This is a genomic window from Tepidiphilus sp. J10 (assembly GCF_006980785.1).
GTDB lineage: Bacteria > Pseudomonadota > Gammaproteobacteria > Burkholderiales > Rhodocyclaceae > Tepidiphilus > Tepidiphilus olei.
This window is the reverse complement of sequence record NZ_SBHP01000001.1, coordinates 1-223,627: the sequence shown is the minus strand read 5'-3', so window position 1 is coordinate 223,627 and position 223,627 is coordinate 1. Positions and strand designations below refer to the sequence as shown.

Here is a 223,627-nt window from a genome sequence, read left to right as displayed (position 1 = left end):
GTGATGCTGCACGGCGCGCGCGTGGTGCCGGGGCGGGTGCTCGACCTGGAGTCTGGCCGCGAAACATTGGGACATCGTTTCATGAGCCGCGGCGCGATCGAACTCGCCAATGCCGAGGCCTATGAGCCGACGCTGCTTGCCGAGGGCAAGGTCATCGCCGATTTCGCCGCGCGGCGCGCCGAGATCGAACGGCAGCTGCACGAAAAGGCTGGCGCCGAGGGAGGCGTTCTGGGCGAGCATGCGGCGCTGCTCGACGAAGTGACCGCCCTCGTCGAGCATCCCACCGTCTACGTCGGGCGCTTCGAGGAAGAGTTTCTGTCGGTGCCGCCCGAGTGCCTCATTCTGACGATGCAGGCGAACCAGAAATATTTCCCCTTGTTCGATGCGCAGGGGCGGCTCACCAACCGCTTTCTCATCGTTTCGAACATGCGCCTGTCCGAGCCCAAGAGCCGCAACATCGTCGAAGGCAACCAGCGCGTGGTGCGCCCACGCTTGGCCGATGCGCGCTTTTTCTACGAGCAGGACCGCAAGGAACGGTTGGAATCGCGCCTGCCCCGGCTGGACGCCATCGTCTATCACAACCGCATCGGCACGCTGGGCGAGCGGGTGCTGCGCTTGGAAGTGCTCTCCAGTTGGCTCGCCGAGCGGCTCGGCGCCGACGTGGCGCTCGCCCGGCGCGCGGCCAGGCTGGCGAAATGTGACCTCGTCACCCTGATGGTGGGCGAATTTCCCGAGCTCCAGGGTGTGATGGGGCGCTACTATGCGCTCGCCGACGGAGAGTCGGAAATCGTGGCCGAGGCAATCGAGGATCACTACAAGCCGCGCTTTGCCGGCGACGCGCTGCCGCGCCGCTTGGTGGGGAAGATCGTGGCACTCGCCGAGCGGCTCGACGCACTCGCCGGGCTCTTCGCCATCGGCGAGATTCCTACCGGCGAGAAAGATCCTTACGGCTTGCGCCGCGCGGCGCTAGGGGTGCTGCGCATCGCCATCGAGACGCCGCTGCCCCTCGAGCTCGATGCGGCGATCGAGCGCGCGCTCGTCGAACAGCCCGCCGCGGTACGCGCTCAGGCCCCGGCCGATACCGCCGAGAAACTGCGCCGTTTCTTCGATGAGCGTCTGCGTCATTGGCTGCGCGAGGCAGGGCATGCGCTCGATGCGATCGACGCCGTGCTCGCGCTGCGCCCGGGCCGTATCGACACGGTGCCGGCGCGGCTCGAGGCAGTGGCCGCATTTCTCGAGGCGCCGGAGGCTGCCACGCTCGCCACGGCCAACAAGCGCATCGCCAATCTGCTCAAGAAAGCGGGCGAAGAGGGCGCGGCGCACGTGGACGTGGCGCTCTTTGCCGAGCCCGAGGAAAAGGCCCTCTTCGAAAAGATGCACGCCGTGGCGCCTTACGTCGCCTCACACCTGGAAAACGAGGCCTATACTCAGGCGCTCACCACGCTCGCCGCGCTCGCCGCGCCGGTGGATGCCTTCTTCGATCGCGTGATGGTGCTGTGCGACGAACCGCTGCTGCGGGCGAACCGTCTGGCGCTGTTGCGCGAACTGTGGCAGTTGATGAACCAGGTGGCCGATCTGTCGGTGCTGGCACGCGAGGCGGGCGCCTGAGGAGGCGGTCATGAAACTCATCGTGCTCGACCGCGACGGGGTGATCAACGAGCATTCGGATCAGTTCGTCAAGAGCCCGGAGGAATGGATTCCCATACCCGGTTCGCTCGAGGCGATCGCCCAGCTCACGCAATGGGGGTGGCGCGTGGTGATCGCCACCAACCAGTCGGCGATCGGGCGCGGCCTCATCGGCATGGACACCCTGAACGCGATCCACGAGACCATGCTGCGCCGGCTCGCCGAAGTCGGCGGGCGCATCCATGCCATCTTTTTCTGCCCGCATGCCGAAGTGGAAAACTGTGCTTGCCGCAAACCCAAACCGGGGATGCTGCTCGAGATCGGACAGCGCTTCGGCGTGGATCTGTCGCAAGTGCCGGTGGTGGGCGATGGCATTCGCGATATCCAGGCGGCGGTCGCCGCCGGTTGTCGCCCGTGGCTGGTGCTCACCGGCAAGGGGCGCAAAACCTTGGCGAGCGGCCTGCTGCCGGAGAACGTGACCATCGCCGAGGATCTGGCCGAAGTCGCCCGCCGGCTGACGGAGTCGCCATGAGCCCACGCCGCGCTTCGCTCTCGGCCTGGATCCGGTCGATCCTCTTCGTCGTACTCATGACGCTGGTGACGGTGCCCTATTCGCTGGTGACGATCGCCGTGCGTCCCTTGCCGCCGCTGCCACGCCATCGCATCGTCAGTTTCTGGGCGAAGATCACCGCCTTCCTCATCTGGCACGTGCTCGGCATCCGCTGGCGGGTGGAAGGGCGGGAGCACATCCCGGCGCGACCCTGTGTCTTCCTTGCCAAGCATCAGTCGGCCTGGGAGACGCTGGTGCTGGAGGCCATCCTGCCGCGGCTCGTCTTCGTGCTGAAAAAGGAGCTGCTGCGCATCCCCTTCATCGGCTGGGGGTTGGCCAGCTGCTCGATGATCGCCATCGACCGCAACGACCGGCGTGGCGCGCTGCAGCAGGTGATCGAGCAGGGCAAGGAGCGGCTCACGCAAGGCTTTTCGGTGCTCATCTTCCCCGAAGGCACCCGGGTGGCGCCGGGGCACACGCGGCGCTATCTCGCTGGCGGGGCGGCGCTCGCCGTGGCAGCGGGCGCCCCGGTGGTGCCGATCGCCCACAACGCCGGCGAATTCTGGCCCAAGGGAGCTTTCGTCAAGATTCCGGGCGAAGTGCTGGTGTCGATCGGCCCGCCGATCGATCCTCGGGGAAAGAGCGTCGACGAGGTCAATCGCCTGGTGGCGGAGTGGATCGAATCCGAGATGCGGCGCCGTTTCCCGTGGCATTATGGCGAAACTTCGACCGAAGGGGCGCCGTCGTGAGCGGAAAGAAAAGGGGGAAGGAATCGCGCCAGAGCGGTGGGACCGAGACGCGGGAGAAAATCCTGGATGCGGCCGAGGCGCTCTTCGCCGAGCATGGATTCGAGGGTGCGTCCATGCGCATGATCACGGCCCGGGCAGGGGTCAATCTCGCCGCGGTCAATTACCATTTCGGCTCCAAGGAAAACTTGCTGCGGGAAATCTTTCGCCGTCGCCTGGCCGAAATCACGGAAGAGCGACGCCGTCGCCTGGCGCAGCTGCAGCGCGACGCCGAGGCGCTGGGCAAGGCGGTGCGACCCAGTCGCATCGTCGAAGCCTTCTTCGCCCCGTTGCTGGAGCTCGCCCGTACCGAAGGAGGCCGGCGTTTCCTCCAGCTCCTGGGCCGAACGATGACCGATCCGAGCGCCTTCGTGCGTCACGTGCTCGCCAAGGATTATGGCGACGTCACCGACGAATACCTCGAGGCGCTCTACCGCTCCTTGCCGGGCGTGCCGCACGCCGAGATCTTCTGGCGTTTCCACTTCATGCTGGGTGCCGTTTCTTACGCGATCGCCGGCGCCGAGGGCTTGCAAGCGCTGGCCGGCGAATCCTTCGACGATCACGATCCGGCCAAGCTCGAAGCGCGCCTCATGAGTTTCCTTTTGGGCGGATTGCGCGCGCCGCTGCCGGATGTCGCGGCGCAATCGCACGTCGGCTGAGCTTGGCGTATCATGATCCAGTGTGCGAATCCTTCGCGGGATCGCGCCGTGATCCACTTCCCGGAGGAGACCAGAACATGGACCAATCCCACACGAACGCCGCCGAGCCCTTGGTGCACTCGCGGCTCGAAGACGGCGTGCTCACCCTCACCCTGAACCGGCCACAGCAGTACAACGCGCTCTCCTGGGCCATGCTCGAAGCTTTGCGCGAGGCAGTGCGTTCGGCGCAGGACCCGGACGTGCGCGTGGTCGTGCTCGCCGGTGCCGGCAAAGCCTTTTGTGCCGGGCACGATCTCAAGGAGATGCGGGCCAATCGTACGCTGGATTTTCAGCGCCGGCTCTTCGCACTGTGCTCCGAGGTGATGCTCTCCCTCATCCGGCTGCCGGTGCCAGTGATCGCGCGCGTGCATGGCATCGCCACCGCCGCCGGTTGCCAGCTCGTGGGCATGTGCGACCTCGCCGTGGCGAGTAGCGAGGCGCGCTTTGCCGTCTCCGGCATCAACGTTGGACTGTTCTGCTCGACTCCCTCCGTGGCCCTGTCGCGCAACATGGGGCGCAAGGAGGCGTTCGAGATGCTGGTCACGGGAGAATTCATCGACGCCGAGGAGGCCCATCGTCGCGGCCTCGTCAATCGCGTCGTCCCCCCGGAGGCGCTCGACGAGGAAGTAGAGCGACTCACCGCTTCGATCAAGGCGAAATCTCCGGTGGCGGTACGCATGGGCAAAGAGCTTTTCTACCGTCAGCTGGAGATGGGGATCGAGGCGGCCTACCAGCTCGCCGGCGAGGTGATGGCCTGCAACATGATGGCCGAGGATGCCGCCGAAGGGATCGACGCCTTCATCGAAAAACGCCCGCCGCAGTGGCGCGGATGCTGATCGATACCCACCTGCACTGGGACGCCGAGGAATACGACGCCGATCGCGACGCCTTGCTCGCCGAGGCGCGCGCTTGCGGCATCGGCCTCTTCGTCGTGCCGGGCGTGGAGCCGGCGCGCTTTGCCCGGCAGGCGGAGAAATGCCGGGACGTTCCCGAAGCGCGGCTCGCCTGGGGCGTGCATCCGCTCTATGTCGCGCAGGCGCAGCGCCACGCCGAGGCGCTCGCCGGTGCCCCCTTGGATGCGCCCGCTGCGCGCGCCGCCGTGATGGCACAGCTGGAATCCTGGATCGAGTCGCACCCCTGCGTGGCGATCGGGGAAATCGGGCTCGACCGATTCGTCGCCGCTCCTGCGCTCGACGTGCAGCGGCCCTGGTTCGAAGCCCAGCTGCGCCTGGCCCAAAAGCTCGGTCTGCCGGTGATCCTGCACGTGCGTCGCGCCGTCGAGGACGTGCTCCAGAGCCTGGCGAAGCACCGCGTGGCCGGCGGCATCCTGCACGCCTTCAATGGCTCCTTCGCCCAGGCCGAGCGGGCGCTGCGGCTGGGGTTTGTCCTGGGATTCGGCGGCACGATGAGCTACGAAGGGTCGCGCCAGGTACGCCGACTGGCCGCCGAGCTGCCCTGGGAGGCGATCGTGCTCGAGACCGACGGGCCGGACATCCCCCCCGCCTGGGCGCAAGACCGGCGCACCGTGCCGGCCGATCTGGCGCGCTACGCCGAGATCCTCGCCGAACTGCGCGGTTGTACCATTGCCGAGGTGATCGAGCGCACGGGCGAGAACGCGCGCCGCGTGCTCCGGCTGTGACTTACTTCGGGCACCAGGACCTGCTGCGGTGCGCAAGTGCAAGGTGCGGCATTCTTCATTCGGCATGCAAGCGCTCGCCGCTTTCCAAGGGGTCGTTGGCGGCGGGGCCCGTGATCCAGCCGGCGATGCGCGTTTTCAGGCGCTCGATTTCCTGCGGCATTCGCTCGACGTGCATGAGCGAGAAACCGAAGACGTAGGCGTAGAGGAGCGTGGCCCGCGCCGTGGCCTCTTCTTCCGTGAGCCCCAGGGCGAGAAACAGATCGCGGGCGCAGGCGAGCCGGATCGCATCGACTTCGGCCACCACTTCGGCCACTTCCGGGTCGCGCTGCGCCCATTCGCGGATGGCGAGTTCGATGAGGATGCCCTTGCGGTTGCGGCTCGCGCTATAGACGTCGATCACGTGGCGCAACTGCTCGGCCTCATGGCCGGGGAGGGCGCGGGTCTGCTTGTGGATGTCACGGATGCGCCCCTCGCGCCAGTGTTCGAGCAGCGCTTGCTGCAGCGAGCGCCGGTCGCGAAAATGCCAGTAGAAACTGCCCTTGGTGACGCGCAGGCGGCGAGCCAGCGTTTCGATGCGCAGCCCGGCGATCCCTTCGCTGGCGATGAGTTCGATCGCCGCCTCGATCCAAGCGGACCGATCGAGCGGGGCGCGCTCGGCAGGAGAGGGGTTTGGGTCGTTCACCGTTGCCGTCTTGACGAAATCCATTCCATACGATACCGTATGGAACACGATCCCGCAAGGGGTGGCCCGGCCCGGCCGGGCGAGGTCGAGATGGCATACTCAACTCGGGGAGAAAAATGAAGATCCTGGTACCGGTCAAACGCGTGGTGGATTACAACGTCAAGATCCGCGTCAAGCCCGACGGCAGCGGCGTGGACACCGCCAACGTCAAGATGTCCATGAACCCCTTCGATGAGATCGCCGTGGAAGAGGCGATCCGGCTCAAGGAAGCGGGCGTGGCGAGCGAGGTCGTGGTCGTCAGCTGTGGCGTGGCCCAGTGTCAGGAAACCCTGCGCGCGGCCATGGCCATGGGGGCCGATCGCGGCATCCTGGTGCAGACCGATGTGGAACTGCAGCCGCTGGCGGTGGCCAAGCTCCTCAAAGCCGTGGTGGAGAAAGAGCAACCGGGCCTGGTGATCGCCGGTAAGCAGGCGATCGACGACGACGCGAACCAGACCGGTCAGATGTTGGCGGCGCTGCTCGGCTGGCCGCAAGCCACCTTCGCGTCCAAGGTGGTGATCTCGGAAGGCAAGGCCGTGGTCACGCGCGAAGTCGATGGGGGCCTCGAGACGATCGAGCTGCCGCTGCCTGCGGTCATCACCACCGACCTGCGTCTGAACGAACCCCGGTTCGCGACGCTTCCCAACATCATGAAGGCGAAGAAAAAGCCCATCGACACGCTCACGCCCGAAGCGCTCGGCGTAGACGTCACGCCGCGGCTCGCCACGCTCAAGGTCGAAGAGCCGCCCAAGCGCAAGGCGGGCGTGATGGTCGGCAGCGTCGATGAGCTCATCGAGAAACTGCGCAACGAAGCCAAAGTGATCTGAGCGGGGAGCCCAATACCATGAAGATTCTCGTCATCGCCGAACACGACAACCAGAAACTCGCCCCGGCCACGGCGCACGCCCTGGGGGCGGCCAAGGCGCTGGGTGCGGCAGCCGACGTGCTGGTGGCCGGCCATGGCTGCCGGGCGGTCGCCGAGCAGGCGGCCAAGCTCGAAGGCGTGGCCCGGGTGCTGCTGGCCGATTCGCCGGCGCTCGCCGATCTCACCGCCGAGGCGCTCGCCGCCCAGGCGCTCCAAATCGCCAAGGAATACACCCACATCCTCGTGCCGGCCACGGCCTTCGGCAAGAACGTGGCCCCGCGCATCGCCGCTTTGCTGGACGTGGCGCAGATCTCCGACATCGTGAAAGTGATCGACGCCGACACCTTCGTGCGCCCGATCTACGCGGGTAATGCGCTCGCCACCGTGCGCTCGGGCGATCCCGTCAAGGTGATCACCGTGCGCGGTACGGCGTTCGATGCCGTAGGGGAAGGTGGAAACGCGCCCATCGAAACGATCGAGGCCATCGCCGAGTCGGGGCCCACCAAGGTGGTTGGCCGGGAGGTGACCAAGTCGGCCCGCCCCGAACTGACGAACGCCCGCATCATCGTCTCCGGCGGGCGCGGCCTGGGAAGCGCGGAGAAGTTCCACGAAGTGCTCGAACCGCTCGCCGACAAGCTCGGTGCGGCCATCGGCGCTTCGCGCGCCGCCGTCGACGCGGGCTATGCCCCCAACGACTATCAGGTGGGACAGACCGGCAAGATCGTCGCCCCTGAGCTCTACGTCGCCATCGGCATCTCGGGAGCCATCCAGCACCTGGCGGGCATGAAGGATTCCAAGGTGATCGTGGCGATCAACAAGGATTCCGAAGCGCCCATCTTCCAGGTGGCCGATTACGGCCTGGTGGCCGATCTCTTCCAGGCGGTGCCGGAGCTGACGCAGAAGCTGTGAGCGACGCGGCGCGATGAACCTGCCTTCGGCGCTCTTTTCCGCAGAATGGATCGCCGGTTCCTGGGTGCTGATGGGGCTGTGGCTGTGGCGCAGCTGGCGCCATACCCCATGGCAGGCGCTCAAGGACGACCGGCGTTTCCATCTGGTGGCGGGCTGGGCGCTGGGGCTAGCGCTGCTGTGGAGCATCCGCGCCGGCATCGAGGCGGGGCTCACCTTCCACGTACTGGGGGCGATGGCCGCCACGCTCTCGCTGGGGGCGCCGCTTGCCACCCTGGCGCTCGGCTTGGCGCTCGCCGTGGTCTGTGCGAACGGCGCGTTCGACGCGCCGGCGTTCGCACTCAATTTCCTCGTGACCGCGCTCTGTCCGGTGGTCTTCGCCGATGCTTGGCGTCGCTTCATCGCACGCTCCTTGCCGCCGCACTTTTTCGTGTTCATTTTCGTGGTGGCCTTCTTCGGTTCGGGATTGACGCTGCTCGTCGAAGGGGCGCTCGCCATCCTGGTGCTTTGGGGGGCTGGAGCCTATACCCTGGAGCATCTGCTGCAAGATTGGGCACCTTATTTCGTGCTCATGGGCTTTGCCGAATCGTGGCTCAGTGGGGTGGTGATCACGATGTTCGTGGTCTATCGCCCGGACTGGGTGGCGGCTTTCGACGATGCCCGATACCTGAAAAACAAATGAAAAAACGAAGCCGGCATTCGACCGGGGTGGAAAGGGAACAGGTACCGGAGCCCAGGCTCCGGGATTCGAACGACGAAAACCCTGTAGGAGTAATCCATGAGTGAATATCGTGCCCCGCTGAAAGACATGCGTTTCGTGCTCGAAGAGCTGATCGGCCTCGAGCGGATCGCCCGCCTGCCGCAATGCGAGGAGGCCAGCCCCGACGTGGTGGCGGCCATCCTCGAAGAGGGCGGCAAGTTCGCCGAAGAAGTGCTCGCCCCCCTGAATCGGGTCGGTGACGTGCACGGAGCCGTGTGGCAGGAGGGCGAAGTGAAGACGGCGCCCGGCTGGAAAGAGGCTTATACCGCCTTCCGCCAAGGGGGATGGACGGCGCTCGCCTGCTCGCCCGAGTTCGGCGGGCAAGGGCTGCCCAAGGTGGTGGCCACCGCCGTGATGGAGCTGTGGAAAAGCTCGAACCTCGCCTTCTCGCTGTGCCCCATGCTCACCCAGGGGGCGATCGAAGCCCTCATGCTGTGCGGCTCGCCCGAGCAGAAGAAAATGTACCTGCCCAAGATGGTAAGCGGCGAGTGGACCGGCACGATGAACCTCACCGAGCCGCAGGCCGGCTCCGACCTCTCGGCAGTACGTACCCGTGCCGAGCCGGTGGGCGACGGCACCTACAAGCTCTACGGCCAGAAGATTTTCATCACCTATGGGGAACACGATCTGGCCGAGAACATCGTGCACCTCGTACTCGCACGCCTGCCCGGCGCGCCCGAGGGGGTCAAGGGCATCTCGCTCTTCGTCGTGCCGAAATTCCTCGTCAACGCCGACGGCAGTCTGGGGGCGCGCAACGACGTGCGCTGTGTTTCCATCGAACACAAGCTCGGCATCCACGCCAGCCCCACCTGCGTGCTCGCCTTCGGTGACCACGGCGGCGCGGTCGGCACCCTGGTGGGTGAGCCCAACCGCGGTCTCGAATACATGTTCATCATGATGAACGAGGCGCGCTTCGCCGTCGGCCTCGAAGGTCTGGCGCTGTCCGAGCGCGCCTATCAGAAGGCGCTCTCCTACGCCAAGGAGCGCATCCAGGGGTTCGACGTGGGTGTCAAGAGCGGACCTCGCGTGCCCATCATCCGCCATCCCGACGTGCGACGCATGCTGATGCTGATGAAATCGCAGACCGAGGCCATGCGTGCGCTCGCCTATACGGTGGGGGCGGCGTTCGACCTGGCCCATCACCATCCGGACGAGTCGGTGCGTCAGCGCAGCCGCGGCTTCGTCGAACTGATGACGCCGGTGGTCAAGGGCTGGTGCACCGAGAACTCGGTGACCATCGCCTCGCTCGGCATCCAGGTGCATGGCGGCATGGGGTTCATCGAAGAGACGGGTGCGGCGCAGCACTACCGGGATGCGCGCATTACCCCCATCTACGAAGGGACCACCGCGATCCAGTCCAACGATCTCATCGGCCGCAAGATCGCCCGCAACGGAGGCGTTATCGCCCGCGGGCTCATCGAAGAGATGCGCCTGGCGGCGGAGAAACTGCGCGCCCAGCCGGGCGAGGAATTCGGCGTGCTCGCGCGCCGGCTGGGTGCCGGCATCGACGCCCTGGAAAAAGGCGTGGCCTACATCCTCGAGACCTACGGGTCCAATCCAAAAGCGGCCCATGCCGTCTCGGTGCCGCTGCTCGAGCTCTTCGGCATCGTCTGTGGCGGCTGGCAGCTCGGTCTGTCGGCTCTGGTGGCGGCCAAGCGTCTGGCCGAAGGGGCGGAAGATTCGGCGTTCTACCGGGCCAAGATCGGCACGGCGCGTTTCTATGCCGACCATGTCCTGGCCCGCGCCCCGGCCCTGGGCGTGACGGTCAGCGAAGGCTCGGCCGGCGTGCTTGCGCTCGACGAGGAGATGTTCTGAACCTGGGTAAAGAGGGACGTCCCATGATGAAACGCCTGCTCCTTGGCGTACTCGCACTCGTTGCCATCGCCGTGGCTGCGCTGGTGGTGTTCGTAGCCACTTTCGATGCGGCGCGCTACCGCGACGAGATCGACCGCTGGGCGCAGGCCCACCTGGGGCGTTCCCTCGAGGTGCGAGGAGAGTTGCAGCTCGCGCTCTGGCCCCGGCTCGCGCTCGAAGCGCAGGCGGTGAGCCTGGGCAATCCGCCGGGGTTCATTTCTCCCGCCCTGGCCGAGATTGATCGGCTCGCGCTCGGGGTGGACCCTTGGGCCCTGCTCTCCCGCCGGCTCGAGGTGGATGCGCTCACGCTGGAAGGTGTGCGCCTGCACCTCGAGCGCCGCTCCGACGGGCGGGAGAACTGGCGGTTCGACCGTCCGACGTCCATGGCCGCGCCGTCCGGAGCCGAGGCCGAACCCGCGCCTGCGGCCGAGCCGGCGGGGGCGCGGGCGGCCGCCCTGCCGCTTGCTTTGGGCCGTGTGGCGGTGCGCGAGGCGTATGTCCTGTGGTATGGGGCGGAGCGCGAGCAACCGTTTCGCCTCGGGCCGCTCGCGCTCGAGGCCGGGCCGGTGGCGTCCGAGGCACCGGTGCCGCTGAAAGCGACCCTGGTGCTGTCCAAGCTCAGCCAGATGAGCCTGGAAGGCCGGCTGGAGCAGTGGCAGCACGCGCCGCGCTGGGTGGGGCGGCTGGAAGTGCCGGAGTTCGATCTTCGCGCTTGGCTCGAGGCGCAGGGCGTGGCGCTCGAGCTGCCGTCGTCCCTTCTACGTCGGGTGAGCCTGTCTTCCGACATGCAGGCCGACGCCGCCGCGCTGCACCTGGACGCGCTCGAGCTCCGCGTGGACGAGGTCGCGCTGCAAGGGCGGCTCGGGGCAGATCTGCGAGGCGATCGCGTGGAGACGGCGCTCACCGGAACCGCCTACGGCGGGACCCTGCGCCTCGAGGCGAGCCTGAACGATCTCGCCGGGTCGCCTCACTGGCAGGGCGAAGGGGGGTTCAGGGGCGTCGACGTGGCGCGTCTGCTCACCGCCGTGCACGGCAAATCTTTGCTCACCGGCCAAGGAAGCGTCGACTTTGCCCTGCGCGGGCGGGGGCTGACGGCTGAGGAGGCGCTGCGCTCGGCCCAGGGCACGCTGCGCGCACAGGTGCGCGACGGGGCCGTGCTAGGGGTAGACGTCGAACGGCTGTTGCGCGATGCTTCGGCCGTGCTGCGCGGCGAGCGGCCGACCGGCGGCGGCAGGGACCGCACGCCGTTCGAAGAGCTCTCCGGCAGCGGGGTGCTGGCCGGCGGTGTGTTGCGCAACGACGACCTCTTCGGCCGCACGGCGCTCTTCACCGCCGAGGGTGCCGGCCGCGTGGATCTGATCCGCTCGCGGCTCGATTATCGCCTGCAGGTGCGATTGGCCGCCACGCCCGAGGTGCAGCGAGACGGACCGCTCGCCATCCTGCTCGGGTTGCCGATTCCGCTGGAAGTGACGGGGCCGCTCGCTTCGCCCTCCTACCGGGTGGTGACCGAGGAACTGGCCAAGGATTTTGCCAAGGAGGCGATCCGGCGACGGATCGCCCCGACGCAAGAGGAATCGCAGAAGGAAGAAGCGCCACCGGTCGTCCCCGCGGTGAAGGAGATCTTCCGCGGCTTGATCGGTCGCTGAAACGGGTACGAGCGGGGAATCCGCCCCGTGGGCGGACTTCTCGCGCTTACTCGACCTTGGCTTTGGCGACCAGTTCTTCGAGATGATTTTGGATCTTTTGCTGCTGCAGCTGCTGTTCGATCTGCGGGCGGATCTGTTCGAGCGGCGGCGGGCTTTGCGGACGCACGTCGTCGACGCGGATCACGTGGTAGCCGAACTGGGTCTTGACCGGGGTCTTGGAAGTCTCACCTTTTTGCATCTTGCCCAGCGCCGTGCCGAAGTCGGGCACGAACATGTCGGGCGTGACCCAGCCGAGGTCGCCCCCCCTGTCTTTACTGCCCGGGTCTTGCGACTGCTTGACCAGCTCGTCCCATGAGGCGCCTTTCCCGAGTTTGGCGATGATGTCCTTGGCTTCCTCTTCTTTTTCCACGAGGATGTGGCGCGTGTGGAATTCATCGCCCGAGTACATCGCCGTGATTTTCGCGTAGGCGTTCTTGATCTCTTCTTCGCTCACGGGATTCTTGGCCACGAAATCCTTGAGGTAGGCGCGAACGAGCACGCCCTGGCGGGCGAGCTCCATTTCGGCCTTCACTTCGGCTTTCTTGTCGAGCCCCGCCTTCTTCGCCTGCTCGGCGATGACGGCACGGCGGATGAGTTCCTCCTTGACTGCTTGACGCAGCTGCTCGTTGTCGGGCAGCCCCTGGGCGACCTGTTCCTTGATGATCACGTCCATGTAGATCTGGGGAATGGGCTGTCCATTGACCTTGGCGGCGTGTTGGGCCATTGCGGGCAGGGCGACGAGTCCGAGCCCGAGGACGGCGGCCCGGACGGGAGTGCGGAGTTTGGCGTACATGGGTTTCCTTTCACGGATGAAGAATCGGCGCGCGGTGACGGGCACCGTAGCATGGAGTTTAACCGATGACGGAAGAAAGGTGGATGCGTCCGTGTTGCAAAATGCAAGCACGTCTCACTCCCCTGGGGCGAGCGCCGTGATGGCCAGTGCATGCACGCCTCGCTGCATCAGATCGCCCGCGGCGGCGAACACCAGACGATGGCGCTGCACCCGGGACAACCCCGCGAAGCGCGGCGAGACGATGCGCACGCGGTAATGTCCGCCGCCGGCCGATCCGGCGTGGCCGGCGTGCGCGGCGCTATCGTCGTGGATCTCCAGCTCGAGCGGTTCGAGTGTCTGCAGGCGCCGGCGCAGCGCGACGACACGTTCGGGTTCAGGCATCGGATTTTTCCTCTTGCAGATGACGGGACAACCAAAGGGATTGGGCGAGCACGAAGAGCACGGTCGCTCCTAGGGTGCCGAAGAGCTTGAAATTCACCCAGGCCGCTTCGGAATAATTCCATGCGACGTAGAGATTGAGCGCCCCGAGCACGAGAAAGAATCCACTCCACAAGTCGGAGAGGTGCGCCCAGACGGGGTCGGGAAGTCGCAGCTGCGCCTGCATGGCGCTGCGGATCAGATTGCGGCGCAACAGCCGGGCGCCGATGAGCGCGGCGGCGAAACTCCAGTACAGCGCCGTGGGCTTCCACTGGATGAAGGCGGGATCGTGCAGGAAGAGCGTCGCCCCGCCCAGGACCGTGACCAGAGCGAAACTCACCCAGAGCATGCGATCGACGGGGCGCCCGCGCAGGCGCAACGCCAGGATCTGGGCGACGGTCGCGAGCATCGTCGCGGCAGTGGCGATCAGAAGGGGCAGGGTCGAAGGGGGCGCTGCCAAGATCGTTCCCAAGGGAGCGACCGCTTCGGGAAAGAGTCCGGCGACTCGATAAGCGAGAAAGAAGACGAGAATGGGAAGGAGATCGAAAAGCAGTTTCATGGGGCGTCCTGCGAGGAGGAAGGGTTGGGAAGCGGAGGGGGTGCGGGCGGCAGTTCGAGGGTCACGGCAAGCCCGCCGCCGTCGCGGTTGGTGAGCGTGAGGCGCCCGCCGAGCGCCTCGATGGTGCGCTTGACGATGGCTAGCCCCAAGCCCGAGCCCGTCACGCCGCTGCGCATGGCCGATTCGGTACGCGCAAAAGGGGCGAGCACCCGCTCGAGCTGGTCTTCGGGAATGCCTGGGCCGCGGTCGGCCACGGTAAGCATGGGGACGGCGGCATCCTCGCCGAGCAGGATCTCGATGGGGCGTTCGGTACCGGCATATTTCTTTGCGTTGTCGATGAGGTTGACCAGCACCCGGCGCAAGGCCGCGCGGTTGGCGCGTACGAACACGTGGGGCGCATCGCTTTTCCATTCGATGGGCGTGCCGCGCAAACGTTCCTTGGCCACGACTTCTTCGACGAGGGCTTTGAGATCGAAGGTTTCGTCGGCGGCGAGCGCGTCGACCTTGGCATAGTCGAGGAATTGGCCGACGATGCGGTCGATGTCGTCGAGGTCGGCTTCCAGCGTTTGCGCTTCGTGCTCGTCGATGGGGAGCAGCGCCAGGGCGAGCCGCAGGCGCGTGAGGGGGGTGCGCACGTCGTGCGACACGCCGGCGAGGATGAGCGCCCGTTCGGTCTCGTTGAGCCGCAAGCGCTCGACCATGGTGTTGAAAGCCAGAACCAGCTTGGCGAGCTCGGCCGAGGCGGGCATGGGCAGGAGCGTCGGTTGCCCGCCGGCAGCCACCGTCTCGGCGGCGCGGCGCAGCACGCGCAGCGGGCCGCTGATCCAGCGGGCGATGACGAAGGCGCCCAAAAGTGCCAGTACGAGGATGACACCGGCGAGCATCATCCATTGCCAGGGGTCGGGGCGGGGGATCCGTTCGGGGGGAAAACGCAGCCAGTAGCCGCGCGGATCGTCCGGCGAGAGGCGGAAATACACCCACAGGCCGGGCTGATCGCGCCAGCTTTTGCCCACCTGGGTGGAGGGACCGAGCAGACGGCGCAGTTCCTCCTGCAGGGCGCGATCGGGGTCGTCGTCGGGCAGCGGCTCGACTTCGTCGCCGAAATCGGCCGGATAGACGGCGATGCCCTCGAGCGTGACCCAATCGATCATCAAGTCGCCCTGAAAGCGCTGCGGGGTGTGGCGCAGCGCCGAGCGCGTCAGGTTGATCACCGAGGCGATCAGCCGGGCATTGTCTCTGGCACGCTGTTCCGTCTCGATCTGCCAGGACAGCCACCACCAGCTGGCGGCGGCAGCCAGGAGCAGCGCGGTGATCGAGACGAAAAGCTGCCAGAAGAGGCTCACCCGGCACAGCAGTGCCCGTAGCCCTTGTTCACGCGACCCGCTCATGGCGAGGATTCGGGCTCCTCGGCAGGCGCATCGGGGACGAAGACGTAGCCCACGCCCCAGACGGTCTGGATGTAGCGCGGTTTGCCCGGATCGGGCTCGACGAGGCGGCGCAGGCGGCTGATCTGCACGTCGATGGCGCGATCGAAGGGGCCATGCTCCCGGCCACGGGCGAGCTCCATGAGCTTGTCGCGGGTCATGGGCTGGTTGGGATGTTCGGCGAGCACGCGCAGTACGGCGAATTCACCGGTAGTGAGCGGGATTTCCTCGCCGTGGCGCGTGAGGCGGCGCGTGGTGAGGTCGAGTACGTTGTCGCCGAAAACCACCGTGCCGCCCTGCGGTGCCGGGGCGCCGAGCGGCTCGCGCGGGCGGCGGCGCATCACGGCGTGGATGCGCGCCACCAGTTCGCGCGGGTTGAAGGGCTTGGGCAAATAATCGTCCGCGCCCAGCTCCAGCCCGCGGATACGGTCTTCCTCGTCACCCTTGGCGGTGAGCATGATGACCCCGAGCGGCGCTTCACGTTGGCGCAGACGGCGCAACAGCGTGAGCCCATCTTCGCCCGGTAACATGAGATCGAGAATGACCATGTCGAAATGCTCGCGCTCCAACGCCCGCTCCATGGCCGCCCCGTCGGCCACGGCCTTGACGGGGAACCCCTGGGTGTGCAGGAAGCGCGTGAGCAGCTCACGCAGACGGGCGTCGTCATCGACGAGCAGGACGCGGCAGCGGCCGATTTCATTCATGGGTCCAATCCTCCCCGGCTGGAAAAAACGGCAACGGTGTTTGGCGGGATTGTCGCAGATCGCGCGCGAAAAAGCCCCACCCGGCGGTAAAATGCCCGCATGGATCTGCTCGCGATCGAAACTTCCGGCGAAATCGCCTCCGTGGCGCTACAGCGTGGCGATACCGTCTGGGAGCGCCGTCTGCAGGGCTACGCCCGACACGCCGAACACCTCTTGCCCGCGGTGCACGCCGTGCTCGCCGAAGCGGGGCTCACCGTGGAGCGGCTCTCCGCCATCGCGTTTGGCGCCGGCCCCGGGGCCTTCACCGGGCTGAGGCTCGCCTGCGCCACGGCGCAAGGGCTCGCCATGCCGTGGTCGCTGCCGCTCGTGCCCGTCGGTACGCTCGAAGCGCTGGCGGCGCAGGTGGGCGAGGCAACGGTGCTGGCGCTCGCCGATGCCCGCATGGGGCAATGCTATCACGCCTGGTTTCGTTGCTCGGGGGGGCGCCTCGAATCGCTCACCGAAGCGGGCGTGGAGGTACCGGAGGCGGTTCCCCTGCCTCCAGCGGATGGCCCATGGCATATCGTCGGCCAAGGGATGGAGGCGCTGTGGCCAAGGCTACCGGAGCCCATCCGCGCCGGCGCGCTCGAGGTCGTGCTCGATGCCACGGTCCAGGCCCGCGACCTGCTGCGGCTCGCGCGGCGGGCGTTCGCCGAGGGGCGGACGGTTCCGCCCTGGGAGGCCGCGCCCTACTACGTGCGCGACAAGGTGGCGCTCACGGCCGAGGAGCAGGCTGCCTTGCGCCAGGGCAGGATGCCAGCGCCGTGAATTGGCTGCGCCTGCGTGCCATGCGCGAGGACGATTTGCCCTGGGTGACGGCGCTCGAGCGCACCGCGCAGGAAACTCCTTGGAGCGAAAAGAGCTTCCGCGAGGCGCTCACCGCCGGGTACGCCTGCTGGGTGGCGGAAGTGCTGTCCGGGGAGGATCCCGCGACCGCGGCGGCCGAACCGGTCGGTTTTCTCATCCTGCTGCTCGTCGCAGGTGAGGCCGAGATCTTGAACCTGGCGATCGACCCGGCCCATCGCGGCCGGGGACTGGGGCGGGAGATGCTGGAGGCCGCGCTCGAAGAGGCGCGCGAGCGCGGCGCCACCACGGTCTGGCTGGAAGTGCGCGTCTCCAACCAAGCGGCGATCGCCCTCTATCAGCGCAGCGGTTTTGCCATCGTCGCCCGGCGTCGCGGCTATTACGCCACGCGGGAAGGGGCAAGGGAAGACGCGCTGGTGATGCAGCGGGAACTCGTTCGATGAGCGTGCCGATCGACGAAAAAGAGCGCTTTGCCCGACTCGAGGAAATGGGCTTGACGCCGCTGTGGCGTCTGCGTACCCGCTTGCGAGCGGCCGGCGAGGCGGGTGAGGCCAAGGGTGCGCACCAAGAATCCTCTGCCGTCGCGGCCCCGACCGACCAGACCTTGGATACGTCGCCGCAGAAACCCGCCGCGGCCGCGGCGGCATCGTCCGTGCCGGCCGGGGAACGCGCTCCGGGGCAGCCGTCTCGCCCCTCCTCCAGCCCGGCCGGCAAACGTCCGGATCTTCGCCCGGTTCCTGCCACGCCCGCTGCGCCTGCCGTTGGCATTCCGGCACGGACCGTCGACCCGGAGCGCTCCGCTCGTATCGCCACGCTCGACTGGGAGGCGTTGGAAGCGGAGATCCGCGTCTGTACCGCCTGTCCGCTGCACCGTACGCGTACCCAGGCGGTGCCCGGCGTGGGCAACCGTCAGGCGCGCTGGATGTTCGTGGGCGAAGGGCCGGGGCGCGAGGAAGATCGACGCGGCGAGCCTTTCGTCGGTCCCGCGGGGAAATTGCTCGACGCCATGCTCTTCGCCCTGGGGCTGGATCGCACCCAGGTCTATATCGCCAACGCGGTGAAGTGCCGACCGCCGGACAATCGCACGCCCACGCCCGAGGAGATCGCGGTCTGTGCGCCGTTCCTCTTTCGCCAGATCGCCCTGGTGCGCCCGCGGGTGCTGGTGGCCTTGGGACGTCCGGCGGCGCTCGCCCTTCTCGGCGAAGAGATCAAGATCGCCCAGGCGCGGGGCCAAATCTTTCGCTACGGCGACATCCCCGTCGTGGTCACCTATCATCCCGCCTACCTCCTGCGCAACCCCGCCGACAAGGCCAAGGCCTGGGAGGATCTATGCCGGGCCCGGGCGCTCGTCGACGGGCAGGGGTAGCGCATCGAGCTCGCCGGGCGCATTGGCGCCACGCGGCGCGTCTCGGGGCGGTTGGAAACGGTGGAGCCGCTACCGGGCGTGGGAGCGGTCGCACTCACCGTGGCGCCCCAGCACTGGCCGGGGCATGAGGCAGGGCAATTCGCTTTTCTCGGGCTCGATGCGCAGGAAAAGGCCCATCCGTTCACCATCGCCAGCGCCTGGGACGAGCGCTCGCCACGACTGTCCTTCGTCGTCAAGGCGTTGGGGGACTACACTCGCAGCTTGCCGCAGCGGCTGCGGCCTGGGCAAGAGGTGCATCTCGAGGGGCCTTACGGCGGCTTTACCTTTGACGACGAGGCACCGCGCCAGATCTGGGTGAGCGGTGGGGTGGGCGTGACGCCGTTTCTCGCCGCTTTGCAGCAGAAAGCGTTGCGTGGTTCGCCCCCCTGCCCGGTCGATTACTTCCATTCGCTCTCGGCGCCGGATGAGGTCGTCGAGGCGCGGCTGCAAGCACTTGCCACGGAGGCGGGGGTGCGGCTGCATCTCGTCTGGCCGCAGCGCGACGGGCGGCTGACGGGCGAGCGCATCCGCGCCGCCGTGCCGCAATGGCGCGAGGCGAGCCTGTGGTTTTGTGGCCCCGAGGGATTCGCCGAGGCGCTACGGCGCGACTTCACCGCCGTGGGATTCGACGCGCGCCGCCGATTCCATCGCGAATTCTTCGACTTCCGTTAGGACGACGCCGGGCGCCGCGAAAACCGTCGGGCAGGCGCGCGGGCCAATCGCCCTTCAGTGGCGGTCGATCATCTCCAGCAAATGGAGCGAGTCGATATGGCGCTGGTTGGCGCGGTGCCATGCCCAAACGGCGATCATGGTGCACGAGACGAGGAGCCCGAAGAGCGCGATCACCCAATGGATCGATACATCGAAATACAACAGCAGCGCGTAGAGTCCAATCATCACTAGGATGGCCAGATTCTCGTTGAAATTTTGCACCGCGATCGAATGCCCCGCGCCCATGAGGATGTGACCACGATGCTGCAGCATGGCATTCATCGGCACGACGAAAAAACCGGCCAGCGCGCCGATGACGATCATGAGTACCATGGCCAGGGTGAGCGAATACACGAACACCATGCCGATCGTCACGAATCCCATGAGGATGCCCAGCGGGACCACTCGCGGCGCTTCGCGCAGTGCCACCCATTTTGCGGCGGCCACCGAGCCGATCGCGATACCCACGGCCACCACCCCCTGCAACAGCGTGGCCTGCGACAGCGACATGCCCAGATTCACCTCGGCCCATTTGAGCACGATCAACTGCAGCGTCGCCCCCGCGCCCCAAAAGAGCGTGGTCACCGCCAGCGAGATCTGTCCCAGTTTGTCGCGCCACAGCAGAGAGAAATAATGTCCGAATTCGTGCAGGAGATACAAGGGGTTTTTCTTGAGTGGCACGTGCGCCACGCCGGTGTCGGGCACGTAGAAGTTGAATACCGCCGCCACCCCATAGAGCAGCACCACCACGAACAGGGATACCCATAGGCCATTGTGCAGCCAGGGGAACCAGGCGTCGAACCGGTCAACCACCCCCGGGGCGACCAGGATGCCCCCGAGCAGCGTTCCCGTGATGATCGCTCCGACGGTGAGCCCCTCGATCCAGCCGTTGGCCACCACCAGCAGGCGGTGTGGCAGGTACTCGGTGAGGATGCCGTATTTGGCCGGCGAATAGGCCGCCGCACCTATGCCGACGATGGCATAACCCAACAAGGGATGTGCGCCGAAGACGATGAGGAGACACCCGACGATCTTGATCGAATTGGTGATGAGCATCACGCGCCACTTCGGCATCGAGTCGGCGAAGGCTCCGACGAAGGCCGCGAGCAGCACGTAGGAAAGGGTGAAGAAAAATTTCAGGAGCGGTTCGTATTCGGGCGGCGCCTCGATATGGCGCAAGATGCCCATCGCAACGATCAATAGGGCATTGTCGGCCAGCGCAGAGAAGAACTGCGCGGCCATGATGAAATAGAAACCGCCGGGCATCGATCTCGCTCCTGGGGCGACTGCGAAACGGGCGAAAAGAGTGCGTAGTGTAGCAAGATGTCGCGCCGTTTTTTGCTATCCTCACCAAAAGCAAGAGGGAGCATTTTTTCGCGGGAGAAGTTCTCATGGACGTCGGTTTCATCGGTCTCGGTCTGATGGGGCGCCCCATGGCGCTCAACCTCCTGCGCGCGGGGCACCGGGTGCACGTCTGGGCTCGCCGCAGGGAATCGATGGCGCCGCTCATCGAAGCCGGAGCCATCGCCGCAGATTCTCCGGCCGAACTCGCTCGCAGCGTGCGCATCACTTTTTCCATGGTGGCCGACGCCCCGGACGTGGAAGAAGTCACTCTAGGGGAACGGGGCGTGGCCGTCGGCGCCCAGCCGGGGCACATCCACGTCGATTGCAGCACCATCGCGCCCGAAGCCGTGCGCCGCATCGCCGCGCGGCTCGCCGAGCGCGGCGTTCTCATGCTCGATGCCCCCGTCTCCGGTGGCGAGATCGGCGCCATCGAGGGCACGCTCACGTTCATGGTCGGCGGCGACGAATCCGCCTTCGCCACCGTACGTCCGCTGCTCGAAGCCATGGGGCGCACCATCACCTGGATCGGCTCGAGTGGGGCTGGCCAAGTCGCCAAAGCCTGCAACCAGATCCTCACCGGCGTCACCGTGGTGGCCGTGGCCGAAGCCTTCAACCTCGCCCGCGCCGAAGGCGTCGACCCCAGCCGCGTGCGCACGGCGCTCTTGGGCGGCTCGGCCTACTCTCGCGTGCTGGAAAACCACGGCGCCCGCATGCTCGAGCGCAACTTCCGTCCCGGTTTCAAGGCCTGGATGCACCAGAAAGACATGCGCATCGTGCTCGACGAAGCCCACCGCAGCGGCGTTCCCGCGCCCCTGTCGGCGGTGGCCGCGCAATGGTTCAACGCCCTCGTCGGCGCCGGCCTGGGCGAGGAAGATTCGATCGCCGTGCTCAAACTCTTCGAGCAGATGAGAGGAGGGCAGGGGCGTTGAGACCGAGCATGAACGGCAAACCCGCCGTCTTCCTCGACCGCGATGGCGTCCTCAACGAAGATCGCGGCTACGTCCATCGCTGGGAAGACTTCTCCTTCCTGCCCGGTGCGATCGAGGCCCTGCGCCAGCTGCAGCAGAAAGGCTATCTCCTCGTCGTCATCACCAATCAATCGGCCGTCGCCCGCGGCCTGTGCACGGAAGCCGACGTCCTCGCCCTGCACGAACGGATGCGCGCTTTCTTGCGCGAACGGGGCATCGAGCTTGCCGGCATCTATCACTGCCCGCACCACCCCCAGGGCAGCGTGTCGGACTATGCCATCGCCTGCGCCTGCCGTAAGCCCGAACCCGGTATGATCCTGCGCGCTGCCCAAGAGCACGGCATCGACTTGTCCCGTTCGCTCCTGGTGGGCGACAAGCTCAGCGACCTCGAAGCCGGCCGCGCCGCGGGAATTCCTTCCCTCTACCTCGTCGTACCGCCGGGGCAGGAAAAGGATCTCTCCTCCTTGCCGGAGGCGCAACGGGTCTCGGGGCTGAGCGAGGTGGTGGAGCGGATGTTCGGGTCGCAAGCAATGCCCTCTTCATGAGGACTCGGCTACAATGATAGACATGAACGCCCGACACGACGCCAATTCCCAGAACCTCTCTTCTCCAGCCGCCCCTATGGCGGTAATCGGCCTCGGCTACGTCGGCCTGCCGCTGGCCGTCGAATTCGGCAAGCGCCGCCCCGTGGTCGGGTTCGACCTCAAGCGCAGCCGCATCGAAGAACTGCGCCGGGGGCTCGACCGCACGCGCGAAGTCTCCGCCGAAGAACTCGCCGCCGCCCGTCACCTCCGCTTCACCGACGACCCGGCGGAGCTCGCGCGCTGCACCGTCTTCATCGTCACGGTGCCCACCCCCATCGATCGGCACAAGCGCCCCGACCTCACCGCGCTGCTCGCGGCCAGTGAAACGGTGGGCAAAGCGCTCAAGCCGGGCGATCTCGTCATCTATGAATCCACCGTCTATCCCGGTTGCACCGAAGAAGACTGCGTGCCCGTGCTGGAGCGTGCCTCCGGCCTCGTCTTCAACCGTGACTTCACCGTCGGCTACAGCCCCGAGCGCATCAACCCCGGCGACCCCGAGCACCGCCTTCCCACCATCAAGAAAGTCACCTCCGGCTCCACGCCCGAGGCCGCCGAACGGGTCGACGCCCTCTACCGCGAGATCATCACCGCCGGCACGCACCAAGCCCCCAGCATCCGCGTGGCGGAAGCCGCCAAGGTGATCGAAAACACCCAGCGCGACGTCAACATCGCGCTGATCAACGAACTCGCCATTCTCTTCGATAAACTGGGCATCGACACCCAGGCCGTGCTCGAGGCAGCCGGCACCAAGTGGAATTTCCTCCCCTTCCGTCCCGGACTCGTGGGCGGGCACTGCATCGGCGTAGACCCTTACTACCTCACGCACAAGGCGCAGGAAGTCGGGCACCACCCCGAGATCATCCTCGCTGGACGCCGGCTCAACGACGCCATGGGCGCCTACGTCGCCGGGCGCGTGGTCAAGCTCCTCATCAAGCGCCGCCACCCCGTCGAAGGCGCCCGCGCCCTCATCCTCGGGCTCACCTTCAAGGAAAACTGCCCCGACCTGAGAAACACCCGCGTGATCGACCTCATCGCCGAACTCCAAGACTACGGCATGAACGTCGACGTGCACGACCCCTGGGCCGACCCGGAAGAGGCGTGGCAGGAATATGGGCTTCGAATGGTGCCAGAGCCGCGGTGCACATCCTATGATGCCATCGTGCTCGCCGTGGCGCACCGGCAATACCGCGAGATGGGGGCAGGGGCGATCCGGGCGTGGCTGAAGTCGGGCGGGGTGGTGTATGACGTGAAACACGTGCTCCCGAGGGAGGCGGTGGAGGGCAGGTTGTGAACCTCGTTTCCATTCAGGTTCGACCCTTGGGCGAGAATCGACCTTGGCGACGTCGGATGACCGCCCTTGACCGCATCGTAGCGCATGCTACAATTGTGGTAACCTGAAATTCAATGGAGCATTGCGATGAGCACGGTGTCTGTGCGTATCGATGAGCGCTTGGTCAATGCTGCACGCGCTGCAGCCAAGGCCGAGTTCCGTACCGTCCAAGGCCAGCTGGAATTCTGGGCCAAAGTAGGTCGCGCCGCGCTCGACAACCCGGATCTGCCCGCATCCTTCATTGCCGAGAGCCTGATGAGCATGGCCGAACCGCGCGAAGACAGCACTGCCTTCGTCCCCCGCTCAGCAGCCAAGGCATGAGCTGGAGTGTTCGGCAAACTCGGCGCTTTGCTCGCATCTACAAAAAGCTACACGACAACGTGGTGGCCGAAGTCGATGCGGCCATCGAGACCGTGGCTCAAAACCCCGACATCGGCGAGAAGAAAAAAGGAGACCTTTCGGATCTGTGGGTCTACAAGTTTCGCTGCCTCGGTCAGCTCTACCTCTTGGGCTACACCCGAGATGACGGCGTTCGCTTGGTCTATCTCGAAGCCGTCGGTCCCCACGAGAACTTCTACCGCGACTTGAAACGCTAAGGCAAACGCGACGTCGAAGGACTTGCCCGCACGGGGCTGCTCGTCGTCGAGGAAAAAATCCCACCGCGGCCGCCTACACTCGGCCACGAGCGAGGAGCTCGAGACCTAGGCGGACCGCGTGCTCGACTCGCAGCGATGAGTGCACGGCAATGCCCCGGCGCGGCTACAATAAGCGACATGAATGCCCGGCATGATGCTGAGCACAGCACATCTCCCACGGGAAAACCCGATGTTCCGAATCCTCCGGACGGCGGGATCTTGAACCTCGTCCTGCACCGTCTCCTGACCTGGCGCCCCGGCGGCTACCTGCGCGCGAGTGGCGGCTTGTTCGGCTGGCTGCTGCTGCGCGCGGCGGCGCAGGCAGCGATGGTCGTGCTGCTCGCCCGTGTGCTGGGGGTGGAGGGCTACGGCCTTTTTGTCACGGCCTTGGCGGTGAGTGGCTTTTTCTCGCCCATCGCCGGCTTGGGGCTGGGGGGACTCTTGCTGCGCGACGGCGCGCGCGAACCGGCAGCGTTGCCCCGCCAGCTGGGCATGGCGCTCGCGCTGTGGTGGCCGGCGGCGCTCGTCTGTTCCTTGGCTGCCACGGCGCTGCTTGCCTGGAGCCTGCCTTCGCGCATTCCGCTGGCCGCCCTCGCGGCGTTTGCCCTGGCAGAGATCGGTGCGGCCTCGTTCCTCGAACTCGCTGCCCGGGTCGAGCAGGCCCGGCATCGGGTGGGCGCTTTCGGAGCGATCCTGGCCGGCATGATCCTTGCCCGTCTGGCCGCGCTGCTGCTCTATGCCGCCCTGGGCGCGGTGGATCCGGTCGGCTGGCTTTGGGTTTACGCAGCATCGAGCGCGATCTATGCCGCGTTCCTTGCGCGCCGGCTCGTGGCCGGGCATCGGCCGGTATGGCCACAAAAGCGCGACTGGCGCATGGCCCGCGAGAGTTTTCCTTTCACGATCGGCGCGCTGTCGTTTCGCCTGCAAGCCGAATTCAACAAACCGCTGCTTGCCCGGGCGAGTTATGGCCAGGCAGGCAGCTTTGGCGTGGCGCAGCGGGCGGTCGATCTGGCGAGCCTGCCCTTGCAGGCGCTATTGGAGGCGCTCTGGCCTAGACTTTATATGGAGAAAAATTTTGGGCGGCGTTTGTTCATTTCGGGCAGCGTGCTGATGCTGCTTGCCATGGGCGCGGGGGCTGCGTTGGTCTGGGTGGCGCCGCTATTGCCGCATCTTCTAGGGGAGGGATTCGAAGCCACTGCCGCGTTGCTGGGCGCGCTGGCTTGGCTGCCAACCGTGCAAGTTTTGCGAAACCTTATCAATTATCCGCTCACGTTGCCTGGAAACAGTCATCTTCTCGGTTGGGTGTATGGAAGCGGCGCTGTGCTGAGCGTTGTCATGACCGCCGTCTTGGTCGCCGCTTTCGGCATGCAGGGTGCCATTATGGCGACGTATGCGAACGAGATTGGACTGGTCGCGCTGTTGCTGATGACAAGCTGGATGAGGAGACAAAAGTGAATGATCCACAGCAGGAGTTGTTCGCCAATTACGCCCGATACTACAAAATGGGGGCGTATCGAGATCGCCTGCCGGACGATCTCGAACGGCTCAAGCGCGACCGCTTGCCCGCATGGATCGACACCATCCCCAGAAATGCGCGCGTGCTCGATGTGGGGTGTGCCGAAGGTCATTGGCTCGAAGCGCTGCGTCGGGTTGGTTTTAGCCAGTTGACAGGGGTGGAACTCTCGGCGCAGCTTCTCGAAAGTGCTCGGGCTCGGCTGGGCGACCATGCCCAATTGATCCAGGCCGATGTGCGTGATTGGATCAAACGAGCGCCTGCGGCCAGTTATGATTTGATTTTCTTTCACGACGTGCTGGAACACCTGCCGCGCGAAGAAACCATTTCGATTCTGCGCGAGTTTCATCGCCTTCTGGCGCCGGCTGGAAAGCTGCGAATACGCGTCCCCAATTTGGCATGTCTGGTTGGTCCTTTTCATCAGGCCATCGATTTCACTCATATCACGCCCTTTACCGAGTTTTCGCTGTTGCAGGTCTTGGAAGCGGCGGGGTTCAGCGCATCCTGCGTCACGTTTGAATCTCAGGCGCCCAGGTTGTTCTGGTCCTGGCGCCGCCCACACCGGGCCCTTTTGCGCCTGCTGAACCGTTTGCGCTGGCATCTCAACAGAGTCGTGCACAAGGCGGTGTACCTATTGAATGATTACGATATGCCCCGTTGCTACGACATTGCCTTGGTGGCCTTGGCGCACAAATGAAGAAACCGCGTTTGCTGTTCGTCATTCCCGATCCGAAGCCCGGTGGGGCGAAATCGATGAACCTATACCTGGCCACCGAGCTGCAAACACGCGGTTGGCCGGTGCGTGTGGCCGTGCTCTTCGATCGCGATCGGGTACTGAATGAGGCGGTCTGTAGCGGCCTCGAGATCACGACGCTGGGGCAACGCGGCCCCAGCGGGCAGGTAAAGGCGCTTGGACGTCTTGTCCAGTTGGCGCACGAAGCCGACATCGTCATCGGCGGGGTAGAGTGCGCCGCCACGACCTATGGGTTCCTGGCGGCCAAGCTCGCCAGGCGCGCGTTCCTTTCTTGGATGCACACTGCTTTCGAGATGCATCAAAGGCATTTGAGTCCCATGGATCGTTGGGTGAGCCGTTTCGTCTATCGTCGGTTGCCTTGGGTGGTCTTTCCATCCCGTGGCGCTTGCGCCTCGCTGGCCGCGGCGCTTGGCGGCATGCCGCTGGCCGCGCAGTGGCGGGTAATCGAAAATTTCCTCGTCCTCGACCCGTCGTATCGAACGGCAGATACCGGCGCCCCTGACGGCCTCATTTTCCGTCGTCCAGTCATCATGGGCGTCGGCCGCTTGGATCTGAGGTCAAAAGCCTTCGATCGCTTGGTGCGCATCCACGCGCGTCTGCTCGCCAGCGGAATCCCGCAGCATCTGGTGATCCTGGGAGAGGGGCCGGATCGCCCCGCGCTTGAGCAAGAAATCGCGCGCCTCGGGGTCGGTGAGACAGTTTTTCTGCCGGGTCACGTGAACAACGTGACCGACTGGTTGGCGCATGCCACGGTGTTCGCGCTGTGTTCCCGCTACGAGGGGTTTGCACTCGTGTTGCTAGAGGCCTTGGCGGCTGGGGTGCCTGCGGTGGCAATGGATTGTCCCGCAGGGCCGCGCGAGATTTTGCGCGATGGAGAAGCCGGCGTGTTGGTGCCTGAAGGCGACGAGCCAGCTATGCAAGCGGCCATTGCCCAACTGTTGCTTGATCCTGAGCTGCGCGCTCGATTCATCCAGACGGGATTGACGCGGGCCCGCGATTTCACGCCTGAATACATCGTGCCGAAGTGGGAGGCGCTGCTGCAAGAAGCCTGGGAGCAGTGGCGTGACTGAACTGGTTTCGGTGATTCTGGCTACCCGCAATCGTGCAGCAAGCTTGCAACGGGCACTGGCGAGTATCCAGCGGCAAACCTATTCCTATTTGGAAATCCTCGTCCTGGATGACGGCTCGACCGATGGCACGTTTGCCTTGCTGGAAAAAATTGCCGCGCACGATCAGCGGCTTCGTATCTTGCGCACTGAGATTTCCCTGGGGCTGGCAAGCGCTTTGAACCAGCTCATCGAGGCAAGCCGGGGGGTCTATCTTGCGCGGATGGACGACGATGACTGGGCCTATCCGCAGCGGCTCGAACGTCAGATCGCCTATCTTGAGGCGCACGACCTCGATGTCTGCGGAAGCTGGTATCGGCGCATCGCCGGATGGCGGCGCAGCACGATGCGGCCGCCGACCGAGCCTGAAGTCATCCAAGCCGAGTTGTTGTTTCAGCCGCCGTTGTTGCATCCTTCGGTGCTCATGCGCAAGGTTGTGCTCGAACGCCATGGCGGTTATCGCACGGATTATCCTCATGCAGAGGATTATGAGCTTTGGACGCGCCTGGCGCCCTGCTGTCGCCTGGGCAATGTCCCGCTGGTATTGATGGATTATCGCCTTGCCGCCAGCCAAATCTCCAGGCAGCATAACGCCTCACAGTCAGAAGCTGCGCAGCGCATCCGTCAAGAATATCTCCGGCGCCTTGGTATCCCGCACGATACTGACGAGGCGACTCGGCACGCACGCCTGCGAGCCCCGCAGCCCATCGACACGCTCGTGGAGCTTGAGCTGGCAGGTGAATGGTTGGGCAAACTGGCAAGCCACTTCCCGCAGGAAATTCGCTCGGTATTCTCACGGCAGTGGTTTTTATGCGCGGTGCGGGCGGCGGGGCTGGGTAGGACGGCTTATCGTCTGTGGGCGAGTTCCGCACTGGCGGCGGACGCGCCGCCTTTGCGCAGGGCGATGTTATGGTCGTTATGTACCCTACGATTGCGCTATCGCTCTGCGCCTTATCGATGGCTGGAGCCGCTGGTTTCTGGCTAGTCCATCACGGCGCCATAGATTTCCCTATAGCGGTGGACCATCACCCGTTCATCGAAGCGGCTGGTCGCCCGTTGTCGCGCCGTTTGCCGCATGGCGCACCAAGCGGCAGGGTTTTCAGCCAATCGACCTATCTGCGCAGCAAAAGCTGCCACGTCGTCTTGCGGACACAAAACCCCCGTCACTCCATCTTCCACCACCTCCGGCAGCGAGGAAGTTTTGGCGGCAATGACCGGCAACCCGCAAGCCATGGCTTCGAGCGGTACAAGGGGCAATCCTTCGAGGCGGCTGGGGAAGAGCAAAGCGTCGGCTTCTTGGTAGGCCCGCACCAGATCTTTTCCGGAAAGCCGCCCCAGGCAAGCCGAGTTGGGCGGCAGCCGAAAGCGCGTGTGAGCGCCGTTTCGATCGGCGGTGTATTGCAGTAGGAAGCCGTTACCCAAGCGCTCCATGATCGGCCCCAAAAGATCAACTCCCTTGCGCGCGCTCCAATTTCCCACATACAGCAGGCGAAACGGGCGGTTGGGCGCCGTGCGTGCGATGGGAGTGAACGCCTGGCAATCGATGCCGTTATGAATGACCTGAATGTCGCGAATGCCGAAGCTCGCCTCGATTTGCGCAGCGGTGTAGTGGCTCACGGCAACCACGCAGTGCGCGCGTGCGAGGTTGGCCGCTTCGATGGGATGGATCCAGTGTTTGTGATAGAGCGCTTGCAGGCGACTTTTGTAGGGCAGCAAGGCGGGATCGTGAACGGATGAATGGACCGTCACCACGATAGGAAGCCCCGGCGGCACAAAGCGCTGCGGCAGCCATGAATTAATGTGCACCACGTTCGCCCAGGCGGGCGGCTTGGGAACGGGCACGCTCCACGGCGCATACTCTGCCCGGTGCGGCAGCCAGGTGATTTCGGCGCGGATGCCTTGGGCGTTGAGGGCAGCGCAGAGGCGTTCGGTGAAGACATCGGCGCCGCTGCCGCAGCGGATGGCAGGGAACCAGACTCGTGGCGTCGTCATCGATCGCCTCCGACCGGGAGCGGCGTTGTCTGTAAAACCTGCCTCACCCTTTCCCCAAACACCTCCCACGCAAACCCTTTGGCAAACGCGCGGATGCCCGCTTCGTCCAAAGGCGCATCCAGCAATCGCAGCACGGCATCGGCAAAGGCGGCGGCGTCACCGGGCGGCACCAGGTAGCCGCTTTGGCCGTGCGCCACGGCGTCGGGCACGCCGCCCGTGGCATAGGCCACCGTCGGCACGCCGTGCGCGGCCGCTTCGATCGCTACCATGCCGAAACCTTCCGGATCGCCGGGAATCTCGCGCACGGGGAAAACGTGGACGTCGGCGGCGTACCAGGCTTCATCGAGCGCCGGGCCGACGAGGGGGCCGGTGAATCGCAGGTTGCGATCGCGGCCTAGGCGGCGGGCGTCTTCGAGAATGGCTTCCGGCATCTGGGCTTGGGCATGCAGGGCATCTTTCGGCACGTCGCCCACCACCACGAGTACCGCGTCCGGCCGGCGGGCGACGACGCGGGGCAGCACCTCGCGCACGAATTCGCGCAGGCCCTTGCGCGCCGTCAGGCGCCCGACCGAGAGTAGGACGGGCCGCTCGCCCAGACCGTGCCGGACACGAAAGCGGGCGCGGGCTTGGGGATCGGGCGGCGGGAGGTCGACGCCGGGATGCACGATGGCCAGCCGCCCGTCCGGCACGCCGAGCGCGCGGGCGAGCCCGGCGGTGTAGCCGCTGTTGGCGACGAGCCGATCGAGCCGGCGGATGGCAGGATGCCACAGCGCGCGATACACCGGATGCGGCACGGCCAGGTCGAGCCCGTGTGCGTAGGCGGCGGCGCGTGCGCCCGAGACACGGGCCGCGGCGAGCGCCATGGGCGCGGTGAGGGCGCTACCGGCCACGATCCACTCGGGCCGTAGCCGAAGCGCGAGCGCCATCGTGCGCGCAAACGCGCTGGCGAGAAAGCGTGGCAACGGACGCAGCGGCACCGCGTGCAGCGTGACCGTCGGCGGCAGGTACGCTTCCGCGCCCATGGGGCCGAGGACGTGCGTCTCGGCGCGTTCGGCGAGCGCCATGGCCAGTTGCAGGTTCAACCGCTCCATGCCACCCAGCAGCGGCGGAAGGTTGCGGGTAACGAGCAGGACGCGCGTCGCGCTCATCTGCTTTCGCTTTCGTCGTGCTGGTCGATGCGCGGGGATCAGGATGGCGACACCGCGCGTGGCCGTGGTGCCGGGGTTCCCCACAGGAGGCTTTCCACGCTGATGTCTTCATCGACCTCAGGCCAATGGATGATCGTTCCATCGCCGATGAGTTCGAACCGGTTGCGCTGCTCCGGCGTTGCTGTGCACAGTCGCCATGACCAAACCAAGGGGATGCTGATCCTGCGCCCATCGACCAAGTGAACACGGATCTCTTCGTCCGTGACCTGTACGTCCTTCGCCTTGGGTTCAGGAATGACCGCTACAGTGTTCATGCCAAGCCTCCAGCAGCAACGAGCGATGCGTGTGTACGAGCCGCCAAATGACGTTGAGTTCCGCTGGTGCAAAACCATGGTTACGTTCCAAACGGACCGGATCCAGCCAGTATTTACATACACGTCGCTCACGCTGGACGTGGACATGTGGGGGTTCCGCGCAGTCGAAACTCACGAAGAAAAAGCGATATGGTCCGAATGGTCCTCGAATAGTCGGCATGTTGATTCCAACGATGCTCTTCCCCGGTCATTGTAGCGGAGAACCATCCAGCGGACGCGAAATACTATGTCATTCCCCCTCGTCATCCCTATACATCAGCATCGTGATCTGCTCCGACACCAGCCCCATGAGGAAAATCAGCAGCGAGGCGGTGTAGAGAAGGGCGCTCATGTTGGTGAAGCGGCCGATGCTGATGAAGGTGTGGACGTACCACAGGGTGGAGGCGAGGAAGAAGAGCGCCGAGAGGGGGGCGAAGAGTTTGAGCGGTGAATACAGCGTGGCGATCTTGAAAATGATGAGCAGGAAGCGCAGGCCGTCTTTCCACGGCTTGAGGTGGCTCTTGCCGATGCGCGCGCTCGCGTGGATGGGGACGTAGGCCACGGGGTAGGCGCTGCGGAAGAACGCCATGGTGATGGTGGTGGGGTAGGAAAAGCCGTTGGGCAGCAGGTAGAGGAAGCGGCGGAACTTGGCCGCGCGCACGGCGCGAAAGCCGGAGGTGAGATCGGGGATGCGGTGGCCGGTCATGTAGCCGGCAAGGCGGTTGTAGAGGCGGTTGGCGAGTCCGCGGCCGAGACTTGCCTGCGAGGTGCCATCACGCGCGCCCACCACCATGTCATAGCCCTCGTCGAGTTTGGCCAGGAGCCGCGGGATGTCGTCCGGGTCGTGCTGGCCGTCGGCGTCCATGAAGACCAGCACTTCGCCCGTGGCCGCACGGGCGCCGCTTTTCACCGCCGCACCGTTGCCCAGCGACACGGGGTGGCGTACCACGCGCGCGCCGGCGGCCCGGGCGATGGCGGCGGTGTCGTCGGTGGAGCCGTCGTCGACCACGATGAGCTCGGCCTCGGGGAAGCGCTCGCGCAAGCGCGTGAGCAGCGGGCCGAGGGCGGCTGATTCGTTCTTGGCGGGGAGGATGAGGGAGAGCTCAGGGTTGGGCATGGCTCAGTTCTTTCTGGATCTGCGCACGAATGCGGGCGATTTCGCGATCGTAAATGCGCCGCGGGAACTTGAGACTCGTTTCCGGCTGCTGCCGATAGAGGGTCTCCGCTTCGTCCAGCAAGCGGGCGGCCTGGGCGTAATAGCCGGCATTGGCGACTTCGGCCACCATCTGCATGGAGGAGTCGATGTTGGCGTAGCGCCGCATGGCCTCTCGGTAGAGGATTTTGGCTTCGTCGGCGTAGCCGTCGGCGAGCAGCAGGCGGGCTTTCAGGTAGGGGATGAGGCGCAAAAAGAGCGGAAAGCGATTGAACGCCGGGTTCTCGGCGAGCCGGTCGATCAGCGTCAGGGTAGCCGAGCGATACCAAGCCGGTCGATCCTGGCGCAGGGCTTGGTCGACGAGCGTACGCAGGGCCATGACGGCCTGTGCATCGAAAGGCTGGCGGACGAGGCGCTCGCCAGCCCAGGTGAAGTCTTCGGGGGTGGCGGTGTCGAGATAGACTTTTTGCAGCAGGCGGCTCATGGTCAGCAGGGGACTATCCGGTAGGCGCGCGATCGCGTCCGTGATCACGGCTTCGGCTTGCTCTGCGTCCCCCATGCGGGCGTAAAAATTCGCGAGCGCATTCTGGGCACGGGGAGAATTCGGCGCCGCGAGCGCCCAGTAGATCTCCAGCTTTTCGGCATCGCCCCACAAGGAGGCGCGCTGGTAGGTGAGAAAAGCGAGCGTGCCGAGCATCGCCAAGCCGAGTACGGCGACGGTGGCAGCGGAAACCTGGCGGCGCAGCAGGTCGAGCCCACGGGCGAGCGGCAAAAAAAGAAAAGCCGAAGGAAGATAGTTGCGGTGCTCGAAATAAAGCTCCAGACCGAGCCAAGTGGATTCGATGAGGTGGCCGGCGAAAAAGAAGAGTACGGCGAGGCTGAGAAAGGGCGCTCGCCGGCGCAGCCAGAAGGCGGCGCCAAGGAGCACGGCCAGAGCGGCGAGCGCCCAGGCGGTGCTCGGCGGATCGAAGAGACTGTGGGAAATGACGATGTCGTCGCGGTAGAGGCCGCTGCCTTCGATGCGGGGAAGGAACAGATTTCCGAGGTAATCCCACAGGATGCGGCTTTCGGTGAGCAGGCGCTCGGGTTGGTCGAAGGGCCGGTCGGGCCAGAGACCCGGGGTGAAATCGAGCTGGCGCAGCAAGTAGCCCAGCAGGACGAGGCTGGGTAGCCAGAGGAAGAGCGCGCGGAATGCGAGCGGCAAGCGTGGCAGGGTCGCCGGGGCGCAAAATTCGACGGTGAGCACCAGGAGCGGCAGAAGGGCGCCATTTTCCTTGCTGAGGGTGGCGAGCACAGTCCCGAGGGCGAGAGATGTGCCCATCCAGACGAGCCCGGCGCGCGGGCGCAGGGGAAAGAGGTGGCGGCCGTGCAGGTAGGCGGCAAGCGCGGCGAAGACGAAGATCGCCGCGAGCTGCGTCATGCGCTGCACCGGGTAGAGCGTGGTCGAGACGAGGAAAGGATGCAAGAGCCAAGCGGCCGATGCGAACAGCGCCGACCATTGCGCACGGCGCTCGTCGAGACCATAGAAACGGCACAGCTGCAGCGCCGCCCAGGTGAGCAGCACGCCGGCCAGGAGGTGCAGCATCAGGTTGGTGTATTTGAAAGAGGCCGGGTCGGAGGGCCAGGCGTTGTCGTTGAGGAGAAACGAAGCGAGCGCGATCGGCCGGCCGCTCGGCCCCGACCAGCCGCCGAAGACGAAAGCGCGAAACGTGCCCCAGTCGGTGACGCCGCCGTAGGCGGAGAGGTCTTGGAGATTGGGGGCATCGTCGAAGAGGAAACCGCCCGTCAGCCCCGGCCAGAGGCAGAAGCACGCAAGTAAAATGGTGCCGATCCACAAAAAAATAGGGGCAAGCGGGCGGAATGAATCCATGCCAAAGTTTTTCGTCGCAAGAAAGGCAATGACGTGGTGCCACCCTATTGGAAGAATTAGGTGGCGCCACGCAAGGGGAGTCAGCCAGTTAAGCCGTTAGCGGCAGATCGCGGGTCGCCATTTGACATCCAAATCGGAGCCCGTGGCACCGCACTTCCACTGCACGCCGCCTGCACCAGTTGTGGGGCTGAGCACTAATTTTTTGTCCTTTGCGACTTTGTCGTTATAAACGATTTCGATTTGCCCTTTAGTATTTATCGTAACTTTAGTGACCGCATTGCCCGTGATTGAGGTATCTGTGGCCAGACCGGCGGATGCGTTACTTTTTGGCAATCGGTTGTTGGTGGAGTAAAACTCCGTGACTGCCGTCTTGGCCCCGGCGGCGAGTGCCAGGCCCTCCGCGACGTGGGTGCGCTTGGTGTAATCCTGGTAAGCGGGCAGCGCAAAGGCCGCCAGAATCCCGATGATCGCCACGACGATCATCAGTTCGATGAGGGTGAAGCCTTGTTGCATGCGTTTCATGGTGGATCTCCTTGTTGCGGTGAGAATAATGCGCACGACGGGTGCGTCGGCAGGTGGAGCGTAGCGCGGCGGCGATCGCGATGTAAAGGGGTGCGGGGGAAAAATTTTTTTCCTTTTCATTCAATGGCTTGTGACGGCGTCTGCACTGCTTGTCGTGGATGGAGGGCGCATGGGAGGAGGGGGTACATCAAATTTTGCTGTGGACCTGGGGATGCAGCGTGGGTGTGCGGGGGCGCGACGCGGGGTTTGCCGCAGCCGCTGGGCGTCATTCGGCCAGGCCGAGGCGCTGCATCCAGTAGCGCAGCTTGGCCAACGTCCAGCCGAGTTCGCGGGCGGTCTTGCTCTGGTTCCAGCGGTTGCGTTCGAGGACGGCGACGAGGGCGGCGGCATCCAGCGGGGCGTCGCGATCCGGCGGGCAGTGCTGGAATCCGTCGAGGATCTGGGCGAGCCGCTCGGCGCGCAGGGGCTTGGTGAGGAAGTCGTGCGCGCCGAGTTTGACCGCGTGCACGGCGGTGTCGATGTCGCCGTAGGCGGTGAGGACGACGACGGGGGTGAGGGGGCGGCGTTCGCGGGCGTAGGGGACGAGCTCGAGGCCGTTGCCGTCGGGCAGACGCAGATCGGTGAGGATGAGGTGGTAGGGGGTGGCCGTGTCGGCGAGCACCTTGCGGGCACCAGCGCAGTCGCCCACGGAGTCGGCCTGCCAGCCGTGGCGGCGTAGGGCGAGCGTGAGGAGGGTGCGTAGGTCGGGCTCGTCGTCGATGATGAGGGCACGTGGCATGCCGGAATGATAACGGCTCGGGCGGGCGATGAGAAGGGGGTGGCGCTCAGCGCCGGCCGTAGCCGGCGATGGCTTCCCGGGCTTCGGCGATCTCCTCGTCCGTGAGATGCACCGGCTCGCCGAGCGTGCAGGCCCTCAGGTAGTGCTCGCACAGGGTTTCCAGCTCCTGCGCGAGCGCGAGCGCCTGGGGAAGGTCGCGACCGAAGACGAGCATGCCGTGGTTGGCCATGAGGCAGGCGCGGCGGCCTTCGAGGGCTTCGAGCACCGCGTCCGACAGCGCCTGGGTGCCGAAACGGGCGTAGCGGGCACAGCGCACGTCGGGGCCGCCGAAGCGCAGGATCATGTAATGGAAAGAGGGAAGGTCGCGGCGGTGGCAGGCGAGCGCCGTGGCTGCCGGGCTGTGGCAGTGGATGATGGCGCCGGCTTCCGGGCGATGGCGGTAGAGATCGCGGTGGAAACGCCATTCGCTCGAGGGGGGCCAGGGGCCGGAATGGGCGCCGTCGAGCGTCATCGGTACCATCATGTCGGTGGTGAGCTCCTCGGGCGCAATGCCGGAGGGGGTGATGAGGAAGCCTGCGGCGGTGCGCACGCTGAGATTGCCGGCGCTGCCGGGGTTGAGGCCGGTTTCGGCCAGGCGCCGGGCGGCGGCAAGCAGCGCCAGGGCGGCATCGGTCATCGGTCGGGCTCCAAGGCGAGCTTTACGGCGGCGAGCGGCGCGGGCCAGGCGCCGGTCTCGGTGAGAATTGCGGTGATCCAGCGCGCGGGGGTGACGTCGAAGGCGGGGTTGCGTACCCGCGCGGGAAGGGGGGTGAGGCGCACGGGGACGGGGTCGCCCGCGCCGGGCGGTAAGCCGGTGACGGTGAGGAGTTCTTCGGCAGCGCGTTCCTCGATGGGGATGGCGTCGCCGTCGGGGCAGGCGGGATCGAAGGTGGTGGCGGGCGCCGCCACGAGGAAGGGCACGCCGTGGGCATGCGCGGCGAGGGCTTTGAGGTAGGTGCCGACTTTGTTGGCGACGTCGCCGTTGCGGGCGATGCGATCGGCGCCGACGAGGACGAGGTCGATTTCGCCCCGGGCAATGAGGATGCCGGCGGCGTTGTCGGCGACGAGGGTGGCGGGCACCCCGGCTTGCGTGAGTTCCCAGTGGGTGATGAGGCCCTGGTTGCGCGGGCGGGTCTCGCTCACGAAGACTTCCATCGGGATGCCGGCGGCGTGGGCGAGGTAGATGGGGGCGAGCGCCGTGCCGGCGCCGCAGGTGGCGACCCAGCCGGCGTTGCAGTGCGTGAGAAGGCGCACGGGGCGATCGAGCCGGCGCGCTAGTTCCTCGATCCAGGCAAGCCCGGCGCGACCGATGGCCTCGCAGCGCCGGGCGTCGTCGGTGCGCTGGCGCTCGGCTTCAGACCAGGCGGCGGCGGGTCGATCGGCGGGCGGAAGCGGGGCGAGCACGGCGCGCTGCGCTTCGAGCGCGAGGCGCAGGTTTACCGCGGTGGGGCGGGTGGCGAGCAGCCGGGCGATCGCCGCTTCGAGGGCGGCGTCGCTGGCGTCGCGCTCCAGGGCGAGCGCCAGGCCATGGGCGGCAGCGACGCCGATGAGCGGGGCGCCGCGCACGCGCATGGCGACGATGGCTTCCAGCACGTCTTCCAGGGTGGTGAGCCGGCGCTCGACGACGCGCCAGGGAAGTCCGGTCTGATCGAGGATGACGATGGCGTTGCCATCGCGGCGCAGGGTGGCGAGCGGGGGAGTAAAGGACATCGTGAGCCGAACGTCGATCCAGGGCGAAGAAAATCATAGCACGGCAGGAACATGGGCACGCGCTACAATCGCTTCTTTGGTCCGATGCGGGATGCGGTGATGCGTTGGTTGTTCTGGTTCCTGTTGCTGCTGGCGGTGGTGTGGTGGGTGCGGCGGCGGTTTTTCGCGCAGGAGGGTGCGTCGCGCCCTGGGGGCGAAGGCGGGCGAGCCCAGCGGCGGCGGGGCGCTGCCGGTGAGGCCGAACCGATGGTGCAATGCGCCCATTGCGGGGTGTTCGTGCCGGCATCGGAAGCGGTGTCTGCCGGGGGGCGGACGTTCTGTTGCGTGGCGCATCGCGAGGAATTCGCGCGTGGAGGAGGGTGAGCGCTCCGCCGATGGCATGGCGGGGGTGGCCGTTCGCCTGGGGGATCTGCTGCGCGTGGCCGTGGCCGGCGTGCTGCTGGTGGGCGGGCGGCAGATGTCGCTGGGGGAGGAGTGGCCGGCGGCGTTTCTGTGGCTGGGCGTAGGCTATTTCGCGGCCGCCGTGGTGCTGGCCGCATTGCGGCCGATGCGCCTGCGCCGGCCGGGCGCATGGGTCACGGCCGCGGCGCTGTTGGACGTGGGGGCGCTCACGGGCTTCATGGCGGTGAGCGGGGGGTTCCGCTCGGGTCTGGTCCCTTTCCTGTATCTGGCGGTGGGTGGGGCCGCTTTGGGGGTGTCGCGCCGGCTCGCGGCCTTCTATGCATCCCTGGCCGCCCTGGCGATGCTGGGGGAGAATCTATGGCGTACCTGGTTGGGGGCGGGGCCGAGCGATGCCTATCTCGTGGGGCTGAGCGGGGCGGGCGCTTTTGCGGTGGCGCTGGCGGCGCAGGCGCTGGGGGAGCGTCTGCGCCGGGCGGAAGAGTCGGTCCGAGCGCAGCAGCAGACGCTCGCCTGGCAAAGGGAGATCAACGACCGCATCCTGCGGGAACTGCGCGACGGGGTGTTGGTGGTCGATGATCGGGACGTGGTGCGCTACGCTTCCCGGCCGGTGCGGCTTTGGCTGGGCCGGGAGCCCGTGGGAGAGCGGGTCGACGCGATTCTTCCCGGTGTCGATCGCGCTTTGGCACGTGCAGGGGGTGAGCGCTGGGTGACGGTGCAGGGGCGCCGGTTGCGTTGTCGGGCGAGCGTGCCCTATCGTGGCGGCGGGTGGCTGGTGTTCGTGAGTGATTTGGAGGAGGTGAGCCGGGAGTTCGAGCGCAACAAGCTGGCCTCGCTCGGCGCTTTGGTCGGCGGGGTGGCGCACGAGGTGCGCAACCCCTTGGCGGCGGTGGTGCAGGCGTTGGAACTGATGCGGGGCGAGGAGGACGCGACGGCGCGCGAGACCTTGCGGGCGATGGCGCTCGACAATGCCGAACGGATCGAACGCCTGGTGGAGGACGTTTTGTCCCTGGGGCGGCGGCAGCGGCCTCGGCCGGAAGTACTCGATCTTTCCGTGTGGCTGAGGCAGTGGCGGCGCGAGGCGCTCGCGCGGCTGGGCCGCGGCGAGGAGGAGGTGGTGCTGGAGGGGGAGGAGGGCTTGCGCATTCGGGCCGATCCCGTGCATCTGCGCCACATCCTCGATAATCTCCTCGATAATGCGGCGCATTTCGCGAGCCGCCGCGCGGGTGCGATCCGCGTGTGTACCCGGGCCGAGGGGGAACGGGTGCGGCTGGAGGTGTGCGACGACGGGCCGGGACCGGCACCGCAGGTGCGCGAGCGTTTGTTCGAGCCGTTCGTTTCTTCGCGCGCCGGCGGCACGGGCTTGGGGTTGTACGTGGCCCGTACGCTCGCCCGGGCGAACCAAGGGGAAGTGGAGTGGGTCGACGCCGGATGCTTTCGCGTGTGGCTGCCGCGCGAGGGGCCATAGTGGGCGCGCTGCTGTGTACAATGCGATGCTCGATGCCCAGGGAGGAAGGGCGATGTTGCTGTTGATCGACAATTACGACAGTTTCACGTGGAATCTGGCGCAGTACTTCGGCGAGCTCGGGGCTCGGGTGAAGGTGGTGCGCAACGACGAGGTGACGGCGGGGCAGATCGCGGCCTGGCGGCCGCAGTATCTGGTGATTTCGCCCGGGCCGTGTTCTCCGCGCGAGGCGGGGATCTCGGTGGAGGTGATCGAGCGCTTTGCCGGTGAAATCCCCATCTTTGGCGTGTGCTTGGGGCATCAGGCGATCGGGGCGGCGTTCGGCGGCAGGATCGTCCACGCCAAGCGCTTGATGCACGGCAAGACCTCGCCCGTGTTCCATCGCGGCGAGGGGGTGTTCGAAGGGCTGCCCAATCCGGTGGAATGCACGCGCTACCATTCGCTTGCGGTGGAGCGCGAGTCGCTGCCCGAGTGTCTGGAGGTGACGGCCTGGACCGAGGACGGTGAGATCATGGGTTTGCGTCATCGCACGCTGCCGGTGGAAGGGGTGCAGTTTCATCCGGAATCGATCCTGACGCGGTACGGGCACGAGATGCTGGCCAATTTCCTGCGCCAGCACGCACCGCAGCCGGCGTGAAAGGAAATTTTGCGAAAGGAGCCACAGGTGGGAACGAAGATCACGCCGCGTGAAGCGCTGCAGCGTACGATCGAGCTGCGCGAGATTTTCTACGACGAAATGCTCGACCTGATGCGCCAGATCATGGCGGGTGAAGTCTCGCCGGTGATGATGGCGGCGATCCTCACGGGCCTGCGCGTGAAGAAGGAGACGGTGGGCGAGATCACTGCCGCGGCGCAGGTGATGCGCGAACTCGCGCTCAAGGTGGAGGTGCCTCCGCCACACGATCACCTTCTGGACGTGGTCGGCACGGGGGGGGATTCCTCGCACACGTTCAACGTGTCGACCACGAGCGCGTTCGTGATCGCCGCGGCCGGGGGCAAGGTGGCCAAGCACGGCAACCGCTCGGTGTCGTCCAAATCCGGCAGCGCCGACGTGCTCGAAGCCCTGGGGGCGGAGATCGCCCTGCCGCCCGAGGCCGTGGCGCGTTGCATCGCCGAGGTGGGGGTGGGGTTCATGTTCGCGCCGGCGCACCACAGCGCGATGAAGAACGTGGCGGCAGTGCGCCGGGAGATGGGTGTGCGCACCATTTTCAACATCCTGGGGCCGCTCACCAACCCGGCCGGGGCGCCGAATTCGCTCTTGGGGGTGTTCCACCCCGATCTAGTGGGGATCCTAGTACGCGTGATGCAGCGGCTCGGCGCCAGGCACGTGCTGGTGGTGCATGGGCTCGATGGTCTAGACGAGATCACACTGGGCGCGGATACGCTCGTGGGCGAATTGAAGGATGGCGAGATCACCGAGTACCGCATCCATCCAGAGGATTTCGGCCTGCCGATGGCCTCGAGCCGTAACCTCATGGTGGAGGATGCGCAGGAATCGCGGGCGCGGCTGCTCGCGGTGCTGGAGGGTGAGGCGGGGCCGGCGCGCGACATCGTGCTCCTGAACGCCGGGGCGGCGCTCTATGCGGCCAACGTCGTGCCCTCGATCGCCGAGGGCATCGAGCGCGCCCGCGAGGCGATCGATTCGGGCGCGGCGCGGGCCAAGGTCGACGCCTTCGTTGCCGCCACGCGCCGGTTCGCGTCCGAGGCTGGGCGATGAGCGACGTGCTCGATCGCATCCTCGCGCGCAAGCGGGAAGAGGTGGCCGCGGCGCGCGCGACCCGGTCGCTCGCCGAGCTGGAGGCGGCGGCGCGGGCGCGGCTCGAACGCGATCCGCCGCGCGGTTTCGTCGCCGCCATCGAGCGCAAGCTCGTGGCCGGCGAGCCTGCGGTGATCGCCGAGATCAAGAAAGCGAGCCCTTCGAAAGGGGTGATCCGGCCCGAGTTCGACCCGGCCGCGATCGCGCGCGCCTATGAATCGGCCGGCGCGGCCTGCCTCTCCGTGCTCACCGACCGGGAGTTTTTCCAGGGGGCGCCGGAATATCTCGCCGCGGCGAGGGCGGCCTGCACCTTGCCGGCGCTGCGCAAGGATTTTCTCGTCGACCCTTGGCAGGTGTGGGAATCCTGCGCAATGGGAGCCGACGCGGTGCTCCTGATCGTGGCCGCGCTCGACGATGCGGCGCTGCGCGAGCTCGCGCTACTCGCCCACGAGCTGGGGCTGGACGTACTGGTGGAAGTGCACGACGCGGCCGAGCTCGAGCGCGCGCTCGAGCTACCCGTGCGGCTCGTGGGGATCAACAACCGGGATCTACGCACCTTCGAGGTGTCGCTGGAGACCACTTGGTCGCTCTTGCCGCGCATTCCGCAAGACCGGATCGTGGTGACGGAATCGGGTATCGGCGCGCCCGCGGACGTGGCGGCCATGCGCGCGCGCGGCGTGCAGACCTTTCTCGTGGGCGAGGCCTTCATGCGCGCGCCCGATCCGGGTGCCGCTTTGCGCGCGCTCTTTTTTGCCTGAGCGATGGGGAGAGATCCGGTGCGGCGATGGGGATGGATGGTGGCAGCCTGTGTGCTGCTTGCCGGCTGCGGGCGGCAGGAGACGCCGGAGCAGCAGCAGGAGCAGCCGGTGGTGGTGCGCACGGCGCCGGTGCGCGCGGCGGAGCCCGCCCCGCTGGTACTCTCCGGTACGGTGCGGGCGCGCCACGAAACGCCGCTCGCCTTCCAGGTGGGAGGGCGCATCGTGGCGCGGCTGGTCGATGCGGGGGCGTCGGTCCAGACCGGGCAGGTGCTGGCCCGGCTCGATCCCAAGGACGTGCTCGCCCGGCTCGAGGCAGCCCAGGCCGAGGTGCGCGCGGCCCAGGCGCAGTGGCGCCTGGCGCAGAACGAGCTCGCGCGCACCGAACGGCTGGCGGCGCAGCAGTTCGTGGGCGAGCAGGCGCTCGACCGGGCGCGCACTCAGCTGGAGGCCGCGCGCTCGCAGCTCGAAGCGGCGCAAGCCCAGGAACGGCAGGCACGTAACGCTTTGGGTTATACCGAGCTGCGTGCCCCGACCGACGGGGTGCTCATGGAATGGAGCGCCGAGCCGGGGCAGGTGGTGGCGGAGGGACAGCCGGTGGCCACGCTCGCGCAAAAGGGCGCCCATGAGGTGGAGGTGGCCTTGCCGGAGCGTTTCGGGAGCCAGCCGCCGCTGCGGGGCGAGGCTATTTCGTCCGACGGTTCGGTGGTGCCGATCGAACTGCGTGAGGTGAGCGGAGCGGCCGATCCAGTGTCGCGCACTTTCCGCGCACGCTATCGCCTGCTCACCGCCGATCCGCCGCCGCTGGGTAGCGTGGTGCAAGTGCGTTTGCCCCAGCCGCCGGTGGAAGGCTGGGAAGTGCCGGTGGGGGCGATCGACGAGCGTGGCGCTGGAGCGCGGGTCTGGCGGGTGCGCGAGGGACGCCTCGAAGCGGTGCCGGTAGAGGTCTTGTCGATGGATCAACGCACGGCACGGGTGCGTGGGCCGCTGCAAGCGGGCGAGCGGGTGGTGGCGTTCGGCACTCATGTGCTGCGCGAGGGGATGCGGGTCGAGGAGCGCTTGCCGTGAGTTTCCCCAATCTCTCGGCGCTCGCGGTGCGCGAGCGCGCCGTCACCCTCTTCTTTTTGATCCTGTCGGCCTTGGCTGGCCTGTATGCCTTTCTTGGCCTCGGGCGGGCGGAGGATCCGGCCTTCACCGTGCGTATCCTCATGGTGTCGGCGCTGTGGCCGGGAGCCACGGCGCCGCAGATGGAAGAGCAGGTGGCGCACCGTCTGGAGAAACGGCTGCAGGAGCTGGAATACCTTTACCGGTTGACGACGACGGTGCAGCCGGGGCGGGTGGACATCCAGGTGGAGTTCGAGGAGTACGTGCCGCAGCGCGAGATCGGCCGGCTGTTCTACGAGGTGCGCAAGCGCATGTGGGACGAGGCTTCGACGCTGCCGCAGGGAGTGATCGGCCCCATCGTCAACGACGATTTCTCCGACGTCTATTTCAGCCTGATGGCGCTGACGGCGCCCGGCTTGCCGCCGTGGGACCTGGTGCGCGAAGCCGAGGCGCTGCGCGACCGGCTCGCTCGCGTGCCCGGCGTACAGAAGGCGCTGCTCATCGGCGAGCAGCCCGAACGGATCTTCCTCGAGCTCGACCTCGACCGCCTCATCCAGTTGGGGCTGACGCCGCAGGCGGTGTTCGAGGCGATCGACGCGAACAACGCGCTGGTTCCGGCCGGATTCCTCGATACCGGCGGGCCGAGGGTGTACGTGCGTATTCCGGGGGCCGACCTCTCGGAGATGGATCGCATTGCCGCGGTTCCGCTGCGCGTGGGGGGGCGCATCCTCACGGTGGGGGAGCTGGGGACAGTCCGCCTGGGTGTGGAGGATCCACCTTCGTTCCTGGTGAGGGCCCACGGTGAGGAGGCGATCCTTCTCGGCGTGGTGATGCAGCGCGGCGAGAATGGGCTCGAGCTGGGCAAGCGGCTCGCACGCTTCGTGGCCGAAGAAGAGGCCAGATTGCCGGCCGGCATGACGCTCTCCGTGCTCACCAATCAGGCCGAGGCGATCGCGCAAGCCGTCGATCTCTTCCAGGTGAAGTTCCTCGTGGCCGTGGCGGTGGTGATGGGGGTGACTTTCCTCACGCTCGGTTGGCGCGCCGGGGTGGTCGTGGCCGTGGCCATTCCCGTGACGCTGGGGCTCACGTTTCTCGCGATGCGCTGGAGCGGGATCGACCTGGACCGCGTCTCGCTGGGGGCGCTGATCCTCGCCCTGGGCTTGCTGGTCGATGATGCGATCATCGCCATCGAGATGATGATCGTCAAGCTCGAGGAAGGCTGGGATCGGATCGCGGCGGCCGGCCATGCCTGGAACGTGACGGCCAGGCCCATGCTCTTCGGCACTCTGGTGACGGTGGCCGGTTTTTTGCCCATCGGCTTCGCGCGCTCGGGCGTGGGGGAATACGCCGGGAACATCTTCTGGGTGCTCGGCTACGCCCTGGTGATTTCCTGGGTCGTGGCGGTGATCTTCACGCCTTATCTGGGCGTGAAACTGCTGCCGTCCTACCCCAAGCGCGAGGCCGGGCACGGGGTGTACGATTCCCCGGCCTACCAGCGATGGCGCGCGGTGATCGTCTGGTGCGTGGCGCGGCGTAAGACCGTGGTGGGCGCGACCCTCGCGGCGCTCGCGCTGGGGGTGGCGGCCATGGTGGGGCCGGTGCAGAAACAGTTCTTTCCAAGCTCCGACCGTTCGGAGGTGCTGGTTTCGATCTGGCTGCCGGCAGGCTCGGCCATCGGGCGCACCGACGAAGTGGCGCGGCGCATCGAGGCGATCCTCGCGCCCTTGCCGGAGGTGCGTTCGTTGTCGACCTACGTCGGGCGCGGGGCGCCGCGCTTCTTCATCTCGGCCAACCCCGAGGAGCCCGATCCGGCTTTTGCCAAGATCGTGGCCGTGACGCAGGGGGTGGAGGCGCGCGAGAAAGTGATCGCGCTGCTCGAGGCGCACCGGCAGGCAGGGGAATTCGCCGAGGCGCGCATCCGGGTCCATCGTCTGCTCTATGGGCCGCCGGTGCCCTGGCCGGTGGCTTTTCGCGTGGTGGGGCCGGATCTCGAGGAGTTGCGCCGTCTGGGTGAGGAAGTGCGCGCGGTGATGGCATCCCATCCGCACGTGCGCGACGCACACCTCGAATGGAACGAGCGCGCGCCCGTGCTGATGCTGGAGGCCCCGGCCGAGCGCCTGCGGGCCATGGGGTTGACGCCGCGGGAGGTGGCGCGGCAGCTGCAGTTCGCACTCGACGGCATTCCCGTGACCGAAGTGCGGCGCGACATCCGTACCGTGACCTTGCTCGCGCGCGGCGAGGCGGCGGTGCGCGACCTGGCGCGGCTCGAGAGCCTCGAGTTGCGCACCCTCGATGGGGCTCGGGTACCGCTGGGGCAGGTGGGTCGCCTCGTGATACGGCACGAGGAGGTGCGCTACAAGCGCCTCGATCGGGAGCGATTCGTCGCGGTGCAGGGCGAGATCGAGGGCGCGCAGGCGGTGGACGTGACCGAGGCGCTGTGGAGCGCGCTCGCTCCCTTGCGGGCGAGCTTGCCGCCGGGCTACCGCATCGAGATCGGCGGCACGGTGGAGCAGTCGCGCAAGGCCGACGCCTCGATCCAGAAATTGCAGCCGGTGATGGTGGCGGTGATGCTGATCCTCATCATGCTGCAGATGCGTGAATTCGCCGGCACCTTCATGACCGTGGCCACGGCGCCCCTGGGGGTGATCGGGGCAGCCGTGGCGCTGCTCGTCTTCGACCAGCCCTTCGGTTTCGTCGCCCTGCTCGGTCTCATCGGCCTGGCGGGGATCCTGATGCGCAACACGCTCATCCTCACCCAGCAGGTGCGCGACAATCTCGAGGCCGGAATGACGGCGCTCGAGGCGGTGGTAGAGGCGGCGGTGCGGCGCACCCGGCCGGTGCTGCTCACGGCCCTTGCGGCGGTGCTCGCCTTCGTGCCGCTGGCGACCGACACTTTCTGGGGGCCGCTCGCCTACGTGCTGATCGGCGGCGTGATGGGGGGGACGCTCATCACCTTGTGTTTCGTGCCGGCGCTCTATGCGCTATGGTACCGTCTGCCGCAGCGCAAAATGGGCTAGAATCAAAAAATCGTTCCATTTTCCGGTCGTAGGGGGCATGAGTATGGATTTCGAGCAGGCACGATTCAACATGGTGGAGCAGCAGGTACGCACCTGGGAGGTGTTCGATCAGCGGGTGCTGGATGCGCTGATGACGGTGCGGCGCGAGCAGTTCGTGCCGGAACCCTACCGGACGTTGGCGTTTGCCGAGGTGGAGATCCCGCTGGGATTCGGCGAGCGCATGCTGCGGCCGGTGATCGAAGGCAAGGTGCTGCAGGCGGTGCAGCTGCAGAAAAGCGAGGTCGCGCTCGAGATCGGTGCGGGTTCGGGCTATTTCGCCGCCTGCCTCGCCCATCTGGGGCAATGGGTGCACAGCGTCGAGATCGTGCCGGAACTCGCCACGCGCGCCCAGGCGAACCTCGAGGCCGAGGGCTTCGACAACGTCGAAGTAATCACCGGTGACGGCCTCGAGGCGCTGGCGGCGCCGGGCCCCTTCGATGTGATCGTGCTCTCGGGCGGAGTGGCGGAGGTGCCGCGTTTCCTGCTCGATGCGCTCAAGGCCGGCGGACGGCTCTTCGCCTTCGTCGGTGACGAGCATCTCATGCACGGCCGGCTCTATACCTGTTCCGAGCCGGGCAAGGTGCGCCACGAGGATTTGTTCGAGACGGTGGTACCCCGGCTGCGCGTGCCGCAGCCGGAGGCTCCTGCCGCCCTATTGGTATGAGTCGGATGAACGGACGGGAACGAACGCGCGGCTGCGGCTGCCTCACTCCGTGGCGTGTGGCCTTGACCCTCGGTTTGGCGGTGGGACTGGGCGTCGGTGCCGGGGGGGCGCGTGCGGCCGATCTGCTCACGCTCTATCGGCAGGCGTTGCTGCAGGATCCCAGCTACGCGGCCGCGCGGGCGTCGATGATGGCCGGTCAGGAGCAGATGGTTCAGGGTCGGGCGCTGCTTTTGCCGAACGTGGCGCTCGATGCCAACGCTTTGCACAATCGCCTGGACGTCGGTGAGATCGACAAGAACTATGGCTCGCGCCAATGGACGGTGCGGCTCACTCAGCCGCTTTTTCGTCTGCAGAACTGGGCGGCAGCCAAGCAGGGGGAGTTGCGCACCAGCTTGAGCGATCTGCAATGGGCCGAGGCACAGCAGGAGGTGGCGTTGCGCTTGGCTCGAGCCTATTTCGACGTGGTGGCGGCCCAGGAGGCGGTGGATGCGGCAGCCGAGCTGCATCGTGCCTCCAGCGAGCAACTGGCATATGCCAAGAAGAGCTTCGAGGTGGGTACCGTCACCATCGTGGATGTACACGAGGCCCAGTCGCGCTTCGATCTGGCCGACGCGCAGCTGATCGCGGCACAGAACCAGTTCGATGTGGCGCAACAGGCCTTGGCGGCCATCGTGGTGGATCTACCGCAACGGTATGCCCGGCTGAGCCCGGATGCCACATTGTCCGGCCCCGAGCCGGCACGGATGGAACCGTGGGTGGAGGCGGCGCAGCAGGACAATTTTCTGGTACAGCAGGCGATGGTGAGCCGCGAGATCGCCCAGCGCGAGGTCCAGCGGCGCCGTGCCGGACACCTTCCCAGTGTGGATCTGGTGGCGCAGCACGGCAAGTCGCGTGATCTCTCCCGTTTCCCGCCGTTGCACACCGAGACGGCGGAGTCGTCTCAGATCGGGGTACAGGTTACGGTGCCGCTCTATGCCGGCGGCGCCACCCAATCGCAGGTGCGCGAAGGGGCTGCGTTGCTCACCAGGGCCGATCGGGAGGAGGAGTATGCCAGGCGGCAGGCGGTGTTGAGTGCCCGGGAAGCTTTTCTCGGCCTGACGAGCGGTTTGGCGCGGGTGCGGGCACTGGAAGCGGCGCTGCAATCGTCTTTGTCGAACCTCGCGTCCACGCGCTTGGGCTACGAGGTGGGGGTGCGGATCAACGTCGATGTGTTGAATGCCATGGCGCAAGTGGCCGATGCCCGGACGCAGTTGTCGCGTGCGCGCTACGATACGCTGTTGTGGCAGCTTCGGCTGAAGGCGGCGGTAGGCAGGCTCTCGGAGGAGGATCTGGCCGCGGTCAATGCGCTTCTGGTCGAGGAGTGACGGGTCCTCCGGCATCTCGTCGCGTGCGATTCCGTTCACGCTCGAGCCAGGGGGTGAGCAGCTCGAGCGTGCGTTCGGTGGCGCCGCGATGCGCGGCAAGGAAAATGGCGCCGTTGGCGATCACCGCGGCGCGCTCGTCGGGCTGTTCGATCCATCGCTGCGCGAGTTCGATCGCTTCCTGGGGGTTGCGTACCTGGGCGATGGCCTGAGCCGCCACGCCCTGGGCGACCACGTCGGCAAAATTCTCCGTGTGGGGGCCGACGATGGGCGGCGTGCCGGCGGCGAGCGCCTCCAGGGGATTCTGCCCGCCGTAGCGCTCCCAGCTTCCGCCGATGATGGCCACGTCGGCAAGCGCGTAATAGGCGTAGAGTTCGCCCATGCTGTCGCCGAGCCAGACGTCGTCTTCGGGGTGTGGCAGGGAGACGCTGCGGCGGCGATGGCGCAAACCATGGCGTTCGACGAGACGGGCGACTTCGTCGAACCGCTCGGGGTGCCGTGGCACGATCACCAGGAGCGGTGGCTCGTGGAAAAGGAAATCTTCCCGTTCGGCCCATTCCTGCCGTAACCCTTCCCAGGCGCGCAGGAAACGGGCTTCCTCGCCTTCGCGGCTACTGGCGAGCACGACGACGGGGCGGGGGCCGATGGCCTCGCGCCACGTCTGCGCCAGCGCGATCGCCGCCGGTTCGGGGCTCCAATCGAATTTGAGGTTGCCCGTGACGGCGATGCGGGAGAGGCCGAGCGCGCGCAAACGCTGCGCATCGGCCGCACTCTGCGCCCCGACCTGCACGAAGGCGTCCCACTCGAGCGGTAGTAGCCAGCGGAAACGGCGATAGCGGCGAAAGGAACGCTCCGACAGCCGGGCGTTGGCGAGCACGAGCGGCACGCCCTGTCGCTTGGCCTGCCGCAGCCAATTCGGCCAGATCTCGGTCTCCATCACGATCCCCAGCCGCGGGCGCGCGCCTTCGAGGAAACGGCGTACCCAACGGCTGTGATCATAAGGGGCATAGGCTTGCACGATGGCGGGATCGTGGGCCCAGAGCCGGTGGCCGGTCTCCAGGCCGGTGGGGGTCATGTGCGTGACGAGCAAGCGCAGCCGAGGGTAGCGGCGGCGCAGCGCCCGCACCAGGGGATGAGCCGCGCGCGTTTCGCCCACCGAGACGGCGTGGATCCAGAGGGTGTCGCGGCCGTCGTCGGGTAAGGCGACGTGCCCCAGGCGTTCGCGCCAGCGGCGCGACACGTCTGGTCGGTCGCGATGCCGCAGCCAATGCCGCAGCCGCAGCCACGGCCAGGCGAGCCGCCAGAGGGCATCGTAGATGTGATAACGTAGGGACACGGGCGACGTCGCAAAAAAGTGGGCAACGATGCTAGTTTAGCAAGTCCGGCGGCGATGCGCCCAAGTCGTGGAAAAGAAAGGGGGGAATGGCGCAGGATGGCGACTTATGCGATCGGGGACGTGCAGGGGTGTTACGCAGCACTGCAGCGTCTGCTCGAGGGGATTGGCTTTGCTCCACCGCACGACCGGTTGTGGCTGGTGGGCGATCTGGTCAATCGCGGACCGCAGTCGCTGGAAGTGCTGCGCTTCGTGCGTACGCTGTCGCCGGATTCGGTCGAGGTGGTGCTGGGTAACCACGATCTGTATCTCTTGATGCGGGCGGCGGGTTATCTCAAGCGCGCGCGAGACGACACCCTGGATGCGGTGCTCGCGGCGCCGGATCGCGACGAATTGCTCGAATGGTTGCGGACGCGGCCCTTGCTGGTGGTAGACGAGGATATTGGCTATGCGATGGCGCACGCCGGCGTGAGTCCGGTCTGGTCGCTGGCGCAGGCGGCGGCGTGTGCGCGCGAGGTGGAGAAGGCCTTGCGCGGCGATTCGGCGTGGTTGTTGCGGCTAAAGGGCGATCGGCCCACGCGCTGGCGCGACGATTTGGCCGGCCTCGATCGACTGCGCTACATCGTCAACGCCTTCACGCGCATGCGCTTCGTGTCGCTGCGCCACGGGGCCCTGGAGCTGGAGGCGAAAGGGCCGCCGGAGCGGGCGCCCAAAGGCACGGTGCCGTGGTTCCGTTGGCCGCAGCGGGTGCCGCTGGGGGTGCAGGTGGTGTTCGGCCATTGGTCGGCACTGGGGTTTTACGCCGGCGATGGCGTGCTCTGCATCGATACGGGTTGCGTCTATGGAGGGTTGCTCACGGCGGTGCGGCTGGAGGATGGGGCGGTTTTCACCGTCTCGGGGAAGTGAGCCTCAGGCGCGAAAACGCTGCAGGAGCGCACTCAGGGTCTGCGTGAGCCGATCGAGCCGCTCGGCGGCTTCGCTGCCTTGACGTGCGAGGTCGGCGAGGGTTTCGGAGGCGCCGGCGACATGGGCGACTTCTTGGGCGATCTGACGATTGACGCTTGCCTGCTCACTCGTGCCTTCACGGATCGCTTGGGCTTGCGCGCCGATTTCGTCCATCGTGTGCTCGATCGCATCGATCGCGGCCAGGGCTTGGCGAGAAGAGGCGAGAGCCGTTTGGATCGATTCCCGTCCTTGGGCCATGTCGGCGACCATCCTGGTGACGTGGGATTCGACGCGTTGGATCGTGGCCCCGATCTCGCCCGTGGCCTGTGCCGTGCGCTCGGAGAGTTTTCGTACTTCGTCGGCGACCACGGCAAAGCCTCGGCCGTAGGCGCCGGCACGAGCCGCTTCGATCGCGGCGTTGAGGGCGAGCAGGTTGGTCTGTTCGGCGATGTCGCGGATGACCTCGACGATGCGCCCTACCGATTCCATTTCACCGTCGATGGTGCCGGCGTCTTCGGCTAGCGCTTCGAGCCGTTGCGCGAGCGTTTGGGTATCCTGGGTGTGGGAGCGCACCCGGTGGGCGGCCTCACGGCTGCGGGCGACGCCATCGGCTACTGCCTCGGCTGCGTGCTGGGCATCGGAGGCGGATTGGTCCATGGCGGTGGAGAGCTCTTCGATGCCGGCAGCCATTTCTTGCGCCGATTGCGCTTGTTGTTCTGCGGCGGCGGCAATCCGTCGGGCGCGCTCACGTTCGGCAGCAACCGAGTCGGTCAACTGCCCGCTCGCCTGGGTGAGGGTGTGGACGAAGTCCCGTAGTTGGCTGCGCATGTCCTGCAGGGTCGCGATCAGGGTGCCGATCTCGTCGCGCCCCTCGTCATCGAGATCCTGGCGCAGGTCGAGGGCGGCGACGGCGCGTGCGAAGTCGAGCGCAGTGCGCATGCCGTGGCGTAGGCGATGGGTGGAGAAGTAGGCGAGGATGAGGAGCAGCAGCGTCACGGCGCCGAACAGCAGCGCGATGACGAGGCGGCTTTGATCGGAGGCTTGGGCGCTGTGGTCGAAGTCGGCGCGGGTGGCGTCGCGTTCGAGATGGATCAAGTCGTCGAGGGCGGCGTGGACGTCGTGCAGTTGCGTCTCGATCTGCCCGATGAGTCCGCGCTGGGATCGACCTAGACCAGCGAGGTCGTCGCCATAGAGTTCGATGGTCTGACGCGCCGTGTCTACGGCCTGATGAAAGCGCTGGGCGGCTTCTTCGAGGCGAGCGAACGCGGTGCGTTCGTCTTCGCGCATCGGCCGTTGCCCGAACGCTGCGAGGATGGCTTGGGCTTGATCCGAGGCGCGCTCGAGCTCCTGTGGATCGAAGGAGGAGATTTTCTGGCTCGCGTCGGCAAAGACGCGGTAGAGGAAACTCGCTTGCCGCTCGGCCAGGTGTTTGAGCTGGGCGAGGTCGACGAAGGGGGCGACTTGGCCGCTGTAGGCGCTGCGCATCGTGCCGGTCTGGGTGTCGATGGTCTGGTAGGCGAGCGCGATCACGATCGAAAAGAGTCCGATCGCGATCGCGACCATGATCCAGTAGCGTGCCTGCAGCGAAAGAGTGAGCGAACGGGAACGACGCGCCATCCTCGAGGGTTCCTCAGCGCGCGGCAAATACCGGCGCGCCGTCGGCCCGTTCGATCACCAGCGTGGCCGAGCGCGGCCGGCCACCGCCCAGTTCGCGGAACTGCACATGTGGCCATTCGGAGAAGGCGGTGGGATGCGCTGCGAGGTAGGTTGCGAGATCTTGGCCTGCAGGGAGGGCGGGGGCGCGTGGATGGCCTTCGGCTTCGCCGGGATGCTGGACATTGACGAACATCGTGCGCCCGTCGTTGCTCCAGGTGAGCCCGGTGATCTCACAGCCCGAGGGGCCGACGAGGAAGCGGCGAATGAGCCCGGCGTCGGGGTCGGCGACCAGCATCTGGTTGTTGCCCATGCCTTGGTAGGGGCCGGCGTTGCTGTAGCTGCCGTCGGTGAGGATCCACAGGCGGCCGGCGGCGTCGAATCCCAGGCCGTCGGGGGAGTTGAAGAGGTTGTCTTTGGTGATCGCCGCCGAGCCGGCGCGCGCATCGCCTCGAGGATAAACGAGGGGGTTGCCGGCGAGCACGAAGAGATCCCAGGAGAATTCGTCCGCCGTCGGATCGCCGCCGTTTTCTTGCCAGCGCAGGATCTGACCCCAGAGGTTCTCGGCCCGGGGGTTGGCGGCGTCGACTTCGCTCGCCTTGCGCCGGTTGTTGTTGGTGAGCGTGACATAGACTTCCCGGCGATGAGGATGGATGGCAACCCATTCGGGACGATCCATTTTGGTCGCGCCGACGACATCCCCGGCCAGTCGCGCATGGATGAGGACGTCGGCTTGCGTGGGCAAGCGCGCCTCGGCGGCGAGCAGTGGATTGCGTTCCTTGTCGAGCAGAATCCATTGGCCACGGAAACGTTGGCCGTCGGGCGTGGGGTCGGCAGTGAATCGGGCGACGTAGAGATCGCCGGAATCGAGCAGGTCGCGGTTGGCGGCAGGGTTGCCGGGGTCGTAGCGGCCGTGGCTCACGAAGCGGTAGAGGTATTCGTAGCGTTCGTCGTCGCCCATGTAGACGACGACCCGCCCGTCGGGGGCGATCGTGACGGCGGCATTTTCGTGCTTGAATCGGCCGAGCGCGGTGCGTTTCTTCGGCGTACTTTGGGGGTCGAAGGGGTCGATCTCGACCACCCAGCCGAAGCGGTTGGGTTCGTTGGGTTCGCGCCGCAGGTCGAAGCGCTCGATCACTTCGTACCAGCGATAACCGCCGTCCTTGCCGATGCCGTAGCGTTGGTGCATCGGGTCGGTGCTGCCGCCGCCGAAGTAGTTGTGAAAGTTTTCTTCGCACGTGAGGTAGGTGCCCCAGGGGGTGAACCCATTGGCGCAGTTGTTGAGCGTGCCGCGTACTTGGGTTCCCGTGGGGTCGGCCGAGGTGCGCAGGAGCGGATGACCCGCGGCTGGGCCAGTCAGCACCATGGGCGAGTCGCCGGTGATGCGGCGGTTGTATTTCGAGGGAATGACAGGGCGCCAACCGCTTTGACCGTCGCGTTGCAGATGAACAATGGATACGCCATGCGCGTTGATCGCTTTCATCGCCTTTTCGCGCGTCCAAGGCTCGGTGTATTCCTTGCCGAAGAGGTATTCGTAGTTGGTGTATTCGTGGTTGAGTGCAAGAAGACCTTGGTCGTAGACATTGGGACCAAAGGGGAAGAAGTGCATGCCGTCGTGGTTGTCCCCGATCTGCCGGGCCTGCTCTTCGGCCGAGGCCGAGGCATCGGGTCGCCAGTAGGCGGAAAAGTCGAGCAGGGGGTCGCCCCAGGGCAGGATGGCGCGCACCACGTAGCCGTCCATCACGGTGACGTAGTCGTGGCTGTGGGTGGGAATCGAGCGGGGGAAAGCAGCCAGTAACGACGAGACCGTGGTACCCCGATCGTCGAGCGAGCGGGCGAGTGCCGCGGCCGGCGAGGCGAAAAAGCTCAGGAGGGTTGCGCCGCCCGCGCCTTGGAGCAGGCGGCGGCGGACCTGATCGACGATCTCGGTAAAGGTGTGGTTTTCGGCTTCTCGGGTTACGGGATTGTCTTTCATCGCTTTCATGGGATCTGTCGGGGGGCGGTTCGATGGTGCAGAGTCTAGAGCGGCTGTGTGACGGTTTTATGGCGAAGGCAGGTCTTCCTCGATACGCTCGCGTACCCAGGCTTCGAGGGCTCGGGTGAGCGCTTTGCGGTCGGCTCCCTGGGTGGGTAGGGGCTCGGAGACATCGAGCCGGGCGCGCAGCCGAGGCTCTCGCACGATACGGACCAGTGATTGCATGAGCGTCATCTGCCCGTAGAAGGCTGCCGCGGTCGTGCGTCGGCCGTCGGCATCGTAGTAGCGAATCGCTACGGCTTGGACCGGGGCGCCAGCGTCGATCGCCGGTTGCAGCAGCGCCGCGTGGAAGGGGTGTAGCGACAGGCCGTCGGTGGTGGTGCCTTCGGGAAAGAGCGCGACGCTCTGCCCTTGCCGCAGATGCGATACGAGCTCACGGGCGAGCACCGCGGCGTGTCCCCGGCTGCCGCGCCGCAGGAAAATGGTTTCGTTGCGCGCCGCGAGCCAACCGATGATGGGCCAGCGGCGGACTTCGGCCTTGGCGATGAAGGCGGCGTCGGTCTGCGAGAGGACGACGAAGACGTCGATCCAGGAGACGTGGTTGAGGGCGAGCAAGGCGCCGCTGGCGAACTCGCCATGCCGCTCCACCTCGATGCCGCACAGGGCGACGAGGCGCCGCGACCAACGCTGCCGCAGACGGGCGCGGGTGGGGGCATCGGCGAAGGGAAAGCACAGGACGATGGTGGCTAGCCCAATGGCGAGATGAAGGGCGAGGCGGGCGAGCCGCAGCGCGCGGATCGGTCGGGGAACGGAGCGGAGCATGGTGGTCGTCGGTTCATGGGGGTGATCGGCGCATGGTAGCGGAAAACGGGCATGGCGAACGGGCCGTGGCGCGGCTGTATGGCGTCATCGTGCAAGGTTTGCGCCGACCTCACCCAGTGAGCGCGCACGACGGCTTTTCACGGTGCTATGAGGGGAGTTACCGCCTGCATCCATGTCGCTCCCGTATAATCGCCATCTGCTCTGCAAGGCGATGAAGGAATCGGCGATGACGCGTATCGTGGTGTGCGGATCGATGGCTTACGACACGATCATGGTTTTTGAGGATCGATTTCGCGAGCACATCCTGCCCGATAAAATCCATATGATCAATGTGGCTTTTACCGTGCCACGGTTGCGGCGCGAATTCGGAGGCTGTGCCGGCAATATCGCCTATGGTCTGAAACAGTTGGGTTCCGAGCCGGTGATCGTTGCCACGGTAGGCGAGGATGTGCAGCCGTATTTCGCACGGCTGGAATCGCTCGGTATCTCGCGCGAAGGGATCGCCGTGCTGCCCGGGGAATTTACTGCCCAGGCGTTCATCACCACCGACCTCGACGACAACCAGATCACCGCTTTTCACCCGGGCGCGATGGCTTTATCGCATCGCAATCCGGTGGCGGGGCGTTTGGCCGGGCAGTGGGCCATCGTTGCGCCCGATGGCCTGGAGGGGATGCTCGCGCATTGTGCGGCGCTCGCCGAGGCCGGGATTCCTTTCGTCTTCGATCCTGGGCAGGCCTTGCCCCTCTTCTCGGGCAAACAGTTGTTGCAGTGCCTGGAACCAGCGCGGGTTTGTGCCGTCAATGATTACGAGGCGCAGTTGCTGGAAGAGCGTACGGGATTGTCGCTGGTGGCACTGGCTTCGCGGGTCGAGGCGTTCGTCGTGACGCGGGGGGCGCAGGGCGCCTGGGTCTTCGTCGAGGGGGAGCGTTTCGAGGTACCGCCGGTTCGCCCCGAGGCGGTGGTGGATCCCACCGGCTGCGGCGACGCCTTCCGCGCGGGACTGCTCCATGCGATCGCTTCGGGTAGTGATTGGATCCGGGCGGTGCGCCTGGGCGCCGTGCTCGGGGCGATCAAGGTCGCCTCACGCGGGGCGCAGAATTACACCTTGCGCCGTGAGGAGTTGGTGCGGCGCTATGAAGAAACCTACCAGGAGAATTGGCCATGGTCGTGAAGAAAGGGATGGTATTGATGGTGGTGGCGGCTCTGGGCGTGGCGGGATGTGCCTCGGGGCTTGGGGGCGGCACTTATGGTCGGACCGAGGCGCGCCGGGCGATGAGCGTACAGTACGGGGTGGTCGAATCGGTGCGGCCGGTGCAGCTCGAAGGCACGAAGTCGCCGCTGGGCGCAGGGGCCGGGGCGGTGGTCGGCGGGGTGGCCGGAAGTGGCGTCGGCGGCGGCCGTGGTCAGATCGTCGGGGCGACCGTGGGTGCCGTGGCCGGGGGCCTCGCGGGTGCGGCGCTGGAAGAGGTGGCGACGCGCAGGCCGGGCGTGGAGGTGACGGTCCGGCTGGATAACGGCCGCGTGATTGCGGTGGTTCAGGAAGACGAGGGTGAAGGGTTCCGCCTGGGTGAGCGCGTGCGCGTGCTCAGCGATGGAGGAACGATGCGGGTGGCACGCTGAGAAATGCATGGGGCTGCGAATGGCCCTGATGTGCGCGCGTGCGGAGGCGGGGTGTTCGCAGCGCTGGGTGCGAGATCACGCACGCAGCCGGCGGGCATCCGCGCCGTGAAGCGCGCCGCGATGCAGCCCCGTGGCAGAGCTGATTCGCGGCGGCTATTCGCGGCGGCTTTCAACCTTGGATCAGTTTGAGTTCGTAGCCGACGATGCCGGCTTCGAAGGTCTCCAGCGCGAGGGTGCGCTCGATCCGTTCGTTCGGGGGGAAGTAGGGTTTTTCGGCTCCCCATTCCGAGGGGAGGATGTGTCGACGCACGAGTACTCGGCCGGTCGCGTCTTTCAGGGTGAGTTCCAGGGTGGGCCAGGGCGTGGGATGGGACGCCCGGTTTCGCAGCGTGAAGCCGAGGGTCCAACGGCCCGGGGCTGATTCGCGGATCAGTTCCGAGTGTTCGATGACGAGTGTTCGAGTGTCGAGGGGGGGGGTGACGGTGCACCCCAGTTCTTGGCAGACGCGCTCCCAGTAGGCGAAGGTCAGGGGAAAGCGTTGGATCCATTCTTGGCGCCAGAGGTAGGCAACCTGCCCTAGTGCCAAGAGCAGGAGCAGGAGCGTGGCGAACACGGCAAGGGGGGAGACGTGCCGTGATTCTCGTTCGAAGGGGAAGGTGGTGGGCACGAGTGGCGGTTCGCGCAGGAGGGGCTCGTCCGAAAACGTGTGATCTTCCCGCGTTGCCCTTGCGGCATCGTTGGCCTTGGGGGTGATTTCGTCACGCGACTGTTGGGGCGCCGAAGGCTGCCCGAGCGCCGGCTCCGCCCTCGTGGGGCTGAACACGGTCGGCCGATCGAGTTCGGGCAGAGAGAGGTCGGGTGTGGGGGGCGCCGGGGTATGTAGCAAGCGATCGAAATCGAGCCGCTGAGAGGATCCTTCCGCAGCAGAGGCCGCATCGGGCACGTCGAGCGCGTGCTTCTTGGTGTCGAAGGGTTCGAAACAGTGACCGCAGCGCGCCCAGCCTTGGGCTCGTTCGAGCTTGGCCGGATCGATCCGGAAGACCGTTCGGCAGTGGGGGCAGCGGACACGGAGGAGGGACGTCATACGGGACGGATGCCTTCGAGACGGATCCAGCCTTCGTCTTCGTCGCCCAGACTGAGGGCGATCCAGGGAGCGTAGGCGGACACGACTTCCCGGGTCTGTTCCAGGAGGATGCCAGACAGGGCGAGTTCCCCGCCGGGGCGGACGGCCCGGGCGATGATCGGCGCAAGGACACACAGCGGTTTGGTGAGGATGTTGGCCACGACCCGGTCGAAGGGGCCGGGCGGCAGATCACGCGCGTGGTACAACTCCAGCGCAACGCCGTTGCGTTCGGCATTGTAGCGGGCGGCCTCGAGCGCCTTGTCGTCGATGTCGACGCCGACCACCCGCGCCGCGCCCAGTTTGGCCGCGGCGATGGCGAGGATGCCGGAGCCGCAGCCATAGTCGAGCACCGTGTCGCCCGGGCGCACGTGGTCGAGCAGCCAGCGCAGGCACAGACGGGTGGTCGGGTGGGAGCCGGTGCCGAAAGCGAGCCCGGGGTCGAGGGTGAGGGTGATGGCCGAGGGATCGGGCGGTTCGTGCCAAGAGGGAACGATCCACAGCCGCCCGTCGATGGAGATGGGATCGAATTGGCTCTGGGTGAGCCGTACCCAGTCGGCGTCGGCGAGCAATTCCACCTGGGGGTCGGGTAGCTCGGAGAGCCCGATGCCGATGCTGCGCGCGGCGGCGGCGAGGCCGGCGCGCCAGTCGGTGTCGATCTCGAAGAGCGCGAGTATCACCGAGCGATCCCACAGCCGTTCGGGGTGGAGCCCCGGTTCGCCGAACTGCGGGCGTTCCTCGGGCGTGCCGGCGTCCGCGTCTTCGATCCCGACCGAGATCGCTCCATGGGTGAGCAGGGCTTCGGAGAGCCGCTCGGCGAGCTCGGCGGGGGCGACGAGCCGGAGGTTACACCAGCGTGGCCGCTCCTGAGGGGTCATCGGCTGCGCTCCAGTGCCGTACGCCGCGCTTCGAGCCATTGCTCGAGGTAGTGGATGGAGAGGCCGCCTTCGTGGAAGGGGCCATCGTTCATCAGTTCGAAGTGCAGCGCGGCGTTGGTGTGGATGCCGTCGATGACCAGCTCCTGCAGGGCGCCGCGCATCTTGGCGATGGCCGCTTCACGGGTGTCGGCGTGCGCAATCAGCTTGCCGATGAGAGAGTCGTAGTGCGACGGGACGCGATAGCCGGTATAGACGTGCGAATCGACCCGCACGCCCGGGCCGCCCGGTGGATGCCAGTGGGTGATGAGCCCGGGGCTGGGGGTGAATCTGTAGGGGTCTTCGGCGTTGATGCGGCATTCGATGGCGTGGCCGTGCAGGGTGATGTCTTTCTGGCGGAACCAGAGTTTTTCGCCGGCGGCCACCCGGATCTGCGCCTGCACCAGGTCGATGCCGGTGATCATCTCGGTGACGGGGTGCTCGACCTGGATGCGGGTGTTCATCTCGATGAAGTAGAACTCGCCGTTCTCGTAAAGGAATTCGAAGGTGCCGGCTCCGCGGTAACCGATGCGTCGACAGGCTTCGACGCAGCGCTCGCCGAGGGTGGCGATCTTCTTGCGCTCGATCCCGGGCGCGGGCGCTTCTTCGAGGATTTTCTGGTGGCGGCGCTGCATGGAGCAGTCGCGCTCGCCCAGCCAAACGGCGTGACCGTATTCGTCGGCGAGTACCTGGATTTCGATGTGGCGCGGGCGTTCGAGGTATTTCTCGAGATAGACGGTGGGATTGCCGAAAGCTGCTTGCGCTTCGGTGCGCGTCATGGCCACGGCGTTGAGGAGCGCCGCTTCGGTGTGTACCACGCGCATGCCGCGTCCGCCGCCGCCGCCGGCCGCTTTGATGATTACGGGGTAACCGACGCGCCGCGCGAGCGCAAGGATGGTATCGGGGTCTTCCGGGAGCGCCCCGTCGGAGCCGGGCACACAGGGCACGCCGGCTTCTTTCATCGCCGCCTTAGCGCTCACCTTGTCGCCCATGAGGCGGATGGTCTCGGGCCGGGGACCGATGAAGACGAATCCGGAGGCTTCGACCCGTTGGGCGAAGTCGGCGTTCTCCGAGAGAAAACCGTAGCCAGGGTGGATCGCTTCGGCGTCGGTGACTTCGGCCGCGGCGATGATGGCCGGAATGTTGAGATAGCTTTGGCTTGAGGGAGCTGGGCCGATGCAGACGGATTCGTCGGCGAGCAGCACGTTCTTGGCTTCGCGGTCGGCCTCGGAGTGCACGGCCACGGTGCGGATCCCTAGCTCGCGGCAGGCGCGCAGGATGCGCAGCGCGATCTCGCCACGGTTGGCGATCAGCACTTTCTTGAAAGGGGGGGCTTGCATCGGGGCGAGCTCCTTCAAGAGATCACGAAGAGCGGCTGACCATATTCGACGGGCTCACCGTTTTCCACCAGGATGGCGGTGACGGTCCCGGCCACGTCGGATTCGATCTCGTTCATGAGCTTCATCGCTTCGATGATGCACAGCCGGTCGCCCGGCTTGACCTTGCTGCCCACCTCGACGAAGGGTGCCGCGGTAGGAGAGGGGGCGCGGTAGAAAGTTCCGACCATGGGGGATTTGACGATGTGCCCCGCGGGGAGTGTCGATTCGGCAGAAGGGGCCGGCTCGGTGGGGGCGGCGACGGCCTGCGGGGCCACTGGTACAGGGGAGGCGACGACCGTAGGGCCGGCAGGCGCGGGCATGGTGAAATTGGTGGGCGGATGCTTGGCGATGCGTACCTTTTCTTCGCCTTCGGTGATTTCGAGTTCGGCAATGCCCGATTCTTGTACGAGGTCGATGAGTTTCTTGATTTTGCGCAGGTCCATGGAGTTTCCGCGTCGAAGAGGTTGAGGGATCAATTGGAGGGGATCAAGGCACGCAGGGCGTATTCGAGCGCCGCTTCGTAACCGTACGCGCCCAGGCCGCAGATGACGCCAACGGCCCGATCGGAAAGGTAGGAGTGGTGTCTGAAGGATTCCCGTGCGTGGATGTTGGAGAGGTGCACTTCGATGAAGGGAATGCTCACGGCGGCGAGTGCATCGCGTAGCGCCACGCTGGTGTGGGTGTAGGCGCCGGGATTGATGAGGATGAAGTCTACGCCTTCTTCCATGGCCGCCTGGATGCGATCGACGAGCTCGCCTTCGTGGTTGCTCTGGAAGGATTCGAGACGGACGCCGGCGGCTTGCGCCCGCGCTTCGAGCCGAGCGTGGATGTCGGAGAGCGTGGTGCGCCCATAGATTTCGGGCTCGCGCACGCCGAGCAGGTTGAGATTGGGGCCGTGAAGCACCAGGATGCGCAAAGCAGCGGGTTCACCGGCGTTGGCGGTGTGAGCGGCGTCGTCCATCGTGCCTGTCCTGGTTTTCGTGGTCGAAACCCGAAGTTTGCCGCAAATCGACGGCAAAATCTACCAGTAGGCACGAATGGGAAGATCAATCGGGGACGAGTGCGCCGTTGATGATGCGTACCCGCTGACCTTTGCTCACGCTGGGCGGCGTCTCGGTGCGCACCGAGCGATATGTCCCGTCGTCCATGCGCACGACGACTTCGTATTCTTCATCGGCACGGAGACGGCGTTCGATCTCGCGACCCGCGAGGGCTCCACCGACCACGCCGACGACGGTGGCGGCGGTCTTGCCGGAACCGGAGCCGATTTGGCTGCCGAGTAGGCCGCCAGCCACTCCGCCACCGATTGCGCCGAGCACTCCGGGGGAGTCCCGTTTGATGATGTGGATGGAGTCGACCACGCCGCACTCGGAGCAGACGGGCTGGGCATGCACCCAAGGGGTGAGCATGAGCAGGACCAGTGTGGTGAGCAGGGTGCGCAAGATTTTCATGATTTTGCTCCGATCAGGGAAAGATCGATTTTCATCTTAGCACCGATCGCGGGCGAATGCGTTGGCAGGAGGCGACTCGTGGCCTACTGCGCGGTGCGGCTCCAGCGCTCGAGCGTGGCGTGGGTCACGGGGCCGACATGGGAGGCGATTCTTTCGTTCCGGGGGCCGATCACGAGGGTGAAAGGCAGGGCGCGGTGGGGGTTGCCGAGTTCCGCAGTGAGATCGAGGAGCGTCGGTGGGGCGAGCAGTATGGGGTAGGGCAGCGGGGTGTGGGCGAGAAAACGTCGGAGGGCGGTTTCTTCGTCGAGGGCGATGCCAAGGAACTGGATTTCAGGCCAGGTGCGGCTGGCAGCGGCGAGCAGCGGCAGCTCGGTACGGCAGGGGGGACACCAGGTGGCCCAGAAATTGATCACGCGCACGCCTTCTGGCCAGTGTTCGGCGATGCGTCGGGGCGGCCCTTCGGGGTCTCGCAATTCGGCCTGAAGCAGGCGCGTGAGCGCGGTGTCTGCCGCCGGGTTGCTCCGGGGTCGGGTGAGCCACCAGAGCGTTCCGCCCAGACCCAGCGCCGCCACCGCAGCGAGCATGCCTCGGCGCCGGCGGGAGGGAGAGGGTTCGTCGTCCCTGGAACAGGACATAGTCATGAAGCGGCAGGGGTGAGCGAGCCAGGAGGTTCGAGCAGGGCGAGCACGGCGGGCAGCCTCGCCCGGTGTTCGCTGCGCTTGAGGTTACGCTCGCTCGCCAGAGGCCATACGCGCAGGCTCACCGGGACGCCGTGCCAGTCGAACTCGAAGATCGTCTCGGGTTCTTTGGCGCCACCGGCGCGCGGGGTATGGACGTCGAAACGCAGCCAGGGGTGGTTGAGCAGGAAGATCTCGACCTCCTTGGCGCTCTCGGCGTAGAGGTCGATGTCGACGACCGACAACGGCCCGGCGGTGCCCTCGAGGACGTGGCCCACGAGGTAAGTGCTCCAGGGCTCGAGCCAGCGCATCACCTCCACGGCGGTCTGGCGCATGCGCTCGAGCCGCTCGGCGTCGTCCTCGTCCTGGTATTCGGCGGCGCGGCGCGCGAGCGCGGCTTCGATCGCTTCGTTGGTCGGCAGCATGGTGCGCGGCGACAACCCGAGCTGCTTGACGGCCTTGCGCTTGGCGAGCGCATAGTCGCGAATGCCTTCGTCGTAGATGAGCCGCGCGGCGAGCTCGGCGATCTCTTCGCGGGCGTCGAGCGATTCGAAGGTACGATTGGTGGGCATCGGGTGTTCCACGGGTTGTGCGGGATCGTGGGGCATTTTACCATCGACGTTTTTCCGAGCAGGATGAAACGAGCGATGCGTATCCATGTGTTGGGGATCGGAGGCACCTTCATGGGCAGCCTCGCGCTTTTGGCGCGGCAGGCCGGGCACGAGGTCAGTGGCTGTGATGCGAACGTGTATCCGCCCATGTCCGAGCTGCTCGAGGCCGAGGGGATCGATTGGATCGAGGGATACGAGGCGGGGCAGGCGAATCTGCCCGTGGAGGTGTTCGTGGTGGGCAACGCCATCTCGCGCGGCAATCCTCTGCTCGAGGAGATCCTCGACCGTGGGCTGCCCTACGTCTCCGGGCCGCAGTGGTTGGCCGAGCACATTCTGCCCGGCCGTTGGACGCTGGCGGTGGCAGGAACGCACGGCAAGACGACCACGAGTTCGATGCTCGCCTGGATCCTCGAGGCGAACGGGCTCGCGCCGGGTTTTCTCATCGGGGGAGTGCCGGGAAATTTCGCGCGTTCATCGCAGTTGGGGGCGGGGCCGTTCTTTGTGATCGAGGCCGACGAGTACGACACGGCCTTCTGCGACAAGCGGGCGAAGTTCGTGCACTATCGGCCGCGGACGGCGATTCTCAACAACCTGGAGTTCGACCACGCGGACATCTACCCCGATCTGGCGGCAATCGAGACGCAGTTCCACCATTTGGTGCGCACGATGCCGCGCTCGGGGCGCATCGTGGCGCTCGCCGGCGAACCCTCGCTCGAACGGGTGCTCGCCCGCGGTTGCTGGTCGCAGGTGGAGCGCTTCGGCCCCACGCCGGGCGCGGAGGCGGAATGGACCGTGGCGGTCGCGGAAGACGGCGCTTCGGCCGAGTTTTTCTGCGAGGGGCGCCCGCTGGGCGAGATCGCTCTGCCGGTACCGGGGCGGCACAACGCTCTCGATGCGCTCGCGGCGCTTGCCGCGGCGCGCCACGTCGGGGTGCGCCCGCAGGATGGGCTCGCGGCACTGGCCGAATTCCGCGGCGTGCGTCGGCGGCTGGAGCGGCGCGGGGTGGTGGCGGGCGTGGCGGTCTATGACGATTTCGCCCATCATCCCACGGCGATCCGCGAGACGATCGCCGCGCTGCGTCCGCGCGTGTCGGGGCGTTTGATCGCGGTCTTCGAGCCACGCTCGAACACGATGAAACTGGGCGTGATGCGCGCGGCCTTGCCCGAGGCGCTTCGCGGCGCGGATCGGGTGCATTGCTACGCCAAGGGGTTGAGCTGGGATGCGCGTGAGGCCCTGGCGCCGCTCGGGGCGCGGGCGACGGTGGGCGAGGAGATCGAGGCGTTCGTGGCTGGAATCGTCGCCCAGGCGCGCCCGGGCGATGCGATCCTCGTGATGAGCAACGGCGGTTTCGAGGGCATCCACGAACGGCTGCTTGCGGCGCTCGCCGCGCGCGAGGGAGCATCATGAGCGAAGAGGCGATGGTCCCTGCATGGTGGGAAGAATCCTGCGCGGCGCTCGTGACCCGTGATGATCGGCTCGAGCCCTTGATCCTGCAGACGAGGCCGCCGGCCGTGACGCCCTCGGGCGACGCGTTCGCCACGCTCGCCCGGGCGATCGTCGGGCAGCAGTTGTCGGTGAAAGCAGCGCGTCGAGTGTGGGAGCGATTGGAGGAGGGTTTGGGATCGGTCTCGCCGCAGACCGTGCTCCAGGCGGGGGCGGCGCGCCTGCGTGAAGCGGGCCTGTCCGGCGCCAAGGCGTCCTGGCTCGTCGATCTGGCGGAGCATTTTGCCGCCGGGCGGCTCGATCCCCGGTGCTGGCAGGAGATGGACGACGAGGCGATCGTGCGCACGCTGATCGCCGTGCGCGGGATAGGGCGGTGGACGGCGGAGATGTTCCTCATTTTCCACTTGTGGCGGCCGGACGTGTGGCCCATCGATGACCTGGGGCTGCGCCGGGCGCTCGTGCGCCATGCGGGTCTGCCGGAAAAATCTCCGCGGCGGGTGTGGCTCGAAGCCGGCGAGCGCTGGCGCCCATGGCGAACGGCGGCGACATGGATCCTCTGGCGCAGCCTGGAGGCGTCGCCGGTGATCTATTGAACCTTGATCAGCTGTTCGACAGCAATTCTTAACACTTTATTTTCTCAAGTTTTTTCTCCTTCCGCCGTAAACACTCCGGTCCGGATCGACGGTAGGGAATCCATGAAAATCTCGTCCTCTCAACTGATGCTGCAGGCGCAGTCCTCATCCTTGCGGCGGCAGGAAGTGGCAGTGCGTCTGTCGTGGCGCGACCGTCCTGGGCTGCAAGACGGAGGGACGAGAACGGCGTCGCCCGCGCCCGCGTCGCCCTCCGCAGCGGCACAGTCGACTCAGCTTACACCGACGGACGAAGAGGCACGCACGCTCACCCCGGGTTTGCAGCTGTTGAAACGCCTGCTCGAGCGGGTCTTGGGACGGTCGATCGATCTAGTCGATCTTCGTCAAATCGAGACGCCGGAGGCGACGGCGGTGCCGACGCAGGCACCTGCGCCGTTGTCGGGGGAATCGAGCGCGACTGCGGCGGCCGGCGGTTTGGGCGGGACGCTGACGGTGCGTACCCTGACGGTGGAGCACCTGTCTTTTTCGGCGAGCGGTCGCGTGCAGACGACCGACGGGCGCAGCATCGAGTTTTCGCTGGGTTTGGCACTCACGCGCGCCACCGCCTCCGAAGTGCAGGCGGTGTTCGGTGCGGCAGTGCAGGATCCGCTGGTGCTCGATTTCGCCGGCACGTGGGCGGAGTTGCGCGACCTCGGTTTTCGTTTCGACCTGCGCGGTGACGGTTCAGAGGTGAATCTGCCGCTACCGACGGTTGGCAAGGGATTCCTCGTGTTCGACCGCAACGGCAACGGCTGCGTCGATGACGGGCGGGAACTCTTCGGTCCGAGCACCGGCGACGGCTTCGGCGAACTCGCGGCGCTCGATGCCGACGGTAACGGCTGGATCGACGAGAACGACCCGGCGTGGTCGCAGCTCTACGTGTGGCATCCGTATCGCCGCGACGTCTTGATCGCGCTGCCGGAGGCCGACGTCGGGGCGATCGGCTTGGCGCGGGCGGCGACACCCCTGACGGTGACCGACGAGGGCGGGCAGGCCCTGGGAGCGCTGCGCAGCACGGGAATCTATCTGCGCGAGTCGGGCAGCGTCGGCACCATCTCGCACCTCGACGTGAAAGCCTGAATCAGGGGCCGTTCTTGGGTGGCGCCTTGGGCTCGGCGCCTTGCCGATCGAGCCGGCGGGCTTCTTCCTCGGGAATGTACTCGAAGACGCGCACGACCTTACGCACGCCGCTGGTGGTACGGGCGATCTGGGTGGCGGCGTCGGCTTCGCGCCGCGTCACCAACCCCATGAGATAGACGACGCCGTTCTCGGTGACCACTTTGACGTGATTGGGGGCAAAGGCGCCTTGGCTCTGGTTTACGAAGCGGGCCTTGACCTGCGCCGTGATGTTGGCGTCGTTCATGCGTGAGCCGAGCGAGCTGGGGCTGGCAATCTGGATTTCGTTGACCACGTCGCGCACGTTCTCCGTTTCACGCGCGAGCCGTTCGGCCAGTGCCCGGTTTTCCTCGCGCGGGGCTTCGCCCGTGAGCAGCACGATGCGGTTATAGGACGTCACGCTGATGTGGACGCGATCACCCAGCTGCCGGGCGATTTTGTCGCTGACCTTCCATTCGATTCCTTCGTCGTCGACGATCGCGCCGGTGGTGCGGCGGTCGGAGGCCACCGACGCGGTGACGGCGGCGCCGCCCGCCATGAGGGGAAAACAGCCGGAAAGCGGCAGGATCGTCGCGACGGCGAGCACGAGCAAGGCAAGGGTGGAGCGTCGTAGGGACGTGCGGGTCATGCGAAGTCTCCGAGAAGGACGGCGTCGAGGGCTTCGACGAGAAGATCGAGGGTGAAGAGCATGAGTTCCCCGTGGCGCGACGGCGGAAGTTCGGGCAGTTCCACGGGGACGTCGCCGCCGGCGAGCCCGTCGAACCATGTACCGTCGACGTCGGTACCGAGCGCGACCAGCGCGATCCCGTTTTCGTGGGCGGCGCTGCGTAGCGCCGTGGCGGTCGGACTCGGGCGGGCGAAGAGCAGCACGAGGGCATCGCCCGGCTGTGTCAGCGCCGTGAACGGACGCAGCGCCGCTTCTCCTTCGCCTTCGAGGCGCAGCGCCGCCACCGGCGGGCGTTCGCGATCGAGCCCATGCCACAGGCGGTGGAGAAACAGCTCGGCGAGCGCCCGTTCCGGACCACCCGCCCAGACGAGGATGCGGCCGCTCTGCAGCAGGCTTTGGGCCAAGATCTCGGCGGCCGCCGCGCACGGGGCGGCGAGCGCCGGGGCCGTCTCCTGCAAGAGGGCGGACTGGAAGAGGAAAGGCTCGGTGAGGTGTTCGATGAGATCCATCGATTTAGTCTAACATGAGGCATCGCTCACCAGGTTGCGCCGAGATCGAACGCCCCTTGGATCCATTGGGGAACCTGGGCCTCGCCATCGAAGGCGAGCACGTCGAAGCGGCAGGGGCAGGCTGCATGGCGCCGCCCCACGGGACCGTTGAGCCAGTAGCGGGCGGCAGCGAGGATGCGCCGCTGCTTGGTGGGGGTGACGCTCTCGGCGGCGCTGCCGAAGTGATTGCGCCGGCGGTGGCGGACTTCGAAGAAGACGAGCGTGCCTTCGTGTAGCCCAATGAGGTCGATCTCGCCGCGGCGGCTGGCGGCGTTACGTGCGAGCAGACGCACGCCCTGGCGTTCGAGCCAGGCGGCGGCGAGCGCCTCGTACGCGGTGCCGACGGTGCGGGCGCTTGTGGCGGCGAGGGAGTTTGGCGCAGAATCGGGTTTTTGCGTCATGGGCGGAGGCGATGGATCCGGAAGGAATGGCGGAAGGCGTATGGCGCCGGGCCGAACCGGCCCTCTATGTGGTGGCCACCCCCTTGGGGAATCTGGCCGACCTGAGCCCGCGCGCCCGCGTGGTGCTCGCCGGGGTCGATTGTATCGCGGCCGAGGACACGCGCCACAGCCAGAGATTGCTCGATGCCTGGGGCATCCGTACGCCGATGATGCCAGCGCATGAGCACAACGAGCAGGCCGCCGCGCAGGCGATCGTGGCGCGACTGGCGCGCGGCGAACACGTGGCGCTGATTTCCGATGCGGGCACGCCCGGCATCTGCGATCCGGGCGCGCGCATCGTCGCCGCCGTGCGTGCAGCCGGATTCCCGGTGGTGCCGGTGCCGGGGCCCAGCGCCGTGACCGCGGCGCTGTCGGTGGCGGGATTCGTCGAACCGGGGTTTCGCTTCCTCGGATTTTTGCCGCCGAAGCAGGCGGCGCGGCGTAAACTCCTGGCTTCGCTCGCGGCCGAGGAAGTGCCGGTGGTGTGCTATGAAGCACCGCATCGTGTGTGCGAGAGCGTGGCCGACATGCTGGAGGTGCTGGGCGGGGCGCGCGAGCTCTTCCTCGCGCGCGAGCTCACCAAGCGCTTCGAGGAGACGGTGCGCTTGCCGCTCGCGCAGATGCCCGCTTGGCTCGAGGAGCGCGCCGAGCGTACGCGGGGTGAGTTCGTCCTCATCCTGGGGCCGGGCGATGCGCAGGCCGTGCGCGAGGAAACGGGGGGGCGGGTGCTCGCGCGCCTGACCGGGGTCGGAGTGCCGTTCGGAGAGGCGGTGCGACTGGCGGCGGAATTGACCGGCGCTTCCAAGAACCGGCTCTACGCCCAGGGGCTCGCCGCAGGGCGGGAAGAAGACGAATGAGGGGCTATGAAGGAGAAGGAATGGATCGGATCGAATTATTGCGACCCGCCGATTGGCATCTGCACGTGAGGCAGGGCGCGGCGATGCGCGCGGTGGTGCCGGCGAGCGCGGCAGTCTTCGCCCAGGCGCTCATCATGCCCAACCTCAAGCCGCCGGTGACGACGACCGCGGCGGCGCTCGCCTATCGCGAGGACATCCTGGCGGCGGCGCGCGCGGCCGGGGGAAGGGCGGCCGACTTCGTGCCGTGGATGACGCTCTATCTCACCGAGGCGATGCCGCCGCAGGAAATCGATCGTGCCGCGGAGAGCGGTGTCGTGCTCGCGGCCAAGCTCTATCCGGCCGGGGCGACCACGAACTCCGATGCGGGCGTGCGCCACCTCGAACGGATCCATCCCGTGCTCGAGCGGATGCAGGAACGCGGCCTGGTGCTGTGCATACATGGCGAAGTGGTCGATCCCGAGGTGGATATCTTCGATCGCGAGGCGGTGTTCGTCGAGCGGGTGCTCGCGCCGCTGGTGGCGCGTTTCCCCGGCTTGAAAATCGTACTGGAGCACGTGACGACCGCCGAAGGCGTGGCCTTCGTGCGTGAGGCGCCGGACACGGTGGCCGCCACCCTCACCGCGCATCATCTGCGCTACGAGCGCAATGCCATGCTCGCCGGCGGCATCCGGCCGCATTTCTACTGCCTGCCGATCCTCAAGCGCGAGCGCCACCGCCGGGCCCTGGTGGAAGCGGCCACGAGCGGTTCGCCGAAATTCTTCCTCGGCACCGACTCGGCGCCGCACCCGCGTGGAGCGAAGGAATCGGCCTGCGGCTGCGCCGGCTGCTACACCGCGCCGCTCGCGCTGCCGCTCTACGCCGAGGTGTTCGAGGCGGCTGGCGCCCTGGATCGACTCGAGGGATTCGCCTCGCGCTTCGGTGCGCGGTTCTACGGCGTGCCGGAGCCTACCGAGCGCATCGCCTTGGTGCGCCGGCCGTGGGCGGTGCCGGCAGCAGTGCCCTTGGGCGAGGCTGAGGAGGTGGTGCCTCTGCGCGCGGGCGAGACGATGGGCTGGATGGTGGAATGAGGAGAGGGTGATGCGCTGGAGGAGAGGGGCGATCGCGGCGCTGTGCGCCTTGGGCTTGGCCGCTTGCGAGGATGCGGCGATCGGCTACCGCATCGCGGGGATGAATCACGCTCTGGTGCTCGAGCGCCAGCAGCCCTTCCCCTGGAGCGAGGTGAAACAGGCGGTGGTCGTCTCGCGTCTGCCGCAATGTCAGCGAAAGTATCCGATCGCACCCGATCGCGCCGAGATGACGCCGATGAAGGTCTATGAGGCGGGAGACCTGCTGTGGGCGCTCGAACAAGGGGACCACTGGTACCTCGCGTCGACCGAAGATTGTCGCCTGCAACCGTGGGACAAACCCGATCCGCAGGCGCTGGGGACTCTGGTTGGGACGTTTCGTCACCGCGACGGCGTTCTCGTCTTCGAATCGACACTCGAACCTGCCTCGTAGGGAACTTCGGCCGCGCCTTGCGGTATCATGCATTGGGAAGTCCGCCCGGCAGTCGCTGCGCGCCTTCGGGCGCGGAGAGGAAAGTCCGGGCTCCACAGAGCAGGATGCCGGCTAACGGCCGGGCGCCGTGAGGCGACGGAAAGTGCCACAGAGAACAGACCGCCGATGGCCCGCAAGGGATCAGGCAAGGGTGAAACGGTGGCCGGGGGAGACCCGGCGCGGGGCCTCGGCCTCGCGGGTAAGAGCCCACCGCGTCTCCGGTAACGGAGGCGGCACGGTAAACCCCATCCGGAGCAAGGCCGAATAGGGGAGCGATGGCGTGGCTCGCGCCGCTCCCGGGTTGGCTGCTCGAGCCCGTCGGCAACGGCGGGCCTAGAGGAATGACTGCCCCGCATCACACGATGCGCGACAGAACCCGGCTTAAGCGGCGGACTTCCCTTTTTTACATTTTCTTACCTTTTCCCTCCCGTTGACGCACACGCGGCTCTTCCGTGGCCCGCATTCATGCCCGAATTTACATACAACTTATTGATTAGTTGAGTTTTTTTCTTCATTTTCCTCGTCGCTCGGCCATTTGCCGCGTTCTGCGACTCATCCTTTCGTGTGAAGTTGCCTGCCTAAAGCTGGGGCGGCTTTCGAGCGTCCGTCTTCGCGTCGTCCGGGGATTCTCCTTTATCCGTCTGGGTTTTCTCTCGCCTTCGTTTTGCTCCCTGTGCAGGCGGCGAGCAGGCTCGACCGATGCGCGAAGGGGTGTTTTTTCGCTGGCGTGGGATTTTGTGGGAAAAAGTGGCAAAATGTGGGTGTGATGATCAGAGGCAGCGGCGATGTTCCAGGGGGCAGTCACGCTCAGTCTCGATGCAAAAGGGCGCATCGTCATTCCGACGCGCTTTCGCGAGGCTTTGGCGCCCGAAGGTCGTCCTTTGGTGCTGACGGCGCACCCGCATAAATGCTTACTGGTCTACCCCGAGCCCGTGTGGACGCCCATCCGCGAACGCATCGTGGCTCTGCCGGGGCTCGATCCGCGCACTGCTGCTCTGAAGCGTCTCCTCGTGGGTTTCGCCCAGGAAGAGGCGCTCGATGCTTCTGGGCGTGTGTCTGTGGCCGCTTCGCTGCGTCAATGGGCCGGTTTGGAAAAAAACGCCTGGCTCGTCGGCCAGGGGACGCATTTCGAACTGTGGTCCGAGGCAGGGTGGCAGGCGCAGCAGGAAGCGATGCAGGCGCTGTCGGCCGAGGACTTGGCCGGAACCTTCGAGGGGTTGGTTCTGTGAGCGAGACACACGTTCCCGTGCTGCTCGAAGAAGCGCTCGAAGCACTCGCACCGCGCCCCAACGGCATCTATGTAGACGGCACTTTCGGGCGAGGGGGGCACGCACGGGCAATTTTGCAGCGTTTGGGCCCTCGAGGGCGGTTGATCGCCTTCGATCGCGACCCCGAAGCGATCGCCTTCGGGCGCAGTTGGAACGAGCCGCGGCTCACTCTGGTGCACGCGCCGTTTTCCCGCCTGGGGGAGGAGCTCGATGCTTTGCAAGTGTCCCGGGTCGACGGGATCTTGCTCGATCTGGGGGTTTCGTCGCCTCAGCTCGACGCGCCCGAGCGCGGCATGAGTTTCCGCTTCGATGCGCCGCTCGACATGCGCATGGATCCGACGAGTGGAGAGCCGGTGTCGAGTTGGCTCGCGCGAGCGAGTCGTGAAGAGATCAGGGAGGTGATACGCGATTATGGAGAAGAACGGTTTGCTGATGCGGTTGCAAAGACGATTGTTGCTGCGCGCGCAAGGGCGCCTATCGAGCGCACGGGACGACTTGCCGAACTCGTGGCGCAGGCGGTGCGCACGCGCGAGCCGGGGCAGCACCCCGCGACACGCACCTTCCAGGCTCTTCGGATTTTCGTCAATCGCGAGCTCGAAGAAATCTCGCTGACCCTGCCGCAGGCGATCGAACGCTTGAGTCCGGGGGGGCGCTTGGTGGTGATCAGTTTCCATTCGCTCGAAGACCGGATCGTGAAGCATTTCATGCGCGAGCATTCTTCCCCGCCGCCGCTGCCGCCTGGGCTGGCGGTGCGCGAGGCCGAGCGCCCGGTGCCGCCACTGCGGTGGGTGGTGCGCAAACTGCGCCCATCGGAAGCGGAATGTGCCCGTAACCGGCGTGCCCGCAGCGCCGTGATGCGGGTGGTGGAGCGGCGCTCATGACGCGCTTCGATGCGGTGCTCCTCGGGTTGGTGGTGGCGAGCAGCGTGATGCTGGTGCAGACCAAACACGAAGCGCGGCTGCTCTACCTGGCGCAGGAAAACCAAAACCGAAGGAGCATGCGCTTGGACGTGGAGTGGCGACAACTACAGATCGAGCGTGCCACTTTGGTGACTCAGGATCGGGTGCAGCGCCTGGCGCAGGAAAAATTGGGTCTGGCGCCGCCACGACCAGAGCAGATCATACCGTGGGAGCGATGAACATGGAGCAAAAATCGATCAATCCCCTGTTGGTCCTGGCGATACCGGTTTGGCGCCAGCGCATGGTCGTGTTCTCCCTCCTCTGTTTGTTCGCGATCTTGGTGCTGCGGGCAGCCTATCTGCAAGGAATACAGGATGAATTCCTGCAACAGCAGGGTGAGGCACGCTATGAGCGCCAGATCGAGGTGCCGGCGATGCGTGGGCGCGTGCTCGATCGCAACGGCCATATCCTCGCGGATTCTTCACCCGTGGCGAGCATCTGGGCCGACCCGGCCAAGGTGCGGCAGTGGTCGCATGAGGATTTGTCTCGTTTGGCTCGAATGCTCGGCATGAGCACCGACGAATTGGGGCGTCGGCTAGAGAAGGGCGGACGACGATTCACCTATCTGCGGCGTCACTTGCCGCCTGACGAGGCAAGGCCCATCATGGGTTGGCCGCAGGAGGGTGTGGGCGTCGTCGAAGAATACCTGCGATTTTATCCTCAGGGTGAGGCGTTCGCCCAACTGGTCGGGCTCGTCGACGTCGACGGCCAGGGGATCGAGGGACTGGAGGCGAGTCTGAACTCCTCGCTGGCCGGTGAGTCGGGCAAACGCCTCGTCGTCCAGGATCGGCGCGGCCGAGTGGTACAGGACTCGGTCTGGGTGGAGAGGCCGCGCGATGGACGCGACGTGGTGCTTTCACTCGATGCGCGCATCCAGCACATCGCTTTCCGTGCCCTCGAGCAGGCCGTGGCCCGGCATCAGGCACGCGCCGGTGGGGCCGTGGTGATCGACGTGCGCACCGGCGAGATCCTGGCCCTTGCCAACTGGCCCAGTTACAATCCCAATCGTCGCACTGGGCTCGATCTGAGCGAGGTGCGTAATCGCGTCGTGACCGATCTCTATGAGCCGGGGTCGGTGATGAAACCCCTCCTGGTGGCTTTGGCGCTCGAGCGAGGCGTCGTAAAGCCCGAGACACCGATCGATATCCAGGGTGGTATCCTTCGCGTGGGTAACCACAGTATCCGGGACGTGCATGCGACGGAGCGCGCCCTGACCGTATCCCAGGTGATCCAGAAGTCGTCCAACGTCGGGGTGGCCAAGATCGCGCTCGGACTCGATCCGAAAGATCTCTGGCGTCATTACCGTGCTTTCGGCTTTGGTACCCGTCCCGATCTGCCGCTACCCGGTGTGGCTGCGGGTCGAATGCTTCCGCCCGATTCGCTCAAGCCCATCGAGGTGGCGACCATGGCCTATGGGCATGGCATCTCTACGTCACTTCTGCAGCTGGCCCACGCCTACCAGGCGATCGCCAATGATGGGGTGATGTTGCCCCTGACGCTGATGCGACGCGATGCTCCGCCGCCGATCGACGAGATGCGTCGGATCCTCTCGCCCCAGACGGCACGGCAGGTGAAGGCGATGATGGAGCTCGTCACTCAGCCCGGGGGAACGGCGACGCGAGCGGCGGTGAACGGTTATCGGACCGCAGGCAAGACCGGCACGGCCCATAAGTTGGAAAATGGCCGTTATGTGGAAAAATACCTGGCTTCCTTCGTTGGCTATGCCCCGGCTTCCCAGCCGAGGCTGGTGGTGGCGGTGATGATCGACGAGCCGAAAGCGAAATCCTATTATGGTGGCGCCGTGGCGGCGCCGGTGTTTGCCGAGATCGTCGGGCAGGTATTGCCCAGCCTCGGTGTGGCGCCGGACATGCCGGGTCCGACGGTGGCGGCTGCGCAGCGGCCGAGAGGTTGAAGAAGGTGATGCGAGACATCGACGATCTATGGTGGGAATTGCACCGACGCGGCGTTTTTCCACGGGCGGTGACGCACGACTCCCGGCAAGTGCAGCCGGGTACGCTGTTCCTCGCCTGGCCGGGAGGGAAAACCGATGGCAGAAATTATCTGTCCGAGGCGCTTGCCGCCGGCGCCGAGGCGGTGCTCTACGAGGCGGGTGATGGTTGGGTTCCTCCGGCCGATTTGACCCCGGTGCGACCTCTGATCGCCGTGGAGGGGCTGCGTTCGCTCGCCGGACCCCTCGCCGACCGCGTCTATGGGTCGCCATCGCAATCCTTGTGGGTGGCCGGTGTCACCGGTACCAATGGCAAGACGACCACCAGCCAGTGGCTCGCGCAAGCCTTGGATGCGCTGGGCGTTCCCTGCGGCGTGATCGGTACGCTCGGCTGCGGGCGCATCGGTCGCCTGGAGGACCAGGGATTCACCACACCCGAGGCGCCCCAGATCCATGCCTGGTTGCGAGGCTTCCTCGATGCCGGTTGCGTGGCCGCGGTGATGGAGGTCTCGTCCATCGGCTTGGTGCAGGATCGGGTCGCGGGGGTGTGTTTCGACGTGGCGATCTTCACCAACCTGACGCGCGACCATCTCGATTATCACGGAAGCATGGAAGCCTATGCGGCGGCCAAGCGGCGGCTCTTCGAGCGGCCGGAGCTGCGTGCGGCGGTGATCGACGTGGATGACGCCGTGGGCGAGGCCATCGCGCGCGAGTGCGCTGCCCGCGGGCTGGAGACTTGGGCGGTGAGTCTGAGGGCACGTCCGGCGTTGCCGGGCGTGCGGCCCCTGTGGCTCGCGGAGCCGCCGCGCGAAGGCACGAGCGGCCAGCGCCTGATGCTCGCCCTCGAGGATCGCACGCTGCCCATGCACCTGCCGGCCTTCGGTACCTTCAATGCCGGCAATGCGCTCTTGGTGCTGGGGGCGCTCCTTGCGCGCGGCGTGGCGCTCGAGCGGGCGGCGGCGGCGCTGGGGCGGGTGGTGCCGCCGCCGGGGCGGATGCAGTGGCTCGGCGGGGTGGCGGAACCCTTGGTGGTGATCGACTATGCCCATACGCCGGATGCGCTCGAGCAGGTGATCTCGGCGCTCGTGCCCACGGCCCGGACCCGCGGCGGGCGGCTCGTGGTCGTCTTCGGGTGCGGCGGGGATCGGGACCGGGGCAAGCGTCCGCTCATGGGCACGGTGGCGGCGCGCGCCGATGCCTTGATCGTCACTTCCGACAACCCCCGCTCCGAACCGCCCGAGGCGATCATCGCCGACATCCTCGCCGGCATCGAACGCAGCGACCTCCTCGTCGAGCCCGATCGGGCCAAGGCCATCGCCCAGGCGATCGAGACGGCCGGCGCCGACGACGTGATCCTGCTCGCCGGCAAGGGGCACGAACCCTATCAGGAGATCGCCGGCGTGCGCCATCCCTTCAGTGACCAGCAGGAAGCCGAGGCGGCGCTGGCGCGCTGGCGCGAACGCAATCTCTTCCCGGAGTTGCCATGAACACGCTGCTGGCGGAGCTCGCCGACCTGCTCGCCGGGCAGGGTGAGGAGGTCGAACGCGTCGGCAGCGGCGAGTGCGAAATCGCCGGCGTGGAGATCGACTCGCGCGCCCCGCTCGTGGGCAAGCTCTTCGTGGCCCTGCGCGGGGCGCGCTTCGACGGGCACGATTTCGTCGCCGCTGCGCTCGCGGCCGGGGCGGCCGCCGCCCTGGTCGAACGGCGCTGGTGGGCGTCACGGCAGCCGGCCGGGGTTTTCCTCGTGCTCGAGGATACCCGCCACGCGCTCGCCCGGCTCGCCGCCGCTTGGCGGGCGCGTTTCCCAGGGCCGGTGGTCGGCATCACCGGCAGCAACGGCAAGACCACCGTCAAGGAGATGACGGCGGCGATCCTGCGCGCGCACTTCGGGGCGGAGTCGGTGCTCGCCACGCGCGGCAACCGCAACAACGACATCGGCCTGCCGCTCACCTTGCTGGAGCTCGAAGCGGGCCACCGCGCGGCGGTGTGCGAGCTGGGCATCAACCGGCCCGGCGAGATGGCGATGCTCGCCGCCATCGCTCGCCCTGACATCGCGCTGGTGACCACGGCGCAGCGCGCCCACCTCGAGGGGTTTGGCACGCTCGACACCGTGGCGCGCGAGAAAGGGCAGATCTACCGTTTCCTCGCGTCCGACGGGACGGCGGTCATTCCTGCCGACGACCCTCATGCGTCCCTGTGGCGGGAGATGGCGGCGGGGCGCCGCGTGCTTACTTTCGGCCGTGGCGGCGAGGTTTGCGGCACGGCCGAGCCCTTGTCCTGGGGCTGGCGCGTGCAGGTACGTGCGCTGGGCGATGAGGGGGAATTCACGCTGCCGCTGCCTGGGCGGCACAACGTGCACAACGCGCTCGCGGCGATCGCCTGCGCCGTGGCGCTGGAAGTGCCGCTCAAGACGGCGGCCGGTGCGCTTGCCGCCTTCGTCCCCGTGCCCGGACGGCTGCAGCCGGTCCCGGGCGAGCAGGGGGCCTTGCTCATCGACGACACCTACAACGCCAATCCGGACTCCATGCGCGCGGCGATCGAAGTGCTCGCGGCGCTGCCGCATGCGCGCAAGCTGCTCGTGCTGGGCGACATGGGCGAGGTGGGCTCCGAGGCGCCGCGGCTGCATGCCCAGTTGGGTGTCCAGGCGCGCGCGGCGGGTATCGAGCGGCTGTTTACCTTGGGCGAGCTCGCGCGCGAGGCTGCCGCGGCGTTTGGTCGGGCGGCGGAATCTTTCGCCGAGCTGGAGCCTCTCGTACAGCGGCTGCGCGCGGAGCTCTCGCCACAGACGGCGGTGTTGGTCAAAGGGTCCCGTTTCATGCGCATGGAACGGGTGGTTTTCGCGCTCGCGGCTCGGTCCGCGGCGCTTCAAGGGTGATTCGATGCTTTTGGAATTGGCGCTTTGGCTGGGGCAGGATATCCGGGCGTTCAACGTCTTCGGTTACATCACGCTGCGCACGGTACTGGCGGCGATGACGGCGCTCCTCGTCTCCTTCGCTTTGGGTCCGAGCGTGATTCGCTGGCTGGCGGCCAAGAAGATCGGGCAGACGGTTCGTACCGACGGGCCGCAGACACACTTGAGCAAATCCGGTACACCCACCATGGGCGGAGCGTTGATCTTGCTCGCGGTGTCGGTGACGGTCTTGCTGTGGGGGGACTTGAGCAACCGATACGTATGGACCGTCTGGCTCGTCACCCTCGGCTTCGGCGCCGTGGGCTGGGTCGACGACTGGCGCAAGGTGGTGCGGCGCGATCCGAAAGGTTTGCCCAGCCGCTGGAAATATTTCTGGACTTCCGCGATCGCGCTCGCGGCGAGCCTCTACCTGGGGCTCACCGCCACCGAGCCGGTGCAGACCCAGTTGATCGTGCCGTTCTTCAAGGAAGTGGCGATTCCCCTGGGCGTGGGTGGGTTCGTGTTGCTTTCCTACTTCGTCATCAACGGTACCGGCCATGCGGTCAATCTCACCGACGGGCTCGATGGTCTGGCGGTGACGCCGGCCGTGATGGTGACCGGGGCGCTGGCGATTTTTTCCTACGTGGCGGGGCATGCCGTGTTCGCCCGCTACCTGGGGGTGCCCTACATTCCTGGAGCGGGGGAGCTCGCCGTCTTCTGCGGGGCGCTGTGCGGCGCGGGGCTGGGTTTCTTGTGGTTCAACGCGCATCCGGCGCAGGTGTTCATGGGCGACGTGGGAGCGCTCGCGCTGGGCGCGGCCATGGGCACCATCGCGGTGATCGTGCGCCAGGAACTGGTGCTCTTCATCATGGGCGGCTTGTTCGTGGCCGAGGCGCTGTCGGTGATGCTGCAGGTGGGCTACTTCAAGTGGTCCGGCGGCAAGCGCATCCTGCGCATGGCGCCGCTGCACCATCATTTCGAACTGGGGGGCTGGAAAGAGACCCAGGTGGTGATCCGCTTCTGGATCGTCACCTTGATGTTGGTGCTCTTTGGGCTTTCCACCCTGAAACTGCGGTGAGTGGCGATGGATCTGGTACTGGGACTCGGTTCGAGCGGTGAGGCGATGGTGCGCTGGCTTGCGCATCGCGGCGTCGCCGTGCGCGCGGCCGATACGCGGGGGCAGCCGCCGGCCGCCGCCGGCTTGCGCGCCCTGCTGCCGTCCGACTCCATGGTGCTGGGTCGGCCCTTCGAGGAAGCGCTGCTCGAGGGCGTAGAGCGGGTGTGGCTCTCGCCGGGGCTGTCGCCCGAATTGCCGCTGTGCAGGGAGGCGCGGGCGCGTGGCATTCCCGTGCAGGGGGAACTGGCGCTCTTTCACGAAGCTTGGCAGGCGCGTGGCCGACCGGGGCGTCTGGTGGCGGTGACCGGGACCAACGGCAAGACCACGACCACGGCGCTCACGGCGCACCTGTTGCGGCACGCCGGCCTCGATGCGCTCGCTGCCGGCAACATCGCCCCGGCCATCCTCACCGCCGCGCGCGAGCGCGAGGAGGCAGGGTTGCCCTGGCCTGAGGTATGGGTGCTGGAAGTATCGAGCTTCCAGCTGGAGACGGCCGGGTCGTTCGTGGCGCACGCGGCGGTGGTGTTGAACGTCACCGAGGATCACCTCGATCGGCATGGCTCGCTCGAGACCTACGCCGCGCTCAAGGCGCGCGTCTACCAGGGCGTGGAGACGGCGGTGGTGGTGCGCGACGATGCGCTGGTGCGCGAGATGGCCTGCAGCGCGCCGCGGCGCGTGACGGTGGGCAGCGATGCTCCCCCCTCGGAGGCCGATTTCGGTGTGGAATCGGGCTGGTTCGTGCACGGCCGCCAGCGGCTCGCGCCCCGCTCGGCCTTGCCCTTGCCCGGGCGGCACAACGAGATCGACGCACTCGCGGCGCTTGCGCTCGCCGAGGCGATGGGCGTGGCGCCCGAGGTGGCGATCGAGGGATTGGTAACTTTCCAGGGATTGCCCCACCGGGTCGAGACGGTGGCGGTGCGCGCCGACGGGGCGCGCTTCATCGACGATTCGAAAGGCACGAACGTGGGAGCGACGATCGCGGCGCTCGCCGGGTTCGATGAGCCCGTGATCCTGATCGCCGGAGGCGATGGCAAAGGGCAGTCGTTCGCACCGCTCGCGCAGGCGGCGCGCGGCCGGGTGCGTCTGGCGCTCCTGATCGGGCGCGATGCCCCGGCGCTGGAGGCAGCCTTCATCCAAGTGGGCGTGCCGACCCGGCGCTGTACTTCGCTGCCCGAGGCCGTCGAGGCGGCCGATGCGGCGGCCCAACCGGGGGAGGCGGTGCTGCTGTCGCCGGCGTGCGCGAGCCTCGACATGTTTCGCGACTACGCGCATCGTGCCCAAGTCTTTCTGGCGGCGATCCGATCGTTGCCGGATGAGGGGGGGCGATGGCCGAAACGTTGATGCGCCGCTGGTTCGGACGGCGAGGCGATCGGCTCACCCCCTCGGCACCCCATCATGTAGAACGGGGACCGGTGGCCCGATTCGGCGAATTCGATCTGTCGCTCTTTTGGGCAGTGACGGCGCTCACCCTCATGGGACTGGTGATGGTCTACTCGGCGAGCATCGCGCTCGCCGAGGAGTCTCCTGCCACGGGGGGCAGAGCGAACTATTTCCTCATACGCCAGGCGGTGTTCGTGCTGCTGGGCGCGGGCGTGGCCTGGATGGCCTTTCAGGTGCCGATGCGGGTGTGGCAGTCGCTGACGCCTTGGCTCTTCTTGCTGGGCGTGGTGCTGCTGATCTTGGTGTTGCTACCAGGGATCGGCAAAGTGGTCAATGGCTCGCGCCGCTGGATCCCGCTGGGGCCGATCAACTTTCAACCGTCCGAATTCATGAAACTCTTCGTGTCGTTCTACGCCGCGGACTACACGGTGCGCAAGTTGCGGTTCATGGCCAGTTTCTGGCGTGGTTTCTTGCCGCTCGCCTTCGTCGTGGTGCTCGTGGGGGTACTGTTGCTGCTGCAACCCGATTTCGGGGCGTTTGCCGTGATCAGCGCCATCGCTTTCGGCGTGCTCTTCCTGGGCGGTTTGAAGCTGCGTATCTTTTTTGCTTTGATCCTGCTGGCAGGAGCGGCTTTCGCGGTTTTGATCCTGAGTTCCGAATATCGGAGTCAGCGCCTCTTCGCCTTCCTCGATCCGTGGGCCGATCCTTTGGGCAAGGGCTATCAACTCACACATGCCCTCATCGCCTTCGGTCGTGGCGAGTGGTTCGGTGTCGGGTTGGGTGGCAGCGTGGAAAAACTCCTCTACCTACCCGAGGCGCATACCGATTTCCTGTTCGCAGTCGTCGGCGAGGAGCTGGGGTTGGTGGGGGTGTGTGCCGTGGTGGCGCTCTTCGCGGTGGTGATCTGGCGTACGTTTTCCATCGGCCGAGGCCTGGTGTGCGTGGAGCAGTATTTTTCCGGGCTGGCGGTGTTCGGCATCGGGCTGTGGATTGGCGTGCAGACGTTCATCAACATGGGGGTGAATGTCGGGCTGTTGCCGACCAAGGGGCTGACGCTGCCTTTCATGAGCTACGGAGGGTCGAGCATCATCGCCAACCTCGCGGCAATGGCCGTGGTGCTGCGGGCCGACTGGGAGCTGCGCTGTTTGCGGCGCGGCATACAAGTATGAGCGGGCACACCGTACTCGTGATGGCCGGAGGGACCGGCGGGCACATCTTCCCGGCGTTGGCCGTGGCCGAATGTCTGCGCGAACGTGCCTGGCGGGTGGTCTGGCTCGGGAACGACGGGGCGATGGAATCCCAGCTCGTGCCGCCTCGCGGATTCGAATTCGTTTCTCTCGGTTTCGGCGCCTTGCGCGGCAAGGGGATGGGGCGCAAACTGAAGCTGCCGTTTTCCTTGACGGTGGCGATAGCGCGCGCTCTGCGTCTGCTGGGAGAAGTGCGCCCGAGCGTGGTGCTCGGCATGGGGGGGTACGTGAGTTTTCCTGGAGCGGCGGCGGCGCGCCTGCGTGGCATCCCGCTCGTGGTGCACGAGCAAAACGCCGTGGCGGGCTTGGCGAATCGGGTGTTGGCGCGCGTGGCTGACACCGTGCTCACGGGGTTCCCCGGTGTGTTGCCGGGGGGGCGCTGGGTGGGCAATCCGGTGCGCCGGGAGCTCACCACGCTACCACCACCCGAGGTGCGTTTTGCCGGGCGGCAAGGACCCCTGCGCGTGCTGGTGGTGGGTGGGAGTCTCGGCGCCAGGGCGCTCAACGAGACGGTGCCGGCGGCGCTCGCGTGCCTCGATCCGATCGAGCGCCCCCTGGTGACACACCAGTCGGGCAGGGTACACTTCCCGGCTTTGCAAGAGGCGTATGCCCGGCATGGCCTGGAGGCTCGGTTGCTTCCCTTCATCGAGGACATGGGCGCTGCGCTCGGGCAGGCCGATCTGGTCGTGTCGCGCGCCGGGGCGATGACGGTGGCGGAGCTCGCCGCCGTCGGTGTGGGGGCGGTGCTGGTGCCCTTTCCTCATGCGGTCGACGATCATCAAACGGCGAATGCGCGTTTTCTCGTCGAGGGCGGCGCGGCGCAGATCCTGCCTCAGTCTGAGCTCTCGCCCCAGTATCTAGCGGAGCTGCTGCGGCGGTTCGATCGTGCGCGTTGCCGGAAGATGGCGCTTGCCGCCCGTGCCCTTGCCCGGCCCGAGGCTGCCGAGACGATCGCCGCAGAACTCGAACGATTGGCAAAGGAAACGAAATGAAACACCGCGTCAAACGCGTGCACTTCGTGGGCATCGGCGGAGTGGGAATGAGCGGCATCGCCGAAGTGCTCTGCCACCTGGGGTTCGAAGTGAGCGGCTCGGACTTGGCCGAGAGCGCCACGCTCGCGCGCTTGCGTGCGCTGGGCGTGCGGGTAATGGTGGGGCATGCGCCCGAGCACGTCGTCGGGGCCGATGCCGTGGTGGTCTCTTCGGCGGTAGCGCCGGACAATCCCGAGGTGCTCGCCGCCCGCGCGGCTGGCATTCCCGTGGTTCCGCGCGCCCAGATGCTCGCCGAGCTGATGCGCTTCAAGCAGGGCATCGCCATCGCCGGCACCCACGGCAAAACGACGACGACTTCGCTGGTGGCGAGCATTCTCGCCGAAGGGGGGCTCGATCCGACTTTCGTCATCGGCGGGCGCTTGATCGCCGCCGGTAGCAACGCCCGTCTGGGCCAGGGAGAATACCTAGTGGCCGAGGCCGACGAGTCGGACGCCTCCTTTTTGCATCTTTCTCCCGTGATGGCGGTGGTCACCAATATCGATGCCGACCACATGGCCACCTATGGGCATGACTTCGAGCGGCTGAAAACTTCCTTCGTCGATTTTCTGCATCGCTTGCCCTTCTGGGGAGTGGCGGTGCTGTGTCTGGACGATCCTCAGGTGGCGTCGATCGTGCCCCACGTCGAGCGCCCCGTCGTCGGATACGGGTTGACAGCCGAATCCGCCTTGGTTCGCGCCGAGCACGTGCGCGCCGAGGGTGGGCGCATGCTCTTTACCGCCGTACGGCGCAACGGGCGAGAGACCCGTTTGCCGATCGAATTGAATCTGCCTGGATTGCACAATGTGCGCAACGCCCTGGCGGCGATCACCGTGGCGAGCGAATTGCAGGTGCCCGATGAGGCGATCGTGCACGCGCTGGCACGATTCCAGGGGGTAGGCCGGCGTTTCCAGCGCCATGGAGATTTGCCCCTCATCGACGAGGATGGCACCGTGCACGGCACTTACACCTTGATCGACGACTACGGGCACCATCCGGTGGAGATGCAGGCCACGCTGGATGCGGTACGCCTTGCTTTTCCCGGGCGGCGCGTGGTGGTCGTCTTTCAGCCGCACCGTTATAGCCGCACGCGCGACTGCTTCGAGGATTTCGTTCGGGTGCTTTCCGAGGTCGATTCCCTGGTGCTGCTCGAGGTCTATCCGGCCGGCGAGGAGCCGATTCCGGCGGCCGACGGACGCAGCCTCGCACGGGCTTTGCGCTTGCGTGGTCGGGTCGAACCGGTTTTCGTCGAGGGGCTCGATGATGTCCCGGCGGTGCTGCCCCGGGTGGTGCGCGATGGTGACGTGGTCGTGACCATGGGGGCAGGTTCGATCGGGCGCTTGCCGGTGCGTTTGGTGCAAGAAGCCCAGGAACGTACCCGGCTGGAGCCGGCGAACGAGGAGCGGGCGGCGTGAGCAGCGACCTGGGCAAAGTAGCGGTGCTTTTGGGCGGGTGCTCGGCCGAGCGCGAGGTGTCGCTCATGTCGGGTTCGGCCGTCCTCGAGGCGCTGCGTCGCATCGGGGTGGATGCGCACCCGTTCGACCCGGCAGAGCGGGATCTCTTCGAGTTGAAGCGCGAGGGCTTCGATCGTGCCTTCATTGCGCTCCACGGCCGTGGCGGCGAGGACGGCACCCTCCAGGGGGTGCTCGAATGGCTGCGCATTCCTTATACCGGCAGTGGCGTGCTCGCTTCCGCCCTGGCCATGGACAAATGGCGCACCAAGTTGCTGTGGCAGCAGTTGGGCTTGCCCACGCCTGGGGCGCTGCGGCTCACCGAGGAGGAGTTTGCTGCCAGCTCCGAGGAGGCGGCACGGCGCGTGCTCGAGGCGCTCGCGTTGCCCGTGTTCGTCAAGCCGGTGCATGAGGGCTCCAGCATGGGGGCGACGCGCGTCGAGCGCGAAGAGGAATTGACGTCGGCTCTGGAGGCGGCGCGGCGTTTCGATGGGGAAGTGCTCGTCGAGCGTTTCGTCGCCGGGCGCGAGATCACGATCGGATTTCTGGGCGAGCAGACCTTGCCGGCCATCGAGATCGTCGCACCCCAAGGGCGCTACGACTATCACAACAAGTACTTCAGCGACGAGACGCGTTATCTGTGCCCGGCTCCTTTGCCGGAGCCGCTCGCCTCTCGGTTGGCCGAACTCACGATGCGGGCGGCGCGCGCGCTGGGTTGTCGTGGCTGGGGGCGGATCGATCTGCTGCTCGAGGATGACACGCCTTATCTGCTGGAGATGAACACTGCGCCAGGCATGACTTCGCATTCACTCGTGCCGCTGGCTGCGCGCGTATCCGGAATCGAGTTCGACGCGCTATGCTTGCGCATTTTGGAGGAGGCGCGCTGCGATGACCCGGCTTGAGCGATTCGCGCGCCAGGCATCGACGCCCGTGCCTCCAGGGGCACGCTGGTGGCGTGATGCTTGGGTGATCGCTCGCTGGACGCGGCGCATCACCCTGTTCGCGATGTTGCTCTTCGTCGCAGCGGCTTGGTCTTACTGGGGGAAGCGATGGGTGCCGCCGATTCGTACCGTCGTCATCGAAGGCGGGCTCGAACACAGCGACACCGACCGCTTGCGCTACGCAGCGCTGCGGGTGGTGGAGGGAAAAAATTTTTTCGACGTCGATCTGCAAGCTTTGCGCCGGTCTTTGGAGGAATTGCCGTGGGTACGGCACGCACGAGTGCATCGCGTCTGGCCCGATGCGCTCGTCGTCACCGTGGTCGAACACCGAGCGGCAGCGATTTGGATCGATGTCGCCGACGGGCGTATCGCGCTGCTCGATACGGACGGCCACAGATTCGATGCCGAGCCCCCCAGTGTCGATCTGCCGCGTCTCGTCGGCCCCTCGGGGCTGGAGGAGCGACTTTTCGAGACCCATCAATCCTTGAGCCGCTTGCTAGACCCTCTGGGGGGCGTCGAAGTCTTGGTGATGAGCCCCAGCCTGTCTCATGTCGTCCGCTTGAGCGGAGGAACCGAGATCATCTTGGGCCGTTTCGAAACGGTACAGCAGGCACGGCAGAAAGTGTCCTGGCTCGTGCAGCATTGGTCGGCGATTCGCGAGCGGCTCGGTCATGAGCCGGTGCGGGTCGATTTTCGCCATCACGGTGCGTTGGCGCTCGCCATCGCCCCGGACGGCGTGGCGGCGTCTGCTCCGCCGGTATCCACAGGGAAGAAAAAACCATGAGGGAAGATCGAGATCTGCTCGTCGGGCTCGACATCGGGACGTCCAAGGTGACGTGCCTGGTCGCTCGTTTGCGCGAGGACGGCGGTGTGGAACCCTTGGGTTTGGGCGTATCACCGATGACCGGCATGAAACGCGGCGTCGTGGTCAATATCGAAGCCAGCGTGGCGTCGATCGATCGGGCCGTCGAGGAGGCAAAGCGCATGGCCGCCTGCGACATCCCTCGGGTACACGCCAGCATCTCCGGGGCGCACATCCAATGCACCAACGCTGAGGGAATGATCGCCGTCAAGGGCAGCGAGATCACGCGCGAGGACGTCGCCAAGGTGATCGAGGTCGCCCGGGCCATGCCCATTCCCTCCGAGCAGCAGGTGCTGCACCTGCTCACCCAGGAATTCATCATCGACGGCCAGGGCGGCATCAAAGACCCCGTCGGCATGAGTGGGGTAAAACTCATGGCCAAGGTGCACATCATCACGGGGGCGGCGGCTTCCGCCCAGAACATCATCAAATGCGTGCGCCGTGCGGGGCTGGAAATCGATGGGCTCGTGCTGCAGCCGCTCGCCGCGGCGCACGCCGTGCTCACCGAGGACGAAAAGGCCCTGGGTGTGTGCGTCATCGACATTGGCGCGGGTACCACGGATCTGGCCGTCTATACGCAGGGCGCGATTCGCTACACGGCCGTGCTGCCGGCGGCCGGCGACATGATCACCAACGATATCGCCATGGCGCTGCGCACGCCTACGGCCGAGGCCGAATCGATCAAACTCGAACATGGGGCGGCGCGACACGACTGGGTCGATCCCGAGGAGATGATCGAAGTCGCCCCGGTGGGCGATCGTCCTCCGCGGCGTCTTTCGCGTCAGCGACTCGCCGACGTGATCCACCCTCGGGCCGAGGAGCTTTTCGAGCTGGTGCAGCAAGAACTACGCCGTAGCGGTTATGAGGAGATGCTCTCCTCCGGTGTCGTGCTCACGGGCGGGTCGGCCAAGCTCGGCGGCATGGTGGAGCTGGCCGAGGAAGTGTTGGGCATGCCGGCTCGGCTCGGCGCGCCTCTCGTCGGTGGCCGTTTGCGCGAACGGCTCGCCGACCCCGAATACGCCGCCGCCGTCGGTCTCGTACTCGAGGCGGCCAATTCCCAGCGCAGGCTCCCGGGCAGGGGAGGGCGTGCCGCCGGCGGGCAATGGTGGCGACGCACGTGGCAATGGATCCGGGAAAATTTCTGAACAACTCATTCCTTTAGGTTAGAATTCACGGAAAAAGCGGGAGAACGTCATGGCGGTCAAAGGGATTGAAGAACTGGTCGATACCACCCACAAGGGCACGGTCATCAAAGTGCTCGGCATCGGGGGCGCGGGCGGCAACGCCGTCGACCACATGATTCGCGAGAGCATCGGCGGCGTCGAGTTCGTCGCCGTCAATACCGATGCCCAGGCGCTCGCGCGCTGTCTCGCTCCCACCAAGGTGCAGATCGGCTCTTCCGGTCTGGGGGCCGGTTCCAAGCCGGAAGCCGGGCGTGAAGCAGCGATGGAGTCGCGCGAGCGCATCGTCGCCGCGCTCGACGGGGCCCACATGGCCTTCCTCACCGCCGGCATGGGCGGCGGCACGGGCACCGGCGCCGCGCCGGTCATCGCCGAAATCGCCAAGGAGATGGGCATCCTCACCGTGGCGGTGGTCACCAAGCCGTTCGATTTCGAAAACCGCGACCGCGTCGCCGAGAGCGGCATCGAAGAGCTCACGCGCCACGTCGATTCACTCATCGTCGTGCTCAACGACCGCCTGCTCGAAGTCTTCGGCGACGACGCCGGCTTCGAAGACTGCTTCAAGGCGGCCGACAACGTGCTCAAAAACGCCGTGGCCGGCATCGCCGAGATCATCAACGTGCCCGGTCTGGTCAACGTCGACTTCCAGGACGTGCGTACCGCCATGGGTGAAATGGGCCGTGCCATGATGGGTTCGGCCGAAGCTTCCGGCATCGACCGTGCCCGCATCGCTGCCGAGCAGGCCGCGGTGAGCCCGCTCCTCGAGGGAACGGAACTCTCCGGTGCCCGCTGCGTCCTCATCAACATTACGGCGAGCCGTTCGCTCAAGCTCTCGGAAGTGCGTGACGCCGTGCGCACGGTGCAGGCTTTTGCCGCACCCGAGGCGTTCGTCAAATATGGCGCCGTCTTCGACGACACGATGGAAGATCGCATCCGCATCACGGTCGTCGCCACGGGTCTCGGCGCGGCCCGCAGCAGCCGTGCCCAGCCCCAGATGGAAGTGATCCGCGGTACGGGGACCTACGGCGGCGCCGCCGCCATGGGAGCCACGCCAGGGCGCACCGAGGTCCCGCAGCGCGGCATGCCCCAGGTCGAGCGTTCCGTACGCGGCCGGCGCAACACGCTCGCCGAGCGCATGCCTGGGCTCGATCGGCTCGACATCCCGGCATTTCTGCGCAAACAAAACGACTGACCGCTCGAGGAACGGCTGATGATTCCGCAGCACACACTCAAGTCCATCGCGTACGTCACCGGAGTCGGGTTGCACTCCGGTGAGAAAGTGCAGTTGTGGCTTCGTCCGGCCGCTCCCGATACCGGCATCGTTTTTCATCGGGTCGATCTCGATCCCCCCGTCACCATCCCCGCTTCGCCCGAAGCAGTCCGCGAGACGCGTCTGTGCACGGGGCTCGAGCGCGACGGCGTGAAGATCGCCACCGTCGAGCACCTCATGTCGGCGCTCGCGGGTCTGGGGATCGACAACGTCCACATCGACGTCGACGGGCCCGAGATTCCCATCATGGATGGCAGCGCCGCGCCTTTCGTGATGATGATCCGCGAAGCAGGGATCGAAGCCCAAGCGGCGCCGCGGCGTTTTCTGCGCGTGCTGCGTCCCGTCGAAGTGCGCGAGGACGACAAATGGGTTCGGCTCGAACCCTATGCTGGATTCCGTCTCGAATTCTCCATCGCTTTCGCCCATCCGGCGATCAGCGCTTCGCAAACCCGTGCCGTGGTCGATTTTTCCGAGCACGCTTATCCGCGCTTCGTGGCTCGGGCACGTACCTTCGGTTTTGTGCATGAAGTCGAGCTGTTACGAGGAATGGGTCTGGCGCAAGGCGGAAGCCTCGACAACGCCATCGTGCTCGACGAATATCGGATCCTCAATCCCGAGGGGTTGCGTTTTCCCGACGAATTCGTGCGGCACAAGATTCTGGACGCCATTGGCGATCTCTATCTCGCGGGGCGCCCCTTGCTCGCCCGCTACGTGGCCCACAAATCGGGTCATGCGCTCAACAATCGGCTCTTGCGCGCCCTGATGGCTGATCGCAGCGCCTGGGAGCTCACCGTGTGCGAACGCGACGAGGCGGTCACTTCGATGTCCGCGCTCTCCCTCGGTTCCGTGACGACATAAGCGCGCAACCGTGCTGGGATTTCGCCTGATCCTCGTTTTCGTGCTTCTGGCTGCTGGGGTCTGCATCGCTGCATGGTTGTGGAGCGGCGATCGTCGATGGCTCGCTTACGCGAAGCGCATTCTAAGGCTGGCGCTGGGCGTTGCCCTGATCTATCTGGGCCTCTTCGCATTCGAGCGCATCGTTCTTCTGCCCTTGCCTTGAATCCGTCGGCGCCCGGGCAAGGAGTCGGGTCAAGGCCATGCGCAAGGGGGCATCCGCGGGCAGACGAGCGCATAGCTCGGTGATGGCCGAACGCGCCCGAGGCCCGAGGGTGCGTACCCGTGGAGGGCGCGGCGCCGCCAAACCCGATGTCGGTACGATGGTGGGGCGGACCTTCAGTTTGATCTCCGAGATGCAGACCCCGGTGCGCAGCTCCGCCAAGAGGCTTGGCAGGCGATGCCGCAGTTTCGCTGCCGCGAGCGCCGAGGCCGTGTGCAAATAAAGCGTGCCCTCGCGCAGATTGGCGACGAATACGCGCTCACGGAACTCCTCATCCAACAACTGGTCGATCTGTTTTTGGAGCGTTCTCAACATCATGACCTGCTGACGCAGCGGATCTAGCTCCTTGCTGAGATGAAAGAGTTCGTCCAGTTTTCGTGTCATGTCCTTTCTCGTGCCTCGTCCGACGGGGCATGATAAACTTCACCATTCGCATTCGACAAGTCGACCGTCCGTAATGATCACCCGCGTCCTCAAAAAACTCTTCGGCAGCCGAAACGACCGCCTGCTGCGGCGCTATCGCGCCATCGTCGCCCGCATCAACGAACTCGAGCCGAGCATGGCCGCGCTCTCGGACGAGGCTCTGCGCGCGAAGACGGCGGAATTCAGACAGCGCCACGCCAACGGCGAATCGCTCGATGCCTTGCTGCCCGAGGCCTACGCCGTGGTGCGCGAGGCGGGCAAGCGTGTGCATGGCATGCGCCACTTCGACGTCCAGCTCATCGGCGGCATCGTGCTGCACGAAGGCAAGATTGCCGAAATGCGCACCGGCGAGGGCAAGACCCTGGTGGCGACACTGCCGGCCTACCTCAATGCGCTCACGGGCAAAGGCGTGCACGTCATCACGGTCAACGACTACCTCGCGCGGCGCGATTCCGACTGGATGGGGCGCATCTACCGATTCCTGGGGCTGACGGTGGGCTGCAACGTTCCCGGCCTGTCGCATGGAGAAAAACACGAGGCTTACGCGGCCGACATCACCTACGGCACGAACAACGAATTCGGCTTCGACTACCTGCGCGACAACATGGTCTACGCCCCGGTCGATCGCGTGCAGCGGGGGCTGCATTACGCCATCGTCGACGAGGTCGACTCCATCCTCATCGACGAGGCGCGCACCCCGCTCATCATTTCGGGGCAGGCCGAGGACAACACCGATCTCTACCTCAAGATGAACGAGGTGGTGCCGCTGCTCACCGAGCAGAAGATGCAGGGCGAGGAAGTGCTCGAACCCGGGGATTACACCATCGACCTCAAGGCGCGCCAGGTGCTGCTCACCGAGCAGGGGCACGAAAAGGTCGAGGGTATCCTCATGCGTATGGGGTTACTGCCCGAGGGCGGCAACCTCTACGATCCGCGTCACATCACCTTGCTGCACCATCTCTATGCGGCGCTACGAGCGCACGCGCTCTTCCATCGCGACCAGCACTACGTGGTTCAGGACGACGAAATCATCATCGTCGACGAATTCACCGGCCGGCTCATGCCCGGACGGCGCTGGTCGGAGGGGCTGCACCAGGCGATCGAGGCCAAGGAGGGCGTGCGCATCCAGGCCGAGAACCAGACACTCGCCTCGATCACCTTCCAGAACTACTTCCGCATGTACGAGAAGCTGGCCGGAATGACCGGGACGGCCGACACGGAGGCGTACGAATTTCAGCAGATCTACGGCCTCGAGACCGTCATCATTCCCACCAACCGGCCGCTCGTGCGCCGTGACGAGAACGACCGCGTCTATCGTACTGCCAAGGAGAAGTGGCAGGCGGTGATCGAGGACATCAAGGAGTGCCGTGAGCGCGGACAACCCGTGCTGGTCGGTACCACTTCCATCGAGGTCAACGAGTTCCTCTCCAAGCTTCTCACCAAAGAGAAGATCCCGCACCAGGTCCTGAACGCCAAGCAACACGAGCGCGAGGCGCACATCATCGCCCAGGCAGGACGCCCCGGCATGGTGACGATCGCCACCAACATGGCCGGTCGCGGCACCGACATCGTGCTCGGCGGCAACATCGCGCCGCAGATCGAGGCGATCGAAAACGATCCCTCGCTCTCCGACGAGGAAAAGGAAAAGCGCATCGAGGCGCTGCGTGCCGAATGGCAGAAAGCGCACGACGCGGTGATCGCCGCTGGAGGCTTGCGCATCATCGGCACCGAACGGCACGAATCGCGCCGCATCGACAATCAGCTGCGCGGCCGTGCCGGCCGCCAGGGCGACCCCGGTTCTTCGCGCTTCTATCTTTCACTGGAAGATCCACTGCTGCGTATCTTCGCCGGCGACCGGCTCAACGCCATCATGGTGCGCCTCAAGATGCCCGAGGGCGAGGCGATCGAGCATCCCATGGTGACGCGCTCGCTCGAATCGGCCCAGCGCCGCGTCGAGCAGCACAACTTCGACATCCGCAAGCAGCTGCTCGAATACGACGACGTCGCCAACGAGCAGCGCAAGGTCATCTACGCCCAGCGAAACGAAGTGGTCGACGCCGAGGACGTGAGCGAGCTCGTCGCCGACATGCGCGCTGGCGTGCTCGTCGATGTCTTCCGCACCTACGTGCCGGCCGACAGCGTCGAAGAGCAGTGGGATCTCGCCGGGTTGGAGCAGACGCTCGCCGGCGAATTCAACCTGCAGTTGCCGCTGCGCCAGTGGCTCGAGGCCGAACCGGAGCTCAGCGACGAGCAATTGCTCGATCGTCTCCTCGCCGCGGCCGAGGAGTCTTACCGGACCAAGGTGAGCCTCGTCGATCCGCAAGCCTGGAAACAGTTCGAGCGCAGCATCCTGCTGCAGAGCATCGATACGCACTGGCGCGAACACCTCTCGGCGCTCGATCACCTGCGCCAGGGCATCCATCTGCGGGGGTATGCGCAAAAGAACCCGAAACAGGAATACAAGCGCGAAGCCTTCGAGCTCTTCGAGGCCATGCTCGACGCCATCCGGCGCGACGTCAGCCGCATCCTTCTTTCGGTGCAGGTGCGCACCGAGGCCGCGGTCGAAGAGGTCGTCGAACGCCCCCCCGAAGTGCAGCAAGTGCAGTACCATCACGCCGAACCCGGTGCCGAAGAGGGAGGTGAGACGGCCGTCAAGGCCCGGCCGCAGACCAATGCGCTGCCCAAGGTCGGCCGCAACGATCCCTGCCCCTGCGGTTCCGGCAAGAAATACAAACACTGCCACGGTAAACTGAGCTGAACGGAGTCCCGCGATGGCCGTCAATCTCACCGCCCCCGATCCCAAGGACCTTCGCCCCGTCGCCGGCGTGCGCCTGGGCGTGGCCGAAGCCGGCATCCGCAAGGCCGGACGGCGCGACCTCACCGTGATCTCGCTCGCCCCCGGCAGCCGCGTGGCCGGCGTCTTCACGCAGAACCGCTTCTGCGCCGCGCCGGTGCAGGTCTGCCGCGAACACCTGGCGGGCGAGGCCGCGCCCCGCGCGCTCGTCATCAACACGGGCGTGGCCAACGCCGGTACCGGCGCCGAGGGGCTGGAGGCGGCGCGTTGCACCTGCAAGGCGGTCTCCCAGGTGCTGGGGGTGGAGCCGCAGGAAGTGCTGCCGTTTTCCACCGGCGTCATCCTCGAGCCGCTGCCGGTGGAAAAGATCGAGGCCGCGCTGCCGGCGCTCGTCACCAACCTGCGCCCCGACGCCTGGCTGGATGCCGCCTACGCCATCATGACCACCGACACGGTGCCCAAGGCCTGCTCGCGCCAGGTGCGCCTGTCCGACGGCACCGTCGTCACCATCACCGGCATCAGCAAGGGCGCCGGCATGATCCGCCCCAACATGGCCACCATGCTCGGGTTCGTGGCCACCGACGCCAGGCTCGCCAAACCCTTGCTCGATGCCCTGGTGCGCGAGGCGGCTGATGAATCCTTCAACGCCATCACCGTCGATGGCGACACGTCTACCAACGACTCCTTCGTGCTGATCGCCACCGGCGCGGCCATGTCGCGCGAGCTCGCGGTGAGCGACGACGAAGACTACCGCAAGGTGCGCGCCGCCGTGATCGAAGTCTCGCGCTGGCTCGCCCAGGCCATCGTGCGCGACGGCGAAGGCGCCACCAAGTTCATCACCGTGCGGGTGGAGCGCGGCGCGTCGCGCGAAGAATGCCGCAAGGTCGCCTACGCCATCGCCCACTCGCCGCTGGTGAAGACCGCCTTCTTCGCTTCCGACCCCAACCTGGGCCGCATCCTCGCCGCCATCGGCTACGCCGGCATCGACGATCTCGATCCCGCGGCGATCCGCGTCTGGCTCGAAGCCGAGGGCGATTCCATCCTGGTGGCCGAAGGGGGCGGTCGGGCATCTTCCTACCGTGAGGAAGACGGCGCCCGCGTCATGAAGCACGCCGAAATCACCGTGCGCGTCGATCTCGCCCGGGGCGAGGCCGCCGCCACCGTCTGGACCTGCGATCTTTCCTTCGACTACGTCCGCATCAACGCCGAATACCGCAGCTAAGGAACATGCCGCGATGACCGATCCTGCCACCCTCCTTGCCCTGAGCCCGCTCGATGGCCGCTACGCCACCAAGCTCGACGCCCTGCGCCCGATTTTCTCCGAATACGGCTTCATGCGCGAGCGCGTGCGCGTCGAGATCGAATGGCTCAAGACGCTCGCCGCCGATCCCCGCATCGCCGAAGTCCCGACCTTCTCCCCCAGCACCGTGCGCGAGCTCGACTTGCTCGTCGAGGAATTCAAGCCGTCGGATGCCGCGGCGATCAAGGCGATCGAGGCGCGCACCAACCACGACGTCAAGGCCGTCGAATACTGGATCAAGGAGCGGCTCGAGGGGCTGCCCGAGGCCGAAAAGGCGCGCGAATTCGTGCATTTCGCCTGTACGTCCGAAGACATCAACAATACCGCCCATGCGCTCATGCTCACCGCCGGGCGCGACCGGGTGCTGCTGCCGGCGCTCGACGCCGTGATCGAACGCTTCCGGGCACTCGCGCACGAACACGCGGCCCTGCCCATGCTCTCGCGCACCCACGGCCAGCCGGCGAGCCCCACGACCCTGGGCAAAGAGATGGCCAACGTCGCCGCGCGCCTGCAGCGCACCCGCGCCGCCATCGCCGCCGTGCGCCTCACGGCCAAGTTCAACGGCGCCGTGGGCAACTACAACGCGCACAGTATCGCCTACCCCGAGGTCGACTGGGAATCCTTCAACCGCCGTTTCATCGAATCGCTCGGGCTCGAGTTCAACCCCTATACAATACAGATCGAGCCGCACGATACGATGGCCGAACTCTTCGACGCCATGGCGCGGGCGAACACCGTCCTCATCGACGCCTGCCGCGATCTGTGGCTCTACATCTCCTACGGATATTTCCGCCAGAAACTCAAAGAGGGCGAAGTCGGTTCTTCGACCATGCCGCACAAGGTCAACCCCATCGACTTCGAGAACGCGGAGGGGAATCTCGGTATCGCCAACGCCTTGCTGCGCCATTTTTCCGACAAATTGCCGGTGTCGCGCATGCAGCGCGATCTCACCGACTCCACGGTGCTGCGCAACATGGGTGTCGCATTTGGCCACACGCTGCTCGCGTTGGATTCGCTGCGCCGAGGGTTGGACAAGCTCGAGGCCGATCCGCACGCGCTCGAGCGCGATCTGGCGGAGGCTTGGGAAGTGCTCGCCGAGGCGGTGCAGACCGTGATGCGGCGCCACGGCATTCCCAATCCCTACGAGAAACTCAAGGAAATGACCCGCGGCAAGGCGATCACCGCCGAAACGCTGCGTGGATTCATCGCCGGCTTGCCGCTCCCGCAAGCCGCCAAGGAGCGGCTGCTCGCACTCGTGCCGCAGCAATACACCGGCAAGGCCGAGGAGCTCGCCCGGCGCATTTGAGGCTGCGTGAACCAACATGGCGCGCGGCCGCCGGGTAGAGCGTTCGACGCATAGGATGCACGTTCTCTCGTAGGCAGTAGGCGAGCATACGAGTATCGGATGAAAACGACCTACCTTCATGCAGTGGGTCGTTCGAAGCGCCCGGGTCTGGCATCGTGAATAGACCAGTGCTATGATTATATTTTTTGCATCTACCGCGAGGACATGACCGTCATGGCAGAGACTGGTGCCGTTGCCGAGCAGACTTCTTCCCCCGCCTTGCCCAAGAACCTCCGCGTCGAGAAAGTGATCTGGGTGCATCACTGGACCGACACCCTGTTCAGCTTCCGCTGCACCCGCGATCCGGGTTTTCGCTTCATCAATGGCCAGTTCGTGATGATCGGCCTGATGGTCGATGGCAAGCCGCTGCTGCGCGCCTATTCGATCGCCAGCGCCAACTGGGAAGAGCATCTCGAGTTCTATTCGATCAAAGTGCCCAACGGCCCGCTCACTTCCCGCCTGCAGCACCTCGAGGTGGGTGACGAGGTGCTCGTCTCCACCAAACCCACCGGCACGCTCGTGCAGGACAACCTCCTGCCTGGTGCCAAGCGCCTCTTTCTGCTCGCCACCGGCACGGGGCTCGCGCCCTTCATGTCCATCATCAAGGATCCGGACGTCTATGAGCGCTACGAGAAGGTGATCCTCGTGCACTGCACGCGCTGGGTGCGCGAGCTCGGCTACCACGACTACATCACCAAGGAGCTGCCGCAGCACGAGTTTCTGGGCGAGATGGTGCGCGAAAAGCTCATCTACTACCCCACCGTGACGCGCGAGCCCTTCATCCACCAGGGCCGGATCACCAACCTCATCACCAGCGGCAAGCTCGCCGCCGATCTCGGCATGCCCCAGCTCAATCCCGAGACCGACCGGGCGCTCTTGTGCGGCAGCATGCGCATGCTCGCCGATACGAGCAAGATCCTCGACGATCTGGGGTTTCAGGTCTCGCCCAGCATGGGCGTGCCGGGGCATTACGCGGTCGAACGGGCGTTCGTCGATCAGTGACCCCTGAACGGCGGCATCGAGCAAGAAAAAGCCCCCGATCGGGGGCTTTTTGCTGACAAAGGCGCGTCAGACCACCGCTTCTTCCTTTTGCTTGGGCGGCTTCACCAAGTCTTCGCGCCTGACGCCGAACCACATCACTAGCGCCGACGAGACGAAAATCGACGAATAGATGCCGAAGACGATGCCGATGGTGAGGGCGAGCGCGAAGTTGCGCAAGGTCTCGCCGCCGAAGAGCAGGATCGTCACCACCATCGCCAGCGTGCTGGCATGGGTGATGATCGTGCGCGACATGGTCGCGGTGATTGCGTGATCGAGCACGGCGGGCGTGTCCATCTTGGCCCGGCGTTTCCTGAAGACTTCACGGACCCGGTCGAAGATGACGACCGTCTCGTTGACCGAGTAGCCGAGCACGGCGAGCACCGCTGCGAGTACGGAAAGCGAGAATTCCAACTGAAAGGCCGCGAAGACGCCGAGGATGATGACCACGTCGTGGAGATTGGCGACGATGGCCGATACCGCGAAACGCCATTCGAAACGCATCGCCAGATAGGCGACGATGCCCAGTATGACGAAAGCGAGCGCCATCAGACCGTTGGTCGCGAGCTCCTTGCCCACCTGTGGCCCGACGAATTCGACGCGGCGCACCTCGAAATCCACTTCCGGCACTTGGGCGAGGAGCGCCTGTACCCGTTCGCTCGCCTGGGCGCTTTCACCGTCTCCCAAATGAGGGAGACGGATGAGAAGATCGCGCGCGGAGCCGAAATTCTGCACCTGAGCCTCGCGCAGTCCTGCTTGGGCGAGGGTGGTTCGTACGACTTCCGGTGAGACGGTCTGGCTTGCGCGAACCTCGACGAGCGTGCCGCCCGTGAATTCAATCGAGAGATTGAGTCCGCGTAGCACGAGGAAGAGCACGGCGGCCATGAACGTGACGATGGACACGGCGTTGAACCACAGGGCATGCCGCATGAAGGGGATGTCTTGCCGCGGACGGAACCATTCCATTGCGCTCTCCGTTTAGCCGATCGAGAGATGGGCGATGCGTTTCTTGCCGCCGTAGGTGAAGTTGACCAGCATGCGCGACACGAGGATGGCCGAGAACATCGACGAGAGGATGCCGAGACAATGCACCACGGCGAAACCGCGCACGGGACCGGAACCGAAGACCAGGAGGGCCAATCCGGCGATGAGCGTGGTCACGTTCGAGTCGAGGATGGTGGCAAATGCGCGTTCGTAGCCCGTTGCGATGGCCATCTGAGGGGATACGCCGGCGCGCAACTCCTCACGAATACGCTCGTTGATGAGCACGTTCGCGTCGATCGCCATGCCCAGGGTGAGCGCCATCGCTGCGATGCCGGGCAGAGTGAGGGTGGCCTGCAGCAGCGACAGGAGCGCCACGAGGAGCATCAGGTTGGCTGCCAGTGCCACGACCGAATAAAAACCGATGAGCTGGTAGTAGCTGATGATGAAAACGGCGATGATGACGAACCCCCAGAGCGTGGCCGTGACGCCGCGTTCGATGTTCTCTTTGCCGAGGCTGGGACCGACGGTACGCTCCTCGACGATGCGCATCGGCGCGGCCAGACTGCCGGCGCGCAGCAGCAGCGCGATGTCACGCGCTTCTTCCACCGTCATCGCCCCAGAGATCTGTACTCTGCCGCCGCTGATCTCGGTGCGGATCACCGGGGCGGTGACGACTTCGGCCTGTCCCCGTTCGATGAGCAGGATCGCCATGCGCTTGCCGACGTTCTCGCGCGTGACGTCGCGGAAGATGCGCGATCCAGCCGAATCCAGAGTCAAATGCACGGCCGGCTCGCCCGTCTGTCCGTCGAAGCCAGGCTGGGCGTCGGTGAGCCGCTCGCCCGTGAGGACGACGTCTTTCTTGACCAGGATGGGGCGACCGTTACGTTCGTAGAGGAGCTCGGTGCCTGGGGGGATGCGGCCAGCGAGCGCCTCTTCGAGTGCCCCCGGGGTGTCATCGACCAGCCGCACTTCCAAGGTGGCCGTGCGGCCGAGGATGTCCTTGGCCTTGGCCACGTCCTGCACGCCGGGTAGTTGCACGACGATGCGCTCCGCCCCTTGTTGCTGGATCACCGGCTCGGCGACGCCCAGCTCGTTGATGCGGTTGTGCAGCGTCGTGATGTTTTGCTTGAGCGCGTACTCGCGGATGGTTTGTTCGGCCGCGGGAGTCAGCCGGGCCACCAAGCGTACCGCCTCGCCCTGAGGCAGAATGTCCACGACGAGATCCGGCATGTTCCTGGTGATGAGGCGCCGCGCCGCCTCGGCGGAGGGTTCATCGGCGAAACGCGCCTCGATCAGCTTGCCACTGCGGGAGATGCCCTGGTGCCGCACCCGCTCTGAGCGCATGAGCGAACGCAGATCGGCGGCGATGGCGTCGAGCCGCTTGGTCACGGCGCCTTCCATGTCGACTTCGAGCAGGAAGTGCACGCCCCCTCTCAGGTCGAGGCCGAGATACATGGGCTTGGCGCCCAGGCGTGCAAGCCACTCGGGGGTACCGGGAAGGAGGTTGAGCGCGACGATCACCTCGGGCTTTGCCGGATCGGGGTTGAGCTCGGATTCGATCAGGTCTTTGGCCTGGATCTGGGTCTCGGTGTCGGCGAAACGAATCCGCAGCGCGCCAGGATCGTAGAGGAATCCTTGGTGGGCGAGCCCTGCTTCACTCAGTTTCGGCTCCAACCGGGCGGCGAGCGCGTAGGGGTCGAACGGCGCACCGGCACGTGCCGGGGTGATTTGCACCGCAGGGATCTCGCCGAAGAGGTTGGGTGCGGCGTAGATCGCCCCCAGCAGCAGCACGAAGGCGATCAGCAGGTTCTTCCACAGAGGGTAGCGGTTCATGGGCGGGGGCGCGCTTCAGAAGTTCTTCAGTGTACCCTTGGGCAAAACGGCGGCGATGGTCGGTTTTTGCACCGTCACTTCCACCCCCTTGGCGATCTCGACGCGCACGAAGTCGTTGTCTATTTCCGTGATGCGACCGGCAATGCCTCCCTGGGTGACCACCTCGTCGCCCTTCGAGAGGGACTGGATCATGGCTTTGTGCTCCTTGGCGCGCTTCATCTGCGGCCGCACCATCAGGAACCAGAGCACGACGAACATCAGGATGATGGGTAACAGCTGCATCAAGCCACCCGTCGGATCGGAAGCCGGGGCGCCTTGGGCGAAGGCATTGCTGATGAACATGGAAAACTCCTCGGGAGTGAGTAGAAAAGAAAAATTCTACCACTATGGGTGGGATAATCACCCTATATGCCTTTTGAGTGGCATGTGATGGCGTGGTGCTTTGGGCACCCAGGATGCCCCAGGGCGCTGTTGCATGGCTGCGCCCTCTCGAGGAGGTGGGCACGCTTGCCGACCGGATGGGTCCATTCGTTCCGTTTCGTAGCGCCGTACGCCTTGCCCTGGAATCCTGGGCGCTGGATTCTCGTGACGTCGTTCCCTGTCGTAGCGACGATCGAGCGAAACCCTCTGGTTTTTTGGCTATCATAGGCAGCATGTGGCATCGACTTTTCCTCTTCCTTTCCCTCCTCGCCTTCGTCGGCCAGGGTTGGGCTTATCGGCTGCCCGATCTCGGTGCGGTGGCCACCGATGCATTCAGTACGCAGGAAGAGGAGGCCATCGGCCGGATGGTGATGGTGCAGATACGCGAGCGGGAGCCCAATTATCTCGACGATCCGGAGCTGGAGGATTATCTGGCCGCGATTGGGCGTCGGCTGACCGAGGCTTCCGACCAGCCCTTTCGCCGCTACAGGTTTTTCGTGCTGCGCGACAACACGATCAATGCTTTCGCGATGCCGGGCGGCTATATCGGGGTGCACAGCGGCTTGATCCTCACTGCCGAAAGTGAATCGGAGCTCGCGGCGGTGCTCGCGCACGAGATGGGGCACGTGATCCATCGGCACATCGCGCAGCTCATCGACCAGCAGAAGACGAGCAACATGGTGATGTTGGGGTCGATGCTGGTGGCGATCCTCGCGGCGAGGACCGGTGGCTCGCAAGTGGCCGAAGCCGCCGCGGTCGGCGGTCAGGCATTCGCCGTGCAGCAACAGTTGAGTTTTTCTCGAGCATTCGAACACGATGCCGACCGAACGGGTCTCGACATTCTCGCCAAGGCGGGATTCGATCCGAGCGCTGCGCCGCGCTTCTTTGGGCGGTTGCTGCGCGAAAGCCGCCTCTACGAGAACAACGCGCCGGTATACATGCGCACGCACCCGCTGACGACCGATCGGATCTCGGATCTGGAGAACCGCATCTCCTCGCCGACTTTCAAGTATTCCCTGCGCCCACGGCTCGATTCGCTCGGCTTTTCGGCGGCGCGGGCCAAGCTCATGGCGATGAACGGTACCCCTTTCGAGGCCGTGGCCCGGGCGTTCGATGGCAGCGCGACGGGTATCGACCGGCAGATGGCCAGGGTGCGTGCGGCTTTGCGCGCCAACGACGTCAAACGCGCCCGCGCGGCCTTCGATCAATACGCCAAGGGGTGGCCCGACGAGCATTGGCGTGATCTGCTGGAAGCGGAGGTGCTCACCGCCGAGGGGCGTCTGCCGGATGCCCTGGCGAAGCTCGAGCGGGCGATGCAACGAGCCCCCGAGGCGGCGGCGCCGCGCCTGTATGCGATCGACGTGGCGCTACGCCTGGGGCAGGTGGAGCGGGCCGAGCAGCTCGCGCGCGAAGCCGTCGACCGCGACAAGGGCGAGCGTCGCTATTGGCAGGCGCTGGGCAAGGTGGCTGCGGCCAAGGGGGACGAAGCCTGGGTGCATCGGGCCCAGGGGGAGAGTTTCGTGCTCGATGATCGGCTAGAGGCGGCCATCGATCAGTTCGAGCAGGCGCGTCGCGCCCGGCGAGGCGATTATTTTTGGGAGGCGGAACTGGACGCGAAGATCCGGATGCTCAAGGACGAAGTGCGTCAGCGCAAACGCCTGACACGCTGAGTGTTGGGGGAAACCGCCGCGGGTTTGCCGGCACGCGCGCGGGCTCGCAGCCGGCGTCTACCCTCCTGGGGGCGGCCGCAACGTACCAAGAGGAGGGTGGTATGGTTCGCGATCGACGTACCTGGTCCGTCGTGTGGACGGTGATCGTGGCGGTGCTGTGGTGCTATCCGGTGGCGGCGGCGGTGGCCGACGTACTGGGCGGCACGGCTCAGGCGGTCTACGTCTTCCTCGTGTGGGCGGGATCGGTGGGGTTGGCATTCTTCCTCTATCGCGGCACGGAGCGCGACGATGCCGAGCGCTGAGGGGGTGTTTTCCTGGCAGCCTTTGCCTGCGTGGCTCGCGGCCATCGTCGCCTTCGGCTATCTCTCCTTGCTCTTCGCGGTCGCCTATCGTGCCGATCGACAAGCCCGGCTGGGGCGTTCCCTCACCGACGCCGGTTGGGTCTATGCGCTCTCGATCGCGGTCTATTGCACTGCCTGGACGTATTTTGGCAGCGTCGGTCGGGCGGCGAGCGGTGGCTTATGGTTCTTGCCCATCTATCTGGGGCCGACGCTGGTGATGCTGCTCGCCCCGGTCTTGGTGCGCCGTATGGTGCGCGTGGCCAAGGAGTGGCGCATCACCTCCGTGTCCGATTTCATCGCGACGCGTTACGGCCGGGCGGCAGGGCTGGGGCGTTTCGTCTCGCTGTTCGTCTTCGTGGGCGTGGTGCCGTACGTGGCCTTGCAGCTCAAGGCGATCGCGTTCGCGTTCGACGTGCTCACGGGGGTACCAGAAGCCACGGCGGCCGGATGGTGGAGCGATCGCAGCCTATGGGTTGCGGTGGTGCTCGTGATCTTCGCCGCGCTCTTCGGGACGCGGCATCTCGACGTGACCGAGCGGCACGAAGGTCTGGTGGCCGCGATCGCTTTCGAGTCGGTGGTCAAGTTGGCGGCTTTCCTCTTGCTCGGCGCCTGGGTTACTTTCGTCGTCTTCCCCGGTCCGGGGGCGATCGTGGAGGCGGCGCAGGCGAGATTCGGTACGGCGATTGCGCCGCTCGATGCCGTCGACGGCCTGCATTATGGCGACTGGGCGGTCATGATCCTGCTCTCCGGGCTCGCTTTCCTCTTGCTGCCTCGCCAGTTTCAGGTGATGGTGGTGGAGAACGTGCGGGTGGGGCACGTGGATCGGGCTGCCTGGCAGTTTCCCGCCTACCTCTTGCTGATCAATCTGTTCGTGCTGCCGGTGGCCCTGGCGGGGCAGCTTTTCTTCGCTGACGTTTCTCTCGATCCGGATACCTACGTGCTGGCGCTGCCGCTCGCCCAGGGGCAGTCGTTGCTGGCGCTGCTCGTGTTCCTCGGGGGGATTTCGGCGGCCACCAGTATGGTGATCGTCGAGAGCGTGGCGGTGGCGACCATGGTGTGCAACGATTGGGTGGCGCCCTGGTGGGTACGTCGCCGTCAGGTGGCGGAATTGGGGCATGCGGAAATCGCCGGCACCCTGCTTTGGGTGCGCCGTGTGGTGATCGCCGCCGTGCTTGCTTGCGGCTACGGGTACTACCGGCTCACGGGGGAGTCGTTCGCCCTGGTATCGATCGGTCTCATCAGCTTTGCGGCGGTGGCTCAGCTCGCGCCGGCAGCGCTCGGGGGCTTGTTCTGGTCCGGTGGGTCGCGCACGGGCGCTGCTGCGGGAATCGCAGTCGGTGTGCTGGTATGGGGCTATACCCTGATGCTGCCATCGCTTGCCAAGTCTGGTTGGTTCGAGGCGCATTGGCTCGAAACGGGACCATGGGGGATGGTGTGGCTGCAACCGGAGCGCCTCTTCGGGGTCGAGGGGATGGCGCCGCTCACCGCGAGCGTCGTCTGGAGTCTGGGGCTCAATACCCTGGTCTACGTGTTTTTGTCCCTCGTCTTTCCCCCCCACGGGGCGGAAGCCCAGGGGGCGAGGCGGTTTGTGCGGGTCGAGTCCAGTGCCGGAGCCGGCGGCGTCTGGCGCGGTCGAGTCGGGGTGCCGGCGGTGGCCCAGGTGATGGCGCGCTTTCTGGGCGAGGAGAGAACCCGCGAGCTACTCCTGGGGTATGCCCGTGAGCGTGGTCTCGCCGCGGTCGAGGCGTTGGAGGTCGATGCCGCGTTCGTGCGTTTCGCCGAGACGATGCTGGCAGGGGCGATCGGCGGCGCAGCGGCGCGCCTGGTGCTCGAGACCTTGCTCGAAGAGGCGACCCCCAGCTTCGACGACGTGATGCACGTGCTCGACGAGGCCAACCAGATCCGCACCTATTCTCGCATGTTGGAAGAGAAATCGCGGGCGCTCGAGGAGGCGACGCGTCGGCTCCAGGAGGCCAACGAGAAACTCACCGAGCTCGATCGCCTCAAGGATGAATTCATCTCGGCCGTGACGCACGAATTGCGCACGCCTCTGACGTCGATCCGGGCCCTGGCCGAGATCCTGGCCGACGATCCCGATTTGCCGCGCGAGGATCGTCTGCGTTTCTACCGCATCATCGTGCGCGAATGTGAGCGCCTGACGCGACTGGTCAATCAGGTGCTCGATCTGGCCAAGCTGGAATCCGGTCACGGCGAGTGGCAGCCCGAAGCGCTCGAGATGCGGGACTTGGTCCAGGAGGCGATCGAGGCGATCGTGCCGCTGGCGCAGGAGAAGCAGGTGCGCCTCGAGGTGTCGATCGAGCCGGGATTGCCGAAGGTATGGGCGGATCGCGATCGGGTCGTGCAGGTGATTCTCAATTTGCTCAACAACGCGTTGAAATTCGTACCGGCGGGCGCGGGTATAATCACGATACGGGTAGGGCGACAGGGGGCGGGGGAAGTCGCCATAGAGGTGGCCGACAATGGCCCGGGAATTCCGCCTGAATTCATGCCCCACGTGTTCGAGCGTTTTCGCCAGGCGACGGGTGGTTTGGCAAAACCGCCAGGTACGGGGTTGGGGTTGGCGATCTGCAAGCGGATCGTCGAACATCTGGGCGGACGGATCTGGGTCGAATCGTTGCCCGGTGAGGGGGCGCGATTCACTTTCACGGTGCCGATCGCCGAACGGCTCGAACCCGGCAACGAAGGTGGGGGACACGATGACGAAGAAAATCCTAGTGGTCGATGACGAGGAGAACATCCTCATCTCGCTCGAATTTCTGCTGCAACGGGCCGGTTATGACGTGGCCGTGGCGCACGATGGCGATGAGGCCTTGGCCCAAGCCGAGCGTTTCGCCCCCGATCTCATCCTGCTCGACGTGATGATGCCGAAGAAGGATGGCTACGAGGTGTGCCGCTTGCTTCGTCAGGATCCGCGCCACGAGGCGTGCAAGATCGTGCTCCTCACGGCCAAGGGCCGGGACATCGATCGCGCCAAGGGGCTCGCCCAGGGCGCGGACGATTATCTCACCAAGCCTTTTTCCACCAAGGAACTGCTCGAGCACGTAGAGCGGTTGCTCGCGCCAGGGACGGTCTGATGGGGGCGCGCTGGCGCTTCGCGCTGGCGGTGGTGGTGCTGGCCGCCTTGATGACGGGACCTTTCCTGCTCACCGGCGCGATGGTGTGGGCCGACGCCTCCGAGGAGGCGCGCGATGCCTTGCGTGCTCTCGCCGAGCGCTGGTTGCCGCTCGGCGGGGTGACCACCGTGGCGGGATTTGCCTTGGGTATCGCCTTACTCGCGCGCCTCTTTCGCCATTACGTCCAGGGGCTGTTGCGCATGGCCGAGGGACTGGACGTGCTGCGCCGGGCCAATCCGGGTTTTCGTGTGCCGGAGGAGGGGCCGCGCGAGGTGGTGACGCTCGCCCAGGCGATCAACCGGCTCGCCGACGAGCGCGATCGCCTGCTCGCCGAGCTCGACACGCGAGTGCGCGAGGCGCGTCATGCCGTCGAAGAAGAGCGCAACCGTTTGGCTGCGTTGATGGCCCAATTGGCCGAGGCGGTGATCGTATGCAACGCCGAAGGGCGGATTTTGCTCTACAACGAGGCGGCGCGCCGGCTGGCGCAGTCCTTCGGCGATTCTGCCACGGTGGCTGCGAGTGGCTGGATCGGCTTGGGGCGCTCGATCCATGCCCTGCTCGATCCCGATCTGGTGGCGCACGTCTTCGAGTCCCTCGAAGTCATGCTCGAGCAAGGAGAAGTTCGTCCGAGTATGCAGGTGGTGACGGCAACGCCAGCCGGCGCGCTCGTCCGGGTGCGTGTCTCACCGATCGCCGGGGAGGCGGCGAAAGAGCAGATCAGCGGCTATGTGCTCATGCTCGAAGACGTCACCGACCAGATCGAGCGCGAGGCTTCACGCAACGAGCTGCTCTTCGAGCTCACCGAGGGCAACCGGGCGGCCATCGCCAACATCCGTCTCGCTGCCGAGATGCTGCACTTGCCCGACGTGGACGAGGCGATGCGCGCACGCTTCCGCGCCGTGATCGCCCGTGAAGTCGAGGCGGTGAGCACGCGCCTCGACGTGGCTTCGCGGGCTTTTGCCGACGCGCTGCGCGCTCGTTGGCCACTCGAACCGATGCGCGGGGCGGATCTCCTGCACGCGGCAGCGGCCTACCTGAAGCGCCGCCTCGACGTCGTCCTCGAGCTCGAGATCCTCGACGAGGAGCTGTGGTTCGAGGCCGATCATTTCTCGTTGCTGCAGGCACTTGCTTTTCTCGCTGGTCGTCTCGTCGAGGACTACGGCGCGCCCATGTTACGACTGCGTCTTTCCGGCGACGATCGGCTCGTCTATCTCGACCTGGTGTGGTCGGGCGGCAGCCTCAGCAACGAGATCGTGACCGGCTGGGAACTGGAACCTCTGGGCTTGGGTGGAACGCGTTCGCCACTCACCTTGCGTGACGTGCTCGATCGTCACGGAGCCGCCATGTGGTTCGACCGGGAGAAAGCGCGCCATCGCGCCTTCGTGCGTCTGGCGCTGCCGCGCAAGCAGTCCGTTCGCCTCCCGCCATCGGCTACGCCCGCCGTACCGGCGCTGGAGGAGGGACGGCCAGAATTCTATGATTTCGACCTTTTCGCCTGGTCGGACAAGGCGACCGCGCTCGAGGACAGGTCACTGGCCGAGCTGAGTTACACCGTGTTCGACACCGAGACCACCGGGCTCGATCCGAGCGGTGGCGACGAGATCATCCAGATCGGCGCTACCCGCATCGTCAATGGTCGCCTGCTCAAACACGAATCTTTCGAGCAGCTCATCGATCCGCGTCGCCCTCTCGATCCGGCCTCCATCGCCGTGCATCACATCACGCCGGAGATGCTGGAGGGGCAGCCGACGATCGAGGAAGTGTTGCCGGCTTTCCATCGCTTCGCGCAGGATACCGTGCTCGTGGCGCACAACGCCGCCTTCGACATGCGATTCCTTCAGCTCAAGGAGGAAAAACTCGGCGTGCGCTTCGATCAGCCCGTGCTCGACACGCTGCTCTTGGCGGCCTTCCTTTTGCCGAATCAGGAGCATTCGCTGGAAGCGCTGGCGCACTATTTCGGTGTGCGTGTCCTGGGGCGACACACGGCCTTGGGCGATGCGCTGGTGACGGCAGAGATCTTCCTCAAGATGATCCCGCTGCTCGCCGAGAAGGGCGTGGTCACGTTGCGCCAGGCACGTGAGGCGTCGCAGCAGACCTATTATGCCCGGCTGCGTTATTGAGTGGAGCGATGAATCCTTCCGCGGGGCGATTCTATTTCTTCTATTTCATCGGGTTCGCCCTCTTTTGCGTGGTGCTGGCGCTGGGCGAATCCTTTGGCATGTCGGCGCGCGCCATCGGATTCACTTTCCTCTTCGCCACCATCGCTCTTTATGCCGGCGTGGGGATGCTGGCGCGCACTTCCGACCTGCTCGAATTCTACGTTGCCGGGCGAGGAGTGCCGGGCATTGCCAATGGCATGGCAACCGCCGCCGATTGGGTGAGCGCGGCTTCCTTCATCGGCTTGGCGGGAATCATCTATCATCAGGGGTTCGAGGGGCTGGCTTACGTCACCGGTTGGACCGGTGGGTTCGTGCTCGTCGCCCTCTTGCTCGGTCCTTATCTGCGCAAGTTCGGTCGTTTTACCATCCCCGAGTTCCTCGAAGCGCGATACAACGGGCCCGTGGCATTGGCTGGGGTCGTGGCGGTGGTGCTCGCTTCTTTCGTCTATCTGGTGGCGCAGATCTATGGCGTGGGGCTCATCGCCAGCCGCTTCGTCGGGGTGGATTTCGGGCTCGGTGTGCTCATCGGCATGGCCGGCATCCTCGTGTGCTCCTTTCTCGGCGGCATGCGCGCGGTGACCTGGACACAGGTGTCGCAGTATCTGATCCTCATCGTCGCGTATCTCGCGCCGATTGTGGTGCTGTCGATCGAACGCTTCGAAGTACCCTTGCCCCATCTGGTCATGGGGAAAATGGTCCAGACGGTGGCGCACGGCGTGGCCGAGCGGCGCGATGACCCCGATGAACAACTCGCCCGATCGCTCTACCGGGCACGGGCCGAGCAATATCAGCGCAAGATCGACGATTTGCCCGCATCGCTCTTGCACGAGCGCGAGATCCTCGAGCGTGAGCTCGCCCGGCTGCGTCAAGAGGAAGGGGATCCGCGCGCCATCTATCGTCTGGAGCACCAACGCCAGTCCTTGCCGTCGACGCCGGAGGAGGCTCGCGGCCATTGGCGGCGGTTGCGCGATGCGGCGCTCGCTCAGGCCCGATCGCCGCGCGACTTCAGCCACGCCTGGTACGGGGATACGCCGCAGGAGCGACAAAACGCCCGGATCAATTTCCTCGCCTTGCTCTTCGTTCTGATGTGTGGGACCGCAGCGCTGCCGCACATCCTGATGCGCTACTACACCACGCCCACCGTATCGGAGGCGCGCAAGTCGACCGCCTGGACGCTCTTCTTCGTGGCGCTCCTCTATTTGGCGGCGCCGATCTATGCCATGTTCGCCAAAATCGAGGTGCTGCAGCACGTGGTCGGCCGCTCTTTCGACGAGCTGCCTGCTTGGCTCGTGTCTTGGTATCGCGTCGGTCTGGTCGCCTTCGAGGACATCAACGGCGATGGGATACTGCAGCTGGCCGAGCTCGTACTCAATCCCGATGGCATCGTGCTGGCATTGCCGGAAATGGGCGGTTTGCCCGCTTTCTTCGTCGGCCTGGTGGCGGCCGGCGGGCTGGCGGCGGCGCTCTCCACCGCCGACGGGCTGCTGTTGACCATCTCCAACGCCCTGGGACATGACCTCTACTACCGCCGCTTTGCGCCCGAGGCGAGCACGCAGCGCCTCCTCATCGTCAATAAGATGCTGTTGCTGTCCGTGGCCGTGATCGCCGCCTGGGTGGCGATGCTGCGCTTCGATAGCATCCTGCTGCTCGTGGGCCTGGCGTTTTCGCTCGCCGCCTCGCTCCTCTTCCCGACCCTGATCCTGGGCATCTTCTGGCGCCGGGCGGCTCCTGCCGGAGCCCTGGCGGCGATGGTGACGGGGCTGATGGCAAGTCTCGGCTACTACTTCCTGACGCACGAGTCTTTCGGCGGCAGACCCGACCTGCAGCTCTTCGGCATCCAACCGGTGGCCTGCGGTATCTTCGGTGTGCTCGCGGGCTTGGCAGCACACGTCGTGGTGAGCCTGGTCGGGCCGGAACCAGAGCAGGGGAAACAGGAGTTGGTCGATTTCCTCAAGCGTCCTTCTTGAGCCGGGATCGCCCTTTTCGGCTAAACTAACCGGTTCGATTTCTCGCTCATTCCGACGCCCATCCCATGAAAACCTCCGACATCCGCAAAGCCTTCCTCGACTTCTTCGCGAGCAAGGGGCACGCGATCGTGCCCTCCAGCTCGCTCGTGCCGCAGGGTGACCCGACGCTGCTCTTCACCAACGCCGGCATGAACCAGTTCAAGAACGTCTTTCTCGGCCTGGAGGAGCGTCCGTACAAGCGTGCCACCACGGCGCAGAAATGCGTGCGTGCCGGGGGCAAGCACAACGACCTGGAAAACGTCGGTTATACCGCGCGGCACCACACTTTCTTCGAGATGCTGGGCAACTTCAGCTTCGGTGACTACTTCAAGCGCGAAGCCATCGCCTACGCCTGGGAGCTGCTCACCGAGGTCTTCGCCCTGCCGCCCGAGCGGCTGTGGGTGACGGTGTATGCCGAAGACGACGAAGCCTATCGCATCTGGGCCGAGGAGATCGGCGTGCCGCGCGAGCGCATCGTGCGCATCGGCGACAACAAGGGCGCGCGCTACGCTTCCGATAATTTCTGGATGATGGGCGACACCGGCCCCTGCGGACCGTGCACCGAAATCTTCTACGATCACGGCCCCGAAGTGCCGGGTGGCCCGCCGGGATCGCCCGACGAGGACGGGGATCGCTACATCGAGATCTGGAACCTCGTGTTCATGCAGTACAACCGCGACGACAAGGGCGAGATGCATCCCTTGCCCAAGCCCAGCGTCGACACCGGCATGGGGCTCGAGCGCATCGCCGCGGTGCTGCAGGGCGTGCATTCGAACTACGAGATCGATCTCTTCCAGCGGCTCATCGCCGTGGCCATGGAACTCACCGGTTGCACCGACCGCGATCAGCCCAGCCTCAAGGTGCTGGCCGACCACATCCGCGCCGCTTCTTTCCTCATCGCCGACGGGGTCATTCCCGGCAACGAGGGGCGAGGCTACGTGCTGCGCCGCATCATCCGCCGCGCCATCCGCCACGGCTGGAAACTCGGCGTGCGTGCGCCTTTCTTCCACCGGCTGGTGCCGGCCCTGGTGACCGAGATGGGTGAGGCCTATCCCGAGCTCGTGGCGCGCCAGTCGGTGATCGAGGCCACGCTCAAGCAGGAGGAGGAACGCTTCTTCGGCACCATCGAACACGGCATGTCGCTGCTGGAAACGGTGATCGCGCAGATGCAGGCCAACGGCCAGAGCGAGCTCGACGGCGAGATCGCCTTCAAGCTGCACGACACCTATGGTTTTCCGCTGGATTTGACCGCCGACGTGTTGCGCGAGCGCGGCTTCACCGTGGACGTGGCCGGGTTCGACGCAGCCATGGCACGGCAAAAGGCAATGGCGCGCGCCGCGGGCAAGTTCAAGATGCAGGCGGTGCTCGAATACGAGGGCCCCTCGACGCGTTTCGACGGCTACGAGACCTTGGAAGAAGAAGGACAGATCGTGGCGCTCTATCGCGACGGCACGCCGGTCAATGAACTCACCGAGGGCGAGGAGGGCGTGGTGGTGCTCGATCGCACGCCGTTCTACGCCGAATCGGGCGGCCAGGCGGGTGACCGCGGCGAGCTGCGCGGCTCGGAGGGGATTTTCACCGTCGAGGACACGCAGAAGATTCAGGCTGAGGTGTTCGGCCATTACGGCGTGGTGCGCACCGGACGGCTCACGCTGGGGCAGCGCGTGCGCGCCCGGGTCGATGCCGAGGCTCGCGCCGCCACGGCACGGCACCACTCCGCCACGCACCTCTTGCACAAGGCTTTGCGCGAAGTGCTGGGGACGCACGTGGAGCAGAAAGGCTCGCTCGTCGATGCCGACCGTCTGCGCTTCGATTTTGCGCACCATCAGCCCCTCACTCAGGAAGAGATCGAGCGCATCGAATGGCTCGTCAATCGCGAGGTGCTCGCCAACGTTCCCACCCGTGCCGAGGTGATGCCGCTCGAAGCGGCCAAGGCGAGCGGGGCGGTGATGCTCTTCGGCGAGAAATACGGCGAGACGGTGCGGGTGCTCACCATCGGCAGCTCCAAGGAGCTGTGCGGCGGCACGCACGTGGCGCGCACCGGCGACATCGGGTTGGTGAAGATCGTGGCCGAGAGCGCGATCGCCGCCGGCGTGCGCCGCATCGAGGCGGTCGCGGGAGAAGTGGCGCTGCGCTGGGTGCAAGGCGTGGATCGTACGCTGGAGCGGCTCGCCCAGACGCTCAAGGTGGCGCGCGAGGAAGTGCCGTCCCGCGTGGAGGCCCTGCTCGAGCAGACGCGCGAGGCGGCGCGCGAGCGGGCACGGCTCGTTCAGCGGCTCGCCCAGGCCGAAGCGATGGCGCTTGCCGCCGCCGCGGAGACCGCGGGTGAGGTGAAACTGCTCGTGCGCCGGGTGGAGGCCGACTCGCTCGAGGCGCTGCGCGAACTGGCCGATGCGCTGCGCGCCCGTCTGCCCAAGGCCGCGGTGCTGCTCGGTACCGTGATCGAGGGCAAGGCCGTGGTGCTCGCCGCGGTGAGCAAGGAGCTCAGCGCCCGCCTCAAGGCCGGTGACTGGGTCAAGGCTGCGGCCGAGGCGATGGGCGCGCGCGGCGGCGGTCGCCCCGAACTCGCCCAAGCCGGCGGCGGCGACCCGGCCAAGCTCGACGAGGCGCTCGGGCAGGGCAAGGCGTGGGCGCAGGAGCGGTTAGGGTATTGATCACGGCCAGCCCGGGGAAACGCGTGTCGAGGCTTTTCTCGTTCCTTTCGTCGAATCCGCTGAGGGAATTTTTCTCAAAACGATCATCCCCAGCCGTAAGGCGACCAAACTCTATCTGGAGCGTAAGACATGAACGGACTCGATCCAGAAGAACGTGAAATCCTCGATGCCTTCGAGGAAGGCAAGCTCGAGCGAGCCTCGGAGGCCGATCTTCTCAAGACGCGTCATCAACGTTACGCCCAGGAGATGGTCAGCCAAGAGCGCTTGATCCACTTGCGTCTTTCTGAGCGGGATCTGCTGCGACTGCGTCGGAAAGCCCGCGAAGCGGGCATTCCCTACGAAATGCTAGCTGCCCAGATCATCCATCGTTATGTCGAAGAAGTAGGAGAGATCGACTGAGCGAGCCTCGGCGAGGCGCTTGCCCTCCGATGAGGTTCAAAACGGCAGTTCGATCCCCGGCCACACGCTCGTGAGGGCGCGGCGGAAGTCTTCCTGGATGCGCGCGAGCGCTGCGGGCGTGTCGGCCTCGAAGCGTAGCACCACGACCGGCGTGGTGTTGGAGGCGCGCGCGAGCCCGAAGCCGTCGGGGTATTCGACGCGCACGCCATCGATGGTGATGATCTCGCGTGCGCCCGTGAAACCGCCGTAGCCTTGCAGCCGTTCGATGAGGGCGAAGGGTTCGCCTTCTTTCATTTTGACGTTGAGCTCGGGCGTGGCGATGCTGTCGGGCAGCGCCTCGAGCACGGCGCTCGGATCGTCGTGGCGCGAGAGGATTTCCAGCAGGCGCGCAGCGGCATAGAGCCCGTCGTCGAAGCCGTACCAGCGATCCTTGAAGAAGACGTGCCCGCTCATCTCACCGGCGAGCGGCGCCCCCGTCTCGCGCAGCTTCGCCTTGATGAGGGCGTGTCCGGTCTTCCACATGAGCGGCACGCCACCATGCGCCCGGATGACTTCGGCGAGTTTGCGCGAGCATTTGACGTCGAAGAGGATCTGGGCGCCGGGATGGCGCGAGAGCACGTCGGCGGCAAAGAGCATCATCTGCCGATCGGGGAAGATGATCTTGCCGTGTTTGGTGACCACGCCCAGTCGGTCCCCGTCGCCGTCGAACGCCAGCCCCATCTCGGCATCGGTGGCGGCGACGCGCGCGATGAGGTCGTTCAGGTTCTCGGGTTTGGATGGATCGGGGTGGTGATTGGGGAAAGTGCCGTCGACCTCGCAAAAGAGCGCGTCGACCCGGCAGCCCAGCCGTTCGAGGAGCTCGGGGGCGAAGGCCCCGGCGACGCCGTTGCCGCAGTCGACTGCGACCTTCATGGGGCGGGCGAGTTTGACGTCGGAGGTGATGCGCGTGAAGTAGGCTTCGCGCACGTCCGCCTGGCGCAGCTGCCCCGCGCCGCTTTCCAGGTCGCCTTCGGCCAGACGCCGACGCAAGTCCTGGATGAGCGGCCCGTAGAGGGTTTCGCCGGCGAGCACCATCTTGAACCCGTTGTACTGGGGCGGATTGTGGCTGCCGGTGACCGAGACGCAGGAGCGCGTGCCGAGATGCTCGGCGGCGAAGTAGGTGACCGGGGTGGGGACGGCGCCGATGTCGATGACGTCCACCCCCGAGGCGAGGATCCCTTCGGCGAGCGCCGCGGCCAGCCGTGGGCCGGACAAACGCCCGTCGCGCCCGACCACGATCGCCTCCACCCGGCGCCGGCGCGCCTCACTGCCGATGGCGCGGCCGATGGCGCGAGCGACGTCTTCGGTGAGGGTCTCATCGACGATGCCGCGGATGTCGTAGGCTTTGAAGAGGCTGGCGTCGGGAAGCGTCATCGCAGAGGCTCGCAGAGAGATTAGTGGTGTTTGGGTAAAGGGCCTTCGAAGCGGAATCGCCGGCTGCAGTAGGGGCAGACGGCCTCGCCCTCGGCGGTGGGGTCGAGGAAGACGCGCGGGTGCAGCAGATTGACCGGCTCGCCGGGAAGGGGGCAGTGCAGCGGCAGGTCTTCGGCGCGCACGGTGAGTTCGCGCTCCGTGCGCACGGTCTCGAGCGGATTGGGGGTACTCATCGGGGTGCTCCTCAGAGATAGGCGAGCCAGTGGTCGTACTCGGGCGCGCGACCGGCGACGATGTCGAAGAATCGCTGCTGGATGCGGGTGGTGAGAGGGCCGCGCTTGCCCTCGCCGATGACGCGGTCGTCGAGTTCGCGGATCGGCGTGATCTCGGCGGCGGTGCCGCTGAAAAAGGCTTCGTCGGCGATGTAGATGTCGTCACGCGTGAGCCTGCGCGACACGAAGGGGATGCCGAGTTCCTCGGCGATGCGGATCACCGTGTCGCGGGTGATGCCCGTGAGCGCCGCGGCGATCTCCGGCTCGTAGAGCACCCCATCCTTGACCACGAAGAGGTTTTCCCCCGCGCCTTCGGCGACGAACCCTTGGGTGTCGAGCAGCAGCGCCTCGTCGTAACCTTGGCTGGTGACTTCCAGGTTGGCGAGGATGGAGTTGGCGTAGGTGCTGGCGAGCTTGGCGCGCGGCATGGTCACGTTGACGTGCTGGCGCTGGAAGGAGGAGGTCTTGATGCGGATGCCTCGTTCCAGGCCGTCTTCGCCCAGATACGCTCCCCAGGGCCAGGCGGCGATGGCCACGTGCACCTTGGCGCCCTTGGGCGAGACGCCCATTTTTTCCGAACCGTAGAAGGCGATGGGGCGGATGTAACAGGATTCGAGGTTGTTCGCGCGCACTACCTCCTTCTGCGCTTCCATGAGTTCCTCGAGCGCCCAGGGAATCGGCATCATGTAGATCTTGGCCGAATTGAGCAGGCGCTGGGTATGCTCGCGCAGGCGGAAAATGGCGGTGCCGCGCTCGGTGGCATAGGCGCGCAAGCCTTCGAATACGGCCAAGCCGTAGTGCAAGGAATGGGTGAGCACGTGGGTGGTGGCTTCACGCCAGGGCACGAGCTTGCCGTCGTACCAGATGAAGCCATCGCGATCGGACATCGACATGGGGTTCTCCTCGGGTGGATGGGCTCGGCGCTTGCGCCGTGTAACGGCAGATTGTAGCGCAAAGCACCGGCAGGGCAGGACCCCGCCGCCTAGGGAAAACCCCAGTAAGGAAGGCTCACCACAGCTGCCACCAAGGCTTGTCCGGACCTTTCTTGCCGCCCTTGAAGTAGGCCGATTGCGGGAAGTTGTGGCGCATCACCCGTTCGGCGTCGGCGCGCAGATCCTGGAGGCCGAGTTTGTCGTAGGCCTGCATGAGGATCCACAGCGCGTCTTCCTGCGCGGGGGAGTCGGGGAATCGCTCGAGCACCGCCTTGGCCCGGTTGGCGGCGGCGAGATAGGCGCCGCGGCGCAGATAATAGTCGGCCACATGCACTTCGTAGCGCGCCATGGCGTTGGTGAGATAGACCATGCGCTGGCGCGCGTCGTCGGCATACTTGCTGTCGGGGAAGCGCTCGATGAGCTCACGGAACGTCTCGTAGGATTCACGCATCCCTTTGGGGTCGCGCTCCGAGAGATCTTGGTTGGAGATCGTCCCGAGCAAGCCGAGGTCTTCGTTGAAGGTCGCCAACCCCTTGAGGTAATACATATAGTCGACATTGGGATGATTCGGGTGCAGCCGGATGAAACGGTCGGCGGCAGCGATCGCTTCCTCGGGTTCGTTCGCCTTGTAGTGGGCGTAGGCCGTCTCGATCTGCGCCTGCTGGGCGTAGCGCCCGAAGGGATAGCGCGCTTCGAGTTTTTGATAGAGTTCGACGGCCCGTTGATAATTTCCGTCGTTCAGGGCATCCTTGGCTTCGGAATAGAGTTTTTGCGCGTTCCAGCCGCGGGTCTCGTCCGCTTTTTCGGGGATGAGGCTGCAGCCGGTGAGCGTGAGCGAAAGGGCGAGGAAGAGCGCGGTGAGCGAACGCAGGATCATGGCGGATGGCGATCGGGGCATGAGTGACTCGGTGACCGATTATAAGGCGGAATGGGACGACGATGACGTGATCACGGTCGAGGAAACCGTGCGCTTCGTGCCGGCTGCGCTCGCGGGCGAGCGGCTCGATCGTGTCGCCGCGGCGCTGTGGCCGGAGCATTCGCGCTCGCGTCTGCAGGCATGGATCGAGGAAGGTTGGCTGAGTATCGACGGAATCCTCGCCGACTCGGTACGCCGCCGGTTGGCCGGGGGCGAACGTCTGGCGTTGAAGCTGCCGCCGTTCGTGTTCGGGGAGTCGCCACGGGCGCAAGCGATGCCATTGTCTCTCCTTCATGCCGATGAATCGATTTTTGTCATTGACAAGCCGGCGGGCCTAGTGGTTCATCCCGGAGCAGGAAATCTCGAGGGAACCCTGCTCAACGGACTACTCGCGCTCGATCCCGGCCTGGCGGCGGTGCCGCGCGCCGGTATCGTGCATCGGCTCGACAAGGAGACGAGCGGCCTCATGGTGGTGGCCCGCACGCTGGAAGCGCAGACCGCCCTGGTGCGCCAGCTGCAGGCACGCACTGTACACCGGGAATACTGGGCGGTGGTGGCGGGGCGTCTCGGACGATCCGGCACGGTGGACGCGCCGATCGGACGGCATCCGCGCGCGCGCACTCGCATGGCGGTCGTGTCGCAAGGCAAGCCCGCGGTGACCCATTATCGCCCGCTGGAAGTCTTCGCCGATGCCACGCTCGTCGAGTGCCGGTTGGAGACCGGACGCACGCACCAGATTCGCGTGCATCTAACCTACCTCGGTTTCCCTTTGCTGGGAGACCCCCTCTACGCCCCCCGGGCGGTGGCGGCGCGTTTTTCCCGGCAGGCGCTGCATGCCCGCTGCCTCTCGCTCGTGCATCCCGCAAGCGGCGAGCCATGCCGTTGGGAATCGCCCCTGCCCGAGGACATGACCCGGCTGCTCGCAACCCTGCGGGGAGAAAAGCGATGATTCGCCGGATCCATTGGCCGGAAGCGCCGCGCAACGTGGTGCTGCGGCTCACCGACCGCGAAGGCGGGGTGAGCCGGGAACCCTATGCTTCGTTTAACCTCGCCACGCACGTGGGCGACGATCCGGCGGCGGTGGTGGAGAACCGCCTGCGCCTCGCCCGCCTCCTGCCTGCCATGCCGCTGTGGCTCGAGCAGGTACATGGGACGCGCGTCTTCGATGCCGACCACGAAGCCTGGGGCGAAACGCCGCCGAGCGCCGATGCGGCAGTCACCACGAAGCCCGGTGTGCCGCTGGCCGTACTGGTGGCCGATTGCCTGCCGGTGGCCTTTGCCGCTTGCGATGGCAGGCGGGTGGCAGTGGCGCATGCCGGCTGGCGCGGGCTCGCTGGCGGGGTGCTGGAAGTGGTGGCAAGGTATTTTGCCCGTGGCGGATTCGTGGCCTGGATCGGACCGGGAATCAGCGCGGCACATTACGAGGTAGGGGAGGAGGTGCGTCGGGCTTTTGTCGACCAGGCACCGTCGCTTGCCCGGTTTTTCGTTCCCGGCCGCGACGGGGCGCACTGGCACGCCGATCTGGCCGGCATCGCCCGGGCGAAGCTGCTCGCCGCGGGCGCGGCCGCAGTTCGGCCGAGCGGAAGGTGTACTTTTCGTGACGAGACCCTCTATTCCTACCGTCGCGAACGCGGGCGCACCGGCCGTTTCGCCTTGTGCCTGTGGCGCACCTCTGCATGAATGACACTTGCTGCGGTGCATTATTGCCGCCTTGCACCTTTCGTGCCACAATGAATTCAAGCGAGGAGAAAATATGACGTCTTCCCCCAATCCGCCTGGTGCCCCGCTTCCTCCGGGCCACCCCCTGCAATGGTGGCAGCAATCTTGGCAGCTCATGGCGCGTGACCCGGACAAGCTGCGGCAGTGGCAGCAGCAGTGGCTCGCCCAGCATGCCCAGCTGTGGGATCGGCTGCTGCACCACCAGCCGGGCGAAGCCGCCGAGCCGGTGGTGCCCCAGGTGCGCAGCGACAAGCGTTTTTCCTCGCCCGCATGGCAGGAGAGCCCCATTTTCGACTATCTGCGCCAGGCCTACTGGATCAACGCGCAGATGCTCACCCGCTGGGTGGAAGAGAGCGACTTCCCCGACGGCAAGACCAAGGCGCGGGCGCGTTTCCTCGTGCGCCAGATCGTCGATGCGCTGGCACCGTCGAACTTCGCCGCCACCAATCCGGAATTCATCCGCCAGGCGCTCGAAACGCAGGGCGAGAGCATTCGCCGCGGCATCGCCAATCTGCTCGAAGACCTGCACAAGGGTCGCATCTCGATGACCGACGACAAGGCCTTCGAGGTCGGACGCAACCTCGCGGTCACGCCGGGTGCGGTGATCGCCGAAAACCCCCTCATGCAGCTCATTCAATACGCGCCCCTCACGGAGAAAGTGGGCGAGCGTCCGCTCCTCATCGTTCCGCCCAACATCAACAAGTTCTACATCCTCGACCTTCAGCCGGAAAATTCCCTCGTGCGCTTCGCCCTGGAGCAGGGGCACACCGTCTTTCTGATCTCGTGGAAGAATCCGGGTATCACCGAGGCGCACTACGGCTGGGACGATTACCTCGAACTGGGGCCGCTGCGGGCGTTACAGATCGTGCGCGAGGTCACCGGCGTGCCCGACCCCAATGCGCTGGGGTTTTGCGTTGGCGGTACGATGCTTTCTTGTGCGCTGGCGGTGGCGCGTGCCCGGGGTGAGACGCCCGTGCGTAGCCTCACGCTCATGACGTCACTGCTCGATTTTGCCGAGAGCGGCGATCTCGGCTGCCTCGTGGACGAGGCGAGCGTCACTGCGCGCGAAGCGGCGATCGGCAAAGGCGGGTTGATGCTGGGCTCGGAACTGGCCAATACCTTCTCGGCGCTGCGCGCCAACGACCTCGTCTGGAATTACGTGGTCAACAACTACCTCAAGGGTGAGGCGCCCAAACCCTTCGACCTGCTCTACTGGAACAGCGACAGCACCAACCTGCCCGGGCCGTTCGTCACCTACTATCTGCGCAACATGTATCTCGAGAACAATCTGCGCGTGCCCAACAAACTGACGATGCTCGGCCAGCCGGTGAGCCTCACCCGCCTCGACATGCCGGCCTACGTGATGGCGGCGCGCGAGGACCACATCGTGCCCTGGCGCGGCGCCTATCTCTCGCAACACTTGCTCGGCGGTCCTCGCCGGTTCGTGCTGGGGGCGAGCGGGCACATCGCCGGCGCCATCAACCCGGCAAGCAAGAATCGCCGCAGCTACTGGATCAACGAAGCCCTGCCCGAGGAACCCGAAGCGTGGCTGGCCGGAGCGCAGGAACAATCCGGCAGCTGGTGGTGGGACTGGGCGCGCTGGCTGGAGGCGTACAAGGGCAAGCCTGTGCCGGCACGCACCACATTGGGCAACGATCGGTACCGCCCCATCGAGCCTGCCCCGGGCCGCTACGTGAAAGAGCCCGCGTTGCCGCTCGTGCGCGAACCCGTTGTGTAACTTCGCCGCCTCAGGCGGCGTCATCGAAGAAGAGGAGAAGGGAAATGACGACGAGAATTGCATTGGTCACAGGAGGCATGGGTGGACTCGGCGAGGCGATCTGCATCAAGCTCGCGCAGCTGGGGTATCGCGTCGTCACCACGCATTCGCTCAACAACAAGAACGCGCCGCAGTGGCTCGCCGACATGAAGGCCAAAGGGTTCGACTTCGCCGCCTATCCGGCGGACGTCGCCGACTTCGACTCCTGCAAGGCGTGCGTCGAGAAAATCGTGCAGGAAGTCGGCCCGGTGGACGTGCTCGTCAATAACGCCGGCATCACCCGCGACATGACTTTGCGCAAGATGACCAAGGCCGACTGGGACGCGGTGCTGCGCACCAACCTCGACAGCGTCTTCAACATGACCAAGCAGGTCATCGACGGCATGGTCGAGCGCAAGTGGGGGCGCATCATCAACATCTCTTCGGTCAACGGCCAGAAAGGCGCCTTCGGTCAGACCAACTATGCCGCGGCCAAAGCCGGGATGCATGGTTTCACCAAGTCGCTGGCGCTGGAAGTGGCGCGCTACGGCGTCACCGTCAATACCGTCTCGCCGGGCTACATCGGCACCAGGATGGTGCTCGCCATTCCGCAAGAGATCTTGGATTCCAAAATCCTGCCGCAGATCCCCATGGGGCGCCTGGGCAAGCCCGAGGAAATCGCCGGGCTGGTCGCCTACATCGCCTCCGACGAGGCCGCCTACATGACGGGAGCAAACATCGCCATCAACGGTGGCCAGCACATGTATTGAACGTCGGCGCCTTGCGCATCGGCGAAAGGGCGCCCTGCCCATCGGGGCTGCCGAAGCGATACCTGGCGGTGTCGGGCGGTAGCCCCGGTCGTTTTGCGGCGGTATGGAACCTTTGCCTGCTGCTGCGGTATAATGCAACGTTACCGCCTCCTTGTGGGACAGATCGGCAATGACCGATGCGCAACAGATTCGCCTGATCAAGAAATATCCCAACCGCCGTCTGTACGATACCGCCAGCAGTACTTACATCACGATCGGTGACGTGAAGAATCTCGTGCTCTCGCACGAGCCTTTTCGTATCGTCGATGCCAAGACGGGGGAAGATCTCACGCGCAGCGTGCTGCTGCAGATCATCCTCGAGGAAGAGGCCTGCGGTCAACCTCTCTTTTCTTCGGAGATGCTCGCGCAGATCATCCGTTTCTACGGACAGGCGTCACAAAACCTGATGGGGCGCTACCTGGAAAACAGCATCGCCGCCTTCGTCGAGATGCAGAACAAGTTCCAGGAGCAGCTGCGCTCACTCTATGGGGACAACGCCCCGCTCGGTACCGACTGGATGGCCCAGTTCCTTTCGCTGCAGGCGCCGGCGCTACAATCCATGATGAACGCTTATCTCGAACAATCGCGCCAGCTCCTCACCCAGATGCAACAACAGGCGGAGAACCAGACGCGCGGCCTTTTCGGCGCCATGTTCCCCACCTTCCGCCCACAATCGGACGCTGCGGAGCACGATTCGAGTTCGGCGACCAAACCCCATGAACCGTGATTTTTCTGCCCCGCGGGTGGGTATGGTCAGCCTGGGCTGCCCCAAGGCCACCGTCGACAGCGAACGCATCCTCACCCGCCTGCGCGCCGAAGGGTATGCGCTCAGCCCCGACTACGAAGGGGCCGATCTGGTCATCGTCAATACCTGCGGTTTCATCGACGCGGCCGTGGAGGAATCGCTGCAGGCGATCGGTGAAGCGCTGGCGGAGAACGGCAAGGTCATCGTCACCGGCTGCCTGGGCGCCCGGCCGCAGCGCATCCTCGAAGAATTTCCTCAGGTGCTGGCGATCACCGGTCCCCATGCCGACGGCGAAGTGCTCGATCTGGTGCACCGCCATCTGCCCAAGCCGCACGATCCGTTCACCGACCTCGTCCCGCCGCAGGGGCTGCGGCTCACCCCGCCGCACTACGCTTATCTGAAGATCTCCGAGGGCTGCAACCACCGCTGTACGTTCTGCATCATCCCGTCGCTGCGCGGCGATCTCGTCAGCCGCCCCATCCACGAAATCATGGCAGAGGCCGAAGCGCTGGTGGACTCTGGCGTCAAGGAGATCCTCGTCGTATCGCAGGACACCGCCGCCTACGGGGTCGATCTCAAGTACCGTACGGGGTTCGTCGACGGCCGGCCGGTGCGCCAGCGTCTCACCGAGCTCGCCCGTCTACTGGGAGAGCTCGGTGTGTGGATCCGGCTGCACTACGTCTACCCCTATCCGAGCGTGGACGAGCTCATCCCGCTCATGGCCGAGGGCAGGATCCTGCCGTATCTCGACGTCCCGTTCCAGCACGCCAGCCCTCGCATCCTCAAGGCGATGCAGCGACCGGCGGCGACCGAACGCGTGCTCGAGCGCATCCGCCGCTGGCGCGAGATCTGTCCCGACCTGACGATCCGCTCGACCTTCATCACCGGGTTTCCCGGCGAAACCGAGGAGGATTTCGACCTCTTGCTGCAATTCCTCGAAGAAGCGCAGCTCGACCGCGTCGGCGCCTTCGCCTATTCCCCCGTCGAGGGCGCGGCAGCCAATGCGCTTCCCGATGCCGTGCCCGAGGAAGTGCGCGAAGAGCGGCGCGTGCGCCTGCTGCAGTGGCAGGAGGACATCTCCACCCAGCGGCTGGAGCGCTGGATCGGTCGCCGGATCACGGTGCTGGTGGAAGAGGTCGACGAAGAGGGGGCGCTTGCGCGCTCCAGCGCCGATGCGCCCGAGATCGATGGTCTCGTCATCATTCCCAACGGCGAGAACTTGCAGCCGGGCGAATTCGCCGAAGTCCTCGTCACCGACTGCGACGTGCATGACCTCTACGCGGAAGTGCCGTCGCGCTGAATCATTCCGTCTCCCCGTAGTTCAATGGATAGAACGAGCGCCTCCTAAGCGCTAGATCCAGGTTCGATTCCTGGCGGGGGGACTCCTTTTCAAGGTCTTGCCATGCCCGTACTCCGTCTCGACGACGCCCACCTTGCGTTTGGTCACGTTCCTCTGCTCGACGCCGCGTCCTTTCAGCTCGACGAGGGTGAGCGGGTGGTGCTGATCGGGCGCAACGGTGCGGGCAAATCCAGCCTGCTGCGCGTGCTCGCGGGCGAGCAGCCGCTCGACGACGGGCTCGTGTGGCGCCAACCGGGCCTGCGTCTAGCCTACGTGCCGCAGGAAGCGGACTTCCTGCCGCAGGCCACGGTGGCCGAGGTGCTCACCGGGGGGCTGGGCGAGGCGGCGGGCCTCTTGCGGCGGTTTCAGGAGCTGTCGCGCCGCGTGGCGGCCGCTCCCGAGCCGGCGCTCCTTGCCGAACTCGACGCCGTCCAGCAGGCGCTGGAGCGGGAGGGCGGCTGGCAGTGGCAGCACCGCATCGACGCCGCGCTCGCGGCGCTGGGGCTGGAGGCCGAGGCGCGCATCGCGGCGCTTTCGGGCGGCGGGGTGAAACGCGTGGCGCTCGCCCGCGCCCTGGTGGCCGAGCCGGAAGTGCTGCTGCTCGACGAGCCGACCAACCACCTCGACATCGCCGCGATCGAGCGGCTGGAGCAGATGCTGCTCACCTTTCGCGGCAGTGTCGTGCTGGTGACGCACGACCGGGCTCTGGTCGATCGGGTCGCTACCCGCATCGTCGAACTCGATCGGGGGCGGCTGGCGAGCTTTCCCGGGTCGTTCGCCGAGTACGAACGACGCAAGGCCGAGCAACTCGCGGCCGAGGCCCAGGCACAGGCGCGTTTCGACAAGTTCCACGCCCAGGAAGAGGCCTGGATCCGCAAAGGGGTGGAAGCGCGGCGTACGCGCAACGAGGGTAGAGTGCGGCGGCTGGAGCGCCTGCGCGAAGAACGCGAGGTGCGCCGCGAGCGGTTGGGGCGGGTGCGTCTGCAGCTCGATGCGGGGGAGCAGAGCGGACGACTGGTGGCCGAACTCGTGGGGGTGACGAAATCCTGGGGCGAGAAGACGGTGGTGCGCGATTTTTCCACCACCATCCTGCGGGGCGATCGCATCGGCCTCATCGGTCCCAACGGCGCGGGCAAGACGACTTTGCTCAAACTCATCTTGGGCGAGATCGAACCCGACGCGGGGCTAGTGCGTCACGGCACACGCCGCAACGTCGCCTATTTCGATCAGATGCGCGCCCAGCTCGACCCCGAGGCTCGGCTGATCGACGTCGTCAGTCCCGGTTCGGATACGGTGGAGATCGCCGGCCAGCGGCGCCACGTCGTCGGTTACCTCGAAGACTTCCTCTTCTCGCCGCAGCGGGCGCGCTCGCCGGTGAAGACGCTTTCGGGCGGGGAGCGCAACCGGCTGTTACTCGCGCGCCTCTTCGCCCAGCCGGCCAACCTGCTGGTGCTCGACGAACCGACCAACGATCTTGATCTCGACACGCTGGAGCTCCTGGAGGAGCGCCTGCTCGCTTATCCGGGAACCTTGCTGCTGGTGAGCCATGATCGGCGCTTTCTCGACAACGTGGTCACACAGGTGATCGCCTCGGTCGGCGACGGGCGCTGGGAAGAGTGCGTCGGTGGCTATAGCGACTGGCTGCGGCAGCGAGGCGAAACCGCGTCGGCGCCGGCGACTACGGGTCCGACCAAGGCGCCCGTCAAAACCAAGATCGCCGCCGCGGAGGAACCCCGGTCTTCCCGGCCGCGGCGCTTGTCGTACCGCGAACGCCAGGAGCTGGAGGCGCTGCCGCAGAGGATCGAAGCCTTGGAAGCGGAGCAGGCGATGCTCGCCGAGGCGCTCGCCGATCCGAGTCTCTACAGCGAGCGGGCGCAGGAAGTGGCCGGCCTGAAGGCGCGGCTCATAGCGGTGGAAGCCGAGATCGAAGCACTGCTCGAACGCTGGTCGGAACTGGAGACCCTCGCCGCGGGCGAGGGGTGAGCGTTCATTCGCCGTGTGGCGGGTCGCGGGTGACGTTTGACGGCTCGCCGCCATCGGTACGGGTGGGCGGCGTTTCGGCGTTGGTAGGGCCGAGTAGGCGCGCCATCACCTCTTCCGGCGCGCCGAGCTGTTTGAGCAGGATCTCGCGGCTGACGTGCACCAGCTCCTGAATGGCGTCGAGATCGGCCGGGATGCGTGGATCGTCCCAGCCGTGCGCGAGATGGCGCGCGAGCCGCGTGGCGAGCCAGACGGTGCGCGTGCGGGGATTCTCCAGATGGTGGTCGTCGAGCAGCTTTTTCAGGATCTCGGGCAGTTCCAGCGTATCGATGAGGCCATTGCGGATCTCGACTTCGGTGGCGTTGAACACCTTGCGCTGCAACTGCTCGAGCGGGATGGCGGGGTAGGTGCGGCGCAAGCGGATGAGCAGCGACATGAGCCGGGGCGCATAGAGCCACATCAGGACTTCGGTGATGTCGTGCAACAGCGCCGCGACCACCACTTCCGAGACTTCGATGTCGCGGCGCAGGAGCGCCCATTCGCGGGCGAAACGCGCCGCCCGCCGTAGCCGCGCGATGAGCCGAAGCAGCATCGCCAGCTCGCGCGGCTGATCGGCGAGCTCCTCTTCCACCAGCGTCATGCGGTCGCATTCGGCATAGAAGGCGCGGATGCCCAGCATGAGGAGGATGCGGTCGATGGTGGTGAGCTCGCGCGTGCGCAGGTCTGGTGGGCGGCGTTTCTGCAGGGTCACCATCAGGCGCAGCGTGAGCAGCGGATCTTGCAGCACCACCTGTGAGAGGACGTGGGCATTGAGCGTTTCCGCGATCGGGCGAAGTTCTTCGAGGTGACGCTTGGTGTGTCTGAGAATAGGAACTTTGTCGGCGCGCTCGGCGAAGAACCGGATCCAGGCAGCCGCATCCGGCAGCGGGTGCTCGAGTCGTTCCATCGCCGTCTCCGATCGCGTGCGTGTGTTTTATAGCGTGATTATCGCGAGCGCCAGGGTTTTTGCCAAGAGCAGGGGGATTCAGCCGGCGGGATAATCCGCCCAGCAATTGGGGGTTTCGTAGAGGCGCACCCGTGCCAGACAGAGCCGTTCACCGTAGAGAGCGGCGAAGCGCGGCTCCAGTGTTTCGTATGCGATGCGCGCAAGATTCTCGGCGGTGGGGACGGCGTCGAGCAGGACGGTCTTGTGATCGGGAATGCGTTCGAGCGCATCCAGCAGCAACTGGTCGCCGCGATAGGCGAGAAAAGCGTGATCCCATTGCTCGATCAGAGCGCGCTGAACGAGGGTCTTCACGGCGGAGAAGTCGAGCACCATCCCTTCGTCACTGCGGCCCGCTTGCGTGACCGGTTCGCCCCGTAGCGTGACTTCGAGCACGTAGCGGTGGCCATGCAGGTGGCGGCAATGGCTTTCATGATTGGGGATGCGGTGCCCGGCGTCGAATTCGAATCGTCGGGTGATCAGCATGGTGAGAGGATTCTAACGGAAAAAGCCGCCGCGGCTTGCGTGATGCAAAGTCGCGGCGGTCGGTATGGCGTGATGTGGGGCGTGGGCGGTACCTGGATGCCGGCGAGCGGATTTGCCGTGCGCTCCGGTCGTGTCGTGCTCCAGCGCGCTCGTCTCGCCCCTCTTCGTGAGAGGTCTCGTCGCGGCAGGGACCCCCCAGCGGCCCGGTTCGCGACGTGTGCTGCAGGGTCGTTCAGTCTTCGGCGGATTCGGCCTCGTCTGCCGCCGTACTCGACTTCCCCTGGGTTTTCACCCAGGCGCGGGCTTCTTTTTTCAGTTCCTTGAATTTCTCTGGATCGGTCGCTTTGAGATACTGGGCGACTTCCCAGTCTTCCCGCTTGATTTTGTTGACGTCGATCTGTTCGACATGAACGAGCCGAAGCAGCGCCTGCACAGGCCGGGGGATGTTACGCCCACTTTCGTAGCGCGAGCCCCCGCTCTGGGTGACGCCGAGTTTGGACCAGAACTGGGACTGGTTGAGTCCCAGTTTCTTGCGCAGTTCGCGGATGTCGCTGCCGGTAAAGTTTTTCATCGAAATTCGCTCCAGTACTCGTGGATAGGAGAAAAGTGCCTCGCTCATGTCGTGCTCGAGCGAGCCATGATCTTATAACTTCTGATGTTGTAAGACAACTACTTTTTGATAGTTGATTCGTATTTTTTTGTGTCGCCGATTTTATCACTACGTCGTGAGGTGGGTGAAAAACGGTGGCAGATTTCACTGAGGGTCGATGCTGGGCTTTTGGGCCATCGTGTTTATAATCGTGGGTTTCAGTTTGGCATGAGGGAAAGATGGCGCTCATCGTGCAGAAGTACGGCGGCACTTCCGTGGGTTCGCCGGAGCGGATCCAGAACGTCGCTCGCCGGGTCGCGAAATATCACCAGCAGGGGCATCGGGTGGTCGTGGTGGTCTCGGCCATGAGCGGCGAGACCAACCGGCTCGTGGCACTCACCCAGGCGCTGTCCGAATCGCCCGATCCACGCGAGACGGACGTGGTGCTGGCCACCGGCGAGCAAGTGACGATCGGCTTGTTGTCCATCGCTTTGCAGGAGCTCGGAGTGCCGGCCAGGAGCTACACCGGCTGGCAGGTTCCTATTCGTACCGATAGTGCCTTCACCAAGGCGCGTATCCTGAGCATCGAACCCGAACGGATGCTCGCCGATCTGGCCGAAGGCAAGGTCGTGGTCGTGGCCGGTTTCCAGGGGGTGGACCCCGCGGGGAACATCACCACGCTCGGGCGCGGCGGCTCCGATACCACCGCCGTGGCGCTCGCGGCGGCGCTGCAGGCCGACGAATGCCAGATCTACACCGACGTCGACGGCGTCTATACCACCGACCCGCGCATCGTGCCCGAGGCGCGGCGGCTGGAGCGCATCACGTTCGAGGAAATGCTCGAAATGGCCAGCCTCGGTTCCAAGGTGCTGCAGATTCGTTCGGTGGAATTCGCGGGGAAGTACAAAGTCCGCTTGCGGGTGCTTTCGAGTTTCGAAGAAGAAGGGGAAGGAACCTTGATCACGGTCGAAGAAGAGAAGAACATGGAACAGCCCATCATTTCGGGTATTGCCTTTCATCGCGACGAGGCCAAGGTAACGCTGCTCGGCGTACCCGACAAGCCCGGCGTCGCCTATCAGATCCTGGGGCCGGTGGCCGATGCGAACATCGACGTCGACATGATCGTGCAAAACGTCGGTCACGACGGGGCCACCGACTTCAGTTTCACCGTGGCAAAAAACGATCTGAAGCGGGTGCTCGAGATTCTCGAACGGGTGAAGAACGACCTGGGGGCGCGTCAGGTGATCGGTGACAAATCGGTGTGCAAAGTCTCGCTGGTGGGCGTCGGTATGCGCTCCCACCCGGGCGTGGCCGCCAAGATGTTCCGTACGCTCGCCGAAGAAGGGATCAACATCCAGATGATTTCCACCTCGGAGATCAAGATCTCGGTGGTGATCGACGAGAAGTATCTCGAACTTGCCGTGCGTGCCCTGCACAAGGCGTTTGGGCTCGACCGGCCCGAAGCGGACGTCTGAGACGGGGCGTGCCATTTTTCTTTTTTGACGGAAGGTCTTGCCGTCCGTTATAATGCCGGGCCTGCCACCTACGCGGCAGGCCCATTCCACACGCCCGCAAGCGACGAGGGTCCGTGTTCGTGCACGGTGGGTCGCGGGCGGAGGTTCAACCCTTATCCATTGGAGTTTTCATGAACGTCACGATGCGTCAAATGCTCGAGGCCGGTGTGCACTTCGGGCACCAGACCCGTTTCTGGCATCCCAAAATGGCCCCCTACATTTACGGGGAGCGCAACAAGATCCACATCATCAACCTCGAGAAGACGTTGGCGAAGCTGCGCGAATCGGTCGAGTTCGTGCGCCGGCTCTCGGCCAAGGGCGGTACGGTCCTCTTCGTCGCCACTAAGCGCCAGGCGCGTGACATCATCGCCGAGGAGGCCCAGCGTTGCGGCATGCCTTTCGTCAATGAGCGTTGGCTCGGCGGCATGCTCACCAATTTCAAGACGGTGCGCCAGTCCATCGCCCGGCTCAAGGAGCTGGAAGCCGCCTTCGCCGACGGCTCGGTGCAACAGCTGCCCAAACGCGAAGCGCTGGGTCTGCAGCGCGAGCTCGACAAGCTCGAGCGTAGCCTGGGCGGTATCAAGGAGATGGAGCGCCTGCCCGATGCGCTTTTCGTCATCGATGTCGGGCATCACAAGATCGCCGTGGCCGAGGCCAACAAGCTGGGTATTCCGGTGGTGGCGGTGGTCGACACCAACCATAGCCCCGAGGGAATCGACTACGTGATCCCGGGCAACGACGATTCGGCCCGAGCCGTGCGCCTGTACGCGCGGGCGATCGCCGACGCCGTGCTCGAAGGAAAGGCCATGGCGCTGCAGGAAGTGGTCGCAGCGGCTTCCGACGAGTTCGTGGAAGTCGAAGGCGCCGAAGGTGAGACGGCCTCCGAGGAAGGCGAAGCGCCGGCGGCCGAGTAAGGCAGAGGCAGTGTGCATGGGGTGGGCGCACGTGCGTGTACCTACCCGACAATCTTTCGTGAGGACGGATGATGGCTGAAATTACCGCAAGCATGGTCAAGGAGCTGCGCGAGCGCACCGATGCGCCGATGATGGAGTGCAAGAAGGCTCTGGCTGAGGCCGGTGGCGACATGGCGCGCGCCGAGGAGATCCTTCGCGTCAAACTCGGCAACAAGGCGAGCAAGGCCGCTGGTCGTGTGGCCGCCGAAGGCATCGTCGCGACCTGGATTTCGCCCGATGCCAAGCTCGCGGCCATGGTCGAGGTCAATTGCGAGACCGACTTCGTGGCGAAGAACGACGAATTCATCGCCTTTGCCAACCGCTTGGCGCAACTGGTGGCCGAGCGCAACCCGGGCGACGTAGCAGCGCTCTCCCAGCTCGAACTCGACGGCAAGCCGGTCGAGCAGGTGCGCACCGAACTCGTGGGCAAGATCGGCGAGAACATCACCATCCGCCGTTTCGCCCGCATCGAGGCGCAGGGCAAGGTGTACTCCTACGTGCATGGCGGCGCCAAGATCGGCGTGCTCGTCGATCTCGTAGGGGGCGACGAGGCGCTGGGCAAGGACCTGGCCATGCACATCGCCGCCTGCAAGCCGAAGGCCCTTTCGGCCGATCAGGTGCCGGCCGAGCTCATCGAGACCGAGCGGCGCATCGCGCGGCAGAAAGCAGTCGAATCGGGCAAGCCCGAGGCGATTCTCGACAAGATCGCTGAAGGGGCGGTGCAGAAGTACCTCAAGGAAGTCACCTTGCTCGGCCAAGGCTTCGTCAAGGATGACAAAGTCAGCGTCGAGGCGCTCCTGAAGCAGCGCAACGCCAAGGTCGCTTCCTTCGCGCTCTTCGTCGTCGGCGAAGGCATCGAGAAAAAGCAGACCGACTTCGCCGCGGAAGTGGCGGCGCAGGCGGCGGCCGCGGCCAAGTCCTGAAGACGAGGTCATCTCATGTCTACCCCCGCCTATCGCCGCATCCTGCTCAAGCTCTCGGGCGAAGCTCTGATGGGCGACGACCCTTACGGCATCAATGAGAAAGTGGTCGAGCGCATCGTGGGCGAGATCGTCGAAGTCGGCTCGTTGGGCGTACAGATCGGGATCGTGATCGGCGGGGGAAACATCTTCCGTGGCATCCAGGGAGCGGCGAGTGGCATGGACCGGGCGACCGCCGACTACATCGGCATGCTCGCCACGGTGATGAATGCGATGGCCCTGTCGGACGCCTTCCGCCGGCACGAAGTGGAATCGCGCGTACTCTCGGCGCTGCGCATCGAGCAGGTGGTCGAGCCCTATATTCGCGCTCGGGCCATTCGCCATCTGGAAGAGGGTCGTATCGTCATTTTCGCTGCCGGCACCGGCAATCCCTTCTTCACCACCGACACGGCGGCGGCGCTGCGCGGCGCCGAGATCGGGGCGCAGATCGTACTGAAGGCGACCAAGGTCGATGGCGTCTATAGCGCCGATCCGCGAAAAGACCCGAGCGCCAAGCGCTATCACCGCATCAGCTTCGACGAGGCGATCGGACGCAATCTCGCGGTGATGGATGCCACCGCTTTTGCTTTGTGTCGCGACATCAAGCTGCCGATCAACGTGTTTTCGATCTTCAAGCCAGGGGCTTTGCGCCGTGTCATCATGGGCGAGGACGAAGGCACGCTGGTCCACTCGTAAGGAGAGGAGATGAACGTCGCTGAACTCAAGAAAGACGCCGAGCAGCGCATGGCCAAGGCGATCGAGGTGCTCAAAGTCGATCTCGCCAAGATTCGCACTGGCCGTGCCCACACGGGCCTGCTCGACCATGTGATGGTCGAATACTACGGTTCGATGGTGCCGGTGCCGCAGGTGGCCAACGTTACCCTGATCGATGCCCGTACCATCGGGGTGCAACCTTGGGAGAAGAACATGCTCTCCAAGATCGAGAAGGCGATCCGCGAGAGCGACCTGGGGCTCAATCCCTCGAACATGGGTGAGATCCTACGCGTTCCCATGCCGCCTCTCACCGAAGAGCGCCGTCGAGAACTGGGTAAGGTCGTGCGTCATGAAGGGGAACAGGCGCGCGTGGCGGTGCGCAACGTGCGCCGTGACGTCAATCAAGCGATCAAAGACGCCTTGAAGAAGAAGGCGGTCAGCGAGGACGAGGCGCGGCGCGCCGAGGATGATATCCAGAAGATCACCGACCGCTACATCGGTGAGATCGACAAGCTCGTCGAGAAGAAAGAGCAGGAACTGCTGCAGATCTGAACCGATCCCCCGTCGCAGCGTCCGGCGGGGCAGTGCGAGGTACCGTGGCCGAACTTCCCCTGACATCGACGACGGGCATCCCCGAGGTGCGCCCGATCCCGCGGCACATCGCCATCATCATGGATGGCAATGGTCGCTGGGCCAAGCTGCGCGGCCTGCCACGCGCGGAAGGGCACCGTCAAGGCGTAGAGGCGGTGCGCCGTGTGGTGCGCCATTGCGCCGAACTGGGCGTGGAACACCTCACCCTCTTCGCTTTTAGCTCGGAGAACTGGCGCCGCCCGCCGGAAGAGGTGGGGTTTCTCATGGGGCTCTTTCGCATGATGCTGCAGCGCGAAGTGACGCGCATGCATCGCAACGGTGTACGGCTCACCGTCATCGGCGATCGCGGCCGATTCGACGCCGAATTGCAGTCGCTCATCGCCAAGGCCGAGGCACGTACGGCCGGCAACACTAAGATCTGCCTCAACATCGCCGCCAATTACGGCGGGCGCTGGGACATCGTGCAGGCGATGAACCGGCTCACGCGCGCACATCCCGAGCGCGCCGGCTGCTACACCGAGCTCGAGCTACAGGCCGAGCTCGCCTTGGGCTGGGCGCCGGAGCCCGATCTCTTCATTCGCACGGGAGGTGAGCAGCGATTGAGCAATTTTTTGCTGTGGCAGCTCGCTTACACCGAACTCTATTTCACCGATACGCTCTGGCCGGATTTCCGCGAGGAAGCACTCGACGAAGCAGTGCGCTCCTACCAATGCCGTGAGCGGCGCTTTGGCCGTACGAGCGAGCAGCTCGCTGTATCTTCATGATCGCCACCCTTGGGAATGCCTCGCGTCGGCTCCTCACCGCGATGGTCTTGATCGCCGGCTTGCTCGTTCTGCTTTTTTGGGCACCGGCACCCTTGTGGGCGGCGTCCGTTGCCGTCGTCGTCTTTCTTGCGGGCAGGGAATGGGTGCGGCTGGGCGGCTGGGGCGAAGTGGCAGCCTGGGGTTGGGCGTTGGGCTATACGGCGGGATATGTCCTCTTGTGGCGATTGAGCGGGGTGAGCCTGGGCGCGCCTCTTCATTCCGTGATCGGTGCGGTGATGATCGCCGGGGCTGCCTTCTGGCTGAGCTTCGTCCCTTGGACTTTGTTCGCAGGTTGGCGCTGGCGCAGCCGTTGTTCGTGGGTTGCCACGGGCGCCTTGGTACTGTGGCCGACGGCGCTGGCGGTCGTTCTCCTGCGTGAATCGTCGGCGCTGCATCTACTGGCGATGATGGCGCTCGTCTGGGTGGCCGATGCCGCCGCCTATTACGTTGGCCGTCGTTGGGGGCAGCGAAAACTCGCGCCAGCGATCAGTCCTGGCAAGACGGTGGAAGGGGCCATTGGGGCTTTTGCCGGCGTGTCGCTCTATGCGGTGATTCTATACGCCATGGGCCTCGTACCGGAGGGTACGAGCTTTGGAACGTTCCTCGTCATCTTGCTCGCTTTGACAGTGCTGGCAATCGAGGGGGATCTGTTCGAATCGTGGGCGAAACGGATTGCCGGAGTGAAAGATTCCGGCGAGCTGTTGCCGGGGCACGGGGGCGTGCTCGACCGCATCGACAGCCTGACGGCGACGCTGCCTTTCCTTGCCCTGTGGTGGCTGGAGCGGCAATGAAACGCGAGCGGTTGGCGATCCTCGGGGCGAGCGGCTCGATCGGTGCGAGCACCTTGGACGTGGTCTCACGTCACCCGGAACGGTTCGAGGTCGTGGCGCTCGCGGCGCAGCGTCGCTGGAACGTGTTGCTCGAGGCGTGTCGGAAGTTTCGCCCCCGATGGGCGGTGCTGGGTGAAGCGAGCGCTGCGGCCGCTTTGCGTGAGGCGCTACGCCGAGAGGGGATCGCGACGGAAGTGGAGGAGGGGGAAGCGGCGCTCGCCGAAATCGCCCGCCATCCCGAAGTGGACACGGTGGTCGCTGCCATCGTCGGCGCGGCGGGGTTGCCTCCCACGTGGGCGGCCGTGTGCGCGGGCAAGAAGATCCTTCTCGCCAACAAGGAAGCCCTGGTGCTCGCCGGCGGGCTCTTCATGGAGGCCGTGGATCGTCATGGGGTGCGGTTGCTGCCGCTCGATTCCGAGCACAACGCCATTTTTCAGGCACTGCCGACGGACTACGATCGCAATCGACCGGACGATTTCGGCGTGCGACGGATCATTCTCACTGCATCGGGCGGCCCGTTCCGCGAGCGTTCGTTGGAAACCTTTGCCGCGATCACGCCGCAAGAGGCGTGCGCCCATCCCAATTGGTCGATGGGGCGCAAGATCTCGGTCGATTCGGCCACGATGATGAACAAGGGGCTGGAGGTTATCGAGGCCCATTGGCTCTTCGGCTTGCCGCCCGAGCGTATCGAGGTGGTGATCCACCCGCAGAGCGTGGTGCATTCCTTGGTGGAATATCGCGACGGCTCGCTGCTCGCGCAGCTGGGCACGCCCGACATGCGTACGCCGATTGCGCACGCGCTGGGATTCCCCCAGCGGCTCGAGGCGGGGGTGAGGCCGCTCGATCTGGTGCGCGTGGGGCGGCTCGACTTCGCAGCGCCCGATCTGCGCCGTTTTCCCTGCCTGCGTCTGGCTTACGATGCGCTGGAAGCCGGCGGGTCGGTTCCGGCGGTACTCAACGCGGCCAACGAGGTGGCGGTGGCCGCCTTCCTTCAGGGTCGGCTGGGTTTCGATCGCATCCCGGCCGTGATCGAGGCCACGCTCGAGCGCTTACCCCGACAAGAACCCGATTCGCTCGAGGACGTGCTCGCCTATGATCGTCTGGCGAGAGAGCGGGCGCAGGACGTGCTCGCGCAGGAGGTGGCATGACCGTTTTGTCCTATCTCGTGCCTTTCGTGATCGCCTTGGGTGGGCTCATCTTCTTTCATGAGCTGGGGCATTACCTCGTCGCCCGGGCCTGTGGGGTGAAAGTGCTGCGTTTTTCCATCGGATTCGGGCCCACGTTGTGGTCACGCCGCTTCGGGCGCGATGGCACGGAATGGGTGCTCGCCGCCGTGCCTCTGGGCGGCTACGTGAAGATGCTCGATGAACGAGAAGGCGCGGTGGCACCCGAAGACCTTCCACGTGCTTTCAACCGTCAGCCGGTGGGCAAGCGCATGTCGATCGTGGCGGCAGGCCCTGCGGCCAATCTGTTGTTGGCGATCGCCCTCTACGTCGTCCTCTACACGGTTGGCGTGCGCGAACCGGTGGCGCGCATCGACCCGCCCGCCGAAAGCCTCGCGGCCCAAGTGGGGCTGCGGCCGGGAGATCGGGTGGTGGCCGTGGATGGGCGCGCCGTGGCGAGTCTGCCGCAATTGCGCTGGGAAGTGCTCGCCGCGGCCATGCGTCGCAACGAAGTGGCTCTGGAGGTGGAGCGCGCCGGGGAGCGCCTCGTCTTCTCTTTGCCGCTTACCGGCGTCGTCGTCGATCACGGCAACGATGACGTCATGGTGCAACTCGGGCTCGTGCCCTGGCGTCCCCCGCTGGAGCCGGTGGTGGGTAGCGTCGCCCCGGGCAGCCCGGCCGAACGTGCCGGTATCGTGCCCGGAATGCGGGTGCGTGCCATCGAAGGCAAGGAGATCGCCGATTGGCGCGAGCTCGTCGAGATCGTGCGGGCACATCCCGGCGAGACTTTGCGCTTTACGCTGGAGTACGATGGAGTCGTTGCGGAGCGCGAGGTATTCGCCGAGCCGACCGAGGACGGGCAGGGGGGCACGATCGGTCGCATCGGCGTGGCGGTGCGGCCGCCGTCCGATGAAACCTTCCTCGTGTCCGTTCGCTACCCTCCGATTCAAGCGGCAGGCATGGCGTTGCGGCAAACTTGGGAGGTGAGTACGATGACCCTGAGGCTCTTCGGGCGCATGCTCCTTGGCGAGGCATCGCTCAAGAATCTCTCCGGGCCGCTCACCATCGCCGACTACGCCGGCCAGACGGCGAGAATGGGTCTGGAGCATTACCTACGATTCGTCGCCCTCGTGAGCATCAGTCTCGGGGTGTTGAACCTGCTGCCGGTGCCGATTCTGGATGGAGGGCATTTGCTGTATTATTCGCTCGAAGCCGTACGCGGACGGCCCTTGTCCGAACGTGCGATGGAGATCGGGCAACAGATCGGCCTGGCGTTGTTGCTGACGTTGATGGCGATCGCGCTGTTCAACGATGTGTCCCGGATTTGGTCGAGTGTGAGCGGATGAAGAAAAAATTGGCGGCGGTGGTGGCTCTGATCGGAGCACTACTCGCGGGGGCGGTGCATGCGTTCGAGCCGTTCGTGGTCGAGGACATTCGCGTCGAGGGGATCCAGCGCGTCGAGGCCGGGACCATCTTCAGCTATCTGCCGGTGAAGGTGGGTGAGCGCATCACCCAGGAGCAGGCCGACGAGGCGGTGCGCAAGCTCTTCGAGACGGGGTTTTTCAGCGACGTGCGCATCGAGGCCGACGGCAACGTGCTGGTGGTCCTCGTCGACGAGCGGCCCGCCATCGGCGAGCTGCAGTTCGTCGGCATGAAGGAATTCGAGGTCGACGCCATCAAACTGGCGTTGCGTGGGGTCGGCCTGGCCGAATCGCGCATCTTCGACCGTGCCCTGCTGCGCCAGGCGGAGCAGGAACTCAAGCGCCAATACCTCTCTCGCGGCTACTATGCGGTAGATATCCAAACGACCATCACGCCTTTGCCGCGCAACCGGGTGGCCATCCGTTTCGACATCACCGAAGGCCAGCCGGCCAAGATCGCGGAGATCAAGATCGTCGGCAACAAAGCCTTTTCCGAAAAGGAACTCCTCAGGAGGTTCCAATTGACCACTCCGGGGTGGCTGACCTGGTACACCAAGTCCGATCGCTATTCGCGTGAGAAGCTGCAGCAGGATTTGGAGGCGCTGCGCTCCTTCTACATGAACCAGGGATACCTGGACTTCGAGATCGAGTCGGTGTCGGTTTCGATCGGCCCGGACAAGCAGAACATCTACATCTCGGTCTCGATCAGGGAAGGGGAACGGTATACCGTGTCGGCGGTGCGCTTCGCCGGCAATCTCATCTTGCCCGAAGAGGAATATCACAAGCTCGCGCAACTCAGGCCCGGCGACGTCTTTTCGCGCGAGAAGCTCAATGCGACCGTGAAAGCGGTCGTCGACCGGCTCGGCAGTGAAGGGTACGCCTTTGCCAACGTCAATGCCGCGCCCGAGATCGATCGCGAGAATCGTCAGGTGGCTTTCACCATCTTCGTCGATCCGGGGCGACGCACTTACGTCAATCGCATCAACATCGGCGGCAACGTACGCACCCGAGACGAAGTAATCCGGCGAGAAATGCGTCAGATGGAAGGCGAGTGGTACGACGCCGATAAAATCAACAAATCCCGCCAGCGCGTCGATCGGCTGGGGTATTTCGACGAGGTGCAGGTGGAGACCCAGCCGGTGCCCGGCACCACCGACCAGGTCGATGTCAATTTTACCGTGAAGGAGAGGCCCACCGGCAACCTGATGCTCGGAGCGGGTTTTTCGAGCTCGGACAGCGTCGTGCTCTCGGGCGCGGTCTCACAGGACAACATCTTCGGTAGCGGCAAGTCGCTGGGCATTCAGCTCGATACGAGCCGCTCGAAGCGAACCGCCTCGCTCTCCTTCACCGATCCGTACTATACGATCGACGGCGTCTCGCTCGGGTACGATCTCTATTACCGTACCTTCGATCCCTCGGAGAGCTACAACATTTCGCGCTACAAAACCCGTTCCATCGGTGCGGGGTTGCGTATGGGTTGGCCCATTGGCGAGGATGACCAGATCCAGTTCGGTTTGGCCTATGATTTGACCAAGATCGACACCTATTGGGATAGTCCTTTGCGTTACATCGAATTCTGTGAATCCGGAGGTGATTACGACTGCGATGGCGTCTCTTCGCTGGCACTGACGGCGGGGTGGTCCCGTGATACCCGTGACTCGCGTATCTATCCGATGAAAGGTCGCTATCAGCGCGCCTTGGCCGAGGTGGACGTTCCGCCGGGAGACATCGAGCTCGTCAAACTTTCCTACCAGCACCAGTGGTGGATCCCGGTCACCGAGCGTCAGGCGCTCATGTTGAACGGCGAAATCGGCTGGATCGAATCCTTGGGCGGAAAGGATGTCCCCTTCTTCCGCAATTACTATGTTGGTGGAATCGGTTCGGTCCGAGGCTTCGACGCCGGCAGCCTCGGGCGCAAGGACGATTACGGTGATGCCTATGGTGGGACGCGCAAGCTCGTGCTCAACGCGGAATATTATTTCCCCTTGCCGGGTCTGGGAATGGACAAGACCTTCCGGATGTCGGTCTTCGTCGATTCGGGTTATGTCTGGGATCAGGACGATTCGGTCAAGTTCAACGACATGCGCGTGAGTACGGGTATAGGTTTCTCCTGGTCTTCGCCGCTGGGGCCGTTGAAGTTCAGTTTTGCGGTGCCGGTGCGTAAAGACGTCGGTGGTTCCAATTACAAGGACAAAACGCAGAACTTCCAATTCCAGTTCGGAACCATGTTCTAAACCCGATATCATTCCCGGAGAAGGCATCGTAAGCTTGATGTCACGGGGGGTATTTATTGATGCCTGTGAAGACGAGAGAGGTCAGCGTGAAGAGAAAATCCATGGCAGTATTGTTGGCATTGTCGCTCGGGCTGACGAGCGCGATGGCTTGGGCAGAAGCCAAGATCGGTTTCGTCAATTCGGAGCGTCTGATGCGTGAGGCGCCACCGGCCGTGGCGGCGCAGAAGCGGCTGGAAAAGGAATTCGAGCCGCGCGATCGGGAATTGAAACGCATGGCCGATGAGCTGCAGGCGCTGCAGCAGGAACTGGAGCGCAAGGGCGCGTCGATGAACGAGGGCGAGCGCAACCGCAAGGAGCGGGCTTTTGCCGAGTTGAGCCGCGATTTTCAGCGCAAGCAGCGTGAATTTCGTGAGGATCTCAATCAGCGGCGCAATGAGGAGCTCGCCCGCGTGCTCGACCAGGCCAACAAGGCGATCAAGAAAGTCGCGGAAGACGGCAAGTACGATCTCGTGCTGCAGGATGCGGTCTACGCGAGTCCGCGCATCGACATCACCGACCAGGTCATCAAGGTGCTCGAATCGGGTAATCTGTGATGACGATGGTTACGCTGGGGGATCTCGCCACGCGGTTTGGCGTCGAAATTCGGGGGGATCCCTCTATCGAGCTGCGCCGTGTCGCCTCACTCGAATCGGCACGGCCTGGGGACCTCACCTTCGTGGCGCAGCCGAAGTATCTCGCGCGCCTGCCACAGTGCCGCGCGAGTGCCGTGATCGTCTCGCCGAAATTCGCCGATCGCGCACCATCCCATCTGGCGCTGGTGCTCGCGGCCGATCCTTATCTGCTCTATGCCAAAGCGGCGCAGTGGCTGCACCCTGAACCCGAGGTCGTGCCGGGGGTGCATCCCAGCGCGGTGGTGCTGGGCGAGGTCGATCCGAGCTGCGCCATCGGACCGAACGCGGTGGTGGAGGCCGGGGCACGGATCGGTGCACGTACCGTGATCGGCGCGGGCAGCGTGATCGGCGCGAATTCTAGCGTCGGGTCCGATTGCCGCATCGCCGCCAACGTCACGATCTACCCGGGCTGTGTGATCGGTGCGCGGGTACGCATCCATTCGGGAGCGGTGATCGGCGCCGACGGTTTCGGCTTCGCCTGGGACGGCGAGGAAGAGCGCTGGGTGAAGATCCCGCAGATCGGCCGAGTGCTGATCGGCGACGACGTGGAAATCGGGGCGAATACCTCGATCGACCGCGGCGCGCTCGAAGACACCGTGATCGAGGATGGGGCCATCCTCGACAACCAGATCCAGATCGGACACAACTGCCACGTCGGGGCGTACACCGCCATGGCCGGTTGCGTCGGCGTGGGCGGCAGCACCCGCATCGGGCGCCGTTGCCGTCTGGGCGGGCAGGTCGGTATCGCCGGGCACGTGGAGATCTGCGACGACGTGACCATCATGGCCGGCTCCGGCGTGATGAAGTCCATTACCAAGCCCGGCGTCTACGGCGCTGGCATCCCGCTACAGCCCTACGAGGAGTGGCGGCGCAACTTCGCCTACTTGCGCCATCTCGACGCCATGGCCGAGCGCATTCGCCGCCTCGAGAAGCGTCTGGCCGAACTCGCCGACGAAGACTGATCCTCGCTTTCCCCGATTTTTTGCCGCGAGCCCTGCGACATGATGAACATCGAACAGATCCTGCAGTATCTGCCGCACCGCTATCCATTCCTCCTGGTCGACCGCGTGCTCGAGATGGAGGTGGGCAAACGCATCCTGGCGTTGAAAAACGTCACCATCAACGAGCCCTTCTTCCCGGGGCATTTCCCGCACGCGCCGGTGATGCCGGGCGTGCTGATTCTGGAGGCGCTCGCACAGGCTGCAGCCGTGCTCTCCTTCGAGACCATGGGCACGCGCCCCAATGCCGATTCCATCGTCTATTTTGCCGGTATCGACGAGGCGCGGTTCCGCCGTCCGGTGGTGCCGGGGGATCAGCTTCTGTTGGAAGTGGAATTGCTGCGCAACGTGCGTGGCATCTCGAAGTATTCGGCCACGGCCCGCGTCGGCGAGGAGATCGCGGCCCAGGCGCAGCTCATGTGCGCCCTGAAAGGCTTGAAATGAGCGCGGTCGAAATCCATCCCAGCGCGATCGTCGCTCCCGGCGCCGAGCTCGCCGAGGGGGTGAAGATCGGCCCCTACTGCGTGATCGGCCCGCACGTGAAGATCGGCGCGCGCACGCGGATCGAGGCGCACTGTGTGCTAGAGGGGTACACCACGCTGGGTGAGGACAACCGCGTCTTTCCTTTCTGCTCGCTGGGGCAGGTGCCGCAGGACATGAAGTACGCGGGGGAACCCACGCGGCTGTCGATCGGGCATCGCAACACCATTCGCGAATACTGCTCCTTCAACGTCGGCACGGTTCAGGGCGGCGGCGAGACGCGCGTGGGCGACGACAACTGGATCATGGCCTACGTGCACGTGGCACACGACTGCGTCGTGGGCAATCACACGATTTTCGCCAACAACGCCACGCTCGCGGGCCACGTCGTGGTGGGGGACTGGGCGATCCTTGGCGGCTTTACCGGCGTGCACCAATTCGTGCGCGTGGGAGCGCACAGCTTCTGCGGGGTGGGCACGGTGCTGCTGCAAGACCTGCCGCCCTACGTGACGGTGGCGGGCAATCCGGCCGCGCCGCACGGTATCAACGCCGAGGGCTTGCGCCGTCGGGGGTTTTCGTCCGAGGCGATCGCCGCCATCCGGCGCGCTTACAAACTGCTCTATCGCAGCGGCTTGACGCTCGCCGAGGCGCGCGAGCGCATCGCCGAATTGGCCGCCGAGCAGCCGGAGTTGCAGCCGCTCGTCGATTTTCTCGCGCAACCGGGCCGTGGCATCGTCCGCTGAGAGAACCTCGGTCGCGCTCGTGGCCGGCGAGGCTTCGGGCGACCTCTTGGGAGGGCTGCTCCTCGAAGGACTGCGTCCGGCGCTGCCGGAAGCGCGTTTCTGGGGTGTGGGCGGCGAGGCGATGCGTACCCAAGGGTTCGAGGCGCGCTGGTCCTACGAGCCGCTGGCAGTGCATGGCTTCGTCGACGCGCTCAGGCGCTACCCGCAGCTCGTGCGTTTTCGCCGCGAACTGGCGCGCGCGTTCGAGTCGCCGCCGGTGGATCTCTTCATCGGGATCGACGCACCGGATTTCAACCTTGGGCTGGAGGCGCGACTCAAACGTGCCGGTATCGGCACGGTGCATTTCGTCAGCCCTTCGATCTGGGCCTGGCGCCGCGGGCGGCTGAAGACGATCGCCCGCGCGGTCGACCTGATGCTGTGCCTTTTTCCGTTCGAACCGCCGCTCTATGCCGAAACCGGGGTCGAGGCGTGTTTCGTCGGCCATCCGCTCGCCGACCGGCTGCCGCTCGTGCCGGACCAGGCGGGAGTCCGGACCGCGCTGGGAATCGCACCGCAGGCACCGGTGCTGGCGCTCCTGCCGGGTAGCCGCGAGGGGGAGTTGCGGCACCTCTTGCCCGTCTTCCTCGCCGCCGCGGCCCGCCTGCGCCAAGCCCTGCCGGAGCTGGTCTTGCTCTTGCCCACGGCGAACGCCTTGGGTGATGCGCTCGTCGCCGCCGCCCTGGCCGAGGTGCCCGAGCTCGAGGCCCGTGTGCTGCCGCGGCGGGCGCACGAGGCGATGACGGCGGCCGACGTCGTGCTGCTCGCCAGTGGCACGGCCGCGCTGGAGGCGGCGCTCCTCAAGCGTCCGATGGTGATCGCCTATCGCATGAATCCCTGGCAATACCGCCTGCTGCGGCGCATGGCCTATCTGCCGTGGGTGGGTTTGCCCAACATCCTGCTGCGTGAGACGGTGGTACCCGAGTTGCTGCAGGACGAGGCGAATCCCGCCGATCTGGCCGCGGCGGTGTTGCGCTGGTTCGAAGACGCACCGGCGCGCGAGCGGCTCGCCGAGCGTTTCACCGAATTGCACCTCATGCTGCGCCAAGACACCGCCCGTCGCGCGCGCGAGGCGATCCTGGCGCGGTTCGGCCCGAGACTCGGGGGAAGATAGACGATGGCGGGTTACCTCTGTGGCGTGGACGAGGCGGGGCGCGGGCCGCTCGCCGGCCCGGTGGTGGCCGCGGCGGTGATCCTCCCGCCCGGAGCCTCGCTGCCGGGCTTGAACGATTCGAAGAAACTGAGCCCGAGCCGGCGTGAACGGCTCGCGGCGGAAATTCGCGCCAGCGCACTTGCCTGGGCGGTGGCCGAGGCGTCGGCCTCCGAGATCGATGAATGGAACATCCTGCGGGCGACGCTGCGGGCGATGGCGCGCGCCGTGGCGGCATTGCCCCTGGTGCCGGACGAAGTGCTGGTCGACGGCAACCGGGCGCCGGAGCTGGAGGTGCCGGTACGCACGATCATCGGTGGTGACGCGCTCGAGCCGGCCATCATGGCGGCCTCGATCCTGGCGAAGACGCACCGCGATGCGCGGCTCGTGGCGCTGGATCGCCGTTATCCCGGGTATGGATTCGCCCGGCACAAAGGGTACGGCACCGCCGCGCATCTGGCGGCGCTCGCGCGCCTCGGGCCTTGTCCCGAGCATCGCCGCAGTTTCGCCCCGGTGCGCGCGGCGGCCAACGGAAGCGAACGATGAGCACCTGGCAGGAGATCCGCTCGCGCGACAATCTCCAAGTGCGCGCGATCCGACGCTGGTTGAACGAATCGTCCTTTCGCAAGCGCGAGCCATGGATCGTGCTCGAAGGCGATCACCTGCTCACCGCGGCGCTGCAGGCCGGCTGGATGCCGGAGGCGGTGTTCATCGAGGAAGGTCGGGAAGCGCGTTTCGCGGCCGTGCTCGAGGCACTGCCGCCCGCGTGCGCTCGCATTCGTGTCGCTTCCCCGGTTTTTCGCACGCTTGCCGCCACCGAGACGCCCGCTGGCATCGTGGCGCGGTTCGCGCGCCGTACGCTGGCGCTCGCGCCGCAGGAGCTCGCCGGGCGCGATCTCGTGCTGCTCGACGGGGTGCAGGAGCCGGGCAACGTCGGCGCGATCCTGCGCACCGCCGCTGCCGCGGGCGTGGGTGCGGTGCTGCTCGCACCGGGTTGTGCCGATCCTTGGGCGCCCAAAGTGCTGCGTGCGGCGATGGGCGCGCACTTCGTGCTGCCGTTCGCGCAGATCGACGATCCCGCTCCCTGGTTCGCCACGCGCCGCGGCCGGGTTTTCGCCACGGCGCTCGCCGAGAAGGCCGTGCCGCTCTACACGCTCGATCTGAGGGCGCCGGCGCTGTGGCTCTTCGGTACGGAGGGCGCTGGCGTGCGCCCCGAGTGGTTGGCCATGGCGGACGCCTGCGTGCGCATCCCCATGCCAGGGGCGATGGAGTCGCTCAACGTCGCCGCGGCGGCGGCGGTGTGCCTGTTCGAAGCGGTGCGGCAACGTGGCGGCGGGGGAATTCACGTATGATTCTGAAGTCGATAAGTCGGCATTCCTGATCCCCGCCGAGTGGGAGGAACGATCTATGAATCTCTCCGAACTCATTTTCGAGCACGCGAAACGTTTGCCACCCCAACTGCAACAGGAGACGCTTGATTTCATTTCCTGGATCGAACGGCGTCATGGAATATACGTCAGCAACCCGGTTCGAGCTGCTGCGCAGCGAACAGAATCGTTTCTGGCAAAAATAGCAGGTTGCCCGGGGGAGGATTTTCCCGATGACATCGACGATGCCGATCTCGGCGTCGATGTGCCGCGTGAGTCCTTGGAATGACAGAATTGGCAAGATGACGTTTGAGGCGGTTTGAGGCCCATTCTGCTACAGCAGGAGACGATGCATGCTGCTCGTGATTTCCCCCGCCAAGGCGATGGAGTTCGATACGTCCGCTCCCGTGGCGGAGACGACGCTGCCCGATTTCCTCGATCGGGCGCAGGGGCTGGTCGAGCGGCTGCGGCGGCTGACGCCAGCCGAGTTGCAGTCGCTCATGGACTTGTCGGACAAGCTCGCGGCCCTGAACGTGGGGCGCTATGCGGCCTGGTCGCCCGAACATGCGCCCGCAGAGGCGAAGGCGGCGCTCTTCGCCTATGCGGGCGACGTCTACGAGGGGTTGGACGCGGCGAGCCTGCCTGCGGTAGCGATCGCCTGGCTGCAGGAGAATCTGCGCATCCTCTCCGGCCTCTACGGCGTGCTGCGGCCGCTCGATCGCATCCTGCCGCACCGCCTGGAGATGGGAACGCGGCTGGAGAATCCGCTCGGGCGCGATCTCTACGCCTACTGGAGGGAGGCGGTGACGGCAAGCCTGCGGCACCTGCTCGAGGCGCAGGCGACGGCCGGACGCGAGCCGGTGTTGGTCAACCTCGCCTCCGAGGAATACTTCAAGGTGGTGGACGTGGCGGCGCTGGACGCACGGGTGGTGAGCCCCGTGTTCGAGGACTGGAAGGGCGGGCGTTTCAAGATCATCAGCTTCTACGCCAAGCGCGCCCGCGGGCTGATGGTGCGCCATGCGGCCCTGAAACGGGCGGAGACGGTGGAAGAACTGCTCGACTTCTCGCTCGAGGGCTATGCCTACGATCCGGCGGTTTCGAATCCGGATCGGCCGGTGTTCCGGCGCAAGGCGGCTTAAGGGAAACGCTGAAGCAATGAGCGAGCGGGATGAAGCGCAAGGCGCACGGAGCGCAGCGACCGAGACATATCAAGTAGATAGGCGAGGGAGCGAGTACCGCGCAACGCAGCGATTCGCCCGCGCAGCCAATGATTCAGCGTTTCCTAGGGCAGGAGTTCGAGCACGGTATCCAGCCCCTGCATCATGCTGATGACGTTGACGTGAGGCAGGATGCGGGGCTTGGGCCGCCAGGCGAGCCGCGTGCCGGCGAGGGCGAGCATGGCGAGGTCGTTGGCCCCATCGCCGGCGGCGAGGATCTCGCGCCGGGTCGCACCCAGCCGTGCGGCGGCGGCGCGCAGGATGCCGGCCTTGGCGGCGGCGTCGATCACGGGGCCGACGAGCCGGCCGGTGAGGAGGCCGTCTTTCGTTTCGAGCACGTTGGCGTGCTGTTCGTCGAAACCGAGCTCGCGCGCGAGGCGCTCGGTGAAGAAGGTGAATCCGCCGGAGACGAGCACGCAGTAACAGTCGTTGGCTTTGAGCGCCGCCACGAGCCGCGCCGCGCCGGGGTTGAGGCGTACCCGTTCGCGGTAGAGTGCTTCCAGCCGCGCCACCGGGATGCCGGCCAGCAGCGCCACGCGGGCGTGCAGTGCTTCGCGAAAATCGAGCTCGCCCTGCATGGCCGCTTCGGTGATGCGGGCGACCTCGGGTTTGAGGCCGGCCAGATCGGCGATCTCGTCGATGCACTCGATGGCGATGAGCGTCGAGTCCATGTCGGTGACGAAGAGCCGAAGTGCCCGCCAGTTCGGGGCGACGTCCTCGTCGATCCAGGCCCAGTCGGCGCCGATCGCGCAGAGTTCGCGGTCGAACTCGGCGCGGCGCTCCGGCAGGGCGAGCGAGAGGTAGGTTCCTTGCGGGTGCGCGGCCAGGGAGTGCCGCGCCAGCCACTGGTGCACCGCCGGGGCGGTGAGCAGGCGCAATTGCGGCATCAGCGCCCTCGCTGGGGCAGCACGTCGCGCAGCACTGCATTCGCCGAGCGCAGGATGGCGGCGGTGGTGTCCCAGTCGATGCACGGGTCGGTGATCGAGCAGCCGTACTTGAGTTGCGAGGGCGGCGCGGGGAAGGGTTGGTTGCCCGCTTCGAGGAAACTCTCGAGCATCACGCCGACGATGGAGGTGTTGCCCTCGCGGATTTGGTGCACCACGTCTTTCAACACCAGCGGCTGGAATTCGGGTTTCTTCCAGGAATTGGCGTGCGAGCAGTCGACGACGAGGTTCAGCGGCAGCCCCGCCTTGGCGAGCGCCTGCTCGGCGAGCGACACCGAGACCGAGTCGTAGTTGGGGCGTCCGCCGCCGCCGCGCAGCACGAGGTGGCCGTGGCGGTTTCCCCGGGTGCGCACGATGGCGGTGCGGCCCTCTTCGTCGATGCCGAGAAAAGCGTGGGGGCGCGAGGCCGAGACGATGGCATTGACGGCTACGTCCAGGCTGCCGTCGGTGGCGTTCTTGAATCCGACCGGGGTGGAGAGGCCGGAAGCCATCTCGCGGTGCGTTTGCGATTCGACCGTGCGCGCACCGATCGCCGTCCACGAGATGAGGTCGCCGTAGTATTGCGGTGCGATGGGGTCGAGCGCTTCGGTGGCCGCCGGCAGGCCCAGCTCATTGACGGCGAGCAGGAATTCGCGGGCGCGTGCCATGCCCACGTCGATGCGAAAACTGTCGTCGAGGAAAGGATCGTTGATGTAGCCTTTCCAGCCGGTGGCGGTGCGCGGTTTCTCGAAATAGACCCGCATCACCAATACCATGGTCTCGGCCACTTCCCGGGCGAGCGCAGCGAGCCGCTTGGCGTAGTCGAGGCCGGCGACGGGGTCGTGGATGGAGCAGGGGCCGACGACGACGAAGAGCCGCGGATCTCGCCGCTCGAGGATGTCGACGAGGGTCTGGCGGGCCTGCGTCACGGTGGCCGCGGCGCGCTCGCTCAGGGGGTGCTGCGCCTTGATCTCGGCCGGCGAGGGCATGGGATCGAAGCGCTCGATGTTGGTGTTTTCCAGCAGTGGGTTGCTCATGGGTCCGTGCGTCCTGCCAAAAAGGGAATTATACGGTTTCGATCGCCCGTGGAGCGAGCACGCGGGCGACGAGCTCGCGCACCGCGCGCACGCGCGAGTCTACGTCGGCGGTGGGGCGGGTCTGCACCAGCCGGTCGGGTCCGACCATCTTGACACTGCGATCGTATTGGATGAGCGCGACCACCTTGGCCGGATCGACGGGGGCGTCCGGCGAGAATTGCACGCTGAGGCTTTTTTCGCTCGCATCGACCTTGGCCACGCCGCAGGGGGCGAGGGCGATCCGCAGGCGGTGGGTGGCTACCAGCGTGCGCGTCTGCGGCGGCAGCGGCCCGAAACGGTCGACGAGCTCTTCGGTGAGCTCTTGCAGCGCCGCGTCGCTGTCGGCGTCGGCGAGCCGTTTGTAGAGCTCGAGCCGCACGCTCACGTCCGGGCAATAGTCGTCGGGTAGCAGCGCCGGGGCGTGCAGGTTGATCTCGGCCACGGTGCGGAAGGGGCGGGTGAGATCGCCCGGCTCCTGTCCGCTCTTGAGCCGGCGTACGGCTTCTTCCAGCATGCGGCTGTAGAGGGAGAATCCCACGCGCTGGATTTCGCCCGATTGCTCTTCCCCGAGGACTTCGCCCGCGCCGCGGATCTCCAGGTCGTGCATCGCCAGATAGAAGCCCGAGCCGAGATCTTCGAGCTGGGCGACGGCTTCGAGCCGCTTCTGCGCCTGGGCGCTGGGTTTGACGTGTGGGTCGGTGAGAAGGTAGGCGTAGGCTTGATGGTGGCTGCGCCCGACCCGTCCGCGTAATTGGTGCAGCTGCGCAAGCCCAAAGCGGTCGGCGCGGTCGATCAGGATGGTGTTGGCCGTGGGGATGTCGATGCCGGTCTCGATGATGGTGGTGCACAGCAGCAGGTTCGCGCGCTGGTGCGTGAAGTCGCGCATGACGCGCTCGAGTTCGCGCTCGGACATTTGGCCGTGGCCGACGACGATGCGCGCCATCGGCAGCAGGCGCTCGAGTTCTTCGCGCACGTTCTCGATCGTACGCACTTCGTTATGCACGAAATACACCTGCCCGCCGCGCTTGAATTCGCGCAGCACCGCCTCGCGGATCAGACCCTCGGAGCGGGGGGCGACGAAGGTCTTCACCGCCAGACGCTTCTGGGGGGCGGTGGCGATGACGGAGAAGTCGCGCAGCCCCTCGAGCGCCATGCCCAGCGTGCGCGGGATGGGGGTGGCGGTAAGGGTGAGCACATCGACTTCCTGACGCAGTTTCTTGAGCGCCTCTTTCTGCCGCACGCCGAAGCGGTGTTCCTCGTCGATGATCACCAGCCCCAGGCGGGCGAAGCGCACGTCGGGCTGCAGCAAGCGGTGCGTGCCGATGGCGATGTCGATGCGCCCTTCGGCCAATCCCGCCAGGGCCTCTTTCTGCTCCTTGCTCGAGCGCAGGCGCGAGAGTTCGGCGATGCGCACCGGCCAGTCGGCGAAGCGGTCGGAAAAGGTCTGGAAGTGCTGCTCGGCAAGGAGCGTCGTGGGGGTGAGGATCACCACCTGTTTGCCGCTCGCCACGGCGGCGAAGGCGGCACGCAGCGCCACCTCGGTCTTGCCGAAGCCGACGTCGCCGCACACGAGCCGATCCATGGGTTTGCCGGAGCGCATGTCGGCGAGCACGGCGTCGATGGCCGCCTGCTGGTCCGGCGTGGTCTCGAAGGGGAATCCGGCACAGAAAGCCTCGTAGTCGCGTTCGTCGAATCCGAAGGAGATGCCGGGACGTGCGGCGCGCTGGGCGTAGAGCGCGAGCAGCTCGGCGGCGGTGTCTCGCGCCTGTTCGGCGGCCTTGCGTTTGGCCTTTTCCCATTGGCCGGACCCGAGGCGGTGCAGCTCGACGTGCTCGGGGTCGGCGCCGAGATAGCGCGACACGAGGTGCAGTTGGGCCACGGGTACGTAGAGCTTGTCGCCGCCGGCGTATTCTAGCTGGAGGAATTCGCCCTCGTCCGCCCCCAACGGCATGCGCACGAGCCCCAGGTAGCGGCCGATGCCGTGCTCTTCATGCACCACCGGCGCGCCGGGCGTGAGTTCGGAGAGATCCTTGATCCAGCCTTCGGGCGTGGTCGCTTTGCTCGTCTGGCGCCGGCTGCGGGTTTTGGCGCCGCCGGTGAAGAGTTCTCCTTCGGTATAGACGAGGAGCCGCGCGGCAGGGAGTGCAAACCCGCGCTCGAGCGGTCCGACGGTGAGCGCGAGCGGGGCTTCGCCGGCGAGGAATGCTTCCCAGTGTTCGACGAGCGCCGCCTCCAATCCGGCCTCGCGCAGCCGCTCGAGCAGCGTTTCGCGCCGTCCCGGCGTCTGGACGACCAGGAGCACCCGTTCGCCCGCCGCAGCGGCGGCATGCACCGCTTGCTCCAGCGCCGCAAGGGGCTGGGGTGCGCGCGCGTCGATCGCCGCCGGCGGCGGAGTGCGAGATTCTTCGGACTCGGCCCCGTCGCCGCGCAGCTCGAATCGCGGCACCGCTTTCAAGGCGGTGTAGAACCCTTCGGCATCGAGAAAGAGGGAAGACGGCGGCAGGATGGGACGGCTGCGGTCCCCGCCCAGCAGCCGATGGCGCGCTTCCAGTTCCTGCCAGAAAGATTCGATCGCCGCCGGGCAGTCGCCGTGGAGCAGCCAGGTCGCTTCCGCGCCAACGTAGTCGAAGAGCGTGGCCGTCTCGTCGAAAAAGAGGGGTAGGTAGTACTCGATGCCGGCGGGCCATACGCCCTGGCTGACGTCCTTGTAGAGCATGGCGCGGCTCGGGTCGCCTTCGAAGGTCTCGCGGAAACGCCGACGGAAGGTGGTGCGACCCTCTTCATCGGTGGGGAATTCGCGCGCCGGCAGCAGCTCCACTTCGGGCACGGGGTAGAGGGTGCGCTGGGAGTCGGGGTCGAAGGTCTTGATGCGCTCGATTTCTTCGTCGAAGAGCTCGATGCGGTAGGGGAGCGACGCGCCCATGGGGAAGAGATCGACGATGCCACCGCGCACGGCGAATTCGCCCGGACGCAGCACCTGGGCGACCGGCTCGTAACCTGCCAGGGCCAGCTGCCGGCGCAGCCCCTCGAGCTCGAGGGCCGCGCCCTGCCTGAGTGAGAAAGTGTGTGCGGCGATGAAGGCGGGCGGAGGAAGGCGACCGAGCGCCGTGGCCGCGGCGACGAAGACGAGGTCGAGCGTGCCTTGGGTGAGGGCGTAGAGGGTGGCGATGCGTTCGGAGACGAGATCTTGGTGCGGCGAGAAGGGATCGTAGGGGAGCGTCTCCCAGTCGGGAAAGAGTCGCGTCCGCAGCTGCGGGGCGAAGAAACGCACTTCTTCGGCGAGGCGCTGCGCGTCCAGGGGCGAGGCGGTGACTACCACCAGCGGCCGGCGCCGGCTCGCGAGTTCGGCGACGAGGAGCGCATCGGCACTGCCGGCGAGGCAAGGGATACGGAAGGTTTGGCCGGCTTGCGGCCAACGCAGCCGCTCGAGCACGGGAAGGAGCGTTTGGGTCATGCGGGAATTTTGGGAAGTGGAATCGGGGCAAAAGAAGGTAGAGGGCGGAATTCTAACCCGCCGGCACGGTCTGGGTCGAAGGAGTGTGCGGCAGGTGACGCTCGAACCACTCGCAGGTGAGCGCGATCGCCTCCAGCCACGGCCCTTTGGGCGGTGGGGGAGGCAAGCGTTCCCAGCGTTTGGGCGCTCCGATATGGGGCCATGCGGCAGTGTTCGGTTTGTCGTCGTCGGCAGAGGAGGTCATGAGCAAGATCGGCGTAGTCAAGGTGACGAGGGGTGCTGCGCCCGCCAGATCGATTCTTCCCAGGGGACAAGAGAGGGCGTAAAAAGTTTGGTCTTCACGCGCCGCGAGACGGATCGACACGGCGGCTGCGGTGCGCCAGCCCACCGCAGCCAGAGGCAGGTTGCCACGAAACGGTTGATGGTGCAGCCATTCGAGCACGGTGGCGGCGCGCTCGCCGAGGTCGTTGACGTGCCAGGCGATCTCTTCGGCATCGGCGCATTCGTTGGGGGTGAGCAGGCAAACGGTCAGTGTGCCGAACCCTCGTGCCGTGAGTGCTTGCGCCAATGCCTGGCTTTGGGCAGCATCGTTTCCGGTCTCGAGGATGAGGACGAAGGCACGTGTCGATTCGGGGAGTGCGAACGAGACGTCGATCCACGAGCGCTCGCCGACTTTGAGCCGCAGCGCTTGGACGCAGAATGCCCAGGTGGCGCGATTTTCTCGCTGCCCTGCAGCCGTTCGCGATGGTCGCTCGCGGTACCCGTCGTTCCCTGCGGGGGATGGCGATCCCATGTCAGGGGCATCGGGTGCTTCTGTTTCTGTGCGAGAAGGAGACGGGGAAGTCATGCCAGGCTCCCTCACCCGGCGCCGAGTACGATGGGGATGCGCCGGTTGCCGAAGTGTCCCGGGGCGCGAGCGAAACGCCCCTCGATCTCCCGGCCGCAAGCGGGACAGTGCCCTTCGGGCGTGAGCGCATAGCGGGTGATGACGTAGCCGTCGCGCTCGATCAGCCGGGTACCGCAGTCGGGGCAATAGGTCGTCGAACCCTCCCGATCGCGGACGTTGCCGGTATAGACGTAGGCGAGCCCCTCTTCGCGGGCGATGGCCCGCGCCCGCACCAGGGTCTGCGGCGGGGTGGGTGGCCGATCGAGCATCTTGAAGGCGGGGAAGAAGGCGGTGAAGTGCAGCGGAACGGTGGTTTTGAGCTCGTCGCGCACCCAGCGCGACAAGGCCCGAATCTCGTTTTCGCTGTCGTTGAGACCGGGGATGAGGAGCGTGGTGATCTCGACCCAGACGTCGGTTTGGTGCACGAGGTAACGCAAGGTATCGAGCACCGGCTGGAGTTTGCCGCCACAGTAGCGGAAATAGAACTCCTCGGTGAATCCTTTGAGGTCGACGTTGGCCGCGTCCATCGCCGCGAAGAATTCCTCGCGGGCGCCGGGCTCGATGTAGCCGTTGGTCACGGCCACCGTATAGAGCTGGTGCTTGCGGGCGAGTTCGGCACAGTCGATCGCGTATTCGGCAAAGATGATCGGATCGTTGTAGGTGAAGGCGAGCCCCTGGGCGCCGTAGGCGAGCGCCGCTGCCACGATGGCCTCGGGCGTGCCGGAGTCGTCCAGCGTGGCGTCGAGCTCCTTGGCCGCCGAAATCGACCAGTTCTGGCAGTATTTGCAGGCGAGGTTGCAGCCGGCGGTGCCGAAGGAGAGTACCGCCGTGCCGGGGTAGAAGTGGTTGAGCGGCTTCTTCTCGATGGGGTCGATGCAGAAGCCGCTCGATCGGCCGTAGGTGGTGAGCACCATCTGGCCGCCGAGGTTGGCGCGCACGAGGCAAGCGCCGTGCTGTCCCTCACGCAGTTTGCAGCGGCGCGGGCACAGGATGCATTCGAGGCGCCCGTCGGGCAGCGGACGGTAGAAACGGGCAGGGGCGTTCATTGCACGGCTCCGGCGGGCAAGGGTTCTTTCCATTTGGCTACCGTGTAGCGTGCGGCCATGAGGTTGCGCGCGGGGCGGCGCGGGTCGAGCCCCGCCTTGAGCTTGAGGGCGGCGAGAAAATGGTGCGGATTGGGGATCTCTTCCCACACTTGGGGCAGAAAGGTGGCCGAATTGCACCCCGAGAAGATCATCAGACCGTCGATGCCCGGCCGAAGTTGCGCCAACAGATCTTCCTCGTCACGGAATTCGAGGAATTCGAGCGGCGAGAGCAGCGACACCTCGATGCGGATGAGGGGCAGCTCGTCGGCCGTGACAGGAGGAAAGCGAGGATCGCGTGTGGCGGCGGCGATCGCATTCTCGGCGACGTCTTGGCGCAGCGGTCGCTGAGCGCGCACCGAGCCGATGCAGCCCCGCAGTTCTCCTTCTTCGGTGAGCGTGACGAAGGTGGCACCGGGTTCGTCGAGCCGCGGATCTTCCGGCCGGGGCAGGCGACGACCGGTGAGATGCTCGGTGATGGCGGCACGGGCATGGGCGAGCAGCACCTGCCCGAGCCGCTCGTCGACCTCAATGGATGGCTTCGGCTCCATGGCGAACCTCCTCGGTGAAGGCGATGCTGGTGTAGCCGACGACCCGGTCCCGGTCGCCAAAAGTGTCGCCGCTGTTGCAATAGGCAATGACATGGGGTTGGAGCTGGCGACGCCGGGCGGCGAGCAGCAACCCGTCGATGGCGATCGCTCCACAGGCATCATCCGGCGTGATCGTCGCATCGCCCTGTAGGATGCGCTCGATCGTGGCCTGATCGAGGGCACGCGCCTCGTCGTAAGGGTGGTAGTGCGAAAGGTCGGAGCTCACGAGGATGAGCGTCTCGGGCCCGTCCCAGAGCGCCTCCATCACGCGGGCGACATGGGCCGGGTCGGTCCAGCCGACGACGAAGGGAACCAGGGTGAAACTCGGTAAAATGCTCTGCAGGAAGGGGAGCTGCACTTCCAGGCTGTGCTCGAGCTCGTGGGCCCGATCCGAGACTTCCACCTGCGGCAATTTCAAGGCTTCGTTCCATGCGTGCATGTCGAGAGGAACGTCGCCGAGCGGTGTGCGAAACGCGCTCGCCTGCGGTAGCGCCAATCCGAGCAGGGGAACGCGATGCGCCGGGCCGAAGAGCACGACGCGCCGGATGCGCGATGCAAAAGGGGTGAGCTGGTTGTAGCCGCTGGCGGCGACGATTCCCGAATAATCGTAGCCGGCGTGCGGCACGATCAGGGCTTTTGGCGCTGCCGGCAGCGAGGCAGGCGTGGCGCGGGCAAAGTGTGCGGCTAGCGTCGCTTGCAGACTGCGCGCCGAAGCGGGGTAGAAGAGCCCGCTCACGGCGGGGGGACGAATGGTTCGTGCAGCCATGATGTTGGTCCTGCGTGGTACGGCAAAGGAACGAAGGTGGTTCGTACTAGCGGATTCTTTACCGGCTCATTATAGTTCGCGCGGCAAAGGGGGGCGGAAAAAGTGCAAAAGGAAGGATCATGCGGGTGACGGCCATCGTGCCGGCGGCCGGAGTGGGGCGGCGCAGCGGTTTGGCTTTGCCCAAACAATACGCCGATCTCGCCGGGCGGCCGCTCTTGTGGTACACGCTCGCACGCTTGGCCGAACCCGAATGGATCGACCGCGTGCTCGTGGCGCTGGCGGTCGACGATGCCCACTGGCGCTGCTACGATTGGTCGGATCTGGGGCCCAAGATCGAGCCGCTCTTCTGCGGCGGCCCCACGCGCAGTGCGACCGTGGGCAATGCCTTGCGCGTGCTCTCCGCCCGCGGGGCGAGGTCCGACGACTGGGTGATGGTGCACGATGCGGCGCGCCCCTGCCTGCGCGGGGAATACCTGACGCAATTGGCCGAGGTGCTGGGGTGCGACGAGGTGGGTGGTCTCCTCGCCGTGCCGGTCGCCGATACCGTCAAGCGCGCCGATGCCCGCGGCCGTGTTGCTGCGACCGTGCCGCGTGAAGGGTTGTGGCTCGCCCAGACGCCGCAGATGTTCCGCTTCGCCGTATTGCGCATGGCGCTCGAACGCCATCCCGAAGTGACGGACGAGGCGAGCGCCGTGGAGGCGATGGGTTTGGCGCCGAAACTGGTGGAGGGCGATCCGATGAACCTGAAGGTGACGCGGCCGGGCGATCTGGCGCTCGCCGCCGCGATCCTGAGGCTGCAGGAGGAAGCATGATCCGGGTGGGGTTGGGGTTCGACGTGCACGCCTTGGTGCCGGGCAGGCGCTGCGTGATCGGCGGGGTGGAGATCGCCCACGCCGAGGGCTTGCTCGGGCATTCGGACGCCGACGTGCTGCTGCACGCGGTCACCGATGCGGTGCTGGGCGCGGCGGGCTTGGGCGACATCGGTTCGTGGTTTCCCGACAGCGATGCGCGCCATGCCGGTGCCGACAGCCGGGGGTTGCTCGCGCAGGCCTGGGCGGCGGTGCGGGCGGCGGGATGGCGTCTGGGCAACCTCGACGCCGTGGTGATCTGCCGTCGGCCGCGCATCGCCCCTTGGGTGCCGCAGATGAAGGCGACGATCGCCGGCTTGCTCGACGCCCCGCCGGCCGCGATCCAGGTGAAGGGCAAGACCACCGAGGGGCTCGGTTTCACCGGCCGCGGCGAAGGGGTGGCGGCCCAGGTGGTGGTTTTGCTCGAAGGCGAGGGGGGCCGTGCCTGACGACGTACGGCTTTTCTATGCACTGTGGCCTCCGCGAACCTGGGCGCAGGCGTGGTACGAAGCGACGCGCCGTTGGGCGCGAGGGCGAACGGGCGTGAAAGTCGTGCCGCCCGAACGGCTGCATCTGACGCTCGTTTTTCTCGGGGAGGTGCCGCGTGAGCGCCTGGGTGCCTTTCTCGCACTGGGCGCGGCGATGGGCGCTCCGCCGGACGAACCGCTCGTGCTCGAGCGTTTCGAGTGTTGGGCGAAACCCAGGGTGGCGTGCTTGAGCGGCCCGCCGCCGCAAGGCGCATGGGCGCGTTTCGTCGAGCGTCTGACCCGGGAATCGCGCGCTTTGGGTGCAAAGGTGGAACATCGGCCGTTTCGCCCGCACGTGACGCTCGCGCGAAAAGTAAGCCCCGAAGCATTCGACGCCTCGGGGCTTGGCGTGTGCTTGCCGATCCATTGGCCCGCCGCCGGTTTTCGCCTGATCCGCTCCGAATCGGGGCCAGAGGGACTGCGCTATCTGACGGCGGGCGAATTTTCCTGAACCGGCTCGATGTGGCTCATGCGGGCGGCAGCAGCGCCTCGGCCGCCTTCTCGGCGATGGTCTTGTCGTCGGCCTTGGTGTAGTCCTTCTCCACGTCGCGCACCAGGATCTTGCGCGTGGGCTCGTCGAGGTGCTCCTTGACCATCGCCAGGAAGTTCGCCGGGCCCATCAGGATGATTTGCTCGAGTTGATGCTCGAGGCGAGCCTCCCGCAGCCGGCGTGCGATATCGATTGCAAAGCGAGCTGCTTCCACTTTCTTGGGTGGAAGGGGGGGCTCACCCGTGTGCGGTGGCTTGTCGCTACCCGTTCCGGGAAAAGGAAGGTTGTCGGTGATCAATTCGCGGGTGGGCAGGCGGCTTTCGGGGTGTTCGTGGGTCTCGATGAGCTGCACACCGGACTTGAAGCCGAGGAATTCGTAGAACTTGGCCACGCTCGCATTGGCGACGAGAACCCAGGTTTTTTTCATGTTTCGGCTCCTTTTTATGGTATATGAATCTAACGGTGCGTGTGCGGGACGATGTCCTCCTTGGTTAGGTTAGGCGGTTTCGCGGTAAAAGTCCAGGGTGCCTCGACCAACCTGCTGCGCGGTCCATGACGGCTTTCTCTGATGCCGGATACTCGCTTGGCTTGCCTATCCAGATGGAGCGTCGCATCTTGCGCTTCGAGTGCCTTGCCAGGTAAGCGTGCGCGAGGGGTTTTTCGCACTGCCTTCCACGCCAGAGAGGGGTCAGGGGGATCGCGTCGTGTGCGGGCCATGGGGGGTGGCTCTGTCGGATGGAGAGGGATACATCCCATAGACCTCACACAGGGCGGCGAAAAGGGCCGGATCCCAGGCGGCGAGCGCTTCCGGTTGAGCGAAGAAAGTCTCCGTCGCCACGGGAAAGAATTCTTCCGGCCCTTCTTCGGCATAGGGGTCGAGCGGTGGGGACTTTCCGGCATCGAGCTCGTCTTGCAGCCGCCGCAGCGCGTCTTCCATCACGCTTTCCCAGCGGGCGCGCGGCAGGGAGGGCGGCAGGAGCGGCACGCCGTCGAGCGCCCCGTCGGCGAGGTCCAAACGGTGGGCGAATTCGTGCAGCACCACCTGCATCCCTTCCGCCTCGCCCGCGCCCCAGCTCACGATGACCGGGCCGCCTTCCCAGGTTTCGCCGTAGAGTTCGTCGTCGAATTCATGCACCAGCCCGATCTCGTCGGCGAGGTGGCGGCGCACGCGAAAGGGTTCGGGATAGACGATGACCCCGACGAAGTCGTCGTAGATGCCCAAGCCCGTGCGGTGGGCCACCAGCGCGGCCTGCCAGGCGATGCTGCCGGCGATCAGGTCGGTGATGAGTAGCCCGTGCGCCCCGTAGAAGGTCTTGGTGGCGAGGAAACGGGCGGCGAGGCGACGTACCCGCTCGTGCGCCGTCGGAGGGATGTTGCGTAAAAAAGGGAGGGTGCTCTCGACTGCTTTCCAGAAAGTCTCGTCCGGTTCGGCATGTTCCCGGCGCGAACGCCAGAGGCGGCGCAAGGCATCGATCCAGGTAGGCATGGTCAAGCCCTTTCGTTCCGGCTCTGCGGTACGCGCACCCGACCCGTGGCGAGCAGGATTCCGGCAAGGATGGCGACGATCCCCACGGCGTGATACCACGCCGGCCGCTCCCCGAGAAAAATGAAAGCAAAGAGCGGCGTGAGTGCGGGCATCAGATGCAGGAAGAGGCTGCCGATACCGGGACCGACCACCGCTACGCCGGCGTTGTAGCACACCATGCCGAGAAAGCCCGGAAAGATGCCGACATAGACGATGGCGAGCAGCGGTTCGAGGTGCCAGCGCAGCGGCGGACCATTGCGCCATTCCCACAGTCCGAAAGGCAACAGCACGAGGATGCCCACGGCGATGAACACCGCCAGCTGTGCCATGGGATCGATCTCCGTCGGCCGGCGGTGCAGCGCCACGGTGTATACGCCCCACACCGCCACGGCGCCCAGCATCCACAGGTCGCCGCGGTTGAACGACAGCGAGGCGAGCACGCCCCAGTGCCCTTGGGCGACGATGGTGAGCACACCGGCGAGCGAGACCAGCACGCCCAGCATCTGCCGACGCGTGAGGCGATGCCCGAGCACGGCGGCGGCGAGCAGCATCGTCGCCACCGGCGTGAAGGAATTGAGCATCGCCGCGTTGGTTGCGCTCGTGTGCCGTAGCGCCAGGTAGGCGAATGTGTTATAACATCCTACTCCCAGAATCCCCAGAAGCGCCAGGATCGCCCAATGCCGGCGTACCGCCGCCCATTGTCGCCGCAGCGGCGGCAATGCCCAGGGCAGAGCCAGGAGGAAGGCAACGATCCAGCGGCCCAACGCGAGCGTCACGGGGGGAACCTCGTCGCGGATCGCTCGTCCGACGATCATGTTGCTCGACCAGAAGGCTACGGCGAGGGTAAGCAAGAGGTAGGGATGGGCAACGGCAAAAGAGGGCGCGCGGCGCTCGCGCATCGAAATCTCCCCGCTTACGGTTCCAAGGATAGTTTCGCACGAAATCATGGTCGCCACTCAACTGACGCTCGCCGCCCAGGCGCCCGATCTCGCGCTTGCCGCCCTCACGGAGGGTTTGTCCGTCGAACAGGCCGAGGCGGTGCGCGAGGCCCATGAGTTCGCCCGGGGCGTGTTCGCCGAGCTACGTTTGTCTACCGGTGAACCGGTCTTCGATCATGCGGTGGCGGTGGCGCTCATCGCCGCCGAACTGCGGCTCGACCCGGCCTCGCGCATCGCCGGTTTGCTCTACGCCGTGCCGGTGCGGGCGCCGGAGCATTTCGAATGGGTTACGGCGCGCTTCGATGCCGACGTGCCACGGTTGCTGCGCGGCCTGCAGCGCCTCGAAGGCTTGCGCCTGCCGGCGGGGGCGGACGACGCGGCTCAGACCGAGACGCTGCGCAAGATGTTGCTCGCACTGGTCGAGGACATCCGCGTGGTGCTGCTGCGTCTGGCCTCCCGTCTGCAGACCCTGCGCTGGTTCGCCAGCGTGGGCGAAGAGACCACAGCGCGGGTAGATTACGCCCGCGAGAGCCTGGCGCTCTATGCGCCGCTGGCGAACCGCCTCGGCGTGGGGCAGATCAAGTGGGAGATCGAGGACCTCGCTTTTCGCTTCCTCGAACCCGAGACCTACAAGCGCATCGCCCGCCTGCTCGACGAACGCCGGCTCGAGCGCGAGGCGTTCGTCGCCCGCGTGGTGCAGCGGCTCTCGGCCGAAGTGGCGGCGCTCGGCATCGCCGGTGCCGAGGTCTATGGTCGCGCCAAGCACATCTACAGCATCTGGAACAAGATGCGCAAGAAAGGGCTCGATTTCTCGCAGGTCTACGACGTGCGCGCGGTGCGGGTGCTGGTACCGGCGGTGGCCGACTGCTATGCCGTCTTGAGCCGCGTACACGAACTGTGGCCGCCGATTCCCGGGGAGTTCGACGACTACATCGCCCGACCCAAGCCGAACGGCTATCAATCCTTGCACACCGCCGTGCGCGCCGAAGACGGCCGGCCGCTCGAAGTCCAGGTCCGTACTTTCGAGATGCATCGCCATGCCGAATTCGGTGTGGCGGCGCACTGGCGCTACAAGGAAGGGGCGGCCAAGGTCTCGCCCTACGACCAGAAGATCGCCCTTCTACGCTCGCTGCTTGCCTGGCGCGACGAGGTGGTCGATAGCAGCGAATGGGCCGATCGCGTGCGCCATGCGGTGCACGACGATGCCATTTTCGTGCTCACTCCCACCGGTCGAGTCATCGATCTGCCCCAAGGGGCCACGCCGGTCGACTTCGCCTACCGTATCCACACCGACGTCGGCCATCGCTGCCGCGGCGCGCGCGTCGACGGTCAGCTCGTGCCGCTCGACACCCCTTTGCGTTCGGGGCAGACGGTGGAAGTGATCACTGCCAAGGAAGGCGGTCCTTCGCGCGACTGGCTCAATCCGGCGCTGGGCTACGTCAAAACGAAGACGGCGCGCGCCAAGATTCGTGCCTGGTTCGCCCTGCAGCAGGAGGCGGAGCTCCTTGCCCGCGGGCGCTCGCTGGTGGAGCGAGAACTGCAGCGCGAGGGGCACGGCCGCACCAATCTCGAGAAACTCGCCGAGCGGCTCGGGTTCAAGTCGCCCGAGGCGCTTTACCGCGCCGCCGCCCGCGGCGAGGTCGGGTCGCGGGCCATCGTGCAGGCGCTGCAGCCGGTAGGGGTCGAATCCTCGGCCGAAGTGGTCACGGTCCCGCTCCAGGCACCGTCGGCGCGCGCGAGCGGGGCGGTCCTCGTGGGCGGGCAAAGCGGCCTTCTGACGGCTTTGGCGCGTTGCTGCCATCCCATGCCGCCCGACGAAATCGTCGGTTTCGTCACGCGGGGCAGGGGGGTGACGATCCACCGCGCCGATTGTCGTGATCTCCTCGAACTGAGCCTGCGCCACCCCGAACGCCTCGTGGACGCGCAATGGAACGAAGTTGCCGGGGTTGGTGCCCGCCGCGCCTATCCGGTCGAGATTCAGGTCGTGGCGCACGACCGCCAAGGGTTGCTGCGTGACGTGAGTGAAATCTTTACCTTGCAGCGCCTCAACGTCACGGCCGTGCAGACCGTGACCACGCAGCACCGTGCGCGGATGAACTTCACCGTGGAGACGCCGGACGCCGAGCGGCTCGCCAGCGCGATCGCGGCGCTGCGCACCGTACCCGACGTGCTGGAAGTACGCCGCCGCTGATCGGCGGGGCGTTATACGGTCTTGGCCAATTCCTGCAGCAGGATCTCCTGCGCCGCCCGACGCTGCCGCCGGGCGTGCTTCAGGCGGTAACGCCCGTCGACGTCCAGTTCCCAAGCTTGGGCGTTGTCGAGGAGATAGATGCGCAATCCCTCCTTGATGACGCGGCGCTTGAGCTTGGGGTCGAGCACGGGAACGGCCACCTCGACGCGACGGAAAAAATTGCGCTCCATCCAGTCGGCGCTCGACAGATACACCTTCTGCTCGCCGTCGGCATGGAAATAGAAGATGCGGTGGTGTTCGAGGAAACGCCCGACGATGGAGCGCACGCGGATGCGCTCGGAGAGCCCCGCTACGCCGGGGCGCAGCGCACACGCGCCGCGCACGATGAGATCGATTTCCACCCCTGCCTGGGAAGCCTCGTAGAGCGCTTCGATCACCTCCGGCTCGAGCAGGGCGTTCATCTTGGCGATGATGCGCCCCTTGCGACCGGCAGCGGCGGCGTCGGCTTCGGCGCGGATGTGCGCGAGCACGTTCTCGTGCAGAGCGAAGGGCGCCTGCCACAGATGATGCAGCTTGCCCGGCTTGCCCAGACCGGTGATCGAATCGAAGATCTCGGAGACGTCCTGCCCGATGACCTCGTCGGCCGTCATCAGGCCGAAGTCGGTGTAGAGACGGCTGGTGCGGGGATGATAGTTGCCCGTGCCGAGGTGGCAGTAGCGTCGCAGTTTGCCTTCCTCGCGGCGCACGATCATCAAGAGCTTGGCGTGCGTCTTGAACCCGAAGATGCCATAGACCACGTGTGCCCCGGCGTCGTGCAGCCGGTTCGCCCATTGGATGTTGGCTTCCTCGTCGAATCGCGCCATCAGCTCCAGCACCACCGTCACTTCCTTGCCCCGTTGCGCGGCGCGAATGAGGTGCTCCATCAGCACCGAGTCGGTACCGGTGCGGTACACCGTCATCTTGATGGCCATCACGTTGGGATCGTCGGCCGCCACCTTGAGGAAGTTGATCACCGGTTCGAAACTCTCGTAGGGATGGTGCAGCAAGACGTCCTGGCGGCGCAGGACGCGGAAGATGTCCAGCGGTCGCGAGAGTTCGCGCGGGATGCGCGGCTGGAACGGACGGTATTTCAGATCCGGTCGGTCGACCAGGTCGGGGATGGACATGAGCCGCACCAGATTGACGATGCCGGGCACGCGGTAGAGGTCTTTGGGTGTCAGGTGGAAATGCTCCAACAGGAACTGCGCCATCTGCTCGGAGCAATTCTCGGCCACCTCCAGCCGTACCGCGTCGCCGAAGTGGCGGTGCTGCAGTTCTTCCTTGAGCGTGTCGCGCAGGTCTTTGATTTCTTCTTCGTCGAGGAAGAGGTCGGAGTTGCGGGTGACGCGGAACTGGTAGCAGCCCTTGATCTCCATGCCGTGGAAGAGCAGATCGACGTGCTCGTGGATCACCGCCGAGAGGAAGACGAAGGTGTAGGGGTGCTCGCTCACTTCTTTGGGCAGGCGGATGACGCGCGGCAGCGCCCGTGGGGCCTGCACGATGGCGCGCCCCGAGGCGCGTCCGAAAGCGTCGGTTCCTTCGAGCTCGATGGCGAAGTTGAGGCTCTTGTTGAGCACGCGAGGGAAGGGGTGCGCCGGATCGAGCCCGATGGGGGTGAGCAGTGGTTGTACCTGGGTGCGGAAGTATTCCTCGATCCAGCGCCGTTGTGCCTCGTTCCACTCGTTTCGGCGCAGGAAGACGATCCCTTCCTTGGCCAGAGCGGGCAGGATTTCATGGTTGAGCAAGGCGTATTGCCGCGCGACGAGGGAATGGACCTCGGCGCTGATCTGCTCGAGCAGATCTTCGATCGGGATGCCGTCGATGCCGGGGCGAGTCACTCCCTGGCGCCGTTGCTCTTTCAGACCTGCGACGCGGATCTCGAAGAATTCGTCGAGGTTGCTCGAAACGATGCACAGAAAACGCAGACGCTCGAGCAGCGGTATCGAGGTTTCGGCGGCATTGGAGAGCACGCGGCGTTGGAACTGTAATAGCGACAGGTCACGGTTGAAGAAGTGTTCCGAGGGGAAGGTCTTCGGCGGTCGCTGGAGGAATGCGGGCATGCGTCGCTCCGGGGTCGATGCGGGTGGATTACTTTTCACCTGGATCATATCGCGTTCCCGCATCCGCTTCCATCGCATCGGCGTTACAATTCCTTCCTTCATTGCCCGAGGGTCCAGGTTTGTTCTCGCATCTGGCTGCCGTCGATCTCGGCTCGAACAGCTTTCGCCTCGAAATCGCCCGCGTAGACGGGGATCTGCTCTACCCCGTCGATGACCTCAAAGTCTCCGTGCGCCTTGCTGCTGGGCTCGGAGCCGACAAGCGGCTGGATGCAGCCTCCTTCGCCCGCGGCTTGGCGGCTTTGGCTGGATTCGCCGAGCGGCTTCGGGGATTTCCTCCCGAGGCGGTGCGCACCGTGGGCACGAACGCCCTGCGGGTGGCACGCAACGCCCCTGAATTCGTCCTTCAGGGAGAAGGGGTGCTCGGCCATGCCATCGAGATCATTTCCGGAAGGGAAGAGGCACGCCTCATCTACTTGGGCGTGGCGCATGCCGTGCCCGATCCCCAGCGTCAAACCTTCGTCATCGACATCGGTGGCGGCTCGACCGAGGTGATCATCGGCCGCGGTTTTCAGCCCATTTTGCTCGAGAGTCTCTACATGGGCTGCGTCTCTCATAGCCTGCGTTTCTTCCCCGATGGCAAAATCACCGAGGGGCGCTTTCGCGCGGCGCGGCTCGCGGCCGCCAAGGAGATCGAGGCGATCGCGCACCCCTTCCGGACCTTGGGGTGGGAGAGGGCCGTGGGTTCTAGCGGATCGGCCAAGGCGATCCGCGACGTGCTCGTCGCCCAGGGGTGGAGTCGAGACGAAATTACGCGCAATGGGCTGAAGCAGCTGGTCAAGGCCCTGGTAGACCTGGGTTCGATCGACGCCCTCGCCCGGCTCAAAGGGCTAAAACGCGATCGCCAGCCGGTTTTTCCCGGGGCGGTGGCGATCATGGCCGCAGCTTTCGAGGTGTTGGATCTGGAATCGATGCGATTCTCCGAAGGGGCTTTGCGCCTGGGAGTCCTCTACGATTTGCTCGGTCGCCATCACCACCAGGACATCCGTGAATCCTCGGTCGAGCGATTCATGGAACGCTATGGCGTGGATCGTCTGCACGCCGGCCGTGTAGAGACGACCGCCCTCGGCCTCGCACTCGATTTGCGGCCCGAGCTCGCCTTCGAGGAGCACCCCGACCGACGAATGCTCTCGTGGGCAGCGCGTCTGCATGAAATCGGGCTATCCATTGCCCACGCCAGTCATCACAAGCACGGCGCCTACATCCTCGCGCACGCCGATATGCCGGGTTTTTCCCGCATGGAGCAGGCACAACTCGCCCGCCTCGTCTTGAGCCATCGCGGCAAGCTCGATCGGCTCGCCGAACTCCCACCCGGTTCTCCGCACTGGGATCTCATTTTTGCGCTGCGCATCGCCGCCGTGCTGCATCGGGCCCGCGACGGCAAGTGCTTCGAGCGCCTGCGCGCGAGGCGCGAAGGCAAGGGCTATGCCTTACAATTGCCGGCTGCTTTCCTGCGACGCCATCCGCTCACCCGCGCCGCCCTCGAAGACGAGACCGTGCAATGGGCGAGCGTCGGCATGCCGCTGCGCCTCGACCCGCTTTCCGAAACACTCAACCACCCAGGAGAACGACATGACGGTCAACCCCTATGAGATGGGGCTGGACAAGACCCCGGCCAACTACGTGCCGCTCACGCCGCTCACCTTCCTGTCCCGCTCGGCCTACATCTACCCCGAGCGCACCGCCGTCATCCATGGCAAGCGCCGCTATACCTGGAAACAGGTCGAGGAGCGCGCCCGGCGGCTCGCCTCCGCCCTGCGCCAGCTCGGGGTGAAGAAGAACGACACGGTGGCGGTGATCCTCAACAATACGCCCGAGATGTACGAGTGCCATTTCGGCGTGCCCGGCTGCGGCGCGGTGCTCAACACCATCAACATCCGGCTCGACCCCGAAACCGTGGCTTTCATCCTCAACCACGGCGAGGCCAAGGTGCTCATCACCGATCGCGAGTATTCCAAGATGGTGAAAGAGGCGATCCGCATCGCCCATCGCCCCGATCTCTTCGTCATCGACGTGGACGACCCGGAATACACCGGCCCCGGCGAGCGGCTCGGTCGGATCGAGTACGAGGAATTCCTCGCCCAGGGCAATCCCGACTTCGTCCTCGAATACCCCCAGGACGAATGGGACGCGATCTCCCTCAACTACACTTCCGGCACCACCGGCAACCCCAAGGGCGTGGTCTATCACCACCGCGGGGCCTATCTCAATGCCTTCAGCAACATCGTCTCCTGGGGAATGCCGCCGCACTCGGTCTATCTGTGGACCCTGCCGATGTTCCACTGCAACGGCTGGTGCTTCCCCTGGACCATGGCCGCCAACGCCGGCACCAACGTCTGCCTGCGCCGCGTCGATCCGCGCCTCATCCTCGAGCTGATCGCCGAGCACAAGGTGACGCACTACTGTGGTGCGCCCATCGTACACTCCATGATCGCCAATGCTCCCAACACCTGGCGCAAGGGGATCACGCACAAGGTCTCCGGCTTGGTGGCTGCCGCGCCGCCGCCGGCGGCCATGATCGAAGCGATGGCCAAGATCGGCTTCGACATCACCCACGTCTATGGGCTCACCGAAACCTACGGGCCGGCGGCGGTGTGCGCCAAGCACGAGCACTGGGCGAGCCTGCCGCTCGAAGAGCAGGTGCGGCTCAATGGTCGCCAGGGCGTGCGTTACCACGCCCAGGAGGCCATCACGGTCATGGATCCGGACACTATGCAGCCGGTGCCCTGGGATGGCGAGACCATGGGTGAGATCATGTTCCGCGGCAACCTCGTCATGAAGGGTTATCTGAAGAACCCCAAGGCGACGGCAGAGGCTTTCCGCGGCGGTTGGTACCACACCGGCGATCTGGCCGTGATGCAGCCCGACGGTTATGTCAAGATCAAGGATCGGGCCAAGGACATCATCATTTCCGGCGGTGAGAACATCTCCTCGATCGAGGTCGAGGACGCCCTCTATAAACATCCGGCGGTGGTGGCCGCGGCGGTGGTGGCTGCGCCCGATCCGAAGTGGGGCGAGGTGCCCTGCGCCTTCGTCGAGCTGCGCGAAGGCGCGGCGGTGACCGAAGAGGAACTCGTGCAGCACTGCCGAAAGCTGCTGGCCGGTTTCAAGGTGCCCAAGCGCTTCGTCTTTGGGCCCGTGCCCAAGACGTCGACCGGCAAGATCCAGAAGTACCTCCTGCGCGAGCAGGTGAGATCGCACGCAGCGTTCGAGTGAGCTCGATCCCACCCCGCGTTGCACGCATACCACAAGCGCGGAATAAGGGGGCGTTCGGCGCCTTTTTCCGCGCGCCATTGCACCGACATCGTGTTATTTTGTAAGCGAGCGTGGGGGGAAATCATGGAGCACGAGGATTTCGCCGACGAAATTCGCGACCTGAACCTGAGCTTTCTGGTGCTGGCGCAGCGTATGGTACAGCGCGATCCGGTCGCCGCCGCCGTGAAGCTCGGTCTGGAGGCTGAAACGGTGCGCTGGATCGCCGCCCTGTCCCCGGCCAAGCTCGTGCGCATGGCGAGTCTGCAGATCGGCTTGCCGCAGTTTCGTTTCGATGCCGAAGTGCTCGAACGTATGGCCGGGGAGAAGGCGCGCGACGAGCTCACGGCCAATCTGCACGCCGCGATTCTGGCGCACGGTAACCCACGTAAAAAAACCAAGCAAGCGGGAGGGCATCATGAAGAGAGTTGATTCGATCGAGCGGGAAGCCCACGAGGTTCGCCTCGCGGCGGAGCTCATCCGGCTCGGCGCGCGCATGCAGTTACTCGAGGCAGAAATCTCCCTCAGCCGCGAGCGCCTCCTCAAGCTCTACAAAGAGATCCGCCAGTCCTCTCCGCCCAAGGGAATGCTGCCTTTCTCCACCGATTGGTTCATGACCTGGCAGCCCAACGTGCATGCGTCCCTCTTCATGAATCTCTACCGGCGGGTGCGCCACACCGAAGCCGCCGAAGGTGTGCAGGCGCTGATCGCCGCCTATCATCTCTATCTCGACCAGATCGAGGCGATCGGCACCGATCCGGTGCTCAGCGTCACGCGCGCCTGGACGCTACTGCGCTTTTTCGAAGCGGACTTGGTGCAGCTCACGCCCTGCTCATGCTGTGGCGCCGAATTCCTCACCCACGCCTATGAGCCGGCCAAGACCTTCGTCTGCGGCATCTGCCACATGCCCTCGCGCGCAGGCAGCAGCCACAAGTCGGCCAAGGCGGCCATCTCCCGCGGGCAGAAGCGCCTGAGCGCCCAGCCTGCCTGAACCCCCCCACGAGTATGCCCAAGCGCCGCGCATGAGTCCGTGCTAACATAGAACTCCCCCCGGGGATGGGGGCAGCGTGGCTGCTTGCGCAGCGTTCTACGGCTCACGGCAAAGCGAAAAGGGGGATGCGTGTTTCTGCTGCTCGGGTATGTGATCATACTCGCATCGGCTTTTGGTACCTATGCGATCCACGGCAGCCTCGTGGCACTGTGGGTGCCGGCAGAATATGTTGCAATCATCGGCCTGATGATCGGCAGCTTCATCGCCAGCAACGACGGTGCCACCATCAAGCTCGTGCTCGGGCGGCTCTCGGGCGCGCTCAAGGGCTCGCCCTATACGCGCGCCTTCTACCTCGAGCTGCTCTCCCTCCTCTACGAGATCCTGATCAAGATCCGCAAGGAAGGCTTGATGTCGATCGAACAGGACGTGGACAACCCCGAGGGTTCGGCCCTGTTCGGAAAATACCCGCTCGTGCTCAAGGATCATCATCTGGTCGAATTCATCACCGACTACCTGCGCATGATGGTGAGCGGCAGTCTCAATCCGGTCGAAATCGAGACCCTGATGGATCAGGAGCTCGAGACGCACCATCGGGAAGCGCATCTGCCGCCGCATATCGTGAGCAAGATCGCCGACGCCTTGCCCGCCTTCGGGATCGTCGTCGCCGTCATGGGGGTGGTGAACGTGCTCGGTTCGGTGGGCGAGCCGCCGGCGGTGCTGGGCAAGAAGCTCGGCGGCGCCCTGGTCGGGACTTTCCTTGGCATCCTCCTCTCCTACGGCTTCGTCGCGCCCATCGCCGGTCAGCTCGAAGTGAAGGCCGAGGATGGCGCCAAGCCCTTCCAGGTGGCCAAGGTGGTGCTGCTTGCCAGCATGAGCGGCTATCCGCCGCAGATCGCCATCGAATTCGGGCGCAAGGTGCTATGGACGCGCGATCGTCCCACCTTCCTTCAGCTCGAGGAAGAGCTGAAGAACCGCAAGTAAGGATGCGCCGGGATGACCGACGAAAGTCAGCAGCCAATCGTCATCAAGCGCATCAAGAAGGGCGGCGGCGCTGCGCACGGCGGGGCGTGGAAAGTGGCCTACGCCGACTTCGTCACCGCCCTGATGGCGTTTTTCCTCTTGCTGTGGCTGCTCGGCTCCACCGCCCAGGGGGATCTCGAAGGCATTGCTCAGTTTTTCCAGAATCCGCTCAAGGTCGCGCGCGAAGGTGGGGCGGGCGCCGGTGATGCCGAGCGCATCATCCCTGGCGGCGGAGAGGATCTGAGCCGGCGCGTGGGACAGGTCAAGCGCGGAGAGACGCGCAGCGAGAAGAGCACGGCGACGCGCGAAGGCGGGGAGGGGGCATCCCCCTTGCACGGCCGCTCCGACGTGGAGATCGCCGCCGGCGGTCAGGGAAGGGTGGCCGGCACGCCGCTCACCGAAGCGTCTCCGGCGCCCGGTCGCGGCGGCGGCAGCAGCGGCCCCGGCGTGGGGGGGGAGAAACTGCGTGAGCTGCAGCAGCTTGAACGCACCCGGGCGATGCTGGAGGCGATCATCGAGGCTGACCTGAACCTGCGGGCGATGAAGGATCAGATCCAGATGCGCATCAGCGACGACGGGCTGGTGATCGAGATCGTCGATACGCAGAACCGCCCCATGTTCGCCCTCGGCAGCGCCCAGGTTCAGGACTACGCCCGGCGGCTCCTGCGCACGGTGGGGCGCACGCTCAACGATCTGCCCAACCGCATCAGCATCGCCGGCCATACCGACGCTACGCCCTACGCCGGCGACGGCCGCGGCATGTCGAACTGGGAACTTTCCGCCGAGCGGGCCAACGCCGCCCGCCGCGAGCTCATCGCCGGCGGGCTTGACCCGAACCGAATCTTTCGCGTCGTCGGCATGGCCGATACCTCCCCCCTCATCCCCGAAGATCCCTACGCGCCGCAGAACCGGCGCATCAGCATCATCGTGCTGAAGAAAGAAGTCGAAGATGCCTGGCGGGCAAGGGAGAATGCAGCGCCGCTCCTGCAGGGGTACGGACCGCCGCCGTCTGCGCCGACCGTCAAGCTTGATGGAACCTCACCATGAGCCGCGAAGAGGCTCCCGGTTCGGCACTGCAGCGCATCGCCGAGGTGCGGCGCAGCATCGAGCGCCTCGCCCAGACTCGCCTCGAATCGCTGCCGCGCGAATTCGAGTTCACCGAAGCGGATTTCGCCGCCATCCGGGCTTTGGTGGCCGAACGCGCCGGTATTGCGCTCTCGCCAGCCAAGCGCGACATGGTCTACGTGCGCCTGTCGCGCCGCCTGCGTGCGCTCGGGCTCAAGCGCTTTGCCGACTACCTGGCGCGGGTGCGCAGCGACGAGCGTGAACTCGAAGCCTTCATCAACGCCCTCACCACCAATCTGACCTATTTCTTCCGTGAGCCGCACCACTTCGAGCACTTGCGGACGTGGCTCGGGCAGCGCCCAGGGACCCGCCTGTGGTCGGCTGGCTGTGCGAGCGGTGAAGAAGCCTATTCCATTGCCATGACGGCCTGCGAAGCGTGGGGGCGGCTCGATCCTCCCGTCGAAATCTTCGCCACCGACCTCGATACACAAGTGCTGGAAGAGGGCCGCCGCGGCATCTATGCCGCTGAGCGTCTCGAGGCGATCGATCCCGGCCTGCGTTCCCGCTATTTCGTTCCTCTCGCTGACGGCCGCTGGCAGATTCGTGCCGAACTGCGCGCCCTCGTGCGCTTCGACCGGCTCAATTTCGTCGAAAATCCTTGGCCGGTGCAAGGGCCGTTCGATGCGATCTTCTGCCGCAACGTGCTCATCTACTTCGCCCGGCATACCCAGCGCATGATCCTCGAGCGCTTCGTGCCCCTCTTGCAGCCTGGCGGCTATCTCTATCTGGGGCATTCGGAGAACCTCCTCTACGCGAGTGAGGCGTTCGAGCCGCTGGGGCGCACGATCTATCGTCGCAAGGCTGACGGGGAATTGGCGGCGGTATCAAGAGAGCGTCGGATCGGTTCGCAGCCGGAGGCCGTGGCGCGCGGCGAATCATGGTTGCCTTCGTCCTCTCGCGCCGGTGGATTTACAGGAACCGTCGGGGCGGAGGCGAGCTCGAGCAAGGCTCGCGTTGAGCCGGTGCGCCCCGGCGATCCGGTGATCCTCATCGGCGCTTCCACCGGCGGCACCGAGGCGATCAAGACGGTATTGCAAGCCTTACCGGCCGACGCTCCACCGGTGCTCATCGTGCAGCACATGCCGGAGCATTTCACCGCCTCGTTCGCCAAGCGGCTGGATCAAGTGTGCGCCCTGCGCGTGAGCGAAGCGCGCGACGGGGAAGTCCTGACGCGCGGCCGGGCTTGGGTGGCGCCGGGGCATTCGCACCTGCGCCTCGAACGTCAGGGGAACGGCTACGTGCTGCGGCTGGACCGCTCCGAGCCGGTCAACCGTCATCGTCCCTCCGTGGACGTGCTCTTTTTCAGCGCGGCCGAGGTGCTGGGGCCGGCGGCGGTGGCGGTGCTCCTTACCGGTATGGGGCGCGACGGCGCCCAAGGGCTACTTGCTTTGAAAGAGGCGGGCGCCCACACCATCGCTCAGGACGAGGCGAGCGCCGTCATCTGGGGCATGCCCGGCGAGGCGGTGCGCTTGGGCGCCGCCTGCGAAGTGTTGCCGCTCACCGAGATCGGGCCGGCGATTGTGCGGGCGGTGTCGGGCCGGCAGGCGTTTTGCTCGCGCCACTGAGCGGCGCGCGCTAGGGGCGCGCCGCCTCCCCGCCTTTGGCGCAGGCAAGCAGCTCGGTATTCTTTTCCGCACCCTCGACCAGCCGGTCGAGCCCCTGCATGACTTCCTGGCTGGCGAGTTCCATGCGGTGCGCCGCCTCGACCATGCGCTCGACGTCCTTTTTCGCCAGCGCCGCAAAAGCTTCCTGGGCCGCCTCGTGTACCGCGCGATGCGGCCGTTCGATCTCGCGATAGCCAGGAAAGCCGCTGAAGCACTCCTTGCCGCGCCCTTCGTAGTACCAGCGCCCGAGGCGGCAGTTTTGATGACTGGCGAATTCCGCCGCCGGCTTGTCGCTCACCCCGAGCAGCACTTGGTACACGGCGAACTTGTAGAGGATGTGGTCGATCTTGGCGAGCTCGCAGAAGCTGCGCAGCGCCGACAGCGCGGCCGAGCGTTCGAGGGCTTCGACGAGCCCTTCGAGCGACCCCACTTCCTGCACCGCTTTGTCGCCCTCTTCGCTGAGCCGGCTGGATTCGTGCGCCAGCTCGCCCATGGCCTCGCGGCTCGAGCCGCTGTCGCTGCGGATCTGCTCGACGAGGCGCGAGATGTCGGCAGTGGCCACCGCCGTGCGCTCGGCCAGTTTGCGGATCTCGTCGGCCACCACGGCGAAGCCGCGCCCCTGCTCGCCGGCGCGCGCCGCCTCGATGGCCGCGTTCAAGGCGAGCAGGTTCGTCTGGTCGGCGATCTCGCGGATGAGGTTGACGATGCCGGTGATCTCCTGCGCCCGCGCATCGAGCGCGCCGACTTTCTGCGCCGCGCTCTGGGAGCGCTCGGTGAGGCGGCGCAGGCTCTGGGCGATGGCTTCGGCCGCCTCGCGGCTTACTTCGGCGCGCGCAAACGCCTGCTCGGCGGTTTGCCGGTCTTCCTCGCTGCGCTGCGCCAGGGTAGCGACGCTGCCCTGGACGTGGCCGAGGGAGGCGTGAAACGCCTTGAATTCCTCGCTCACCCGGCGCATGGAGTTGCTTTCCCAACGGCAACGCTCCGCTTCGGCCTGGGCTTCTTCGAGCTGGCGACGCAGCGTCGCAAGCTCGTTTTCCTTGCGACGAATCTCTTCGTCTAAAGACTGGATGCGGGACTCGAGCTCGCGCAGACGGTTTTTGTCGCCAAATAGCATGATTTTGCTCCCGGACATGGCATGGAAGTATATTACGGCATGCCTTGCCAAAACTTGAGGAAAAAATAGGCCGAAAAAACGCGGCAATTCTCCTAAAGTTCATGAAAGCGATGCCGTAATATAAACTATGGAAACTTCCACGGGAGTGGCGCGATGTCCGACCTACTCAAACGCATCGACGAGCGCACCAAGCTCGCCGGCACCAACAAGCTCGAGATCCTGCTCTTCACGCTCGGCGTGAGCAAGGTCACCAAGCGGCGCGAGACCTACGGCATCAACGTCTTCAAGGTGCGCGAGGTGATGAAGACCCCGCCCATCACCGCCGCGCCCGACATGCCGCCTGCCGTGAAAGGGGTGGTGAGCCTGCGCGGAGTGCTCGTGCCGGTGGTCGACCTGGGCGAATACGTCGGGGTGGAGCCCGGCAGCGAGCGCAACATCATGATCATCACCGAGTACAACGGCAAGGTGCAGGGCTTCCTCGTCGAGTCGGTCGATACCATCCTGCGGCTCGACTGGTCGCAGATCCGCGTGCCGCCCGAGATGCTCACGGCCAAAACGGGCGGCTTGGTGACTGCGGTCACGGAGCTTCCCGATGGGCGCCTCGTGATGCTGCTCGACGTGGAAAAGGTGCTCTCCGACATCACCAAGTACGACGAGGCCGAAGATCTGTACGCCGGCATCGAGCCGCTTCCGGATGGCGACAGATACACCGTGTATTTCGCCGACGACTCGGCGGTGGCGCGCGAGCAGATCGAGCGCACCCTGCAAAAGATGGGGGTACGCTACGTGGGGGCGGTCAACGGCCGCATCGCCTGGGAGAATCTCGAAAAAGCCGCCGAGCGCGCCAAGATCACCGGTCGTCCCATCACCGACTTCGTCAGCGCCGTGATCACCGATATCGAGATGCCCGAGATGGATGGGTTCATCCTCACGAAGAAGATCAAATCCGACCGGCGCTTCACCGGCGTGCCGGTGTTGATGCATTCTTCTCTCTCGGGTATGCAGAACCAGTATCTGGGCAAATCGGTGGGCGTCGACGAATACGTCCCCAAATTCCATCCGCGCGAACTCGCCGAGACGCTGCAGCGCCTGTTCGCCAAACGTCAGGAAACCGCCAAGGAGGGCTGAAATGGCCAATCCGTCCGAACCCATGGTGATCGAACCGGAACTGGTCGACCCCGATGCCGAGAAGGCGTCAGAGCGCTTCGAAGAGATCGAGGCGCGCGCGGGGCTTGCCGGCTCGAACCGCTTCGAGATCCTGCTCTTTTCCCTGGGGACGTCCGAAACCTTCGGCATCAACGTCTTCAAGGTGCGGGAGGTCATGGCCACCCCCTTCATCACGCGCGCACCCAACGTACCACCCGGTGTGGAAGGGCTGGTGAGTCTGCGCGGCAACGTGATCCCGGTGGTGTCGCTCGCCAAGGTGATGGAGCTCGCCCCCATGGACGATCGTATCGCCCCGGCGATGATGGTGGCGGAATATTGCCGCAAGACCTTGGGTTTTCTCGTCGAGGCGGTCGATCGCATCATCCGCGTCGAGTGGTCCAAGGTACGCGAGCCGGAAAACGTCTCCTCTCAAGTGCATGGCATGATCACTTCCATCACCGAGTTGCCCGACGGGCGATTGGTGTCGATCATCGACGTCGAGGCGGTGCTGGCCAAGACTTTCGGCGAGGCGGTGGTGGGCGTCATCCTGCCGATTCCCGACGGTCATCGCCGGCACGTGTTTTTCGTCGACGATTCGAGCGTGGCGCGCAAGAAGATCGCCGAGGTGCTCGACAAGCTCGGCGTCAAGCACACGCACGCCAACAACGGCATGGAAGCCTGGGAGCGGCTGCAAAGCATGGCCAATTTCGCCGAGCAGACGGGAACGCCTTTGCGCGACCAGCTCGACGTGATCCTCACCGACGCCGAGATGCCCGAGATGGACGGCTACGTCCTCACCAAGAACGTCAAGGCCGATCCCCGCTTCGACGGTATTCCCGTGATCATGTATTCTTCGCTCACTTCGCAGGCCAACCGCGCCATGGGCGAGCGCGTGGGGGTCGACGGGTACGTGGAAAAATTCGACGCGCAGATGCTGGCCGAGACCTTGCGGCCGCTGCTGATGCGCTGACAAAGAACAACGGAGAATGCTAGATGGCGGACGACAAGACGCGCTTCCTGGTCGTGGATGATTTCTCGACGATGCGTCGTATCTTGCGCAACCTCTTGAAAGAGTTGGGCTACACCAACGTCGACGAGGCCGAGGACGGCGTGGCGGCGCTGCACAAGCTCGAGTCGCAGCCCTACGATTTCGTCATCACCGACTGGAACATGCCGAACATGGACGGGCTGACGCTGCTGCGCAAGATCCGCAGCAGCGACAAGCTCAAGCACCTGCCGGTGCTCATGGTCACCGCCGAGGCGAAGAAAGAGAACATCATCGCCGCAGCGCAAGCCGGGGCTTCGGGCTACATCGTCAAGCCCTTCACCGCGGCGGTGCTGGCCGAGAAAATCGACCGAATTTTCGAGAAAATGGGCAAGAAACCGGCCGGAGGATCGGCGCAATGAGCAAGAAAATGCCTGATGAGCGTTCCCCAGAGCGCCAAACCGGCCCGAGCGGCGACAACGACGAGCTGCAGGCGCTCTTTGACAGCATCGTCGGTTCGGCGGGCAGCGTGTCGGAGCCCGACGAGCCGGCGCAAGGAGACAGCGACGAGCTGCAGGCGCTCTTCGACGCCGTGGCGCAGCAGTTCAGCGCCGGCGCAGAAGATGCGACCCGGGAGGCACACGCGCCGGCGCCAGCGTCCTCCCTCGTGCCGCACGACGAACTCGTCCAGCGCCTGGGTAAGGTGGCACGCCAGCTGCACGAGGCGCTCACGGAGCTGGGCTGCGAGACGGTCATTGCCGAGGCGGCCCAGGCCGTGCCCGATGCGCGCCAGCGCCTGCACTACATCGCCCAGATGACCGAACAGGCCGCCTCGCGCGTACTCAACGCCACCGACATCGCCATCCCCCTGCAGAAAACGCTCGCAGAGAAAGCCGAGGGTTTGAAAAAGCGCTGGGACGATCTCTTCGCCAATCGTCTCTCGCCGCAGGAGTTTCGCCAGCTCGCGCACGATACGAGGGCTTTCCTCGCCGATGTGGCCGACACCTCGCATGCGACCACGAAGCAACTCATGGAAATCATGATGGCGCAGGATTTCCAGGATCTCACCGGCCAGGTGATTAAGAAAGTGATCGAGATCGTCGGTCGTATCGAGACGGAGCTGCTGCAGATCCTCATCGAGGCGATCCCGGAGGAGTCGCGTCCGAAGAAAGTGGCCGAAGTGTCGCTGATGAACGGGCCGGTGATCGACTCACGCAAGGAAGGGGTGATCACCTCGCAGGAAGAGGTGGACGATTTGTTGAAGAGCCTGGGCTTCTGAAACGGCCTCGGCAACCAGTAAGGGAGAACGGCCGTGAGCGACTTTGCCGGAATGCAGGATCTATTGCAGGATTTTCTCGTCGAGGCCGAGGATTTGCTTTCGGGGGTCGACAACAAGCTGGTCGAACTCGAACGCAACCCCGAAAATCGGGCCCTATTGAACGAGATTTTCCGCGGTTTCCATACCATCAAGGGGGGAGCGGGTTTTTTGGGGGCACAGGAACTCGTCACTTTGTGCCATCTCACCGAAAACCTCTTCGACAAGCTGCGCAACGGCGAGCTGCATTTGAGCCCGGCGCTGATGGACGTCATCCTCGAAGCCACGGCGGCGGTGCGCGAAATGTTCGGTTATCTCGAGCGCAGTGTGCAGCCGCCACCGGCCGATCCGCAATTGCTCGAACGCCTGCGGCTCGCCATCGCCGGCAAGCTGGAACGAGGCGGTGACGCCTCGGCAGCGGGTGACCCCCCCGCCGGCGCGCAGCAGGCGGGCGCGGCCGAACCGGACTGGGAGACGCTGCACGCCGTCGTGGCCGGCGCGGGCGCATCGTCGGCCAAGTCGCCCTCGGGCGCCGGGGGATCGGCTGCCCCGCCCGGCGACGAGGCCAACGGAAAATCCGACGAAGGAAAGGGGCGGGCTGCCGTACCCGTGGCCGCGGCCCGGCGGCCGGTGGCGCCTCTGGCGCGCAAGGAAACGGTGCAGCGCGAAACGGCCATCCGCGTCGATACCGCCCGGCTCGATCAGGTGCTCAACCTCGCCGGTGAGATCGGGCTCACCAAAAATCGCCTCACGGCCCTCAGGAGCGACATCCTCTCGGGTAAGACCGACCCGGATACCCTGCATGCGCTCGACGTGGCGGTGAATCAGCTCGACCTCCTCGTCTCCGACCTGCAAAATGCCGTCATGAAGACGCGCATGCAGCCGATCGGGCGTCTCTTCCAGAAGTATCCCCGCATCGCGCGCGACCTGGCACGGCAGCTGGGCAAGGAGGTCGAGCTCGTCATCCAGGGGGAAGAGACCGAGATCGACAAGACCATGATCGAGGATCTCTCCGACCCGCTCATTCACCTCATCCGCAACGCCGTCGACCACGGCATCGAGATGCCCGAGCAGCGAATCGCCGTGGGCAAGCCGCCTCAGGGGACGGTGACGCTGGCCGCCAAGCAGGAAGGGGATCACATCGTCATCATCGTCGCCGACGATGGCCGCGGCATGGACCCCGAGAAGATCCGCGCCAAGGCGGTGGAGAAAGGGCTCATCACGCCGGAAGAGGCCAACAGTCTCGACGAGCGCCAGAGCCTGAACCTCATTTTCCTGCCCGGTTTCTCCATGGCCGACCGCGTTTCCGACGTCTCCGGCCGCGGGGTGGGCACCGACGTGGTGCGTACCAACATCACCAAGCTCAACGGCACCATCGACGTGCGCTCCGAAGTCGGGCGCGGTACCACCTTCGTCATCAACCTGCCGCTCACGCTGGCGATCTTGCCGGTGCTGCTGGTGCGTCTGGGCGATCAACCCTTCGCCGTGCCGCTTTCCATGGTGCGCGAGATCCTGCCGATCCATCTCGACGAAGTGCGCGAGGTCGGCGGGCGAGCGACGCTCTTCGTGCGCGGCGAGGTGCTGCCGATTTTGCCGCTGGCGAACCTGCTCAACTGGACGCTGGAACGTGCCCCGGCCTATGGGGTGCTCATGCAGATGGCTGAATTCTCTTTCATTCTGGGCATCGACACCTTCGCCGGCCGTGAGGACGCGGTGATCAAGTCGCTGGAGGATTTCCGCCCCAAAGGCGTGGCGGGCGTGACCATCCTCTCGAATGGCCAGATCGTGCTGATCCTCGACATGAAGGAGCTCTTCGAGACCGGCACCGGCACCAGGGGGGTGAGCAAGGCGTCGCTCGAAGCGAAGAAGGCGCTCGCCACTGCTTGAAGCAACAATGAAGTGCGGTAGGTAAAGGCGGCGGGCGGGTCCCGCCGCCTTCGTTTCAGGCCAGGAGCGCGAGGAGCCGCCGCTGCGCGGCCTCGAACTGGGCCAGGCCCTGCTGCTGCAACGCCTCGCCGATCGCCTCGGGGTCGATGTCGAGGCGGGCGAGCTGCGCCCAGTGCGCCTGGGCGGCGTCGACCTCTTCGAGGATCGTCGCGCCGCGCGCCTGGCCGTGGTCGAACAGCGCCGTGAGCGTCGCTTCGGGCAGGGTATTGACCGTCTCCGGCCCCACCAGCGGTTCCACGTAGAGCAGATCCGGATAAGCAGGGTTCTTGGTGCTGGTACTCGCCCACAACGGCCGTTGCGCCCAGGCTCCGGCGCGGCGCAAGGATCCGAGAGCGTCCTCGCCGAAATGGCGCAGGAAATCCTGGTAGGCGAGCTTGGCGAAGGCCACCGCGGTCTTGCCCTGCCATTCGGGGTGTTCGGGCGCACGCTCGGCCAGCAGCGCATCCACCGCCGTGTCGAGCCGCGAGAGGAAAAGGCTCGCCACCCCGAAAACCGCTGCCAGCGGCCGGCCGGCGGCCTGGCGCTGCTCGAGGCCCCGCCGATAGGCTTCGGCCACGCGGCGGTACTGCGTGCGCGAGAAGAGCAGCGTCACGTTGACGTTGATCCCCTCGGCGACGAGCGTCTCCAGGGCCTGGGCCCCCGCGGCGGTGCCGGGGATCTTGACGAGCAGATTGGGACGTTCGATCGCGGCATGCACCCGCCGGGCGGCGGCGATGGTGCCGGCGGCGTCGGGCGCGAGCTCGGGGTCTACTTCCAGGCTCACGTAGCCGCGCTCGCCGCCCGATTCTTGCCATAGGGGAAGGAGCAGATCGCAGGCGCGGCGCACGTCGGCGAAGGTGAGCCGTTCGAGCCGCTCCCACGGGGCGAGGTCGCAGCGGCGCAGCGCCTCGACTTCTCCACGATAGGCGGGGCTCTTGGCGATGGCGTTTTCGAAGATGGCCGGATTGGTGGTGATGCCGCTCACGCCCGCCTCCAGCAGACGGGCGAGCTGCCCGCCGTCGAGGAGGTCGCGCGAGAGGCTGTCGAGCCAGATCTGTTGACCAAGTTCGAGGAGATCATGCAGCACGGTTCGGGTCATGCGTCGTCTTCCGGGAGGAGTGCAGGGGCATTGGCCAGAGCGGCGATCTTCGCCGTGAGCATACCATCTTCCTGCGGCTCGTCGATGCAGGAAAGCGCCTCTTCCCAGCCGAGCCGGCGGGCGAGGGCGGCGAAATCCGGATCGAGCGCGTGCAGCACGAGCGGCGAGCCTCCCTCGGGGTGGCGCAGCGCCAGATCGCAGCAGGTGAGCAGCAGGCGGGATACGCCCAGGCGTTCGCGCCACAGGCGGTTGTGCAGTCCGTGACCGTAGGTGGTGTCGCCGATGAGGGGGTAGCTGGCGTGGCGCAGGTGGCGGCGAATCTGGTGCTGGCGTCCGCCCTCCGGATAGCAGGCCACGAGCGCGTAGCGGCTGGTGGGGTGGCGGTCGTTGGGCCAGGGCAGTTCGATCGTGGCCAGGCGCCGTACCTCGGTGCACGCGGTTTTCTCGGCATCGCGCGGCCCGGGGACGGTGCGGGCGATGCGCGACAGCGGCCGATCAATCGTCAGGGTTTCGGGCGGATGTCCCCGCACCACGGCGAGGTAACGCTTGGCGACGCGCCGGCTGGCGAAGTCGGCCGCCAAGGCGGCGGCAGTGGCCGCATCGAGGGCGAAGAGCACCGGGCCGGAGGTGGGTTTGTCGAGGCGATGGACGGGAAAGACGCGCCGACCGAGGCGATCGCGCAGCCAGCGCAGCAGGACGCGGGATTCGCGCGCGTCGAGCTCGGTGGGATGGACGAGCCAGCCCGAGGGCTTGAAAACGGCGACGAGCCGCTCGTCCTCATGGAGGAACGAGGGCTCGTCGTGCTCCGATAGCGCGGGATTCAGAACGTCAGGCGGCGTAGTTGCGCTCCGCGAAATCCCAGTTGACCAGGTGTTCGAGGAAGGCGGTGACGAAGTCGGCACGGCGGTTGCGATAGTCGATGTAGTAGGCATGCTCCCACACGTCGATGCACAGCAGCGGCGTGTCGCCCGTGGTGAGCGGCGTGCCGGCTGCGCCCATGTTGACCACGTCGACCGAGCCGTCGGCTTTCTTCACCAGCCACGTCCAGCCGGAGCCGAAGTTGCCGACGGCACTCGTATGGAAGACTTTCTTGAATTCATCGAAACTGCCCCATTTGGCCTTGATGGCATCGAGCAGCGCCCCTTTGGGCTCGCCGCCGCCGTTGGGTTTCATGCAGTGCCAGAAGAAGGTGTGGTTCCAGGTTTGCGCGGCGTTGTTGTACAGGCCGCCGGCCGGGGCTTTCTTGACGATGGACTCGAGGTCCATGTTCTCGTATTCGGTACCCTTGATGAGGTTGTTGAGGTTGGTCACGTAGGCCTGATGGTGCTTGCCGTAGTGGTACTCCATCGTCTCTTCGGAGATGTAGGGGGCAAGCGCGTTCTTCGGATAAGGCAGTTCGGGCAGTTTGTGTTCCATGTTTCTCTCTCCTTTGCGTGAAGGGCCGGCTGTCGTGCCGGTGGGGGCTGAGGAAAACCCTTAGCATTTTAGTCGGACTTTTCCACCCCGACAACCTCGGCCGCAGCGCGGCCATCGTGGAATTCGAGGCGGATGGCTTGCCCCGAGGCGAGCTGCCCCGCGCTCGTGAGCACTTGGCCGGCGGCATCGCTCACCAGCGCATAGCCGCGCTCCAGCACCGCCTTGGGGTCGAGCGCGTGAAGGCGGTCTTCGAGCCGCTCCAGCCGGCGGCGGGGGGCTTCCAGCGCCTGCATCGCGGCACGAGGCAGGCGCTCGCCGAAGGCGTCGAGCCGGGCGCGGTGTCCGGCGAGCGTCGGTCGGGCGGCGGCAAGCCGCCGGTGCAGGGCATCGAGCCTCAGCCGTGACTCGGCGAGCGTGCGCCGCTGCCCTGCCGTGAGCCGTGCGTGCAGCCCTTCGAGCCGCCGACGGGCTTCCGCGAGGCGCGCCGCCGGGTGCGTGAGACGCAGCTGCAGGCGGTCGAGCCGCTGGCTTTCGGTGAGCAGACGCTCGCGCAGCGCCCGCTGCAGGCGCCGCATCAGCAGATCGAGTTCGAGCGGCAGTTCGGTCCAGCCTTGGCTCACCAGCATCGCCGCGCCGGTGGGCGTGGGGGCCCGCACATCGGCCACCAGGTCGGCGATGGTCACGTCGGCTTCGTGCCCGACGCCGCTCGCGATCGGCACGGGGCTCGCCGCGATCGCGCGGGCGAGCGCCTCGTCATTGTAGGCCATGAGATCTTCAGGGCTGCCGCCGCCGCGCACGAGCAGCGCCGCTTCGATGCCGAGGCGCGCTGCGCTCTCGCCGAGCAAGGCAAGCGCTGCCGCCATTTTTGCCGGTGCTTCCGCACCCTGCACCAGCGTGGGCAAGAGCACGATCTCGATGAGGGGCGCGCGCTGGCGCAGCGTGCGCAGCACGTCGTGGATGGCGTCTCCCGCCGGTGAGGTGATGAGCGCGAGGCGGCGCGGCCGACGCGGCAGGGGGCGCTTCCTTTCGGTGGCGAAGAGCCCTTCGGCCTCGAGCTTGGCCTTGACGGCCAGGAAACGTTGCCACAGCAGGCCGGCACCGGCCGGCTTGAGACCGCGCACCACGAGCTGGTAATCGCCTCGGGGGGCATAGACGCTCAACTGGCCAGCTGCCTCCACGCTGTGCCCTTCGGCGAGTAGCCGCGCGAAGGCCGTCGCCTGCCGCCGCCACAGGACGCAACGCAGTGCCGCGACTTCGTCCTTGAGCGTGAAGTAGCAGTGCCCGGAGGAAGCGAGGGTGAGGCCGGAGATCTCGCCGATGACGTTGACCTCGGCAAAACCCGTTTCCAGGCAGTCTTTGATGCGTTGTGTGAGCTGGCCGACGGTTTCGGTCGGTGGCGGGAAGGGGGTGGAATCGGGGCTCATGCGCGCGATTGTACTGCGTTTCATCCCCAACGAGACGCTTTCTGTCATGCAACGGTAGCATCGGAACAGAAGCGCTTGATTTCTCGGTATGTTTTTGTAAACTATTGATTTTTATATGTAATTTTTTTGATGAAAAATGTGGCAAAGTGAGGTTCTTCCTACCGCGACAAGGGTTATGACTGGTTTCGCACTTTCATACACAAAGTTATCCACAGACTTTGTGGAAGAGTGGAACAAGGTGTGCGGCCGGCGCGGCGTCCCATTCGAGGCGGGCTGAGATATAATGCCGAAAGCAAAGGCCGTCGTCTCGGCCTTCGTCGTGCAAATCTCCGAGAGGGCAGGGTTCGTGTGGTCGATCATACAGGCATCGGGGTGGCCGATATGGCCGCTGTTGTTGGCTTCCATCCTTGCGGTGGCGATCGTGATCGAACGCACCTGGACATTGCGGCGCACGCGCATCAATCCACCAGGGCTGCTCGCCTCGGTGCTCGAGGAGTTGCGTCGTGGCGCATCGCCGCAAGAGCTTGCGTTGCGGCTGGAGGGGCATTCGCCGCTCGGGCGTGTGTTCGCGGCCGGGCTGCGCAATTACCGCTCTTCTCGTGAGGTGATGAAAGAGGCGATCGAGGACGCCGGTCGGGTGGTGGCGCACGGCTTGGAGCGCTATCTCACGGCTTTGGGGACCATCGCCGCGGTCTCGCCGCTCTTGGGTTTGTTGGGTACCATCATCGGGATGATCGAGATCTTCGCCTCACAGTCGGCCGCTGGTACCAATCCCCAGCAGCTGGCGCATGGCATCTCGGTGGCGCTCAACACCACCGGGCTCGGACTCATCATCGCCATTCCTGCGACCATTTTCTGGCGCCATTTCCGGGCCTACGTCGATTCCCTGGTCTTGGAGATGGAACAGGAAGCCGTGCGTCTGGTGGAAGTGGCCCACGGTGAGCGGGCCGGAGCCGAAGTATGAAGTTTCGCACGGCCGGCGGTTTGCGCGAGGAGCCATTCCTGAATCTGGTGCCGCTCATCGACGTGGTGCTGGTGATCCTCATCTTTCTGAGCGTGACGACCACGTTCTCTCGGACGGCGCAGCTGCAGATCGATCTCCCCGAAGCCGATGAGGCGCTACCGGTCGATAGCATGCCCAAGGAATGGGTGGTGGCCATCACCGCCGACGGGGCCGTGTTCATCGGTGAGCGGGCCGTGGGGCTCGGCAGCGTGGAGGACATCGAAGCGGCACTGCTGGCGATGATCCCGGCCGGCTCGAAGCCTACCATCGTGATCGAAGCGGACGCGAAGACGCCGCATCAGCGCGTGATCGACGTGATGCGCGCGGCCCAGCGCGCCGGCTTCGAGAAGCTCACTTTCTCCGTCGAGCGCGTCGAAGGGCGATGAGGGCGGCGCCGCCGTGGTGGTCGCACCGCAGCGCCGTGGCGTGCGCACTCCTGCCTTTTTCCCTGATTTTCGGCCTCGTGGTGCGGCTGCGCGCGTCGGCCTATCGTCGCGGCTGGCTGCGGCGCTGCCGTCCTCCCGTGTTCGTGCTGGTGGTGGGGAATCTCAACGTGGGCGGCAGCGGCAAGACGCCGGTGGTGGTGGCGTTCGCGCACGCGCTCGCGGCCCGGGGCATCCGCTGTGGCATCGTCAGCCGCGGCTATGGCGGTAGCGTCCGGGGAGCGGCGGAGGTGCCGGCCGAGGGGGACCCTGTCCTCTATGGCGACGAACCGGTGCTGCTTGCGCGCGAAACGGGAGTACCGGTGGTGGTGGGGCGAGCGCGCTGCGCCGCCGTGGCCGAGCTGCTGCGCCGTCATCCCGACGTACGCTTGGTGCTCGCCGACGACGGTCTCCAGCATCTGCGGCTCGAGCGCGACTTCGAACTCGTGGTGCTCGATCGGAACGCTCTGGGCAATGCTTGGCTGCTGCCGGCCGGCCCCTTGCGCGAGCCGCTCTCGCGCCTGCGTACGGTCGATGCGGTGGTGGCGCACGAACCGCAGCAGGTGCGCGCCCTCGTACCGGACGAAGTACCGCTCTATGGGCTGCGGCTCGAACCCGAGGCGCTCGTCTCGCTCGCCGATCCTTCGCGGCGCTTGCCCCTGTCGGCGCTTGCCGGGCAACGGGTCCATGCCGTGGCCGGCATCGGCCGCCCCGAACGCTTCTTCGCCACGCTGCGTGCCCTGGGTGCCGAGGTGGTGCCCCACGCCTTTCCCGATCACCATCCCTATCGACCGGAGGATCTGGATTTCGGCGCGCCGCAGGAGTGGCGGATTTTCACCAGCAAGGATGCGGTAAAATGCCGGCCATACGCGCGGCCGCACGATTGGGTGCTCATGGTGCGTGCCCGGCTCGACGAGGCGCTCGTCGAGCGCATTCTGGAGCGAATGAATGGATACTCGTCTGCTGGACGTGCTGGTGTGCCCGCTGTGCAAGGGGCCGCTCAAATACGACCGTGAACGGCAGGAGCTCGTCTGCCGCGCCGACCGCCTGGCCTATCCGATCCGCGACGGCATTCCCGTGATGCTCGCCGACGAGGCGCGCCCCATCACGGCCGAGGAAGTCGAGGCGCTCAAGTGAGCGGTTTTCGGGTGGTGATCCCGGCGCGGCTCGCGTCCACTCGCCTGCCGAACAAGCCGCTCGTCGATCTCGCTGGCAAACCGATGGTGGTGCGGGTGTGGGAACGGGCGGTTGCCTCCGGGGCCGACGAGGTATGGGTGGCAACCGACTCGCCGCAGGTGCTGGCGGCGGTGCAGCAGGCCGGAGGGCGGGCGATCCTCACGCGCGGCGATCACGCCTCCGGCACCGACCGGCTCGCCGAGGTGGTCGAGCGCCTAGGGTGGGAGAACGAGGCCATCGTCGTCAACGTGCAGGGCGACGAGCCGCTCATCGATCCCTTGGTCATCGCGCGCACGGCCGAGACGCTCGCGCGCACTCCGTCGGCGGCGATCGCCACGCTCGCGCATCCGATCGAATCGGCGGAAGAATTCTTCGACCCGAACGCCGTGAAGGTGGTGTGCGATGCCTCGGGGCGGGCGCTCTATTTTTCCCGCGCGCCCTTGCCGTGGGCGCGGGACGCCTTCGCCACCGGGCGTGCGGCGCGTTTGCCCGAGGGCTTGCCGGCCTTGCGCCACGTCGGGCTCTACGCCTACCGTGCGGCGTTCTTGCGCGCCTTTGCGCGACTCGCGCCTTGCGCCCTGGAGCGGTTCGAGGCGCTGGAGCAGTTGCGCGCTCTATATCACGGCTATGCCATCCAGGTGGAAGTGATCACCTCGGCTCCGGCGCCCGGCGTCGATACACCGCAGGATCTGGAGCGGGTGCGCCGGATGATCGTTGGGGCCGCATGAAGTCTGGCCATTTCCGTTTTCGTCGTCAATCATAAAGGAGAGGGGATCGTGCGCTTGATTCTTTTGGGACCGCCGGGAGCGGGGAAAGGGACGCAGGCCGCCGTCATCAAGGAGAAGTTCGGCATTCCGCAGATCTCGACCGGCGACATGTTGCGCGCCGCGGTGAAGGCGGGAACGCCGCTGGGGCTCGCGGCGAAGAAGGTGATGGACGAAGGAGGTCTGGTTTCCGACGACATCATCATCGGCTTGGTGCGCGAGCGCCTGCAGCAACCCGATTGCCAGGTGGGCTACATGTTCGACGGTTTTCCGCGCACGATCGCCCAGGCCGATGCGCTCAAGGAGGGCGGCATCCCGCTCGATTACGTGCTGGTGATCGAGGTGCCCGACGAGGAGATCATCGATCGCATGAGCGGCCGCCTCGTGCATCCGGCCTCCGGTCGCACTTATCACGTGCGCTACAACCCGCCCAAAGTGCCGGGCAAGGACGACGTCACCGGGGAAGATCTCATCCAGCGCGACGACGACCGCGAAGAGGTGGTGCGCAAGCGTCTGGCGGTCTATCACGAGCAGACGAAGCCGCTCATCGCCTATTACGAAGCCTGGGCGGCGAGCGGCGACCCCGCCGCGCCCAAGGTGCGCAAGGTCTCGGGGTTGGGACCGGTGGACGAAGTAACGCAGCGCATCCTGGAGGCGCTCTCCAGCTGATGCGTCGGGGCTCGGGCGACGCTGCGTCTGCGTCGCCTCGTGGTGCTCATTGCGCTTCTTCGGCTTCTACGGATGAAAAAACGCCCGGCGTCTAACCGGGCGTTTCGTTTTCCGCGACGCGGCGGAGGTCAGCCGCAGGTGCCGACCGCACCGCAGGCGGTGCAGAAGTCGCAGCCGTCTTTGCGGATCACGGCGTAGTTGCCGCATTCGTTGCAGCGCGCGCCTTGCATGAGCTTGGGATCGCGCTCGTCGCGCGGTGCTTCCAGCAGGCCCATTTCGCGGATGGGGAATCCTCGTTCATCCAGGATACCGAGCATGGCGTAGCGGTGGATGATGAGGCGGGCGAGGTAGGCCACGGTGCTGGGGAAGTTCTGCTGGCGGCGATCGCCCGGCACGAAGGCCATGAAGTCGCCCAGGGGCTCGGGGTAGTTGAGGAGCTTGCGCAGCTTCATGCCGATCCAGGCCGGGTCGATGACGCGCATGTCGAGCGACAGGATCCGGGTGAGACCGTCGAGCGAGCGCGGATAATGGCCGGCGAGCCACATGGCGTAGGGTCGGGTCATGGGGCCGGCGCCGTCGGGCGAGGGCAGGGTGATCTCTTTCAGGCCCAGGATGAAATCGTCGCCCGTGGTCGGGTTCTGGATGTCCACCGTCCAGGAGAGCGTGCCTTCCGTGCCGGTCTTGGGTTCGTGGCGGCTGAAGAGGCTGTCGAGCACGGGGGTGTCGCCGAGGTGCTCGAAGGCGCCGAGCCGCTCGCAGCGGTAGCGTACCACCTGACCGAAAGCGGAGACGACGCTGGGGAAGCGCTTGGGTTCGCCATGCGGCGGGAAGGGCATGTCGAAGGATTTCTCGCCCACGACCTTGGCGAGCTCTTCGAGTTTGAGCTGCAGCCAGCCGCGGTCGTTGGCGCGCATATCCATGGAGAGCGTCTTGGCGACCGCGCCGAGGCCGCGGGGTTGGTCGGCGCCATTGACCCAGACTTCGAAGGGGAAGGCGCCGTGTCCGTTCTGGTCGATGTGGCCGACGAAGAGGGCGAATTCGCCTTCCGGAGTTTCGAGCATGTAGGTCCAGGCTGGGTTGCCGTCGGGCAGTTTCGGCCGCCCGGGCCAGCGCAGGCTGGAGAGGACCGGTGCGGGTAGTTTCTGGATGGACAGGCGCCGGTTGGCGTCGGTGAATTCGAGTTCGCTCGTCTCGGGCGTTTTTTCTTTGGGGGGTTCGACCGTGAGGATGGCGCCGACGACGTTGTTGGGGCGGTAGGTGGCCAGCCCCTTGAGGCCGGATTTCCAGGCGAAGGTGTAGAGGTCCTGGAAGTCGTCGTAGGGGTAGTCTTCGGCGACGTTGACGGTCTTGGAGATGGAGGTGTCGATGTAGGGGGCGACCGCCGCGACCATGGCGGCGTGGGCCTTGGCCGAGATCTCGAGCGCGGTGACGAAGGCGGGCGGCAGGTGCTCCACGTCGCCGCCCAGGTGCTTGTAGAGCCGCCAGGCGTGGTCTTCGACGCTGTATTCCTTGAAGGTGCCGTCGGCCATGCGCTTGCGCCGGGTATAGGTGTAGGAGAAGGGCGGCTCGATGCCGTTGCTCGCGTTGTCGGCAAAGGCGAGAGAGATGGTGCCGGTGGGGGCGATGGAGAGCAGGTGCGAGTTGCGGATGCCGTGCTTGCGGATGAGCGCCTTGAGGTCGGCAGGCAGACGCGAGGCGAAGTTGCCGCCGGTGAGGTAGAGGTCGGGGTTGAAGAGGGGGAAGGCGCCGCGTTCCTTGGCGAGTTCCACCGAGGCGGCGTAGGCCCGGTCGCGCATGTAGCGCGAGATCTCGGAGGCGGTGAGGCGCGCTTCTTCGGCGTCGTAGCGCTTGCCGAGCATGATGAGGGCGTCGCCCAGTCCGGTGAACCCGAGCCCGACGCGCCGCTTGCTCATGGCTTCACGCTGTTGCTCGGGCAGAGGCCAGTGGGTTACGTCGAGGACGTTGTCGAGCATGCGCACGGCCACGTCGATCACTTTGCCGAAGGCCTCGAAATCGAAGCGTGCTTCGTCGGTGAAGGGGTCACGCACGAAGCGCGTCAGGTTGATCGAACCGAGATCGCAGCAACCGTAGGGGGGAAGGGGTTGCTCCGCGCAGTTATGAACGTAGAGGCCGTTCGCATCGAAGGCGTGGACCTCGGCCACCGTGACGTCGAACACGGGCTCTTCACCCTCCGGGACGAGACGGTGGACGGTGGCGGTGAAGCGCTCGCGATTGGGCGTGCGCACATAGGCATCGAGCAGGGACTGCAGCCGTGCGGCTTTTTCCGTGTCGGCAAAGCCGATGGATTCGGCGAAGCGGGCGACGTTGTCACCGCTGATGATGAGTTCGTGAAGGGCCTGGGTGTCGTAGGCCCGCTCGCTGCCCCGACCGTCGGGCAGGACCCGCAGGCCGGCCGGGCGGCGGTTGCGATACAGGCGCGAGGCGATGCCCAGGCGCAGCAGCATGCGCTGGACGGTGCGCAGCCGTTCTTCGTCGGTTTGGGTCAGGCGGATGCTCACGCCTTTGTCCTGCGAGCCCTGCACCGAGCCGTCGGCGTCGAAGAGACCGCGCAGCAGACCGCGGTAGAAGTCGCTGGAGCGGCGCTCCACGGCAGCGGTGAGGCATTTGTTGCCCGGGGTCATGCCGAGTTCGAGGGCGAGACGGCGCAGGGCGCCGGAGGCGAGGCGGAATTCGCCACGCCCAAGGATGGGGCGTTGCCAGCCTTGAAAATCGGCCCGGTGTGGCAGGGCGCGCGCCGCGGTCTCGGCGGCTTGCAGGATGCCGGCCGCGCCGACGGACGGAAGGGCTTCGCCGTTGGCGGTGAGCCGCAGCGCGGGATCCCAGACGCTGAGGACGGCCTTGTCCGTTTTGAGTACGCCGTCGCCCACGAGCAGCCCGAGGAGGTACCCTTCGTCGAAACTGCCTTCGCCCTTCCAGCCTGGCAGACGGCGGTGATCGTGCAGCACGATCCGATCGCCCGGGGCGAGTTCTCCGGCCTTGACCCATTCGGTCTGCAGGCGCTCGCGCGTCTTGCGTGTGACGCGGCGTACGGGATGGTCGGCGGTCAGGCGGAGCTGATGCCCTTCTTCGGTCTCCAGACGGAACACGGGTTTGATGCCGGTGGGGAAGAATCCGGCCGATTCGGTGGGATAGGTCTTGCCGTCGACTACGGCGAGGAAGGGGCGGCCGATGAGTTCGTGCACCTGGCGCGCGCCTTCGCTCGTCATCACCCAGGTATCGGCGGTGACACAAGGATTGGTGGCCTCGATCGTTTCGCAGTAATAGAGGTTGTTGTCCTGGTTGATGCGGTCGATGAAGAGCACGCCTGGTTCGGCGTGGTCGTAGGTCGAGCGCATGATCTGGTCCCAGAGCTCGCGCGCGCGTACCTTGCGATAGACCCAGAGTTTGTCTTCGCGCTGGTAGGCGCCGGCGGCCTTGATTTCGGGGCCGGGCTCGGCCTTGTGCACGAGTTCGACCATCTCGTCGGCTTCGACCGCGCGCATGAAGGCGTCGGTGACCGCCACGGAGATGTTGAAGTTCGACAGATCGCCCTGGTCCTTGGCGTGGATGAAGGTTTCGATGTCGGGGTGGTCGCAGCGCAGCACGCCCATCTGTGCGCCGCGCCGCGCGCCGGCCGATTCCACTGTTTCACAGGAGCGATCGAAGACGCGCATGTAGGAGACGGGCCCGGAGGCGTTCGACTGGGTGCCGCGCACGAGCGCGCCGTGCGGGCGGATGCGGGAGAAGTCGTAGCCGACGCCGCCGCCGCGGCGCATGGTTTCGGCCGATTGGGCGAGCGCCGTGTAGATGCCGGGGTAGCCGTCGACCGATTCGGTGACGGAGTCGCCCACCGGCTGGACGAAGCAGTTGATCAGCGTGGCCTGCAGCTGGGTGCCAGCGGCGCTGTTGATGCGCCCGGCGGGGATGAATCCGTGTTCTTGCGCCCAGAGGAATTTCTTTTCCCAGGCGGGGCGTTCTTCTTCCTTTTCCACCGCGGCGAGCGCCCGGGCGACGCGCCGGCGCACGTCGGAGACAGTGCGTTCATCGCCTTTGGCATATTTTTCCAGGAGGACCTCCGTGGAGATCTCCTGCGGCGGGAGGTTGTCGATGGTGGGTTTGGTCGTGGTTTTTTCTTGGCTCATCGGAAGGCTCCTGGGCGTTTCGTTGGAGCGAACTATAGCCCAGAAATGGTGTAAACGCAAAAAAATAAAATTCAATAAAATCAATTGGTTGTAAAAAATATAGTATCAAAGAGGTTTTGCGAACACAACATTTAGTATGATAAATGCATCAGATGCGGGGGATATCGCCTTGTGGACAAGCGCTTACGGCGCGTTTTTTCAGTTGCGGAGAAGGTCGAGCCTGTAATGCATTTTGAGTAGTTTCTGGAGGCGTTCGACCGTTTCCAGGGCGCTGCGAAGCTCGGCGCGCTCGAGTCGTCCGAGCGCAGAGAGGGGAAGGGTGTTGCGTGGGGGGTGTCCGGCGGCGAGGTGATCGAGTTGGGCGCGCAGTCGTAGTCGGCAGAGGAAGGCGAAAGCGGCGGCGAGTTCGCGCGATTCGGCACTCGGGATTACGTCGAGCGCAGCGAGCCGCTCGAGTCGATTGAACGTGTTGCCCTCGAGCGCTTGGTATTCGATGGCGAGGATTCGCACCCCGTCGGTGATGGCGAAGATGCCGGCTTTTTTCAGGTCGATCGCCCCTTCTTCGGGGGCATTGGCTTTGATCCGGCCAAACCATCCCAACGGTACCCTGAAGCGTATTGAGTTTTGTGCCATACGTGCGAGTGCGATGGGATCGGTGCGGACGTGTTCATAGTAGGTCTGACGCAGCGGGGTGGCGAGCGCGGCGTTGCCCGCGAGCGGCTTGAGGTCGGCGAGCATGCTGGCGTTCATCAAGTTGGCGGGCGTGGGGACGCTCAGCCAGTTGCGGATGAGCGCGCACCATTCCTGTTGTGTACGCCGCCATTGCGGATTGCGCGTCATGATGCCGCCCGGGCAAGGGGGGATGCCGATGTCGAGGAGGCGTTGAGTGAGCGTTTCGCCGAAAGCGGCAATGGCGGCGAGTTCTTCGGGGCTGCAGTCGTCGGCCTGGACGAAGGCGTTGTCTTGGTCGGTGGCGAGCGTTTGCTCACCGCGTCCCTGGCTGCCCAGGGCGAGGAAGGCGAGCCGATGCTGTAGGGCGAGGTCGGGCAGGGTGAGTTCGAAGACGCGGCGGGCGATCGCGTCTTCGAGATAGGCGATCACTTCGACGAGCTCGCGGATGGGGGTGCCGGCGCGGGCGAGGACCTCGACGAGGCGCTGTAGTTCGCGTTGTAGGGTGGCGAGGGAAGCGAAATCTTCCGCGTGTTCGATGTCGAGCGCGAGTTGGTGGGGCGAGTGGCGTTGCAGGCGCAGCAGGTCGGTCTGACTGAGGATGCCGACGAGGTTCCCATCGGCGTCGGTGACGCCGAGCCGGTGGATGCGATGACGCGCCATGAGGTAGAGGGCGCGGTGCAGCGGCTCGGCTTCGCCCACCGTGACCAAGGGGGTGCTCATTATCCGGTCCACGGTGAGCGTGGAAGGTAGGAGGTTTTCCGCGACCACGCGGTTGCGGAGATCTCGGTCGGTGAGGATGCCGAGGGGTCGTTCGGGGGTTTCGGCCACGACCAGGCTGGAGATGCCGAGCGCCTGCATTTTGCGTGCGGCAACGTCGACTGTGGTCTGGGGCGGGCAGGCGTGGACCGTACCCGAGCACCAGCGCCCCACTGGTTGAAACAACGCGCTTTCTTCGCCGACCATGATCGTCTCCTCCCGTGCCGTCATTCTATCCGGGAAGACTCTGCCCTAGGGTAGACTTGCCGCTTCCGGGTGGCACGAGAGGTGGTGTGCGTTGCAAGAAGGTGATACGCTCGACGAGCGCTTCATGGCGCTCGCGCTCGCGGAGGCCGGCAAGGCGTGGGCTGCGGGCGAAGTGCCGGTAGGGGCAGTGGTGGTACGCGAGGGCGAGGTGATCGGGCGCGGCTTCAACCGACCGATTTCGAGCCGGGATCCGACGGCGCACGCCGAGATCGTGGCCTTGCGCGAGGCGGCCCAGCGGCTCGACAACTATCGGCTGCCGGGCTGCGTGCTCTACGTGACGCTGGAGCCTTGTCTGATGTGCGTCGGGGCGATGCTGCACGCACGGCTGGCAGGCGTGATTTTTGGCGCGCACGACCCGAAGACGGGGGCGGCGGGGAGCGTGATCGATCCGTTTCGTGAGCGGCGGCTCAATCATCATACGACGGTGCGTGGCGGCGTGGCTGCCGAGGCGTGCGGGGCGTTGCTGCGAGCCTTCTTCGCCGAACGGCGCCTTATACGCAAAAAGGAGCGAGGGTGTTGCTGATCGTGGCGCTCGATGCGCAACGGCTATGGTGTGTGGATGATGGGGTAGTGCTGGCGAGTTATCCGGTGTCGACGGCGGCGCGCGGCGCGGGCCAGCGTCGGGGCAGCCTGCAGACTCCGCTGGGGTGGCACCGGATTCGCGCGAAAATCGGCGCGGGGGCGCCCTTGGGAGCGGTGTTCGTCGGGCGCCGCCCGACGGGCGAGATCTGGACGCCGGAACTGGCGGCGGCGCATCCCGACCGGGACTGGATCTTGACCCGCATTTTGTGGCTGTGCGGCGAGGAGCGTGGATTCAACCGTTTGGGTGAAGTCGATACGATGCGCCGCTACATCTACATTCATGGTGCGCCGGATACTGTGCCCATGGGCGTCCCCGGCTCGCACGGCTGCATCCGCATGCGTAATGCCGACGTGGCCGAGATCTTCGAACGGGTGCCGGTGGGGACGAAAGTGCGTATCGTGGCGCGGGCACAGGAGGTGGAAGGGGTCGTGTCTGCAAGGTTTCTTCTCGAGAAACGAGGGTGGCACAAGCCCTCCGTGTCAGAATAGTTGCCGTGCCGCCGCAGAACACAAGCCGGACGTGCCCGGCCTGTGGCCATGTATCGGCGGATGACCGGAGGACACAAGCGCAGTTCGTGTGCGTCGAATGCGGCTTCGAGGAGCACGCCGATCTGGTCGGCGCGATCAATGTTCTCAGGGCGGGACATGCCCGGTTCGCCTGTGAAGTGTGAAGAGATCCGGCCTGATTGGGATGTGGGGCTGCTGTTACAGCACCTCCGCCGCATGATCCGCGAGCCGCGAGCGTTCGCCGCGGGCGAGCAGCACGTGACCGCCGTGGGGCCAGCCTTTCATGCGCTCGACCACGTAGGTGAGCCCCGAGCTGCCTTCGGTGAGGTAGGGGGTGTCGATCTGGGCGAGGTTGCCCATGCATACCACCTTGCTGCCGGGGCCGGCGCGGGTGATGAGCGTGCGCATCTGCTTGGGCGTGAGGTTTTGCGCCTCGTCGAGCACGAGGAACTTGCGCACGAAGGTGCGTCCGCGCATGAAGTTGAGGCTCTTCACCTTGACTTTGCTGCGCACGAGATCCCCGGTGGTGGCGCGGCCCCAGTCGCCGCCTTCGTGGGTGCCGCCCAGGAGCACTTCGAGGTTGTCTTCCAGCGCGCCCATCCAGGGGGTCATCTTTTCTTCTTCGGTGCCGGGCAGGAATCCGATGTCTTCGCCGATGGGCACGGTGGTGCGGGTGAAGATGACTTCGGTGTAGCGCTTCTGCTCGAAGGTCTGGGCGAGCGCGGCGGCGAGCGTGAGGAGCGTCTTGCCGGTGCCGGCCTGCCCGAGGAGGGTGACGAAGTCGATCTCGGGGTCGAGCAGCAGGTCGAGGGCGAAGTTCTGCTCGCGGTTGCGCGCGGTGATGCCCCAGACGGCGTTTTTCTCGTGGCGGCGGTCGGTGAGGGTGCGCAGTACGGCGCGCTTGCCTTCCAGGGCGACGACGCGCGCTTCCAGCGGCTGGGGCCCTTCGAGGTAGACGAATTCGTTGAGCAGGAGCTTGGACACGATCGGACCCTGGATGCGGTACCAGTCGTGGCCGGCGTCGCGCCAGGATTCGAGCCCTTTGGCGTGCGTCTCCCAGAAGTCGGGCGGCAGCGCCCGCACGCCGGGATAGACGAGGTCGGTGTCTTCGAGGATTTTGTCGTTGCGGTAATCTTGCGCGGCGAGCCCCAGTGCGCGGGCCTTGATGCGCAGGTTGATGTCCTTGGAGACGAGGATCACCGGGCGCGGGGCGAAGCGCTGAGCGAGCGCCTTGACCACGGCGAGGATCTGGTTGTCGGCGCGCGACAGAGGCAGGCTGATGGGGAGTTCCGCTTCCATTGCCTCGGTCTGGAGGTAGAGCCGGCCGGTGGCCTGCCCGCCGGAGGGGCCGGCGAGGTCGAACCCTTCGGCGAGCGCGGCGTCCCGGCCGCTGACGATGGCTTCCAGCTCGCGGCTCGCCTGGCGGGCGTTGCGTGCGACTTCCGAGAGCCCCTTCTTGTGCGTGTCGAGCTCTTCGAGCGCGATCATGGGAAGGAAGAGGTCGTGTTCCTCGAAGCGAAAGAGCGCCGTCGGGTCGTGCATGAGCACGTTGGTGTCGATGACGTAGAGCTTGCGCTCGGCGGCGGTCGGGCGGTGTCGAGGCATCGGCGATCCTTTCGGCGGCGATCAGGCCAGGGTTTTTCGTAGGGCGGCGAGTACTTCCTGGGCGTGGCCGTCGACCTTGACACCGCGCCACAGGTGGAGGATGCGCCCGTCGGGGCCGATGAGGAAGGTGGAGCGTTCGATGCCGCGCACGGGTTTGCCGTACATCGTCTTGTTCTTGATGACGTCGTAGGCGGTGCAGGCGAGCTCGTCGGTATCCGAGACGAGCTCGAAGGGGAGCTGGTATTTGGCCTTGAAGTTCTCATGGGATTTGACGCTGTCGCGCGACACGCCCAGGATCACGGCGCCGAGCGCGGCGAACTCGGGGTAGAGGTCGCGAAAGGCGATGGCTTCGTTGGTGCAGCCGGGGGTGTTGTCCTTGGGGTAGAAGTAGAGGACGACGGGGCGGCCGCGCAGGGCCGAGAGGGTGATTTCCTGGCCGCCGGTGGCGGGCAGCGTGAAGTCGGGCGCAAGGGTTCCGGGTTCGAGCATGATCGTCTCCTGCCGTATCAGGTGAGGATGAGGCCGGCGACGACGCGGCGGCCTTCGCTGGCGGTGACATTATAGGTGCGGCAGGTGGCCGAGAGTGTCATGAATTCGAAACCGATGCCCGCGGCGGCGAGGTGGCGCAGCAGTGGCACGGGCGGGCGGCGCAGCGTGGCGCCGGTGGAAATCAGCACGAGCTCGGGCTGGGAGGAGAAAAGGGCATCGATCGCCGTTTCGTCGAGCGCGTCGAACCCGCCGGCGAACCAGGGGGCGACGGCCTCGGGGGTGAGGATGATGTTGGTTTCGTGGCGCTGGCGGTCGATCTCGACCCAGCCGGGGCCGTGGGCGGTGACGAGCCGGATGTCTTGGGGGTGTTCGAGGCGCAATTCCATGCGTTTTTCCCGGGGAAGTTGCCGCAATGCGGTAATTTTTGGCTAAGATTACCGTTTCGCGCCCGACCGGGCAAGGCGGGCGCTTTCGTGCGAGGACGCAACCATGGGAATGCGCAGCGGGAACGTGGTGCCGGTACGGCAGGGGCAGACGGAGCAAGAGACGCCGGAGGCGGTGGTCGAGGCCACGCTACCTTCTCTGCGCCCCATCCTGAAATCGTCGAAGCTCGACGACGTCTGCTACGACATCCGGGGGCCGGTGCTGGCGCGTGCCAAGCAGATGGAGGAAGACGGTCACAAGATCATCAAGCTCAACATCGGCAACCTCGCGCCCTTCGGCTTCGAGCCGCCCGAGGAGATCGTGGTGGACGTGATCCGCAACCTGCGCGAGGCGGGGGGCTATTCCGATTCGAAAGGGCTTTTCTCGGCGCGCAAGGCGGTGGTGCACTATACGCAGCAGAAAGGCATCGCCGGGGTCGACGTGGAGGACGTGATCCTGGGCAACGGCGTCTCCGAGCTCATCGTGATGAGTCTGCAGGCGCTGCTCGAACAGGGCGACGAGGTGTTGGTGCCGGCGCCGGATTATCCGTTGTGGACGGCGGCGGTGAGCCTCTCCGGCGGCAAGCCGCGGCATTACCTGTGCGATGAGGCGTCCGACTGGCTGCCGGATCTGGCCGACATCCGCAAGAAAGTTTCGCCGCATACCAAGGCGATCGTGGTCATCAACCCGAACAATCCCACCGGCGCGCTCTATCCGCGCGAGATCCTGGAGGGCATCGTGCAGATCGCGCGCGAGCATCAGCTGATCGTGTTCGCCGACGAGATCTACGACAAGATGCTCTACGACGGCAACACGCACACTTCGATCGCTGCGCTCGCCGACGACGTGCTCTTCATCACGATGAACGGCCTTTCGAAGAACTACCGCGCGTGCGGCTATCGCGCCGGGTGGATGGTGATCTCGGGCGAGAAGCGGCACGCGGCCGATTACATCGAGGGGCTCAACATGCTCGCCTCGATGCGCCTGTGCTCGAACGTGCCGGGGCAGATGGCGATCCAGACGGCCCTGGGAGGGTATCAGAGCATCCAGGATCTGGTGGCGCCGCAGGGGCGGCTCACGCGCCAGCGCGATGCGGCGCATGCGCTCTTGAGCCGCATTCCGGGTGTATCGGTGATGAAGGCGAAGGCGACGCTCTACATGTTCCCGCGGCTGGACCCGAAGGTGTATCCGATCGCCGACGATCAGGAGTTCATCCTCCAGCTGCTGGAGGAGGAAAAAGTGCTGCTGGTGCAGGGCACGGGGTTCAACTGGCCGCAGCCGGATCATTTCCGCATGGTGTTCCTGCCGCACGTCGATGATCTGCACGAGTCGATCGGGCGCATCGAGCGGTTTTTGGAGCGCTACCGGCGACGGCATCAGGTGGTGATGGGTTCAGCGAAAAAGGATCGATGACAAATGACGATGAAGGCGATGCAGGTAGGGCTGTTGGGAATCGGGACCGTCGGTGGCGGAACGTGGCGCGTGTTGCAACGCAATGCCGAAGAGATCACGCGTCGTGCCGGGCGGCCGATCCGCATCACGAGGGTGGCCGATCGCGACGTGGAACGTGCCCGGGCGCTCACCGCCGGGGCGGCGGAGGTGACGGATGACGCCTTCGCGGTGGTGCGCGCGCTGGACATCGACATCGTGGTCGAACTCATCGGCGGCTATACCATCGCCAAGGACCTGGTGCTCGCCGCAATCGAGGCGGGCAAGCACGTGGTGACCGCCAACAAGGCGCTGCTCGCCGTGCACGGCAACGAGATCTTCGCTCGGGCCCAGGAGAAAGGGGTGATGGTGGCGTTCGAGGCGGCGGTGGCCGGCGGCATCCCCATCATCAAGGCGCTGCGCGAGGGGCTCACGGCCAACCGCATCGAATGGGTGGCCGGCATCATCAACGGCACGACCAATTACATCCTCACGCAGATGCGTGAGCGCGGCGTGACTTTTGCCCAGGCGCTCACCGAGGCGCAGCAGCTCGGCTATGCCGAGGCCGATCCCACGTTCGACGTGGAAGGGATCGACGCGGCGCACAAGGTCACGCTCATGGCCTCGATCGCCTTCGGCGTGCCGATCCAGTTCGAGCGCGCCTATGTGGAGGGGATCACCCGGATCGAGCCGCGCGACGTAGCCTATGCCGAGGAACTCGGCTATCGCCTGAAACTGCTGGGGATCGCCAAGCGTCGCGACGGCGGGTTCGAGCTGAGGGTACATCCCACGCTGGTGCCGGCCGATCATCTGCTCGCCAATGTCCATGGCGCCATGAACGCGGTTCTGGTCAAGGGCGACGCGGTGGGGCAGACGATGTTCTACGGCAAGGGGGCGGGGGCGGAGCCCACGGCGAGCGCGGTGATCGCCGACCTGGTCGACGTCACGCGGCTGCACACGGTCGATTCGGGGAATCGGGTGCCTCACCTGGCTTTTCAGCCGGACCAGGTGCACGAAGTGGCGGCGCTGCCGATCGCGGAATGCCGTACCGCCTCTTATCTGCGGCTCGCGGTGACCGATCGCCCGGGGGTGCTCGCCGAGATCACGCGCGTGCTCGCCGCCGAGGAAATCTCCATCGCGGCCATGATCCAGAAAGCGCCGGAGGGTGGCCGGGCGGAGATCGTGATGACCACGCACGAGGCGAGCGAAGCGGCGATGAACCGGGCGATCGCGGCGATCGAGGCGCTGTCGGCGGTGCAGGGAGCCGTTACGCGGCTGCGCATCGAACCGCTCGCGGACTGACGGCGCGCGATGGACGAATTCGCAGGGGAAATGCGGCGGGCGCATCATCGCTTGCCGGCGCAGTCTTTACGCCGGGTAACGGATCCGGCCGCGATCGCGGCGGTGCTGGCCGAGCCGGGCGAGGCGGTGCCCGTGGGACTGGGGCAGGAGCGGGCCGAGGAGGCGCTGCGCTTTGCTCTGGCGATGAATCACGTGGGCGGCTATCACGTGTTTCTCTTCGGCCTGCCGGGCACGGGGCGGCACGCGATCGCCTTGCACCACATCGGGGAGGCGGCTCGCCGCCTGCCGGCGCCGGAAGATCTCGCCTATCGTTACGATTTCTCCGATCCGCAACGGCCGCGCCTGCTGAAACTTCCCGCGGGCACGGCGCGTAGGCTCGCCGACGACCTGCAGAATTTCACGCGCCAGCTCGAGCCGGCGGTAAACGCGGCCTTCGAGGCGAAAGCCCATCAGGAGCGGATCGATGCGCTGGAATCGGCGCACAAGGAGCGCGAGAGCCGGGCGCTCGAAGCGATCGTGCAGGCGTGCGCAGAGGATCGGCTCAAACTGCTGCAGACCGGCGATGGCTGGGCCTTCGTCCCGGTGGACGAGGCGGGCGAGCCGCTCGCGCCCGAGCACTACGAGACCCTCTCGGCCAAGGAGAAGGCGCGCATCGAGCAGGCGGTGGAGCGCTGGCGCCAGCGTTTGCTCGAGGTGCTCGACGAATTTCCCGCCTGGCGTGAGGCGCTCTATGCATCGATCCGGCGGGCGGAACGGGAGGCGCTCGAGCCGGTGGTGCGACACTTGCTCACCCCGTTGCGGGAGAAGTACGCCGGTTTGTCCGCGGTGATCGGCCTGCTCGACGAAATCGAGCGCGACATCCTCGATGGTGAGCGCGAGTGGCTGGAGGACGACGAAGAGGGCGGGCGCAATGCCGCATTCTCTCCACTCATCCGTTACCAGATCCACGTGCTGGTGGCGCACGAGGCCGGTGAGGGCGCCCCGGTGGTGTTCGAAGACAACCCGAGCTACGCCAATCTCGTGGGTTGGGTCGAGACGCTGCAGCAGCTCGGTGAGCGCATCACGCATTTCCAGTTGATCCGTGCCGGGGCGCTCGTGCGCGCGCGGGGCGGTTTTCTTCTGCTCGATGCCGAGCGGCTGCTGGCACAGCCGGCGGCGTGGGACGCCTTGAAGCGCGCTCTGCAGCGGCGCGAGGTGCGCATCGAACCGCCTCCGGAGGCGGCCGGTTGGGGCAGCGTACGCATGCTGGAGCCCGAGCCGATCGATTGTCCGCTCAAAGTGGTGCTCATCGGCTCGGCCGACACTTTTCATATCTTGTTCGATCTGGACGACGATTTCCAGGATCTCTTCAAGATTCCGGCCGAAGCGGCCGACGACGTGCCGCGCACGCCCGAAACCGAGGCGGATCTGGCGCGATTGTTGGTGCATCTGGCGCGCGAGAATGCCTTGCGCCCGCCGTCGGCCGCGGCGCTCGCGGCAGTGCTCGATCAGGCCGCCCGCGAGGCCGAGCATGCCCATCGCCTCACCTTGCGCACGCGAACTCTGGTGGATCTGCTGCGAGAGGCGGACGCCCTGTCGCATGCCGACGCAGCGCAGGAGATCGGGGTGGAAGCCGTGCGCGCGGCGGTGGCGGCGCGTGAGCGTCGCCTTGCCCGTCACGCCGAGGAGACGATCGAGGCGATGCTCGAGGGGGAGCTCCTCATTTCCACCGAGGGCGCGCGCGCCGGGCAGATCAATGGCCTGGTGGTGGTCGACGTCGCGCATCAAAGCTACGGCTATCCGGTGCGCATCACCGCCACGGTGCGCCTGGGCGGCGAGGGTGAGGTGGTCGACATCGAGCGCGAGACTGAGCTCGGCGGCGCCATTCACTCCAAGGGGGTGATGATCCTCGCGTCTTTTCTTGCCGGGCGCTTCGGACGCCATCAGCCGCTGTCGCTGTCGGCGAGCCTGGTGATGGAGCAATCCTATGCGTTCGTCGAGGGCGATTCGGCCTCGCTCGCCGAGCTGTGTGCATTGCTGTCGGCCATCTCCGGCCTGCCGCTCGCGCAGGGAATGGCGGTGACCGGTTCGGTCAATCAGTTCGGCGAAGTCCAGGTGATCGGCGGGGTGAACGAGAAGATCGAGGGGTTTTTTACTCTGTGCGCTCGCCGGGGGCTGACCGGCGAGCAAGGAGTGATCATCCCTCGGGGCAACGTGCGCCACCTGATGCTGCGCGAGGAAGTGGTCGAAGCCGTACGGGCAGGGAAATTCGCAATCTGGGCGGTAGATACGGTAGACGAGGCGATGGCCTTGCTCACCGGTATGCCCGCCGGTGCGCCCGACGGACGTATTCCCACCGGCCGGCCACGCACGGTCAACGAGGCCGTGGCGGCGCAGCTGCGCCGCATGGCCGAAATCCACTCCGCCGCTGGTGAGGGCGCGCCGCTGCGCCGGCGTTGGCGGCGGCGGGAGAAGGATGGCGGGGATTAGAAAGTGGCCGAGCGCAAACGCTCGACCACGGCGGCGAGTTCAGCCACGAAGTCGTGGGCGGCTTGCAGCGCGGAGGCGAGCATCGCCGGATCCTCGACGTATTCGTGAATCATGAGATTGCGCAATTTGCGGATGTCCATCCACTGTTGGGCATCGCGGATCAGACCGAGCCGTTCGGCGCGGTCGAGGTTGTCGATGAAGGTGGCGATGCGCTCTCCGTGCGCGACCAGATAGGCCGGCAGGGCTTTGTCGCCCAGCGTATCTTGCAAGCGCCCGAAGCGGGCGACGAACGCATCGACGCGTTCGGCGAGGTCGGGATCCGTTTCCAGCTGCAGTGCCCTGGCGGTGGTAAAGGGTTTGGAAAAGAGGCGCTGGTCGGTGAGGAGAAGATGGGCGAGCTCGCGCTCGGCCAGTTGTAGCAACTGCTGCAAGCGTTCGGCGGCGCGGCGATCGGCGATCACAGGACGATTCCTTCGCGGCGGGCGACGTGATGGATCGGGAGCTCTTTCAGGTTCGGCGCGGCGAGCACGACGTCTACCTTGCGGCCGTCGAGCAGGCGGCTTACTCGGCCTGCGATGCGGGCGGCGAGTAGGGCCGGTTCGTCAACCGGTTCCACGACTTCGATGAGCAGGTCGACATCGCCGCCGCGGGCTGAGTCATCGAGTCGGGAGCCGAAGAGCCGTACGGTGGCCTGAGCTCCGGCGAGTTCGGTCACGAGGGAGCGGATGCGTTCGATTTGGGCAGGGGTGAGTCTCATGCAGGGGATGATAACAGGGGCTCTCGACGAGCGGCAAGATCAAGGCTGTGGCATCAGGAGAACATGATGAACGGTGGGAGCGTGCTGGCGCAAGCGGCGGCGATCGCCGTGGGTGCGGCCTTGGGGGCTTTGCTGCGCTGGCAGCTGGGCGTGCGGCTCAATACCTGGTTTCCCGAACTGCCGCCGGGGACGCTCGCGGCGAACCTGATCGGTGGGTTCGTGATCGGGGCGGCGATCGCGGTGTTCTCGACCTGGCCGGAAATTCCTTTGGAATGGCGTCTGTTCGTCACCACGGGGTTGTGTGGCGGCCTGACCACCTTCTCTACGTTCAGCGCCGAAGTCTTCGCCTTGATGCAACACGGACGATTCGCGCTTGCGCTCGTCGCCATGGTGTTGCACCTGGGCGGATCGCTCCTGGCAACGGCAGGCGGTTTCGCCACCGTGAAGCTGCTGCGCGCGCTGACGTAAAAAAATTGTGCGCATGGAGAAAAATGTATTGACGCCCGCGTAAAAGGCGCGTATTGTAGCGACAGTGTTCGAAGCGCGCATCGTCTTCACCGCTTGCGGAGATTCGCGATTCCTGCTCGGCACACCGTGGGTCATCCGGCCCGTTTCAATAAAGTAGTAACGAAGGAAGCTTCATCATGGCAACTGGTACTGTCAAGTGGTTCAACGATTCCAAAGGGTTCGGCTTCATCACCCCCGATGACGGCGGTGAGGATCTGTTCGCGCATTTCTCCGCGATCAACATGCCGGGCTTCAAAACCCTGAAGGAAGGCGAGAAAGTCAGCTTCGAAGTCACGCAAGGGCCGAAAGGCAAGCAAGCGTCGAACATTCAGAAAGCCTGACGTCTGCCCCGCCGCGGCGGGACGTTGGACCGCCTGGCAGCAGGGAAGCCACCCGAACAGGGTGGCTTCTTTTTTTTGGTGTTATTCGGCGAGGAGCGTCGGCTCAGCGCGTTTGCTCGCATCCCCCTTCGAATTGCCGTACTTGCTCGAGCGCCTTCGTGCCGGGCCAGCCATCGGCCTCGAATGCCTGATTGCCGCACTCTTGCTGGAAACGAGTGAGGGCTTCGCGCGTTTGCGTGCCGGCCACACCGTCGATGACTCCTGGATCGTACCCTAGAGCAGAGAGGCGCTCTTGTAGCTCCATGGTCTCGGACCGGGTGAGCGGGGGGTCGTCGGTGGGCCAAGGTTGGACGAAAGGTTGCTTGGGGTCGAACCGGGCGGCCTTCATGGGGTCTTTGAGTGCATCGTAGAGGAGCCCGATCGCCAAGGCATAGGATTCGGCCGCGTTGTAGCGGAAGATCGCGTCGTAGTTGGGAAAAGCCAGCAGCGCCGGGCCTTGCCGGCCAGCAGGCAGAAGCAGCGCGGCTTTTTCCGGCAAGGTGCGCGGCCAGGGTTTGCCATCGGCACGGGAAAGCCCCATGGCGAACCATTCGTTCGTCGGGCGTTTTTTCGTACGTCCGGCGAGTTTGGCATCGAACGTGGGCGGCAGTACGACTTCGATCGCCCAGGGTTCTCCGCGTCGCCAGCCGGCTTGTTTCAGGAAATTGGCGGTGGAAGCGAAAATGTCGGGCAGGGAACGATAGAGGTCACGCTTGCCGTCACCATCGAAATCGACGGCATAGCGCTCGAAGGTGCTGGGCATGAATTGCGTCTGCCCGAAGGCCCCGGCCCAGGAACCGCGCAGCCGCGTCTGCCCCGTGTCGCCGCGCTCGAGGATATTGACCACCGTGAGGAATTCAGAGCGAAAGTAGCTCTGGCGCCTGCCGAAGCACGACAGGGTGGCGAGCGATTGCAGCAGGTCGTCGCGGCCGAGATTCTGTCCGAAATTGCTCTCCACCGCCCAGAAGGCGACGATGAGCTCGGCGTCGACGTCATAAGTGGCTTCGACGTAGCGCAGCAAGCCTTCGTTCTCGCGCAGCTTTTCCTGGGCCGTTTGGATGCGCCGAGCGTCGACGAGATTGGCGAGATACTGCCATATGGGGGTGACGAACTCGGGCTGGCGGTCTAGGCGGGCGATTACGCTCGGGTCGGGGCTGAGATCGGCGATGAGGGAGAGGAACCGGTCGGCTGGGATGCCGCGTTGCTCGGCCTCGGGGGCGAGGCGTTCCAGACAGGCGCGGAATTCGTCCTCGGAAAGCGCAGGATAGGAGGATTGTGCGTTGGCTCCGGCCACCGGCAGCGACAGGAGCAGGGGAATGATCCAGCGTGGAAAGCGCCGTTGCGCAAAAAAAGATGGGCGGTTCACGAGTCGGGTCCAAAAAAGCGATGCAGGACGTCGTTGGCGAGCGCGATGCCGGTGCGACGGGCGCGTTGCAGCACCGACCAATAATAGCGGTAGGAAGCGCGATCGTGAAGCCGGCCTCGATCGCGGATCGGGCCCCAGGCGGCGTCCTGGGCTGAGCCGAGGATGCGCACCGCGTCTTCGATCTCCGCGGCGCTGGGTTGCATCGCTTCGAGGATGGGGCGGATCTGGTTGGGATGGATGCTCCACATGCGCAGGAAGGCGAATTCAGTGCGGGCACGATGCGCGTCGGCATAAACCAGGGAAGTATCTTCGAGCTCGGTGCACACGTTGTGCGCCGGCACGATGGCCGCGGCGTGGGCGGCGGCCGAGATCTCGGCCTTGGCGCGCCGGATCAAGGGGTGTTCGAATTGCGTCGGCGAGCGCATCGCTTCCGCTGCGATGGCGCCGCGGTGCGAGGAGACGAAATCCATCAGGCCGAAGTCGAGGCATTCCACGCCCGGTTCACGGGCAATGCGCGTGACCTCGGCCAAGGCTTCCGGCGTTTCGATGAGTACGTGCAGCGGCGGGGGGCGAGTGCCGGGCGGCAGGAGCGAGCGCATCGCCTCGCGTACGATGCGCACGTCGCGCGCTGAACGCACCTTGGGCACGGTGAGGTAGGCGAGGCGAGACGCGGCGATTGGCAGAATGGTCTCCAGATCGCGCAACCAATGCGGGTGCGTGAGGTCGTGGATGCGCACGCCGACACGGCCATGGCGGTTTTCGCTCGAGACGACGAGTTCGGCGCACATCTTCGCGTGGGCCTTTTCGTTGCCGGCAGGTGCGCCGTCTTCACAATCGAGCGTGACGTCGAACATGGGCCCCATGTCGACCTGGAGGGCGAGCGCTCGGCGCATGAACTTCTCGCTACCGGCGTAGTGATCCACGGCCGGGATGTCGGGCAGTTCGCGCTCGTGTTCGAAGAGGACTTGGGCGGGGCGCAGTAATTGGGATCGGGTCATGGCGTAGTGATGGGATGGAAAAAGGCACGGAAGCGCAATGCGCACTCCGTGCCTCGATGATACCGCTTTTGCAGCGGGTTTGCCTCGACACCCCCCGAATCGATCGCATCAAGGATCGGGCGCGGTGCCGTCTCGCGTAGGAGTCGGCCAGGCCCGAGCGCAGCGATCGTTTTCTGGAGGCTCAGCCGAGGAGGTCCTTGACGCCTTCGCGTTCCTCGATGAGCTCATTGAGCGTGACGAGGATGCGCTCGCGGGAGAAATCGTCGATCGGCAGGCCCTGGACGATGCGGTATTCCCCGTTCTCGCACACGCAGGGGAAACCGAAGATGATGCCTTCGGGAATGCCGTAGGAGCCGTCAGAAGGCACGCCCATCGTCACCCAGCGACCGTTCGTGCCCAGCCACCAGTCACGGATGTGGTCGATGGCGGCGTTGGCGGCGGAGGCGGCCGAAGAGAGGCCGCGCGCCTCGATGATGGCGGCGCCGCGTTTGCCGACCGTGGGGATGAAGACTTCGCGGTACCAGGTTTCGTCGTTGATGAGATCCTTGACCGACTCGCCGTTGGAGGTGCAGAAGCGGTAGTCGGGGTACATGGTGGGGGAGTGGTTGCCCCAGACGACGATGTGCTCGAAGCTCGACACCGGCCGGCCGGTTTTGATCGCCAGCTGGGCGAGCGCCCGGTTGTGGTCCAGCCGCAGCATGGCGGTGAAATTTTTCGCGGGGATGCGGCCGACTTTCTCGGCGGTCTTCATCGCGATGTAGGCGTTGGTGTTGCAGGGGTTGCCGACCACCAGCACCTTGCAGTCGGGATTGGCGTGTTCGGCGATCGCCTTGCCCTGCACGGTGAAGATTTTCGCGTTTTCGGAGAGCAGGTCCTTGCGCTCCATGCCGGGCCCGCGCGGGCGTGCGCCCACGAGCAGGGCGATTTGGGCATCCTTGAACGCGACGTTGGGGTCGTCGGTGGCGATCATGCCGGCGAGCAGCGGAAAGGCGCAGTCTTCGAGTTCCATCATCACGCCCTTGACCGCTTTTTGCGCCTGGGGCAGGTCGAGCAGCTGCAGGATGACGGGCTGGTCTTTCCCCAGCATTTCGCCGCTGGCGATGCGGAACAACAGGCTGTAGCCGATCTGACCGGCGGCGCCGGTGACGGCGACGCGAACGGGGGCTTTGCTCATCGGTGTTCTCCATGGTGAACGATAACCTTTGAATCCTAGTCGGGTGATCGCAGCTTGTCAATCCATGTCTTATATCTTATATAAGACGGTAGACATGGTAGACGTCCTATCTTTTTTGTGCTGAAATAGCAAACATGGCTTCGAATGCACCCTCCTTCAGTCCGTTGTATCGGCAGATCAAATCGTTGATCGTCCAGGCGCTGGAATCCGGCGAATGGCGACCGGGCGAGGCCATCCCCAGCGAGCAGGAGCTGGCGGCTCGTTTCGGCGTTTCTCAAGGAACCGTGCGCAAGGCCGTCGACGAATTGGCCGCGGAGAACGTGCTCGAGCGCAAGCAGGGCAAAGGAACCTTCGTGGTCTCTCACCACGATCCGCGCCAGTTCTTCCGTTTCCTGCGGCTCGTACCCGACGACGGCAGCCTGACCCAGCCGCAGAGCGTGCCGCTCGACTGCTGGCGCGCCAAGGCGGGACAAGAAGCGGCCCGCGTGCTGCAGATTCCCGTGGGCGATCCGATCATCATCCTCAGGCGGGTATTGAAATTTTCGGGCAAACCGGTGGTGCTCGACGAAATCTATCTCCCTGGCGAAGTATTCGAGGGGCTCACGCTCGACACGCTCAAAGAGTGGAAGGGTTCGCTCTACAGTTTCTTCGAGACGCGCTTCGGCGTGCGCATGCTGCGGGCCGAGGAGCGCATCCGCGCCGTGGCCGCCGACCGCATGGCCGCCGAGACGCTGGGCGTGAAGGAGGGAACGCCGCTTTTATCGGTGGAGCGCGTGACGTATACTTACAATGATCGGCCGGTGGAATGGCGCCGTGGGCGCTATCTCACCACGCAATACCATTACCACAACGAGCTGACCTGAGTCGGGTCGGCGAGCGCCGTTTTTTCGAGGGTGCGTCCGCCGGGGCGGGCGCGTATGTGTGACCAAGGGAGCAAGCGCGATGAGCGAAGCAAGCGTGGCACGAAAGGCGCGGCCCAAGTTTCTCGACCTGCGGGAAATTCGGCTGCCGTTGCCGGGGATCGTCTCGATCCTGCATCGGATCAGCGGGGCCGGGTTGTTCCTGCTGTTGCCGTTTTTGTTGTATCTGTTCGACTTGAGCGTGTCTTCACCCGAGACGTTCGCCACGTACAAGGCGATCGTCGGCCATCCGCTGGTGAAGCTGATCCTCTTCGGTCTGCTGTGGGCCTACCTGCACCATTTCTGCGCCGGCATCCGCTTCCTGCTGCTCGATCTGCACAAGGGCATCGAGCTCGAGCAGGCGCGCCAGAGCGCGCGGCTGGTGCTGATCGTCAGCCTCACGCTCACCGTGATCCTGGGAGTCTGGCTATGGTGAAACGTCTCGTCGTCGGCGCCGGCTACGGCCTGCGCGATTGGCTCGGTCAGCGCGCCACCGGTGCTTACATGGCGCTCTATACCATCATTTTTGCCTTCTCGGCGCTAACCCTGCCCAAGATGGACCATGAACACTGGTCGGCACTTTTCTCGGGCGGGCTGATGCGCTTCCTCACCTTCCTCTTCTTCATGTCGCTTGCCTATCACGCGTGGGTCGGCGTGCGCGACATCTGGATGGACTACATCAAGCCGCTGGGCCTGCGCCTGGCGTTGCATCTCGTCACGCTCTTCCTGCTCGTCGGCTACGCCGGCTGGGCGGCCAAAATCCTGTGGAGACTCTGACCGTGAAAGTCGCGAAGCATACCTTCGATGCCGTGATCGTCGGCGCCGGTGGCGCCGGCCTGCGCGCGGCGCTGCAACTGGCCGAGGCGGGGTTGCGCACGGCGGTGCTCACCAAGGTGTTCCCCACGCGCTCGCACACCGTGGCGGCGCAGGGGGGGGTGGCCGCCTCGCTGGGCAACTCCACGCCCGATCACTGGCACTGGCACATGTACGACACCGTCAAGGGGTCCGATTGGCTGGGTGACCAGGACGCGATCGAGTTCATGGTGCGCAAGGCCAACGAGGTCGTGATCGAGCTCGAGCACTATGGCATGCCGTTCGACCGTACCGACGAGGGCAAGATCTATCAGCGTCCCTTCGGCGGGCATTCGATGAACTACGGTGAGGCGCCCGTGATGCGCTCCTGTGCCGCGGCCGACCGCACCGGGCACGCGATGCTGCATGCGCTCTACCAGCGCAACGTGCGCGCGCGTACCCACTTCTTCGTCGAATGGATGGCGCTCGATCTCATCCGCGACAGCGAGGGGCACGTGCTCGGCGTCACGGCGCTCGAACTCGAGACGGGCGAAGTGGCGATCTTCCACGCCAAGGCCACCATCTTCGCCACCGGCGGGGCGGGGCGCATCTATCATTCCTCGACCAACGCCTTCATCAATACCGGCGACGGTCTGGGGATGGCCGCGCGCGCCGGCATTCCGCTCGAAGACATGGAGTTCTGGCAATTCCACCCCACGGGCGTTGCCGGTGCGGGCGTGCTCATTACCGAAGGGGTGCGCGGCGAGGGCGGCATTCTGCGCAATTGCAACGGCGAGCGCTTCATGGAGCGCTACGCGCCCAACCTCAAGGATCTGGCCTCGCGCGACGTCGTTGCTCGTGCCATGGTCACCGAGATCAACGAGGGGCGCGGCTGTGGGCCGAACAAGGACTACGTCCTGCTCGACATCACGCACCTCTCGCCCGAGATCATCATGAAGCGGCTGCCGGGCATCCGCGAGATCGCCATCCAGTTCGCCGGGGTCGATCCGATCAAGGAGCCGATCCCGGTCGTGCCCACCTGCCACTACATGATGGGCGGCATTCCGACCAACTATCGTGGTCAGGTGGTGATGCCCAAGAACGGCGATCCCAACGCGCCGGTGCCCGGGCTCTACGCCGCCGGCGAGTGCGCCTGCGCTTCGGTGCACGGTGCTAACCGTCTGGGCACCAACTCGCTGCTCGATCTGCTCGTCTTCGGCAAGGCCTCGGCCGAGACGGCGGTGGCCGACATCAAGAGCGGCAACCTGACTTTGCGCGAGCTGCCCAAGGATGCGGCCGAGGTGAGCCTCGCGCGCCTGGCGCGCCTCGAGAACCAGAAAGAAGGCGAGCCGGTGGCCGATGTGCTGCTCGAGCTGCAGCGCACGATGCAAAACCACGCGGGCGTCTTCCGCTTCAAGGACAAGCTCGAGGAAGGGGTGCAGAAAATCCTCGCGGTCGAGGAACGCGTGCGTCGCACGGCCATCCGCGACCATTCCAAAGTATGGAACACGGCGCGCATGGAGGCGCTCGAGCTCGAGAACCTCATCGAGGTGGCCAAAGCGACGATGATCTCGGCCGCGGCGCGCAAGGAATCCCGTGGGGCGCACGTGCGCGACGATTGTCCCGATACGCCCGAATTCCCCAACGGGCGCAACGACAAGGAGTGGCTCAAACACACCCTGTGGTTCCGCGACGGCAACCGGCTCGAGTACAAGCCGGTCAATCTCAAGCCGCTCAACCCCGACACCCAACCCATCGCGCTCGCCAAGCGCACGTACTGACCGGCGGGAGAATCGACCATGACCCGAGTGGTGCAATTCCGCATCTATCGCTACGATCCCGACAAGGATCAGAAACCCTACATGCAAGACATTTCGGTCGAGCTCGAACCGACCGACAAGAAGCTGCTGCAAGCGCTCGTGCGCGTCAAGGCCAAGGACGATTCGCTGTCCTTCCGCCGCTCCTGTCGCGAAGGGGTGTGCGGGTCGGATGCGATGAACATCAACGGCAAGAACGGCCTGGCTTGCCTCACCGACATCGACAGCCTGGCGCAACCCATCGTGCTGCGTCCGCTGCCCGGCCTGCCGGTGATCCGCGATCTCATCGTCGACATGACGCAGTTCTTCAAGCAGTACCATTCGATCACGCCGTACCTCATCAACGACGATCCTCCGCCCGAGCGCGAACGGCTGCAGACGCCCGAGGAGCGCGAGGAGTTGAACGGCGTCTATGAATGCATCCTGTGCGCGTGTTGCTCGACCTCTTGCCCGTCGTTCTGGTGGAACCCGGACAAGTTCGTCGGCCCGGCGGGGTTGTTGAACGCCTATCGCTTCATTGCCGATACGCGCGACACGGCCACGAATCAGCGGCTCGACAACCTCAACGATCCGTATCGGCTCTTCCGCTGCCATACGATCATGAACTGTGTCGATGTCTGTCCCAAGCATCTCAACCCCACCAAGGCCATCGGCAAGATCAAGGAGCTGATGGTCTCGCGTGCGGTATGACGAGCCCCAAGGGACGGATCCGCTGGCATTGTCGGCGGGCCCTGCTCGAACTCGACCTCATCTTCCAGGATTTCCTGGAGGTCGAGTTCGACCGGCTCGGCGACGAGGAACTCGCGATCCTCGAAGAGCTGCTGGCATTGGAAGACCACGAACTGTGGGCTCTCGTCAATGGTACCCGTCCCATCCCTCGGCCGCATTGGAGCGGGATGGTCGAAAAACTGCGCGGCGTGAGGGTGCACCGGCGCACGCGCCTGACGGGTGAGGAGGGGTTCGGAACCCTCGAAAACGAAGGAGAAAAAGCATGAGCACGGAACGTAAAGCGACGCTCGTCATCGACGGCAAGGAATATCACTATCCCATTCTCTCGGGCACGCTCGGCAACGACGTGATCGACATCCGCAAGCTCGGCAGCGAAACCGGGCATTTCACCTACGACCCCGGTTTTCTCTCCACGGCGAGCTGTCGCTCTTCCATCACCTACATCGATGGAGAAAAGGGGGAACTTCTCTACCGCGGCTATCCCATCGAGCAGTTGGCCGAACAGTGTTCCTTCATCGAAGTCGCCTATCTGCTGCGCAACGGCGAGCTGCCCACCAAGGCCGAGCTCGACGATTTCGACAACCGTGTGCGGCGTCACAACATGCTGCACGACCAGATGAACCGTTTCTTCACCGGTTTTCGTCGCGACGCCCACCCCATGGCGGTGATGGTCGGCGTGGTCGGAGCCCTTTCGGCCTTCTATCACGACGTGCTCGACTTCAGCGACGCCGAGCATCGCACCGTTTCCTTCGTCCGGCTGGTGGCCAAGATGCCCACCATCGTGGCGATGGCCTACAAATACAACGTGGGCCAGCCTTTCATGTATCCGCGCAATGATCTTGGCTATGCGGCCAATTTCCTCCACATGATGTTCGGTACGCCCTGCGAGAAGTACGAGCCCAATCCGGTGCTCGTGCGCGCGATGGACGTCATCTTCACCCTGCACGCCGACCACGAGCAGAACGCCTCCACCTCCACGGTGCGTCTGGCCGGTTCCTCGGGGGCGAATCCCTTCGCCTGCATCTCTGCCGGCATCGCCTGCCTGTGGGGCCCGGCGCATGGCGGCGCCAACGAGGCCTGTCTGCGCATGCTCGAGGAGATCGGCGACGTCTCTCGCGTGGGTGAGTACATCGAGCGCGCCAAGGACAAGAACGACCCCTTCAAGCTCATGGGATTCGGTCACCGCGTCTACAAGAACTACGACCCACGTGCCAAGCTCATGCGCCAGATTTGCCACGAGGTGCTGCAGGAGCTGGGTCTGGAGAACGATCGCCTCTTCAAGTTGGCCATGGCGCTGGAGAAGATCGCATTGGAAGACGAATACTTCGTCGAGAAGAAACTCTATCCCAACGTGGATTTCTACTCCGGCATCGTGCAGCGTGCCATCGGCATCCCGACTTCGATGTTCACCTGCATCTTCGCGCTCGCGCGCACGGTGGGGTGGTTCACGCAGTGGGAAGAGATGATCACCGATCCCGAATACAAGATCGGCCGTCCGCGTCAGCTCTACGTCGGTGCGCCGCGTCGCGACGTCGTGCCGCTCGAGGCTCGGGGATGAGCCATCGTATGACCGGAACCCAGGCTCAGGCCTGAAAGAGAGATCCCCATGTACAAGGAATTCCAGGACACGACCGTCCTTTTCGGGGCCAACGCCCCGTTCGTCGAGGAGCTCTACGAGCATTATCTCGTCGATCCGCAGTCGGTCCCCGAAGAATGGCGACGCTATTTCGATGCCCTGCGTCAGGGACCGGGGCCGGAGCAGGAAGTGCCACACGCTCCGATCCGCGCCGCGTTCGAGCAAATGGCCAAGATGGGGCCGGTGCGCTTCGTCAAGACCGGCACCGACGATGGCCAGCGTCAGGTGGGGGTGCTGCAGCTCATCAACGCGCACCGCTTCCTCGGCCACCGCGTCGCCGACATCGATCCTCTGAAACTGCACGAAAAGCCGCGTGTGGAGGAGCTCGAGCCGGCCACCTATGGGCTCACGGAAGCCGATCTCAACCGCGAGTTCAACGTCGGCTCTTTCCGCGGGCTGGAGAAACAGACGGCCACGCTGCGTGAGATCCTCGATGCGCTGCGTCAGACGTATTGCCGCACCGTGGGCGTCGAATACATGTACATCACCGACACGGCACAGAAGCGCTGGCTGCAGGCGCGCTTCGAGCCGGTGCATGGCAAGGCGAAGCTCACGGTCGATCAGCAGAAACGCATCCTCGAGCGGCTCACCGCCGCCGAAACCCTGGAGCGCTACCTGCACACCCGCTACGTCGGTCAGAAGCGCTTTTCGCTCGAAGGGGGAGAGTCGGCCATCGTGGCGCTGGACGAGGCGATCCGCGTGGCCGGGCGGCATGGCGCGCAGGAAATCGTCATCGGCATGGCGCACCGCGGGCGTCTCAACGTGCTGGTCAATGTCCTGGGCAAGCCGCCGGCCATGCTCTTTGCCGAATTCGAGGGCAAGAAGGCCGAGGAGCTCACCGCCGGCGACGTGAAGTACCACATGGGTTTCTCGAGCGACGTGCTCACCCCGGGTGGGCCGGTGCACCTCTCGCTCATGTTCAACCCCTCGCACCTCGAGATCGTCAATCCCGTCGTGCTCGGTTCGGCCTACGCCCGCCAGCAGCGCCGTGACCCGGCCGAGGCCAAGGATCAGGTCGTGCCGATCATCATCCACGGCGACGCGGCGGTGGCGGGGCAAGGGGTGAACCAGGAGGTGCTCAACTTCGCCCAGACGCGCGGCTACGGCGTGGGCGGCGCGGTGCACATCGTCATCAACAACCAGATCGGCTTTACCACGTCCGATCCGCGTGACCTGCGCTCCTCCACCTACTGTACCGACGTCTTCAAGATGGCCGAGTCGCCCATCTTCCACGTCAATGGCGACGACCCCGAGGCGGTGGCCTTCGTGATGCAGCTCGCCATGGAATTCCGCAAGGAATTCAAGAAAGACGTGGTCGTGGATATCGTCTGCTTCCGCAAGCTCGGACACAACGAACAGGACGAACCGGCGGTGACCCAGCCGCTGATGTATCGCCGCATCCGGCAGCATCCGGGCACGCGCAAGCTCTATGCCGATCATCTCGTGCAGAGCGGTGTGATCGCCTCTGACGACCCCGAGCGCTACATCCAGGAATACCGCGAACATCTCGACCGCGGCGAGCTCCTCTACAATCCCGTCGTGGCCAACGTCGTGCGCAAGCACGCGATCGACTGGACCCCGTTCATCGGACAGGAATATACCGACGAGTGCGATACGTCCATTCCCGCACCCGAATATCGGCGCCTGGCCGAACGGCTCACCACGATTCCCGAAGGATTCGTCCTGCATTCGCGGGTGCAGAAGATCATCGAGGATCGGCGGGCGATGGGGCTCGGCGAGATCCCGGCCGACTGGGGATTCGGCGAGAACCTCGCTTATGCCTCGCTCGTGGCGCAGGGTTTCGGCGTGCGCCTGTCGGGCGAAGACGTGGGGCGCGGCACCTTCTTCCACCGCCACGCGGTGCTGCACGACCAGAACCGCGAGCGGCGCGACGAAGGCACTTACGTTCCGCTACAGAACATCCAGGAAGGGCAAGCGCCGTTCTACGTCTATGATTCCACCCTCTCGGAAGAGGGGACGCTGGGCTTCGACTATGGCTACGCCATCACCGAGCCGAACCAGCTCACCATCTGGGAGGCCCAATTCGGCGACTTCGCCAACGGCGCTCAGGTGGTGATCGACCAGTTCATCGCCTCGGGCGAAGCCAAGTGGGGGCGGTTGTGCGGGCTGACCCTGCTGCTGCCGCACGGCTATGAGGGGCAAGGGCCGGAGCACTCTTCGGCGCGCATCGAGCGCTATCTGCAGCTATCGGCCGAGCGTAACTGGCAGGTGTGCGTGCCCACCACCGCGGCACAGATCTTCCATCTGCTGCGCCGTCAGATGCTGCGGCGCGTGCGCAAACCCCTTGTAGTGTTCACGCCCAAGTCGCTGCTGCGCCTGAAAGAGGCTGGCTCACCCATGGAAGACTTCCTGCACGGAGGGTATCGTACCGTGATCGGTGAAGTCGAAGAGCTCGCGCCGAAGAAGGTCAAGCGCGTGCTGCTGTGCCAGGGCAAGATCTATTACGAGTTGCTCGCTTACCGGCGCGAGAAAGGGATAGACGATACGGCCATCATCCGGCTGGAGCAACTCTATCCTTTCCCGGCAGAGGCGCTCAACGCTGCCCTCAAGCCCTTCGCCCAAGCCAAGGAACTCGTCTGGGTGCAAGAAGAACCGCGCAACCAGGGCGTGTGGTACTGGCTGCTGTCGCGCCAGCATCTGAAGAACGAGCTCGGGCGCGGTCGTCGCCTACTGCTCGTCGCGCGCCCGGCCAGCTCCTCGCCCGCCGTGGGGTACCTCGCCAAGCACGTGGCGCAACAGAAGGCCGTGATCGAAGGGGCGTTCGGCCCGATCGAGGCCGATTGAGCGCGCAGTCATACCAGACCGTCAGGAGAATGACATGTTGATCGAAGTGAAAGTGCCCCAGCTGTCCGAGTCGGTGGCCGAAGCCTCGCTGGTGGCTTGGCACAAGAAGGAGGGGGAGTTCGTCAAGCGCGACGAGAATCTCGTCGATATCGAGACTGACAAGGTCGTGTTGGAGACGCCGGCTCCTGCCGATGGGGTCCTGGTGAAGATCCTCAAGGGGGATGGAGAATCCGTGACCTCCGGCGAAGTGATCGCCCAGATCGATACCGAGGCCAAACCGTCTGCCGGTGAGCCGGCGGCAGCTGCGGCACCTGCGCCGACGGCTCAGCCTGCAACCCAAGCCTCGCCGGCAGCTGCGGTGGCGAGCCCTGCCGCACGCAAGATCCTCGAAGAAAAGGGCGTCGCGCCCGAGAGCGTGTCGGGTAGCGGTCGCGGCGGCCGGATTACCAAGGAAGACGCGCTCGCGGCACAGCCGGCTGCCAAACCGGCCGCGGCGGTCGCATCTTCCGTGCCGCCCGTCGCCGTGAGCGGGGAGCGTCCCGAGCAGCGCGTGCCCATGACCAAGCTGCGCAAGCGCATCGCCGAGCGCCTGCTCCAGTCGAAGAACGAAAACGCCATGCTGACTACCTTCAACGAGGTCAACATGGCCGCCGTCATCGAGCTGCGCAAGAAGTACGGTGAGAAATTCGAGAAGGAACACGGCGTACGCCTGGGCTTCATGAGTTTCTTCGTCAAAGCCGCTTGTGCCGCCTTGAAGAAGTTCCCCATTCTCAACGCCTCGGTCGATGGCGACGACATCATCTATCACGGCTACATCGACATCGGCATCGCCGTTGGCTCGCCGCGCGGCCTGGTGGTGCCCATCCTGCGCGACGCCGACCAGCTCTCCATGGCCGAGATCGAGCAAAAGATCGCCGAATTCGGCGCCAAGGCCAAGGATGGGCGTCTATCGCTCGAGGAGCTGACCGGCGGCACCTTCTCCATCTCCAACGGCGGGGTGTTCGGCTCGATGCTCTCCACGCCGATCATCAACCCGCCGCAGTCGGCCATCCTCGGCATCCATGCCACCAAAGACCGTCCGGTGGTCGAAAATGGCCAGATCGTGATCCGTCCGATCAACTACCTCGCCCTGTCTTACGATCACCGCATCATCGATGGGCGTGAGGCGGTGCTCGGTCTCGTGACGATCAAGGAAGCCCTGGAAGATCCGGCGCGCCTGCTCTTTGGCGTGTGATTGCCGTAGGGGGCGGCACATGCCGCCCCTTTTTCGTCATGAGGAGGAAGGATCGATGCAAAGTTTCGACGTCTTGGTGATCGGCGGTGGCCCGGGGGGTTACGTCGCGGCGATCCGCGCCGCGCAGCTTGGTTTCAAGACCGCTTGTTGTGAATCCAATCCCTATGCCGACCCCAAGGGTGAACCCCGCCTCGGCGGAACTTGCCTCAATGTGGGTTGTATTCCCTCGAAGGCTCTGCTACACACTTCGCATCTCTATGAGGAGGCGGCCCATGCCTTTGCGGATCAGGGCATCCGTGTGCAGGGGCTGGCGATCGACGTGCCGGCGATGATGCAGCGCAAGGCCGGCATCGTCACCCAGCTCACCCAGGGGATCAAGGGGCTCTTTCGCAAGAACAAGGTGACCTTGCTGCCCGGTCATGGGCAGTTTCTCGGTCGCGAAGGGGAGAGCTGGCAGGTGCGCGTGGGCGAGGAGACGGTGCTCGCCAAGCACGTGATCGTGGCGACGGGCTCCAAGGCGCGCCATCTGCCGAACCTGCCGGTGGATAACCGCATCGTGTGCGACAACGTCGGTGCGCTCGAATTGCAATCGGTACCCAAGCGGCTCGTCATTGTCGGGGCCGGTGTCATCGGGCTCGAGATGGGGTCGGTGTGGCGTCGTTTGGGGTCGGAAGTGACCATCCTCGAAGCGCTACCCGACTTCCTCGCCGCCGCCGACGCGGACGTGGCCAAGGAGGCGCTGTCGCTCTTCACCAAGCAGGGGTTCAAGTTCCAGTTCGGCGTCACCATCGAGGGCGCCGAGGTAAAAGGTGATGGGGCGATCTTGCGCTACCGCGACCAGGAAGGCAAGGAGCAGACGCTGAAGGCCGACCGGGTCATCGTCTCGGTGGGGCGCGTGCCCAACACCGACGGGCTCGGTGCCGAGGGGGTCGGCTTGCAGGTCAATGAGCGGGGTCAGATCGTGGTCGACGATCATTGCTGCACGAACCTGCCCAACGTCTGGGCCGTGGGCGACGTGGTGCGCGGCCCCATGCTCGCGCACAAGGCGATGGAAGAAGGGGTGATGGTGGCCGAGCGCATCGCCGGGCAGGCGGGGCACGTGAATTACGATGCCATCCCGTGGGTGATCTACACGGCGCCCGAGATCGCCTGGGTGGGCAAGACCGAGGCCCAGCTCAAGGCCGAGGGCGTGGAGTATCGCGTCGGCAAGATTCCTTTCCTCGCCAACGGACGGGCGTTGGGTATGGGGGCGCCGCAGGGTTTCGTCAAGATGATCGCCTGTGCCAAGACCGACCGCATCCTGGGCGTGCACATCATCGGGGCGAACGCCTCCGAGCTCATCGCCGAGGCGGTGGTGGCGCTGGAGTTCGGGGCGGCGTCCGAGGACATCGCGCGCATCTGCCATGCCCACCCGACTTTGTCCGAAGTGATGCACGAAGCGGCGCTGGCGGTCGATCGCCGGGCGCTGCATTTCTGATGGCCGAGCAGGTCGCGGCCGCGGCGGGTGACATCGTCGCGGCCTATGAGGCGGCGCTCGCCGAGCGGGGCTATCGTCCCGATCCGGCGCAGCGCCGCGCCGTCGAGCGGCTGCAACGCCTGTGTGAGGCGTTGTGTCGCGCCGAGCGCCCACGACCTGGGGACGAGGGGGCTGCGCGAGTCCCCTTGGGTTTTCTGCGTCGTGTCTTCGCAGCGAAGCCCAAGCATACGGCACCGACCGAGCCGGCGGTGCGCAGCGTCTATCTCTGGGGGGGCGTGGGGCGTGGCAAGAGCTTCGTGATGGACGTGTTCTTCGAATCTTGCCCCTTTGCCGCCAAGAAGCGGGTGCATTTCCACGCCTTCATGCAGCGCGTGCATGAAAATTTGCGCCGGCACAAGGAGGTTCCCGATCCGCTTGCCAAGGTGGCCGAGGACATCGCCGCAGAGGTGCGGCTGCTGTGTTTCGACGAATTCCACGTCTCGGACATCGCCGATGCCATGATTCTGGGTCGGCTGCTGGAAGCCTTGCTCGCACGCGGCGTGGTCTTCGTGCTCACCTCGAACTATCCGCCGCATGGGCTCTATCCCAACGGGCTCATGCGGGTGAATTTCCTGCCCACCATCGCCCTCATCGAACGGACCTTCGACGTGCTGGAGGTCGATTCGGGCACCGACTATCGCCTGCGCACCCTGGAGAACGTCGAGCTCTACCTCGTGCCGCCTTCGCCCGAGAACGAGGCCAAGCTGCGGGAGGATTTCCGCCGCCTCACGGGGCATGAGCCGGTGCCTGGTACCTACCCGATCTTCGGCCGAGAAATTCCTTGTCTCGGTCGGCACCAGGACGTGATCTGGTTCACCTTCGCGGCGCTGTGCGACGGGCCGCGCTCGCAGAACGACTACCTGGAAATCGCGCGCGAACACGACACGGTGCTCCTAAGCGGCATCCCGCGGATGGGGCCGGCACAGGCTTCGCAGGCGCGGCGTTTCACCTGGCTCATCGACGTGCTCTACGATCATCGGGTGAAACTGATCGCCACCGCCGAAGCCGAACCACAGGAACTCTACCGCGAGGGCTTGAACGCGCACGAATTCGTCCGCACCGCGAGCCGCCTGATCGAGATGCGCACGCGCGACTATCTGGCCGAAGCACACCGGCCCGATTGACGGAAGCGGCAATGGACGGGGAGACGCTCGAGGCGCGCATCGAAGAGGAGCTCGGCCCGGGCGGACGGCTCGCGGCGGCGATCCCCGGGTTCGTCCATCGGCCGCAGCAGCACGAAATGGCGCTCGCCGTGGCCCGCGCCATCGAGGAGAAAGGGGTGTTGCTCGCCGAAGCCGGCACCGGCACGGGCAAGACCTTCGCCTATCTGTTGCCGGCCTTGCTCTCGGGGCGCAAGGTGATCGTGTCGACCGGCACGAAGACCTTGCAGGATCAGCTCTTTCATCGCGACTTGCCGCGCCTGAAGGCGGCGCTGAAAATTCCGGTGCGCACGGCGCTCCTCAAGGGGCGGCAGAACTACGTCTGCCTTTACCACCTGGAGCGCAACCTCGCCCACGGGCGTTTCACCACGGCCGAAGATGCGGCGCTGTTGCGGCTCATCGCGCGCTTTGCGCAGCACACGGTCTCTGGCGACAAGGCGGAATGTGCCGCTGTGCCCGAAGCTTCCTTCGTCTGGACCTTCGCCACTTCGTCGCGCGATAACTGCCTTGGTCAGGACTGCCCTCATTGGCAGGAGTGCTTTCTCATGAAGGCACGCCGCGCGGCGCAGGAGGCCGAGTGCGTGGTGGTGAACCACCACCTCTTTTTCTCCGATCTGGTGCTGCGCGACGAGGGGGTCGGCGGGCTTTTGCCGGAGGCAGATCTGGTGGTGTTCGACGAGGCGCATCAGCTGCCCGAGCTCGCGGCGGTTTTCTTCGGTGAGAGCCTGGCGTCGACCCAGTGTTTCGAGCTCGTGCGCGATGCCCGGGTGGAGGCGTTGGTGGCGGCGCCGGATTTTCGGCCCTTGCGCGACGCGATCGACGCCTTCGACAAGGCGGTGAAGGACCTGCGCTTGAGCCTGCCAGCCGAGACGCTGCGCTGGCCGCGGCAGCAGGCGCTGGAGCAGGCCGCTGGGTTCGAATCGGCCCTGCAGACCTTGATGACGAGCGCGGGCGTCTTGCGTGAGGTGCTGGCGAGCCAGCAGGAACGCAGCGAGGACTTGCAGCGGCTCGTAACCAGGGCCGAAGCGGTCGAGCGCTTGCTCGCCCAATGGGGCGAAGAAGGAGCGTGTTTCGTGCGCTGGGTGGAGGCCGTTGGTACGCGGTTTACGCTGCACCGCACGCCGATCGAGGCGGGGCCGGCGTTTTCCCGGCTCCTGAGCGCGGGGAAGCGGGCCTGGGTGATGACTTCGGCGACGCTGGCGGTGGCCGGTTCGTTCGCACATTTTCGCCGTGACCTCGGGCTGCTCGACGAGGAACTGCCGGTACGCGAAGGAATCTGGGCGAGCCCCTTCGACTATCGCCGCCAGGCTTTGTTGCTGGTGCCCCACGGCATGCCGGAGCCGGGTTCGCCGCAGCATCTGCCGGCGGTGGAGGAATTGGCCGAGCGGTTGATCCGTGCCGCCGAAGGGCGGGCGTTCGTGCTCTGTACCTCGCTCAAGGCGATGCAGCGCCTGGGTGAGGGACTGCGAGCGCGTTTGGGGGCCGAGTACACGGTGCTGGTGCAAGGAGAGGGGCCACGTCACGCGCTGCTCGAGCGCTTTCGCACCACGCCCCGAGCCGTGCTCGTCGGCAGCCAGAGTTTCTGGGAAGGGGTGGACGTCGCCGGCGAGGCCCTCTCGCTCGTCGTCATCGACAAACTGCCGTTTGCACCGCCGGACGATCCCGTGCTCGCGGCGCGCATGGAACGGCTGAGAAAGGAGGGGCAGTCTCCGTTTGCCCTGCTACAGTTGCCGCAGGCCACGATTCAGCTCAAACAAGGTGCGGGTCGACTCATTCGCAGCGAAAGCGATCGGGGCGTGTTGTGTATCTGTGATCCGCGCATGGTTACCCGAGTCTATGGCAAGATTTTGTGGTCCAGTCTGCCGCCGATGCGCCGTACGCGTGACGTGCGCCGCGCAGAGGAATTTTTGGGTACCATCGCGACGACGGCGGCGCAAGAGAATGCTGCGTCGAGCCAGGGTGCGGATGCACCCAGTGAAGACATCGGATCCAGAGGGGAAACGTAGTGACGCAAGCTTTGATGTCGTTCGAGGAAGGGGTGGCGCGGCTGCTGTCGGCGGTCGAACCGGTGCGCGACGTGGAACTCATCGATACGTTGGAGGCGCGCGGGCGTGTGCTTGCCGATGCGCTGTACTCGCCGATCAGCATACCGCGACAGGATACCGCGGCGATGGATGGATACGCCGTACGCTGCGCCGAGCTCCAACGGGTCGGCGTTCGTTTGCCGGTAAGCCAGCGTATCCCTGCGGGAACGATCGGTTTGCCGCTCGCCGAAGGCACGGTGGCGCGTATCTTCACGGGGGCGCCTTTGCCCGAAGGGGCCGATGCGGTCGTGATGCAGGAGCGCGTCGAGGTGGAGGGCGATCGGGTCGTGTTTCGCCACGTGCCTCATCCAGGTGAGTCGGTACGGCGCGCTGGCAGTGAGATCGCCCTCGGCGCCGAGATCCTCTCCGCCGGCGCCGTGCTCACCCCCCAGGCCCTGGCGTTGGCCGCAAGCGTGGGTTTTGACACCTTGCCGGTGCGTCGTCGGGTACGCGTGGCGATTTTTTCGACCGGTGACGAGCTCGTGATGCCTGGTACCCCTTTGGGGCCGGGGCAGATCTACAATGCCAACCGCTATCAGTTGCGCGCGCTGCTCGAAGGCATGGGATGTCTGGTCGATGACCACGGCGTGGTGCCCGATCGGTTGGAGGCGACGCGGCTGGCTTTGCACCGCGCGGCCGATGCCGCCGACGTGGTGATCACGAGCGGGGGGGTGTCGGTGGGCGAGGAAGATCATGTCGTGGCCGCGGTGCGTGCGCAAGGACGGCTCGATCTGTGGAAACTGGCGATCAAGCCAGGCAAGCCGCTTGCCTACGGACGTGTCGGGGCGGCGCATTTCGTCGGGCTTCCGGGTAACCCGGTCTCGGCGTTCGTGACTTTCGTCCTGTTCGTGCGCCCCTTCCTGCGTCGTTTGCAAGGAGCGAAGGAGGCTGCGTCGCGCACCTGGCGCGTGCCGGCGGGGTTCGCGCGTACCCGACCCGATCCCCGGCGTGAATTCTTACGAGTGCGGCTCGATGCGCGTGGCTGGGCCGTGCCTTACCCCGACCAGGGGTCGTCGGCCCTGGCTTCGCTCGTGTGGGCTGACGGCCTGGTGGATCTTCCTCCGGGCACCCCGGTGCAGACGGGGGATCTCGTGCGGTATTGGCCCTTGGCGGAGCTGTTGAATTAGGGGTGGCACGGGGCTTTCCCGTCATCGGGCTTGGTTTCGTCGACGCGCCGTGTGCCCACGTCGACTGGCCGTGAACCCACGGGAGGGGAGTGCGACACGGCTTGCAGGAAAAGGAGGACGCATGGTGGTGAATGTGCTCTATTTTGCGGCGCTGCGCGATGCGCTCTCGATCGAAGGGGAGCGCATCCCCTTGCCGGAGACGGTGCATACGGTGGGCGCTTTGCGGACGTATCTGGGCAGCCGGGGGGCGCAATGGGCGCCTTTGCTCGAGTGGCAGAATCTTCGCTGTGCGCGCAATCGTAGCCTGTGCGGTTGGGACGAGCCGGTCTGCGATGGGGACGAGATCGCCTTTTTTCCCCCCGTCACCGGAGGTTGAACGCCATGGACGTGGTGCGGGTACAGTCCGAGGATTTCGACGTCGGGGCCGAGAGCGAACGGCTGCACTGGGCGGCCGACGAGGTGGGTGGGGTCGTCATCTTCATCGGGACGGTACGGGGCGGGGCTGTGCGGGCGATGACGCTCGAGCACTATCCAGGTATGACCGAGAAGTCGCTCGAGACTTTGGTCGAGGAGGCGCGCCGGCGGTGGTCTTTGGCGGCGGTCACGGTGATTCATCGCTTTGGGCGATTGTTGCCGGGCGAGCGCATCGTGTTCGTGGGGGTGGCGAGCCGCCACCGCGCCGAAGCGTTTGCGGCCAGCGAATTCCTGATCGATCGCCTCAAGACCGAAGCGCCGTTTTGGAAGAAAGAAGAGACGGAAGGAGGGGCTCGTTGGGTCGAGGCAAAGGAGGGAGACGAGGATAGGGCGCGCCGTTGGTGATCACAGCGCACCCTGCTCAATTCGCGTCGTCGTTTTACTTCTTGCCGCCTGGCTGCTGTTGCGCCCCGGAGATCATGCTCTGCCAGGCTTCGGTGGTCATTTTCGACATCTGCTCGAGCACGGCGCGGGACTGGTCGATCGCGCTCTGCACGGCTTTCATCGGGTCTTCACCGCCCATTTTCGGCAGATTGGTGCCCATCGATTGCATGGCCTGGGTCCATTCCTGGGAACCCGTGGTGATCGCTTCCGAGACGAGGCGGTTGAGCTCGGCCTGGGCCTTGACGGTGAGTTGGGCGATCTCGTTGATGCAGCCCATGATCTTCTCGGCCGATTTCTGCGCGAACTCCTGACGCAGCTTGAGCTGTTCCTCGGGGGCCTGGACAGCGAGCAGCGCTTGGGTGCTGCGCGCGCCTTCTTCGAAGAGGGCTTTGGCCGTTTCGATCTGCAGCGCGAGCAGGCGCTGGGTGTTGTCGATGGCCATCTGGGTGAATTTCATCGCGTTTTCCAATTGCTTTTGCTGCAATTGCGCCAAATTGTTTTGAGTCTTCATGATCTGCTCCCGCAGTAAGTATGGTGACGGACGTGGATAAAACGCCTCTTTTTTACTATAGCATCGTTCCTGGAAGGGTGCAAGAAAAATGTGATGCACTGCACAATGCCACTGGCTAAATCTTTTGGCATCTTTTGCTCCTTCGGGCTTGAATTTCTCCTATCCGGCACCTATATACAAGGCATCCATTGCTTTCCTTCGACGGAGCGTTCCATGAGATTCGACAAACTCACCACCAAGTTCCAGCAGGCGCTTCAGGAAGCGCAGAGCATCGCGGTGGGGCACGACAACCAATTCATCGAGCCACAGCATCTGTTGCTCGCGCTGCTCGAGCAGGAAGACGGCTCGACCGTGAGCCTGCTGCAGCGTGCCGGCGTCAATGTCGCCGGGCTCAAGGCGGCCTTGCACCAGGCGATCGATGCGCTACCCCAGGTGCAGGGCACGGGCGGTGAGGTGCAGATCGGGCGCGATCTGGCCAACCTTTTGAACCTCACCGACCGCGAGGCGCAAAAACGCGGTGATCCTTACATCGCCACCGAAATGTTCCTGCTCGCGCTCACTGAAGACAAGGGCGAGACGGGGCGCATCGCGCGCGAGCACGGCTTGACGCGCAAGGCGCTGGAGGCGGCCATCGAACAGATGCGTGGCGGGCAGAAGGTGGAGACGCCCGAGGCCGAGGCGCAGCGCGGGGTGCTGGAGAAATATACCATCGACCTCACCGAGCGGGCGCGTCGCGGCAAGCTCGATCCGGTGATCGGGCGCGACGACGAGATCCGGCGCACCATCCAGATCCTGCAGCGACGCACCAAGAACAATCCCGTGCTCATCGGTGAGCCCGGCGTGGGTAAGACGGCCATCGTCGAGGGGCTCGCGCAGCGCATCGTCAATGGCGAGGTTCCCGAGAGCCTGCGCGACAAGCGCATCCTGGCGCTCGACATGGCGGCCTTGATCGCCGGGGCCAAGTACCGCGGCGAGTTCGAGGAGCGCCTGAAGGCCATCCTCACCGAGATCACGAAGGAAGAGGGGCGCATCATCCTCTTCATCGACGAGATCCATACCGTGGTGGGCGCAGGCAAGGCCGAAGGGGCGCTCGATGCGGGCAACATGCTGAAGCCTGCGCTCGCGCGCGGCGAGCTGCATTGCATCGGCGCGACCACGCTCGACGAGTATCGCAAGTACATCGAGAAGGATGCCGCGCTCGAGCGCCGTTTCCAGAAAGTGATGGTCGAGGAGCCTACCGTCGAGCAGACCATTGCCATCTTGCGCGGTCTGCAGGAGAAGTACGAGATCCACCACGGGGTGGAGATCACCGACCCGGCCATCGTCGCTGCGGCCGAGCTCTCGCACCGCTACATCACCGACCGCTTCCTGCCGGACAAGGCGATCGACCTCATCGACGAGGCGGCCGCACGCATCAAGATGGAGATCGACTCCAAGCCCGAGGCGCTCGACAAGCTCGAGCGGCGCATCATCCAGCTCAAGATCGAGCGCGAGGCGGTGAAGAAGGAGAAGGACGAAGCCTCGCAGCGGCGTCTGAAGCTCATCGAGGAAGAGCTCGAGCGGCTGCAGCGTGAATACAGCGAGCTCGAAGAGGTGTGGAAGGCCGAGAAGGCGCGCATCCAGGGTACCAAACACCTCAAGGAAGAGATCGACCGCCTGCGCGCGCAGATGCTGGAGTATCAGCGCAAGGGGCTGCTCGACAAGGTGGCCGAGATCCAATATGGACGGCTACCGCAGCTCGAGGCCGAGCTGAAGAAGGCCGAAGAGGCGGAGAAATCCGGCGCGCCGTTCAAGCTCTTGCGCACCCAGGTCGGCGCCGAGGAGATCGCCGAAGTGGTCTCGCGCATGACGGGCATTCCCGTGAGCAAGATGATGCAGAGCGAGCGCGAGAAGCTCCTCAAGATGGAAGAACATCTGCATCAGCGGGTGGTGGGGCAGGACGAAGCGGTACGGCTCGTCTCCGATGCCATCCGGCGCTCGCGCGCGGGTCTGGGCGACGAGAACCGCCCCATCGGCTCCTTCCTCTTCCTCGGACCGACGGGGGTCGGGAAGACGGAGCTGTGCAAGGCGCTCGCCGACTTCCTCTTCGATTCCGAGGATCACATGATCCGCGTCGACATGAGCGAGTACATGGAGAAACACTCCGTGGCGCGGCTCATCGGTGCGCCTCCGGGCTACGTCGGCTACGAGGAAGGGGGCTATCTCACCGAGCAGGTGCGGCGTAAGCCCTATAGCGTGATCCTCTTCGACGAGGTCGAGAAAGCGCACCCGGACGTGTTCAACGTGCTGTTGCAGGTGCTCGACGACGGTCGGCTCACCGACGGCCAGGGACGCACGGTGGATTTCCGCAACACCGTGATCGTGATGACTTCCAACCTCGGCAGCCAGCGCATCATGCAGATGTCCGGGGACGACTATCAGGTCATCAAGCTCGCCGTGCTCGCCGAGGTGCGCGGGTTCTTCCGGCCCGAGTTCCTCAACCGCATCGACGAGGTGGTGGTGTTCCATCCGCTCGCCGAGGAGCACATCGCCGGAGTGGCGCGCATCCAGCTGCGCCGGCTCGAGGCGCGGCTCGCGCGCATGGACATGGCCCTCGAGGTGACGGAAGAGGCCCTGCGCGAACTCGCCAAGGCGGGCTACGACCCGGTCTATGGCGCGCGGCCCTTGAAGCGGGCGATCCAGGATCTCATCGAGAATCCGCTCGCCAAGGCGATCCTGGAGGGCCGGTTCGGGCCGAAAGATACGATCCGCGTCACGGTGGAGAACGGGATCTTCCGTTTCGACAAAATCTGATCGAAGTCGAAAAGCAGTGCAGGCGGGGCCGCGGCGAGGGGTGCCTCGCCGTGTGCCGACGGGATCCGTCCGGAAGATGGGTCCGCTGCGCGCATCCGTTTAGGCGCTCGATTGAGGCACGAACGCCGAGCGCTTATTCTTCGAGGGTCCGAGAGCCGGCAAAGCAGCCGGCTCTTTTTTCAGGGTAGGGAAATACGGTACCAAGGGGGCGTTTTTTCGCCTTTGGTCTCGGCGCCCCGACTGCGATCATGGATGTATCGGGTAGAAGGAGGGCCACGACGTGGCCGAAGAGAGCGATCTCGAAAAGACCGAACAACCATCACCACGGCGGTTGGAAAAGGCGCGTGAAGAGGGTCAGGTTCCGCATTCGCGTGAGCTCGGGACCTTTCTCGTGCTCTTCGTTGGCGTGATCACTTTGATGATCGCAGGGGAGTGGATGGGCCGGCGTTGGGTGGGGGTGCTGACTCAAGGGTTCGCTTTCGAGCGCGATACGGCTTTCGATTTGACGCGGATGCTGGGGATATTGCAGCGGCTGTACGTCGAATCGCTGATCTCGTTCGCGCCGCTCTTGCTCTTCTTGATGCTTGCCGCGGTGGCAGGTCCCCTGATGCTGGGTGGGCTGGTGTTCGCTCCCAAGACCTTGGGTTTCCGTCTCGGGCGGCTCAATCCGATGAATGGCTTGCGCCGTATGTTTTTTTCGCTGCATGGGGCGATGGAGGTCGTCAAGTCGCTGCTCAAGGTCTCGGTGGTGGCGGCGATGGTATGGATCACCTTCCGGCGTGAGCGCGACGTCGTGCTCTCTTTGAGCGTTCTGCCGGTGAGCGATGCGGCAGGAAGTTTTTTGCGCGAGATGCTATTCGGGGCTTTGCTGATCGTGTCCGGACTCGCGCTGATCGCTGCGGTCGACGTGCCTTTCCAATTGTGGCAGTACTACAAGAAACTACGCATGACCAAAGAAGAGGTCAAGCGGGAATACAAGGAACAGGAAGGGGACCCGCACCTCAAGGCGCGTATCCGTTCGGTGCAGCGCGAGATGGCGCGTAAACGGATGATGGCCGAGGTGCCCAAGGCCGACGTGGTGGTGACCAACCCGACGCACTTCGCCGTGGCTCTGAAGTATGATCAAAAATCGATGGCCGCTCCCATGGTGGTGGCCAAGGGCAGGGGGGTCATCGCGCAGAGGATCCGCGAACTCGCCGACGAAGCTCAGGTGCCCCGCGTGGAGGCTCCGCCCTTGGCGCGTGCGCTCTATGCGCACGTCGAGATCGGCGAGACGATACCGCCGACCCTCTTCGCGGCAGTAGCCGAGATTCTGGCCTATGTGTTTCAATTGGATCGCTGGATGGCCCAGGGTGGACCCAAGCCCCAGCCGCCACAAGAAGTGCCGGTGCCACCAGAACTCGATCCGGGTGAAGTGGCCACGGCAGAGGCTGGGGACGGGGAGCCGTGAGCGCGATGTGCGCCGTAAGGGAGTGAGACTATGGCAGGAGAGCGGACCTTGATCGATTGGCGAACGTGGTTCGTGCCTTCGAAAATGCGCTTGCTGGCCGCGCCGGTGTTCATCTTCGTCGTGCTGTCGATGATGGTGCTGCCGCTGCCGCCCTTTGCGCTGGATCTCTTCTTCACGTTCAACATCGCCATGTCGGTCGTGGTGCTGTTGGTGGCGATGTATACCGTGCGCCCGCTGGATTTTTCGGTATTTCCCACCGTTTTGCTGGTCACTACGCTGCTGCGCCTTGCGCTGAACGTGGCGTCCACTCGCGTGGTGCTGCTACACGGACACACGGGGCCGGATGCAGCCGGGCGGGTGATCGAATCCTTCGGTCAGTTCCTCGTCGGGGTTGTGTACCATCCTTTCTGTAAATTCCGTTTAGCGCCTCTGGCAGGAAGTGCGCGGCGCTCGGTCTGACGCCATGACTTCGAGAAAGGAGTACGCCCATCATGGCGATGCGTGTCGA

The 223,627-nt window shown here is 65.5% G+C and carries 212 protein-coding genes, 1 tRNA gene, 1 other RNA gene and 3 pseudogenes (1 of these 217 cut by a window edge); 147 read left to right on the top strand and 70 right to left on the bottom strand.

Translation table 11 applies throughout. From position 1 onward, the window contains the following. From glyS to EPD81_RS01065, 6 genes are all read left to right on the top strand, one after another. Positions 1–1,608, top strand: partial view of a glycine--tRNA ligase subunit beta gene (gene glyS / locus EPD81_RS01090; protein ID WP_142803601.1) — the 3' portion only. It extends 507 nt beyond the left edge of the window; 1,608 of the gene's 2,115 nt are visible here — the last part of the coding sequence; the start codon falls outside the window, past its left edge; its stop codon occupies positions 1,606–1,608. A gap of 10 nt (positions 1,609–1,618) precedes the next feature. After that, on the top strand, positions 1,619–2,158 hold the full coding sequence (gene gmhB, locus EPD81_RS01085) for a D-glycero-beta-D-manno-heptose 1,7-bisphosphate 7-phosphatase (protein WP_142803600.1): 540 nt from the start codon (positions 1,619–1,621) through the stop codon (positions 2,156–2,158). Beyond that, complete coding sequence (locus EPD81_RS01080; protein ID WP_142803599.1) at positions 2,155–2,925, top strand: 1-acyl-sn-glycerol-3-phosphate acyltransferase; 771 nt, start codon at positions 2,155–2,157, stop codon at positions 2,923–2,925. Before gmhB (EPD81_RS01085) ends, EPD81_RS01080 begins: the two co-directional genes overlap by 4 nt. Continuing rightward, the gene (locus EPD81_RS01075; protein WP_142803598.1) at positions 2,922–3,620 is read left to right on the top strand and encodes a TetR/AcrR family transcriptional regulator; all 699 of its coding nucleotides are present in this window, start codon (positions 2,922–2,924) and stop codon (positions 3,618–3,620) included. Before EPD81_RS01080 ends, EPD81_RS01075 begins: the two co-directional genes overlap by 4 nt. A 77-nt stretch (positions 3,621–3,697) precedes the next feature. Further along, positions 3,698–4,495 (top strand): enoyl-CoA hydratase, encoded by a 798-nt coding sequence (locus tag EPD81_RS01070; RefSeq protein WP_142803597.1) that lies wholly within the window; start codon positions 3,698–3,700, stop codon positions 4,493–4,495. Further along, complete coding sequence (locus EPD81_RS01065; RefSeq protein WP_142803596.1) at positions 4,489–5,298, top strand: TatD family hydrolase; 810 nt, start codon at positions 4,489–4,491, stop codon at positions 5,296–5,298. The genes EPD81_RS01070 and EPD81_RS01065 overlap by 7 nt, the downstream gene beginning before the upstream one ends. Before the next feature lie 55 nt (positions 5,299–5,353). Here the strand turns inward: EPD81_RS01065 and EPD81_RS01060 are convergent, their stop codons facing one another. Then, positions 5,354–6,004, bottom strand: a complete 651-nt coding sequence (locus EPD81_RS01060; protein ID WP_142803595.1) for a TetR/AcrR family transcriptional regulator — start codon at positions 6,002–6,004, stop codon at positions 5,354–5,356. A 92-nt stretch (positions 6,005–6,096) separates the two neighbouring features. On the opposite strand from EPD81_RS01060, the gene EPD81_RS01055 reads away from it, so the two are divergent. From EPD81_RS01055 to EPD81_RS01035, 5 genes are all read left to right on the top strand, one after another. After that, complete coding sequence (locus EPD81_RS01055; RefSeq protein WP_142803594.1) at positions 6,097–6,846, top strand: electron transfer flavoprotein subunit beta/FixA family protein; 750 nt, start codon at positions 6,097–6,099, stop codon at positions 6,844–6,846. Positions 6,847–6,863: 17 nt separating this feature from the next. After that, positions 6,864–7,793: an electron transfer flavoprotein subunit alpha/FixB family protein gene (locus tag EPD81_RS01050; RefSeq protein ID WP_142803593.1), complete on the top strand. Its 930-nt coding sequence runs from the start codon at positions 6,864–6,866 to the stop codon at positions 7,791–7,793. Between the two features lie 13 nt (positions 7,794–7,806). After that, positions 7,807–8,472 carry an energy-coupling factor ABC transporter permease gene (locus tag EPD81_RS01045; protein WP_142803592.1) on the top strand — a complete coding sequence of 222 codons (666 nt, stop codon included), beginning with the start codon at positions 7,807–7,809 and terminating at the stop codon, positions 8,470–8,472. 96 nt (positions 8,473–8,568) lie between these two features. Further along, the gene (locus EPD81_RS01040; RefSeq protein WP_142803591.1) at positions 8,569–10,365 is read left to right on the top strand and encodes an acyl-CoA dehydrogenase; all 1,797 of its coding nucleotides are present in this window, start codon (positions 8,569–8,571) and stop codon (positions 10,363–10,365) included. 23 nt (positions 10,366–10,388) lie between these two features. Then, positions 10,389–12,050 (top strand): AsmA-like C-terminal region-containing protein, encoded by a 1,662-nt coding sequence (locus EPD81_RS01035; protein WP_142803590.1) that lies wholly within the window; start codon positions 10,389–10,391, stop codon positions 12,048–12,050. Positions 12,051–12,096: 46 nt separating this feature from the next. Here EPD81_RS01035 and EPD81_RS01030 read toward each other — a convergent pair whose 3' ends face one another. The 5 genes from EPD81_RS01030 to ompR form a co-directional block, all read right to left on the bottom strand. Further along, entirely contained in the window at positions 12,097–12,882 is a 786-nt protein-coding gene (locus EPD81_RS01030; RefSeq protein WP_142803589.1) for a peptidyl-prolyl cis-trans isomerase, read from the bottom strand. A gap of 114 nt (positions 12,883–12,996) precedes the next feature. Further along, complete coding sequence (locus tag EPD81_RS01025) at positions 12,997–13,263, bottom strand: BolA family transcriptional regulator (RefSeq protein WP_142803588.1); 267 nt, start codon at positions 13,261–13,263, stop codon at positions 12,997–12,999. Beyond that, positions 13,256–13,858 carry a septation protein A gene (locus EPD81_RS01020; RefSeq protein WP_142803587.1) on the bottom strand — a complete coding sequence of 201 codons (603 nt, stop codon included), beginning with the start codon at positions 13,856–13,858 and terminating at the stop codon, positions 13,256–13,258. The genes EPD81_RS01025 and EPD81_RS01020 overlap by 8 nt, the downstream gene beginning before the upstream one ends. Next, positions 13,855–15,246 (bottom strand): ATP-binding protein, encoded by a 1,392-nt coding sequence (locus EPD81_RS01015; RefSeq protein WP_142803586.1) that lies wholly within the window; start codon positions 15,244–15,246, stop codon positions 13,855–13,857. Before EPD81_RS01015 ends, EPD81_RS01020 begins: the two co-directional genes overlap by 4 nt. Then, positions 15,243–15,986, bottom strand: a complete 744-nt coding sequence (gene ompR, locus EPD81_RS01010; RefSeq protein WP_142803585.1) for a two-component system response regulator OmpR — start codon at positions 15,984–15,986, stop codon at positions 15,243–15,245. The genes EPD81_RS01015 and ompR overlap by 4 nt, the downstream gene beginning before the upstream one ends. Positions 15,987–16,085: 99 nt before the next feature. Between ompR and tsaB the strand changes: the two genes are divergently transcribed. The 4 genes from tsaB to EPD81_RS00990 are packed head-to-tail and all read left to right on the top strand — an operon-like array spanning position 16,086 to position 18,906. Then, positions 16,086–16,793 carry a tRNA (adenosine(37)-N6)-threonylcarbamoyltransferase complex dimerization subunit type 1 TsaB gene (tsaB, locus tag EPD81_RS01005; protein ID WP_142803584.1) on the top strand — a complete coding sequence of 236 codons (708 nt, stop codon included), beginning with the start codon at positions 16,086–16,088 and terminating at the stop codon, positions 16,791–16,793. Next, complete coding sequence (gene rimI, locus EPD81_RS01000; protein WP_221929155.1) at positions 16,790–17,272, top strand: ribosomal protein S18-alanine N-acetyltransferase; 483 nt, start codon at positions 16,790–16,792, stop codon at positions 17,270–17,272. The genes tsaB and rimI overlap by 4 nt, the downstream gene beginning before the upstream one ends. After that, entirely contained in the window at positions 17,269–18,195 is a 927-nt protein-coding gene (locus tag EPD81_RS00995) for a uracil-DNA glycosylase family protein (RefSeq protein WP_142803583.1), read from the top strand. Before rimI ends, EPD81_RS00995 begins: the two co-directional genes overlap by 4 nt. A gap of 60 nt (positions 18,196–18,255) precedes the next feature. Then, positions 18,256–18,906 carry a hypothetical protein gene (locus EPD81_RS00990; protein WP_255446479.1) on the top strand — a complete coding sequence of 217 codons (651 nt, stop codon included), beginning with the start codon at positions 18,256–18,258 and terminating at the stop codon, positions 18,904–18,906. A 54-nt stretch (positions 18,907–18,960) separates the two neighbouring features. Here EPD81_RS00990 and lplT read toward each other — a convergent pair whose 3' ends face one another. Next, entirely contained in the window at positions 18,961–20,211 is a 1,251-nt protein-coding gene (gene lplT / locus EPD81_RS00985) for a lysophospholipid transporter LplT (protein WP_142803581.1), read from the bottom strand. 125 nt (positions 20,212–20,336) lie between these two features. Between lplT and EPD81_RS00980 the strand changes: the two genes are divergently transcribed. The 9 genes from EPD81_RS00980 to EPD81_RS00940 all read left to right on the top strand — a co-directional run bounded on the left by EPD81_RS00980 (position 20,337) and on the right by EPD81_RS00940 (position 28,164). Then, positions 20,337–21,218: an NAD(P)-dependent oxidoreductase gene (locus tag EPD81_RS00980; RefSeq protein WP_142803580.1), complete on the top strand. Its 882-nt coding sequence runs from the start codon at positions 20,337–20,339 to the stop codon at positions 21,216–21,218. A gap of 8 nt (positions 21,219–21,226) precedes the next feature. Then, positions 21,227–21,802, top strand: coding sequence for a D-glycero-beta-D-manno-heptose 1,7-bisphosphate 7-phosphatase (gene gmhB / locus EPD81_RS00975; protein WP_142803579.1), 576 nt, complete (start codon positions 21,227–21,229; stop codon positions 21,800–21,802). Between the two features lie 22 nt (positions 21,803–21,824). Next, a complete protein-coding gene (tviB, locus tag EPD81_RS00970) occupies positions 21,825–23,132 on the top strand; it encodes a Vi polysaccharide biosynthesis UDP-N-acetylglucosamine C-6 dehydrogenase TviB (RefSeq protein WP_255446467.1) in 1,308 nt (435 codons plus the stop codon). A gap of 126 nt (positions 23,133–23,258) precedes the next feature. Beyond that, positions 23,259–23,492, top strand: a complete 234-nt coding sequence (locus tag EPD81_RS00965) for a hypothetical protein (RefSeq protein WP_028874509.1) — start codon at positions 23,259–23,261, stop codon at positions 23,490–23,492. Further along, the gene (locus EPD81_RS00960) at positions 23,489–23,767 is read left to right on the top strand and encodes a type II toxin-antitoxin system RelE/ParE family toxin (protein ID WP_142803578.1); all 279 of its coding nucleotides are present in this window, start codon (positions 23,489–23,491) and stop codon (positions 23,765–23,767) included. Before EPD81_RS00965 ends, EPD81_RS00960 begins: the two co-directional genes overlap by 4 nt. Positions 23,768–24,025: 258 nt before the next feature. Next, positions 24,026–25,261 (top strand): lipopolysaccharide biosynthesis protein, encoded by a 1,236-nt coding sequence (locus EPD81_RS00955; RefSeq protein ID WP_185955316.1) that lies wholly within the window; start codon positions 24,026–24,028, stop codon positions 25,259–25,261. Beyond that, positions 25,258–26,016: a bifunctional 2-polyprenyl-6-hydroxyphenol methylase/3-demethylubiquinol 3-O-methyltransferase UbiG gene (locus EPD81_RS00950; protein WP_142803576.1), complete on the top strand. Its 759-nt coding sequence runs from the start codon at positions 25,258–25,260 to the stop codon at positions 26,014–26,016. The genes EPD81_RS00955 and EPD81_RS00950 overlap by 4 nt, the downstream gene beginning before the upstream one ends. Further along, on the top strand, positions 26,013–27,143 hold the full coding sequence (locus EPD81_RS00945) for a glycosyltransferase (RefSeq protein ID WP_142803575.1): 1,131 nt from the start codon (positions 26,013–26,015) through the stop codon (positions 27,141–27,143). Before EPD81_RS00950 ends, EPD81_RS00945 begins: the two co-directional genes overlap by 4 nt. Beyond that, on the top strand, positions 27,136–28,164 hold the full coding sequence (locus EPD81_RS00940) for a glycosyltransferase family 2 protein (RefSeq protein WP_185955315.1): 1,029 nt from the start codon (positions 27,136–27,138) through the stop codon (positions 28,162–28,164). The genes EPD81_RS00945 and EPD81_RS00940 overlap by 8 nt, the downstream gene beginning before the upstream one ends. On the opposite strand, the gene EPD81_RS00935 is transcribed toward EPD81_RS00940, so the two are convergent. From EPD81_RS00935 to mtnA, 10 genes are all read right to left on the bottom strand, one after another. Next, positions 28,161–29,171, bottom strand: coding sequence for a glycosyltransferase family 4 protein (locus tag EPD81_RS00935; RefSeq protein ID WP_142803573.1), 1,011 nt, complete (start codon positions 29,169–29,171; stop codon positions 28,161–28,163). The two genes, EPD81_RS00940 and EPD81_RS00935, sit on opposite strands and share 4 nt — an antisense overlap. Continuing rightward, complete coding sequence (locus EPD81_RS00930; RefSeq protein ID WP_142803572.1) at positions 29,168–30,319, bottom strand: glycosyltransferase family 4 protein; 1,152 nt, start codon at positions 30,317–30,319, stop codon at positions 29,168–29,170. The genes EPD81_RS00935 and EPD81_RS00930 overlap by 4 nt, the downstream gene beginning before the upstream one ends. 38 nt (positions 30,320–30,357) lie before the next feature. Next, a complete protein-coding gene (locus EPD81_RS00925) occupies positions 30,358–30,633 on the bottom strand; it encodes a DUF2442 domain-containing protein (RefSeq protein WP_142803571.1) in 276 nt (91 codons plus the stop codon). Further along, positions 30,608–30,853: a DUF4160 domain-containing protein gene (locus tag EPD81_RS10935; RefSeq protein WP_142803570.1), complete on the bottom strand. Its 246-nt coding sequence runs from the start codon at positions 30,851–30,853 to the stop codon at positions 30,608–30,610. The genes EPD81_RS00925 and EPD81_RS10935 overlap by 26 nt, the downstream gene beginning before the upstream one ends. Before the next feature lie 69 nt (positions 30,854–30,922). Then, a complete protein-coding gene (locus EPD81_RS00915) occupies positions 30,923–31,789 on the bottom strand; it encodes a glycosyltransferase family 2 protein (RefSeq protein ID WP_142803569.1) in 867 nt (288 codons plus the stop codon). Next, positions 31,776–33,695 carry a lipopolysaccharide assembly protein LapB gene (locus EPD81_RS00910; protein ID WP_142803568.1) on the bottom strand — a complete coding sequence of 640 codons (1,920 nt, stop codon included), beginning with the start codon at positions 33,693–33,695 and terminating at the stop codon, positions 31,776–31,778. The genes EPD81_RS00915 and EPD81_RS00910 overlap by 14 nt, the downstream gene beginning before the upstream one ends. 96 nt (positions 33,696–33,791) lie before the next feature. After that, positions 33,792–34,217 (bottom strand): pilin, encoded by a 426-nt coding sequence (locus EPD81_RS00905; protein ID WP_142803567.1) that lies wholly within the window; start codon positions 34,215–34,217, stop codon positions 33,792–33,794. Positions 34,218–34,482: 265 nt separating this feature from the next. After that, positions 34,483–34,995: a response regulator gene (locus EPD81_RS00900; protein ID WP_142803566.1), complete on the bottom strand. Its 513-nt coding sequence runs from the start codon at positions 34,993–34,995 to the stop codon at positions 34,483–34,485. Between the two features lie 46 nt (positions 34,996–35,041). Then, positions 35,042–35,671, bottom strand: coding sequence for a class II aldolase/adducin family protein (locus EPD81_RS00895; RefSeq protein WP_142803565.1), 630 nt, complete (start codon positions 35,669–35,671; stop codon positions 35,042–35,044). Next, the gene (mtnA, locus tag EPD81_RS00890; protein ID WP_142803564.1) at positions 35,668–36,744 is read right to left on the bottom strand and encodes an S-methyl-5-thioribose-1-phosphate isomerase; all 1,077 of its coding nucleotides are present in this window, start codon (positions 36,742–36,744) and stop codon (positions 35,668–35,670) included. The genes EPD81_RS00895 and mtnA overlap by 4 nt, the downstream gene beginning before the upstream one ends. Positions 36,745–36,843: 99 nt before the next feature. Between mtnA and EPD81_RS00885 the strand changes: the two genes are divergently transcribed. Genes EPD81_RS00885 through EPD81_RS00845 form a run of 9 tightly spaced genes read left to right on the top strand, consistent with a single transcriptional unit; the run spans position 36,844 to position 47,307 of the window. Beyond that, positions 36,844–37,107 (top strand): PP0621 family protein, encoded by a 264-nt coding sequence (locus EPD81_RS00885; RefSeq protein WP_142803563.1) that lies wholly within the window; start codon positions 36,844–36,846, stop codon positions 37,105–37,107. Beyond that, complete coding sequence (locus EPD81_RS00880) at positions 37,094–38,611, top strand: nitrogen regulation protein NR(II) (protein ID WP_142803562.1); 1,518 nt, start codon at positions 37,094–37,096, stop codon at positions 38,609–38,611. Before EPD81_RS00885 ends, EPD81_RS00880 begins: the two co-directional genes overlap by 14 nt. A gap of 52 nt (positions 38,612–38,663) precedes the next feature. After that, positions 38,664–39,245, top strand: coding sequence for an aminodeoxychorismate/anthranilate synthase component II (locus tag EPD81_RS00875; protein ID WP_142803561.1), 582 nt, complete (start codon positions 38,664–38,666; stop codon positions 39,243–39,245). Positions 39,246–39,272: 27 nt separating this feature from the next. Further along, complete coding sequence (gene trpD, locus EPD81_RS00870; RefSeq protein WP_142803560.1) at positions 39,273–40,325, top strand: anthranilate phosphoribosyltransferase; 1,053 nt, start codon at positions 39,273–39,275, stop codon at positions 40,323–40,325. Next, positions 40,322–41,122: an indole-3-glycerol phosphate synthase TrpC gene (gene trpC / locus EPD81_RS00865; RefSeq protein ID WP_142803559.1), complete on the top strand. Its 801-nt coding sequence runs from the start codon at positions 40,322–40,324 to the stop codon at positions 41,120–41,122. The genes trpD and trpC overlap by 4 nt, the downstream gene beginning before the upstream one ends. Before the next feature lie 36 nt (positions 41,123–41,158). Beyond that, positions 41,159–42,187 carry an efflux RND transporter periplasmic adaptor subunit gene (locus EPD81_RS00860; RefSeq protein WP_221929154.1) on the top strand — a complete coding sequence of 343 codons (1,029 nt, stop codon included), beginning with the start codon at positions 41,159–41,161 and terminating at the stop codon, positions 42,185–42,187. Continuing rightward, the gene (locus EPD81_RS00855) at positions 42,184–45,240 is read left to right on the top strand and encodes an efflux RND transporter permease subunit (RefSeq protein WP_142803557.1); all 3,057 of its coding nucleotides are present in this window, start codon (positions 42,184–42,186) and stop codon (positions 45,238–45,240) included. Before EPD81_RS00860 ends, EPD81_RS00855 begins: the two co-directional genes overlap by 4 nt. A gap of 43 nt (positions 45,241–45,283) precedes the next feature. Further along, entirely contained in the window at positions 45,284–45,943 is a 660-nt protein-coding gene (locus tag EPD81_RS00850) for a protein-L-isoaspartate O-methyltransferase (protein WP_142804220.1), read from the top strand. Between the two features lie 5 nt (positions 45,944–45,948). Continuing rightward, positions 45,949–47,307, top strand: coding sequence for a TolC family outer membrane protein (locus EPD81_RS00845; RefSeq protein ID WP_185955314.1), 1,359 nt, complete (start codon positions 45,949–45,951; stop codon positions 47,305–47,307). Here the strand turns inward: EPD81_RS00845 and EPD81_RS00840 are convergent. Further along, a complete protein-coding gene (locus EPD81_RS00840; protein WP_142803556.1) occupies positions 47,282–48,640 on the bottom strand; it encodes a 3-deoxy-D-manno-octulosonic acid transferase in 1,359 nt (452 codons plus the stop codon). The two genes, EPD81_RS00845 and EPD81_RS00840, sit on opposite strands and share 26 nt — an antisense overlap. Before the next feature lie 96 nt (positions 48,641–48,736). Between EPD81_RS00840 and EPD81_RS00835 the strand changes: the two genes are divergently transcribed. Beyond that, positions 48,737–49,543 carry a symmetrical bis(5'-nucleosyl)-tetraphosphatase gene (locus EPD81_RS00835; protein WP_142803555.1) on the top strand — a complete coding sequence of 269 codons (807 nt, stop codon included), beginning with the start codon at positions 48,737–48,739 and terminating at the stop codon, positions 49,541–49,543. 3 nt (positions 49,544–49,546) lie between these two features. On the opposite strand, the gene EPD81_RS00830 is transcribed toward EPD81_RS00835, so the two are convergent. From EPD81_RS00830 to EPD81_RS00820, 3 genes are read right to left on the bottom strand one after another with little or no spacing between them, the layout of a single operon-like run. Then, complete coding sequence (locus tag EPD81_RS00830) at positions 49,547–51,199, bottom strand: methyl-accepting chemotaxis protein (protein ID WP_142803554.1); 1,653 nt, start codon at positions 51,197–51,199, stop codon at positions 49,547–49,549. A 13-nt stretch (positions 51,200–51,212) separates the two neighbouring features. Beyond that, complete coding sequence (locus EPD81_RS00825) at positions 51,213–53,219, bottom strand: PhoX family phosphatase (protein WP_142803553.1); 2,007 nt, start codon at positions 53,217–53,219, stop codon at positions 51,213–51,215. Between the two features lie 57 nt (positions 53,220–53,276). Next, positions 53,277–54,032, bottom strand: coding sequence for a 1-acyl-sn-glycerol-3-phosphate acyltransferase (locus tag EPD81_RS00820; RefSeq protein ID WP_142803552.1), 756 nt, complete (start codon positions 54,030–54,032; stop codon positions 53,277–53,279). 226 nt (positions 54,033–54,258) lie between these two features. On the opposite strand from EPD81_RS00820, the gene EPD81_RS00815 reads away from it, so the two are divergent. Continuing rightward, complete coding sequence (locus tag EPD81_RS00815; protein ID WP_142803551.1) at positions 54,259–55,203, top strand: carbohydrate kinase family protein; 945 nt, start codon at positions 54,259–54,261, stop codon at positions 55,201–55,203. Next, positions 55,194–55,652 (top strand): glycine zipper 2TM domain-containing protein, encoded by a 459-nt coding sequence (locus EPD81_RS00810; protein WP_142803550.1) that lies wholly within the window; start codon positions 55,194–55,196, stop codon positions 55,650–55,652. Before EPD81_RS00815 ends, EPD81_RS00810 begins: the two co-directional genes overlap by 10 nt. A 169-nt stretch (positions 55,653–55,821) precedes the next feature. On the opposite strand, the gene EPD81_RS00805 is transcribed toward EPD81_RS00810, so the two are convergent. The 8 genes from EPD81_RS00805 to EPD81_RS00770 form a co-directional block, all read right to left on the bottom strand. Continuing rightward, positions 55,822–56,736, bottom strand: a complete 915-nt coding sequence (locus tag EPD81_RS00805) for a zinc-ribbon and DUF3426 domain-containing protein (RefSeq protein WP_142804218.1) — start codon at positions 56,734–56,736, stop codon at positions 55,822–55,824. Beyond that, positions 56,733–57,650: a 50S ribosomal protein L11 methyltransferase gene (gene prmA, locus EPD81_RS00800; protein WP_142803549.1), complete on the bottom strand. Its 918-nt coding sequence runs from the start codon at positions 57,648–57,650 to the stop codon at positions 56,733–56,735. The genes EPD81_RS00805 and prmA overlap by 4 nt, the downstream gene beginning before the upstream one ends. Continuing rightward, entirely contained in the window at positions 57,647–59,026 is a 1,380-nt protein-coding gene (gene accC / locus EPD81_RS00795) for an acetyl-CoA carboxylase biotin carboxylase subunit (RefSeq protein WP_142803548.1), read from the bottom strand. The genes prmA and accC overlap by 4 nt, the downstream gene beginning before the upstream one ends. A 14-nt stretch (positions 59,027–59,040) precedes the next feature. After that, positions 59,041–59,508 (bottom strand): acetyl-CoA carboxylase biotin carboxyl carrier protein, encoded by a 468-nt coding sequence (accB, locus tag EPD81_RS00790; protein WP_142803547.1) that lies wholly within the window; start codon positions 59,506–59,508, stop codon positions 59,041–59,043. Between the two features lie 29 nt (positions 59,509–59,537). Next, complete coding sequence (gene aroQ / locus EPD81_RS00785) at positions 59,538–60,026, bottom strand: type II 3-dehydroquinate dehydratase (protein WP_142803546.1); 489 nt, start codon at positions 60,024–60,026, stop codon at positions 59,538–59,540. Positions 60,027–60,111: 85 nt separating this feature from the next. Then, positions 60,112–60,516 carry a glycine zipper 2TM domain-containing protein gene (locus EPD81_RS00780; protein WP_142803545.1) on the bottom strand — a complete coding sequence of 135 codons (405 nt, stop codon included), beginning with the start codon at positions 60,514–60,516 and terminating at the stop codon, positions 60,112–60,114. Between the two features lie 83 nt (positions 60,517–60,599). Beyond that, entirely contained in the window at positions 60,600–61,157 is a 558-nt protein-coding gene (locus tag EPD81_RS00775) for a TlpA disulfide reductase family protein (protein ID WP_142803544.1), read from the bottom strand. After that, positions 61,154–61,765 (bottom strand): hypothetical protein, encoded by a 612-nt coding sequence (locus tag EPD81_RS00770; protein WP_142803543.1) that lies wholly within the window; start codon positions 61,763–61,765, stop codon positions 61,154–61,156. The genes EPD81_RS00775 and EPD81_RS00770 overlap by 4 nt, the downstream gene beginning before the upstream one ends. A 75-nt stretch (positions 61,766–61,840) precedes the next feature. On the opposite strand from EPD81_RS00770, the gene mpl reads away from it, so the two are divergent. The 3 genes from mpl (at position 61,841) to EPD81_RS00755 (ending at position 64,956) form a co-directional block, all read left to right on the top strand. Continuing rightward, the gene (mpl, locus tag EPD81_RS00765) at positions 61,841–63,211 is read left to right on the top strand and encodes a UDP-N-acetylmuramate:L-alanyl-gamma-D-glutamyl-meso-diaminopimelate ligase (protein WP_142803542.1); all 1,371 of its coding nucleotides are present in this window, start codon (positions 61,841–61,843) and stop codon (positions 63,209–63,211) included. Continuing rightward, a complete protein-coding gene (locus EPD81_RS00760) occupies positions 63,208–63,840 on the top strand; it encodes a DNA-3-methyladenine glycosylase (protein ID WP_142803541.1) in 633 nt (210 codons plus the stop codon). Before mpl ends, EPD81_RS00760 begins: the two co-directional genes overlap by 4 nt. 102 nt (positions 63,841–63,942) lie before the next feature. Beyond that, positions 63,943–64,956, top strand: a complete 1,014-nt coding sequence (locus tag EPD81_RS00755; protein ID WP_142803540.1) for a hypothetical protein — start codon at positions 63,943–63,945, stop codon at positions 64,954–64,956. A gap of 1 nt (position 64,957) precedes the next feature. On the opposite strand, the gene EPD81_RS00750 is transcribed toward EPD81_RS00755, so the two are convergent. Genes EPD81_RS00750 through EPD81_RS00740 form a run of 3 tightly spaced genes read right to left on the bottom strand, consistent with a single transcriptional unit; the run spans position 64,958 to position 66,608 of the window. After that, complete coding sequence (locus tag EPD81_RS00750; RefSeq protein ID WP_142803539.1) at positions 64,958–65,620, bottom strand: BON domain-containing protein; 663 nt, start codon at positions 65,618–65,620, stop codon at positions 64,958–64,960. Continuing rightward, positions 65,617–66,168, bottom strand: coding sequence for a hypothetical protein (locus EPD81_RS00745; RefSeq protein ID WP_142803538.1), 552 nt, complete (start codon positions 66,166–66,168; stop codon positions 65,617–65,619). Before EPD81_RS00745 ends, EPD81_RS00750 begins: the two co-directional genes overlap by 4 nt. 26 nt (positions 66,169–66,194) lie before the next feature. Further along, on the bottom strand, positions 66,195–66,608 hold the full coding sequence (locus EPD81_RS00740; RefSeq protein WP_142803537.1) for a YraN family protein: 414 nt from the start codon (positions 66,606–66,608) through the stop codon (positions 66,195–66,197). Positions 66,609–66,619: 11 nt separating this feature from the next. Between EPD81_RS00740 and rsmI the strand changes: the two genes are divergently transcribed. The 20 genes from rsmI to lpxC all read left to right on the top strand — a co-directional run bounded on the left by rsmI (position 66,620) and on the right by lpxC (position 87,440). Continuing rightward, positions 66,620–67,504 carry a 16S rRNA (cytidine(1402)-2'-O)-methyltransferase gene (rsmI, locus tag EPD81_RS00735; RefSeq protein WP_185955313.1) on the top strand — a complete coding sequence of 295 codons (885 nt, stop codon included), beginning with the start codon at positions 66,620–66,622 and terminating at the stop codon, positions 67,502–67,504. Between the two features lie 20 nt (positions 67,505–67,524). Then, positions 67,525–68,571, top strand: a complete 1,047-nt coding sequence (gene pyrC, locus EPD81_RS00730) for a dihydroorotase (RefSeq protein WP_142803536.1) — start codon at positions 67,525–67,527, stop codon at positions 68,569–68,571. Positions 68,572–68,581: 10 nt separating this feature from the next. After that, entirely contained in the window at positions 68,582–69,001 is a 420-nt protein-coding gene (locus tag EPD81_RS00725; RefSeq protein ID WP_142803535.1) for a hypothetical protein, read from the top strand. A gap of 36 nt (positions 69,002–69,037) precedes the next feature. Then, positions 69,038–69,441: RNase P RNA component class A (rnpB, locus tag EPD81_RS00720), an RNA gene on the top strand. A gap of 384 nt (positions 69,442–69,825) precedes the next feature. After that, positions 69,826–70,269, top strand: coding sequence for a division/cell wall cluster transcriptional repressor MraZ (gene mraZ, locus EPD81_RS00715; RefSeq protein WP_142803534.1), 444 nt, complete (start codon positions 69,826–69,828; stop codon positions 70,267–70,269). Then, positions 70,266–71,189 carry a 16S rRNA (cytosine(1402)-N(4))-methyltransferase RsmH gene (rsmH, locus tag EPD81_RS00710; protein WP_142803533.1) on the top strand — a complete coding sequence of 308 codons (924 nt, stop codon included), beginning with the start codon at positions 70,266–70,268 and terminating at the stop codon, positions 71,187–71,189. The genes mraZ and rsmH overlap by 4 nt, the downstream gene beginning before the upstream one ends. Then, positions 71,186–71,446, top strand: a complete 261-nt coding sequence (gene ftsL / locus EPD81_RS00705) for a cell division protein FtsL (RefSeq protein WP_142803532.1) — start codon at positions 71,186–71,188, stop codon at positions 71,444–71,446. Before rsmH ends, ftsL begins: the two co-directional genes overlap by 4 nt. Before the next feature lie 2 nt (positions 71,447–71,448). After that, positions 71,449–73,179: a penicillin-binding protein 2 gene (locus EPD81_RS00700; protein WP_221929153.1), complete on the top strand. Its 1,731-nt coding sequence runs from the start codon at positions 71,449–71,451 to the stop codon at positions 73,177–73,179. Between the two features lie 8 nt (positions 73,180–73,187). Next, complete coding sequence (locus EPD81_RS00695) at positions 73,188–74,702, top strand: UDP-N-acetylmuramoyl-L-alanyl-D-glutamate--2,6-diaminopimelate ligase (RefSeq protein ID WP_142803530.1); 1,515 nt, start codon at positions 73,188–73,190, stop codon at positions 74,700–74,702. Beyond that, positions 74,699–76,090, top strand: coding sequence for a UDP-N-acetylmuramoyl-tripeptide--D-alanyl-D-alanine ligase (gene murF, locus EPD81_RS00690; protein ID WP_142803529.1), 1,392 nt, complete (start codon positions 74,699–74,701; stop codon positions 76,088–76,090). Before EPD81_RS00695 ends, murF begins: the two co-directional genes overlap by 4 nt. 4 nt (positions 76,091–76,094) lie before the next feature. Further along, the gene (mraY, locus tag EPD81_RS00685) at positions 76,095–77,183 is read left to right on the top strand and encodes a phospho-N-acetylmuramoyl-pentapeptide-transferase (protein WP_142803528.1); all 1,089 of its coding nucleotides are present in this window, start codon (positions 76,095–76,097) and stop codon (positions 77,181–77,183) included. Positions 77,184–77,189: 6 nt separating this feature from the next. Next, positions 77,190–78,563 carry a UDP-N-acetylmuramoyl-L-alanine--D-glutamate ligase gene (murD, locus tag EPD81_RS00680; protein WP_142803527.1) on the top strand — a complete coding sequence of 458 codons (1,374 nt, stop codon included), beginning with the start codon at positions 77,190–77,192 and terminating at the stop codon, positions 78,561–78,563. Next, complete coding sequence (gene ftsW / locus EPD81_RS00675; RefSeq protein ID WP_185955312.1) at positions 78,548–79,771, top strand: putative lipid II flippase FtsW; 1,224 nt, start codon at positions 78,548–78,550, stop codon at positions 79,769–79,771. The genes murD and ftsW overlap by 16 nt, the downstream gene beginning before the upstream one ends. Further along, positions 79,768–80,841 carry an undecaprenyldiphospho-muramoylpentapeptide beta-N-acetylglucosaminyltransferase gene (gene murG / locus EPD81_RS00670; protein ID WP_142803526.1) on the top strand — a complete coding sequence of 358 codons (1,074 nt, stop codon included), beginning with the start codon at positions 79,768–79,770 and terminating at the stop codon, positions 80,839–80,841. Before ftsW ends, murG begins: the two co-directional genes overlap by 4 nt. Next, positions 80,838–82,292: a UDP-N-acetylmuramate--L-alanine ligase gene (gene murC, locus EPD81_RS00665; RefSeq protein WP_142803525.1), complete on the top strand. Its 1,455-nt coding sequence runs from the start codon at positions 80,838–80,840 to the stop codon at positions 82,290–82,292. Before murG ends, murC begins: the two co-directional genes overlap by 4 nt. Beyond that, positions 82,289–83,230 (top strand): D-alanine--D-alanine ligase, encoded by a 942-nt coding sequence (locus EPD81_RS00660; protein WP_142803524.1) that lies wholly within the window; start codon positions 82,289–82,291, stop codon positions 83,228–83,230. The genes murC and EPD81_RS00660 overlap by 4 nt, the downstream gene beginning before the upstream one ends. Next, positions 83,217–84,053 (top strand): cell division protein FtsQ/DivIB, encoded by an 837-nt coding sequence (locus EPD81_RS00655; protein ID WP_142803523.1) that lies wholly within the window; start codon positions 83,217–83,219, stop codon positions 84,051–84,053. The genes EPD81_RS00660 and EPD81_RS00655 overlap by 14 nt, the downstream gene beginning before the upstream one ends. Continuing rightward, the gene (ftsA, locus tag EPD81_RS00650; protein ID WP_142803522.1) at positions 84,050–85,276 is read left to right on the top strand and encodes a cell division protein FtsA; all 1,227 of its coding nucleotides are present in this window, start codon (positions 84,050–84,052) and stop codon (positions 85,274–85,276) included. Before EPD81_RS00655 ends, ftsA begins: the two co-directional genes overlap by 4 nt. A gap of 49 nt (positions 85,277–85,325) precedes the next feature. Next, positions 85,326–86,504 carry a cell division protein FtsZ gene (gene ftsZ / locus EPD81_RS00645; protein ID WP_221929151.1) on the top strand — a complete coding sequence of 393 codons (1,179 nt, stop codon included), beginning with the start codon at positions 85,326–85,328 and terminating at the stop codon, positions 86,502–86,504. A gap of 18 nt (positions 86,505–86,522) precedes the next feature. After that, positions 86,523–87,440, top strand: a complete 918-nt coding sequence (gene lpxC / locus EPD81_RS00640) for a UDP-3-O-acyl-N-acetylglucosamine deacetylase (protein WP_142803521.1) — start codon at positions 86,523–86,525, stop codon at positions 87,438–87,440. Positions 87,441–87,561: 121 nt separating this feature from the next. Here the strand turns inward: lpxC and EPD81_RS00635 are convergent, their stop codons facing one another. Next, positions 87,562–88,083: a DciA family protein gene (locus EPD81_RS00635; protein ID WP_142803520.1), complete on the bottom strand. Its 522-nt coding sequence runs from the start codon at positions 88,081–88,083 to the stop codon at positions 87,562–87,564. 73 nt (positions 88,084–88,156) lie between these two features. On the opposite strand from EPD81_RS00635, the gene secA reads away from it, so the two are divergent. The 4 genes from secA to EPD81_RS00615 all read left to right on the top strand — a co-directional run bounded on the left by secA (position 88,157) and on the right by EPD81_RS00615 (position 94,563). Then, positions 88,157–90,880, top strand: a complete 2,724-nt coding sequence (gene secA, locus EPD81_RS00630; RefSeq protein ID WP_142803519.1) for a preprotein translocase subunit SecA — start codon at positions 88,157–88,159, stop codon at positions 90,878–90,880. Positions 90,881–90,893: 13 nt separating this feature from the next. Next, positions 90,894–92,138 carry a bifunctional glutamate N-acetyltransferase/amino-acid acetyltransferase ArgJ gene (gene argJ / locus EPD81_RS00625; protein WP_141054237.1) on the top strand — a complete coding sequence of 415 codons (1,245 nt, stop codon included), beginning with the start codon at positions 90,894–90,896 and terminating at the stop codon, positions 92,136–92,138. A 13-nt stretch (positions 92,139–92,151) separates the two neighbouring features. Then, positions 92,152–93,522, top strand: coding sequence for an adenylosuccinate lyase (gene purB, locus EPD81_RS00620; protein ID WP_142803518.1), 1,371 nt, complete (start codon positions 92,152–92,154; stop codon positions 93,520–93,522). A gap of 213 nt (positions 93,523–93,735) precedes the next feature. Continuing rightward, the gene (locus tag EPD81_RS00615; protein ID WP_142803517.1) at positions 93,736–94,563 is read left to right on the top strand and encodes a ferredoxin--NADP reductase; all 828 of its coding nucleotides are present in this window, start codon (positions 93,736–93,738) and stop codon (positions 94,561–94,563) included. A 66-nt stretch (positions 94,564–94,629) separates the two neighbouring features. On the opposite strand, the gene secF is transcribed toward EPD81_RS00615, so the two are convergent. The 3 genes from secF to yajC are packed head-to-tail and all read right to left on the bottom strand — an operon-like array spanning position 94,630 to position 97,758. Continuing rightward, positions 94,630–95,565: a protein translocase subunit SecF gene (gene secF, locus EPD81_RS00610; protein WP_142803516.1), complete on the bottom strand. Its 936-nt coding sequence runs from the start codon at positions 95,563–95,565 to the stop codon at positions 94,630–94,632. A 12-nt stretch (positions 95,566–95,577) separates the two neighbouring features. Next, a complete protein-coding gene (gene secD / locus EPD81_RS00605; protein ID WP_142803515.1) occupies positions 95,578–97,416 on the bottom strand; it encodes a protein translocase subunit SecD in 1,839 nt (612 codons plus the stop codon). Positions 97,417–97,431: 15 nt separating this feature from the next. Continuing rightward, on the bottom strand, positions 97,432–97,758 hold the full coding sequence (gene yajC / locus EPD81_RS00600) for a preprotein translocase subunit YajC (protein WP_142803514.1): 327 nt from the start codon (positions 97,756–97,758) through the stop codon (positions 97,432–97,434). Between the two features lie 311 nt (positions 97,759–98,069). Here yajC and EPD81_RS00595 point away from each other — a divergent pair, with 311 nt between their 5' ends. The 9 genes and pseudogenes from EPD81_RS00595 to EPD81_RS00555 all read left to right on the top strand — a co-directional run bounded on the left by EPD81_RS00595 (position 98,070) and on the right by EPD81_RS00555 (position 110,199). After that, positions 98,070–99,506, top strand: coding sequence for a M48 family metalloprotease (locus EPD81_RS00595; protein WP_185955311.1), 1,437 nt, complete (start codon positions 98,070–98,072; stop codon positions 99,504–99,506). Between the two features lie 101 nt (positions 99,507–99,607). Continuing rightward, on the top strand, positions 99,608–99,808 hold the full coding sequence (locus tag EPD81_RS00590) for a hypothetical protein (RefSeq protein WP_142803512.1): 201 nt from the start codon (positions 99,608–99,610) through the stop codon (positions 99,806–99,808). Then, positions 99,795–102,593 carry a sensor histidine kinase gene (locus EPD81_RS00585; RefSeq protein WP_142803511.1) on the top strand — a complete coding sequence of 933 codons (2,799 nt, stop codon included), beginning with the start codon at positions 99,795–99,797 and terminating at the stop codon, positions 102,591–102,593. Before EPD81_RS00590 ends, EPD81_RS00585 begins: the two co-directional genes overlap by 14 nt. Beyond that, positions 102,565–102,942, top strand: coding sequence for a response regulator transcription factor (locus tag EPD81_RS00580; RefSeq protein ID WP_142803510.1), 378 nt, complete (start codon positions 102,565–102,567; stop codon positions 102,940–102,942). Before EPD81_RS00585 ends, EPD81_RS00580 begins: the two co-directional genes overlap by 29 nt. Next, positions 102,942–105,101, top strand: a complete 2,160-nt coding sequence (locus tag EPD81_RS00575) for an exonuclease domain-containing protein (RefSeq protein WP_142803509.1) — start codon at positions 102,942–102,944, stop codon at positions 105,099–105,101. The genes EPD81_RS00580 and EPD81_RS00575 overlap by 1 nt, the downstream gene beginning before the upstream one ends. 8 nt (positions 105,102–105,109) lie before the next feature. Continuing rightward, positions 105,110–107,107, top strand: a complete 1,998-nt coding sequence (locus tag EPD81_RS00570) for a sodium:solute symporter family protein (RefSeq protein WP_142803508.1) — start codon at positions 105,110–105,112, stop codon at positions 107,105–107,107. 65 nt (positions 107,108–107,172) lie between these two features. Further along, positions 107,173–109,800, top strand: a complete 2,628-nt coding sequence (alaS, locus tag EPD81_RS00565) for an alanine--tRNA ligase (protein ID WP_142803507.1) — start codon at positions 107,173–107,175, stop codon at positions 109,798–109,800. Positions 109,801–109,831: 31 nt separating this feature from the next. Further along, positions 109,832–109,933, top strand: a pseudogene (locus EPD81_RS10930) (toxin); the annotation flags it as partial. Then, positions 109,930–110,199, top strand: a complete 270-nt coding sequence (locus EPD81_RS00555) for an antitoxin (RefSeq protein ID WP_142803506.1) — start codon at positions 109,930–109,932, stop codon at positions 110,197–110,199. The pseudogene EPD81_RS10930 and the gene EPD81_RS00555, both read left to right, overlap by 4 nt. Positions 110,200–110,235: 36 nt before the next feature. Here EPD81_RS00555 and EPD81_RS00550 read toward each other — a convergent pair whose 3' ends face one another. The 4 genes from EPD81_RS00550 to EPD81_RS00535 form a co-directional block, all read right to left on the bottom strand. Next, positions 110,236–111,612: a phosphomannomutase/phosphoglucomutase gene (locus EPD81_RS00550; protein WP_142803505.1), complete on the bottom strand. Its 1,377-nt coding sequence runs from the start codon at positions 111,610–111,612 to the stop codon at positions 110,236–110,238. A gap of 20 nt (positions 111,613–111,632) precedes the next feature. Beyond that, entirely contained in the window at positions 111,633–111,845 is a 213-nt protein-coding gene (locus EPD81_RS00545) for a zinc-finger domain-containing protein (RefSeq protein ID WP_142803504.1), read from the bottom strand. Between the two features lie 11 nt (positions 111,846–111,856). After that, complete coding sequence (locus EPD81_RS00540) at positions 111,857–112,777, bottom strand: branched-chain amino acid transaminase (protein WP_142803503.1); 921 nt, start codon at positions 112,775–112,777, stop codon at positions 111,857–111,859. Between the two features lie 115 nt (positions 112,778–112,892). Continuing rightward, complete coding sequence (locus EPD81_RS00535) at positions 112,893–113,693, bottom strand: outer membrane protein assembly factor BamD (RefSeq protein WP_142804214.1); 801 nt, start codon at positions 113,691–113,693, stop codon at positions 112,893–112,895. A 19-nt stretch (positions 113,694–113,712) separates the two neighbouring features. On the opposite strand from EPD81_RS00535, the gene EPD81_RS00530 reads away from it, so the two are divergent. The 8 genes from EPD81_RS00530 (at position 113,713) to EPD81_RS00495 (ending at position 122,083) form a co-directional block, all read left to right on the top strand. Beyond that, complete coding sequence (locus EPD81_RS00530) at positions 113,713–114,681, top strand: RluA family pseudouridine synthase (protein ID WP_142804213.1); 969 nt, start codon at positions 113,713–113,715, stop codon at positions 114,679–114,681. After that, positions 114,678–115,412, top strand: a complete 735-nt coding sequence (gene pgeF, locus EPD81_RS00525; RefSeq protein ID WP_142803502.1) for a peptidoglycan editing factor PgeF — start codon at positions 114,678–114,680, stop codon at positions 115,410–115,412. The genes EPD81_RS00530 and pgeF overlap by 4 nt, the downstream gene beginning before the upstream one ends. Before the next feature lie 73 nt (positions 115,413–115,485). Then, positions 115,486–117,189: an alpha/beta hydrolase gene (locus EPD81_RS00520; RefSeq protein WP_142803501.1), complete on the top strand. Its 1,704-nt coding sequence runs from the start codon at positions 115,486–115,488 to the stop codon at positions 117,187–117,189. 44 nt (positions 117,190–117,233) lie between these two features. Next, positions 117,234–117,977, top strand: coding sequence for a beta-ketoacyl-ACP reductase (locus EPD81_RS00515; protein WP_142803500.1), 744 nt, complete (start codon positions 117,234–117,236; stop codon positions 117,975–117,977). Between the two features lie 169 nt (positions 117,978–118,146). Next, positions 118,147–118,743 (top strand): polyhydroxyalkanoate synthesis repressor PhaR, encoded by a 597-nt coding sequence (gene phaR / locus EPD81_RS00510; protein ID WP_142803499.1) that lies wholly within the window; start codon positions 118,147–118,149, stop codon positions 118,741–118,743. Continuing rightward, the gene (gene rimO, locus EPD81_RS00505; RefSeq protein ID WP_142803498.1) at positions 118,733–120,061 is read left to right on the top strand and encodes a 30S ribosomal protein S12 methylthiotransferase RimO; all 1,329 of its coding nucleotides are present in this window, start codon (positions 118,733–118,735) and stop codon (positions 120,059–120,061) included. The genes phaR and rimO overlap by 11 nt, the downstream gene beginning before the upstream one ends. Positions 120,062–120,071: 10 nt before the next feature. Next, a tRNA-Arg gene (locus EPD81_RS00500) sits at positions 120,072–120,143 on the top strand. A gap of 20 nt (positions 120,144–120,163) precedes the next feature. Further along, entirely contained in the window at positions 120,164–122,083 is a 1,920-nt protein-coding gene (locus EPD81_RS00495; protein ID WP_142803497.1) for an ATP-binding cassette domain-containing protein, read from the top strand. A 4-nt stretch (positions 122,084–122,087) separates the two neighbouring features. On the opposite strand, the gene EPD81_RS00490 is transcribed toward EPD81_RS00495, so the two are convergent. The 3 genes from EPD81_RS00490 to EPD81_RS00480 form a co-directional block, all read right to left on the bottom strand. Continuing rightward, the gene (locus tag EPD81_RS00490) at positions 122,088–123,026 is read right to left on the bottom strand and encodes an HDOD domain-containing protein (protein WP_142803496.1); all 939 of its coding nucleotides are present in this window, start codon (positions 123,024–123,026) and stop codon (positions 122,088–122,090) included. 78 nt (positions 123,027–123,104) lie between these two features. Beyond that, positions 123,105–123,548, bottom strand: a complete 444-nt coding sequence (gene queD, locus EPD81_RS00485) for a 6-carboxytetrahydropterin synthase QueD (RefSeq protein WP_142803495.1) — start codon at positions 123,546–123,548, stop codon at positions 123,105–123,107. Between the two features lie 232 nt (positions 123,549–123,780). Next, on the bottom strand, positions 123,781–124,119 hold the full coding sequence (locus tag EPD81_RS00480) for a DNA-binding transcriptional regulator (protein ID WP_142803494.1): 339 nt from the start codon (positions 124,117–124,119) through the stop codon (positions 123,781–123,783). A 257-nt stretch (positions 124,120–124,376) separates the two neighbouring features. On the opposite strand from EPD81_RS00480, the gene EPD81_RS00475 reads away from it, so the two are divergent. The 19 genes from EPD81_RS00475 (at position 124,377) to yaaA (ending at position 141,903) form a co-directional block, all read left to right on the top strand. Beyond that, positions 124,377–125,612, top strand: a complete 1,236-nt coding sequence (locus EPD81_RS00475) for an aspartate kinase (protein ID WP_142803493.1) — start codon at positions 124,377–124,379, stop codon at positions 125,610–125,612. 170 nt (positions 125,613–125,782) lie between these two features. Further along, complete coding sequence (rpsB, locus tag EPD81_RS00470) at positions 125,783–126,565, top strand: 30S ribosomal protein S2 (RefSeq protein ID WP_142803492.1); 783 nt, start codon at positions 125,783–125,785, stop codon at positions 126,563–126,565. Between the two features lie 71 nt (positions 126,566–126,636). After that, positions 126,637–127,527 carry a translation elongation factor Ts gene (gene tsf / locus EPD81_RS00465; RefSeq protein ID WP_142803491.1) on the top strand — a complete coding sequence of 297 codons (891 nt, stop codon included), beginning with the start codon at positions 126,637–126,639 and terminating at the stop codon, positions 127,525–127,527. Between the two features lie 15 nt (positions 127,528–127,542). Further along, the gene (pyrH, locus tag EPD81_RS00460; protein WP_142803490.1) at positions 127,543–128,259 is read left to right on the top strand and encodes a UMP kinase; all 717 of its coding nucleotides are present in this window, start codon (positions 127,543–127,545) and stop codon (positions 128,257–128,259) included. A gap of 9 nt (positions 128,260–128,268) precedes the next feature. Beyond that, on the top strand, positions 128,269–128,829 hold the full coding sequence (gene frr, locus EPD81_RS00455; RefSeq protein WP_142803489.1) for a ribosome recycling factor: 561 nt from the start codon (positions 128,269–128,271) through the stop codon (positions 128,827–128,829). Between the two features lie 44 nt (positions 128,830–128,873). Further along, positions 128,874–129,632: a polyprenyl diphosphate synthase gene (gene uppS / locus EPD81_RS00450; protein ID WP_221929149.1), complete on the top strand. Its 759-nt coding sequence runs from the start codon at positions 128,874–128,876 to the stop codon at positions 129,630–129,632. Further along, a complete protein-coding gene (locus tag EPD81_RS00445) occupies positions 129,629–130,462 on the top strand; it encodes a phosphatidate cytidylyltransferase (RefSeq protein ID WP_142803488.1) in 834 nt (277 codons plus the stop codon). Before uppS ends, EPD81_RS00445 begins: the two co-directional genes overlap by 4 nt. Continuing rightward, positions 130,459–131,649 (top strand): 1-deoxy-D-xylulose-5-phosphate reductoisomerase, encoded by a 1,191-nt coding sequence (gene ispC, locus EPD81_RS00440; RefSeq protein WP_142803487.1) that lies wholly within the window; start codon positions 130,459–130,461, stop codon positions 131,647–131,649. Before EPD81_RS00445 ends, ispC begins: the two co-directional genes overlap by 4 nt. Then, complete coding sequence (rseP, locus tag EPD81_RS00435; protein WP_142803486.1) at positions 131,646–133,010, top strand: RIP metalloprotease RseP; 1,365 nt, start codon at positions 131,646–131,648, stop codon at positions 133,008–133,010. Before ispC ends, rseP begins: the two co-directional genes overlap by 4 nt. Further along, the gene (gene bamA / locus EPD81_RS00430) at positions 133,007–135,319 is read left to right on the top strand and encodes an outer membrane protein assembly factor BamA (RefSeq protein WP_142803485.1); all 2,313 of its coding nucleotides are present in this window, start codon (positions 133,007–133,009) and stop codon (positions 135,317–135,319) included. Before rseP ends, bamA begins: the two co-directional genes overlap by 4 nt. Before the next feature lie 101 nt (positions 135,320–135,420). Next, a complete protein-coding gene (locus EPD81_RS00425) occupies positions 135,421–135,912 on the top strand; it encodes an OmpH family outer membrane protein (protein WP_194240891.1) in 492 nt (163 codons plus the stop codon). Next, on the top strand, positions 135,912–136,952 hold the full coding sequence (lpxD, locus tag EPD81_RS00420; protein ID WP_221929148.1) for a UDP-3-O-(3-hydroxymyristoyl)glucosamine N-acyltransferase: 1,041 nt from the start codon (positions 135,912–135,914) through the stop codon (positions 136,950–136,952). The genes EPD81_RS00425 and lpxD overlap by 1 nt, the downstream gene beginning before the upstream one ends. Before the next feature lie 42 nt (positions 136,953–136,994). Beyond that, positions 136,995–137,432, top strand: coding sequence for a 3-hydroxyacyl-ACP dehydratase FabZ (fabZ, locus tag EPD81_RS00415; RefSeq protein WP_028874423.1), 438 nt, complete (start codon positions 136,995–136,997; stop codon positions 137,430–137,432). Beyond that, positions 137,429–138,211 carry an acyl-ACP--UDP-N-acetylglucosamine O-acyltransferase gene (gene lpxA, locus EPD81_RS00410; protein ID WP_142803483.1) on the top strand — a complete coding sequence of 261 codons (783 nt, stop codon included), beginning with the start codon at positions 137,429–137,431 and terminating at the stop codon, positions 138,209–138,211. Before fabZ ends, lpxA begins: the two co-directional genes overlap by 4 nt. Continuing rightward, positions 138,195–139,361 carry a lipid-A-disaccharide synthase gene (gene lpxB / locus EPD81_RS00405; RefSeq protein ID WP_142803482.1) on the top strand — a complete coding sequence of 389 codons (1,167 nt, stop codon included), beginning with the start codon at positions 138,195–138,197 and terminating at the stop codon, positions 139,359–139,361. Before lpxA ends, lpxB begins: the two co-directional genes overlap by 17 nt. Before the next feature lie 3 nt (positions 139,362–139,364). Continuing rightward, the gene (gene rnhB, locus EPD81_RS00400) at positions 139,365–139,943 is read left to right on the top strand and encodes a ribonuclease HII (protein ID WP_142803481.1); all 579 of its coding nucleotides are present in this window, start codon (positions 139,365–139,367) and stop codon (positions 139,941–139,943) included. Continuing rightward, the gene (locus EPD81_RS00395) at positions 139,940–140,749 is read left to right on the top strand and encodes an RNA methyltransferase (protein ID WP_142803480.1); all 810 of its coding nucleotides are present in this window, start codon (positions 139,940–139,942) and stop codon (positions 140,747–140,749) included. Before rnhB ends, EPD81_RS00395 begins: the two co-directional genes overlap by 4 nt. Positions 140,750–140,804: 55 nt before the next feature. Then, positions 140,805–141,053, top strand: a complete 249-nt coding sequence (locus EPD81_RS00390; protein ID WP_142803479.1) for a DUF2281 domain-containing protein — start codon at positions 140,805–140,807, stop codon at positions 141,051–141,053. A 64-nt stretch (positions 141,054–141,117) separates the two neighbouring features. Then, the gene (gene yaaA, locus EPD81_RS00385; protein ID WP_142803478.1) at positions 141,118–141,903 is read left to right on the top strand and encodes a peroxide stress protein YaaA; all 786 of its coding nucleotides are present in this window, start codon (positions 141,118–141,120) and stop codon (positions 141,901–141,903) included. Between the two features lie 143 nt (positions 141,904–142,046). On the opposite strand, the gene serB is transcribed toward yaaA, so the two are convergent. The 7 genes from serB to amrB form a co-directional block, all read right to left on the bottom strand. Next, positions 142,047–142,868, bottom strand: a complete 822-nt coding sequence (serB, locus tag EPD81_RS00375) for a phosphoserine phosphatase SerB (protein ID WP_142803477.1) — start codon at positions 142,866–142,868, stop codon at positions 142,047–142,049. Next, entirely contained in the window at positions 142,868–143,941 is a 1,074-nt protein-coding gene (locus EPD81_RS00370; RefSeq protein WP_142803476.1) for a 3-deoxy-7-phosphoheptulonate synthase, read from the bottom strand. The genes serB and EPD81_RS00370 overlap by 1 nt, the downstream gene beginning before the upstream one ends. Before the next feature lie 28 nt (positions 143,942–143,969). Beyond that, positions 143,970–147,434, bottom strand: a complete 3,465-nt coding sequence (gene mfd, locus EPD81_RS00365) for a transcription-repair coupling factor (RefSeq protein ID WP_142803475.1) — start codon at positions 147,432–147,434, stop codon at positions 143,970–143,972. A 52-nt stretch (positions 147,435–147,486) separates the two neighbouring features. Further along, complete coding sequence (locus EPD81_RS00360) at positions 147,487–148,227, bottom strand: hypothetical protein (RefSeq protein ID WP_142803474.1); 741 nt, start codon at positions 148,225–148,227, stop codon at positions 147,487–147,489. Positions 148,228–148,292: 65 nt separating this feature from the next. Then, a complete protein-coding gene (gene amrS / locus EPD81_RS00355) occupies positions 148,293–149,366 on the bottom strand; it encodes an AmmeMemoRadiSam system radical SAM enzyme (RefSeq protein WP_142803473.1) in 1,074 nt (357 codons plus the stop codon). Beyond that, positions 149,363–149,953, bottom strand: coding sequence for an AmmeMemoRadiSam system protein A (gene amrA, locus EPD81_RS00350; RefSeq protein WP_142803472.1), 591 nt, complete (start codon positions 149,951–149,953; stop codon positions 149,363–149,365). Before amrA ends, amrS begins: the two co-directional genes overlap by 4 nt. Further along, positions 149,931–150,758: an AmmeMemoRadiSam system protein B gene (gene amrB / locus EPD81_RS00345; RefSeq protein WP_142803471.1), complete on the bottom strand. Its 828-nt coding sequence runs from the start codon at positions 150,756–150,758 to the stop codon at positions 149,931–149,933. The genes amrA and amrB overlap by 23 nt, the downstream gene beginning before the upstream one ends. Before the next feature lie 119 nt (positions 150,759–150,877). Here amrB and ispD point away from each other — a divergent pair, with 119 nt between their 5' ends. Genes ispD through thpR form a run of 3 tightly spaced genes read left to right on the top strand, consistent with a single transcriptional unit; the run spans position 150,878 to position 152,584 of the window. Further along, the gene (gene ispD / locus EPD81_RS00340) at positions 150,878–151,570 is read left to right on the top strand and encodes a 2-C-methyl-D-erythritol 4-phosphate cytidylyltransferase (RefSeq protein ID WP_142803470.1); all 693 of its coding nucleotides are present in this window, start codon (positions 150,878–150,880) and stop codon (positions 151,568–151,570) included. Beyond that, entirely contained in the window at positions 151,567–152,055 is a 489-nt protein-coding gene (gene ispF / locus EPD81_RS00335) for a 2-C-methyl-D-erythritol 2,4-cyclodiphosphate synthase (protein ID WP_142803469.1), read from the top strand. The genes ispD and ispF overlap by 4 nt, the downstream gene beginning before the upstream one ends. Further along, entirely contained in the window at positions 152,048–152,584 is a 537-nt protein-coding gene (gene thpR / locus EPD81_RS00330) for an RNA 2',3'-cyclic phosphodiesterase (RefSeq protein ID WP_142803468.1), read from the top strand. The genes ispF and thpR overlap by 8 nt, the downstream gene beginning before the upstream one ends. Before the next feature lie 16 nt (positions 152,585–152,600). Here the strand turns inward: thpR and EPD81_RS00325 are convergent, their stop codons facing one another. From EPD81_RS00325 to EPD81_RS00315, 3 genes are all read right to left on the bottom strand, one after another. Continuing rightward, positions 152,601–153,050, bottom strand: a complete 450-nt coding sequence (locus tag EPD81_RS00325) for a host attachment protein (protein WP_142803467.1) — start codon at positions 153,048–153,050, stop codon at positions 152,601–152,603. A 261-nt stretch (positions 153,051–153,311) separates the two neighbouring features. Beyond that, positions 153,312–154,109, bottom strand: a complete 798-nt coding sequence (locus EPD81_RS00320) for a zinc-dependent peptidase (RefSeq protein WP_142803466.1) — start codon at positions 154,107–154,109, stop codon at positions 153,312–153,314. 2 nt (positions 154,110–154,111) lie between these two features. After that, the gene (locus EPD81_RS00315; protein ID WP_142803465.1) at positions 154,112–155,047 is read right to left on the bottom strand and encodes a DMT family transporter; all 936 of its coding nucleotides are present in this window, start codon (positions 155,045–155,047) and stop codon (positions 154,112–154,114) included. A gap of 46 nt (positions 155,048–155,093) precedes the next feature. Between EPD81_RS00315 and EPD81_RS00310 the strand changes: the two genes are divergently transcribed. After that, positions 155,094–157,277: a bifunctional (p)ppGpp synthetase/guanosine-3',5'-bis(diphosphate) 3'-pyrophosphohydrolase gene (locus EPD81_RS00310; protein ID WP_142803464.1), complete on the top strand. Its 2,184-nt coding sequence runs from the start codon at positions 155,094–155,096 to the stop codon at positions 157,275–157,277. 11 nt (positions 157,278–157,288) lie between these two features. On the opposite strand, the gene ppk1 is transcribed toward EPD81_RS00310, so the two are convergent. Beyond that, a complete protein-coding gene (gene ppk1, locus EPD81_RS00305; RefSeq protein WP_142803463.1) occupies positions 157,289–159,376 on the bottom strand; it encodes a polyphosphate kinase 1 in 2,088 nt (695 codons plus the stop codon). A 119-nt stretch (positions 159,377–159,495) separates the two neighbouring features. Here ppk1 and EPD81_RS00300 point away from each other — a divergent pair, with 119 nt between their 5' ends. The 7 genes from EPD81_RS00300 to EPD81_RS00270 all read left to right on the top strand — a co-directional run bounded on the left by EPD81_RS00300 (position 159,496) and on the right by EPD81_RS00270 (position 167,386). Beyond that, on the top strand, positions 159,496–161,025 hold the full coding sequence (locus tag EPD81_RS00300) for a Ppx/GppA phosphatase family protein (RefSeq protein WP_221928762.1): 1,530 nt from the start codon (positions 159,496–159,498) through the stop codon (positions 161,023–161,025). After that, positions 161,006–162,649 carry an acyl-CoA synthetase gene (locus tag EPD81_RS00295; protein WP_142803461.1) on the top strand — a complete coding sequence of 548 codons (1,644 nt, stop codon included), beginning with the start codon at positions 161,006–161,008 and terminating at the stop codon, positions 162,647–162,649. The genes EPD81_RS00300 and EPD81_RS00295 overlap by 20 nt, the downstream gene beginning before the upstream one ends. A 123-nt stretch (positions 162,650–162,772) precedes the next feature. Beyond that, positions 162,773–163,117, top strand: a complete 345-nt coding sequence (locus EPD81_RS00290) for a flagellar transcriptional regulator FlhD (RefSeq protein WP_142803460.1) — start codon at positions 162,773–162,775, stop codon at positions 163,115–163,117. Continuing rightward, a complete protein-coding gene (gene flhC / locus EPD81_RS00285) occupies positions 163,104–163,676 on the top strand; it encodes a flagellar transcriptional regulator FlhC (protein ID WP_142803459.1) in 573 nt (190 codons plus the stop codon). The genes EPD81_RS00290 and flhC overlap by 14 nt, the downstream gene beginning before the upstream one ends. Before the next feature lie 129 nt (positions 163,677–163,805). Next, positions 163,806–164,657, top strand: coding sequence for a flagellar motor stator protein MotA (gene motA / locus EPD81_RS00280; RefSeq protein ID WP_142803458.1), 852 nt, complete (start codon positions 163,806–163,808; stop codon positions 164,655–164,657). A 12-nt stretch (positions 164,658–164,669) separates the two neighbouring features. After that, a complete protein-coding gene (locus EPD81_RS00275; RefSeq protein ID WP_142803457.1) occupies positions 164,670–165,743 on the top strand; it encodes a flagellar motor protein MotB in 1,074 nt (357 codons plus the stop codon). Next, positions 165,740–167,386, top strand: a complete 1,647-nt coding sequence (locus EPD81_RS00270; protein WP_142803456.1) for a chemotaxis protein CheB — start codon at positions 165,740–165,742, stop codon at positions 167,384–167,386. The genes EPD81_RS00275 and EPD81_RS00270 overlap by 4 nt, the downstream gene beginning before the upstream one ends. Before the next feature lie 10 nt (positions 167,387–167,396). Here EPD81_RS00270 and EPD81_RS10880 read toward each other — a convergent pair whose 3' ends face one another. Then, positions 167,397–168,557, bottom strand: coding sequence for a methyl-accepting chemotaxis protein (locus EPD81_RS10880; RefSeq protein WP_142803455.1), 1,161 nt, complete (start codon positions 168,555–168,557; stop codon positions 167,397–167,399). 135 nt (positions 168,558–168,692) lie between these two features. Here EPD81_RS10880 and EPD81_RS00260 point away from each other — a divergent pair, with 135 nt between their 5' ends. The 5 genes from EPD81_RS00260 to EPD81_RS00240 are packed head-to-tail and all read left to right on the top strand — an operon-like array spanning position 168,693 to position 173,872. Then, positions 168,693–169,667, top strand: coding sequence for a chemotaxis protein (locus tag EPD81_RS00260; protein ID WP_141056703.1), 975 nt, complete (start codon positions 168,693–168,695; stop codon positions 169,665–169,667). A 22-nt stretch (positions 169,668–169,689) separates the two neighbouring features. Continuing rightward, positions 169,690–170,655, top strand: coding sequence for a chemotaxis protein (locus tag EPD81_RS00255; protein WP_142804209.1), 966 nt, complete (start codon positions 169,690–169,692; stop codon positions 170,653–170,655). A gap of 23 nt (positions 170,656–170,678) precedes the next feature. Further along, positions 170,679–171,092 (top strand): chemotaxis response regulator CheY, encoded by a 414-nt coding sequence (cheY, locus tag EPD81_RS00250; protein ID WP_055423744.1) that lies wholly within the window; start codon positions 170,679–170,681, stop codon positions 171,090–171,092. Beyond that, a complete protein-coding gene (gene cheZ, locus EPD81_RS00245) occupies positions 171,089–171,949 on the top strand; it encodes a protein phosphatase CheZ (protein ID WP_221929145.1) in 861 nt (286 codons plus the stop codon). The genes cheY and cheZ overlap by 4 nt, the downstream gene beginning before the upstream one ends. Positions 171,950–172,000: 51 nt before the next feature. Then, the gene (locus EPD81_RS00240; RefSeq protein WP_142804207.1) at positions 172,001–173,872 is read left to right on the top strand and encodes a chemotaxis protein CheA; all 1,872 of its coding nucleotides are present in this window, start codon (positions 172,001–172,003) and stop codon (positions 173,870–173,872) included. A gap of 55 nt (positions 173,873–173,927) precedes the next feature. Here EPD81_RS00240 and tal read toward each other — a convergent pair whose 3' ends face one another. From tal to xseA, 4 genes are all read right to left on the bottom strand, one after another. Beyond that, positions 173,928–175,010, bottom strand: a complete 1,083-nt coding sequence (gene tal / locus EPD81_RS00235; protein ID WP_185955310.1) for a transaldolase — start codon at positions 175,008–175,010, stop codon at positions 173,928–173,930. Next, entirely contained in the window at positions 175,007–175,912 is a 906-nt protein-coding gene (locus tag EPD81_RS00230) for a pseudouridine synthase (RefSeq protein WP_221929143.1), read from the bottom strand. The genes tal and EPD81_RS00230 overlap by 4 nt, the downstream gene beginning before the upstream one ends. Next, on the bottom strand, positions 175,839–176,426 hold the full coding sequence (locus EPD81_RS00225) for a superoxide dismutase (RefSeq protein ID WP_142803453.1): 588 nt from the start codon (positions 176,424–176,426) through the stop codon (positions 175,839–175,841). The genes EPD81_RS00230 and EPD81_RS00225 overlap by 74 nt, the downstream gene beginning before the upstream one ends. Positions 176,427–176,494: 68 nt before the next feature. Beyond that, on the bottom strand, positions 176,495–177,874 hold the full coding sequence (gene xseA / locus EPD81_RS00220; protein WP_221929142.1) for an exodeoxyribonuclease VII large subunit: 1,380 nt from the start codon (positions 177,872–177,874) through the stop codon (positions 176,495–176,497). Positions 177,875–178,196: 322 nt separating this feature from the next. Here xseA and EPD81_RS00215 point away from each other — a divergent pair, with 322 nt between their 5' ends. The 6 genes from EPD81_RS00215 to adk are packed head-to-tail and all read left to right on the top strand — an operon-like array spanning position 178,197 to position 181,884. After that, positions 178,197–178,814 carry a MotA/TolQ/ExbB proton channel family protein gene (locus EPD81_RS00215; protein WP_142804204.1) on the top strand — a complete coding sequence of 206 codons (618 nt, stop codon included), beginning with the start codon at positions 178,197–178,199 and terminating at the stop codon, positions 178,812–178,814. Further along, positions 178,811–179,239 (top strand): biopolymer transporter ExbD, encoded by a 429-nt coding sequence (locus EPD81_RS00210; RefSeq protein ID WP_142803452.1) that lies wholly within the window; start codon positions 178,811–178,813, stop codon positions 179,237–179,239. Before EPD81_RS00215 ends, EPD81_RS00210 begins: the two co-directional genes overlap by 4 nt. Further along, positions 179,236–180,291 carry a tetraacyldisaccharide 4'-kinase gene (lpxK, locus tag EPD81_RS00205; protein WP_142803451.1) on the top strand — a complete coding sequence of 352 codons (1,056 nt, stop codon included), beginning with the start codon at positions 179,236–179,238 and terminating at the stop codon, positions 180,289–180,291. Before EPD81_RS00210 ends, lpxK begins: the two co-directional genes overlap by 4 nt. Further along, positions 180,224–180,412 (top strand): Trm112 family protein, encoded by a 189-nt coding sequence (locus EPD81_RS00200; protein ID WP_142803450.1) that lies wholly within the window; start codon positions 180,224–180,226, stop codon positions 180,410–180,412. Before lpxK ends, EPD81_RS00200 begins: the two co-directional genes overlap by 68 nt. Beyond that, complete coding sequence (gene kdsB, locus EPD81_RS00195; protein ID WP_142803449.1) at positions 180,409–181,179, top strand: 3-deoxy-manno-octulosonate cytidylyltransferase; 771 nt, start codon at positions 180,409–180,411, stop codon at positions 181,177–181,179. The genes EPD81_RS00200 and kdsB overlap by 4 nt, the downstream gene beginning before the upstream one ends. 48 nt (positions 181,180–181,227) lie before the next feature. Then, the gene (adk, locus tag EPD81_RS00190; protein ID WP_142803448.1) at positions 181,228–181,884 is read left to right on the top strand and encodes an adenylate kinase; all 657 of its coding nucleotides are present in this window, start codon (positions 181,228–181,230) and stop codon (positions 181,882–181,884) included. A 128-nt stretch (positions 181,885–182,012) separates the two neighbouring features. Here adk and EPD81_RS00185 read toward each other — a convergent pair whose 3' ends face one another. Beyond that, positions 182,013–186,026, bottom strand: coding sequence for an LAGLIDADG family homing endonuclease (locus tag EPD81_RS00185; RefSeq protein WP_142803447.1), 4,014 nt, complete (start codon positions 186,024–186,026; stop codon positions 182,013–182,015). 198 nt (positions 186,027–186,224) lie between these two features. Further along, complete coding sequence (locus EPD81_RS00180; RefSeq protein WP_185955309.1) at positions 186,225–187,661, bottom strand: putative nucleotidyltransferase substrate binding domain-containing protein; 1,437 nt, start codon at positions 187,659–187,661, stop codon at positions 186,225–186,227. A 91-nt stretch (positions 187,662–187,752) separates the two neighbouring features. Here EPD81_RS00180 and tadA point away from each other — a divergent pair, with 91 nt between their 5' ends. The 3 genes and pseudogenes from tadA to EPD81_RS10925 all read left to right on the top strand — a co-directional run. Next, positions 187,753–188,244: a tRNA adenosine(34) deaminase TadA gene (gene tadA, locus EPD81_RS00175; protein WP_221929140.1), complete on the top strand. Its 492-nt coding sequence runs from the start codon at positions 187,753–187,755 to the stop codon at positions 188,242–188,244. Then, the gene (locus EPD81_RS00170) at positions 188,244–188,792 is read left to right on the top strand and encodes a L,D-transpeptidase family protein (RefSeq protein WP_370456494.1); all 549 of its coding nucleotides are present in this window, start codon (positions 188,244–188,246) and stop codon (positions 188,790–188,792) included. Before tadA ends, EPD81_RS00170 begins: the two co-directional genes overlap by 1 nt. After that, a pseudogene (locus EPD81_RS10925) lies at positions 188,789–188,974 on the top strand (zinc ribbon domain-containing protein); the annotation flags it as partial. The gene EPD81_RS00170 and the pseudogene EPD81_RS10925, both read left to right, overlap by 4 nt. A gap of 34 nt (positions 188,975–189,008) precedes the next feature. On the opposite strand, the gene EPD81_RS00160 reads toward EPD81_RS10925, so the two are convergent. Genes EPD81_RS00160 through EPD81_RS00150 form a run of 3 tightly spaced genes read right to left on the bottom strand, consistent with a single transcriptional unit; the run spans position 189,009 to position 191,290 of the window. Next, positions 189,009–190,415 (bottom strand): PhoH family protein, encoded by a 1,407-nt coding sequence (locus EPD81_RS00160; protein WP_142803444.1) that lies wholly within the window; start codon positions 190,413–190,415, stop codon positions 189,009–189,011. A 21-nt stretch (positions 190,416–190,436) separates the two neighbouring features. After that, entirely contained in the window at positions 190,437–190,904 is a 468-nt protein-coding gene (locus tag EPD81_RS00155; RefSeq protein ID WP_142803443.1) for a peroxiredoxin, read from the bottom strand. Between the two features lie 17 nt (positions 190,905–190,921). Beyond that, positions 190,922–191,290: an Mth938-like domain-containing protein gene (locus EPD81_RS00150; protein WP_142803442.1), complete on the bottom strand. Its 369-nt coding sequence runs from the start codon at positions 191,288–191,290 to the stop codon at positions 190,922–190,924. Positions 191,291–191,486: 196 nt separating this feature from the next. On the opposite strand from EPD81_RS00150, the gene EPD81_RS00145 reads away from it, so the two are divergent. From EPD81_RS00145 to EPD81_RS00135, 3 genes are read left to right on the top strand one after another with little or no spacing between them, the layout of a single operon-like run. Continuing rightward, complete coding sequence (locus EPD81_RS00145) at positions 191,487–192,740, top strand: pyridoxal phosphate-dependent aminotransferase (protein WP_185955351.1); 1,254 nt, start codon at positions 191,487–191,489, stop codon at positions 192,738–192,740. A gap of 9 nt (positions 192,741–192,749) precedes the next feature. Further along, positions 192,750–194,057 carry a homoserine dehydrogenase gene (locus EPD81_RS00140; RefSeq protein ID WP_142804201.1) on the top strand — a complete coding sequence of 436 codons (1,308 nt, stop codon included), beginning with the start codon at positions 192,750–192,752 and terminating at the stop codon, positions 194,055–194,057. A 9-nt stretch (positions 194,058–194,066) separates the two neighbouring features. Then, the gene (locus EPD81_RS00135; RefSeq protein WP_142803441.1) at positions 194,067–196,526 is read left to right on the top strand and encodes a Lon protease family protein; all 2,460 of its coding nucleotides are present in this window, start codon (positions 194,067–194,069) and stop codon (positions 196,524–196,526) included. Here EPD81_RS00135 and EPD81_RS00130 read toward each other — a convergent pair. Next, positions 196,523–196,987 carry a hypothetical protein gene (locus tag EPD81_RS00130; protein ID WP_142803440.1) on the bottom strand — a complete coding sequence of 155 codons (465 nt, stop codon included), beginning with the start codon at positions 196,985–196,987 and terminating at the stop codon, positions 196,523–196,525. The two genes, EPD81_RS00135 and EPD81_RS00130, sit on opposite strands and share 4 nt — an antisense overlap. After that, positions 196,984–197,283 carry a nucleotidyltransferase domain-containing protein gene (locus EPD81_RS00125; RefSeq protein ID WP_142803439.1) on the bottom strand — a complete coding sequence of 100 codons (300 nt, stop codon included), beginning with the start codon at positions 197,281–197,283 and terminating at the stop codon, positions 196,984–196,986. The genes EPD81_RS00130 and EPD81_RS00125 overlap by 4 nt, the downstream gene beginning before the upstream one ends. Before the next feature lie 63 nt (positions 197,284–197,346). On the opposite strand from EPD81_RS00125, the gene crcB reads away from it, so the two are divergent. Together crcB and EPD81_RS00115 are read left to right on the top strand one after the other, a co-directional pair. After that, positions 197,347–197,751, top strand: a complete 405-nt coding sequence (gene crcB, locus EPD81_RS00120; protein WP_235933698.1) for a fluoride efflux transporter CrcB — start codon at positions 197,347–197,349, stop codon at positions 197,749–197,751. A gap of 176 nt (positions 197,752–197,927) precedes the next feature. Then, entirely contained in the window at positions 197,928–198,131 is a 204-nt protein-coding gene (locus tag EPD81_RS00115) for a cold-shock protein (protein ID WP_028874475.1), read from the top strand. A 103-nt stretch (positions 198,132–198,234) separates the two neighbouring features. On the opposite strand, the gene EPD81_RS00110 is transcribed toward EPD81_RS00115, so the two are convergent. The 3 genes from EPD81_RS00110 to EPD81_RS00100 all read right to left on the bottom strand — a co-directional run bounded on the left by EPD81_RS00110 (position 198,235) and on the right by EPD81_RS00100 (position 201,708). Continuing rightward, positions 198,235–199,536, bottom strand: a complete 1,302-nt coding sequence (locus EPD81_RS00110; protein WP_206673312.1) for a lytic murein transglycosylase — start codon at positions 199,534–199,536, stop codon at positions 198,235–198,237. Next, a complete protein-coding gene (locus tag EPD81_RS00105) occupies positions 199,533–200,534 on the bottom strand; it encodes a CoA ester lyase (protein WP_142803438.1) in 1,002 nt (333 codons plus the stop codon). The genes EPD81_RS00110 and EPD81_RS00105 overlap by 4 nt, the downstream gene beginning before the upstream one ends. 181 nt (positions 200,535–200,715) lie before the next feature. After that, entirely contained in the window at positions 200,716–201,708 is a 993-nt protein-coding gene (locus EPD81_RS00100) for a malate dehydrogenase (RefSeq protein ID WP_142803437.1), read from the bottom strand. A 134-nt stretch (positions 201,709–201,842) separates the two neighbouring features. On the opposite strand from EPD81_RS00100, the gene EPD81_RS00095 reads away from it, so the two are divergent. The 15 genes from EPD81_RS00095 to moaE all read left to right on the top strand — a co-directional run bounded on the left by EPD81_RS00095 (position 201,843) and on the right by moaE (position 218,326). Next, positions 201,843–202,571 carry a GntR family transcriptional regulator gene (locus EPD81_RS00095; protein WP_142803436.1) on the top strand — a complete coding sequence of 243 codons (729 nt, stop codon included), beginning with the start codon at positions 201,843–201,845 and terminating at the stop codon, positions 202,569–202,571. Positions 202,572–202,650: 79 nt separating this feature from the next. Then, positions 202,651–203,043, top strand: coding sequence for a succinate dehydrogenase, cytochrome b556 subunit (gene sdhC, locus EPD81_RS00090; RefSeq protein WP_142803435.1), 393 nt, complete (start codon positions 202,651–202,653; stop codon positions 203,041–203,043). Beyond that, positions 203,037–203,384: a succinate dehydrogenase, hydrophobic membrane anchor protein gene (gene sdhD / locus EPD81_RS00085; RefSeq protein WP_142803434.1), complete on the top strand. Its 348-nt coding sequence runs from the start codon at positions 203,037–203,039 to the stop codon at positions 203,382–203,384. Before sdhC ends, sdhD begins: the two co-directional genes overlap by 7 nt. A gap of 2 nt (positions 203,385–203,386) precedes the next feature. Next, a complete protein-coding gene (gene sdhA, locus EPD81_RS00080; RefSeq protein ID WP_142803433.1) occupies positions 203,387–205,180 on the top strand; it encodes a succinate dehydrogenase flavoprotein subunit in 1,794 nt (597 codons plus the stop codon). An 18-nt stretch (positions 205,181–205,198) separates the two neighbouring features. Continuing rightward, a complete protein-coding gene (locus tag EPD81_RS00075; RefSeq protein WP_142803432.1) occupies positions 205,199–205,906 on the top strand; it encodes a succinate dehydrogenase iron-sulfur subunit in 708 nt (235 codons plus the stop codon). After that, positions 205,903–206,211: a succinate dehydrogenase assembly factor 2 gene (locus tag EPD81_RS00070; protein ID WP_142803431.1), complete on the top strand. Its 309-nt coding sequence runs from the start codon at positions 205,903–205,905 to the stop codon at positions 206,209–206,211. The genes EPD81_RS00075 and EPD81_RS00070 overlap by 4 nt, the downstream gene beginning before the upstream one ends. Continuing rightward, the gene (gene gltA, locus EPD81_RS00065; protein ID WP_142803430.1) at positions 206,208–207,503 is read left to right on the top strand and encodes a citrate synthase; all 1,296 of its coding nucleotides are present in this window, start codon (positions 206,208–206,210) and stop codon (positions 207,501–207,503) included. The genes EPD81_RS00070 and gltA overlap by 4 nt, the downstream gene beginning before the upstream one ends. Positions 207,504–207,551: 48 nt before the next feature. After that, entirely contained in the window at positions 207,552–210,386 is a 2,835-nt protein-coding gene (locus EPD81_RS00060; RefSeq protein ID WP_142803429.1) for a 2-oxoglutarate dehydrogenase E1 component, read from the top strand. A 34-nt stretch (positions 210,387–210,420) separates the two neighbouring features. After that, on the top strand, positions 210,421–211,620 hold the full coding sequence (gene odhB, locus EPD81_RS00055) for a 2-oxoglutarate dehydrogenase complex dihydrolipoyllysine-residue succinyltransferase (protein WP_142803428.1): 1,200 nt from the start codon (positions 210,421–210,423) through the stop codon (positions 211,618–211,620). Between the two features lie 55 nt (positions 211,621–211,675). Further along, positions 211,676–213,097, top strand: coding sequence for a dihydrolipoyl dehydrogenase (gene lpdA, locus EPD81_RS00050; protein ID WP_142803427.1), 1,422 nt, complete (start codon positions 211,676–211,678; stop codon positions 213,095–213,097). After that, positions 213,097–214,260: a cell division protein ZapE gene (gene zapE / locus EPD81_RS00045; protein WP_142803426.1), complete on the top strand. Its 1,164-nt coding sequence runs from the start codon at positions 213,097–213,099 to the stop codon at positions 214,258–214,260. The genes lpdA and zapE overlap by 1 nt, the downstream gene beginning before the upstream one ends. A gap of 11 nt (positions 214,261–214,271) precedes the next feature. Continuing rightward, positions 214,272–216,302: an ATP-dependent DNA helicase gene (locus EPD81_RS00040; RefSeq protein WP_142803425.1), complete on the top strand. Its 2,031-nt coding sequence runs from the start codon at positions 214,272–214,274 to the stop codon at positions 216,300–216,302. Further along, a complete protein-coding gene (glp, locus tag EPD81_RS00035) occupies positions 216,302–217,507 on the top strand; it encodes a gephyrin-like molybdotransferase Glp (protein WP_142803424.1) in 1,206 nt (401 codons plus the stop codon). The genes EPD81_RS00040 and glp overlap by 1 nt, the downstream gene beginning before the upstream one ends. Positions 217,508–217,631: 124 nt before the next feature. Further along, positions 217,632–217,883 (top strand): MoaD/ThiS family protein, encoded by a 252-nt coding sequence (locus EPD81_RS00030; protein ID WP_370456493.1) that lies wholly within the window; start codon positions 217,632–217,634, stop codon positions 217,881–217,883. A 5-nt stretch (positions 217,884–217,888) separates the two neighbouring features. Continuing rightward, positions 217,889–218,326 carry a molybdopterin synthase catalytic subunit MoaE gene (gene moaE, locus EPD81_RS00025; protein WP_142803422.1) on the top strand — a complete coding sequence of 146 codons (438 nt, stop codon included), beginning with the start codon at positions 217,889–217,891 and terminating at the stop codon, positions 218,324–218,326. A gap of 34 nt (positions 218,327–218,360) precedes the next feature. Here the strand turns inward: moaE and EPD81_RS00020 are convergent, their stop codons facing one another. Beyond that, positions 218,361–218,876 (bottom strand): phasin family protein, encoded by a 516-nt coding sequence (locus tag EPD81_RS00020; RefSeq protein ID WP_142803421.1) that lies wholly within the window; start codon positions 218,874–218,876, stop codon positions 218,361–218,363. 213 nt (positions 218,877–219,089) lie between these two features. On the opposite strand from EPD81_RS00020, the gene clpB reads away from it, so the two are divergent. The 3 genes and pseudogenes from clpB to EPD81_RS00005 all read left to right on the top strand — a co-directional run. Further along, positions 219,090–221,669, top strand: coding sequence for an ATP-dependent chaperone ClpB (gene clpB, locus EPD81_RS00015; protein WP_142803420.1), 2,580 nt, complete (start codon positions 219,090–219,092; stop codon positions 221,667–221,669). Between the two features lie 280 nt (positions 221,670–221,949). Continuing rightward, positions 221,950–223,119: a flagellar biosynthesis protein FlhB gene (flhB, locus tag EPD81_RS00010; protein ID WP_142803419.1), complete on the top strand. Its 1,170-nt coding sequence runs from the start codon at positions 221,950–221,952 to the stop codon at positions 223,117–223,119. Positions 223,120–223,149: 30 nt separating this feature from the next. Next, positions 223,150–223,509, top strand: a pseudogene (locus tag EPD81_RS00005) (FHIPEP family type III secretion protein); the annotation flags it as partial. Positions 223,510–223,627 lie beyond the last annotated feature (118 nt).

What these genes read in the sequence shown, in the direction of transcription:
- mtnA (WP_142803564.1), bottom strand. Translation starts at nt 36,744, where the DNA reads ATGTCCTTTACTCCCCCGCTCGCCACCCTGCGCCGCGATGGCAACGCC.
- ftsA (WP_142803522.1), top strand. Translation starts at nt 84,050, where the DNA reads ATGAGGGAAGATCGAGATCTGCTCGTCGGGCTCGACATCGGGACGTCC.
- EPD81_RS00615 (WP_142803517.1), top strand. Translation starts at nt 93,736, where the DNA reads ATGGCAGAGACTGGTGCCGTTGCCGAGCAGACTTCTTCCCCCGCCTTG.
- EPD81_RS00545 (WP_142803504.1), bottom strand. Translation starts at nt 111,845, where the DNA reads ATGAGTACCCCCAATCCGCTCGAGACCGTGCGCACGGAGCGCGAACTC.
- EPD81_RS00140 (WP_142804201.1), top strand. Translation starts at nt 192,750, where the DNA reads ATGAAGGCGATGCAGGTAGGGCTGTTGGGAATCGGGACCGTCGGTGGC.
- frr (WP_142803489.1), top strand. Translation starts at nt 128,269, where the DNA reads ATGAACGTCGCTGAACTCAAGAAAGACGCCGAGCAGCGCATGGCCAAG.
- EPD81_RS00850 (WP_142804220.1), top strand. Translation starts at nt 45,284, where the DNA reads ATGGATTTCGAGCAGGCACGATTCAACATGGTGGAGCAGCAGGTACGC.
- mraY (WP_142803528.1), top strand. Translation starts at nt 76,095, where the DNA reads ATGCTTTTGGAATTGGCGCTTTGGCTGGGGCAGGATATCCGGGCGTTC.
- tsf (WP_142803491.1), top strand. Translation starts at nt 126,637, where the DNA reads ATGGCTGAAATTACCGCAAGCATGGTCAAGGAGCTGCGCGAGCGCACC.
- EPD81_RS00595 (WP_185955311.1), top strand. Translation starts at nt 98,070, where the DNA reads ATGTGGCATCGACTTTTCCTCTTCCTTTCCCTCCTCGCCTTCGTCGGC.
- EPD81_RS01050 (WP_142803593.1), top strand. Translation starts at nt 6,864, where the DNA reads ATGAAGATTCTCGTCATCGCCGAACACGACAACCAGAAACTCGCCCCG.
- secD (WP_142803515.1), bottom strand. Translation starts at nt 97,416, where the DNA reads ATGAACCGCTACCCTCTGTGGAAGAACCTGCTGATCGCCTTCGTGCTG.
- argJ (WP_141054237.1), top strand. Translation starts at nt 90,894, where the DNA reads ATGGCCGTCAATCTCACCGCCCCCGATCCCAAGGACCTTCGCCCCGTC.
- crcB (WP_235933698.1), top strand. Translation starts at nt 197,347, where the DNA reads ATGATGAACGGTGGGAGCGTGCTGGCGCAAGCGGCGGCGATCGCCGTG.
- yajC (WP_142803514.1), bottom strand. Translation starts at nt 97,758, where the DNA reads ATGTTCATCAGCAATGCCTTCGCCCAAGGCGCCCCGGCTTCCGATCCG.
- EPD81_RS00370 (WP_142803476.1), bottom strand. Translation starts at nt 143,941, where the DNA reads ATGAGCAACCCACTGCTGGAAAACACCAACATCGAGCGCTTCGATCCC.
- EPD81_RS00295 (WP_142803461.1), top strand. Translation starts at nt 161,006, where the DNA reads ATGACGGTCAACCCCTATGAGATGGGGCTGGACAAGACCCCGGCCAAC.
- flhC (WP_142803459.1), top strand. Translation starts at nt 163,104, where the DNA reads ATGAAGAGAGTTGATTCGATCGAGCGGGAAGCCCACGAGGTTCGCCTC.
- EPD81_RS00490 (WP_142803496.1), bottom strand. Translation starts at nt 123,026, where the DNA reads ATGGAACGACTCGAGCACCCGCTGCCGGATGCGGCTGCCTGGATCCGG.
- EPD81_RS00555 (WP_142803506.1), top strand. Translation starts at nt 109,930, where the DNA reads ATGAACGGACTCGATCCAGAAGAACGTGAAATCCTCGATGCCTTCGAG.
- EPD81_RS00425 (WP_194240891.1), top strand. Translation starts at nt 135,421, where the DNA reads ATGGCAGTATTGTTGGCATTGTCGCTCGGGCTGACGAGCGCGATGGCT.
- EPD81_RS01035 (WP_142803590.1), top strand. Translation starts at nt 10,389, where the DNA reads ATGATGAAACGCCTGCTCCTTGGCGTACTCGCACTCGTTGCCATCGCC.
- EPD81_RS01080 (WP_142803599.1), top strand. Translation starts at nt 2,155, where the DNA reads ATGAGCCCACGCCGCGCTTCGCTCTCGGCCTGGATCCGGTCGATCCTC.
- phaR (WP_142803499.1), top strand. Translation starts at nt 118,147, where the DNA reads ATGACCGATGCGCAACAGATTCGCCTGATCAAGAAATATCCCAACCGC.
- EPD81_RS00150 (WP_142803442.1), bottom strand. Translation starts at nt 191,290, where the DNA reads ATGGAATTGCGCCTCGAACACCCCCAAGACATCCGGCTCGTCACCGCC.
- ispF (WP_142803469.1), top strand. Translation starts at nt 151,567, where the DNA reads ATGATCCGGGTGGGGTTGGGGTTCGACGTGCACGCCTTGGTGCCGGGC.
- ispC (WP_142803487.1), top strand. Translation starts at nt 130,459, where the DNA reads ATGAAACGCGAGCGGTTGGCGATCCTCGGGGCGAGCGGCTCGATCGGT.
- EPD81_RS00980 (WP_142803580.1), top strand. Translation starts at nt 20,337, where the DNA reads ATGGACGTCGGTTTCATCGGTCTCGGTCTGATGGGGCGCCCCATGGCG.
- sdhD (WP_142803434.1), top strand. Translation starts at nt 203,037, where the DNA reads ATGGTGAAACGTCTCGTCGTCGGCGCCGGCTACGGCCTGCGCGATTGG.
- EPD81_RS00590 (WP_142803512.1), top strand. Translation starts at nt 99,608, where the DNA reads ATGGTTCGCGATCGACGTACCTGGTCCGTCGTGTGGACGGTGATCGTG.
- EPD81_RS01060 (WP_142803595.1), bottom strand. Translation starts at nt 6,004, where the DNA reads ATGGATTTCGTCAAGACGGCAACGGTGAACGACCCAAACCCCTCTCCT.
- tviB (WP_255446467.1), top strand. Translation starts at nt 21,825, where the DNA reads ATGAACGCCCGACACGACGCCAATTCCCAGAACCTCTCTTCTCCAGCC.
- gltA (WP_142803430.1), top strand. Translation starts at nt 206,208, where the DNA reads ATGAGCACGGAACGTAAAGCGACGCTCGTCATCGACGGCAAGGAATAT.
- murC (WP_142803525.1), top strand. Translation starts at nt 80,838, where the DNA reads ATGAAACACCGCGTCAAACGCGTGCACTTCGTGGGCATCGGCGGAGTG.
- ftsL (WP_142803532.1), top strand. Translation starts at nt 71,186, where the DNA reads ATGACGCGCTTCGATGCGGTGCTCCTCGGGTTGGTGGTGGCGAGCAGC.
- EPD81_RS00910 (WP_142803568.1), bottom strand. Translation starts at nt 33,695, where the DNA reads ATGGATTCATTCCGCCCGCTTGCCCCTATTTTTTTGTGGATCGGCACC.
- cheZ (WP_221929145.1), top strand. Translation starts at nt 171,089, where the DNA reads ATGAGCAAGAAAATGCCTGATGAGCGTTCCCCAGAGCGCCAAACCGGC.
- EPD81_RS00270 (WP_142803456.1), top strand. Translation starts at nt 165,740, where the DNA reads ATGAGCCGCGAAGAGGCTCCCGGTTCGGCACTGCAGCGCATCGCCGAG.
- cheY (WP_055423744.1), top strand. Translation starts at nt 170,679, where the DNA reads ATGGCGGACGACAAGACGCGCTTCCTGGTCGTGGATGATTTCTCGACG.
- secF (WP_142803516.1), bottom strand. Translation starts at nt 95,565, where the DNA reads ATGGAATGGTTCCGTCCGCGGCAAGACATCCCCTTCATGCGGCATGCC.
- EPD81_RS00550 (WP_142803505.1), bottom strand. Translation starts at nt 111,612, where the DNA reads ATGACGCTTCCCGACGCCAGCCTCTTCAAAGCCTACGACATCCGCGGC.
- EPD81_RS00725 (WP_142803535.1), top strand. Translation starts at nt 68,582, where the DNA reads ATGCGCTGGAGGAGAGGGGCGATCGCGGCGCTGTGCGCCTTGGGCTTG.
- trpC (WP_142803559.1), top strand. Translation starts at nt 40,322, where the DNA reads ATGAGCGACGTGCTCGATCGCATCCTCGCGCGCAAGCGGGAAGAGGTG.
- lpxC (WP_142803521.1), top strand. Translation starts at nt 86,523, where the DNA reads ATGATTCCGCAGCACACACTCAAGTCCATCGCGTACGTCACCGGAGTC.
- EPD81_RS00570 (WP_142803508.1), top strand. Translation starts at nt 105,110, where the DNA reads ATGAATCCTTCCGCGGGGCGATTCTATTTCTTCTATTTCATCGGGTTC.
- EPD81_RS01045 (WP_142803592.1), top strand. Translation starts at nt 7,807, where the DNA reads ATGAACCTGCCTTCGGCGCTCTTTTCCGCAGAATGGATCGCCGGTTCC.
- EPD81_RS00210 (WP_142803452.1), top strand. Translation starts at nt 178,811, where the DNA reads ATGAAGTTTCGCACGGCCGGCGGTTTGCGCGAGGAGCCATTCCTGAAT.
- pgeF (WP_142803502.1), top strand. Translation starts at nt 114,678, where the DNA reads ATGATTCGCCGGATCCATTGGCCGGAAGCGCCGCGCAACGTGGTGCTG.
- ftsZ (WP_221929151.1), top strand. Translation starts at nt 85,326, where the DNA reads ATGGCGGTCAAAGGGATTGAAGAACTGGTCGATACCACCCACAAGGGC.
- EPD81_RS00040 (WP_142803425.1), top strand. Translation starts at nt 214,272, where the DNA reads ATGGACGGGGAGACGCTCGAGGCGCGCATCGAAGAGGAGCTCGGCCCG.
- EPD81_RS00875 (WP_142803561.1), top strand. Translation starts at nt 38,664, where the DNA reads ATGTTGCTGTTGATCGACAATTACGACAGTTTCACGTGGAATCTGGCG.
- EPD81_RS00445 (WP_142803488.1), top strand. Translation starts at nt 129,629, where the DNA reads ATGATCGCCACCCTTGGGAATGCCTCGCGTCGGCTCCTCACCGCGATG.
- EPD81_RS00960 (WP_142803578.1), top strand. Translation starts at nt 23,489, where the DNA reads ATGAGCTGGAGTGTTCGGCAAACTCGGCGCTTTGCTCGCATCTACAAA.
- EPD81_RS01030 (WP_142803589.1), bottom strand. Translation starts at nt 12,882, where the DNA reads ATGTACGCCAAACTCCGCACTCCCGTCCGGGCCGCCGTCCTCGGGCTC.
- EPD81_RS00900 (WP_142803566.1), bottom strand. Translation starts at nt 34,995, where the DNA reads ATGCCACGTGCCCTCATCATCGACGACGAGCCCGACCTACGCACCCTC.
- EPD81_RS00240 (WP_142804207.1), top strand. Translation starts at nt 172,001, where the DNA reads ATGCAGGATCTATTGCAGGATTTTCTCGTCGAGGCCGAGGATTTGCTT.
- mraZ (WP_142803534.1), top strand. Translation starts at nt 69,826, where the DNA reads ATGTTCCAGGGGGCAGTCACGCTCAGTCTCGATGCAAAAGGGCGCATC.
- EPD81_RS00635 (WP_142803520.1), bottom strand. Translation starts at nt 88,083, where the DNA reads ATGACACGAAAACTGGACGAACTCTTTCATCTCAGCAAGGAGCTAGAT.
- gmhB (WP_142803579.1), top strand. Translation starts at nt 21,227, where the DNA reads ATGAACGGCAAACCCGCCGTCTTCCTCGACCGCGATGGCGTCCTCAAC.
- EPD81_RS00395 (WP_142803480.1), top strand. Translation starts at nt 139,940, where the DNA reads ATGAGCACCTGGCAGGAGATCCGCTCGCGCGACAATCTCCAAGTGCGC.
- EPD81_RS00105 (WP_142803438.1), bottom strand. Translation starts at nt 200,534, where the DNA reads ATGACCCGATCCCAATTACTGCGCCCCGCCCAAGTCCTCTTCGAACAC.
- EPD81_RS00530 (WP_142804213.1), top strand. Translation starts at nt 113,713, where the DNA reads ATGAGTGACTCGGTGACCGATTATAAGGCGGAATGGGACGACGATGAC.
- EPD81_RS00780 (WP_142803545.1), bottom strand. Translation starts at nt 60,516, where the DNA reads ATGAAAATCTTGCGCACCCTGCTCACCACACTGGTCCTGCTCATGCTC.
- EPD81_RS00825 (WP_142803553.1), bottom strand. Translation starts at nt 53,219, where the DNA reads ATGAAAGCGATGAAAGACAATCCCGTAACCCGAGAAGCCGAAAACCAC.
- EPD81_RS01040 (WP_142803591.1), top strand. Translation starts at nt 8,569, where the DNA reads ATGAGTGAATATCGTGCCCCGCTGAAAGACATGCGTTTCGTGCTCGAA.
- amrB (WP_142803471.1), bottom strand. Translation starts at nt 150,758, where the DNA reads ATGGCTGCACGAACCATTCGTCCCCCCGCCGTGAGCGGGCTCTTCTAC.
- EPD81_RS00770 (WP_142803543.1), bottom strand. Translation starts at nt 61,765, where the DNA reads ATGCCCACCAATCGTACCTTCGAATCGCTCGACGCCCGCGAAGAGATC.
- EPD81_RS10880 (WP_142803455.1), bottom strand. Translation starts at nt 168,557, where the DNA reads ATGTCCGGGAGCAAAATCATGCTATTTGGCGACAAAAACCGTCTGCGC.
- EPD81_RS00200 (WP_142803450.1), top strand. Translation starts at nt 180,224, where the DNA reads ATGGATACTCGTCTGCTGGACGTGCTGGTGTGCCCGCTGTGCAAGGGG.
- mpl (WP_142803542.1), top strand. Translation starts at nt 61,841, where the DNA reads ATGCGTATCCATGTGTTGGGGATCGGAGGCACCTTCATGGGCAGCCTC.
- EPD81_RS00845 (WP_185955314.1), top strand. Translation starts at nt 45,949, where the DNA reads ATGAACGGACGGGAACGAACGCGCGGCTGCGGCTGCCTCACTCCGTGG.
- odhB (WP_142803428.1), top strand. Translation starts at nt 210,421, where the DNA reads ATGTTGATCGAAGTGAAAGTGCCCCAGCTGTCCGAGTCGGTGGCCGAA.
- murG (WP_142803526.1), top strand. Translation starts at nt 79,768, where the DNA reads ATGAGCGGGCACACCGTACTCGTGATGGCCGGAGGGACCGGCGGGCAC.
- prmA (WP_142803549.1), bottom strand. Translation starts at nt 57,650, where the DNA reads ATGACCCCTCAGGAGCGGCCACGCTGGTGTAACCTCCGGCTCGTCGCC.
- lpxK (WP_142803451.1), top strand. Translation starts at nt 179,236, where the DNA reads ATGAGGGCGGCGCCGCCGTGGTGGTCGCACCGCAGCGCCGTGGCGTGC.
- EPD81_RS00100 (WP_142803437.1), bottom strand. Translation starts at nt 201,708, where the DNA reads ATGAGCAAAGCCCCCGTTCGCGTCGCCGTCACCGGCGCCGCCGGTCAG.
- EPD81_RS00255 (WP_142804209.1), top strand. Translation starts at nt 169,690, where the DNA reads ATGGTGATCGAACCGGAACTGGTCGACCCCGATGCCGAGAAGGCGTCA.
- tsaB (WP_142803584.1), top strand. Translation starts at nt 16,086, where the DNA reads ATGGATCTGCTCGCGATCGAAACTTCCGGCGAAATCGCCTCCGTGGCG.
- EPD81_RS00495 (WP_142803497.1), top strand. Translation starts at nt 120,164, where the DNA reads ATGCCCGTACTCCGTCTCGACGACGCCCACCTTGCGTTTGGTCACGTT.
- EPD81_RS00915 (WP_142803569.1), bottom strand. Translation starts at nt 31,789, where the DNA reads ATGCCCAACCCTGAGCTCTCCCTCATCCTCCCCGCCAAGAACGAATCA.
- EPD81_RS01025 (WP_142803588.1), bottom strand. Translation starts at nt 13,263, where the DNA reads ATGCCTGAACCCGAACGTGTCGTCGCGCTGCGCCGGCGCCTGCAGACA.
- EPD81_RS00820 (WP_142803552.1), bottom strand. Translation starts at nt 54,032, where the DNA reads ATGCTCCGCTCCGTTCCCCGACCGATCCGCGCGCTGCGGCTCGCCCGC.
- EPD81_RS00095 (WP_142803436.1), top strand. Translation starts at nt 201,843, where the DNA reads ATGGCTTCGAATGCACCCTCCTTCAGTCCGTTGTATCGGCAGATCAAA.
- rseP (WP_142803486.1), top strand. Translation starts at nt 131,646, where the DNA reads ATGACCGTTTTGTCCTATCTCGTGCCTTTCGTGATCGCCTTGGGTGGG.
- murD (WP_142803527.1), top strand. Translation starts at nt 77,190, where the DNA reads ATGGATCTGGTACTGGGACTCGGTTCGAGCGGTGAGGCGATGGTGCGC.
- EPD81_RS00965 (WP_028874509.1), top strand. Translation starts at nt 23,259, where the DNA reads ATGAGCACGGTGTCTGTGCGTATCGATGAGCGCTTGGTCAATGCTGCA.
- accB (WP_142803547.1), bottom strand. Translation starts at nt 59,508, where the DNA reads ATGGACCTGCGCAAAATCAAGAAACTCATCGACCTCGTACAAGAATCG.
- amrS (WP_142803473.1), bottom strand. Translation starts at nt 149,366, where the DNA reads ATGAACGCCCCTGCCCGTTTCTACCGTCCGCTGCCCGACGGGCGCCTC.
- EPD81_RS00520 (WP_142803501.1), top strand. Translation starts at nt 115,486, where the DNA reads ATGACGTCTTCCCCCAATCCGCCTGGTGCCCCGCTTCCTCCGGGCCAC.
- EPD81_RS00315 (WP_142803465.1), bottom strand. Translation starts at nt 155,047, where the DNA reads ATGCGCGAGCGCCGCGCGCCCTCTTTTGCCGTTGCCCATCCCTACCTC.
- EPD81_RS00075 (WP_142803432.1), top strand. Translation starts at nt 205,199, where the DNA reads ATGACCCGAGTGGTGCAATTCCGCATCTATCGCTACGATCCCGACAAG.
- murF (WP_142803529.1), top strand. Translation starts at nt 74,699, where the DNA reads ATGAACACGCTGCTGGCGGAGCTCGCCGACCTGCTCGCCGGGCAGGGT.
- EPD81_RS00540 (WP_142803503.1), bottom strand. Translation starts at nt 112,777, where the DNA reads ATGTCGATGTCCGATCGCGATGGCTTCATCTGGTACGACGGCAAGCTC.
- aroQ (WP_142803546.1), bottom strand. Translation starts at nt 60,026, where the DNA reads ATGGACGACGCCGCTCACACCGCCAACGCCGGTGAACCCGCTGCTTTG.
- EPD81_RS00160 (WP_142803444.1), bottom strand. Translation starts at nt 190,415, where the DNA reads ATGCCTCGACACCGCCCGACCGCCGCCGAGCGCAAGCTCTACGTCATC.
- EPD81_RS00745 (WP_142803538.1), bottom strand. Translation starts at nt 66,168, where the DNA reads ATGGATCTCATCGAACACCTCACCGAGCCTTTCCTCTTCCAGTCCGCC.
- EPD81_RS00390 (WP_142803479.1), top strand. Translation starts at nt 140,805, where the DNA reads ATGAATCTCTCCGAACTCATTTTCGAGCACGCGAAACGTTTGCCACCC.
- EPD81_RS00805 (WP_142804218.1), bottom strand. Translation starts at nt 56,736, where the DNA reads ATGACGTCCCTCCTCCGTGTCCGCTGCCCCCACTGCCGAACGGTCTTC.
- EPD81_RS00760 (WP_142803541.1), top strand. Translation starts at nt 63,208, where the DNA reads ATGAGCGAAGAGGCGATGGTCCCTGCATGGTGGGAAGAATCCTGCGCG.
- lpxA (WP_142803483.1), top strand. Translation starts at nt 137,429, where the DNA reads ATGAGCGCGGTCGAAATCCATCCCAGCGCGATCGTCGCTCCCGGCGCC.
- serB (WP_142803477.1), bottom strand. Translation starts at nt 142,868, where the DNA reads ATGCCGCAATTGCGCCTGCTCACCGCCCCGGCGGTGCACCAGTGGCTG.
- clpB (WP_142803420.1), top strand. Translation starts at nt 219,090, where the DNA reads ATGAGATTCGACAAACTCACCACCAAGTTCCAGCAGGCGCTTCAGGAA.
- EPD81_RS00260 (WP_141056703.1), top strand. Translation starts at nt 168,693, where the DNA reads ATGTCCGACCTACTCAAACGCATCGACGAGCGCACCAAGCTCGCCGGC.
- purB (WP_142803518.1), top strand. Translation starts at nt 92,152, where the DNA reads ATGACCGATCCTGCCACCCTCCTTGCCCTGAGCCCGCTCGATGGCCGC.
- EPD81_RS01020 (WP_142803587.1), bottom strand. Translation starts at nt 13,858, where the DNA reads ATGAAACTGCTTTTCGATCTCCTTCCCATTCTCGTCTTCTTTCTCGCT.
- EPD81_RS00905 (WP_142803567.1), bottom strand. Translation starts at nt 34,217, where the DNA reads ATGAAACGCATGCAACAAGGCTTCACCCTCATCGAACTGATGATCGTC.
- EPD81_RS00310 (WP_142803464.1), top strand. Translation starts at nt 155,094, where the DNA reads ATGGTCGCCACTCAACTGACGCTCGCCGCCCAGGCGCCCGATCTCGCG.
- EPD81_RS00535 (WP_142804214.1), bottom strand. Translation starts at nt 113,693, where the DNA reads ATGATCCTGCGTTCGCTCACCGCGCTCTTCCTCGCCCTTTCGCTCACG.
- yaaA (WP_142803478.1), top strand. Translation starts at nt 141,118, where the DNA reads ATGCTGCTCGTGATTTCCCCCGCCAAGGCGATGGAGTTCGATACGTCC.
- EPD81_RS00515 (WP_142803500.1), top strand. Translation starts at nt 117,234, where the DNA reads ATGACGACGAGAATTGCATTGGTCACAGGAGGCATGGGTGGACTCGGC.
- EPD81_RS01055 (WP_142803594.1), top strand. Translation starts at nt 6,097, where the DNA reads ATGAAGATCCTGGTACCGGTCAAACGCGTGGTGGATTACAACGTCAAG.
- bamA (WP_142803485.1), top strand. Translation starts at nt 133,007, where the DNA reads ATGAAGAAAAAATTGGCGGCGGTGGTGGCTCTGATCGGAGCACTACTC.
- EPD81_RS00180 (WP_185955309.1), bottom strand. Translation starts at nt 187,661, where the DNA reads ATGGTCGGCGAAGAAAGCGCGTTGTTTCAACCAGTGGGGCGCTGGTGC.
- EPD81_RS00585 (WP_142803511.1), top strand. Translation starts at nt 99,795, where the DNA reads ATGCCGAGCGCTGAGGGGGTGTTTTCCTGGCAGCCTTTGCCTGCGTGG.
- queD (WP_142803495.1), bottom strand. Translation starts at nt 123,548, where the DNA reads ATGCTGATCACCCGACGATTCGAATTCGACGCCGGGCACCGCATCCCC.
- EPD81_RS00115 (WP_028874475.1), top strand. Translation starts at nt 197,928, where the DNA reads ATGGCAACTGGTACTGTCAAGTGGTTCAACGATTCCAAAGGGTTCGGC.
- EPD81_RS00830 (WP_142803554.1), bottom strand. Translation starts at nt 51,199, where the DNA reads ATGGCGCGTCGTTCCCGTTCGCTCACTCTTTCGCTGCAGGCACGCTAC.
- EPD81_RS00580 (WP_142803510.1), top strand. Translation starts at nt 102,565, where the DNA reads ATGACGAAGAAAATCCTAGTGGTCGATGACGAGGAGAACATCCTCATC.
- EPD81_RS00810 (WP_142803550.1), top strand. Translation starts at nt 55,194, where the DNA reads ATGGTCGTGAAGAAAGGGATGGTATTGATGGTGGTGGCGGCTCTGGGC.
- EPD81_RS00925 (WP_142803571.1), bottom strand. Translation starts at nt 30,633, where the DNA reads ATGAACACTGTAGCGGTCATTCCTGAACCCAAGGCGAAGGACGTACAG.
- EPD81_RS00575 (WP_142803509.1), top strand. Translation starts at nt 102,942, where the DNA reads ATGGGGGCGCGCTGGCGCTTCGCGCTGGCGGTGGTGGTGCTGGCCGCC.
- sdhC (WP_142803435.1), top strand. Translation starts at nt 202,651, where the DNA reads ATGAGCGAAGCAAGCGTGGCACGAAAGGCGCGGCCCAAGTTTCTCGAC.
- accC (WP_142803548.1), bottom strand. Translation starts at nt 59,026, where the DNA reads ATGCAAGCCCCCCCTTTCAAGAAAGTGCTGATCGCCAACCGTGGCGAG.
- EPD81_RS00325 (WP_142803467.1), bottom strand. Translation starts at nt 153,050, where the DNA reads ATGAAAAAAACCTGGGTTCTCGTCGCCAATGCGAGCGTGGCCAAGTTC.
- fabZ (WP_028874423.1), top strand. Translation starts at nt 136,995, where the DNA reads ATGAACATCGAACAGATCCTGCAGTATCTGCCGCACCGCTATCCATTC.
- EPD81_RS00750 (WP_142803539.1), bottom strand. Translation starts at nt 65,620, where the DNA reads ATGACCCGCACGTCCCTACGACGCTCCACCCTTGCCTTGCTCGTGCTC.
- EPD81_RS00740 (WP_142803537.1), bottom strand. Translation starts at nt 66,608, where the DNA reads ATGACGCAAAAACCCGATTCTGCGCCAAACTCCCTCGCCGCCACAAGC.
- EPD81_RS00070 (WP_142803431.1), top strand. Translation starts at nt 205,903, where the DNA reads ATGACGAGCCCCAAGGGACGGATCCGCTGGCATTGTCGGCGGGCCCTG.
- lpxD (WP_221929148.1), top strand. Translation starts at nt 135,912, where the DNA reads ATGACGATGGTTACGCTGGGGGATCTCGCCACGCGGTTTGGCGTCGAA.
- EPD81_RS00895 (WP_142803565.1), bottom strand. Translation starts at nt 35,671, where the DNA reads ATGACCGATGCCGCCCTGGCGCTGCTTGCCGCCGCCCGGCGCCTGGCC.
- EPD81_RS00885 (WP_142803563.1), top strand. Translation starts at nt 36,844, where the DNA reads ATGCGTTGGTTGTTCTGGTTCCTGTTGCTGCTGGCGGTGGTGTGGTGG.
- EPD81_RS00320 (WP_142803466.1), bottom strand. Translation starts at nt 154,109, where the DNA reads ATGCCTACCTGGATCGATGCCTTGCGCCGCCTCTGGCGTTCGCGCCGG.
- mfd (WP_142803475.1), bottom strand. Translation starts at nt 147,434, where the DNA reads ATGACCCAAACGCTCCTTCCCGTGCTCGAGCGGCTGCGTTGGCCGCAA.
- EPD81_RS00475 (WP_142803493.1), top strand. Translation starts at nt 124,377, where the DNA reads ATGGCGCTCATCGTGCAGAAGTACGGCGGCACTTCCGTGGGTTCGCCG.
- rsmI (WP_185955313.1), top strand. Translation starts at nt 66,620, where the DNA reads ATGGATCCGGAAGGAATGGCGGAAGGCGTATGGCGCCGGGCCGAACCG.
- pyrH (WP_142803490.1), top strand. Translation starts at nt 127,543, where the DNA reads ATGTCTACCCCCGCCTATCGCCGCATCCTGCTCAAGCTCTCGGGCGAA.
- EPD81_RS00755 (WP_142803540.1), top strand. Translation starts at nt 63,943, where the DNA reads ATGAAAATCTCGTCCTCTCAACTGATGCTGCAGGCGCAGTCCTCATCC.
- EPD81_RS00700 (WP_221929153.1), top strand. Translation starts at nt 71,449, where the DNA reads ATGGAGCAAAAATCGATCAATCCCCTGTTGGTCCTGGCGATACCGGTT.
- EPD81_RS00695 (WP_142803530.1), top strand. Translation starts at nt 73,188, where the DNA reads ATGCGAGACATCGACGATCTATGGTGGGAATTGCACCGACGCGGCGTT.
- EPD81_RS01015 (WP_142803586.1), bottom strand. Translation starts at nt 15,246, where the DNA reads ATGAGCGGGTCGCGTGAACAAGGGCTACGGGCACTGCTGTGCCGGGTG.
- EPD81_RS00020 (WP_142803421.1), bottom strand. Translation starts at nt 218,876, where the DNA reads ATGAAGACTCAAAACAATTTGGCGCAATTGCAGCAAAAGCAATTGGAA.
- gmhB (WP_142803600.1), top strand. Translation starts at nt 1,619, where the DNA reads ATGAAACTCATCGTGCTCGACCGCGACGGGGTGATCAACGAGCATTCG.
- EPD81_RS00225 (WP_142803453.1), bottom strand. Translation starts at nt 176,426, where the DNA reads ATGGAACACAAACTGCCCGAACTGCCTTATCCGAAGAACGCGCTTGCC.
- EPD81_RS00935 (WP_142803573.1), bottom strand. Translation starts at nt 29,171, where the DNA reads ATGACGACGCCACGAGTCTGGTTCCCTGCCATCCGCTGCGGCAGCGGC.
- EPD81_RS10935 (WP_142803570.1), bottom strand. Translation starts at nt 30,853, where the DNA reads ATGCCGACTATTCGAGGACCATTCGGACCATATCGCTTTTTCTTCGTG.
- ompR (WP_142803585.1), bottom strand. Translation starts at nt 15,986, where the DNA reads ATGAATGAAATCGGCCGCTGCCGCGTCCTGCTCGTCGATGACGACGCC.
- ispD (WP_142803470.1), top strand. Translation starts at nt 150,878, where the DNA reads ATGCGGGTGACGGCCATCGTGCCGGCGGCCGGAGTGGGGCGGCGCAGC.
- secA (WP_142803519.1), top strand. Translation starts at nt 88,157, where the DNA reads ATGATCACCCGCGTCCTCAAAAAACTCTTCGGCAGCCGAAACGACCGC.
- EPD81_RS00155 (WP_142803443.1), bottom strand. Translation starts at nt 190,904, where the DNA reads ATGCTCGAACCCGGAACCCTTGCGCCCGACTTCACGCTGCCCGCCACC.
- rimO (WP_142803498.1), top strand. Translation starts at nt 118,733, where the DNA reads ATGAACCGTGATTTTTCTGCCCCGCGGGTGGGTATGGTCAGCCTGGGC.
- EPD81_RS00480 (WP_142803494.1), bottom strand. Translation starts at nt 124,119, where the DNA reads ATGAAAAACTTTACCGGCAGCGACATCCGCGAACTGCGCAAGAAACTG.
- ftsW (WP_185955312.1), top strand. Translation starts at nt 78,548, where the DNA reads ATGGCCGAAACGTTGATGCGCCGCTGGTTCGGACGGCGAGGCGATCGG.
- EPD81_RS00125 (WP_142803439.1), bottom strand. Translation starts at nt 197,283, where the DNA reads ATGAGACTCACCCCTGCCCAAATCGAACGCATCCGCTCCCTCGTGACC.
- EPD81_RS00275 (WP_142803457.1), top strand. Translation starts at nt 164,670, where the DNA reads ATGACCGACGAAAGTCAGCAGCCAATCGTCATCAAGCGCATCAAGAAG.
- EPD81_RS00360 (WP_142803474.1), bottom strand. Translation starts at nt 148,227, where the DNA reads ATGGGATCGCCATCCCCCGCAGGGAACGACGGGTACCGCGAGCGACCA.
- EPD81_RS01070 (WP_142803597.1), top strand. Translation starts at nt 3,698, where the DNA reads ATGGACCAATCCCACACGAACGCCGCCGAGCCCTTGGTGCACTCGCGG.
- EPD81_RS00185 (WP_142803447.1), bottom strand. Translation starts at nt 186,026, where the DNA reads ATGAGCCAAGAAAAAACCACGACCAAACCCACCATCGACAACCTCCCG.
- EPD81_RS00775 (WP_142803544.1), bottom strand. Translation starts at nt 61,157, where the DNA reads ATGACTATGTCCTGTTCCAGGGACGACGAACCCTCTCCCTCCCGCCGG.
- amrA (WP_142803472.1), bottom strand. Translation starts at nt 149,953, where the DNA reads ATGGAGCCGAAGCCATCCATTGAGGTCGACGAGCGGCTCGGGCAGGTG.
- EPD81_RS00835 (WP_142803555.1), top strand. Translation starts at nt 48,737, where the DNA reads ATGGCGACTTATGCGATCGGGGACGTGCAGGGGTGTTACGCAGCACTG.
- lplT (WP_142803581.1), bottom strand. Translation starts at nt 20,211, where the DNA reads ATGCCCGGCGGTTTCTATTTCATCATGGCCGCGCAGTTCTTCTCTGCG.
- xseA (WP_221929142.1), bottom strand. Translation starts at nt 177,874, where the DNA reads ATGAAACGCAGTACAATCGCGCGCATGAGCCCCGATTCCACCCCCTTC.
- EPD81_RS00930 (WP_142803572.1), bottom strand. Translation starts at nt 30,319, where the DNA reads ATGAGCGCGACGCGCGTCCTGCTCGTTACCCGCAACCTTCCGCCGCTG.
- zapE (WP_142803426.1), top strand. Translation starts at nt 213,097, where the DNA reads ATGGCCGAGCAGGTCGCGGCCGCGGCGGGTGACATCGTCGCGGCCTAT.
- EPD81_RS00815 (WP_142803551.1), top strand. Translation starts at nt 54,259, where the DNA reads ATGACGCGTATCGTGGTGTGCGGATCGATGGCTTACGACACGATCATG.
- EPD81_RS00135 (WP_142803441.1), top strand. Translation starts at nt 194,067, where the DNA reads ATGGACGAATTCGCAGGGGAAATGCGGCGGGCGCATCATCGCTTGCCG.
- tal (WP_185955310.1), bottom strand. Translation starts at nt 175,010, where the DNA reads ATGACCCGAACCGTGCTGCATGATCTCCTCGAACTTGGTCAACAGATC.
- EPD81_RS01065 (WP_142803596.1), top strand. Translation starts at nt 4,489, where the DNA reads ATGCTGATCGATACCCACCTGCACTGGGACGCCGAGGAATACGACGCC.
- alaS (WP_142803507.1), top strand. Translation starts at nt 107,173, where the DNA reads ATGAAAACCTCCGACATCCGCAAAGCCTTCCTCGACTTCTTCGCGAGC.
- moaE (WP_142803422.1), top strand. Translation starts at nt 217,889, where the DNA reads ATGGACGTGGTGCGGGTACAGTCCGAGGATTTCGACGTCGGGGCCGAG.
- rpsB (WP_142803492.1), top strand. Translation starts at nt 125,783, where the DNA reads ATGAACGTCACGATGCGTCAAATGCTCGAGGCCGGTGTGCACTTCGGG.
- EPD81_RS00945 (WP_142803575.1), top strand. Translation starts at nt 26,013, where the DNA reads ATGAAGAAACCGCGTTTGCTGTTCGTCATTCCCGATCCGAAGCCCGGT.
- EPD81_RS00995 (WP_142803583.1), top strand. Translation starts at nt 17,269, where the DNA reads ATGAGCGTGCCGATCGACGAAAAAGAGCGCTTTGCCCGACTCGAGGAA.
- rnhB (WP_142803481.1), top strand. Translation starts at nt 139,365, where the DNA reads ATGGCGGGTTACCTCTGTGGCGTGGACGAGGCGGGGCGCGGGCCGCTC.
- pyrC (WP_142803536.1), top strand. Translation starts at nt 67,525, where the DNA reads ATGGATCGGATCGAATTATTGCGACCCGCCGATTGGCATCTGCACGTG.
- EPD81_RS00860 (WP_221929154.1), top strand. Translation starts at nt 41,159, where the DNA reads ATGGTGGCAGCCTGTGTGCTGCTTGCCGGCTGCGGGCGGCAGGAGACG.
- EPD81_RS00060 (WP_142803429.1), top strand. Translation starts at nt 207,552, where the DNA reads ATGTACAAGGAATTCCAGGACACGACCGTCCTTTTCGGGGCCAACGCC.
- lpdA (WP_142803427.1), top strand. Translation starts at nt 211,676, where the DNA reads ATGCAAAGTTTCGACGTCTTGGTGATCGGCGGTGGCCCGGGGGGTTAC.
- EPD81_RS00290 (WP_142803460.1), top strand. Translation starts at nt 162,773, where the DNA reads ATGGAGCACGAGGATTTCGCCGACGAAATTCGCGACCTGAACCTGAGC.
- EPD81_RS00655 (WP_142803523.1), top strand. Translation starts at nt 83,217, where the DNA reads ATGACCCGGCTTGAGCGATTCGCGCGCCAGGCATCGACGCCCGTGCCT.
- ppk1 (WP_142803463.1), bottom strand. Translation starts at nt 159,376, where the DNA reads ATGCCCGCATTCCTCCAGCGACCGCCGAAGACCTTCCCCTCGGAACAC.